General features: G+C 71.6%; 221 protein-coding genes, 1 tRNA gene and 1 riboswitch (2 of these 223 running past the window's edge). Of the genes, 90 read left to right on the forward strand and 132 right to left on the reverse strand.

The window, feature by feature from the left end:
- Positions 1–996, reverse strand: partial view of an aconitate hydratase gene (locus QDS12_RS20545; protein ID WP_279883496.1) — the 5' portion only. The gene continues 1,836 nt to the left of window position 1, outside the view; only the first 996 of its 2,832 coding nucleotides appear in the window; the start codon lies at positions 994–996; the stop codon falls past the left edge of the window.
- A 140-nt stretch (positions 997–1,136) separates the two neighbouring features.
- On the opposite strand from QDS12_RS20545, the gene QDS12_RS20550 reads away from it, so the two are divergent.
- Positions 1,137–1,325 (forward strand): hypothetical protein, encoded by a 189-nt coding sequence (locus QDS12_RS20550; protein WP_279882636.1) that lies wholly within the window; start codon positions 1,137–1,139, stop codon positions 1,323–1,325.
- A 4-nt stretch (positions 1,326–1,329) separates the two neighbouring features.
- On the opposite strand, the gene QDS12_RS20555 is transcribed toward QDS12_RS20550, so the two are convergent.
- From QDS12_RS20555 to QDS12_RS20570, 4 genes are read right to left on the reverse strand one after another with little or no spacing between them, the layout of a single operon-like run.
- Positions 1,330–2,202, reverse strand: coding sequence for an LLM class flavin-dependent oxidoreductase (locus tag QDS12_RS20555; protein ID WP_279882638.1), 873 nt, complete (start codon positions 2,200–2,202; stop codon positions 1,330–1,332).
- 4 nt (positions 2,203–2,206) lie between these two features.
- Positions 2,207–3,427 carry a methyltransferase gene (locus tag QDS12_RS20560; RefSeq protein WP_279882640.1) on the reverse strand — a complete coding sequence of 407 codons (1,221 nt, stop codon included), beginning with the start codon at positions 3,425–3,427 and terminating at the stop codon, positions 2,207–2,209.
- A gap of 4 nt (positions 3,428–3,431) precedes the next feature.
- Positions 3,432–4,022, reverse strand: a complete 591-nt coding sequence (locus tag QDS12_RS20565) for a GNAT family N-acetyltransferase (protein WP_279882642.1) — start codon at positions 4,020–4,022, stop codon at positions 3,432–3,434.
- A complete protein-coding gene (locus QDS12_RS20570) occupies positions 4,019–6,043 on the reverse strand; it encodes an APC family permease (protein WP_279882644.1) in 2,025 nt (674 codons plus the stop codon). Before QDS12_RS20570 ends, QDS12_RS20565 begins: the two co-directional genes overlap by 4 nt.
- A gap of 59 nt (positions 6,044–6,102) precedes the next feature.
- On the opposite strand from QDS12_RS20570, the gene QDS12_RS20575 reads away from it, so the two are divergent.
- Both QDS12_RS20575 and QDS12_RS20580 read left to right on the forward strand, forming a co-directional pair.
- Positions 6,103–6,765: a TrkA family potassium uptake protein gene (locus QDS12_RS20575; protein ID WP_279882646.1), complete on the forward strand. Its 663-nt coding sequence runs from the start codon at positions 6,103–6,105 to the stop codon at positions 6,763–6,765.
- Between the two features lies 1 nt (position 6,766).
- Positions 6,767–7,438 carry a TrkA family potassium uptake protein gene (locus QDS12_RS20580; protein ID WP_279882648.1) on the forward strand — a complete coding sequence of 224 codons (672 nt, stop codon included), beginning with the start codon at positions 6,767–6,769 and terminating at the stop codon, positions 7,436–7,438.
- Between the two features lie 36 nt (positions 7,439–7,474).
- Here the strand turns inward: QDS12_RS20580 and QDS12_RS20585 are convergent, their stop codons facing one another.
- Genes QDS12_RS20585 through dut form a run of 4 tightly spaced genes read right to left on the reverse strand, consistent with a single transcriptional unit; the run spans position 7,475 to position 9,723 of the window.
- Positions 7,475–8,200 carry a DUF3159 domain-containing protein gene (locus QDS12_RS20585; protein ID WP_279882650.1) on the reverse strand — a complete coding sequence of 242 codons (726 nt, stop codon included), beginning with the start codon at positions 8,198–8,200 and terminating at the stop codon, positions 7,475–7,477.
- Entirely contained in the window at positions 8,197–8,550 is a 354-nt protein-coding gene (locus QDS12_RS20590) for an OB-fold nucleic acid binding domain-containing protein (RefSeq protein ID WP_279882652.1), read from the reverse strand. Before QDS12_RS20590 ends, QDS12_RS20585 begins: the two co-directional genes overlap by 4 nt.
- Positions 8,550–9,209, reverse strand: a complete 660-nt coding sequence (locus QDS12_RS20595; RefSeq protein WP_279882654.1) for a DUF3710 domain-containing protein — start codon at positions 9,207–9,209, stop codon at positions 8,550–8,552. The genes QDS12_RS20590 and QDS12_RS20595 overlap by 1 nt, the downstream gene beginning before the upstream one ends.
- A 13-nt stretch (positions 9,210–9,222) precedes the next feature.
- Entirely contained in the window at positions 9,223–9,723 is a 501-nt protein-coding gene (gene dut / locus QDS12_RS20600) for a dUTP diphosphatase (protein WP_279882656.1), read from the reverse strand.
- Positions 9,724–9,775: 52 nt separating this feature from the next.
- Between dut and QDS12_RS20605 the strand changes: the two genes are divergently transcribed.
- Both QDS12_RS20605 and QDS12_RS20610 read left to right on the forward strand, forming a co-directional pair.
- Positions 9,776–10,267: a DUF3093 domain-containing protein gene (locus tag QDS12_RS20605; RefSeq protein WP_279882658.1), complete on the forward strand. Its 492-nt coding sequence runs from the start codon at positions 9,776–9,778 to the stop codon at positions 10,265–10,267.
- Between the two features lie 23 nt (positions 10,268–10,290).
- Positions 10,291–10,596 (forward strand): DUF4235 domain-containing protein, encoded by a 306-nt coding sequence (locus QDS12_RS20610; protein WP_279882660.1) that lies wholly within the window; start codon positions 10,291–10,293, stop codon positions 10,594–10,596.
- A 75-nt stretch (positions 10,597–10,671) separates the two neighbouring features.
- Here the strand turns inward: QDS12_RS20610 and QDS12_RS20615 are convergent, their stop codons facing one another.
- The 3 genes from QDS12_RS20615 to QDS12_RS20625 form a co-directional block, all read right to left on the reverse strand.
- The gene (locus tag QDS12_RS20615; RefSeq protein WP_192681003.1) at positions 10,672–10,962 is read right to left on the reverse strand and encodes a DUF4193 domain-containing protein; all 291 of its coding nucleotides are present in this window, start codon (positions 10,960–10,962) and stop codon (positions 10,672–10,674) included.
- A 138-nt stretch (positions 10,963–11,100) separates the two neighbouring features.
- Complete coding sequence (locus tag QDS12_RS20620) at positions 11,101–11,907, reverse strand: inositol monophosphatase family protein (RefSeq protein ID WP_279882664.1); 807 nt, start codon at positions 11,905–11,907, stop codon at positions 11,101–11,103.
- Complete coding sequence (locus QDS12_RS20625; RefSeq protein ID WP_279882666.1) at positions 11,904–12,989, reverse strand: ferrochelatase; 1,086 nt, start codon at positions 12,987–12,989, stop codon at positions 11,904–11,906. The genes QDS12_RS20620 and QDS12_RS20625 overlap by 4 nt, the downstream gene beginning before the upstream one ends.
- Positions 12,990–13,091: 102 nt before the next feature.
- Here QDS12_RS20625 and QDS12_RS20630 point away from each other — a divergent pair, with 102 nt between their 5' ends.
- Genes QDS12_RS20630 through QDS12_RS20640 form a run of 3 tightly spaced genes read left to right on the forward strand, consistent with a single transcriptional unit; the run spans position 13,092 to position 16,103 of the window.
- The gene (locus tag QDS12_RS20630; RefSeq protein WP_279882668.1) at positions 13,092–14,390 is read left to right on the forward strand and encodes a D-arabinono-1,4-lactone oxidase; all 1,299 of its coding nucleotides are present in this window, start codon (positions 13,092–13,094) and stop codon (positions 14,388–14,390) included.
- A 58-nt stretch (positions 14,391–14,448) separates the two neighbouring features.
- A complete protein-coding gene (locus QDS12_RS20635; RefSeq protein WP_279882670.1) occupies positions 14,449–14,955 on the forward strand; it encodes a sigma factor-like helix-turn-helix DNA-binding protein in 507 nt (168 codons plus the stop codon).
- A complete protein-coding gene (locus QDS12_RS20640) occupies positions 14,952–16,103 on the forward strand; it encodes a hypothetical protein (protein WP_279882672.1) in 1,152 nt (383 codons plus the stop codon). The genes QDS12_RS20635 and QDS12_RS20640 overlap by 4 nt, the downstream gene beginning before the upstream one ends.
- Positions 16,104–16,109: 6 nt before the next feature.
- Here the strand turns inward: QDS12_RS20640 and QDS12_RS20645 are convergent, their stop codons facing one another.
- Positions 16,110–16,745: a trimeric intracellular cation channel family protein gene (locus tag QDS12_RS20645; protein ID WP_279882675.1), complete on the reverse strand. Its 636-nt coding sequence runs from the start codon at positions 16,743–16,745 to the stop codon at positions 16,110–16,112.
- Between the two features lie 116 nt (positions 16,746–16,861).
- Between QDS12_RS20645 and sepH the strand changes: the two genes are divergently transcribed.
- The gene (gene sepH / locus QDS12_RS20650; RefSeq protein WP_279882677.1) at positions 16,862–17,863 is read left to right on the forward strand and encodes a septation protein SepH; all 1,002 of its coding nucleotides are present in this window, start codon (positions 16,862–16,864) and stop codon (positions 17,861–17,863) included.
- Between the two features lie 44 nt (positions 17,864–17,907).
- Positions 17,908–18,567 carry a thymidine kinase gene (locus QDS12_RS20655; RefSeq protein WP_279882678.1) on the forward strand — a complete coding sequence of 220 codons (660 nt, stop codon included), beginning with the start codon at positions 17,908–17,910 and terminating at the stop codon, positions 18,565–18,567.
- Positions 18,568–18,822: 255 nt separating this feature from the next.
- Here QDS12_RS20655 and QDS12_RS20660 read toward each other — a convergent pair whose 3' ends face one another.
- From QDS12_RS20660 to QDS12_RS20675, 4 genes are all read right to left on the reverse strand, one after another.
- Positions 18,823–19,971 (reverse strand): alkaline phosphatase family protein, encoded by a 1,149-nt coding sequence (locus QDS12_RS20660; protein WP_279882680.1) that lies wholly within the window; start codon positions 19,969–19,971, stop codon positions 18,823–18,825.
- Positions 19,968–20,549 carry a DUF5998 family protein gene (locus QDS12_RS20665; RefSeq protein ID WP_279882681.1) on the reverse strand — a complete coding sequence of 194 codons (582 nt, stop codon included), beginning with the start codon at positions 20,547–20,549 and terminating at the stop codon, positions 19,968–19,970. The genes QDS12_RS20660 and QDS12_RS20665 overlap by 4 nt, the downstream gene beginning before the upstream one ends.
- Before the next feature lie 22 nt (positions 20,550–20,571).
- Complete coding sequence (locus tag QDS12_RS20670; RefSeq protein ID WP_279882682.1) at positions 20,572–23,271, reverse strand: bifunctional GNAT family N-acetyltransferase/acetate--CoA ligase family protein; 2,700 nt, start codon at positions 23,269–23,271, stop codon at positions 20,572–20,574.
- Positions 23,272–23,338: 67 nt separating this feature from the next.
- Positions 23,339–23,914 (reverse strand): dihydrofolate reductase family protein, encoded by a 576-nt coding sequence (locus QDS12_RS20675; protein WP_279882683.1) that lies wholly within the window; start codon positions 23,912–23,914, stop codon positions 23,339–23,341.
- Between the two features lie 135 nt (positions 23,915–24,049).
- Between QDS12_RS20675 and QDS12_RS20680 the strand changes: the two genes are divergently transcribed.
- The 5 genes from QDS12_RS20680 to QDS12_RS20700 all read left to right on the forward strand — a co-directional run bounded on the left by QDS12_RS20680 (position 24,050) and on the right by QDS12_RS20700 (position 29,870).
- Complete coding sequence (locus QDS12_RS20680) at positions 24,050–26,527, forward strand: DNA topoisomerase IV subunit A (protein WP_279882685.1); 2,478 nt, start codon at positions 24,050–24,052, stop codon at positions 26,525–26,527.
- Positions 26,528–26,532: 5 nt separating this feature from the next.
- Complete coding sequence (locus tag QDS12_RS20685) at positions 26,533–27,222, forward strand: LppX_LprAFG lipoprotein (protein ID WP_279882687.1); 690 nt, start codon at positions 26,533–26,535, stop codon at positions 27,220–27,222.
- 46 nt (positions 27,223–27,268) lie between these two features.
- Positions 27,269–29,068 (forward strand): MFS transporter, encoded by a 1,800-nt coding sequence (locus QDS12_RS20690; RefSeq protein WP_279882689.1) that lies wholly within the window; start codon positions 27,269–27,271, stop codon positions 29,066–29,068.
- 11 nt (positions 29,069–29,079) lie between these two features.
- Positions 29,080–29,574 (forward strand): carbonic anhydrase, encoded by a 495-nt coding sequence (locus QDS12_RS20695; protein ID WP_279882691.1) that lies wholly within the window; start codon positions 29,080–29,082, stop codon positions 29,572–29,574.
- A 110-nt stretch (positions 29,575–29,684) separates the two neighbouring features.
- Entirely contained in the window at positions 29,685–29,870 is a 186-nt protein-coding gene (locus tag QDS12_RS20700; RefSeq protein WP_279882693.1) for a hypothetical protein, read from the forward strand.
- Between the two features lie 55 nt (positions 29,871–29,925).
- Here the strand turns inward: QDS12_RS20700 and QDS12_RS20705 are convergent, their stop codons facing one another.
- Positions 29,926–30,210, reverse strand: coding sequence for a DUF1540 domain-containing protein (locus QDS12_RS20705; protein WP_279882694.1), 285 nt, complete (start codon positions 30,208–30,210; stop codon positions 29,926–29,928).
- A gap of 153 nt (positions 30,211–30,363) precedes the next feature.
- On the opposite strand from QDS12_RS20705, the gene QDS12_RS20710 reads away from it, so the two are divergent.
- Together QDS12_RS20710 and QDS12_RS20715 are read left to right on the forward strand one after the other, a co-directional pair.
- Positions 30,364–31,131, forward strand: a complete 768-nt coding sequence (locus QDS12_RS20710; RefSeq protein WP_279882696.1) for an ABC transporter ATP-binding protein — start codon at positions 30,364–30,366, stop codon at positions 31,129–31,131.
- Between the two features lies 1 nt (position 31,132).
- Positions 31,133–33,679, forward strand: coding sequence for an FtsX-like permease family protein (locus QDS12_RS20715; protein WP_279882698.1), 2,547 nt, complete (start codon positions 31,133–31,135; stop codon positions 33,677–33,679).
- Between the two features lie 7 nt (positions 33,680–33,686).
- On the opposite strand, the gene QDS12_RS20720 is transcribed toward QDS12_RS20715, so the two are convergent.
- Together QDS12_RS20720 and QDS12_RS20725 are read right to left on the reverse strand one after the other, a co-directional pair.
- On the reverse strand, positions 33,687–34,142 hold the full coding sequence (locus tag QDS12_RS20720; RefSeq protein WP_279882700.1) for a PaaI family thioesterase: 456 nt from the start codon (positions 34,140–34,142) through the stop codon (positions 33,687–33,689).
- Complete coding sequence (locus QDS12_RS20725) at positions 34,142–34,528, reverse strand: hypothetical protein (protein WP_279882702.1); 387 nt, start codon at positions 34,526–34,528, stop codon at positions 34,142–34,144. The genes QDS12_RS20720 and QDS12_RS20725 overlap by 1 nt, the downstream gene beginning before the upstream one ends.
- A gap of 66 nt (positions 34,529–34,594) precedes the next feature.
- Here QDS12_RS20725 and QDS12_RS20730 point away from each other — a divergent pair, with 66 nt between their 5' ends.
- Entirely contained in the window at positions 34,595–37,192 is a 2,598-nt protein-coding gene (locus tag QDS12_RS20730; RefSeq protein WP_279882704.1) for a LuxR family transcriptional regulator, read from the forward strand.
- Between the two features lie 227 nt (positions 37,193–37,419).
- Here the strand turns inward: QDS12_RS20730 and QDS12_RS20735 are convergent, their stop codons facing one another.
- Positions 37,420–39,486 (reverse strand): DNA topoisomerase IV subunit B, encoded by a 2,067-nt coding sequence (locus QDS12_RS20735; protein WP_279883498.1) that lies wholly within the window; start codon positions 39,484–39,486, stop codon positions 37,420–37,422.
- Positions 39,487–39,818: 332 nt separating this feature from the next.
- On the opposite strand from QDS12_RS20735, the gene QDS12_RS20740 reads away from it, so the two are divergent.
- From QDS12_RS20740 to QDS12_RS20750, 3 genes are all read left to right on the forward strand, one after another.
- Positions 39,819–40,046, forward strand: coding sequence for a hypothetical protein (locus QDS12_RS20740; RefSeq protein WP_279882706.1), 228 nt, complete (start codon positions 39,819–39,821; stop codon positions 40,044–40,046).
- A 72-nt stretch (positions 40,047–40,118) separates the two neighbouring features.
- A complete protein-coding gene (locus QDS12_RS20745) occupies positions 40,119–40,595 on the forward strand; it encodes a DUF456 domain-containing protein (RefSeq protein WP_279882708.1) in 477 nt (158 codons plus the stop codon).
- A gap of 13 nt (positions 40,596–40,608) precedes the next feature.
- Positions 40,609–41,439, forward strand: a complete 831-nt coding sequence (locus tag QDS12_RS20750) for an EamA family transporter (RefSeq protein ID WP_279882710.1) — start codon at positions 40,609–40,611, stop codon at positions 41,437–41,439.
- A 9-nt stretch (positions 41,440–41,448) separates the two neighbouring features.
- Here the strand turns inward: QDS12_RS20750 and QDS12_RS20755 are convergent, their stop codons facing one another.
- The 3 genes from QDS12_RS20755 to QDS12_RS20765 form a co-directional block, all read right to left on the reverse strand.
- The gene (locus QDS12_RS20755) at positions 41,449–43,191 is read right to left on the reverse strand and encodes a bifunctional diguanylate cyclase/phosphodiesterase (RefSeq protein WP_279882712.1); all 1,743 of its coding nucleotides are present in this window, start codon (positions 43,189–43,191) and stop codon (positions 41,449–41,451) included.
- Positions 43,192–43,295: 104 nt separating this feature from the next.
- A complete protein-coding gene (locus tag QDS12_RS20760) occupies positions 43,296–44,858 on the reverse strand; it encodes an RNA polymerase sigma factor (RefSeq protein ID WP_279882714.1) in 1,563 nt (520 codons plus the stop codon).
- 99 nt (positions 44,859–44,957) lie between these two features.
- Positions 44,958–45,533, reverse strand: a complete 576-nt coding sequence (locus QDS12_RS20765) for an HhH-GPD-type base excision DNA repair protein (protein WP_279882716.1) — start codon at positions 45,531–45,533, stop codon at positions 44,958–44,960.
- A 58-nt stretch (positions 45,534–45,591) separates the two neighbouring features.
- Between QDS12_RS20765 and pseI the strand changes: the two genes are divergently transcribed.
- Complete coding sequence (pseI, locus tag QDS12_RS20770) at positions 45,592–46,653, forward strand: pseudaminic acid synthase (RefSeq protein WP_279882718.1); 1,062 nt, start codon at positions 45,592–45,594, stop codon at positions 46,651–46,653.
- Between the two features lie 12 nt (positions 46,654–46,665).
- Here pseI and QDS12_RS20775 read toward each other — a convergent pair whose 3' ends face one another.
- Both QDS12_RS20775 and QDS12_RS20780 read right to left on the reverse strand, forming a co-directional pair.
- Positions 46,666–46,884, reverse strand: coding sequence for a hypothetical protein (locus QDS12_RS20775; RefSeq protein ID WP_279882720.1), 219 nt, complete (start codon positions 46,882–46,884; stop codon positions 46,666–46,668).
- 538 nt (positions 46,885–47,422) lie between these two features.
- The gene (locus tag QDS12_RS20780; protein ID WP_279882722.1) at positions 47,423–48,907 is read right to left on the reverse strand and encodes a bifunctional UDP-2,4-diacetamido-2,4,6-trideoxy-beta-L-altropyranose hydrolase/GNAT family N-acetyltransferase; all 1,485 of its coding nucleotides are present in this window, start codon (positions 48,905–48,907) and stop codon (positions 47,423–47,425) included.
- A gap of 18 nt (positions 48,908–48,925) precedes the next feature.
- On the opposite strand from QDS12_RS20780, the gene pseB reads away from it, so the two are divergent.
- Genes pseB through QDS12_RS20800 form a run of 4 tightly spaced genes read left to right on the forward strand, consistent with a single transcriptional unit; the run spans position 48,926 to position 52,385 of the window.
- Positions 48,926–49,915 (forward strand): UDP-N-acetylglucosamine 4,6-dehydratase (inverting), encoded by a 990-nt coding sequence (gene pseB, locus QDS12_RS20785; protein WP_279882724.1) that lies wholly within the window; start codon positions 48,926–48,928, stop codon positions 49,913–49,915.
- Between the two features lies 1 nt (position 49,916).
- Positions 49,917–51,041: an aminotransferase class V-fold PLP-dependent enzyme gene (locus tag QDS12_RS20790; protein ID WP_279882726.1), complete on the forward strand. Its 1,125-nt coding sequence runs from the start codon at positions 49,917–49,919 to the stop codon at positions 51,039–51,041.
- Positions 51,038–51,757: a glycosyltransferase family protein gene (locus QDS12_RS20795; protein WP_279882728.1), complete on the forward strand. Its 720-nt coding sequence runs from the start codon at positions 51,038–51,040 to the stop codon at positions 51,755–51,757. The genes QDS12_RS20790 and QDS12_RS20795 overlap by 4 nt, the downstream gene beginning before the upstream one ends.
- A 10-nt stretch (positions 51,758–51,767) precedes the next feature.
- Positions 51,768–52,385, forward strand: a complete 618-nt coding sequence (locus QDS12_RS20800; protein WP_279882729.1) for a pseudaminic acid biosynthesis-associated methylase — start codon at positions 51,768–51,770, stop codon at positions 52,383–52,385.
- Positions 52,386–52,392: 7 nt separating this feature from the next.
- Here QDS12_RS20800 and QDS12_RS20805 read toward each other — a convergent pair whose 3' ends face one another.
- A complete protein-coding gene (locus QDS12_RS20805; protein WP_279882731.1) occupies positions 52,393–52,797 on the reverse strand; it encodes a universal stress protein in 405 nt (134 codons plus the stop codon).
- Between the two features lie 112 nt (positions 52,798–52,909).
- Between QDS12_RS20805 and QDS12_RS20810 the strand changes: the two genes are divergently transcribed.
- Positions 52,910–53,362, forward strand: a complete 453-nt coding sequence (locus QDS12_RS20810; protein WP_279882733.1) for a hypothetical protein — start codon at positions 52,910–52,912, stop codon at positions 53,360–53,362.
- Here the strand turns inward: QDS12_RS20810 and QDS12_RS20815 are convergent.
- The 3 genes from QDS12_RS20815 to QDS12_RS20825 are packed head-to-tail and all read right to left on the reverse strand — an operon-like array spanning position 53,359 to position 56,975.
- On the reverse strand, positions 53,359–54,819 hold the full coding sequence (locus tag QDS12_RS20815) for a glutamate--cysteine ligase (protein ID WP_279882735.1): 1,461 nt from the start codon (positions 54,817–54,819) through the stop codon (positions 53,359–53,361). The genes QDS12_RS20810 and QDS12_RS20815 overlap by 4 nt on opposite strands.
- Positions 54,812–55,957, reverse strand: coding sequence for a glutamate--cysteine ligase (locus tag QDS12_RS20820; protein WP_279882737.1), 1,146 nt, complete (start codon positions 55,955–55,957; stop codon positions 54,812–54,814). The genes QDS12_RS20815 and QDS12_RS20820 overlap by 8 nt, the downstream gene beginning before the upstream one ends.
- A gap of 10 nt (positions 55,958–55,967) precedes the next feature.
- Positions 55,968–56,975, reverse strand: coding sequence for a DUF4192 domain-containing protein (locus tag QDS12_RS20825; RefSeq protein ID WP_279882739.1), 1,008 nt, complete (start codon positions 56,973–56,975; stop codon positions 55,968–55,970).
- 162 nt (positions 56,976–57,137) lie between these two features.
- Between QDS12_RS20825 and QDS12_RS20830 the strand changes: the two genes are divergently transcribed.
- The gene (locus QDS12_RS20830; protein WP_279882741.1) at positions 57,138–58,460 is read left to right on the forward strand and encodes a DNA polymerase IV; all 1,323 of its coding nucleotides are present in this window, start codon (positions 57,138–57,140) and stop codon (positions 58,458–58,460) included.
- Here the strand turns inward: QDS12_RS20830 and QDS12_RS20835 are convergent.
- From QDS12_RS20835 to QDS12_RS20845, 3 genes are read right to left on the reverse strand one after another with little or no spacing between them, the layout of a single operon-like run.
- Complete coding sequence (locus tag QDS12_RS20835) at positions 58,432–59,250, reverse strand: biotin-dependent carboxyltransferase family protein (RefSeq protein ID WP_279882743.1); 819 nt, start codon at positions 59,248–59,250, stop codon at positions 58,432–58,434. The genes QDS12_RS20830 and QDS12_RS20835 overlap by 29 nt on opposite strands.
- Positions 59,237–59,827, reverse strand: a complete 591-nt coding sequence (locus QDS12_RS20840) for an allophanate hydrolase subunit 1 (protein WP_279882745.1) — start codon at positions 59,825–59,827, stop codon at positions 59,237–59,239. Before QDS12_RS20840 ends, QDS12_RS20835 begins: the two co-directional genes overlap by 14 nt.
- A 25-nt stretch (positions 59,828–59,852) precedes the next feature.
- Positions 59,853–60,536 (reverse strand): LamB/YcsF family protein, encoded by a 684-nt coding sequence (locus tag QDS12_RS20845; protein WP_279882747.1) that lies wholly within the window; start codon positions 60,534–60,536, stop codon positions 59,853–59,855.
- A 24-nt stretch (positions 60,537–60,560) separates the two neighbouring features.
- Here QDS12_RS20845 and QDS12_RS20850 point away from each other — a divergent pair, with 24 nt between their 5' ends.
- The 3 genes from QDS12_RS20850 (at position 60,561) to QDS12_RS20860 (ending at position 64,840) form a co-directional block, all read left to right on the forward strand.
- The gene (locus QDS12_RS20850) at positions 60,561–62,702 is read left to right on the forward strand and encodes a S9 family peptidase (RefSeq protein WP_279882749.1); all 2,142 of its coding nucleotides are present in this window, start codon (positions 60,561–60,563) and stop codon (positions 62,700–62,702) included.
- A 165-nt stretch (positions 62,703–62,867) separates the two neighbouring features.
- Positions 62,868–63,806: a sigma-70 family RNA polymerase sigma factor gene (locus QDS12_RS20855; RefSeq protein WP_279882751.1), complete on the forward strand. Its 939-nt coding sequence runs from the start codon at positions 62,868–62,870 to the stop codon at positions 63,804–63,806.
- Between the two features lie 155 nt (positions 63,807–63,961).
- Positions 63,962–64,840 (forward strand): universal stress protein, encoded by an 879-nt coding sequence (locus QDS12_RS20860; protein ID WP_279882753.1) that lies wholly within the window; start codon positions 63,962–63,964, stop codon positions 64,838–64,840.
- 5 nt (positions 64,841–64,845) lie between these two features.
- On the opposite strand, the gene coaE is transcribed toward QDS12_RS20860, so the two are convergent.
- Positions 64,846–65,430, reverse strand: coding sequence for a dephospho-CoA kinase (gene coaE, locus QDS12_RS20865; RefSeq protein ID WP_279882755.1), 585 nt, complete (start codon positions 65,428–65,430; stop codon positions 64,846–64,848).
- Between the two features lie 9 nt (positions 65,431–65,439).
- A complete protein-coding gene (locus QDS12_RS20870) occupies positions 65,440–65,856 on the reverse strand; it encodes a MarR family transcriptional regulator (RefSeq protein WP_279882757.1) in 417 nt (138 codons plus the stop codon).
- A gap of 77 nt (positions 65,857–65,933) precedes the next feature.
- Between QDS12_RS20870 and QDS12_RS20875 the strand changes: the two genes are divergently transcribed.
- Entirely contained in the window at positions 65,934–67,778 is a 1,845-nt protein-coding gene (locus tag QDS12_RS20875; protein ID WP_279882759.1) for an ABC transporter ATP-binding protein, read from the forward strand.
- On the opposite strand, the gene QDS12_RS20880 is transcribed toward QDS12_RS20875, so the two are convergent.
- The 3 genes from QDS12_RS20880 to QDS12_RS20890 form a co-directional block, all read right to left on the reverse strand.
- Positions 67,779–68,942 (reverse strand): AAA family ATPase, encoded by a 1,164-nt coding sequence (locus QDS12_RS20880; protein WP_279882761.1) that lies wholly within the window; start codon positions 68,940–68,942, stop codon positions 67,779–67,781.
- Positions 68,943–69,053: 111 nt separating this feature from the next.
- Positions 69,054–71,030: an aryl-sulfate sulfotransferase gene (locus tag QDS12_RS20885; RefSeq protein ID WP_279882763.1), complete on the reverse strand. Its 1,977-nt coding sequence runs from the start codon at positions 71,028–71,030 to the stop codon at positions 69,054–69,056.
- Between the two features lie 180 nt (positions 71,031–71,210).
- On the reverse strand, positions 71,211–72,158 hold the full coding sequence (locus tag QDS12_RS20890; protein WP_347882194.1) for a helix-turn-helix domain-containing protein: 948 nt from the start codon (positions 72,156–72,158) through the stop codon (positions 71,211–71,213).
- A 93-nt stretch (positions 72,159–72,251) separates the two neighbouring features.
- Here QDS12_RS20890 and QDS12_RS20895 point away from each other — a divergent pair, with 93 nt between their 5' ends.
- Positions 72,252–72,407, forward strand: coding sequence for a hypothetical protein (locus tag QDS12_RS20895; protein ID WP_279882765.1), 156 nt, complete (start codon positions 72,252–72,254; stop codon positions 72,405–72,407).
- A 164-nt stretch (positions 72,408–72,571) separates the two neighbouring features.
- Here QDS12_RS20895 and rpsA read toward each other — a convergent pair whose 3' ends face one another.
- Positions 72,572–74,032 carry a 30S ribosomal protein S1 gene (rpsA, locus tag QDS12_RS20900; RefSeq protein ID WP_279882767.1) on the reverse strand — a complete coding sequence of 487 codons (1,461 nt, stop codon included), beginning with the start codon at positions 74,030–74,032 and terminating at the stop codon, positions 72,572–72,574.
- Between the two features lie 175 nt (positions 74,033–74,207).
- Here rpsA and QDS12_RS20905 point away from each other — a divergent pair, with 175 nt between their 5' ends.
- Both QDS12_RS20905 and QDS12_RS20910 read left to right on the forward strand, forming a co-directional pair.
- Positions 74,208–75,149: a GGDEF domain-containing protein gene (locus QDS12_RS20905; protein WP_279882769.1), complete on the forward strand. Its 942-nt coding sequence runs from the start codon at positions 74,208–74,210 to the stop codon at positions 75,147–75,149.
- Between the two features lie 35 nt (positions 75,150–75,184).
- Entirely contained in the window at positions 75,185–76,012 is an 828-nt protein-coding gene (locus tag QDS12_RS20910) for a class I SAM-dependent methyltransferase (protein ID WP_279882771.1), read from the forward strand.
- Between the two features lie 8 nt (positions 76,013–76,020).
- Here QDS12_RS20910 and QDS12_RS20915 read toward each other — a convergent pair whose 3' ends face one another.
- Positions 76,021–76,959, reverse strand: coding sequence for a DUF3068 domain-containing protein (locus QDS12_RS20915; protein ID WP_279882773.1), 939 nt, complete (start codon positions 76,957–76,959; stop codon positions 76,021–76,023).
- A gap of 115 nt (positions 76,960–77,074) precedes the next feature.
- On the opposite strand from QDS12_RS20915, the gene QDS12_RS20920 reads away from it, so the two are divergent.
- Both QDS12_RS20920 and QDS12_RS20925 read left to right on the forward strand, forming a co-directional pair.
- Positions 77,075–78,889 (forward strand): hypothetical protein, encoded by a 1,815-nt coding sequence (locus tag QDS12_RS20920; RefSeq protein WP_279882775.1) that lies wholly within the window; start codon positions 77,075–77,077, stop codon positions 78,887–78,889.
- Positions 78,886–80,055 (forward strand): acyltransferase, encoded by a 1,170-nt coding sequence (locus QDS12_RS20925; protein ID WP_279882777.1) that lies wholly within the window; start codon positions 78,886–78,888, stop codon positions 80,053–80,055. The genes QDS12_RS20920 and QDS12_RS20925 overlap by 4 nt, the downstream gene beginning before the upstream one ends.
- Here QDS12_RS20925 and QDS12_RS20930 read toward each other — a convergent pair.
- Both QDS12_RS20930 and QDS12_RS20935 read right to left on the reverse strand, forming a co-directional pair.
- On the reverse strand, positions 79,956–84,026 hold the full coding sequence (locus QDS12_RS20930; protein WP_279882779.1) for an alpha-(1->3)-arabinofuranosyltransferase: 4,071 nt from the start codon (positions 84,024–84,026) through the stop codon (positions 79,956–79,958). The genes QDS12_RS20925 and QDS12_RS20930 overlap by 100 nt on opposite strands.
- Before the next feature lie 5 nt (positions 84,027–84,031).
- Complete coding sequence (locus QDS12_RS20935) at positions 84,032–84,796, reverse strand: class I SAM-dependent methyltransferase (RefSeq protein ID WP_279882781.1); 765 nt, start codon at positions 84,794–84,796, stop codon at positions 84,032–84,034.
- Positions 84,797–84,929: 133 nt separating this feature from the next.
- Here QDS12_RS20935 and QDS12_RS20940 point away from each other — a divergent pair, with 133 nt between their 5' ends.
- Positions 84,930–86,069 carry a glycosyltransferase family 4 protein gene (locus QDS12_RS20940; protein WP_279882783.1) on the forward strand — a complete coding sequence of 380 codons (1,140 nt, stop codon included), beginning with the start codon at positions 84,930–84,932 and terminating at the stop codon, positions 86,067–86,069.
- Between the two features lie 74 nt (positions 86,070–86,143).
- Here the strand turns inward: QDS12_RS20940 and QDS12_RS20945 are convergent, their stop codons facing one another.
- Entirely contained in the window at positions 86,144–86,305 is a 162-nt protein-coding gene (locus QDS12_RS20945) for a DUF2613 family protein (protein ID WP_279882785.1), read from the reverse strand.
- A gap of 16 nt (positions 86,306–86,321) precedes the next feature.
- Positions 86,322–88,013 carry a hypothetical protein gene (locus QDS12_RS20950; protein ID WP_279882786.1) on the reverse strand — a complete coding sequence of 564 codons (1,692 nt, stop codon included), beginning with the start codon at positions 88,011–88,013 and terminating at the stop codon, positions 86,322–86,324.
- An 82-nt stretch (positions 88,014–88,095) separates the two neighbouring features.
- Here QDS12_RS20950 and QDS12_RS20955 point away from each other — a divergent pair, with 82 nt between their 5' ends.
- The gene (locus tag QDS12_RS20955) at positions 88,096–89,334 is read left to right on the forward strand and encodes a polysaccharide biosynthesis protein (protein WP_279882788.1); all 1,239 of its coding nucleotides are present in this window, start codon (positions 88,096–88,098) and stop codon (positions 89,332–89,334) included.
- Here the strand turns inward: QDS12_RS20955 and polA are convergent.
- Complete coding sequence (gene polA / locus QDS12_RS20960) at positions 89,328–91,994, reverse strand: DNA polymerase I (RefSeq protein WP_279882790.1); 2,667 nt, start codon at positions 91,992–91,994, stop codon at positions 89,328–89,330. The two genes, QDS12_RS20955 and polA, sit on opposite strands and share 7 nt — an antisense overlap.
- 42 nt (positions 91,995–92,036) lie before the next feature.
- Here polA and QDS12_RS20965 point away from each other — a divergent pair, with 42 nt between their 5' ends.
- Positions 92,037–92,480: a hotdog fold thioesterase gene (locus QDS12_RS20965; protein ID WP_279882792.1), complete on the forward strand. Its 444-nt coding sequence runs from the start codon at positions 92,037–92,039 to the stop codon at positions 92,478–92,480.
- 13 nt (positions 92,481–92,493) lie between these two features.
- On the opposite strand, the gene QDS12_RS20970 is transcribed toward QDS12_RS20965, so the two are convergent.
- The 7 genes from QDS12_RS20970 to QDS12_RS21000 all read right to left on the reverse strand — a co-directional run bounded on the left by QDS12_RS20970 (position 92,494) and on the right by QDS12_RS21000 (position 99,005).
- On the reverse strand, positions 92,494–93,063 hold the full coding sequence (locus tag QDS12_RS20970) for a GNAT family N-acetyltransferase (RefSeq protein WP_279882794.1): 570 nt from the start codon (positions 93,061–93,063) through the stop codon (positions 92,494–92,496).
- A gap of 109 nt (positions 93,064–93,172) precedes the next feature.
- A complete protein-coding gene (locus QDS12_RS20975) occupies positions 93,173–93,886 on the reverse strand; it encodes an ABC transporter ATP-binding protein (RefSeq protein WP_279882796.1) in 714 nt (237 codons plus the stop codon).
- Positions 93,873–94,751, reverse strand: coding sequence for an ABC transporter ATP-binding protein (locus QDS12_RS20980; RefSeq protein WP_279882798.1), 879 nt, complete (start codon positions 94,749–94,751; stop codon positions 93,873–93,875). Before QDS12_RS20980 ends, QDS12_RS20975 begins: the two co-directional genes overlap by 14 nt.
- Entirely contained in the window at positions 94,744–95,889 is a 1,146-nt protein-coding gene (locus QDS12_RS20985; RefSeq protein ID WP_279882800.1) for a branched-chain amino acid ABC transporter permease, read from the reverse strand. The genes QDS12_RS20980 and QDS12_RS20985 overlap by 8 nt, the downstream gene beginning before the upstream one ends.
- Complete coding sequence (locus QDS12_RS20990; protein WP_279882801.1) at positions 95,889–96,854, reverse strand: branched-chain amino acid ABC transporter permease; 966 nt, start codon at positions 96,852–96,854, stop codon at positions 95,889–95,891. The genes QDS12_RS20985 and QDS12_RS20990 overlap by 1 nt, the downstream gene beginning before the upstream one ends.
- Positions 96,855–96,977: 123 nt before the next feature.
- A complete protein-coding gene (locus QDS12_RS20995) occupies positions 96,978–98,135 on the reverse strand; it encodes a branched-chain amino acid ABC transporter substrate-binding protein (protein WP_279882804.1) in 1,158 nt (385 codons plus the stop codon).
- Between the two features lie 267 nt (positions 98,136–98,402).
- Complete coding sequence (locus QDS12_RS21000) at positions 98,403–99,005, reverse strand: response regulator (RefSeq protein ID WP_279882806.1); 603 nt, start codon at positions 99,003–99,005, stop codon at positions 98,403–98,405.
- A gap of 82 nt (positions 99,006–99,087) precedes the next feature.
- On the opposite strand from QDS12_RS21000, the gene QDS12_RS21005 reads away from it, so the two are divergent.
- Positions 99,088–99,160, forward strand: a tRNA-Leu gene (locus tag QDS12_RS21005).
- Positions 99,161–99,376: 216 nt separating this feature from the next.
- On the opposite strand, the gene pyk is transcribed toward QDS12_RS21005, so the two are convergent.
- The 14 genes from pyk to QDS12_RS21075 form a co-directional block, all read right to left on the reverse strand.
- The gene (gene pyk, locus QDS12_RS21010) at positions 99,377–100,843 is read right to left on the reverse strand and encodes a pyruvate kinase (RefSeq protein ID WP_279882808.1); all 1,467 of its coding nucleotides are present in this window, start codon (positions 100,841–100,843) and stop codon (positions 99,377–99,379) included.
- A 143-nt stretch (positions 100,844–100,986) separates the two neighbouring features.
- Entirely contained in the window at positions 100,987–102,453 is a 1,467-nt protein-coding gene (locus QDS12_RS21015; RefSeq protein WP_279882810.1) for a glutamate synthase subunit beta, read from the reverse strand.
- Positions 102,446–107,014, reverse strand: a complete 4,569-nt coding sequence (gene gltB, locus QDS12_RS21020) for a glutamate synthase large subunit (protein WP_279882812.1) — start codon at positions 107,012–107,014, stop codon at positions 102,446–102,448. Before gltB ends, QDS12_RS21015 begins: the two co-directional genes overlap by 8 nt.
- A 166-nt stretch (positions 107,015–107,180) precedes the next feature.
- On the reverse strand, positions 107,181–108,065 hold the full coding sequence (gene lgt, locus QDS12_RS21025; protein ID WP_279882814.1) for a prolipoprotein diacylglyceryl transferase: 885 nt from the start codon (positions 108,063–108,065) through the stop codon (positions 107,181–107,183).
- On the reverse strand, positions 108,062–108,679 hold the full coding sequence (locus QDS12_RS21030) for an SCO family protein (protein WP_279882816.1): 618 nt from the start codon (positions 108,677–108,679) through the stop codon (positions 108,062–108,064). The genes lgt and QDS12_RS21030 overlap by 4 nt, the downstream gene beginning before the upstream one ends.
- Entirely contained in the window at positions 108,672–109,469 is a 798-nt protein-coding gene (gene trpA / locus QDS12_RS21035; RefSeq protein ID WP_279882818.1) for a tryptophan synthase subunit alpha, read from the reverse strand. Before trpA ends, QDS12_RS21030 begins: the two co-directional genes overlap by 8 nt.
- A gap of 49 nt (positions 109,470–109,518) precedes the next feature.
- A complete protein-coding gene (trpB, locus tag QDS12_RS21040) occupies positions 109,519–110,739 on the reverse strand; it encodes a tryptophan synthase subunit beta (RefSeq protein ID WP_279882820.1) in 1,221 nt (406 codons plus the stop codon).
- Positions 110,736–111,530, reverse strand: coding sequence for an indole-3-glycerol phosphate synthase TrpC (gene trpC, locus QDS12_RS21045; protein WP_279882822.1), 795 nt, complete (start codon positions 111,528–111,530; stop codon positions 110,736–110,738). The genes trpB and trpC overlap by 4 nt, the downstream gene beginning before the upstream one ends.
- A 95-nt stretch (positions 111,531–111,625) precedes the next feature.
- Complete coding sequence (locus tag QDS12_RS21050) at positions 111,626–112,060, reverse strand: DUF2752 domain-containing protein (RefSeq protein ID WP_279882824.1); 435 nt, start codon at positions 112,058–112,060, stop codon at positions 111,626–111,628.
- 4 nt (positions 112,061–112,064) lie between these two features.
- Positions 112,065–112,262 carry an HGxxPAAW family protein gene (locus QDS12_RS21055; RefSeq protein ID WP_279882826.1) on the reverse strand — a complete coding sequence of 66 codons (198 nt, stop codon included), beginning with the start codon at positions 112,260–112,262 and terminating at the stop codon, positions 112,065–112,067.
- 43 nt (positions 112,263–112,305) lie between these two features.
- Positions 112,306–112,848: a Trp biosynthesis-associated membrane protein gene (locus QDS12_RS21060; RefSeq protein WP_279882828.1), complete on the reverse strand. Its 543-nt coding sequence runs from the start codon at positions 112,846–112,848 to the stop codon at positions 112,306–112,308.
- On the reverse strand, positions 112,845–113,183 hold the full coding sequence (gene hisI / locus QDS12_RS21065) for a phosphoribosyl-AMP cyclohydrolase (protein WP_279882830.1): 339 nt from the start codon (positions 113,181–113,183) through the stop codon (positions 112,845–112,847). Before hisI ends, QDS12_RS21060 begins: the two co-directional genes overlap by 4 nt.
- A complete protein-coding gene (locus QDS12_RS21070) occupies positions 113,180–114,967 on the reverse strand; it encodes an ABC transporter ATP-binding protein (protein WP_279883502.1) in 1,788 nt (595 codons plus the stop codon). The genes hisI and QDS12_RS21070 overlap by 4 nt, the downstream gene beginning before the upstream one ends.
- A gap of 5 nt (positions 114,968–114,972) precedes the next feature.
- Positions 114,973–116,829, reverse strand: coding sequence for an ABC transporter ATP-binding protein (locus tag QDS12_RS21075; RefSeq protein WP_279882831.1), 1,857 nt, complete (start codon positions 116,827–116,829; stop codon positions 114,973–114,975).
- A gap of 24 nt (positions 116,830–116,853) precedes the next feature.
- Between QDS12_RS21075 and QDS12_RS21080 the strand changes: the two genes are divergently transcribed.
- Together QDS12_RS21080 and QDS12_RS21085 are read left to right on the forward strand one after the other, a co-directional pair.
- Positions 116,854–117,498, forward strand: coding sequence for a TIGR03085 family metal-binding protein (locus QDS12_RS21080; protein ID WP_279882833.1), 645 nt, complete (start codon positions 116,854–116,856; stop codon positions 117,496–117,498).
- A gap of 39 nt (positions 117,499–117,537) precedes the next feature.
- A complete protein-coding gene (locus QDS12_RS21085; protein ID WP_279882835.1) occupies positions 117,538–117,933 on the forward strand; it encodes a VOC family protein in 396 nt (131 codons plus the stop codon).
- An 8-nt stretch (positions 117,934–117,941) separates the two neighbouring features.
- Here the strand turns inward: QDS12_RS21085 and QDS12_RS21090 are convergent, their stop codons facing one another.
- Genes QDS12_RS21090 through QDS12_RS21100 form a run of 3 tightly spaced genes read right to left on the reverse strand, consistent with a single transcriptional unit; the run spans position 117,942 to position 119,914 of the window.
- Entirely contained in the window at positions 117,942–118,790 is an 849-nt protein-coding gene (locus QDS12_RS21090; RefSeq protein WP_279882837.1) for a uracil-DNA glycosylase, read from the reverse strand.
- A gap of 11 nt (positions 118,791–118,801) precedes the next feature.
- Complete coding sequence (locus QDS12_RS21095; protein ID WP_279882839.1) at positions 118,802–119,428, reverse strand: GyrI-like domain-containing protein; 627 nt, start codon at positions 119,426–119,428, stop codon at positions 118,802–118,804.
- 21 nt (positions 119,429–119,449) lie between these two features.
- Entirely contained in the window at positions 119,450–119,914 is a 465-nt protein-coding gene (locus QDS12_RS21100; protein WP_279882841.1) for a phage tail protein, read from the reverse strand.
- Between the two features lie 132 nt (positions 119,915–120,046).
- Between QDS12_RS21100 and pip the strand changes: the two genes are divergently transcribed.
- Complete coding sequence (gene pip / locus QDS12_RS21105; protein ID WP_279882843.1) at positions 120,047–120,997, forward strand: prolyl aminopeptidase; 951 nt, start codon at positions 120,047–120,049, stop codon at positions 120,995–120,997.
- A gap of 25 nt (positions 120,998–121,022) precedes the next feature.
- Here the strand turns inward: pip and QDS12_RS21110 are convergent, their stop codons facing one another.
- The 10 genes from QDS12_RS21110 to hisD all read right to left on the reverse strand — a co-directional run bounded on the left by QDS12_RS21110 (position 121,023) and on the right by hisD (position 128,734).
- Positions 121,023–121,586: a dihydrofolate reductase family protein gene (locus tag QDS12_RS21110; RefSeq protein WP_279882846.1), complete on the reverse strand. Its 564-nt coding sequence runs from the start codon at positions 121,584–121,586 to the stop codon at positions 121,023–121,025.
- Complete coding sequence (locus QDS12_RS21115; protein WP_279882848.1) at positions 121,583–122,146, reverse strand: MBL fold metallo-hydrolase; 564 nt, start codon at positions 122,144–122,146, stop codon at positions 121,583–121,585. Before QDS12_RS21115 ends, QDS12_RS21110 begins: the two co-directional genes overlap by 4 nt.
- Positions 122,147–122,195: 49 nt before the next feature.
- The gene (locus tag QDS12_RS21120) at positions 122,196–123,107 is read right to left on the reverse strand and encodes a ribonuclease Z (RefSeq protein WP_279882850.1); all 912 of its coding nucleotides are present in this window, start codon (positions 123,105–123,107) and stop codon (positions 122,196–122,198) included.
- A gap of 1 nt (position 123,108) precedes the next feature.
- The gene (gene hisF, locus QDS12_RS21125; RefSeq protein ID WP_279882852.1) at positions 123,109–123,870 is read right to left on the reverse strand and encodes an imidazole glycerol phosphate synthase subunit HisF; all 762 of its coding nucleotides are present in this window, start codon (positions 123,868–123,870) and stop codon (positions 123,109–123,111) included.
- A complete protein-coding gene (priA, locus tag QDS12_RS21130; RefSeq protein ID WP_279882854.1) occupies positions 123,867–124,604 on the reverse strand; it encodes a bifunctional 1-(5-phosphoribosyl)-5-((5-phosphoribosylamino)methylideneamino)imidazole-4-carboxamide isomerase/phosphoribosylanthranilate isomerase PriA in 738 nt (245 codons plus the stop codon). The genes hisF and priA overlap by 4 nt, the downstream gene beginning before the upstream one ends.
- A gap of 22 nt (positions 124,605–124,626) precedes the next feature.
- Entirely contained in the window at positions 124,627–124,956 is a 330-nt protein-coding gene (locus QDS12_RS21135; RefSeq protein ID WP_279882856.1) for a hypothetical protein, read from the reverse strand.
- On the reverse strand, positions 124,956–125,615 hold the full coding sequence (gene hisH, locus QDS12_RS21140) for an imidazole glycerol phosphate synthase subunit HisH (protein WP_279882858.1): 660 nt from the start codon (positions 125,613–125,615) through the stop codon (positions 124,956–124,958). The genes QDS12_RS21135 and hisH overlap by 1 nt, the downstream gene beginning before the upstream one ends.
- Before the next feature lie 82 nt (positions 125,616–125,697).
- Entirely contained in the window at positions 125,698–126,300 is a 603-nt protein-coding gene (gene hisB, locus QDS12_RS21145; protein ID WP_279882860.1) for an imidazoleglycerol-phosphate dehydratase HisB, read from the reverse strand.
- Positions 126,297–127,385: a histidinol-phosphate transaminase gene (locus QDS12_RS21150; protein WP_279882862.1), complete on the reverse strand. Its 1,089-nt coding sequence runs from the start codon at positions 127,383–127,385 to the stop codon at positions 126,297–126,299. The genes hisB and QDS12_RS21150 overlap by 4 nt, the downstream gene beginning before the upstream one ends.
- On the reverse strand, positions 127,385–128,734 hold the full coding sequence (hisD, locus tag QDS12_RS21155; RefSeq protein WP_279882864.1) for a histidinol dehydrogenase: 1,350 nt from the start codon (positions 128,732–128,734) through the stop codon (positions 127,385–127,387). The genes QDS12_RS21150 and hisD overlap by 1 nt, the downstream gene beginning before the upstream one ends.
- 120 nt (positions 128,735–128,854) lie before the next feature.
- On the opposite strand from hisD, the gene QDS12_RS21160 reads away from it, so the two are divergent.
- The 3 genes from QDS12_RS21160 to ybaK all read left to right on the forward strand — a co-directional run bounded on the left by QDS12_RS21160 (position 128,855) and on the right by ybaK (position 130,825).
- Positions 128,855–129,571 (forward strand): hypothetical protein, encoded by a 717-nt coding sequence (locus QDS12_RS21160; RefSeq protein ID WP_279882866.1) that lies wholly within the window; start codon positions 128,855–128,857, stop codon positions 129,569–129,571.
- A 76-nt stretch (positions 129,572–129,647) separates the two neighbouring features.
- Complete coding sequence (locus tag QDS12_RS21165) at positions 129,648–130,313, forward strand: LON peptidase substrate-binding domain-containing protein (protein ID WP_279882868.1); 666 nt, start codon at positions 129,648–129,650, stop codon at positions 130,311–130,313.
- Positions 130,313–130,825 (forward strand): Cys-tRNA(Pro) deacylase, encoded by a 513-nt coding sequence (gene ybaK / locus QDS12_RS21170; RefSeq protein ID WP_279882870.1) that lies wholly within the window; start codon positions 130,313–130,315, stop codon positions 130,823–130,825. The genes QDS12_RS21165 and ybaK overlap by 1 nt, the downstream gene beginning before the upstream one ends.
- A 24-nt stretch (positions 130,826–130,849) precedes the next feature.
- On the opposite strand, the gene QDS12_RS21175 is transcribed toward ybaK, so the two are convergent.
- The 3 genes from QDS12_RS21175 to dnaE are packed head-to-tail and all read right to left on the reverse strand — an operon-like array spanning position 130,850 to position 136,618.
- A complete protein-coding gene (locus QDS12_RS21175; protein ID WP_279882872.1) occupies positions 130,850–132,472 on the reverse strand; it encodes a DUF3352 domain-containing protein in 1,623 nt (540 codons plus the stop codon).
- A gap of 55 nt (positions 132,473–132,527) precedes the next feature.
- Entirely contained in the window at positions 132,528–133,067 is a 540-nt protein-coding gene (locus tag QDS12_RS21180; RefSeq protein WP_279882874.1) for a hypothetical protein, read from the reverse strand.
- The gene (gene dnaE, locus QDS12_RS21185; RefSeq protein WP_279882876.1) at positions 133,052–136,618 is read right to left on the reverse strand and encodes a DNA polymerase III subunit alpha; all 3,567 of its coding nucleotides are present in this window, start codon (positions 136,616–136,618) and stop codon (positions 133,052–133,054) included. The genes QDS12_RS21180 and dnaE overlap by 16 nt, the downstream gene beginning before the upstream one ends.
- Before the next feature lie 155 nt (positions 136,619–136,773).
- On the opposite strand from dnaE, the gene mmuM reads away from it, so the two are divergent.
- Complete coding sequence (gene mmuM / locus QDS12_RS21190; protein ID WP_279882878.1) at positions 136,774–137,676, forward strand: homocysteine S-methyltransferase; 903 nt, start codon at positions 136,774–136,776, stop codon at positions 137,674–137,676.
- Positions 137,677–137,701: 25 nt separating this feature from the next.
- On the opposite strand, the gene QDS12_RS21195 is transcribed toward mmuM, so the two are convergent.
- The 22 genes from QDS12_RS21195 to mraZ all read right to left on the reverse strand — a co-directional run bounded on the left by QDS12_RS21195 (position 137,702) and on the right by mraZ (position 158,807).
- Positions 137,702–138,376, reverse strand: coding sequence for a hypothetical protein (locus QDS12_RS21195; protein ID WP_279882880.1), 675 nt, complete (start codon positions 138,374–138,376; stop codon positions 137,702–137,704).
- A gap of 51 nt (positions 138,377–138,427) precedes the next feature.
- Complete coding sequence (locus QDS12_RS21200) at positions 138,428–138,904, reverse strand: GNAT family N-acetyltransferase (RefSeq protein WP_279882882.1); 477 nt, start codon at positions 138,902–138,904, stop codon at positions 138,428–138,430.
- Positions 138,882–139,814 carry an RluA family pseudouridine synthase gene (locus QDS12_RS21205; protein WP_279882884.1) on the reverse strand — a complete coding sequence of 311 codons (933 nt, stop codon included), beginning with the start codon at positions 139,812–139,814 and terminating at the stop codon, positions 138,882–138,884. Before QDS12_RS21205 ends, QDS12_RS21200 begins: the two co-directional genes overlap by 23 nt.
- A complete protein-coding gene (gene lspA, locus QDS12_RS21210; protein ID WP_279882886.1) occupies positions 139,811–140,281 on the reverse strand; it encodes a signal peptidase II in 471 nt (156 codons plus the stop codon). The genes QDS12_RS21205 and lspA overlap by 4 nt, the downstream gene beginning before the upstream one ends.
- 59 nt (positions 140,282–140,340) lie before the next feature.
- Entirely contained in the window at positions 140,341–141,027 is a 687-nt protein-coding gene (locus QDS12_RS21215) for a TraR/DksA C4-type zinc finger protein (RefSeq protein ID WP_279882887.1), read from the reverse strand.
- Positions 141,028–141,189: 162 nt separating this feature from the next.
- Positions 141,190–141,936: a DivIVA domain-containing protein gene (locus QDS12_RS21220; protein ID WP_279882890.1), complete on the reverse strand. Its 747-nt coding sequence runs from the start codon at positions 141,934–141,936 to the stop codon at positions 141,190–141,192.
- Positions 141,937–142,091: 155 nt separating this feature from the next.
- On the reverse strand, positions 142,092–142,382 hold the full coding sequence (locus QDS12_RS21225; RefSeq protein WP_279882892.1) for a YggT family protein: 291 nt from the start codon (positions 142,380–142,382) through the stop codon (positions 142,092–142,094).
- Between the two features lie 24 nt (positions 142,383–142,406).
- The gene (locus QDS12_RS21230; RefSeq protein WP_279882894.1) at positions 142,407–142,931 is read right to left on the reverse strand and encodes a cell division protein SepF; all 525 of its coding nucleotides are present in this window, start codon (positions 142,929–142,931) and stop codon (positions 142,407–142,409) included.
- Positions 142,932–142,989: 58 nt separating this feature from the next.
- Complete coding sequence (locus QDS12_RS21235; RefSeq protein ID WP_279882896.1) at positions 142,990–143,688, reverse strand: YggS family pyridoxal phosphate-dependent enzyme; 699 nt, start codon at positions 143,686–143,688, stop codon at positions 142,990–142,992.
- Positions 143,685–144,380: a polyphenol oxidase family protein gene (locus tag QDS12_RS21240; RefSeq protein WP_279882898.1), complete on the reverse strand. Its 696-nt coding sequence runs from the start codon at positions 144,378–144,380 to the stop codon at positions 143,685–143,687. The genes QDS12_RS21235 and QDS12_RS21240 overlap by 4 nt, the downstream gene beginning before the upstream one ends.
- Before the next feature lie 3 nt (positions 144,381–144,383).
- The gene (gene ftsZ, locus QDS12_RS21245) at positions 144,384–145,577 is read right to left on the reverse strand and encodes a cell division protein FtsZ (protein ID WP_279882900.1); all 1,194 of its coding nucleotides are present in this window, start codon (positions 145,575–145,577) and stop codon (positions 144,384–144,386) included.
- A gap of 341 nt (positions 145,578–145,918) precedes the next feature.
- On the reverse strand, positions 145,919–146,713 hold the full coding sequence (locus QDS12_RS21250) for an FtsQ-type POTRA domain-containing protein (protein ID WP_279882903.1): 795 nt from the start codon (positions 146,711–146,713) through the stop codon (positions 145,919–145,921).
- On the reverse strand, positions 146,706–148,115 hold the full coding sequence (gene murC / locus QDS12_RS21255) for a UDP-N-acetylmuramate--L-alanine ligase (RefSeq protein WP_279882904.1): 1,410 nt from the start codon (positions 148,113–148,115) through the stop codon (positions 146,706–146,708). The genes QDS12_RS21250 and murC overlap by 8 nt, the downstream gene beginning before the upstream one ends.
- On the reverse strand, positions 148,112–149,185 hold the full coding sequence (gene murG / locus QDS12_RS21260; protein WP_279882906.1) for an undecaprenyldiphospho-muramoylpentapeptide beta-N-acetylglucosaminyltransferase: 1,074 nt from the start codon (positions 149,183–149,185) through the stop codon (positions 148,112–148,114). The genes murC and murG overlap by 4 nt, the downstream gene beginning before the upstream one ends.
- A gap of 13 nt (positions 149,186–149,198) precedes the next feature.
- Positions 149,199–150,452 (reverse strand): putative lipid II flippase FtsW, encoded by a 1,254-nt coding sequence (gene ftsW, locus QDS12_RS21265; protein WP_279882908.1) that lies wholly within the window; start codon positions 150,450–150,452, stop codon positions 149,199–149,201.
- Between the two features lie 16 nt (positions 150,453–150,468).
- Positions 150,469–151,929, reverse strand: a complete 1,461-nt coding sequence (gene murD, locus QDS12_RS21270) for a UDP-N-acetylmuramoyl-L-alanine--D-glutamate ligase (protein ID WP_279882910.1) — start codon at positions 151,927–151,929, stop codon at positions 150,469–150,471.
- Positions 151,929–152,996 carry a phospho-N-acetylmuramoyl-pentapeptide-transferase gene (mraY, locus tag QDS12_RS21275; RefSeq protein ID WP_279882912.1) on the reverse strand — a complete coding sequence of 356 codons (1,068 nt, stop codon included), beginning with the start codon at positions 152,994–152,996 and terminating at the stop codon, positions 151,929–151,931. The genes murD and mraY overlap by 1 nt, the downstream gene beginning before the upstream one ends.
- 116 nt (positions 152,997–153,112) lie before the next feature.
- The gene (locus QDS12_RS21280; RefSeq protein WP_279883505.1) at positions 153,113–154,591 is read right to left on the reverse strand and encodes a UDP-N-acetylmuramoyl-L-alanyl-D-glutamate--2,6-diaminopimelate ligase; all 1,479 of its coding nucleotides are present in this window, start codon (positions 154,589–154,591) and stop codon (positions 153,113–153,115) included.
- 118 nt (positions 154,592–154,709) lie between these two features.
- Positions 154,710–156,485, reverse strand: a complete 1,776-nt coding sequence (locus QDS12_RS21285; RefSeq protein ID WP_279882914.1) for a penicillin-binding protein 2 — start codon at positions 156,483–156,485, stop codon at positions 154,710–154,712.
- 142 nt (positions 156,486–156,627) lie between these two features.
- The gene (locus QDS12_RS21290; protein ID WP_279882916.1) at positions 156,628–157,083 is read right to left on the reverse strand and encodes a hypothetical protein; all 456 of its coding nucleotides are present in this window, start codon (positions 157,081–157,083) and stop codon (positions 156,628–156,630) included.
- A 61-nt stretch (positions 157,084–157,144) separates the two neighbouring features.
- On the reverse strand, positions 157,145–158,113 hold the full coding sequence (gene rsmH, locus QDS12_RS21295) for a 16S rRNA (cytosine(1402)-N(4))-methyltransferase RsmH (protein ID WP_279882918.1): 969 nt from the start codon (positions 158,111–158,113) through the stop codon (positions 157,145–157,147).
- 262 nt (positions 158,114–158,375) lie between these two features.
- Positions 158,376–158,807: a division/cell wall cluster transcriptional repressor MraZ gene (mraZ, locus tag QDS12_RS21300; RefSeq protein ID WP_279882920.1), complete on the reverse strand. Its 432-nt coding sequence runs from the start codon at positions 158,805–158,807 to the stop codon at positions 158,376–158,378.
- A gap of 551 nt (positions 158,808–159,358) precedes the next feature.
- On the opposite strand from mraZ, the gene QDS12_RS21305 reads away from it, so the two are divergent.
- From QDS12_RS21305 to QDS12_RS21315, 3 genes are read left to right on the forward strand one after another with little or no spacing between them, the layout of a single operon-like run.
- Positions 159,359–160,276, forward strand: a complete 918-nt coding sequence (locus QDS12_RS21305) for a MoxR family ATPase (RefSeq protein WP_279883508.1) — start codon at positions 159,359–159,361, stop codon at positions 160,274–160,276.
- Between the two features lie 13 nt (positions 160,277–160,289).
- Positions 160,290–161,552: a DUF58 domain-containing protein gene (locus QDS12_RS21310; protein ID WP_279882922.1), complete on the forward strand. Its 1,263-nt coding sequence runs from the start codon at positions 160,290–160,292 to the stop codon at positions 161,550–161,552.
- Positions 161,539–163,803 (forward strand): DUF3488 and transglutaminase-like domain-containing protein, encoded by a 2,265-nt coding sequence (locus tag QDS12_RS21315; RefSeq protein ID WP_279882924.1) that lies wholly within the window; start codon positions 161,539–161,541, stop codon positions 163,801–163,803. Before QDS12_RS21310 ends, QDS12_RS21315 begins: the two co-directional genes overlap by 14 nt.
- Before the next feature lie 96 nt (positions 163,804–163,899).
- On the opposite strand, the gene QDS12_RS21320 is transcribed toward QDS12_RS21315, so the two are convergent.
- The 4 genes from QDS12_RS21320 to QDS12_RS21335 all read right to left on the reverse strand — a co-directional run bounded on the left by QDS12_RS21320 (position 163,900) and on the right by QDS12_RS21335 (position 166,336).
- Entirely contained in the window at positions 163,900–164,319 is a 420-nt protein-coding gene (locus tag QDS12_RS21320; protein WP_279882926.1) for a DUF3040 domain-containing protein, read from the reverse strand.
- Positions 164,320–164,442: 123 nt separating this feature from the next.
- Positions 164,443–165,150 (reverse strand): methyltransferase domain-containing protein, encoded by a 708-nt coding sequence (locus tag QDS12_RS21325; protein WP_279882928.1) that lies wholly within the window; start codon positions 165,148–165,150, stop codon positions 164,443–164,445.
- A gap of 40 nt (positions 165,151–165,190) precedes the next feature.
- Complete coding sequence (locus QDS12_RS21330) at positions 165,191–165,640, reverse strand: SAV_6107 family HEPN domain-containing protein (protein WP_279883511.1); 450 nt, start codon at positions 165,638–165,640, stop codon at positions 165,191–165,193.
- Positions 165,641–165,838: 198 nt separating this feature from the next.
- Positions 165,839–166,336, reverse strand: a complete 498-nt coding sequence (locus QDS12_RS21335) for a hypothetical protein (protein ID WP_279882930.1) — start codon at positions 166,334–166,336, stop codon at positions 165,839–165,841.
- 64 nt (positions 166,337–166,400) lie between these two features.
- On the opposite strand from QDS12_RS21335, the gene QDS12_RS21340 reads away from it, so the two are divergent.
- Genes QDS12_RS21340 through QDS12_RS21350 form a run of 3 tightly spaced genes read left to right on the forward strand, consistent with a single transcriptional unit; the run spans position 166,401 to position 168,805 of the window.
- A complete protein-coding gene (locus QDS12_RS21340) occupies positions 166,401–166,883 on the forward strand; it encodes a YbaK/EbsC family protein (RefSeq protein ID WP_279882932.1) in 483 nt (160 codons plus the stop codon).
- 12 nt (positions 166,884–166,895) lie between these two features.
- The gene (locus QDS12_RS21345) at positions 166,896–167,480 is read left to right on the forward strand and encodes a DUF4126 domain-containing protein (protein ID WP_279882934.1); all 585 of its coding nucleotides are present in this window, start codon (positions 166,896–166,898) and stop codon (positions 167,478–167,480) included.
- Positions 167,481–167,503: 23 nt separating this feature from the next.
- Complete coding sequence (locus QDS12_RS21350) at positions 167,504–168,805, forward strand: NAD(P)/FAD-dependent oxidoreductase (protein WP_279882936.1); 1,302 nt, start codon at positions 167,504–167,506, stop codon at positions 168,803–168,805.
- Between the two features lies 1 nt (position 168,806).
- Here QDS12_RS21350 and metF read toward each other — a convergent pair whose 3' ends face one another.
- Positions 168,807–169,697, reverse strand: a complete 891-nt coding sequence (gene metF, locus QDS12_RS21355; protein WP_279882938.1) for a methylenetetrahydrofolate reductase [NAD(P)H] — start codon at positions 169,695–169,697, stop codon at positions 168,807–168,809.
- A 65-nt stretch (positions 169,698–169,762) separates the two neighbouring features.
- On the opposite strand from metF, the gene QDS12_RS21360 reads away from it, so the two are divergent.
- Positions 169,763–170,830 (forward strand): polyprenyl synthetase family protein, encoded by a 1,068-nt coding sequence (locus tag QDS12_RS21360; RefSeq protein WP_279882940.1) that lies wholly within the window; start codon positions 169,763–169,765, stop codon positions 170,828–170,830.
- A gap of 12 nt (positions 170,831–170,842) precedes the next feature.
- Here QDS12_RS21360 and QDS12_RS21365 read toward each other — a convergent pair whose 3' ends face one another.
- Genes QDS12_RS21365 through QDS12_RS21375 form a run of 3 tightly spaced genes read right to left on the reverse strand, consistent with a single transcriptional unit; the run spans position 170,843 to position 172,169 of the window.
- Entirely contained in the window at positions 170,843–171,253 is a 411-nt protein-coding gene (locus QDS12_RS21365; RefSeq protein ID WP_279882942.1) for a barstar family protein, read from the reverse strand.
- 24 nt (positions 171,254–171,277) lie between these two features.
- Positions 171,278–171,760, reverse strand: a complete 483-nt coding sequence (locus tag QDS12_RS21370) for a ribonuclease domain-containing protein (RefSeq protein ID WP_279882944.1) — start codon at positions 171,758–171,760, stop codon at positions 171,278–171,280.
- 25 nt (positions 171,761–171,785) lie between these two features.
- Positions 171,786–172,169: an Rv2175c family DNA-binding protein gene (locus tag QDS12_RS21375; protein ID WP_279882945.1), complete on the reverse strand. Its 384-nt coding sequence runs from the start codon at positions 172,167–172,169 to the stop codon at positions 171,786–171,788.
- A 172-nt stretch (positions 172,170–172,341) separates the two neighbouring features.
- Here QDS12_RS21375 and pknB point away from each other — a divergent pair, with 172 nt between their 5' ends.
- The 7 genes from pknB to QDS12_RS21410 all read left to right on the forward strand — a co-directional run bounded on the left by pknB (position 172,342) and on the right by QDS12_RS21410 (position 179,237).
- Entirely contained in the window at positions 172,342–174,243 is a 1,902-nt protein-coding gene (pknB, locus tag QDS12_RS21380) for a Stk1 family PASTA domain-containing Ser/Thr kinase (RefSeq protein ID WP_279882947.1), read from the forward strand.
- 70 nt (positions 174,244–174,313) lie between these two features.
- Entirely contained in the window at positions 174,314–174,478 is a 165-nt protein-coding gene (locus QDS12_RS21385) for a hypothetical protein (protein ID WP_279882949.1), read from the forward strand.
- Positions 174,479–174,549: 71 nt separating this feature from the next.
- Positions 174,550–175,455 (forward strand): deoxyribonuclease IV, encoded by a 906-nt coding sequence (locus QDS12_RS21390; RefSeq protein WP_279882951.1) that lies wholly within the window; start codon positions 174,550–174,552, stop codon positions 175,453–175,455.
- A 202-nt stretch (positions 175,456–175,657) separates the two neighbouring features.
- A complete protein-coding gene (aroF, locus tag QDS12_RS21395; RefSeq protein WP_279882952.1) occupies positions 175,658–176,698 on the forward strand; it encodes a 3-deoxy-7-phosphoheptulonate synthase in 1,041 nt (346 codons plus the stop codon).
- A gap of 11 nt (positions 176,699–176,709) precedes the next feature.
- Positions 176,710–177,609 carry a hypothetical protein gene (locus QDS12_RS21400; protein WP_279882954.1) on the forward strand — a complete coding sequence of 300 codons (900 nt, stop codon included), beginning with the start codon at positions 176,710–176,712 and terminating at the stop codon, positions 177,607–177,609.
- Between the two features lie 20 nt (positions 177,610–177,629).
- Entirely contained in the window at positions 177,630–178,085 is a 456-nt protein-coding gene (locus QDS12_RS21405; RefSeq protein ID WP_279882956.1) for a GNAT family N-acetyltransferase, read from the forward strand.
- Between the two features lie 231 nt (positions 178,086–178,316).
- Positions 178,317–179,237, forward strand: a complete 921-nt coding sequence (locus QDS12_RS21410) for a type IV toxin-antitoxin system AbiEi family antitoxin domain-containing protein (protein ID WP_279882957.1) — start codon at positions 178,317–178,319, stop codon at positions 179,235–179,237.
- Between the two features lie 140 nt (positions 179,238–179,377).
- Here the strand turns inward: QDS12_RS21410 and QDS12_RS21415 are convergent, their stop codons facing one another.
- Both QDS12_RS21415 and QDS12_RS21420 read right to left on the reverse strand, forming a co-directional pair.
- A complete protein-coding gene (locus tag QDS12_RS21415; protein WP_279882959.1) occupies positions 179,378–180,721 on the reverse strand; it encodes a 3-deoxy-7-phosphoheptulonate synthase class II in 1,344 nt (447 codons plus the stop codon).
- A gap of 62 nt (positions 180,722–180,783) precedes the next feature.
- Positions 180,784–181,359, reverse strand: a complete 576-nt coding sequence (locus tag QDS12_RS21420) for a hypothetical protein (protein WP_279882961.1) — start codon at positions 181,357–181,359, stop codon at positions 180,784–180,786.
- Between the two features lie 30 nt (positions 181,360–181,389).
- Between QDS12_RS21420 and QDS12_RS21425 the strand changes: the two genes are divergently transcribed.
- Positions 181,390–182,148: an endonuclease/exonuclease/phosphatase family protein gene (locus QDS12_RS21425; RefSeq protein WP_279882963.1), complete on the forward strand. Its 759-nt coding sequence runs from the start codon at positions 181,390–181,392 to the stop codon at positions 182,146–182,148.
- A 34-nt stretch (positions 182,149–182,182) separates the two neighbouring features.
- A complete protein-coding gene (locus QDS12_RS21430) occupies positions 182,183–183,112 on the forward strand; it encodes an NADP-dependent oxidoreductase (RefSeq protein ID WP_279882965.1) in 930 nt (309 codons plus the stop codon).
- Positions 183,113–183,234: 122 nt separating this feature from the next.
- Here QDS12_RS21430 and QDS12_RS21435 read toward each other — a convergent pair whose 3' ends face one another.
- On the reverse strand, positions 183,235–184,263 hold the full coding sequence (locus QDS12_RS21435; RefSeq protein WP_279882966.1) for a 6-phosphofructokinase: 1,029 nt from the start codon (positions 184,261–184,263) through the stop codon (positions 183,235–183,237).
- Between the two features lie 110 nt (positions 184,264–184,373).
- Here QDS12_RS21435 and QDS12_RS21440 point away from each other — a divergent pair, with 110 nt between their 5' ends.
- Both QDS12_RS21440 and QDS12_RS21445 read left to right on the forward strand, forming a co-directional pair.
- A complete protein-coding gene (locus QDS12_RS21440) occupies positions 184,374–185,189 on the forward strand; it encodes a DUF1028 domain-containing protein (RefSeq protein ID WP_279882967.1) in 816 nt (271 codons plus the stop codon).
- Positions 185,186–186,664: a glycerol kinase gene (locus QDS12_RS21445; RefSeq protein WP_279882968.1), complete on the forward strand. Its 1,479-nt coding sequence runs from the start codon at positions 185,186–185,188 to the stop codon at positions 186,662–186,664. The genes QDS12_RS21440 and QDS12_RS21445 overlap by 4 nt, the downstream gene beginning before the upstream one ends.
- Before the next feature lie 18 nt (positions 186,665–186,682).
- On the opposite strand, the gene QDS12_RS21450 is transcribed toward QDS12_RS21445, so the two are convergent.
- From QDS12_RS21450 to QDS12_RS21465, 4 genes are read right to left on the reverse strand one after another with little or no spacing between them, the layout of a single operon-like run.
- On the reverse strand, positions 186,683–187,519 hold the full coding sequence (locus QDS12_RS21450; protein ID WP_279882969.1) for a hypothetical protein: 837 nt from the start codon (positions 187,517–187,519) through the stop codon (positions 186,683–186,685).
- Positions 187,512–188,348 carry an arylamine N-acetyltransferase gene (locus tag QDS12_RS21455; protein ID WP_279882971.1) on the reverse strand — a complete coding sequence of 279 codons (837 nt, stop codon included), beginning with the start codon at positions 188,346–188,348 and terminating at the stop codon, positions 187,512–187,514. The genes QDS12_RS21450 and QDS12_RS21455 overlap by 8 nt, the downstream gene beginning before the upstream one ends.
- Positions 188,345–188,833: a flavin reductase gene (locus QDS12_RS21460; protein WP_279882973.1), complete on the reverse strand. Its 489-nt coding sequence runs from the start codon at positions 188,831–188,833 to the stop codon at positions 188,345–188,347. The genes QDS12_RS21455 and QDS12_RS21460 overlap by 4 nt, the downstream gene beginning before the upstream one ends.
- A gap of 4 nt (positions 188,834–188,837) precedes the next feature.
- The gene (locus QDS12_RS21465; RefSeq protein ID WP_279882974.1) at positions 188,838–189,563 is read right to left on the reverse strand and encodes a lysophospholipid acyltransferase family protein; all 726 of its coding nucleotides are present in this window, start codon (positions 189,561–189,563) and stop codon (positions 188,838–188,840) included.
- Positions 189,564–189,588: 25 nt separating this feature from the next.
- Here QDS12_RS21465 and QDS12_RS21470 point away from each other — a divergent pair, with 25 nt between their 5' ends.
- Together QDS12_RS21470 and QDS12_RS21475 are read left to right on the forward strand one after the other, a co-directional pair.
- A complete protein-coding gene (locus tag QDS12_RS21470; protein ID WP_279882976.1) occupies positions 189,589–190,371 on the forward strand; it encodes an alpha/beta fold hydrolase in 783 nt (260 codons plus the stop codon).
- Positions 190,372–190,381: 10 nt separating this feature from the next.
- Positions 190,382–190,849 (forward strand): hypothetical protein, encoded by a 468-nt coding sequence (locus tag QDS12_RS21475; protein ID WP_279882977.1) that lies wholly within the window; start codon positions 190,382–190,384, stop codon positions 190,847–190,849.
- On the opposite strand, the gene QDS12_RS21480 is transcribed toward QDS12_RS21475, so the two are convergent.
- From QDS12_RS21480 to QDS12_RS21500, 5 genes are read right to left on the reverse strand one after another with little or no spacing between them, the layout of a single operon-like run.
- Complete coding sequence (locus QDS12_RS21480; protein WP_279882979.1) at positions 190,797–191,894, reverse strand: ROK family protein; 1,098 nt, start codon at positions 191,892–191,894, stop codon at positions 190,797–190,799. The two genes, QDS12_RS21475 and QDS12_RS21480, sit on opposite strands and share 53 nt — an antisense overlap.
- Positions 191,891–192,826: an ROK family glucokinase gene (locus QDS12_RS21485; protein WP_279882981.1), complete on the reverse strand. Its 936-nt coding sequence runs from the start codon at positions 192,824–192,826 to the stop codon at positions 191,891–191,893. The genes QDS12_RS21480 and QDS12_RS21485 overlap by 4 nt, the downstream gene beginning before the upstream one ends.
- The gene (locus QDS12_RS21490; RefSeq protein ID WP_279882983.1) at positions 192,823–193,182 is read right to left on the reverse strand and encodes a DUF5304 family protein; all 360 of its coding nucleotides are present in this window, start codon (positions 193,180–193,182) and stop codon (positions 192,823–192,825) included. The genes QDS12_RS21485 and QDS12_RS21490 overlap by 4 nt, the downstream gene beginning before the upstream one ends.
- Positions 193,179–194,411 carry an ArsA family ATPase gene (locus QDS12_RS21495; RefSeq protein ID WP_279882985.1) on the reverse strand — a complete coding sequence of 411 codons (1,233 nt, stop codon included), beginning with the start codon at positions 194,409–194,411 and terminating at the stop codon, positions 193,179–193,181. Before QDS12_RS21495 ends, QDS12_RS21490 begins: the two co-directional genes overlap by 4 nt.
- Positions 194,408–194,845, reverse strand: coding sequence for an SRPBCC family protein (locus QDS12_RS21500; protein ID WP_279882987.1), 438 nt, complete (start codon positions 194,843–194,845; stop codon positions 194,408–194,410). The genes QDS12_RS21495 and QDS12_RS21500 overlap by 4 nt, the downstream gene beginning before the upstream one ends.
- A 157-nt stretch (positions 194,846–195,002) precedes the next feature.
- Here QDS12_RS21500 and QDS12_RS21505 point away from each other — a divergent pair, with 157 nt between their 5' ends.
- The 11 genes from QDS12_RS21505 to QDS12_RS21555 all read left to right on the forward strand — a co-directional run bounded on the left by QDS12_RS21505 (position 195,003) and on the right by QDS12_RS21555 (position 206,775).
- Positions 195,003–196,808, forward strand: a complete 1,806-nt coding sequence (locus tag QDS12_RS21505; protein ID WP_279882989.1) for an AMP-dependent synthetase/ligase — start codon at positions 195,003–195,005, stop codon at positions 196,806–196,808.
- Between the two features lie 282 nt (positions 196,809–197,090).
- Positions 197,091–197,831 (forward strand): Flp pilus assembly protein CpaB, encoded by a 741-nt coding sequence (gene cpaB, locus QDS12_RS21510; protein WP_279882991.1) that lies wholly within the window; start codon positions 197,091–197,093, stop codon positions 197,829–197,831.
- A gap of 4 nt (positions 197,832–197,835) precedes the next feature.
- A complete protein-coding gene (locus tag QDS12_RS21515) occupies positions 197,836–199,023 on the forward strand; it encodes an AAA family ATPase (RefSeq protein WP_279882993.1) in 1,188 nt (395 codons plus the stop codon).
- Complete coding sequence (locus QDS12_RS21520; protein ID WP_279882995.1) at positions 199,020–200,573, forward strand: CpaF family protein; 1,554 nt, start codon at positions 199,020–199,022, stop codon at positions 200,571–200,573. Before QDS12_RS21515 ends, QDS12_RS21520 begins: the two co-directional genes overlap by 4 nt.
- A complete protein-coding gene (locus QDS12_RS21525; protein ID WP_279882997.1) occupies positions 200,573–202,453 on the forward strand; it encodes a type II secretion system F family protein in 1,881 nt (626 codons plus the stop codon). The genes QDS12_RS21520 and QDS12_RS21525 overlap by 1 nt, the downstream gene beginning before the upstream one ends.
- Before the next feature lies 1 nt (position 202,454).
- Positions 202,455–203,381, forward strand: a complete 927-nt coding sequence (locus QDS12_RS21530; protein ID WP_279882999.1) for a type II secretion system F family protein — start codon at positions 202,455–202,457, stop codon at positions 203,379–203,381.
- A 29-nt stretch (positions 203,382–203,410) separates the two neighbouring features.
- Positions 203,411–204,985, forward strand: a complete 1,575-nt coding sequence (locus QDS12_RS21535; protein ID WP_279883001.1) for a sensor histidine kinase — start codon at positions 203,411–203,413, stop codon at positions 204,983–204,985.
- Complete coding sequence (locus QDS12_RS21540; protein WP_279883003.1) at positions 204,982–205,641, forward strand: response regulator transcription factor; 660 nt, start codon at positions 204,982–204,984, stop codon at positions 205,639–205,641. The genes QDS12_RS21535 and QDS12_RS21540 overlap by 4 nt, the downstream gene beginning before the upstream one ends.
- A gap of 169 nt (positions 205,642–205,810) precedes the next feature.
- Positions 205,811–206,017, forward strand: a complete 207-nt coding sequence (locus tag QDS12_RS21545) for a Flp family type IVb pilin (protein WP_279883005.1) — start codon at positions 205,811–205,813, stop codon at positions 206,015–206,017.
- Positions 206,018–206,284: 267 nt separating this feature from the next.
- Positions 206,285–206,500 (forward strand): Flp family type IVb pilin, encoded by a 216-nt coding sequence (locus tag QDS12_RS21550; RefSeq protein ID WP_279883007.1) that lies wholly within the window; start codon positions 206,285–206,287, stop codon positions 206,498–206,500.
- Between the two features lie 77 nt (positions 206,501–206,577).
- Positions 206,578–206,775 (forward strand): Flp family type IVb pilin, encoded by a 198-nt coding sequence (locus tag QDS12_RS21555; RefSeq protein WP_279883009.1) that lies wholly within the window; start codon positions 206,578–206,580, stop codon positions 206,773–206,775.
- A 2-nt stretch (positions 206,776–206,777) separates the two neighbouring features.
- Here QDS12_RS21555 and QDS12_RS21560 read toward each other — a convergent pair whose 3' ends face one another.
- The 4 genes from QDS12_RS21560 to QDS12_RS21575 all read right to left on the reverse strand — a co-directional run bounded on the left by QDS12_RS21560 (position 206,778) and on the right by QDS12_RS21575 (position 210,802).
- Positions 206,778–208,016, reverse strand: a complete 1,239-nt coding sequence (locus QDS12_RS21560; RefSeq protein ID WP_279883011.1) for a M48 family metallopeptidase — start codon at positions 208,014–208,016, stop codon at positions 206,778–206,780.
- Positions 208,013–209,251 (reverse strand): hypothetical protein, encoded by a 1,239-nt coding sequence (locus tag QDS12_RS21565; protein ID WP_279883013.1) that lies wholly within the window; start codon positions 209,249–209,251, stop codon positions 208,013–208,015. The genes QDS12_RS21560 and QDS12_RS21565 overlap by 4 nt, the downstream gene beginning before the upstream one ends.
- Positions 209,252–209,258: 7 nt before the next feature.
- A complete protein-coding gene (locus tag QDS12_RS21570; RefSeq protein WP_279883015.1) occupies positions 209,259–210,251 on the reverse strand; it encodes a C40 family peptidase in 993 nt (330 codons plus the stop codon).
- Between the two features lie 14 nt (positions 210,252–210,265).
- A riboswitch (cyclic di-AMP (ydaO/yuaA leader) is annotated at positions 210,266–210,465 on the reverse strand.
- A 130-nt stretch (positions 210,466–210,595) separates the two neighbouring features.
- Positions 210,596–210,802 carry a hypothetical protein gene (locus QDS12_RS21575; protein ID WP_279883017.1) on the reverse strand — a complete coding sequence of 69 codons (207 nt, stop codon included), beginning with the start codon at positions 210,800–210,802 and terminating at the stop codon, positions 210,596–210,598.
- A 111-nt stretch (positions 210,803–210,913) separates the two neighbouring features.
- On the opposite strand from QDS12_RS21575, the gene QDS12_RS21580 reads away from it, so the two are divergent.
- The 6 genes from QDS12_RS21580 to QDS12_RS21605 all read left to right on the forward strand — a co-directional run bounded on the left by QDS12_RS21580 (position 210,914) and on the right by QDS12_RS21605 (position 216,535).
- A complete protein-coding gene (locus QDS12_RS21580; RefSeq protein ID WP_279883018.1) occupies positions 210,914–212,695 on the forward strand; it encodes a DEDD exonuclease domain-containing protein in 1,782 nt (593 codons plus the stop codon).
- A 5-nt stretch (positions 212,696–212,700) separates the two neighbouring features.
- Positions 212,701–212,979, forward strand: coding sequence for an Lrp/AsnC ligand binding domain-containing protein (locus tag QDS12_RS21585; RefSeq protein ID WP_279883020.1), 279 nt, complete (start codon positions 212,701–212,703; stop codon positions 212,977–212,979).
- Positions 212,980–213,146: 167 nt separating this feature from the next.
- The gene (locus tag QDS12_RS21590; RefSeq protein ID WP_279883022.1) at positions 213,147–213,836 is read left to right on the forward strand and encodes a glycosyltransferase family 2 protein; all 690 of its coding nucleotides are present in this window, start codon (positions 213,147–213,149) and stop codon (positions 213,834–213,836) included.
- On the forward strand, positions 213,833–214,186 hold the full coding sequence (locus QDS12_RS21595; RefSeq protein WP_279883024.1) for a DUF2304 domain-containing protein: 354 nt from the start codon (positions 213,833–213,835) through the stop codon (positions 214,184–214,186). Before QDS12_RS21590 ends, QDS12_RS21595 begins: the two co-directional genes overlap by 4 nt.
- On the forward strand, positions 214,179–215,033 hold the full coding sequence (locus QDS12_RS21600) for a glycosyltransferase (protein ID WP_279883026.1): 855 nt from the start codon (positions 214,179–214,181) through the stop codon (positions 215,031–215,033). The genes QDS12_RS21595 and QDS12_RS21600 overlap by 8 nt, the downstream gene beginning before the upstream one ends.
- On the forward strand, positions 215,030–216,535 hold the full coding sequence (locus QDS12_RS21605; RefSeq protein ID WP_279883028.1) for a DUF2142 domain-containing protein: 1,506 nt from the start codon (positions 215,030–215,032) through the stop codon (positions 216,533–216,535). The genes QDS12_RS21600 and QDS12_RS21605 overlap by 4 nt, the downstream gene beginning before the upstream one ends.
- 12 nt (positions 216,536–216,547) lie before the next feature.
- Here QDS12_RS21605 and trpD read toward each other — a convergent pair whose 3' ends face one another.
- The 3 genes from trpD to QDS12_RS21620 form a co-directional block, all read right to left on the reverse strand.
- A complete protein-coding gene (gene trpD / locus QDS12_RS21610) occupies positions 216,548–217,576 on the reverse strand; it encodes an anthranilate phosphoribosyltransferase (RefSeq protein ID WP_279883029.1) in 1,029 nt (342 codons plus the stop codon).
- Between the two features lie 13 nt (positions 217,577–217,589).
- Positions 217,590–218,009, reverse strand: coding sequence for a hypothetical protein (locus tag QDS12_RS21615; RefSeq protein WP_279883030.1), 420 nt, complete (start codon positions 218,007–218,009; stop codon positions 217,590–217,592).
- 68 nt (positions 218,010–218,077) lie between these two features.
- Positions 218,078–219,010: a cytochrome c oxidase assembly protein gene (locus QDS12_RS21620; RefSeq protein WP_279883032.1), complete on the reverse strand. Its 933-nt coding sequence runs from the start codon at positions 219,008–219,010 to the stop codon at positions 218,078–218,080.
- 65 nt (positions 219,011–219,075) lie between these two features.
- On the opposite strand from QDS12_RS21620, the gene QDS12_RS21625 reads away from it, so the two are divergent.
- The 5 genes from QDS12_RS21625 to QDS12_RS21645 all read left to right on the forward strand — a co-directional run bounded on the left by QDS12_RS21625 (position 219,076) and on the right by QDS12_RS21645 (position 224,683).
- Entirely contained in the window at positions 219,076–219,723 is a 648-nt protein-coding gene (locus QDS12_RS21625) for a heme-copper oxidase subunit III (protein WP_279883034.1), read from the forward strand.
- Positions 219,724–219,763: 40 nt separating this feature from the next.
- Complete coding sequence (locus tag QDS12_RS21630) at positions 219,764–220,630, forward strand: cytochrome c (RefSeq protein ID WP_279883514.1); 867 nt, start codon at positions 219,764–219,766, stop codon at positions 220,628–220,630.
- Positions 220,627–221,754, forward strand: a complete 1,128-nt coding sequence (locus QDS12_RS21635) for a Rieske 2Fe-2S domain-containing protein (RefSeq protein ID WP_279883036.1) — start codon at positions 220,627–220,629, stop codon at positions 221,752–221,754. Before QDS12_RS21630 ends, QDS12_RS21635 begins: the two co-directional genes overlap by 4 nt.
- Positions 221,755–221,819: 65 nt before the next feature.
- Positions 221,820–223,505: a ubiquinol-cytochrome c reductase cytochrome b subunit gene (locus QDS12_RS21640; protein WP_279883517.1), complete on the forward strand. Its 1,686-nt coding sequence runs from the start codon at positions 221,820–221,822 to the stop codon at positions 223,503–223,505.
- Positions 223,506–223,624: 119 nt separating this feature from the next.
- A complete protein-coding gene (locus tag QDS12_RS21645; RefSeq protein WP_279883038.1) occupies positions 223,625–224,683 on the forward strand; it encodes an LLM class flavin-dependent oxidoreductase in 1,059 nt (352 codons plus the stop codon).
- Here the strand turns inward: QDS12_RS21645 and QDS12_RS21650 are convergent.
- A protein-coding gene (locus QDS12_RS21650; protein WP_279883040.1) for an Ig-like domain-containing protein crosses the window boundary here: on the reverse strand, positions 224,672–225,571 show its 3' portion. The gene runs 318 nt beyond the window's last position; only the last 900 of its 1,218 coding nucleotides appear in the window; its start codon lies beyond the right edge, outside the window; the stop codon is at positions 224,672–224,674. The genes QDS12_RS21645 and QDS12_RS21650 overlap by 12 nt on opposite strands.

Below are 225,571 nucleotides of genomic sequence, written 5' to 3' on the forward strand. Positions count from 1 at the left end.
GTAGTTGATGGTCTCCTCGTCGATCGGGAAGATCGCGATGGTCGAGCCGAACTCCGGGCTCATGTTGCCGATGGTGGCGCGGTTGGCGAGCGGCAGGGCCGTGACGCCGGCGCCGTAGAACTCGACGAACTTGCCGACGACGCCGTGCTTGCGCAGCATCTCGGTGATCGTGAGGACGAGGTCGGTGGCGGTGGAGCCCTCGGGCAGGTCGCCGTGGAGCTTGAAGCCGACCACACGCGGGATGAGCATCGAGACGGGCTGACCGAGCAGGGCCGCCTCCGCCTCGATGCCGCCGACGCCGAAGCCGAGGACGCCGAGCCCGTTGACCATCGTGGTGTGGGAGTCGGTGCCGACGCAGGTGTCGGGGTAGGCCTGGAGCTCCCCGTCGACCTCACGCGTGAAGACGGTGCGGGCGAGGTGCTCGATGTTGACCTGGTGCACGATGCCGGTGCCCGGCGGGACGACCTTGAAGTCGTCGAACGCGGTCTGGCCCCAGCGGAGGAACTGGTAGCGCTCCTTGTTGCGGTCGTACTCGATCTCGACGTTGCGGACGAACGCCTCCGGCGTGCCGAACGCCTCCGCGATGACGGAGTGGTCGATGACCATCTCGGCGGGGGCGAGCGGGTTGATCTTCGACGCGTCGGCGCCGAGCTCGGCCGCGGCCTCACGGAGGGTGGCCAGGTCGACGATGCAGGGCACGCCGGTGAAGTCCTGCATGATCACGCGCGCCGGCGTGAACTGGATCTCCTTGTCGGGCTGGGCGGTCTCGTCCCAGCCGGCCAGCGCCTTGATGTCGTCGGCGGTGATGTCGGCGCCGTCCTCGGTGCGGAGCAGGTTCTCCAGCAGGACCTTCAGGCTGTAGGGAAGGCTGGCGACTGCGTTCTCGGGGAGACCGTCGCCCCTCACGGCATCGAGCCGGAAGATCTCGTAGGACTTGCCGTCCACGTCCAGGGTGCTCTTCGCACCGAAGCTGTCCTTGCTGGCCAACGCCGTCATCTCCTCTGTCGTGGTCTGCACGAGCAACGTCGAACCCATCTTGCCGCGCCTGCGCGCGGGCTCGACAGTAAGGCTTGCCTTCGTTCGACCGTTCCTAATCTCTCGATATCAAGATACACGATGTCGAGGGGTGTCGCGAAGTGCCGCAGGTCGGGATGCGGGTCGTGTTCGTCGCGCTCTGGCGGGCGCGCGCGGTCGCGTGGCCCTACCTCGCCGTCGCCGTCGAGCTGGTGACCAGCGCGGTCATCGGCAGTGGCCGGGTGGAAACGTCGTCGCCGTGCTCGTCGTCAGTGTCGGGATCGCGCAGGTTCCTCGCCACCGACCGCTGACGGCTCAGTGCGGGGCGGCCAGGACCTCAGCGTGCACCTCGACCGTGGAGTGGAAGTGGTCGCCCGGCGGCGTGAACGGCCCGTAGACGACGAGCTCGTCGAACCCGAGCCCTGCCGCCCGCCCGACGGCGTCGCGGTAGGCCTCGACCGACGCCGTCGGCCGGACGCTGCCGAAGCCGAGCAGCAGGGAGCGCCGGAGGGACGCCGGATCGCGGTCCAGCGTGACGCAGGCATCCTCGAACCGCGCCGCCTGGTCCCGTACGGCGGCCCAGAACTGCTCGGGAGCCAGCGTCGTCGACCCGGGACCGCCGTAGGTGTTCCACCCGTCGGCGTGGCGCGCGGCCAGCGCCAACGCCCGCGGGCCGTGCGCGGCGAGCAGGAGGAAGGGCCGGTCCGCCGCCGGCGGCAGCGGAGTCGTCTCCACGCCGGAGAACCCGATCGCTCGGCCCCGCCACTCGGTCGCGCCGCCCCACACCGCCTGGAGTCCCTCGACGACGTCGACCAGCCGGGCCGACAGCTGGCCGCCCGTCACCGTCTCGTCGCGGTCGGCCAGCGCGCAGCCGGGCGCGCCGGCGCCGAGTCCGAGCACGAGCCGGCCGCCGGAGACGTCCTGGACCGTCGCGGCCAGGCGGGCGAGGGCCACCGGCGAGTGCAGGTGGCCCGACGCCACCAGCGGGCCCAGCTCCATCCGGTCGGTGACGCCGGCGGCGGCCGCCAGGGTGGTGAACCCGTCGGCGAGCCAACCACCCGCGGCGGTCGGATGGGTCAGGTGGTCGTAGACGTACGCCGCGTCGTAGCCGAGCTCCTCCATCAGCCTGAAGTCGGCCGCCAGCTGCCGCCACGGCCTGGTCTGCATGACGATGACACCGAGCCTCATGGGTTCACTCCACTCTGTTGTCGGCGTCGTCGCCGGGGACGAGCAGCGCGACGCACTCGAGGTGGTGCGTCATCGGGAACAGGTCGAACGCCCGCAACCCCGCGAGCCGGTAGCCGTGCTCGGCGAAGATCGCGACGTCGCGGGCCAGGGCCGCCGGGTCGCACGCGACGTAGGCGACCGCGCGGGGCGTGCGTGTGACGACCTGCTCGACCACGCCCCGGCGAGCGCCTTCGCGGGGCGGGTCGAGGACGACGAGATCCACGGGTCCGGCGTACGAGGTGGAGAGCACGTGGCCGACCTCGCCGGCGGCGACCTCGGCCGCCGGGACGTTGTCGCGGGAGAGGTCGGACGCGCGCCGGTCACCCTCGATCGCGACCACGCGCCCCTCGGGCCCGACCCGGTCGGCGAGGAAGGCGGTGAAGAGCCCCACGCCGGAGTAGAGGTCGAGCACCGACTCGCCGGGCCCCGGGTCGAGCAGCTCGAGCACCGTGTCGACGAGGACGCCTGGTGCTCCGGGGTGGACCTGCCAGAAGCCGTCGGCGGCCACCGTGAAGGAGCGGCCGAGGGCGGTCTCGGTCACCGTGCCAGGTGCGGGCTCGCGGGCGTCGGTCCTCGCGATGAGGCAGTCCTCGACCGGGATGACGTCGTGCGAGCGGTGCAGTCGCATCGCCCGACGGCCGTCGGGGGTGCGGGCGTAGCTCTGGCGCGTGCGCCAGCGCAGCCCGTCGTCGTCGCCGGGCACCGCCTCGACGACGGTGTCGAGGAACGGCCCGAGGAGTGGGTCGGCCGGGTCGAGCCGGGCCAGCCGGGTCAGCTGCTCGCGCAGGACGGCGGCCTTGAGCGCACGCTGGGCGGCGGGGGCGACGTGCTGGAAGTCGCAGCCGCCGCACCTGCGGGGACCGGCGTAGGGGCAGGGCGGTGTCACCCGGTCCGGCGAGGCCTCCAGGACCTCGACGGCGTCGCCTCGCCAGAAGCGGTCGCCGTCGGTCCCCTCGGTGATCTCGACCAGCACGCGCTCCCCCGGCAGTGCGTGGCGGACGAACACGACCCGCGTCTCCGGCTCACCGGTCGGCTCATGGACTCCACCGGTGGGGACGCGGACGACGACGTGGCCGCCGTGGGCGATCGGCCCCGCGACGGTCTCGAACCGCTCCCCGACCCGTGAGCGACCGCGGGGCTTCCGCGGCCGGGCCGTGCGTGCGGGACGGCGGGGTCGGCTGTTCACGCGCTCAGCCTGCCAGAGGCCGGACCGCGGGCTGCGGGCCCGTGGCGGCGAACCAGCGGTAGGGCAGCTCCTGGTGGCTGGCCGCGAGCTCGGTCAGCCCGAGCGCCTCCAGAGCCGCGACGCTGGCGGTCTCCTCGGGCAGGCAGCGGAACACGGGCCGGGCGACGGCCCAGGCGTCGGCCCAGGCGAGCAGCTCGGTCACGACGGCGAGCTCGTCCGGGCGGGCCGAGGCGTCGTCGAGCAGCCAGAACGTCGCGATCGCGGCGCCCTCCGGCGGGCCGGCCAGCCGCGTGCCGGTGCGCTCGAGGAACCGATCGAGCGGGCGGAGGTAGGCGCAGCCGAGCTCGCGGGCACGGTCGTCGGTGAGGATCGCGTAGGCGAACGCCTCACCGGCGCGGTGCTCGGCCTCGTGGTGGGCGATGAGGGCGAGGTTGTCCTCGCGGGTCAGCCGCGCGGGCCAGCGGCCGGCGGAGTGCCGCTGGACGGCGACCGGGCTGGCGGCGTACGCCGACGTGTCGAGGTCGACCAGTGCTGCGGTGAGCGGCTCGAGGGCGACGGCGCCCCGCCAGGCCGCCGGCGGCGGCCAGCCGGTCACCGACCGACCTGGTTGCCGCGGGTCGGGCCGTAGCGGTCGCTGTAGCTCGGGCGCACCCAGTCCTCCGGCTTGCGGCCGATGGTGGAGCTGAGCTGGTAGGGCACCGAGATCACCATCACGCCCGGCTGGAAGAGCAGCCGGCCCTTGAGCCGGAGGGCGGTCTGGTTGTGGAGCAGCTGCTCCCACCAGCGACCGACGACGTACTCGGGGATGTAGACGGCGACGACGCCGCGCGGGTTCGACTTCCGGATCGCCGAGGCGTAGTCGACGATCGGCTTCGCGATCTGGCGGTACGGCGAGTGCAGCACCTTCAGCGGGAGGTCGAAGTTGCGCTGGTCCCACTCCGCGAGGAGCCGCTCGGTCGCCTCGTCCTCGATCGACACGGTGACGGCCTCGAGGGTGTTGGGGCGCGACGCCCGGGCGTAGGCGAGCGCCCGCAGGGTGGGCTTGTGCAGCTTGGAGACGAGCACGATCGCGTGGACGCGGGTCGGCATGACCTTGTCCTCGTCGCCCGCCTCGAGCTCCTGCTCGACGCGGTCGTAGTGCTTGCGGATGCCCTTCATGAAGATGAAGAACACGACCATCGCCAGGATCGCGATCCAGGCGCCGGCCAGGAACTTGGTCAGCAGCACCACCACGAACACCACCGCGGTCATGCCCAGGCCGAAGGTGTTGATGACCCGCGACCGCTGCATGCGACGCCGGACCGCTGGGTCGCGCTCGGTCTTCAGGTGGCGCGTCCAGTGCCGGATCATGCCCAGCTGGCTGAGGTTGAACGACACGAACACGCCGACGATGTAGAGCTGGATGAGCCGGGTCGTCTGGGCGTCGAAGGCCTGGATCAGGACGATCGCGAGGATCGCGAGGAAGAGGATGCCGTTGCTGTAGGCCAGGCGGTCGCCGCGGGCGCCGAGTGCCCGCGGTGCGAAGCCGTCGCGGGCCAGGATCGAGCCGAGCACCGGGAACCCGTTGAACGCCGTGTTGGCGGCCAGCACCAGGATGATGCCGGTCATGGCCACGACGAAGTAGAAGCCGGGCGAGAAGTCGTGGAAGACGGCGCGGGCCAACTGGGCGACCACCGTGTGCTGCTGGTAGTCGACGGGAAGCGGGTTGCCGCTGGCGTCCCGGAGGCGGCCCACGTCGCCGGGGTCGACGTACTTCAGGGCCATCGTGTGGGCGAGCAGGATGATGCTCATCAGCATGGTGATCGCGATGGTGCCGAGCAGCAGCAGCGTGGTCGCTGCGTTCCGGCTCTTCGGCCGGCGGAACGCGGGCACGCCGTTGCTGATCGCCTCGACGCCGGTCAGCGCCGCGCAGCCCGATGAGAACGCCCGCGCCAGCAGGAAGATGAGCGCGACCTGGGTGAGCGTCCCCTGGTGGTCCGCGTCGGGCACCACGGTGAGGTCCGCGCTCTCGACGGGGTGCAGGGAGCCGGCGGCGTACTGGAGGATGCCGAAGGCGCCCATGCCGAGGATCGCGACCATGAAGCCGTAGGTCGGGATCGCGAAGAACGTGCCCGACTCGCGCACGCCGCGCAGGTTCACCGCCGCCAGCAGGACCACCAGCAGCGTGGCCACCGTCGCCTCGTGGCCGTGGACGAAGCCCAGCGCCGACGCCGCGTTCTGCACGCCGGAGGAGATCGACACCGCCACCGTGAGGACGTAGTCGACGAGCAGCGCAGAGGCGACGGTCACGCCGGCGTTGGGGCCGAGGTTGACCGTGGCGACCTCGTAGTCGCCGCCGCCGGAGGGATAGGCGTGGACGTTCTGCCGGTAGGAAGCCACGACGGTGAGCATCACGAGGGCGACCGCGATGCCGATCTTCCACGACCAGACGTAGGCCGAGGCACCGGCCAGCGACAGCATGATGAAGACCTCGTCCGGAGCGTAGGCCACCGACGAGAGCGCGTCGCTGGCGAACACCGGCAGCGCGATCCGCTTCGGAAGCAGCGTCTCCCCCAGCTGGGAGCTCCTCAGCTTGCGGCCGAGGAGAATGCGCTTGGAGACGTCACCTACACCCACGAGCGGCAAGGCTACGGCAGGTTGGCGTCCGCGACGTCAACTGCGGATACGGTGGGCCCGTGCACGTAGTGATCATGGGGTGCGGCCGCGTCGGCTCGACGCTCGCCCGAAGCCTCGAGGACCGCAATCACACGGTCTCCGTCATCGACAGCGAGCCCGATGCGTTCCGCCGTCTGGGGCCCGGTTTCAACGGCGACAAGATCACCGGGATCGGCTTCGACCAGGAAGTCCTGGAGAAGGCCGGCATCCGCCGTGCGGACGCCTTCGCCGCGGTCTCGAGCGGTGACAACTCGAACATCATCGCGGCGCGCGTCGCGCGCGAGACGTTCGGGATCCAGCAGGTCGTGGCCCGCATCTACGACCCCGGGCGTGCCGAGGTCTACCAGCGGCTCGGCATCACCACGGTGGCCACGGTCAAGTGGACGGCCGACCAGGTGCTGCGCCGGCTGCTGCCCGCCGGCGCCGAGCCCGACTACCGCGACCCGTCGGGCACGATCCGGCTCGACCAGGTGCCGGTGACGTCGGTCTGGATCGGCCAGCGGACGGTCCACTTCCAGGAGCAGTCCCGTTGCCGGATCGCCTGGATCGACCGGCTCGGCGAGGGCGTGCTGCCCACCCGGGACAGCGTCATCCAGGAGGGCGACCTGCTACACGTCGTGATGCGCGAGGAGAACGCGCAGCACGCCTACGACGTCTTCGACACGGGTCCGCAGGAGCACTGACATGAGGGTTGCCATCGCCGGAGCCGGTGCCGTCGGCCGATCGATCGCGCGCGAGCTGATCACCAACGGCCACGAGATCCTGCTCATCGACAAGGACCCCGGGTCCATCAAGCCCGAGCGCGTCCCCGACGCCGAGTGGCTGCTCGCCGACGCCTGCGAGCTGTCCTCGCTCGAGGAGGCCCGGCTCGACCGCTGCGACGTCGTCATCGCCGCCACCGGCGACGACAAGGTCAACCTCGTGACGTCGCTGCTCGCCAAGACGGAGTTCGGCGTCCCCCGGACCGTGGGCCGGGTCAACCACCCCAACAACGAGTGGCTCTTCACCGAGGCCTGGGGCGTCGACGTCAACGTGTCGACCCCGCGCATCATGTCGGCCCTCGTCGAGGAGGCGGTGACCGTCGGCGACCTGGTGCGGCTCTTCACCTTCCGGCAGGGCAACGCCAACCTGGTCGAGCTCACCCTCCCCGCCGACAGCCCGTACGTCGGCAAGCCGGCCGGCCTGATCCCGTTTCCCGAGAACTGCGCGCTGGTCTCCATCCTGCGCGACGGGATGGTCTACACCCCCGACCCGGAGCAGCCGGTCGAGTCCGGTGACGAGCTCTTGTTCGTCGTGCCCCCCGACAACGAGGACGAGCTCGAGCGGCTGCTGTCGCCGGAGCACCACCACGGCTGAGCCGGGCGCGCCCGAGCGCTCAGGCGTCAGGCCAGCTCAGGCAGCGTCCGCCCGACCCTGGACCGGGGTGGCGTTGCGGGCGAGCAGCCACACCATCGTCCCCCACGACGCGATGCGGAGCGGCCAGCCGAGGCCGAGCCGCAGCACCCCGATGATCGCGACGGCGGTGTCGGTGTCGATCGTGCCCGAGTGACCGAGCAGGTAGACGGGCCCCTGCAGCAGCACCCCGATCGCGCCCGGCGCGAGGAACAGCCAGGTGAGTCGGGAGCACAGCCTCACGACCTGCTTGTCGTCGTGCCACGCCGTCGGGTCGCCCGACACCGAGCCGACCATGAACCCGATGAATGGCCAGCCGACCAGGCAGGAGAACACCATCAGCACCGTGTAGGCGCCGCTCCAGATGATCCCCGGCAGGAAGAAGGCCAGCGCCTGCTCGGACTCGGTGCCGCCGCTGCTCGCCGCCAGCCGCACGAAGACCCAGCCGATGGCGATGCCGACGATCGCGTTGACGACGTACTGGACGGTGGTGCGCTCCAGCAGCCTGATCACCAGCGCAGCGACCGCGACGCCGCCGGCCGAGATCAGGGCGATCGGCAGGTCCTTGGTCGTCAGCCAGAGGAGCGTGAAGACGAGGCCGGGTACGCCGGCCTCGACCATGCCCCGCCGGCCGCCGAGCGACTGCGCCATCTGGCGTCGTACGACGGCCTCGACCGTCTCGACGGTGGCCGGTGAGGTGTGCTCGGGCTCGGTCACTTCGCTCACGGGATGAGCTCGTAGCGCGGGTTGTAGAGCGTTCGGACGCCGTCGTGGACGCCGATCCGGCCCTGGACCTGGAGCGAGCGGCCGGGGCTGATCCCGGCGATGTGGCGGCGGCCGAGCCAGACGATCGTCAGCATGCCGGTGCCGTCGAAGAGCTCGGCCTCCAGCGCGGGGACGCCGCCTCGCGGACGGAGGGTGACCGTGCGCAGCGTGCCGCGCAGCCGGACGAGCTCACGGTCGGCCGCCTCGCCGATGGAGACGACATCCTTGGCCTCGTAGACGGTGCGCAGGTCACGCGCGTCCTGGTCGGCCGTGTTCGCCCACTCGCTGAGCTTGGCGCGCAGGCGTCCCATCACTGCACCCGCTGCGCCTGGGGCGGCAGGGTGAGCGGCAGCGCCTCGCCGACCGGCATCGCGCCGGCGCCGCGACGTACGACGATGTCGGTGAGGCCGTCCTCCCACGACTGCGCGTAGTCGCCGTCGACCGCCGGACGACCCAGCAGCGTGGCCCGGAGCAGCCAGCGCGGACCGTTGATCCCGATGATCCGCGAGACCTGGGTGCCGGCCTGCCCGTCGGGCAGCTGTACGGCGAGCTGGCAGACCAGCTCGGTGCCCCAGCGGCCCTCGCGCTCGGTGACGGTGCCGCCGCGGCTCTGTACGTCGGTCGCCAGCTGGGGACGCACGTCGCCCCACAGGTCGCCGTTGCGCGGCGCGGCGAACGCCCGCAGCTCGAGGGCGCCGTCCTCGGCGGTCAGCAGGGCGGCCTGGACCGCACCGGTCGACTCGTCGACCTGGAGCCGCAGCTCCCGTCCGGGGAACGGCGCGAGCGCGATCGAGCCGAGGTCGACCCGCTCGACCGCCGCGGCCTCGTCGGGCAGCTCGTCGGCGTCGTAGGGGCCGGCCACCGGCTCCGCCGGGACCTCCGTCGACGCGTCGGCACCCGCAGCGTCGACGGCGTCGATCCCGTCGTCGGCGGCGCTCTGAGGCTCTGCGGACTTGCGGCGGAACTTCACCTGGACTCTTCCCTCACGTCTGACGGGGCCCGGTGCTGCCGAACCCTCCGGTAGAACCGTAACCCCCGCCGCCACGCACCGACTCCGGCAGCACGTCGACCTCCACGAAGGCCGCGCGCTCGACCCGTTGGATCACCAGCTGGGCGATCCGATCGCCCCGGGACAGCTCGATCGGCTCGACCGGGTCGTGGTTGACGAGCAGCACCTTGATCTCGCCCCGGTAGCCCGCGTCGACGGTCCCGGGGGTGTTGACGATCGAGAGCCCGTGCCGGGCGGCCAGCCCCGAGCGGGGGTGCACCAGGGCGACGTACCCCTCGGGCAGCGCGATCGCGACGCCCGTCGGGACGAGGGCCCGCTCCCCCGGCGCCAGCCGCACGTCGACGGCTGTCATCAGGTCGGCGCCGGCGTCGCCGGGATGGGCGTACGACGGCGGGGGCAGGTCGGGGTCGAGCCGGTGCAGCGCCACCTCGAGCGAGGTGGCCCCGAGCTGGTTTCGGCGCAGTGGTTCGGACACCCGCGGGACCCTATCGTCAGCGGTCGTGAGGTGGATGGGAAACTCTCCCCTCGTGAGCAACTCCGCCCCCGGCAGCACCGGGCCCACGCCCGCCTACCGGGAGCGCCTCTTCGTCCCACTCCGCTGGTGGGTGCAGGGCGTGATGTTCGTGGCCACCCTGTGGTTGGCGCTGATCGTCGCCGTCCCCGGGGAGTGGGCCTGGGCGACCACCGCCGCCATCCTGGCGCTGCTCTCGCTCGCCTTCATCGCCTACGGCTCGGCGACCATCGAGGTCGCCGACGGTCACCTCCGTGCTGGGCACGCGCGGATCGAGGCGGCCTACCTCGGCCTCGCCGAGGCGCTCGACGGCGAGGCGACTCGCCGAGCCGCGGGCGTCGACGCCGACGCCCGGGCCTTCCTGGTGCTGCGGCCGTACGTGAAGCGCGCCGTCAAGGTGCAGATCTCCGACCCGGCCGACCCGGCGCCGTACTGGCTCCTCAGCACCCGGCACCCCGAAGGGCTCGCCTCGGCCCTCGCCGCCCTGACGGCCGGGAACCGCGACTGATCCGACCCACTAGGGTGGATCACATGGCGAAGGGTTCCAAGGGCCCCAAGGGCTCCAAGATCTGGACGATCCTCTCGACGGTGTCGGCGCTGGGCGCGGCCACCGTCGCCCGCAAGGCGCTCGACAAGGGCTGGCAGGTGTCGACGCGCCGGAAGCCGCCGGGCAACCCGGCCGACCCCGACGTCGCGCTCTGGGAGGCGGTCGCCTGGTCGGCCGCGACCGGCGCAGCGGTCGCCCTCGCCCGGATGTTCGCCCAGCGACGGGCGGCCAACTACTACGTCAAGTCGGCCGGCCACCTGCCGCCGCAGCTGGAGAAGGACGAGGACTAGTCCCTGCTCCGGTCAGAACCAGAGCAGCAGAAAAGGCCGCGACCCGTCCAGGTCGCGGCCTTTTGCATGCGTCCGTCAGGCGCAGTCCTTGCAGATCATCCGCTTCTCGTCAGCCAGCTGGCTGCGGTGGTGCACCAGGAAGCAGCTCATGCAGGTGAACTCGTCCTCCTGCTTGGGCTTCACCTCGACAGCGAGCTCCTCGTGCGAGAGGTCGGCACCAGGGAGCTCGAAGGACTCAGCGGCCTCCGCCTCGTCCTCGTCGACCTTGCCGGAGTTCTTGTCGTGACGGCGCGCCTTGAGCTCTTCGATGCTCTCCTCGGACTGCTCCTCGTCTGTCTTGCGCGGAGCGTCGTAGTCCGTCGCCATGCGTCACCACTCCCTTCGTTCCAAGCCCACGCGTATCGGATCCCGAGCCCGATCGTCGGGGCGAGATTGTGCACCATGCCGCTTACGGTCCGCACACCGGTTCGGCAGTGCGTGTCGTGAACAGTCGGTGACGAGTGGCTATTCCCCGCCGTACCCCGCATCGAGGACAGCGTTCAGGAACTCCTCGAACCCGTGCTCCGGAGCGGCCACCACGAGCGCGCGGTCGGGGAAGCCCGGGTGCACCTCGACCCGGGCGCCGGCGCCCTCGGCGACCAGTGCGCCGGCGGCGTAGTCCCACAGGTTGACCCCCACCTCGAAGTAGGCGTCCGCCTGCCCGTCGGCGAGGTGGCAGAGCTCCAGCGCGCAGGATCCGTGCCGGCGGATGTCACGGACCTGCGGCAGCAGCCGCACCAGGCCCTCCGCCTGGCGCCGGCGTACGTCGGCGTCATAGCTGAAGCCGGTGATGACGAGGCGCTGGGCCAACGGCGCCGGACCGCGGACGACGACCGGCCGGTCGCCCTTCCGCGCGACGACCCCGTCCGGGGTGCGGTGCGCGGTGTACTCCACGCCGGTGGCCACGTTGAGGACCACCCCGGCGACGACCCGCCCGTCCACCTCGGCCGCCACCGAGATGGCGTACTCGGGAAGGCCGTAGACGAAGTTCACGGTCCCGTCGATCGGGTCGACGATCCAGCGCACGCCGGTCGTCCCCTCGACGTCCTCCCCCTCCTCGCCGAAGAACGCGTCGCCGGGCCGCTCGGCCAGGATCGTGGCTCGCAGCAACGTCTCGGAGTCGCGGTCGGCCTGGGTGACGACGTCGACGTCGCTCGACTTGGTCGCGGCGACCGTGACGCCGGCATCCGCCCGCTCGCGGACGAGGTCCGCAGCGGCGCGGGCGGCGCGCACCGCGACGTCGAGGAGCTCGGTGCTCAGGTCAGTGCTCATCGAGCCTCACCGCAGAGGGCGGGCCGGTCCTCGTCACGCAGGTTGCGGCAGCAGCCGACGGGACACCTGTCCCACAGCGGGCCGAGGTCGCCGACGGACGCCCGGACGACCTCCTCGCCGCGCTCGACGGCGGCACGCTCGAGCAGCAGGTCGCGGACCGCGGCCACGAAGCGGGCGTCGTCACCCGGCGTCGCCGCGCGGCGGCCCGCGATGCCGAGCCGCTCGCAGGTGGCCAGCGCCTCGGTGTCGAGGTCGTAGACGACCTCCATGTGGTCGCTGACGAAGCCGACCGGGATGAGCACGACCGCGCGCGTCCCGGTGGCAGCGAGCTCCTCGAGCCGGTCGTTGACGTCCGGCTCGAGCCACGGCACGTGCGGGGCCCCCGAGCGCGAGCAGAAGACCAGCTCGTGCTCCCGCTCGACGCCGGTCTCCGTGGACACCCGTTCGGCGACGTGGCGCGCGACGTCGAGGTGCTGGGCGAGGTAGGCGCCGCCGGCCGGGCCAGAGGTGTCGTTCATCGCCGTGGGGATGGAGTGGGTCACGAAGACCAGCCGCGCCTCCTCGCGCACCTCCTCGGGAAGCCCGTGGAGGGCGGCCAGCGCACCGTCGACGACCGGCTCGGTGAAGCCGGGGTGGTTGTAGTAGTTGCGCAGCTTGTCGATCACCGGCGCCCCGGGGACGGCGGTGACGGCGTCGTAGAGGTTCTCGCGGTACTGCCGGCACGACGAGTAGGAGGAGTAGGCGCTGGTCGTGAACGCGGCCACCCGCGTGACGCCGTCGGCCTTCATCTGCGCGACCGTGTCGGCCAAGTAGGGGTCCCAGTTGCGGTTGCCCCAGTAGACCGGCAGGTCGACGCCGTGCTCGGCCAGATCGGACCGCAGCGCGGCCAGGAACGAGCGGTTCTGGTCGTTGATCGGCGAGCGTCCGCCGAAGAGGAAGTAGTGCTGGCCGACCTCCTCGAGCCGCTCCCGCGGGATGCCCCGACCGCTGGTCACGTTCTCCAGGAACGGCACCACGTCCTCCGGCTTCTCGGGACCACCGAAGGAGACCAGCAACAGCGCGTCGTAGGGGCTGACGTCCATGGCCGCCACCCTATGGCCCGCACGGCGCCCCGCCGACGGCGAGGGCTGACGGGCTCCGGCGCTTTGCGTGCGCGCGGGCGCCCCGGCTCCTAGTCTCACGCCATGCAATGGCGCAACTGGTCAGGCCTCGAGTCGGCGACCCCCACCCGCGCGCTGACGCCGCGGACGATCGACGAGGTCGTCGCGGCCGTCGTCGAGGCCCGCGACGGCGGCGGACGGGTGAAGATGGTCGGCACCGGGCACAGCTTCACCGGCATCTCCGCCCCGGACGGCGTCATGCTGTCGCCCACCGGGCTCGTCGGGGTCACGGCCGTCGACCGGGAGGCGATGACCGTGACGGCGTACGCCGGGACCCAGCTCAAGCACCTCAATGCGACGCTCGAGCACCTCGGCCTCTCGCTCCACAACATGGGCGACATCGCCGAGCAGACGCTCGCGGGCGCGATCTCCACGGGCACCCACGGCACCGGCGGCCGCGTCGCCGGCCTCGCCGCGCAGGTCGTCGGGCTGACGCTGGTCGACGGCGCCGGCGAGCTCCTGACCGCGGCCGCCGACGAGAACCTCGACGTCCTCGAGGTCGCGCGAGTCGGCCTCGGCGCGCTCGGGATCCTGGTGACGGTCACGTTCCGGGTCGAGCCGCTCTTCGGCCTGGAGGCGGTGGAGCAGCCGATGTCGTGGACGGAGTTCCAGGACTCCTTCGACGACCTGACCCGCGCGGCCGACCACGTGGACGCCTACTGGTTCCCGCACACGGACCGGCTGCTGACCAAGCGCAACACCCGTATCCCGCTCGACACGGTGCGGCCGCTGTCGCGCTGGCGGGGGTGGTTCGACGACGACTTCCTGCAGAACACCGCGTTCGGCGCACTGACCGCCGCCGCCAACCACGCGCCGGGCGTCATCCCGCGGATGAACCGGATGAACGCCCGGCTGCTCGCACCCCGCACCTACTCCGACGCCGCGCACCGCGTCTTCACGACCGAGCGGCGGGTCGTCTTCCGCGAGATGGAGTACGCCGTCCCGCGGGCCGACGGCCTCGCCGTGCTCGCCGAGTGCCGCCGGCTGCTCGACGCCTCCGACCTGCGGATCTCCTTCCCGGTCGAGCTGCGGGTCGCGCCCGCCGACGACGTGCCGCTGTCGACCGCGCACGGCCGCGACTCGTTCTACCTGGCCTTCCACACCCACCGGGCGATGCCGCACGAGGACTACTTCGCGCTGATGGAGCCGGTCCTGCGGGCCGCGGGCGGCCGCCCGCACTGGGGCAAGGTGCACACCCGGACGCGGGCCGACCTCGAGCCGGCGTACGAGCGGTTCGACGACTTCGTGAAGCTGCGCGACCGGCTCGACCCGCAGCGGGTCTTCGCCAACCCCTACCTGGAGCGGGTGCTCGGCCGGGCCTGACCCATTCCGTGACCTTGGGCGTCGGAGGACGATGGGAGGCGCGGGAGGGGAGGGTGCCGTGGCCGGGGGGGTGTCGGTCGGGTTCGCCGAGTTCGTGGCGCTGCGCTCCCCCGCGCTGCAGCGGACGGCCTACCTCATCGCCGGCGAGGTGAGCGCGGCAGAGGACCTGGTCCACGAGGCGCTCACCCGGACCTACCTGGCGTGGCCACGGTTGCACGACCCCTACCGGGCGGAGGTCTACGCCCGCACCGCGCTGACGACCACCGCGATCGCCGGGTCACGTCGGCGGGGCCACCACCCGATCGTGCCGGTCGCCGAGCCCGAGCGGGTGGTTCGCCCCGCCGACGTCGACGACAGCACGTGGCTCTGGACCTGCCTGCTCCGGCTCCCTGTCGGGCAGCGGGCGGCGATCGTGCTGCTCCACTACGAGGACCTCACCGAGCGCGAGGCGGCCGAGACCATGGGCTGCGGGATCCGAGCGCTGCGGAGCCAGGTGGCCGATGCGCTGACGACGCTCCGGCCGCTCGTCGGCGCGACCCTCCTGCCACAGCAGGTGAACGGGTGACCGGCCGGCTGCGGGCGCTGCTCGACGAGCGGGTAAACGCCCTCTCCTTCGCCCCACCTGACCTGCCGCGCATCGTCGCGGAGGCCGGCCTCCGGGCACGCCGGCGCCGCCTCCGGGCTCTCACCGCGACCGCCGCGGGGCTCGCGGTCGTGGCGGTGACGGTCGGCGGCGCGGCCCTGGTCGGGAGAGCGCGACACGACGGCGCCGAGGTCGCCACGGGCGGCGGCATCGCCGACCCCGTGACCTGGTCACGCGGGTCGGTCATCCACGTCGGGCCCGACCGCATCGACGTCGGGTTCACCGTGCACGGCTTCGTCCGCACCTCGTCGGGCTTCGCGGTCATGGACGGCCACCGCTCCGTCTGGTCGGTGACTGACGCCGGGCAGCACCGGGTCGGTGAGGTCGGCGACCAGCAGCGCCTCGTCGCGGACCGCAACGGGACGCTGGTCGCCTGGATCGGCCCGGACCGCGAGCTCGTCGTCTACGACCAGCTCACCGCCCGGACCCGCGGCTTCCCCGATGCGCGGGGGGCGACTGCGGGAGGAGGGGTTCTGGCGCTCGACCGGCGCACCGTCTACTGGCGCAACAGCGGAGGTGTGGTCGCCGTCGATGTCGACACCGGAGCCGTGACAGCCGTCGCCGGCTCCTGGTTGCAGCTGTACGACGCGAAGAACTCGATGCTCGCGTTCACCGACGGGACCGGCGACCTCAAGGTGGGGTCCTCCGTCGCCGGCGCGGCGACCCTCGCGACCTGGTCGGCCGACCCGCACCACGGCGACGAGCCGGTCGTGCTCTCCCCCTCCGGCCGGTGGACGGCGGTCGCCCACATCCATGTCGCCGACTCGGGCGACGACCACGAGATCGAGTCGCGCCTGATCGTCTACGACGACCGCACGGCCGAGACGACGACGCTCCGCCTGCCCGGTGGCCCGTGGGTCGCCGTGCCGAGCGTCTGGCTCGGCGACGCGACCCTGCAGGTCCTCGGGCTGTTCGGCAACCCGCCGTTCACCGGCGACACCGTCGATCCGTCGCTGTTCCGCTGCACGCTGCCGAAGGGCTCGTGCGTGCGGGTCGTCCGGGTCGGTCGGGTCGGCGCGAGCTCCGGCATCGCCACCCTGCCGGACGGGGACTGGACCTCCGGCGACTGACCGCGATCAGACCGAGGCGGAGCGCTGCGGCACGGGAGCGTGCCAGTGCCGCCACATGGCGAGCGTCCGCCAGACGAAGCACAGGCCGCCGCCGACGATCGCGACCGTCGTCGTACCGAACCCGGCCTCGGGCCCGAACGCCGCCACCGCCGCCCCGGCCGCTGTCGGGATGGCGTAGAGCTCGCCGCGCTGCATCACGACCGGGACGCGGCTCGTCAGCATGTCGCGCACCATGCCACCCCCGATGCCCGTGACCAGGCCCATCAGCGTCGAGGGCAGGGGGCCGAGGCCGTAGTCCAGAGCCTTGAGCGCGCCGGCGACGCCGAACAGGGCCAAGCCGGCCGCGTCGAAGACGTTCATCGTCTTCTCGAGCCTGCCGAGCGTGGGGTGGAACCAGAACGTGAGCAGGCCGGCACCGACGGGCACGAGCAGGTAGCGCCAGTCCTGGAGCGCCGCCGGCGGGGAGGCGCCGATGAGGACGTCCCGGATGAAGCCGCCGCCCAGCCCGGTCGCGAGCGCCAGGACGAGGACGCCGAACACGTCGAGCTCCTTGCGGACGCCGACGAGCGCGCCCGTGACGGCGAACACGAAGATGCCCACCAGATCGGTGACGATCAGGGTCGTCGAGTGCTCCGGCGCCACGTGAGGACGGTAACGGTGGTGGCGGCGGCAGTTGCGCGGCACGCCGCGTGGCGCGCCCAGATCGGCGTGCGTGCTGTCGTAAGGTGGCGGCACCCGACGAGCAAGAGACGAAGAGGATGTCCGCCGAAGAGCTGCCCCACCTGATGACACCGGGCCCGGATCCGGGCCCGGCCCGACCCGATGCGTCGGGTAGTCCTCGGCAGCTCACCCCCGTCACGGTGACCCGGGACGGGTCGAGGCTGCTCCTCGTCGACCAGGACGGCAACGAGTTCGTCATCGCGGTCGACGACAGTCTCCGCACGGCCGTCCCGACACCCCAGGCGGCGGCCGACCAGTCTCGGCGATCGGAGAAGACGTCCATGAGCACACCCACCCTGCGACCCCGCGACATCCAGGCCCGCATCCGCTCCGGCGAGAGCCCCGAGTCGGTCGCCGACGCCGCCGGCACCAGCGTCGAGAAGATCATGCCGTTCGCGGCCCCGGTCATCGCCGAGCGCGAGCACACCGCCGAGCGCGCCCTCAAGGCGTCCGTACGCCGCCGCCCCGGCGAGCCGGCGGGCACCGCCCGCACCCTGGGCGAGGCCGTCGCCGGCCACCTGCGCGCCATCGACGTCGACACCGAGTCGGTCGAGTGGGACTCGTGGCGCCGCAGCGACGGCCGCTGGTCGCTGGTCGCGCTCTACTCGACACCGGCCCGGTCCGGAACCGCCGAGCTCACCTTCGACCCGCCGGGCAACTTCGTCTCGCTCGACAACGACGACGCCCGCTGGCTGGTGGGTGACGTCATCGTCCCCGAGGTCCAGGTGGAGCCGGTCCGCGACGACCTCGCGCAGGCCCGCGAGCGCCGCCTGACGCCCGTGACGGTCCAGGAGCCGGTCGAGGACGCGCTGCCCATGGACGAGCCGCTGGAGGCGTTCCTCCCGGAGGCCCCGGTCGCGCCTGCTGGGCCTGCCGCGCCCGAGCAGGTGGACGAGGCCCCCGCCGCCGAGGCCGAGCGGGAGCCCGAGGCCGCCCCGGCGCCCGAGCCGCCCGCCCGACGTACGCCGGCCAAGAAGCGCGGCCGCGCCTCGGTCCCGTCCTGGGACGAGATCATGTTCGGCGGCGGCACGGCCGACTGACGCCAGCTCTCCGCCCCACTCGCCTGCTGACAGAATGACCCCTCGTGGCTGAACTGCGCTTCTACACCGGTCCGATGGACTCCGGAAAGAGCACCCTGGCCCTGCAGACCAACCACAACCACGCCGCTCGCGGCCGCGCCGGCCGCATCTTCACCGCGCACGACCGAGCCGGCTCGGCGCTGGTCTCTAGCCGACTCGGGCTCACCCACGACGCGGTCGAGGTCGACCCCACGTTCGACTTCTGGCGCTACACCGTCGATGCGCTGACGCACGGCGCGCGGATCGACTACTTCATCTGCGACGAGGCGCAGTTCTACACGGCGGCGCAGATCGAGGACCTCGCGAAGATCGTCGACGAGCTGCAGATCGACATCTTCTGCTTCGGCATCCTCACCGACTTCCGGACCCGCCTCTTCGAGGGATCGGCCCGACTCGTCGAGCTCGCGGACTCCACCCAGGTGCTGCAGGTCGAGGCGTTGTGCTGGTGCGGCAAGCGGGCGACCCACAACGCGCGGGTCGAGGACGGGATCATGGTGACCGAGGGCGAGGTCATCGTCGTCGGCGACACCGACGACCTCCCCGCCGCCCACCGGCCCGGCGTCGTCACCTACGAGGTGCTCTGCCGCCAGCACCACCGTCGCCAGCTCACCGCCGCCCGCGCCAAGGCCGTCTCCCTCTCCGCCGAGCCGCTCCCCTTCGACTGACCTCCGAGACCCGGGTTCCTGCCCGTCGAGTTTGGCCTTCCTGCCCCTCGAGATCGGGCTTGTCGCCCCTCGAGATCGGGCTTTTCGCCCCTCGAGATCCGGATTGTCGCCCCGCGAGACCAGGGCAGGTACGCCGAACTCGACCCGCACGTACGCCGAACTCGACCGGCACGAACGCCGAACTCGACGGGCAGGAACGCCAAACTCGACGGGCAAGAAGGCCAAACTCGACGGGCACGAACCCGGACGTCGGGGTCAGTCGACCAGGAGGGGGATGAGCATCTCGTCGGGGGTCAGGGAGCCGTGCAGGCCGACCAGGGTGGCCTCGTAGGGGAAGTTGGCTGTCGAGATGACGGCGAAGTCGCCGCGCGAGGCGACGATGACGTCGCCCATCCGGGGCAGCACCGAAGGCGAGACCTGGCCGAACCAGCCGCGGCCGATCGCTTCTTCACGGGTGAGCACGGTCGCCTGCTCCGCCAGCACCTGGCGCCAGGTGGCGGCGACGTCGGCGACGGCGCCGCGGTGGCAGTAGAGGTGGCGGAAACGGGCCTCCCCGCCGAGCAGAGCGAGCCCGTCGCGCAGCGCTGCCGACTCCGGGTGCTCGTCGACGTCGAGCCGGGACTCCGCCGGCGAGTCGATCATGCCGTGGTCGGCGAGCACGAGGAGCCGCACCGACCGGGGCAGCGCATCGCGCAGCTGCTCGGCCTCGGCGTCGATCATCGACAGCTGCTGCAGCCACTGCCGTGACGCGAGGCCGTAGCGGTGCCCGGTCCAGTCGAGGTCGCCGTCGTAGAGGTAGGTCAGCGACCTCGGCTCGGCGGAGGCCGCGACGGCGGCGGCGATCCGCTCACCCACGCGGTCGGCGCCGACGTAGTCGGCCCCCCGCTGGGCCGCCTCGGTGAGCCCGGTGCCCTGGAACTCGCGCTTGTTGACCACCGTGACCGACGAGCCGAGCCCGCGCAGCCTCTGGAACGCGGTCGGGTTCGGCTGCCACACGTGCGGGTCGACGTCCTTGCTCCACTGCAGCGCGTTGAGCAGGTGGTCGGTGCCCGGGATCCGGCTCGTGAAGCCGACGATCCCGTGCCCGCCGGGCGTCAGCCCGGTGCCGAGCGAGGTCAGGCTCGTCGCCGTCGTCGACGGCACCCCCGCCGTGCCGGGCTCGCTGACGTCGAGCAGCGAGGAGAGGTACGGCGCCGCGTGCGCGTAGCGCGCCAGCAGCCGGGCCCCGAGCCCGTCGACGAGGAAGACGACGTAGGACGCGGCCTCGGGCAGGACCAGCCCCGACCGGGTCATCCCGTCGGTCCCGACCGCCGCGGCGACCGCCGGCACGACGTCGCCCAGCGACCTGACGCCGTACGCCGGCTCGACGAACCCGGCGGCGCCGGGCTCGGGTCTGCCGCTCACGCGGTGTGCGTCCGTGCGGAGAGCGCCTCGGCGAAGGCCAGCAGGCCGGCGACCGCGTCCGCGCCGTCCGCGGCCGCGGACACGCGCAGGGAGAAGTCGTCGGACGACAGGACGCCGGTGTAGCCGTGGTCGGCGTCGCACTGCGGGTCGGAGCAGCCGGCCGGCTCGAGGTCGACGCGGGAGACGCCGCCCCAGCCGATCGTCATGACGACCTCGGCGGGCGCGGCCGACCCGCTGCTCGGGTTGGCGACCATCCGGGTGATGACCACCGACTTCACCGCGCTGAGCCGGACGGCCTCGGTCGAGGTCGAGGTGTAGGGCTCGGGCAGCAGGTCGTCGCCGGGGTTCTCGTCGGTGTGGGCGAGGATCAGGCGGGTCGGGGTCACCACGATGACCGACAGGTGGCGGCGCACCTCGTCGTGGTCGAACGTCGGCTCGTGGTGCACGAAGAACGAGAGGACCTGCTCCCCCGCCACGGCCGAACGGACGCCGTCGGCGACGACCTCCGGGTAGTAGCCGGTGCGGTCGATCGCCTGCCGCAGCTCGAAGGCGCGGTCGTTGATGCGGGTCGTGCTCATGGGGCTCAGTCTGTCACGCAGGTCAGTTCGGGATGGTGTCACCGGGAAGAGCCGCCATCCGGCGGACGAACCAGCCGGAGCGCGGGTCGACGACCGGCTCCACCCGGCCGCCTGCCGTGAGCACGTGAGCACCGTGCGCGCCGGCGAGGACGAGGTCGAGGGTGAGCGCGCTGATCTGGGGCAGGTCGTTCTGCAGCTGCGCCACCCGCCGGATGAGTCGCTCGACCTCCTCGACGTCGACGACGTCGGCTCCGCGGTAGCCGAACAGCATCGGCGCCGCCTTGACCTCGCGCACCATCGCGGCTGCGTCACGGTGGCTGAGCGGCGGGATGCGATAGCTGCGGTCGCCGAGCAGCTCGCTCATCGGGCCGCCGACGCCGAAGGAGACCACCGGCCCGAAGAGCGGGTCCTCGATGCTGCGGATGGCGACGGGAACGCCGGGGCCGGCGACCTTCTGGACCACGAAGCCGGCGGCGTCGACGTCGCCCACGAACGTGGTCAGCGAGGTCCAGGCCTCGGCCATCTCCTTGTCGTCACCGATGTTGCGCCACACGTGAGCCATGTCGGGCCGCTCGCGCACGTGGTCGGCGGTGGCCTTCAGCACGACGTCCCACTCGAGCCGCCGACCGGCCGCCTGCGCCTCCTCGAGGGTGCTCACCGGCAGGGTCGGCCACAGGACGATCCCATAGCTGGCGAGCAGCTCGACCAGCTCCTCGCGCTCGAGCTCGCCGCCGGCCGGACGCCGCGACAGCACGGTGCTGACCAGCCGCTTGGCCCGGTCCTGGTCGATGTCGTCGGTGTCGGCCGGGGGCCCGTCGGGGGTGCGCAGCCAGACGGCGTACTCGACCACGCGGGCGAGCGCGCGCACCGCGCTCTCCACCGAGGAGTACGACGGCACCGAGCCGCGACCGGCGGTCGACCCGGCGACGTCGGGGACCCGCAGCAGCTCCGGGACGCCCTCGGCGCCGAGGAAGGACGAGACGAGCGGCTTGTCGGACTGCTCCCCGACGGCGGCGAGCACGTTGGCGATGTCCTCGCCGGACACGCTCAGCGGCGGGATGTAGACGGCGACGACCGCGTCGACCTCGGGGTCGTCGATCGCCGCGTCGAGGGCGTCCTCGAAGTCCTCGGCCGTGGGCTCGGCCGGGAGCGGGACCTGGCGGTTGACGACCAGGCCCGAGCCGGCGGCGGCGTCGGCGGCGAGCAGGCCCAGCGCGTCGGAGTTGCCGACGATCGCGACCCGGCGGCCCCGCGGCAGCGGCTGGTGGGCGAGCAGCTGGGCGACGTCGAACATGTCCTCGAGGGTGTCGACCTGGATCACCCCGGCCTGGCGGAACATCGCGTCGACGGCCTGCGGCGGGGCGGCGATCTTGCGCACGGCGTGGCCCATGGGGACGCCCTGCGTCGTCCGGCCCGAGCGGACCGCGACGACCGGCTTGCGCAGCGAGACGCGACGGGCGATGCGGGAGAACTTCCGAGGGTTTCCGAGCGACTCGAGATACATCATCACGACCTCGGTCGAGTCGTCCTCCTCCCAGTACTGGAGCAGGTCGTTGCCGGAGACGTCAGCACGGTTGCCGGCGGAGACGAAGGTGGACAGGCCCAGGCCGCGGTTCTGCACCTTCTCCAGGATCGCGCTGCCCAGCGCGCCGGACTGGCAGAAGAAGCCGGCCCGGCCGCGCGGCGGCATCACCTGCGACAGGGAGGCGTTGATCCGGACCGACGGGTCGGTGTTGATGATGCCGAGCGCGTTGGGGCCGATCAGGCGCAGACCGTAGGAGCGGGACAGCCCGACCAGGCGGCGCTGCCGCTGGCGGCCCTCCTCGCCCGTCTCGGCGAAGCCGCTGGAGATGACGACCAGTCCGTGCACGCCCTTCGCCGCGCAGTCGAGGACGACCTCCTGCACGGCGTCGGCCGGCACGGCGACGATGGCGACGTCGACCTCGCCCTCGATGTCCTGCACGGACTTGTAGGCGGGCATGCCCGAGACGGCCGACGAGTTCGGGTTGACGACGTAGACCCGGCCGGTGAAGTCGGCGTTGACCATGTTGCGCACGAGCACCTGGCCGACGGTCTCCTGGCGCCGGGAGGCCCCGATGATCGCGACCGACTTCGGGTTGAGGAACCGGTGGATCGAGGCGGACTCCGCCTCGTGCTCGCGGTTGAGCATGATCCCGATCGCCGTCTCGGTGGGAGCGATCGGGAACTCGAGGTGGATGACGCCCTCCTCGTAGCCGCTCGCGACGTGGTAGCCGGCGTCGCGGAACACCTGGATCATCCGCACGTTGTCGGGCAGCACCTCGGCGACGAACTTCTCGATGCCGCGCTCGCGGCCGGCCTGGGCGAGGTGCTCCAGCAGGATCTGACCGATGCCGCGGCCCTGGTGGTCGTCGCTGACCAGGAACGCCACCTCGGCCTCGCCCGGCTGCACCACGTCGTAGCGGCCGATGGCGATCATCCGCTCGCGCAGCATGAGGACGAAGGCCACCCGCGACACGTAGTCCACGTGCGTGAAGCGGGTGACGTCGCGCTGCGAGAGGTGCGGCATCGGGGAGAAGAACCGGTAGTACTTCGACGTGTCGGACACGCTGTTGTCGTAGAAGTCGACGAGCAGCTCCTCGTCGGCAGCGGTGACCGGCCTGATGTGCGCCGTACGACCGTCGCGCAGCAGGACGTCGGCCTCCCAGTGGGAGGGGTAGGCGGGGGCGTCTGCCTGGGTCACGGCAGAAATCTATCGGGCGCCCGTTACGCCCCGGAGTCCAACGGGAGTCAGCGGGAGTCAGCGGGAGTCAATGGACGACCGGGTAGCGCAGGTGCAGCACGCGATCGCCCCGGACGACCACGTCCGGGTCCCCGAGCATGACCTGGCCGTCGACCTCGCCGAAGTAGCGCTTGCCGCTGCCGAACACGACCGGAACGACGTCCATCGCGACCTCGTCCACCAGGCCCGCGGCGAGCGCCTGGCCGCCGATGTTGCCGGCCGTGATCGCCACGGTCCGATCGCCTGCCCTCCGCTTCGCCTCGACCACGGCGTCGGGCACGTTGTCGAAGAACGGTACGTCGGCCTCCGGGTGCCACCCGTCGGGCTTGGGCCGGTGCGAGACGACGAGCAGGTGGTTGCCCGCGGGCGGCTTGCCCGACCACCCGTCGGTCTGGTCGAACAGGCGGCGCCCCATGACGGTGGCACCGATGGCGTCCCACATGGGTCGCGTGTAGCCGTAGGAGGCCGCCGAGAGCTTCATGCCGAGGTGGCCCAGCTCGTGGTCCCCGTTGAAGTACCAGTCGAACAGGGGACCGACCTGGTCGTTGTCGTCGGCGATGAACCCGTCGACCGAGACCACCGCGTGCATGACCACCTTGGACATCCCGAGCTCCTTTCTCAACTTCCTGGTTGAGCACGACTCAACACCGCTCAGCACCCGTTGTCAACCGATCGGTTGAGAAAGTCCAGCGGCGTGGCGGGCGACGAACCGTCGGCACCGCCAGGGACAATGACGCCCATGGCACGACGCAACACTCCCGAGCTCCCGGCTGACGACTTCGAGGAGCACATCCTCGACACAGACATCAAGCAGGAGATGGAGTCGTCGTTCCTCGAGTACGCCTACTCCGTCATCTACTCGCGGGCGCTCCCCGACGCGCGTGACGGCCTCAAGCCGGTCCAGCGCCGGATCCTCTACACGATGCACGACATGCGGCTCCTCCCCGACCGCGGCCACGTCAAGAGCGCCCGCGTCGTCGGCGAGGTGATGGGTCGGCTGCACCCGCACGGCGACGGCGCGATCTACGACGCGCTCGTCCGGATGGCGCAGGCCTGGTCGCTGCGCCTGCCGTTCATCGACGGCCACGGCAACTTCGGCTCGCTCGACGACGGCCCGGCCGCGATGCGATACACCGAGTGCCGGATGGCTCCCCCGGCCGTGGCGATGACCGCGAACATCGACGAGAACACCGTCGACTTCCGGCCCAACTACGACTCCCGCGAGCTCGAGCCCGCCGTGCTGCCGGCCGCGATCCCCAACCTGGTCGTCAACGGCACCACCGGCATCGCGGTCGGCATGGCGACCAACATGGCGCCGCACAACCTCGTCGAGGTGGTCGCCGCACTGCGCGAGCTCATCCGGAACCCCGCCATGACCGTCGAGGACCTGATGCGGTTCGTGCCCGGCCCGGACCTGCCGACCGGCGGCACGATCGTCGGCCTCGACGGCATCAAGGACGCCTACACGAACGGCCGCGGCAGCTTCAAGATCCGCGCGACCGCTCGGGTCGAGACGGTCGGGCGCCGCAAGGGCATCGTCGTCACCGAGCTGCCCTACGGCGTCGGCATCGAGAAGGTCGTGGAGCGCATCAAGACGCTCGTGCAGTCCAAGAAGCTCCAGGGCATCTCGGCCGTCACCGACCTCACCGACAAGAACAACGGCACCCGCCTCGTCATCGAGGTCAAGAACGGCTTCGTCCCCGAGGTCCTCCTCGAGCAGCTCTACAAGCAGACGCCGATGGAGGACTCCTTCGGCATCAACAACGTCTGCCTCGTCGACGGGCAGCCGCGGACGCTCGGTCTCAAGGAGCTGCTCGAGGTCTTCCTGCGGCACCGCTACGACGTCGTACGCCGGCGCAGCCAGTTCCGCCGCGACAAGGCCGCGGCCCGGCTGCACCTGGTCGAGGGCCTCCTCATCGCGATCCTCGACATCGACGAGGTCATCCAGCTGATCCGGTCGAGCGACAACGGCGCCGAGGCCAAGCAGCGCCTCATGTCGGTCTTCGACCTCACCGACGCGCAGGCCGAGTACATCCTCGAGATGCAGCTGCGCCGGCTCACCAAGTTCTCCCGGATCGAGCTCGAGAAGGAGCAGGAGGAGCTCCAGCGCACGATCGAGGGGCTCGACGCGATCCTGGCCGACGAGAAGCTGCTGCAGAAGGTCGTCTCCGACGAGCTGGGTGACGTCGCCAAGACCTACGGCACGCCCCGGCGCACGGTGCTGCTCGCCAGCGCCGGTACGGCGGCCATCGAGGCCCAGAAGATGTCGCTCGAGGTCGCCGACGACCCCTGCTTCGCGCTGCTCTCGTCGACGGGCCTGCTGGCTCGCACGTCCGACGCCGAGCCGATCGCCACCGGGGAGGGCCGCGCCAACCACGACGTGGTCACCTCCGTCGTCCGGACGACGGCCCGCGGCGAGATCGGGGTCGTCACCTCTCGCGGCCGGCTGCTGCGGCTCGGCGTGCTCGACCTGCCGTCCCTCCCGCCGACCCACGTCGACCCCAACCTCCAGGGCGGCGTACCGCTCTCCGCGCTGCTCACCCTCGAGCCCGGCGAGCGCGCGCTGGCACTCACGACGCTGACCGCCGACGGCCCGGGCCTCGCCCTCGGCACGCGGCTGGGCATCGTCAAGCGCGTCAACCCGGAGATCCTCAACCGCGACGAGTGGGACGTCATCAACCTCTCCGACGGCGACGAGGTCGTCGGCGCGGTCCAGCTCGCGACCGGCACCGAGACGCTCTGCTTCATCACCTCCGACGCGCAGCTGCTGCACTTCGGCGCCGAGGGCGTGCGCCCGCAGGGCCGCAACGCCGGTGGCATGGCCGGCGTCCGCGTCGCCCAGGGCTCGCGGGTCGCGTTCTTCGGCGCGATCCCCGCCGGCATGGACGCCGTCGTCGTCACGTCCTCCGGCTCCTCGACGGCGCTGCCGGGCACCGAACCGGGCTCGGTGAAGGTCACCCCGTTCGCCGAGTACCCGGGCAAGGGCCGGGCGACCGGCGGCGTCCGTTGCCACCGCTACCTCAAGGGCGAGGACACACTGGTCTTCGCGTGGGCGGGGCCGGCCCCGGCGCGGGCCGCCGCCAACAGCGGCGCGCCCATCGTGCTGCCCGAGGCCAACGGCCGGCGCGACGGCTCCGGGATCCCGGCGCCGCAGCCGATCGACGCCTGCTCCGGCCCGGCCGGGCTGCTGGTCGGCGCGACCCCTGTGGAAGGCTGAGCGCCATGCGTCGTCCCGTCCTCGCCGCGCTGGCCGCTGCCCTCCTGCTGGCCGGCTGCTCCGGCGGCGGTGGATCCGACAAGCCGACCCTCACCCCCGACAAGGTGATGGCGCTCGCGAAGGCCAAGCTCGACGAGACCAGCGGTGTCCACTTCACGCTGGACTCCAAGAACGTGGACGCGAGCACCACCGGGCTGCTCTCCGCGCAGGGCGTCCTCACCCACGCCCCCGCGTTCGACGGGAAGATCGTCGTCCAGGTGGCCGGCCTCAAGCCCGAGGTCCCCGTCATCGCGGTGGACGGCAAGGTCTACGCCCAGCTGCCCCTGACGACCGGCTGGCAGGACATCAACCCGGCCGACTACGGCGCCCCCGACCCGGCCGCGCTGATGTCCCCCGACCACGGGCTGTCCTCGATGCTCACCGCGACCACCGGCCTGAAGAAGGGCAAGACCGTCCGCGGCGGCGCGGGCAACAAGGAGATCCTCACCTCCTACTCCGGCACACTGCCCGCATCCTCGGCCGCGGTGATCGTCCCGACGGTGAAGGGCGACGTCGACGCGACCTACACGGTGACCGACGACCACGAGCTGCGCCAGGCGGTGCTCACCGGCGACTTCTACGGCACCGGCAACACCGAGACCTACACGGTGACGGTCGACCAGTACGGCACCGAGAAGGACATCAAGGCCCCGTGACCGGTGTCGGTGGTTGAGGTGCGAGCACCGCAGGTCGGTGTTTGAGGTGCGAGCGGAGCGAGCCTCGAAACCCGGTCTCCTGGCGCTCGCCGCGGTCGCTGTCGCGTTCGCCGCCGCCGACACCTACGTCGTCGTGCTCGCGCTGCCCGACATCATGCACGGCGTCGGACTGTCGGTGGAGCAGCTGCAGAAGGGCGCCCCGATCGTCTCCGGCTTCCTGCTCGGGTACGTCGCCATGCTGCCGCTCATCGGCCGGATCGCCGACCTGCGCGGCCGGCCACCGGTGCTGGTCGCCGGGCTCGTCCTGTTCGCCTTCGGCTCCCTCGTCACCGCGCTCGCCTACGACCTGCCCATGCTGGTGGCGGGCCGCTTCCTGCAGGGCGTCGGCGGCGGTGCGCTGGTACCGGCCACCCTCGCCCTGGTCGCCGACCTCTACCCCGTCGAGCGGCGCGGCGTACCGCTCGGCGTCGTGTCCGCCGTCCAGGAGCTCGGCTCGGTGCTGGGGCCGCTGCTCGGCGCCGTCGTCCTCGCCGTCGCCGACTGGCGGGTGATCTTCGTGATCAACCTCGTCGTCGGTGTCGTGCTCGCCGTGGCCATCGGCGGTGCTTCCGCGCCGTCCGGGTCTCGATACGCTCGCTGGCACTCGCCGCTCGACCAGGGGGACGCCGCTGGTGTCCGGGGGTCGAGACCGTTCGACTGGCCCGGCACCGCCCTTCTTGTCGTCATGCTCGCGGCGGGCATCGTCCTCTGGGTCCGGCCGGCCTCGCTGGTGAGCGACCTGACCTGGGGCGAGCTCTGGGTCCCGACGGTCGGCTCGTCGGACTGGATGACCCCGCTGGGCCTCACCACCATCGCGGCCGGGATCCTGCTGGTGGTCCGCTGCCTGACCGCGCGGCGGCCGCTGGTCGACCTGCGCGGGTGGTACGCCAGCGCCCGGGAGGCCGACCTGACCGGCGCCGTACTCCTCGCGATCGCGCTCGGGGGTGTCGTCCTCGCCTTCGCGACCGCGGACCCGAAGGTCCAGGTCATGTCCGCCCAGGGCGGGTGGTACCTCCTCGCGGCCGCCCTGGCGACGCTCGTGCTGATCGTGCACCTCCGCCGGGCCGACGCGCCGCTCATCCCCCGTGGCTCGCTCGCGGCCCGGCCTGCCTGGGGCTCGGTCGCCGTCTCGTTCTTCGTCGGTGCCGCGCTCGTCGCGGCGCTCATCGACGTGCCGCTCTTCGCCCGCTCCACCGTCTACACGGACAGCCAGCTGCTGGCGGCGCTCGTCCTGCTCCGGTTCCTCGTCGCGCTCCCGGTGGGCGCCCTCGTCGGCGGCGTGCTCGTACGCCGGCTCCCGGCCGAGACCGTCGCGGCGGCCGGCATGCTGCTCGCCGCGGCCGGCTTCTGGTGGATGTCGTCGTGGGGTCCCGACAGCCTCTCCTCCTGGACGGCGACGCTCCCCCTGGTGCTCGGCGGCTTCGGGTTCGGTCTCGCGCTGCCGCCGGTCAACGCGGCCGTGCTCGCCAGCACCGACCACGTCGTGCACGGCCTGGCCGGCGCGCTCGTCGTGGTCGCCCGGATGGTCGGCATGCTCGTCGGCGTCGCCGGCCTCACCACGCTCGGGCTGCGGCGCTACTACGCCGAGCAGGCGGACCTGCCGCCGGTGAAGGAGGTGTGCGACGGCGCCAGCCGCTGCCAGGCCTTCAGCGACCTGATCCGGTCGGCCGGGGTCGCGCAGGAGCACACCGTCTTCGCAGGAGCGGCGGTCACCGCGCTCGTCGCCGCGGGGCTGGCACTGCTCCTCCTGCGTGGCGCCCGGACCCGAGGCATGGGCGCCGCCGAGGCACTCCAGACGCTCGGCTAGATTGCAGGGCCATGGGTGACTTCGACGACCTCCTGTCCGCGAACGCCGACTACGCCTCGGACTTCGGTCTCAGCGGCTTCGACGGCGTGGCCCATGCGGGCGTCGCGATCGTGACGTGCATGGACAGCCGCATCGACCCGCTGCGCATGGTCGGCCTGAAGCCCGGTGATGCCAAGATCTTCCGCAACCCGGGCGGCCGCGTGACCCCCCAGGCCATGGAGGCGCTGGTCCTCGGTGCCCACCTCCTCAACGTGAACCGCATCCTCGTCATCCCGCACACCCGCTGCGCCATGGCGAGCAACTCGGAGGCGGAGCTGCGCGCCCGCATCACCGAGTCCGCCGGGCAGGACGCGTCGTGGCTGCCCCTCAGCGTGGTCGTCGACCAGGTCCGCGCGCTCGCGGAGGACGTCGCCAAGGTGCGCTCCCACCCGCTCATCCCCGACACGGTCAAGGTCGGCGGGTTCATCTACGACGTCGACAGCGGCCGGCTCGACCAGAAGGTCTGAGATTCCCCCCTTGCGGGTGACCCCGGGCCCGGCCCGCCGACCTACCGTGGGAGGGGTCAGGTTCATCGCCTCTCTACTCGGAGAGAGGCAGGGATCACCCGGGGGGAACCATGGCCGCCATCTACCACTGGCACCACCACGTACCGGAGCGGGAAGGCCATGGCAACGTCCTGGCGACGCTGAGAGCGCTCGTCGGCGGCCTGATGGCGATCCTCATACTCGTGGCGATGCTGTCCGCCTTCCTCGGCGGCACTCTCTACCTGGTCGTGAAGCTGACGACCAGGCTCTTCAGCTGACCACGCCGGGCCGGCCGGCCCCGGTGAGGCACCAGGGCCGGCGGGATCGGACCGCTCAGGCGCTGGTGAACGTCAGGCAGTCCGCCGGGTCGGACCCGGCCCCGATGACGACGCTCTCCGCCTGGCACTCGAGGTGGTCGTTGTGCACGCAGTCGCTGCGGTGGCAGGCCCCGACCTGCCCGCGGGTCACGACGCCGGCCTCGACGCCGGCGGACACATAGGTCCCGCAGCTGGTGCCGCCGGTCACCGTGATCGCGCCCGCGTGGCAGTCGTGGTCGTGGTTGTAGGAGCAGCCCTCGACGCTGCAGGTGCTCACGATCGGAAGTTGCATGGTGGCCATCGTTGGTTCCTCCCGGGCTGGCTTCGGAGTCGGACCTCCTCCTGACGGTCGTCCCTTTTGCGTAACCCGTCCAGCATGGTGAGCCTTGCCTCAGGGACGGTCCAGGGCCATTTCCGATAGCCACCACCGCGGCCGGGCGGGCACAGTTGTCAGGTGACCGACGCTGACAACGGGCCCGCCGTCGCCGCGCGGGCCGTCGACCTGCGCAAGACCTACGGATCGGGCGACTCCGAGGTGCGGGCCCTGGACGGCGTGACCCTCGACCTGTACGCCGGCCAGTTCACCGCCGTCATGGGGCCGTCGGGCTCCGGGAAGTCCACGCTGATGCACTGCCTGGCGGCCCTCGACGCGCCCACCTCCGGGGAGGCGGTCGTCGACGGTGTCACCCTCGGGGCGCTCAAGGACACCCAGCTCACGACCCTGCGTCGGGAGCGGATCGGGTTCGTCTTCCAGGCCTTCAACCTCATCCCGACCCTCACCGCGCGCGAGAACATCCTGCTGCCCCTCTCGCTCGCCGGCCGCAAGCCCGACCAGGCGTGGTTCGACCAGGTCATCGACGCCGTCGGGCTCCGCGACCGGCTGGGGCACCGGCCGAGCGAGCTCTCCGGCGGCCAGCAGCAGCGGGTGGCCTGCGCCCGCGCGCTGGTCAGCCAGCCGCGGATCGTCTTCGCCGACGAGCCCACCGGCAACCTCGACAGCACCTCGTCGAGCGAGATCCTGGCCTTCCTGCGCCGCAGCGTCGACGAGTTCGGGCAGACGGTCGTGATGGTCACCCACGACGCGGTGGCGGCGTCGTACTGCGACCGTGTCGTCTTCCTCGCCGACGGCCGTGTGGTGGACGAGCTCGAGCACCCCGACCGCGACCAGATGCTCGAGCACATGGCCGCGCTGCAGTCGGCGGCCATGAACCTGGTCGACTGACATGCTGCGGCTGACCCTGCGCAACCTCTTCGCCCGCAAGCTGCGGCTGGTCATGAGCGCGCTGGCCATCGTCCTCGGCGTCGCGTTCCTCGCCGGCGTGCTGATCTTCAGCCATGGGTTGAGCCACACGTTCGACAACATCATCAAGGGGTCCACTCCGGACGCCCTGGTCCGCCCGGTCGGCACCGCGTCGTTCGGACAGACCGCGCCGTCCACCCTCACGATTCCGCCGGCGGACGTCGCCCGGCTGGCCGACCTGCCCGAGGTCGCTCGTGCCGACGGCAGCGTCGACGGCGCCGGGCTGTTCCTGCTCGACCGCCACGGCAAGCTCGTCGGCGGGCAGGGTGCCCCGACCCTGGCGTTCAACCACTCCGGCTCCCCCAACATGCTCGGGGAGAACATCCTCGACCTGCGCTCCGGCCGCTGGCCCCAGCGCCCCGACGAGGTGCTCCTCGACCACCGGGCGGCCGAGCGCGGCGGCTACTCCGTCGGCGACACCGTCAAGGTCATCGCCCCCTCGGGTGACCCGGTCCGCACGCTGCACCTCGTGGGCACCGCCGACTTCAACGGGGGCGGTACGGCGGGCGCCATCCTGGTCATCTTCGACACCGCGGGCGCCCAGCAGATGTTCCTGGGCGGCCGCGACGTGTTCACGACCGTCAACCTGACCGCCGCCGACGGCGTCAACCAGGCCCAGCTCGTCGCCGCGGCCAAGAAGGTGCTCCCCACCGGCTTCACCGCCGTCACGGGCGACAAGGTCGTCGACGAGTCGAAGGACGCCGTCGGGCAGTTCCTCGGCGTGATCTCCACGTTCCTGCTCGTGTTCGCGATCATCGCCGTCATCGTCGGCGGCTTCATCATCGTCAACACGTTCTCGATCCTCGTCGCCCAGCGCACCCGCGAGCTCGCGCTCATCCGGGCCCTCGGCGCCTCGCAGCGTCAGGTCACCGGCTCGGTGCTGCTCGAGGCGCTGGTCACCGGCCTGGTCGCGACGACCCTCGGGGTCGCGGTCGGCTGGGGGCTGGCCCGGGCGCTCGCGGCGCTGTTCCGCACGTTCGGGCTCGACATCGCCGGCGGCGCCCTCACGCTGACGCCGCGCACGATCGTGCTCAGCTATGTGGTCGGCGTGCTCGTCACCCTGGTCGCCGCCTACCTCCCGGCACGCCGCGCGGCGAAGGTGCCCCCGGTGGCCGCCATGCGCGACGATCTCGTCCCGAAGGAGCGGTCGCTGCGCCGCCGTACGCTCATCGGGGCCGGTTTCCTCGTCCTCGGTGCGGCCATCGCCGTCGTCGGCCTCTTCGACCCGCCGGGCAACGACGCCGCCTGGATCGGCGTGGGGGCGGTGCTGTGGATCCTCACCGTCGCCGCGATCAGCGCCGCGCTCGGCCGACCGGTGCTCGCGTTCTGCCGGAACGTGTTCCAGCGGCTGTTCGGCACGCCGGGCCGGCTGGCCGGCGAGAACGCGCTGCGCGACCCGCGTCGCACCGGCGCGACCGCCTCCGCCCTCATGATCGGGCTGGCGCTGGTGTCGCTCATCGGCGTCCTCGCCGCCTCCCTCAACAGCTCGCTCGGCGACCTGGTCGACAAGCAGTTCAGCGCCGACTTCGTGGTCCAGAGCGCGGCGTTCACGCCGTTCCCCACGGAGGTCGGCGACCAGCTGCAGAAGGTGCCTGGCGTCGCGGTCGTGTCGCGCCAGCAGATGGCCAACGCCCGGCTCGGCGGGATCGACGGCGACAACACGTTCATCGCCGCCAACGACGAGCAGCTGACACGGATCTACGACCTCGACGTCGACGCCGGACGGACGTCGCTGCGCGGTGACGAGACGTTCGTGACCAAGGACGTCGCCGACAAGCACGGCTGGAAGGTGGGCAGCAGGTTCACCCTCGCCTTCCCCGGCGGCGCGACGATGCGGCCGACGGTGGTCGGCATCATCGAGCCGAACGTCGTCACCGGGCAGATCAACATCCCCCTCGACCGGCTCGAGGCGGCCGGGGTCCAGCGCCAGGACTCCTCGCTCAGCATCAGGCTCGAGCCGGGTGCCGACGCGGCGACCGTCCACCGGGCGCTCGACAAGGTCGTCGCGCCGCTGCCGATCGTGAGTGTGCAGGACAAGCAGGAGTTCGGCGACTCCATCCGAGGCCAGGTCAACCAGCTGCTGTTCATGATCTACGGGCTGCTCGCCCTCGCGATCGTCATCGCGGTGATCGGCATCGTCAACACGCTCGGTCTCAGCGTGCTCGAGCGGACCCGCGAGCTCGGCCTGCTCCGCGCGATCGGACTGACCCGCCGGCAGCTGCGCCGGATGGTCACGCTCGAGTCGATCGCGATCGCCGTGCTGGGCGCGGTGCTGGGGCTGGTCATCGGCGTGCTCTTCGGGGTGCTGCTGCGTCAGGCGCTCGCCGACAACCTGACCAGCCTGGGGCTGCCGCTCGGCCAGCTGGTGGCGTTCCTCGTGGTCGCGGTGGTGGTCGGCGTACTCGCCGCGATCGTGCCGGCCATCCGCGCCGCTCGCCTGGACGTGCTCCGCGCGATCGCCACCGAGTGAGGCCCGATCAGCTGCGGGGGCGCCACCGCTTCCACAGCGCGGTGCCCTCGGCGCGCACCTTGCCGTCCCAGTCGAGCCTGACCTCGCACGTCATCTCGTCCTCGCTCGCCGCGGTGATCTCCGCGACGAGCGAGACCGGCTCGGTGAGGGGCGCGGGGCGCCGGTAGCGCACGTCGAGGCCGGCGGTGACGTAGGGCAGCGCAGCTCCCGCCAGGGGCGGCCATCCGTGGCCGTGAGCGGCGTGGACGACGGCGGCGGCGCTGTGGCAGTCCAGCAGCGTCGCGATGATCCCCCCGTTGAGGTAGCCCAGCCCGTTGTCGTGCTGGGGCCACGGCATGAACGTCGCCGTCGCACCCCACTCGCCGTCGGCGAGGCTCTTGAGCCGCAACCCGTCGGCGTTCGCCGGGCCGCAGCCGAAGCAGGTCAGGTCCGGGAACCACGTGTCCTGGATCGAGTCGCCCATCACTCCCCCATCAGCTCGCGCAGGTCCTGGTCCACGTGGGCGTCGGCGAGCTCCCCCGCCCGGCGGGCGGCGGCCAGCGCGTCGACGGTCCCCAGCGCCGAGAGCCGGTCGACGATCGCGTCGGTGGCCGCCGCCGGCTCCTCCTCCAGCGGTACGTCGGCCAGCAGGGCGCAGTCGACCGCGCCGCCGTCCGGCTCGGGACCGAGCGCGCTCGGCCAGGCACCGATCTCGAACCGGAGCGCGGCGGACGGGGCCGGGCCGTCGGAGCGCAGGTCGACGTACCAGACCACGTCGTCCCCGGGCAGCCGCCAATGCCCCTTCCGCAGCGCCACCTTGCGGGCGCGGAAAGCCTTGGCGACCGCGGCTCGGCGGGCCTTCTGATCCATCCCCCGGACTCTAGTGCGGGCCGATCGCGGTGGACGGAGCGGGCGGTCGGGTGGAGAGTGGACGAGATGGAGGTCCTGGAGAGGGAGCCGCAGCTCGGGGCGCTCTCCGACTATGCCGCCGACGCCCGCGTCGGTCACGGCCGGCTGGTGCTGGTCGCCGGCGAGGCGGGCGCCGGGAAGTCGACCGTCGTCGCGGAGCTGCGCCGGCGTGCCCGCGACCTCCGCTGGGCGGAGGGCGCGTGCGACGGGCTGTCGACGCCCCGGCCCCTCGCCCCGCTCTTCGACGCCGCCGGCCAGCTGGGCGGCGACCTGCTCGAGGCCTGCCGGCGGGGAGCACCACGCGACCGGCTCTTCGCGCTGCTGCTGGACACGCTGTCGGCCGAGCCCACGGTGCTCGTCGTCGAGGACGCTCACTGGGCCGACGAGTCCACCCTCGACCTACTGCGCTTCCTCGGCCGCCGGATCGGCCGGACCCCGTCGCTCCTGGTCGTCACCTACCGCGACGACGAGCTGGGCGCCACCGACCCGCTTCGCCTCCTCCTCGGCGACCTGGCCCTGCAGCGCACGACGCGGCGCATCGAGGTGGGCCCGCTCTCGGCGGCCGCCGTGGGACGGCTCGCGCGCGGGAGCGGTCACGAGCCCAGCCAGGTCTACCGGTTGACGGCCGGCAATCCCTTCTTCGTGACCGAGGTGATCCGCAACGGCCACCACGCGCTGCCGCCCGCGGCCCGTGACATCGTCCTGGCCCGGCTCGCCCGCGTCTCGACGCCGGCCCGGCACGTCGCGGCGGCGGCCGCCGTCGCGGGCGCGCAGATCGACCCCGACCTGCTGGGCACGGCCTCCGGTGCCACCTCCGGCCACCTCGACGAGCTGCTCGACTCCGGCATCCTGCGGAGCGACGCCACCGGGCTGCGCTTCCGGCACGAGCTGGGTCGGATCGCCGTGCAGCGCCAGCTGCCGGCCCACCGGCGCCGCGACCTCCACGTCCGCCTCCTGGCGGCGATGATCGCGCACGAGATCGACGACGAGGCCCTGCTCGCCTACCAGGCCGAGGGCGCCCACGACACGGACGCCGTGCTGCGGTTCGCACCGCTCGCCGGCCGGCGTGCCGCCGGTCTCGGTGCGCACCGGGAGGCGGCCGCCCAGTACGAGCGGGCGCTGCGGTTCGCGGGTGGCCTCGACGCCGGTCGGCGGGCCTCGCTCCACGCCGCCCTGGGGGCCGAGCTCTCCCTGCTCGACCGGTGGGCCGACGCCGCGTCGGCCTGGGAGACGGCGCACGCGCTCTACCGCGAGATCGGGAACGTCCGGGACGCGGGCGACGCGCTGCGCCGGCTCGCGCGGGTGAAGTGGCGGCTCAACCAGGGGCCGGAGGCCTACCGGCTCTCCGGGGCCGCCCTGGAGCTCCTCGAGCCGCTCGGTGAGTCCGAGCAGGTGGCGCGGGCGCTCGTCCTGCACGGGATGCACGAGCTGCAGCAGGGTCACCCGGACGAGGCGCTCCGGCTCACCGACCGGGCCGAGATGCTGGCCGGGCGGCTCGGCCTCCCCGACGTGCTCGCCGACGCGCTCGACAACCGGGGCACCGTCCTGATGACGCTCGGCGACCCCCAGTGGGACGGCGCCCTCCGGCAGGCCCTCGCCATCTCGGTCACCGCCGGCCTCGACGACCAGGCGGGGCGCGCCTACGCCAACCTCGTCGCGGGGCTCGTCGACGAGCACCGCTACGCCGCCGCGGAGCGGGCCTACCTCGACGGCACCGCCTTCTGCGAGGACAACGACGTGTCGACGTACGGCGTCTGCCTGGCGGGGTCCCGCGCGCTGATGCTCACCCGGCTCGACCGCTGGGACGAGGCGGAGGCCGTCGCGAGCGAGCTGCTCGCCCGGCCGACGCTGTCGCCGTCCAACCGCTTCGCCCCGCTGGTCGCGCGCGGGCTGAGCCTCGTCCGGCGGGGCGACCGGAGCGGCGAGCAGGCGCTCGACGAGGCGGTCGGCCACGCGCGGGCGACGGGCGAGCCCACGTGGCTCGTCGAGACGGTCCTGCCTCGGGCGGAGGCGCACTGGCTCGCCGGCGACCGTGGCCGGGCCGCGCGGCTCCTGGGGGACGTGCTCCCGCTCGCGTCATCGGTCAACCGGCCGCTCGGCGGGTCGCTCGCCGTGTGGGCGCGGCGACTCGACCTGCCCCGGCCGGAGGGCCTGGCTGACGAGTCGCTGCCCCTGCCCGTCCGCCACTCGCTCGCCGGGGACCACGCCGCCGCGGCGCGGGCGTGGGAGGAGGTCGGCTGCGTCTACGAGGCCGGCCTGGCCGCGTGGGACGGCGGCGCCGACGACGACCTCCGCGCGGCCCTCGACAGGTTCGACCGGCTCGAGGCCGGTCCGGCCGCCCGGCTGACCAGGCGCCGGATGCGCGAGCGCGGCCTGGCCAAGGTGAGCGTCGGGCCGCGGGCGGCGACCCGGGCGCACCCGGCCGGGCTCACGGCCCGGGAGCAGGAGGTGCTGGCTCTCATCGCGATGGGGCTGAGCAACGGAGAGATCGCGGAGAGCCTCGTCATCTCGCCGCGGACGGTCCACCACCACGTGTCGGCCGTGCTGGCCAAGCTCGGCGTGACGACCCGGCGCGAGGCGGCCCAGGTGGCCGGCCGCCTGGGCGTCGTACCCGCCGAAAGGTAGGCACCGGCCCGCCCAGCATGTGCAGGCCTGCTCACCATGCTCCTCGCGGGCCCGGCCGTGGCGAACCGCATCGACGACAACGGCGGCACCGACCCAGCCACGACCCAGCCACGAGCCATCCTCGACCGACGCGGCCTGCGCGCCCGCGCCGAGCCCGGGCACCATGCCGACCCCGGTGCCGACCGCCCAGCAGCCCCGGCGGTCGCTGCTGCGCGACTGACCGGCGCTCAGAAGTCCAGGTCCTCCTCGGACAGGTTCCCGCCACCCGCCACGATGAACTCCTTGCGCGGCGCGACGTCCGAGCCCATCAGCAGCTCGAACACTCCGGCGGCGCCCTCGGCGTCGTCGACGGTGAGCCGGCGCAGCGTGCGGTGGCGCGGGTCCATCGTCGTCTCCGCCAGCTGGTCGGCGTCCATCTCGCCGAGACCCTTGTAGCGCTGCGGGTTGTCCTTGACCGCGATGTTCCGCTTCTTCAGCTCGGCCAGCTTCCGCTGCAGCTCGTCGTCGGTGTAGGTGTAGATGTACTTGTCCATCCCCTTCTTCGGGTTGGACAGCTCGATGCGGTGCAGCGGCGGGACGGCCGAGTAGACGCGGCCGGCGGCCACGAGCTCGGGCATGTACTTGAAGAACAGCGTGGCCAGGAGCGTGCGGATGTGGGCGCCGTCGGAGTCGGCGTCCGCCATGAAGATGATCTTCCCGTAGCGGGCGGCGTCGAGGTCGAACGTCCGGCCCGATCCCGCGCCGACGACCTGGATGATCGAGGCGCACTCGGTGTTCTTGAGCATGTCGGCGACGGACGCCTTCTGCACGTTGAGGATCTTGCCGCGGATCGGCAGCAGCGCCTGGAACTCGCTGTTGCGGGCGAGCTTGGCGGTGCCGAGCGCCGAGTCGCCCTCGACGATGAAGAGCTCGGTGCGCTCGTTGTCGGCGGCGCGGCAGTCGGCGAGCTTGGCCGGCAGCGCCGAGGACTCCAGCGCGTTCTTCCGTCGCTGCGTCTCCTTGTGCTGGCGCGCCGCGATGCGGGTCTTGGAGGCGCCGAGCACCTTCTCCATGACCAGCTTGGCCTGCGTCTTCTCCTTGGTCTTGGTCGAGGTCAGGAACGACTTGAGCTCTGCCGCCACGACCTTGCGTACGACGGTCCGCGCGGCCGGCGTCCCCAGGATCTCCTTGGTCTGGCCCTCGAACTGCGGCTCGGCCAGGCGCACGGTGACCACGGCGGTCAGGCCCTCGAGGACGTCGTCCTTGATGACGTCGGTGTCGTTGACCTTGAGCACCTTCGCGGCCCGCATGGCGTCGTTGAACGTGCGGGTCAGGGCGTTCTCGAAGCCGCTCACGTGGGTGCCGCCCTTGGGCGTGGCGATCACGTTGACGAACGAGCGCAGCTCGGTGTCGTAGCCGTTGGCCCAGCGCAGCGCCACGTCGACCCCGAGCACGCGCTCGACGTCCTGCGGCGTCATGTGCCCCTTGTCGTCGAGCATCGGCACCGTCTCGGTGAAGGTGTCGGAGCCCTGGAGCCGCAGCACCTCGGTGACCGGGTCACCGGTGGAGAGGAAGTCGACGAACTCCGCGATGCCGCCGTCGTGGCGGAACTTCTCCTCGACCGGGGTGTCCTCGCGCAGGTCGCGGATGACCAGCTCGAGGCCGGGCACGATGAACGACGTCTGCCGGGCTCGGCCGATCAGCTCGTCCCAGACGTACTTGGCGTCCTTGGTGAAGATCTGCCGGTCGGGCCAGAACCGGATGAGGGTCCCGGACTTCCCCTTCGCGACGCGGGCGCCCTTGCGGGTCAGCCCGCTCTGGGGCGTGAACCCGGCAGCCGGACCGTCCGCGTCGAACACGCCGGGCACGCCGCGCTGGAAGCTCAGGCCCTGGCGGGACGGCGACCGGTCGACGTCGATGTCCATGCGGGAGGACAGCGCGTTGACGACGGACAGGCCGACGCCGTGCAGGCCACCCGTGGCGGCGTACGACGACCCGCCGAACTTGCCGCCCGCGTGCAGCTTGGTCGCCACGACCTCGACGCCCGGGAGGCCGGTCTTCGGCTCCTTGTCGGTGGGGATGCCGCGTCCGTTGTCGTAGACCTCGACGGAGCCGTCGGCGTGCAGCGTGACCTCGACCCGGTCGGCGTGGCCGGCCAGGGCCTCGTCGACGCCGTTGTCGATGATCTCCCACACGCAGTGCATGAGGCCACGGGTGTCCGTGGAGCCGATGTACATACCGGGACGCTTGCGAACGGCCTCCAGGCCCTCGAGGACGAGGAGGTGGGCGGCGTTGTACGTGCTGTCGATCGTGATGCTCCTAGCGCGGGTGGATACCGGAAATCTACCTGCGACACGCCGCACGACGGTGCAGGGACGCGCGTTGAGAGGGGGCTTAGCGTGACGCGGAGAGGCACAGACGTCACGAAGCGGACACGATCGGCGCTCGTGGGCCGAAACCGCAAGCGGATCCGTGGCGCACTCGTCAGACTGGGTACCCGGACAGCGACGTTCGGGGCACGGAATGGCGATGAACCCGACGCAGGACCATGGTTGGATGGAGGTGGTGGGTGACACAGTCCCTGGGGAATCTTCAACCCCGCGACTACGTTGCACCTGTCACCGACAGATCGAGAAATGAGGCCGATGTGACAACTGCCGTTGCCAGCTCCCAGCTGACGGCTGCGGACCGCTGCGACCGTTGCGGGGCCCAGGCATACCTTCGTGTCGAGCTCCAGTCCGGTGGCGAGCTCCTCTTCTGCGCGCACCACGCCCGCGAGCACGGTGACAAGCTCAAGGAGATCGCGGTGAACTTCGTCGACGAGACCCACAAGCTCACCAAGAACCCTGCGCCGGCGCCCGACGACGAGCACTGAGCCCACAGACCCTGACAGACAAAGAAGGCCCCGGACGGTGTCCGGGGCCTTCTGCTTCCCTAGGGTGGGCCCGTGTCCGGCATCGAGATCGTCGTCGCGCTCGCCATCGCCGTGGGCCTGGCGACCACCGTCGTCCCGGTCCTGCCGGGCACGCTGATCGTCGGCGGCGCGATCCTGCTCTGGGCCTCCGAGACGGGCGGTACGACGGCCTGGCTGGTCTTCGCGGCCGCGGCCCTGCTGCTGATGGCCGGCGCGATCGTGAAGTACCTCGTCCCCGGCCGGCGCCTCAAGGACGTCGGCATCCCCCTGTCGACCCAGCTGGCCGGTGCCGCGCTCGGGATCGTGGGGTTCTTCGTCGTGCCGGTCGTCGGCCTCTTCCTCGGTTTCGTCCTGGGCATCTTCCTCGCGGAGCTGCGACGGCTGGGGCACGCCCAGGCGTGGCCGTCGACCAAGCACGCCCTCAAGGCCGCGGGCCTGTCGATCCTCATCGAGCTGCTCTTCGGGCTCCTCGCGGCCGGGGCCTGGGTGGTGGGGGTCGGCACCACCTAGGGTGCTGTCTCCCATGGCCGTCCTCCTCGCCCTCCTCTCCGCGCTCGCCTACGGCACCTCGGACTTCATCGGCGGTGTGATCTCCTCGCGCATCCCGCCCTGGACGGCCGCGTTCTGCTCGGAGATCACCGGGTGCGCCGCGCTGGTGCTGCTCGCCCTGGTCGACGGCGGCTCGCTGAGCCTCGAGGGCGCCGCGTGGGGCGTCCTGTCGGGCGTCGGCAGCGGCATCGGCCTCACCTTCCTCTACCGCGGCCTCTCCTCGGGACGGATGGGCGTCGTCGCGCCGGCGTCAGGTGTGCTGGCGGCCCTGGTGCCGGCCGCCGTCGGCGTCCTCACCGGGGACCGGCCGTCGGAGCTGGTCTGGACCGGCATCGTGCTGGCCGTGCCGGCGACGTTCCTGGTCGCCCGTGAGCCGTCCGGGAGCGCCACCACCGGCCCGTCAGGGCTCGCCGAGGGCATCCTGGCCGGGTGCGGCTTCGGCGTGGGCTTCGCCGCCATCGCCAAGGCGCCCGACGCGGACGGCTTCTGGCCGGTCGCGCTGAGCCTGCTCGTCGGTGCGGCCGTGGTCGTCGTCGGCGCGGTCGCCGCCCGGGCCGACTGGGTGCCGCGCAACGCGACGGCCGCACTCTCGACCAGCACCGGCGTCCTCGCCGCCGCTGCGCTCGCGCTGTTCCTGGCGTCCCTCGACCACGGCATGCTCACCGTGTCGGCCGTCATCGCCGCGCTCTACCCGGCGGCGACCGTCCTGCTCGCGATCACCGTGCTCCGCGAGCACGTCCACCGCGCCCAGGCGATCGGGCTCGGCCTGTGCGCGATCGCCGTGACCCTGGTCGCCGCCGGCTGACGACAACCCTCAGCCGGCGACCGGCTGGTCGACGGTGAACGGCTCGGGACGCCCGAAGAGGAAGCCTTGACCGAGGTCGCACCCGAGGCCGGCGAGCACGCGCGCCTGGTGCTCGGTCTCCACCCGCTCGGCGATCACGTCGACGCCCAGCGAACGCGCCATCGCGACGATCGCCTCGAGGATCGGCGCCTCGGGTGAGCCCTCCTGGATGCTGTCGATGAAGGTGCCGTCGATCTTCAGGACGTCCAGCGGCAGCCGGTCCAGCCACCGCAGGGAGGAGTAGCCGGAGCCGAAGTCGTCGATGGCGATCCGCACGCCGAGAGCGCGCACCTCGTGGAGCGTCCGCACGACCTGTGGGTCGCCCTCGTCGTAGATGCCCTCGGTCACCTCGAGCATCAGGCGTGAGCCGGGAAGCCCGTAGCGCGCGAGCGTCTCGCGCACCGTGCCGACGTAGTCGGGGTCACGCAGCTCGCGTACCGACACGTTGACCGAGACCGAGGCGAGCTGCTGGTCGCTCTCCCCCGCCGCGCGGCACGCCTCGTCGAGCGTCCACGCCCCCAGGGACCGGATGGCGCCCGTCCGCTCGGCCTGCGGGACGAACTCGAGGGGCGGGACCAGACCGCGGCTCGGGTGCGCCCAACGGACCAGCGCCTCGACCCCGACCACCGCGCGGTCCGTGAGGCGGACCAGCGGCTGGTAGTGCAGGACGAGCTCCCCGCGCCGGATCGCGGTCTCGAGCTCGCTCGAGGCACGTCCGGGGTCGCCGTAGACGGCGGTCTGGTTGCGACCGGCCGCCTTGGCGTCGTAGAGGGCGACGTCGGCGCGGCTGAGCAGCATCGAGGCGGAGTCGCCCGGCTCCCACGCGGCGACGCCGGCGGACGCGGCGACGTCGGGGGCCAGCACCTCACGCAGCGCGTCGGCGAGGTCGGCGGCCGACCCGAGGGTCCCGCCGGGTACGACGATGGCGAACTCGTCGCCGCCGTACCGCCCGATGACGACGTGCTTGGGTGCGACCGACCGCCACCGCTGCGCGCACATCTTGAGCAGCTCGTCGCCACGCTGGTGCCCGTGGCGGTCGTTGATCTCCTTGAACCCGTCGAGGTCGAGGAGCACGAGCGAGAGCCGCATGCCGTCCGTGCGCGCCCGGTCCAACGCCTCCCGGAGCCGGCGGTCCAGGCCGCGCCGGTTGGCCAGGTGGGTGAGCGGGTCCTCCTCGGCGGCGTCGGCGGCACGCGAGATGGACGCGACCACGAGCGCGACCCCGATGCACACGCCGTTGAACGTGACGACCGTCTGCCATGGGATCCCGACGTGCGGCAGCACGAACGTCGTCACGAGCAGGACGTGCGCCATGTGCAGCGCCACGCCGAGGAGCGGGAAGAAGAAGGCCGCGTCCAGGACGACGAAGAGGTAGATCGCCATCGTCGCGCCCGCCACCGGCGTGCCCCGCCCGAGGACGATCTCGGCGGTGGTCAGCGCGTTGCCGCCGACCACGCAGACGTGGAACATCCACCGCGGGAAGCGGCGCCCGAACCGGAGCGTCACGGCACCGGCGGCCAGGCCGAACACGGGTGCCAGCGTGAGCCAGAGGAGATGGGTGCCCGGCGGATCGACGACGACCAGCAGGAGGCCACAGGCGGAGCCCAAGAGATACATCGCGCCCGTCGTGAACGCCACCACGGGGATCGTCGCCACCGCCGGGTGCTGCTTGCTGGCGGCGAGCTGACGCCACAGCGCACGGACGAGGGACATGCGGGCCTATCGGCAGGGATGCGGACGACCCAAGGCATTTCGCGGCACAGATCACACGCGCCCCGGCTGCGGGTGCAGCCGGGGCGCGTGAGAACAGGCTGGGATCAGTCCAGGTAGTCGCGCAGCACCTGGGACCGCGACGGGTGGCGGAGCTTCGACATCGTCTTGGACTCGATCTGCCGAATCCGCTCGCGGGTGACGCCGTAGACCTTGCCGATCTCGTCGAGCGTCTTCGGCTGACCGTCGGTCAGGCCGAAGCGCATGCTCACCACGCCCGCCTCGCGCTCGGAGAGCGTGTCGAGCACGGCGTGCAGCTGCTCCTGCAGCAGCGTGAAGCTGACCGCGTCGGCCGGCACGATCGCCTCGGAGTCCTCGATGAGGTCACCGAACTCGCTGTCGCCGTCCTCGCCCAGCGGCGTGTGGAGCGAGATGGGCTCGCGGCCGTACTTCTGGACCTCGATGACCTTCTCCGGGGTCATGTCGAGCTCCTTGGCCAGCTCCTCCGGGGTGGGCTCGCGGCCCAGGTCCTGGAGCATCTGGCGCTGGACGCGGGCCAGCTTGTTGATGACCTCGACCATGTGCACCGGGATGCGGATGGTGCGGGCCTGGTCGGCCATCGCGCGGGTGATGGCCTGTCGGATCCACCAGGTGGCGTACGTCGAGAACTTGTAGCCCTTGGTGTAGTCGAACTTCTCGACCGCGCGGATCAGACCGAGGTTGCCCTCCTGGATCAGGTCGAGGAACAGCATGCCGCGGCCGGTGTAACGCTTGGCGAGGCTGACGACCAGTCGGAGGTTTGCCTCGAGCAGGTGGTTCTTGGCTCGGCGGCCGTCCTCGGCGATCCACTCGAGCTCCTCCTGGAGCTTCGGCGTGATCTTGCCGCCCTTGGCCAGCTTCTCCTCGCTGAAGAGGCCGGCCTCGATCCGCTTGGCGAGCTCGACCTCCATCTCCGCGTTGAGGAGCGGGACCTTGCCGATCTGCTTGAGGTAGTCCTTCACCGGGTCGGCGGTCGCGCCGGCGACCATGACCTGCTGCTCGGGCTCGTCGGTGTCGTCGGCGGCCGAGACGACGAAGGAGGCCTCCTTCTCGTCCTCGGCGATGGTCGGGTCGCTCGCGACGTCCTTCTCGAACTGGTCGTCCGAGATGTCGGGGAGCACCTTCTTGCCGTCGGGGCCGACCTTGGCCGGGGCCGCGCCGCCCTCGCTGTCGGCGTCGTCACTGTCCGTGTCGGCCTCGTCGGCGTCGTCAGCGACCTCGGCGTCGTCCTCGAGCGCAAGCGCGTCGATGTCGACGTCCTCCAGCTCGGCGTCGTCGCCGTCGTCGTCGGCCTCCGCGTCAGGAGCCGCCTTCGCCGGTGCCTCGTCGGCTGCCTTCTTCGCCGCCGGCTTCTTGGCGGCGGTCTTCGCGGTCGTCGTCTTCTTGGTGGCCGACGTCGCCGCGGCCGCCTTCACGCCGGGCGCACCGAGGTCCACCGAGATCCCGAGCGTCATCAGATGACCGAGGAGCGCCTTGAGGTGTCGAGGTTCGACGGCGGCCTGCTCGGTCGCCTGTCGAACCTCCTCCGGCGTGACGCGACCGGTGGGCCTGGCCCGGTCGATGAGCGACACGACTGCCGGGTGGCTGAGCACCTCGGCGGGGATCTTGCGTGCGTTCGAGGACACGAACACCTCTCGTGAAAGTGGCTTCGGGGCGCGGCAAGGCCCGGATACGTCAAGAGCCGCGTACCCATTCTGCCACGGGCTTCGCGAACCTACGTCACCAGCCGCTCACGCGCGCGCTGCGGCTTCCTTCGCCGCAGCCTTCTTCTCCTGCTTGTAGGCGCGGACCTTCTGCAGCGACTCCTCGTCGACCACGTCCGCGACCGACCGGTACCCATCTTCGGCGTAGGCACCCACCGCCGCCTCCCATCCCTCCGGACGTACGCCGAGCTGCTTGGCCAGGAGGGCGACGAAGATCTGGGCCTTCTGCTTGCCGAAGCCGGGCAGCGCCATCACCCGCTCGAGCAGGTCGGCGCCGCTGCTGGCCTCGTTCCACAGCCGGGTCACGTCGCCGTCGTACTGCGTGGCGACGACCCCGGCCAGCTCCTGGAGCCGGGCCGCCATCGCACCGCCGTAGCGGTGGATCGCCGGGGGTCGCCGGCACAGGTCCGAGAAGGCCTCCGGGTCCGCGGCGGCGATCCGCGCCGGGTCGAGGCTCCCGAACCGGTCCAGCACCTTGGCGGGGCCCGCGAAGGCCCGCTCCATCGGGAACTGCTGGTCCAGCATCATCCCGACGAGGAGCGCGAAGGGGTCCTCGGCGAGCAGCCGGTCGGCGACGGGGTCCTGGGCGATCTGGATGGCCATGCGAGCCATCATCGCGCACGCGCGGCTCGGCGGGACACGGCGCCGTTAGGCTCGCGCCATGAGCAAGTCGCAGGAGATCAAGGTCGCCGACCGCACGATCGGCGCCGGGGCGCCCGTCTTCGTGATCGGCGAGATGTCGGGCAACCACAACGGCGACCTCGACCGGGCCCTGCGGATCGTGGACGCGGTCGCGGCCGGCGGCGCCACGGCGCTCAAGATCCAGACCTACACCGCCGACACCCTGACCATCGACGTCGACACCGAGCCGTTCCGGGTGAAGGGCGACCACGGGCTGTGGGGCGGCCGCAACCTCTACAGCCTCTACCAGGAGGCGCACACCCCCTGGGACTGGCACCGGCCGATCTTCGACCGCGCTCGCGAGCGCGGCCTGATCCCGTTCTCGACGCCGTTCGACCCGACGGCCGTGGCGTTCCTCGAGAACCTGGGCGTCGACCTCTACAAGACGGCCTCGGCAGAGATCATCGACCTGCCGCTGATGCGTGAGATCGCGCGGACCGGAAAGCCGATGGTCGTCTCGACCGGGATGGCGACGCTGGCGGAGATCGACGCCGCGGTCAACGCGATCCGCGGCGCCGGCAACAGCCAGATCGTGCTGCTGGCCTGCACCGCTGCCTACCCCGCGCGGCCGGAGGAGGCCCGTCTCGGCAACATCGCCGTGCTCCGCGAGGCCTTCGACCTCCCGGTCGGCCTGTCGGACCACACGCCGGGCGTCGGCGTGGCGGTGGCCGCCACCGGCCTGGGCGCGGTCGCCATCGAGAAGCACGTGACGCTCGACCGCGCCGACGGCGGCGTCGACTCCGAGTTCTCCCTCAATCCCGACGAGCTCGCGACCCTCGTCACGGCCGCCGAGCAGGCCCGGCTCGGCGTCCGCAGCGGCGTCGCGTTCGGACCGACCGACGAGGAGCGTGCGGTGCTGGCGCTGCGCCGGTCGCTCTACGTCGTCGCCGACGTCGCGGCCGGCGACGAGGTCACGGCGGCCAACGTCCGCTCGATCCGGCCGGCGGGCGGCCTGGCGCCCGACGAGTTCTCCGCCGTCGAGGGGCGGCGGTTCAGCCGCGACGTCAGCCGCGGGACGCCGCTGACGTGGGACGTGCTCTGACCCGGTCCCGCCTTACGACCAGGCGGACCGGCGCTGGCGACGGCTGTCCGCGTCGGCACGCTCGAAGCGGTAGGCGTCGTACCAGTTGATCGCGGGGTCGCCCTTGGTGCCCTCGAGCCCTGACATCGGCACCTTCGCGACCAGCCGCATGCCCCTCGACTCGAAGAGGGCACGGATGTCGTGCGGGGCCTGCCGGTGCGTGACGTTGCCGGGCGGCTCGATCGCGAGCACCTGCGGCGCCAGGGTGGAGACCTTGTCGAAGACGACCTGCGAGGTCGGGTGGAGTGCTCGAGCACCGCCATCGTGAAGACGAGGTCGAAGCTGTCGTCCGCGAGCGTCGGCAGGATCTCCTCGGCCGTGCCGAGGTGGATCTCGGCATCGTCCAGCTGGGGATAGGTCTCGCGCAGGAGCGCGACCGCGTGCGGGCTGATCTCGATCCCAACCACCTCGTAGCCAGCGTCGGCGAGATGAGCGAGGTTGCGGCCGACGTTGCAGCCCACCTCCAGCACGCGCGATCCGGTGGGCAGGTCGGCGACCAGCTCGAGCAATGCCTCGCTGCGGCCGGTGGGCCCGATGTAGGCGGTCGGAGCGTTGCCGTCGGGAGCGGGCTGCCGCCAGAACGCGTAGAGCGTGTCGGGGTCGTCCATCTTCGGCCCCTTGCGCACCTTCCGCCAGCGCGTCCACTTGGCCCGCAGGCGCTCGGCCCACGCTTTCGTGCGAGTCCTGATCTGAGACAAGGCGGGGCTCCTCGCGTTCGACGCGGCGTCGGTCAGGAAGGGAGCCGATCACGAACCGGGGCGAAGGACCAGCGGCTGCTGGTCGCGAATCCCTGCCCGTCGGGCGGGGTCAGCGGCAGGTAGCCGGCGCGCTGGAAGAGCCGGCGGGAGGCGGCGTTGTCGGCGTGGACGGCGCTGACCAGACGGGCCGGTCCGTCGACGTCGAGGGCGGACTCGCCCGCCCGCAGGATCGACAGGGCGAGGCCACGACCCCGAGCCGCCGGGGCGACGGTGATCGAGACCTCCCAGTCGCGCCCGCCGAGGTGGTCCCAGCGGACGGTCCCGACGGGCGAGCCCTCCTTCTCGACGACGAGCAGCCGGCGGGACGGAGAGGCGAGCACGCCGCCGAGCCACGCGGCGTGGTCCTCCCAGGCCACCTCGTCGGTCGACCGGGACCCACGCCGGGTCTGCGGGTCGTTGCGCCAGTCGAGGAGCAGGCGCGCGTCGTCGAGGGTGGCACGGCGGACGGTCAGGCCGTGGTCGTCCGCGCTCCCCGGCGGTACGTCGAGCAGCTGCTCCCACGCCGACACGATCCGCCACGCTCCGAGGCCGTCGACGAGCTCCCGTCCCCGGTCGCGCAAGCCGGCCAGGAGGGCCCGGTCGGCCAGCGCCGCGTCGAGGGCGCGGAACCGCTCGTCGAGGTCGTCGTGCGGCGGGTGGCCGAGTCCGAAGGCGAGACCGCGGCCGACCAGCGCCTCGTATCCCGCCTGCTGGTTGTCGGCGACGCACAGCAGCGCCATCGGCAGGCCCATGCAGGCGAAGTCCCAGACCGAGGTGCCGGCGGCCCCGACGACCAGGTCGTGCCGCCTGGCGACGGCCGGCAGGTCGTCGAGGAACGGCACCAGGTCGACCCGGTGCGGCGACGACTCGGCGAGCCGCGAGAGCGCCGGCCGCTGGTCGGGAGGCGTCACGACGGTGACGTCGAGCGGGGTGCGCATCGTGCCGAGTCCGGCGACCGCCACGGTCGTCAGCCCGAACGGGTCGGTCCCGCCGACGACGACGAGCACCCGGAGCCGCTCGCCAGCGTCCACGACGACATCGCGCTGGCGGCGTACCTGCTCGCGGATGGCCATCGCGCTGACCCCGGCCAGGACCGACGGGGCATCGGCCGCGACGAGCCGCTCCTCGGCGCCGAGGTTGGCGTCGATCGCCAGGTCGGCGGCCCTGACGCCGAACGGGCCGTCCTGCATGTTGCTGACCAGCCACGGCCCCTCGGGCAGGGAGGGTGTCACGTAGGAGTCGACGTGCAGCACGTCCGGGGCCTCCTTCCCCGGGTCCCCGAGCCAGTCGCCGACGAGGCGTGCCTGCGGGACGAGCCGCTCCGCCAGCGCGCGGGCCGGGGGTGTCAGCGACCCGGAGAGCCGCACTGACCACCCGCGCGCGAGCGCCTCCTCGATGACGGCGACGGACCGCATGAGGTGCCCCATCCCGTGCTCAGCCCCGGCATGGCAGAGCACGACGAGGCGACGCTGAGGCACCGGCCTAGGATACGGGCCGTGTCGATCCTCGCTGAGTCCAGCATTCTCGTCACCGGCGGGACCGGTTCGTTCGGGAAGGCGTTCATCCGCTACGCCCTGGACAACCTCAACCCGCGCCGTCTTGTCGTGTTCTCGCGCGATGAGCTCAAGCAGTTCGAGTGCCGGCACCTGTTCGACGACGACCCGCGACTGCGTTGGTTCATCGGCGACATCCGCGACCGCCAGCGGCTGACGCGGGCCCTCAACGACGTGGACTACGTCGTGCACGCGGCGGCGCTGAAGCAGGTCGACACCGGCGAGTACAACCCGTTCGAGTTCGTGAAGACCAACGTGCTCGGCTCCGAGAACGTCGTCGAGGCGGCGATCGATGCCGGCGTGAAGAAGGTCGTGGCGCTGTCGACCGACAAGGCCTCCAGCCCGATCAACCTCTACGGCGCCACGAAGCTGACCGCCGACAAGATCTTCATCCTGGGCAACAACTACGCGGCGTCGTACCCGACCCGCTTCTCGGTCGTGCGCTACGGAAACGTGACCGGCTCGCGCGGCTCGATCATCCCCAAGTGGAGGGCGATGGCGGCGCGGGGCGAGAAGCTGCCGATCACCGACCTGCGCTGCACCCGCTTCCTGATCACCCTTCCCGAAGCGGTGCAGATGGTGGTCGACACGTTCGACATGATGCAGGGCGGCGAGCTCGTCGTGCCCCACATCCCCTCGCACAAGGTCGTCGACCTCGCCGAGGCGGTCGCTCCCGGCGCCGAGCTGGTCGACATCGGCCTGCGGCCGGGCGAGAAGCTGCACGAGGAGATGATCAGCCCCGAGGAGGGCCGCCGCGCGGTGATCATCCAGGACGGCAAGTATTACGTGATCGAGCCGGAGACCCCGCAGTGGGGCTACCGGCCGATGACCGACGCCAAGCCGGTGCCGGAGGGCTTCCACTGCGCCTCGGACAAGAACGACATCTGGTACGGCGTCGAGGACATCCGGCGCGTCCTCGAGAGCGGCCTCTGAGGTGCTGCCCTACGGGCGCCAGTCGATCTCGGCCGAGGACATCGAGGCGGTCGCCGAGATCCTCCGCGGCGACTGGCTGACCACCGGCCCGGCCGTGACCGCCTTCGAGGCCGCCGTCGGCGACCTGGCCGGCGGCCACCGGGCGGTCTCGACCACCTCGGGGACGTCGGCGCTCCACACGGCGTACGCCGGCATCGGCCTCGGCCCTGGCGACGAGGTGGTCACCACGCCGATGACGTTCGTCGCCACCGCCTCGACCGCGTCGATCCTCGGCGCCACCATCGTCTTCGCGGACGTGGAGGAGGACACGGCGCTGCTGGACCCGGCCGCGGTCGAGCCGCTCGTCACCGAGCGGACGAAGGTCGTCGCCGCCGTCGACTACGCGGGGCACCCCGCCGACTACTCCGCGCTCCAGCCGCTCGCCGACCGCGTCGGGGCACTGACGCTGGCCGACGCTGCCCACTCGATCGGAGGCACGTCGGCGGGACGTCCCATCGGCGACCTGGCGGACGCGACGACGTTCTCGTTCTTCCCGACGAAGAACCTCACCACCGGCGAGGGTGGCGCGGCCGTCTTCAAGGACGACGCGCTGGCCCGACGCGCCCACGAGTTCCACTTCATCGGCCTGGTCCGGGACCCGGCCCGGTTCCGCCTCCCCGACGAGGGCCCGTGGCACCAGGAGGTGCACGAGCTCGGGCTCAACTACCGGCTGACCGACATCGCCTGCGCCCTCGGCCTCGCCCAGCTGCGCCGGCTCGAGGAGTTCAAGCGTCGACGCGCCGAGATCGTCGCCCGCTACAACGCCGCCTTCGCCGAGGTGGCCGGGGTGCGGACCCCGGTCCAGCGAGCCGGCGTCGACCCGGTCTGGCACCTCTACCCGCTCCGGGTCCTCGAGGGGCGCCGGCGCGAGATCTTCGAGAAGATGCGGGCCGACGGTATCGGCGTGCAGGTCAACTACATCCCGGTCTACTGGCACCCGGTCTACGCCGACGCCGGCTACCGGCGCGGGCTGTGCCCCAACGCCGAGGCTTTCTACGCGGAGGAGCTCTCGCTCCCCCTCTTCCCCGACCTGACCGACAGCCAGGTCGACCAGGTCGTCGAGAGCGTCGTCAGGGCACTTCGATGACGGTCGGCGTCATCACCCAGGCCCGGATGACCAGCACCCGGCTGCCCGGCAAGGTGCTGATGAGCGCGGGCGGCGCCACCATGCTCGCCCACCACGTCACGCGCCTCCAGCGGGCCGGGCTGGCGGTCCACGTCGCCACCACGACCAACACGACCGACGACCCGATCGTCGAGGCCGCGGTGGCACTCGGCGCACCCGTCCACCGCGGCAGCGAGCACGACGTGCTCGGCCGCTTCGCCGGGGCTGTAGGGCAGTTCGGCCTCGACACGGTGGTGCGGGTGACCTCGGACTGCCCGCTCATCGACGGAGCGGTCGTCGCCCGGGGCGTGCAGGCCTTCGAGGAGGCCGGCGACCCCGACCTCTACGTGTCCAACGCCCTCGAGCGCAGCTATCCGCGCGGCTTCGACTTCGAGGTCTTCAGCACCGCCGCGCTCCTCGACGCCGACCGCCACGCGCGCGAGCCCGCCGAGCGGGAGCACGTCACGCCCTACCTCTACTCCGGCCGCCGTCCCCTTCTCACGGTCCGGCGCGACGGCGACGCCTCGCGCCTCCGCGTCACGCTCGACACCGCCGACGACTACGAGCTGATCCGCCGCCTCATCGAGGAGCATGACGCGGCCGACCTCGACGCCGAGCAGATCATCGCCGTCCTGGAGTCGCACCCCGAGCTTGTCGCCATCAACGCGCACGTGGAGCAGAAGAAGCTCGGGCACTAGGGTCCCCGTCATGGGCACCTACCTGACCCCGCAAGAGGAGTTCTGGGCCGGCGAGTTCGGCGCCGACTACATCGAGCGCAACGTCGACCCGACCTACCTGGCGGCCAACTTCGCGTTCTTCGGCAGGATCCTCGAGCGAGCCGCCGGCGTGGCCTCGGTGCTCGAGCTGGGCGCCAACGTGGGCATGAACCTCCGGGCGCTCCGGTCGCTGCTCCCCCACGCCGGCCTGGCCGCCGTGGAGATCAACCCGACCGCCGCCGACGCGCTCCGCGAGTGGGGCGGCGCGGAGGTGCACGAGGGCTCGATCCTCGACTTCAGGCCGTCCGAGCCGGCCGACCTGGCGTTCACCAAGGGCGTCCTCATCCACATCAACCCCGACGAGCTGCCGCGGGTCTACGACACGCTCGCCGACGCCAGCCGGCGCTACGTGCTCATCGCCGAGTACTACAACCCGTCGCCGGTCGCGATCCCCTACCGCGGGCACGACGACCGGCTCTTCAAGCGCGACTTCGCCGGCGAGATGCTCGACCGGCACCCGGAGTTCCGCCTCGTCGACTACGGGTTCGCCTACCGGCGCGACCCGCAGTTCCCCCAGGACGACATCACCTGGTTCCTGCTGGAGAAGTGACGAGGGGTCAGTCGCCGGCCTTCACGGCCAGCACCGGGCAGTGCGCGTCGAGCAGGATCCGCTGGGCGTTGCTCCCGAGGATCAGCTTCCCGACGGGCGACCGCCGCCGCAGCCCGATGACGAGCAGCTCGGCGGCGTTGGCCTCGGCGATGCTGATGAGGTCGTCGGCCGGGTCGAAGCCGCGGACGAGCTGTCGGACGACGTACGGCACTCCCTTGGCGTCGAGCCGGTGACGGACCTCGTCGAGCGCGGCGTCCTGCTCCATCGCCGCCTTCTCGTCGTAGTCCGGGCCGCCACGGGCGGAGCTCACCACGACGAGCTTCAGCCCTCTGAGTTCGGCCTCCTGCACCGCTCTCTCGAGCGCGGCCTCACCCTCGGGCTTCGCCACGTAGCCGACGACGACCGTTGCCATCCGGACCTCCCTTTGTTCGGCAGTGTGATCCACGTTACACAACCTCGATGCCCGTAGGGCAGCCTGTGGAGGGCGTCGGCGCGCCGCGACGCCGTCGGGCAGGCTGACGGCCATGATGCACGAGGCGGGGCTCGTCGAGCCATTGGCGACGCCGCTGCGCCGAGCGCTGCGGCAGGCGGTGATGGACCACGCCGTCGCCGAGCACCGTCAGGACCACCTGCCGATCCTCCACGTCGGCCTGCCCGGCGTACGGGACGCGGTCCACCCGGTGCGCCCCGACGAGCCGACCGACCAGGCGCTGCGCGCCGACATCGTCGCGGCGATGGTGCGCCGGGCCGCCCTGGCGGGTACGCCGCTGGTCTGGCTCACCCGCCCCGGCGACCTGGTGGACCAGGACGTCGACGCGGCGTGGCTCGCGGGTGCCCGCCAGGCGTTCGGCGAGGCCGCGCGGCCGCTCGTCTACGTGGTCGTCAACCGGCACGGGTGGCGCGACCCGCGCAGTGGCCTGGAGACCCACTGGGCCAGGATGCGCCGCCGCTCCCCGGCACCGTCGGGAGACGTCTAGTCCCACGTGTGGACCGGCTCGCCGGTGTGCATCCGCTCGCGATAGTCCAGGAGCGTCGCCCGGAGGGCCGCCCGGCGGCCGTCGCGCGACCGCTCCCGGACGCGTCGCACGAGCCACTCGGCGCCGTTGACCCGGCGCCGCGCCCGCTCCTCGATCACGCCCAGCAGCCGGTCCGCGTCAGCGGGGTCGACCCCCCAGTCGAGCAGGCCCTCGCGCGCCGGCTCGAGAAGGCGCAGCACGACCTCGGTCGCGGCGACGCGGTCGTGCCCCGGCCAGTGGACCTCGGCGTCGATGCCCCGCCGCGCCGCGTCGTGGAAGTTGTCGTCGGCGACGCTGAAGGGCAGCCGCGACCACAGCGGGCGCTCGCTCTCCGCGAGCGCTCGGACCAGCCCGAAGTAGAACGCCGCGTTGGCCATCGTGTCCGTCACCGTCGGTCCGGCCGCGAGCACACGGTTCTCCACACGCAGGTGCGGCAGGCCGTCGGCGACGTCGTAGACCGGTCGGTTCCACCGGTAGATCGTGCCGTTGTGCAGCCGCAGCTCGGCCAGCCCGGGCGTGCCGCCGGCGCCGAGGACGGCGACCGGGTCCTCGTCGTCGAGGAGCGGGATCAGCGCCGGGAAGTAGCGCCGGTTCTCCTCGAAGAGGTCGAAGACCGACGTCACCCAGCGCTCGCCGAACCACACGCGGGGTCGCACGCCCTGCGCCTGCAGCTCCTCGCTGCGGGTGTCGGTGGACTGCTCGAACAGCGGGATCCGGGTCTCGCGCCAGAGCTCCTTGCCCAGGAAGTAGGGCGAGTTGGCGCCGACCGCGACCTGGAGGGCGCAGACCGCCTGGGAGGCGTTCCAGTAGGCCGCGAACTTGTCCGGGCGCACCTGGATGTGGAACTGGGTGCTCGTGCACGCCGCCTCGGGGAGCACGGTGTCGGTGACCATGTCGAGGCGCTCGGCACCCTCGATGCTGATCCGGATGTCCTCCCCCCGCGCGGCCAGCACCTGGTCGTTGATCACCGCGTAGCGGGAATCGGTGCTCATGCTCTGCGACTGCAGGTGCTCGGGGGCCAGCGTCGGCAGGATGCCGATCATCACGAGGTCGGCACCCTCGCCCGCCGAGCGCTTGCGAGCGTCGTCGAGACGCTGCCGCAGCGAGTCCTCGAGTCGCGCCAGACCGCCGTGGTGGAGCGCGGTCGGCGGGACGTTGACCTCGACGTTGAACCGGGCCAGCTCGGTCTGGAAGTCCGGGTGGTCGATGGCGTCGAGCACCTCGTCGTTGCGCAGCACCGGCAGGCCGGCCTCGTCGATCAGGTTGAGCTCGACCTCCAGCCCGGTCATCGGGTCGGTCGCGTCGAACCGTTGCTCCTCGAGCATCCGCGCGAGGACGTCCAGGCTGCGGCGCAGCTTCTCCCGGAACCGGGCCCGGTCGGATCCGCCGAACTCCTGCTCCTCGACCTCTTCACCCATCGGTGGCCACCTCCCCACCCTTCCACGTCTCCTCGGTGCGGGAGAGCAGGTCGTCGACGACGCTCTCGATGCTCCCGCCCCGCTCGTACGCCGCCCGCTGCCGGCTCGCCCCGCCGGCCCGCAGCACCCGGTCGACGCCCTCCACCACCCGGTCGAGGTCGCCCGCCTCCTCGAGCACGTCGCGGACGTGATCGACGAGCGCCTCCAGCACCTCGCGGGCCGGGCGGAGCTCGCGCTCGCGCGGGTGCACCAGGGTGTTGCTCAGCCCCATGCGCGCGGCCCGCCAATGGCTGGCCCGGAGCAGCTCCGCGCGCCACCGGTCGAGCGGCCACTCGTCCGCCCACTCGCGGGCGGCGGTCACGACCAGCCCGCGGACCAGGGCGGCGGCGAGGACGGCGTCCTCGTGGTCGGTGCAGGCGTCGAGGACGCGGATCTCCACCGTCGGCTGGGTCACCGACAGACGGGCGTCGAAGTAGAGCATCCCCTCGTCGCGGGCGGCCCCGGTCATCAGCAGCATCCGCGCCGCCTCGCGGTAGCCCTCGACCGACTCGAAGGCCTCCGTCGCGCCGGCGCTCGGCCACCGCATCCACGCCTGCGAGCGCCAGGAGGCATAGTTGGTGTCACGCCCGGCCGCGAACGGCGAGTTCGCCCCGACCGCGACCAGGACGGGCAACCACGGCGCGATCCGGTCGATCACGCCGATGCCCTCCTCAGGCGAGTCGATGGCGACGTGCACGTGGGTGCCGCAGGTGCTGCCGTTGCGTGCCGTCTCCCCGAAGGTCTCCACCATCGCGCGGTAGCGCTCGTTGGGCGACACCTGCGGCTCGCTGCCCTCGATCGGGACGATGCCGCAGGCGATCACGCCGAGGCCGGCGGAGACGGCCGCCTCCCCCGCCGTCCGTCGGGCGGCGACGAGCTGCCGCGCGACGTCGTCGAGGTCGGTGGTCGGGTCGGTACGGGTCTCGATCTGGTGCAGGAACAGCTCCTGGTCCAGCTCGTCGCTGGAGGTCTGCGGATCGCGTCCGCTGCCGTGCTCGCGGTTCGCCTTGAGCACCTCGGCCGATCGAGAGCTGACCGCGCGGGTGTCCGGGTCGACCAGGAGAAGCTCCTCCTCGACCCCCACGGTTCGGACGTCCATGCCGCCACCGTTATCCAGCGAGACCCCCGGGAAACCTGGCGGTCCAGTCCTCGTGCGGCGGCACGGCGCCCTCGAGTGCGTCGGCCACGATCCGCCCCAGCGAGTGGTCCGGGTCGTCCTCGAGGCACCGGTCGACCGCACACCACGCGAGCGCCCCGTCGCCGTGCATCCACGAGGCGAACGCCAGCACCGCGGCCGCCCCGGCGACGAGCCCGTCCGGGGCCCGACGGACGAGGTCGGTCCACAGTCGGACGTGCCCGAGCGCCTCGGCCCGGGTGATGCCGAGCCAGGCGTGGTCCCGGATCTCCGCGTTGTGAACCGCGAGGAGGATCCGCGCGGCCTCGAGGTCGTCCGGGACCGTGTCGGCCGCCAGGTGCCGGTCGAGCATCGCCCGCAGCGCGCGTCCGTCGGGGCGGACGCGACCGAGCAGGGCGAACGCCTCGTCGGCGTGGGCGGTGGTCTCCAGGGCCAGCTGCACCTCGACGGGCAGCCCCTCCCAGAGGTCGCCGAGCGCGTCCTCGACCGCGGCGACCGCATCGGGATCAGCGCGCAGCCGCTCGGACAGCTCCTCCCGGGACCCAGCCATGACCCGGCCCTCGAAGATCGCCTGCGCGCGGAAGGGGTGGTCGGTGACGTCGTAGGGCACGCCGTGCGCGGGGACGCCGCTGCGCCCCAACGGCGTGAACCAGCGGCCGTCGTGCGCCCGGATCGCGTCGATCACCCGGACCCCGGCCGCGTCGAACCGTCGCTGCAGGGCGCGGGCCACCTTGTGCGTCAACCGGTCCTGCCCGCTGAACAGCACGAACACGACCTGGCGCACCGCGTGCCGGCGTACGGGCTCGAGCAGGCTCTCGACGCAGCCGGCGATGTCGTCGGGCGCCGGCAGGTCGATCCGGGCGTGGAACGACTCGCGCCCGCCGAAGGTCAGCATGACGACCGACTCGTGGGGCTCGAAGCCGATGACGACGGGGACGAGCGCGAGGACGTCCTCGGTGCTGCGCGCGGTGAAGGTGGTCATGGGCGCACGCTGGTCCCCGGCACCCACCGTCACGAGTGGGCCGGCAGGAGGCTGGGGGAAGCGCCGCCCGGGCGGCCGGCTGTGGACGCGGACCGGCCCGGCGCGTGACCGGCGGGCCGGGTGTGGTCGAGGAGGTCGACGCCGGACGGTAGGTTCCCGTCCGTGCGCCAGCACGCTTCCGTCCTCCACCTCGACCTCGACGCCTTCTACGCGTCGGTCGAGCAGCGCGACAAACCCTCCCTGCGTGGCAAGCCGGTCATCGTCGGCGGCATCGGCGGCCGCGGCGTCGTCGCGACGGCGTCGTACGAGGCCCGGAAGTACGGCGTCCACTCGGCCATGTCGACCCGGGAGGCGCGGTCGCGCTGCCCGCACGCCGCCTTCCTCTACCCCCGCTTCCCCGCCTACCGGGAGACCAGTGAGCGCGTGATGGGGCTGCTGCGCAGCATCTCCCCGCTGGTCGAGCCGCTCTCCCTCGACGAGGCGTTCGTGGACCTCGAGCAGTCGGACCTAGACGATCTCGGCGTCGCCTCGGTGACGGCCTTCGCCGAGGACCTGCGCCGTCGGGTACACGACGTGACCGAGGGCCTCACGGCGAGCGTGGGTGTCGGCACCAGCAAGTTCATCGCGAAGGTGGCCAGCGACCTCGAGAAGCCCGACGGGCTGGTCGTCGTCGGCCCGGGCACCGAGCGCGACCTGCTGCGGCCCATGCGGGTCAAGGTCATCCCCGGCGTCGGGCCGGCGACCGACGAGCGGCTGCGGCGGGCCGGCATCCACACCGTCGCGGACCTCGAGTCGGTGAGCCTCGACGAGCTCGTCCGCCTCGTGGGGAAGGCGCACGGCAGCAGCCTCTTCCAGCTGGCCCGCGCCGACGACGACCGGCCCGTGGTCGCCGACCAGGAGACCAAGTCGGTCAGCGTGGAGAGCACCTACGACACCGACCTGACCGACGCGACGGTCATGGAGGGTCTGGTCACCCGCCAGGCCCGGGAGGTCGCCGAGCGGCTCCAGAAGCACGGCCTGTCAGGACGCACGGTGACGCTCAAGGTGAGGCTCTACGACTTCACCACGCTGAGCAGGTCCTCGACGCTCCCCTCGCCCACCGACGCCACGGCGACCGTCGGCCGGCTCGCCCGCGCGCTGCTGACCGAGCTCGTGGGGAGCGGCGCGACGGCCGGCGGCGTACGGCTGCTCGGCGTCGGCGTCTCCGGGCTGGCGGACTGGATCCAGGAGGACCTGTTCGGGGAGTCGGACGCGGTCGCCGAGGTCGCGGAGCTCCCGGAGCCGGCCGCCCCGCTCCGGCGCCGGCCCGAGTGGGCACCCGGCATGGACGTCGTGCACGAGGAGCACGGCCGCGGCTGGGTCTGGGGCTCCGGCAGGGGTGTGGTCACTGTCCGCTTCGAGACGGCGGCGACACCGGCGGGCCCGGTGAGGTCGTTCGCGGCCGACGACGCGGCCCTCAGCGCGTGGACACCCCCCGGAACCTGACCCGCTCCCCCGGCCGGACCTGCGCGCACCGCCACAGGTCGTCCGGGTGCACGACGCCGACGACCGGGTAGCCGCCGGTCGGCGGGTGGTCGGCGAGGAACACGATCGGCCGCCCGCTCGGTGGGACCTGGACGGCGCCGAGCACCATCCCCTCGCTCGGCAGCTCGCCCGCACCCACCCGTTCCAGCGCGGGCCCGTCGAGCCGCAGCCCGATCCGGTCGGAGTCGGGTCGGACGACCCACTCGCTGCCGAACAGCGGCGCGAGAGAGGCGAACCAGTCGGCACGCGGACCGGGCAGCACCCGCAGCGCACCCTCCCGCCGGGCGGGCGGCACGTCGAGCGGGCGCGGCGCACCGGTCGGCTCGCCGAGCGGCAGCGAGGTGCCGTCGACGACGCGCGGTGGCCCCACCCACGCGAGGGTGTCGGTGCTCCGCGACCCGAGCACCGGGTCCACGTCGATGCCGCCCGCGACGGCCACATAGCTGCGCAGCCCGTACGTCGGCACCGGCACGCGCAGCTCGCCGCCGGCCGCCCACCAGAACGTCGGCGCGGTGCTCGCCCCGGTCAGCGCCGCCCAGCGGCCCGGCCCCGCGTTGCGCAGCGCGAGGCCGCCGAGCACCGTCTCGAGCACCGCCGCGTCGGGCGGGTTGCCGACCAGTCGGTTCGCGAGCGCGGCCGCCGGGGCGTCGAGGGCGCCGGCCCGCGGCACGCCGAGGTGCGCCCAGCCGACCCGTCCCCGGTCCTGCACCGTCGTGAGCGTGCCGGCCGAGACCACCTCAAGCCGGGACAAAGCGCACCTGCGTCCCGGGAGCGAGCAGCGCCGGCTCCTCGGCCGTCGGGTCCCACAGCGTCGCGTCGGTGCGGCCCAGCAGCAGCCAGCCGCCGGGCGACGCCGTCGGATAGACCCCGCACCACTCCCCGGCGATCGCCACCGCGCCGGCCGGCACCCGCGGCCGGGGGTCGTCGAGCCGCGGCAGCCACCACTCCTCCGGAAGGCCGGTCAGGTAGGCGAACCCGGGCGCGAAGCCACAGAACGCGCTCGTGAACGTCAGCGAGGTGTGCCGGTCGACCACCTCCTCCGCCGGCACCGACCACCGGTCGGCCACCAGGCCGAGGTCGGGGCCGTCGTAGGTCACCGGGACCTCCACGGTGCGCCGGGTGCGGACGGCCGTGCCGCCGGGCCACGCGGCGAGGAGCGCGGTCGCGGGTCCGGGATCGACGCCGTCGAGCAGCACGCTGCGCGCGGCCGGGACGACGTCGTCGGCGGCGAGCCCGGAGGCCCGTAGCCAGGCCGCGAGGGCGGCCGCCTCGTCGGGCGAGCCGACCTCGGCGAGGACCGCCCGGTCGCCGACCGGCCGGGTCCTCACCGCGCTGGACCGTTCACGCTCGGGGTCACAGCCCCACCAGGCTCCAGCCGGCCGCCTCCAGCGCCGCTCTCACCGCGTGCGCGTGCGCGACGGCGCCCGGGGTGTCGCCGTGCAGGCAGAGCGAGCGGACCGAGCCGGCGAGCCTCAGCGCCTGGGCGACGATCGCGTCGTCGTCGGTCAGGACGGCACCGGGCTGGTCGCGGGGCCGCAGCCGGTCGCCGTCGTAGGCGCGGTCCGGGAACCCCTCGAGGATGACCCCACGCCCGGCCTGGGCGGCCCGGTCGAGCAGCACGCCCGGCATCCCGAGCACCGGCAGCGTCCCCGAGCCCTCGAGCACCGCCGTCGCCTGCTCCACGTCCTCGCGCGTCCGGTGGTAGAGCGCGCCGTGGGGCTTGACGTAGCGCACCTCCACGCCCTGCGACCGCGCGGCCGTGGACAGGATGCCCACCTGGTCGGCGACCTGCTCGCGCAGCACGTCGCCGGGCACGTCGAGCGGCACCCGCCCGAAGTTCTCCCGGTCGGCGTACGACACCTGCGCCCCGACCGACACGCCGCGCTCGGCGGCCACCGCGCAGACAGCACGCATGATCGCCGGTGAGCCGGCGTGGTAGCCGCAGGCGACGTTGGCCGACGTGACGAGCGCGAGCAGCGCCTCGTCGTCGGTGACCTCCTCCCCGAGGTCGGCGTTCAGGTCCACCACGGCTGGCATGACACCGAGGATAGGGTCGGGCGCATGCCCGAGCAGTCTCTCCCTCCCGTCGCCCCGCAGCGCCCGATCACCACCACCCACCACGGCCGCAGCCGGACCGACGACTACGAGTGGCTGCGTGACAAGGAGAACCCCGAGGTGACCGCCTACCTCGAGGCCGAGAACGCCTGGACCCAGGAGCGCACCGCCCACCTCGACGACCTCCGCAAGCAGATCTTCGAGGAGATCCGCACGCGGACCCTCGAGACCGACCTCTCGGTCCCCACCCGCAACCGCGGCTACTGGTACTACGGGCGGTCCTTCGCCGGCAAGGAGTACGGCGCCTCCTGCCGCGTCCCGGTCACCGACCCCGACGACTGGACGCCCCCGACGCCCGCGGACGTCGCGCCCGACCAGCCGGCGCTCCCCGGCGAGGAGGTCGTGCTCGACCTCGACCAGCTCGCGACAGGACACGACTTCTTCTCGCTCGGCGGCTCCGCCGTCTCCCGCGACGCGACCCGCCTCGCCTACGCGACCGACGTCGTCGGCGACGAGCGCTACACGATCCGGGTCAAGGACCTCACCACCGGTGAGCTGCTCGCCGACGAGATCACCGGCGTCATGGGCGGTGCCACGTGGGACCGTGACGGCGAGAGCTTCTACTACTCGACCGTCGACGAGTCCTGGCGTCCCGACAAGGTGTGGCGGCACGTGATCGGCACGGCGCAGGCCGACGACGAGCTCGTCTTCCACGAGACCGACGAGCGGTTCTGGAGCGGCCTGGGCCGCACCCGCAGCGACCGGTTCCTCATGATCGAGTCCGGCGCCAAGGTGACCACCGAGTACCGCTTCCTCGACCTGGACGACCGCGACGCCGGCTGGCAGGTCTTCGCCGCGCGCGAGGAGGGCATCGAGTACTCCCTCGAGCACGCCGTCATCGGCGGTCAGGACGTCTTCCTCGTGCTGCACAACGGCAACGGGCCCGACTTCGAGATCGCCACCGCACCGATCGCACCGACCCCGCGGTCCGAGTGGACCCCGCTGATCGCCCACGACCCCGCCGTACGGCTGGAGTCGGTGGACGCCTTCGCGACCCACCTGGTCGTGCACCAGCGGAGCGGCGGGCTCACCCAGCTGCGGGTCCTCGAGCTGGCGTCCCCAGGCTCGGGCACCGACGGCGTCGCCGACGACTACCTCGTGAAGTTCGACGACGAGCTCTACACCATCGGGTCCGGCGGCAACCCGGCCTTCGACCAGCCGACCATCCGGCTCGGCTACACGACGATGCGCACGCCGAGCTCGGTCTACGACTACGACGTCGCCACCCGTAGCCTGCAGCTGCGCAAGCAGCAGCCGGTCCTCGGCGGCTACGACCCGGACCTCTACGAGGAGCACCGGCTCTGGGCGACCGCCGAGGACGGCGAGCGGGTGCCGATCTCGATCGTCGTGCGCAAGGACGCCCGCGCGGCCGGCCCCGTTCCGGTGCACCTCTACGGCTACGGCTCCTACGAGCACTCGATCGACCCCGGGTTCTCGATCGCCCGCCTCTCCGTCCTCGACCGCGGTGCCGCGTTCGCCATCGCCCACGTCCGGGGCGGCGGCGAGATGGGCCGCCGCTGGTACGACGACGGCAAGGTGCTCCGCAAGCGCAACACCTTCACCGACTTCGTCGCCTGCGCCCGGCACCTGGTCGACTCCGGCTGGGCGACGCCGGGGCTGATCGTCGCCGAGGGCGGCAGCGCGGGCGGCCTGCTCATGGGCGCCGTCGCCAACCTGGCGCCCGAGCTCTTCGCCGGGATCGACGCCTCGGTGCCGTTCGTCGACAACCTGACGACGATGCTCGACGCCTCGCTCCCGCTCACCGTCGTGGAGTACGACGAGTGGGGCAACCCGGAGGCCGACCCGGAGGTCTACGACTACCTGGCGTCCTACGCGCCCTACGACAACGTGGCCGCCCAGACCTACCCGCCGATCCTCGCCGAGACGTCGCTCAACGACACCCGGGTGCTCTACGTCGAGCCGGCCAAGTGGGTCGCCCGGCTGCGTGCCGTCGCGGGCGCCGACGTGCTGCTCAAGACCGAGATGTCGGCCGGCCACGGCGGCGTCTCGGGGCGCTACCAGGCCTGGCACGACCGCGCGTTCTCGCTCGCCTGGATCCTCGACCGGCTCGGCCTGGCGGAGCGCTGATCCCGGGCTCGCCCTGAAAAGACCCTGAGAGTTGCCCGGCCCGGCAACTCCACGCACCACTCGAACGTCCTTTCCTTCGAGAGCGCATGCATGTCCCGGGAATCACGGGGACACCTGATGCGTTGAGATCCTGCAGGCGAACCCTGCATGTGAAGGAGGGTCCCCATGGCAACACGCACCGCCGTCCGCGAGATCGAGGGTCGCGACAGTGTCGGCCTCTACCTGGACGAGATCGCGCGCAACGAGCTGCTCGACGCGGCCAAGGAGGTCGAGCTCTCGAAGGCGATCGAGGCCGGCCTGATGGCCGAGAGCCTGCTGGCTCAGGGGCGTTACGGGCGCAAGGCGCCGGGCGGGGCGACGAAGGCGGAGCTCGAGTGGCTGGCCGAGGAGGGCCAGAAGGCGGTCGACACCTTCATCACCGCCAACCTGCGACTCGTCGTCTCCATCGCACGCAAGTACGGCCGCGCCCAGATGCCGATGCTCGACCTCATCCAGGAGGGCAACACCGGCCTGATCCGCGCGGTCGAGAAGTTCGACTACACCAAGGGCTACAAGTTCTCCACCTACGCCACGTGGTGGGTGCGCCAGGCGATCACCCGCGGTATCGCGCAGCAGGCCCGCGTCGTCCGGCTGCCCGTCCACGTCGTCGAGGAGCTCAACCAGATCGGCGGCGCCCGTCGCACGCTCGAGCGCCAGCTCGGCCGCGACCCGGAGCCCGCCGAGATCGCCGCGGAGCTGGGCATGGAGCTCGACCGCGTGCTCGACCTCATGTCGTGGGGTCGCGAGCACGTCAGCCTCGACTCCCCCGTCGACGAGGACGGCGACACCTCACTCGGCGACCTCATGGCGCAGGAGACAGCGCCCGGCCCGGATCTCACCGTGCTCGACGAGGAGTCCCGCGACCGGCTCAACGCCCTCGTGGGCCAGCTCGACGACCGCGCCGCCGACATCATCCGGTCGCGCTACGGGCTGCTCGACGGCCGCCAGCACAAGCTCGCCGACATCGGCGTCAAGCACGGGATCTCCGCCGAGCGGGTCCGCCAGCTCGAGCGGGAGGCGCTCCAGAAGCTCCGCCGCCTGGGCGACCCGGACCTGGCAGCCTGAGGCACGCAGCCGACGTACGACGACGGGAGGACCGCACCCCAGCGGTCCTCCCGTCGTCGCGTCTACGGGCGGAAGGCCCCTTCCTGCGCCCCAGGCCGCCGGGCTAGGTTCGTGACGTCTGAGGCTCGGCTCGCCCACAGGGGAAGGACTGTCACATGACCGGTCGGATCGTCGTCGGGATCGACGGATCACCGCAAAGCGCGAACGCACTCGAGTGGGCGGTGGCCCGCGCGCGGCTCGGCGACCACACGCTCGAGCTGGTCAACGCCTACAACATGCCGTCCGACTTCGACTTCTACGGCTTCCACGCCCTCCCGGGCGCCCAGCCGGTGGAGTGGTTCACCGAGTACTCCCAGGAGCTGCTCGCCGCCGCGGAGAAGCGCGTGCAGGAGCTCGCGCCCGACCTGTCGTGCACGCTGACGTCGACGATGGGCCCGGCGGCGTACGCGCTGTCGGACGCCTCGGCCGGGGCTGACGCCGTCGTCGTGGGCCGGCGCGGACTCGGGGCGGCCACGAGCGTCCTGCTGGGCTCGGTGAGCAACCGGCTGACGATCGAGGCCAAGTGCCCGCTGATCGTCGTCAGCGAGGGTGAGCTGCCGACCAGCGGCCCCATCGTCGTGGGCGTGGACGGATCGGAGTTCGGCACGGCCGCGCTGCGGTACGCCGTCGCCGAGGCCGCGGTCCGCGGTACCTCGGTGCGGGCCGTGACCGCCTACCAGGTCCCGGACCAGCGGATGCAGGCGGACGCCGAGCTCCTCGCCCGGATGCGGGCGGCCTTCGAGGACGAGGCGGCCGACATCACCCGCCAGGCGCTGTCCGAGGCGCAGGGCGGCGACGCCGTCACCGTCGACACGGTCACCGTCGAGGGCCGTGCCGCGGACGCGATCCTCGGCAACGCCGGCGACGCGCAGCTGATCGTCGTCGGCTCGCACGGCAAGGGCCTGGTCCGTCGCGTGCTGCTCGGCTCGGTGAGCCGTCGGGTCCTCCACGACGCCGACCGGCCGGTCGCGGTGATCGACCTCCCGGAGGACTGACCCGCCTACGCGCGCAGCTCCACGACGAGCTCCTCGACCCGGCGGCGGAGGTCGTCGATCGACCCGGTGTTGTCGATGACGTGGGTGGCGGCCGCGAGCCGCTCCTCACGGGTCGCCTGCGCGGCGATCCGCGCCCGCGCGTCGGCCTCGGCCCACCCGCGGTCGCCGACCAGGCGCGCCACCTGCGTCTCGAGAGGTACGTCGACCACCACGACCGCGTCGAAGGAGGACTGCTGGTCGGTCTCGACCAGGAGCGGGATGTCGTGGACGACGAGGTCGTCGGGCCCGGCGGTCGCGGCGAGCGCCTGGCTGGCCTCCCTGACCAGGGGCCAGACGATGCTCTCGAGCCGCTGCCGTTGCGCCGGGTCGGCGAAGACGATGGCCCCGACCTTCGCCCGGTCCATCGCGCCCTCCGGCGTGAGGACCTCAGGCCCGAACGCCTCGACGACGCGGGCGAGCCCGGGCGTGCCCGGCGCGACGACCTCGCGGGCCAGCAGGTCGGAGTCGATGACGATCGCTCCGAGCTCCCGGAGCATCCCCGACACGGTGCTCTTGCCTGATCCGATCCCGCCCGTCAGCCCGACTCTCACGCGGGCACCCTAGCGATCGGCCAGGAGCTGCCTGAGGATGCGGTCCAGCTCGGCGCGGTCGCCGGCCGGGAGATCCTCGAGGAGCCGCTCGGACTCCTGCCTCCGCGCGGCGGCGAGCACCGCGGAGAGCCGCCTGCCCTCCTCGGTCGCGGCGACCCGGGTCGCCCGGCGGTCGGTCGGGTCCGGCTCGCGACTCACCAGGCCACGCGTCTCCAGCGCGTCGATCACCTCGGTGGCCGAGCGCGGCGCGATCCGGAGGGCCTCGGCGATCTCCGAGGGCCGGGACGCGCCGTGGTCGGCGACGACGTGCAGCGCACGGGACTGGGCCGGCGTGACGTCGTACGACTCGAGCGCGACGGCGAAGCGTCGCCGCAGCGTCCGCGCCGCCGCCATCAGCAGGTCGGCCGTGGTGTCGTCGCCCTTCACGGGAATGCATCGTAGCCCCTCCTGCGTTACCCTCATAGTGAGGTTCCCTCAGCATCAATCAGGAAGGGGGTGGCCGCATGGATGGCCGTCACTTCTCCGGCAGTAGCCACGACCGGGACGCGCAGCACGCCCGGCGCAACCCCGACTCGCGGCAGTCCGACCGGCGCCAGCTCGAGGACCGTCCGGTCTCGCTGCGCCGCATCGGACGCCTGTTCTCGAACCACAAGGGCGCGATGTCGGTCGTCATCGCGCTCATCGTCGCCAGCTCCGTCATCGGGCTGGCCCAGCCCTTCCTCGTGCGGCACGTCATCGACGCCGCACTCCCCCGCCAGGACGTCAGCCTGCTGGTCTGGTGCGTCGCCGGGATGCTCGGCGTCTCGATCGCGAGCGCCGCCCTCGGCATCTTCCAGACGCTGATCTCGACCCGCATCGGGCAGCAGGTCATGCACCGGCTGCGCAGCGACCTGTTCACGCACCTGCAGCGCCAGTCGATCGACTTCTTCACCCGCACCCGCGGCGGCGAGGTGCAGTCGCGGATGGTCAACGACATCGGCTCGATGCAGAGCGTCGTCACCAGCACCGCCACCGCGATCGCCGCCAACGTCACGGTCGTGGTCGGCACCGTCGTCGCGATGTTCGCGCTCGACTGGCGCCTCGCGATCATCTCCCTCGTGGTCCTGCCGCCTGCCGTGGTCACCACCCGCCGCGTGGCCCGCATGCGGTACGCGATCACGTCGGCCCGCCAGCAGAAGCTCGCCGACCTGCACGTGCAGGTCGAGGAGGGCCTCTCCGTCAGCGGCATGCTGCTGACCAAGACCCTCGGCGCCGCCCCGGCGCTGGCCCGCCGCTTCGAGCAGACCTCCCACGACCTGGTCGACCTCGAGATCCAGAGCCAGCTGGCCGGCCGCTGGCGGATGGCGACGATGCAGGTCGTCTTCGCCGCGGTCCCGGCCGCCCTCTACCTGGCCGCCGGGCTGCCGGTCACGCGGGACGGCATGACCATCGGCACGCTGGTCGCCTTCATCTCCCTGCAGGGGTCGCTGTTCCGGCCGCTGATGGGGCTGCTCAACGTCGGCGTCGACGTCACGTCGAGCCTGGCGCTGTTCAGCCGCATCTTCGAGTACCTCGACCTGCCCGTCGAGATCGACGACCCCGAGACGCCGGTCCGGCTCGACGGGGTGCGCGGCGAGGTCCGGCTCGACCACGTGACCTTCGGCTACGGCGCCGGCTCCCCCGTGCTCCACGACATCGACCTGACCGTCCCGGCGGGGACCAGTTTGGCGCTCGTCGGGGCCACCGGCTCCGGCAAGTCGACCCTGGCCGGCCTGGTCGCGCGACTGCACGATCCCGACGCCGGGCGGGTCACCCTCGACGGCGTCGACCTGCGCGACCTGGCACTCACCGACCTGGCCGAGGCCGTCGGCGTCGTCACCCAGGAGACCTACCTGCTGCACGCGACCGTGCGCGACAACCTGCGCCATGCCCGGCCGGACGCCACCGACGAGGAGATCGAGACCGCGGCCAGGGCGGCGCGCATCCACGACCTGATCCAGTCGCTGCCCGAGGGCTACGACACCATGGTCGGCTCCCGTGGCCACCGGTTCTCCGGCGGCGAGCAGCAGCGCCTGGCGATCGCCCGGACGCTGCTGCGCGACCCGCGGGTGCTCGTCCTCGACGAGGCGACCAGCGCGCTCGACAACACGACCGAGCGCGCCGTGCAGGCGGCGCTGGACACGCTCGCCCGGGGCCGGACGACGATCACGATCGCGCACCGGCTCTCGACCGTGCGCAACGCCGACCAGATCGCGGTGCTGGACGGTGGCCGGGTGGTCGAGCTGGGCACGCACGAGGAGCTGCTGCTCGCCGGCGGGCGGTACGCCGACCTGGTCCGCGGCGGCCTGGAGCAATCGGTCGCCGCGTGATCACTCCTGCTCGAGCGCGCGGACGAACTGGCCGAACCCGGGGAGCGTGAACCGGACGAGACCGTGCCCGACGGGCTCGATCACGCCCTTCTCGATCAGCCGCTCGCGCGGGACGCTGATCGCGCGCGACTCACGTCCCATCCCGCGGGCGATGTCGGCGCGGGTCACGTTGTCGCGTCCCGTCGCCGCCATCGCCGCCAAGAACGCCCGCTCGGTCGGCGTGGCCGCGCCCCAGCGGGCCCGGTGCATCGCGGTGAGCTGGTCGCGCGCGGCGGGCAGCCCCCGGCGTACGTCGTCGAGGGTGAGCGTGTCGCCCTCCTCGGGCCGGGCGGCGTCCCAGGTGGTGCTGCCGCTCAGCTGGAGCAGGTAGGGGTGACCCCTGGCCTCGCCGACGACGGCCGCCAGGGCGTCGTCCGTCCACGCGACGCCCTCGGCCTCGGCCGGGACCGCGAGCAGCGACCGGGCGTCGGCGTCGGAGAGCAGGTCGAGCGACACGAAGGCGCTGCGCTCGCCGAAGGTCGCGGCACGGGTGAGCGCCTCGGGCGTCACCGGCAGGCCCGCGGCGACGACCGCCAACGGGTTGGCATTCCGGTCGCCGTCGAGGACCTGCAGGGTGTTGAGCAGGACCGACATGTCGTCCGCCGAGGCGGCGTGGAGCTCGTCGACGAACACCACCAGACCGGCCCCTCCCCTGTTCCGGAGGTGCGTGGCGGTGTCGTGGAGCAGCGCCTCGAGCGCCCCGACGGGCGCACGCCCGATCGGGTCGGCGGGCGTCTCGCTCTCGCTCGGCCGGGCGTCCAGCTGGGCCTGCACCTTCGCCGTGCCCGGCAGACCGACCTCGATGGTGACCCGCTCGAGTCGTCGGCGCCACCGGCCCCCTGCCCCGCCGCGCGGCAGCGCCTCGGCACGCTCCAGCGCGGTCTGCAGGGCGCGGACGAGCTCGGGCAGCACCGGCCGCTCCCGCGAGCAGGCGACCCACGCCGACACGAAGCCCAGCTCGTCGGCCGTGCGCTGGGCGGTCCGCAGGAGCGAGGTCTTGCCGATCCCGCGCGGGGCGTGGAAGACGAGCAGTGGCCCGCCGATCTCCCCGTAGGTCACCACCCGCGCGAGGAGGTCCTCGATGCGGCGCAGCTCCGCCGCGCGGCCGACCAGGACCCGCGGCACCTGGCCCGGAGTGTACGGATTCGCCCGAGTCATCCGCCCGCCCATCCTTCGATATACGTGGCGAAAGTATAAGCAGGTATACCGACGATCGGTCGAGCGGTGAGGCCTCGCCTAGCGGTGCGAGCGGATCACCAGCCGGGCGACGTCGGCCGTCGCGGGCAGTCCGGGCACCACGGCGCGGAGCGTCACCGTACGGATGCGCGGGGCGTGGCTGCCGATCCGCTCGACCACCACCGTCAGGTCGACCGACGCACCACCGGCGAGCGTGGCACGCCAGGTGCCCGCACGCACCGAGCGCGTGACGTCGTGACCGCCCTGCAGGTAGTGGACCCGGTAGGCCTTCCCGAGGCCCGAGGCCTGGAGAGCGAGCCGGCCGGCGGTCACCCGGTCGTTGGCGAGCCGGACGGTGAACGAGCGCTTCACGCCCCGCTTCGGCAGCCGGGCGGCGCCGCCCTCGCCCCACACTCCGGCGGAGCGCACCTTGAGGTCGGTCCGGCCACTCCTCACGACGAATGCGCGCGTGACGACCGTACGGTTGCCGGCGCCGTCGACGGCCTCGACCCGGACCGTGTGGCTCCCGGGCGTCGGCGACGTCAGCGAGGTGTCGGAGGTCGTCGTGCAGCGCGCCAGGGTGGAGCCGCCCTGGTCGGTGCAGCGCGCTCCGGGCTCGATCCGAGTCCCGGGCTCCACGGTGAGGTGGTCGCGCAGGCCGACAGCGACGACGGGCGGGGTGACGTCCGGAACGTCGGCCTTGACCGCCCGGTAGCTGACCATCTGGGTGGTCGTCGACAACTCCCAGACGACACGGTTGTCGGCGGTGACCTCCGAGGCGATGGTGTGCCTCAAGGCGCCCCAGCCGATGAACGTGTCCCCTCCGGGCAGTCGGTTGGTCGATCCGGTGAAGAGCGTGAAGCCGTCCGACGGGCCGTCGTGCTTCCACACCAGCGTGGCAGCGGCCGGCTTGCCGTCGCCGTCGAACGCCAGGGCGTACTCGGCGATCCGGGTGTGCGGCCGCGCGATGCTCGCTCCGGTCCGGTCGGCGGGGTTGACGCAGAGAGGGTTCGGGTCCGGCCACCCCGAGCCGTTCTCGAAGACGAGGATGTGGCCGTCGTCCAGCATGCCGGCCGTGTGCTGGGCGCACGGGCCGCCGTCCGCGTCATCGGGGAAGGCGAAGTCGCTGTAGCGTCCGCCGAGTCGCCAGAGGATGTCCCCGCGGCTGTGGCCGTCCGAACGGTCGGCCCGCCACGCGATCTTCATGATCGAGCTGGTGTGCCGGAAGGAGACGAGCAGGTCGCCGTCGGGCAGCTCCTGGAACGAGTTGATGTGTGCGTAGTCGGGGTTGGTCGGGGCGGCGGTCGTCTCGTCCGCGCGGAAGTGGTCGCCACTGTTCCACGTGTAGACGACCTGGCCGCGGGCGTCGACCTCCTGGATCGTCGCGTCGGTCCGGCCGGTGCTGCGGTTCGGCTCGTAGCCCATGAGGAGACGACTGCCGTCCGCTCGCAGGATCGCGTCGTGGTTGTCCGTGTTGGTCAGCGGGTCCGCCACCGTCATCGTGCGGATGGGCCGGAACCGGCCGTCCAGCTCGACGAGCTCAGAGCCGGTCCGCCCGGGCTGGGTGTTGGGCCGCAACACCGTGTAGTGACCGTGAGGGGCTGGCTTGAGGTCCATCGCGCCGGGGCCGTCGTCCGCGTGGAAGTACGACGGCACGCCGTTGTGGTCGACCGCCACCTCGAAGGTCCGGCTCTTGGCGAAGTCGGTCAGCGTCAGGAGTACCTGCCCGCGCTCCCCCGTTCCGGTGTCGACGGACGCGGTCAGGTCCGGGAAGTCCGGCGGCAGGTAGAGCAGGGCGTAGCCCGTGGTGCCCGAGCTGTCGCTGATGATGACGGAGACCTCGTCCCCCTCGTGCAGCCCGCTCAGCGTGGTCGCGCCGGAGACCCGGATCCCGTTCACAGACACGAGTCCCTGAGGATCGGCGGTCGTCGCCGTGACGGTGAGCTGGCCGTCCTGCCCGTCGGCGGTGTAGACGGAGTACCGCGTCACCGCCGCGTCGAACGCCGGACTGAGCCCGGTGATCCCCGTGCCACTCACGGCGATGCTCCGCGTCGGCGACGCGGCCGCCACGGCGGGTGACGGGAGGCTCAGAGAGCTGGGCAGAACCAGCAGGAGCAGGGCGACGACACCGCCAGCGCGGCGGGCTCCCCGGGAATTCACGAACGGCACCCGCACATGATTCCGAAGAAAGGGTGCGGCCGCTGCCGAATCCCAGAGTCAGCAGGCGAACCGGCGCCGGTAGGCCTGCGGGCTGAGGCCGCGGACCCGGGTGAAGTGGTGCCGCAGCGTCGCGGCGTTGCCGAAGCCGACCTCGTCGGCGATCCACTCGACCGAGCGATCAGTGGTCTCGAGCAGCTGCTCCGCGCGCAGCACGCGCTGGTTGGTCACCCACGAGTGCGGGGTCGCGCCGGTCTCGGCCTTGAAGCGCCGCGCGAACGTGCGCGGCGACATCAGCGAGCGGCGCGCGAGCGCGTCCACGTCGAGCGGCTGGTCGAGGTTCTCCACGATCCAGGCCAGCAGCGGCGCCAACGTGTCGGCCTCGCACTCCGGGACGGCCCGGGCGATGAACTGCGCCTGTCCCCCGTCGCGCTGCGGCGGCACGACCATGCGCCGGGCGACGCCGCTGGCGATCTGGGCGCCGTACTCCTGTCGCCAGATGTGCAGCGTCGCGTCCAGCCCGGCCGCGGTGCCGGCACTGGTGACGATCTGACCGGAGTCGACGTAGAGCACCTCGGGAACCACCTTGGCCTCCGGGAAGCGGGCGGCGAGCTCGTCGGTGTACTTCCAGTGGGTCGTGCACTCGAGCCCGTCGAGGAGCCCGGCCTCACCGAGCGCGAAGGCGCCGGAGCACACGGTCAGCAGGCGGGTGCCCCGCTCGTAGGCGCTGACCAACGCCTCGCGTACGCCGTCCGGGAGCGGCTGGTCGCGCCTCATCGCCGGGATGCCGATGAGGTCGGCCTCCTCCAGGCGCTCGAGCCCGTGGTCGACGTTGACGGAGAAGCCGAGGCTGAACTGCACGGCACCCGGTTGTGGCGCACACACGTCGAAGTCGAGCAGCGGGATGCCGTCTTCGCGCCGGTCCAGCCCGAACGCCTCACAGAGCACGCCGAACTCGAACGGGGCGACACCGTCCCAGATGAGGGCGGCGACATTGCGCAGGGTCACCCCGACAGCGTGCCACAGGTCTGGCAGAAAATCGATGTACGTCGGCATACCTGCCACTCCCGGCAGTAAGTCGCTGAGCGCATGATTACTGCCATGGCCGTTCTCATCGTTCTTCTGCTCCTGGTGGCCGGCTTGTCCGCCCTCACCGAGTACGCGCGTCACGACCGGTTCGCCGGCCCCCACACCCGCCGCGTCGACTTCGACGACCTCGGCGCCGTGCCCGATCGCAACCTCGTCCGCCTGCGCTGACCCTCAGTGCACCGCCGCGCAGGCGGAACCGGCCGCCCGGCCGTCGCAACCGGGCGGTCGACCAATGCCGAAGGGCGCCCACCGTGAACGGTGGGCGCCCTTCGTGTGTCCAGGCTGGACCTGGCTGGCTCCCGGACCGCGCGAGCGCGGTCCGGGCCAGCTCATCAGTTGCCGCCGGTCAGCTTCTCGCGAAGCGCCTGCAGCGCCTCGTCAGAGGCGAGCGAGCCCGCGGACTCCTCCGCAGCGGCGGAGGAGGAGTACGAGGTGGCCTCGCCGGCCTCGGCCTCGGCCGCCTTGGCCTCGGCCTGCTGCTTGACGTGGGCCTCCCAGCGGGCGTGAGCCTTGGCGTACTGCTCCTCCCAGGCGGCGCGCTGCTCCTCGAAGCCCTCGAGCCACTCGCCGGTCTCGGCGTCGAAGCCCTCGGGGTAGAGGTAGTTGCCCTGCTCGTCGTAGCTGGCAGGCATGCCGTAGAGGGTCGGGTCGAACTCCTCGACGTCGGCCGCGGCGCTGGTCTCGTTGGCCTGCTTGAGGGACAGCGAGATCCGGCGACGCTCGAGGTCGATGTCGATGATCTTGACCATCACGTCGTCGTTGACCTGGACGACCTGCTCCGGGATCTCGACGTGGCGCTCAGCCAGCTCGGAGATGTGGACCAGGCCCTCGATGCCCTCCTCGACGCGGACGAACGAACCGAACGGCACCAGCTTGGTGACCTTGCCCGGGACGATCTGACCGATCTGGTGGGTGCGGGCGAAGTGCTGCCACGGGTCCTCCTGCGTCGCCTTCAGCGACAGGGAGACACGCTCGCGGTCCATGTCGACGTCGAGCACCTCGACGGTGACCTCGTCACCGACGGCGACGACCTCGGACGGGTGGTCGATGTGCTTCCAGGACAGCTCCGAGACGTGGACGAGACCGTCGACGCCGCCGAGGTCCACGAACGCACCGAAGTTGACGATCGAGGAGACGACACCCTTGCGGATCTGACCCTTCTGGAGCTGGGTTAGGAAGCCGTGGCGAACCTCGGACTGGGTCTGCTCGAGCCAGGCACGGCGCGACAGGACCACGTTGTTGCGGTTCTTGTCGAGCTCGATGATCTTCGCCTCGAGCGTCTGGCCGACGTAGGGCTGCAGGTCGCGGACGCGGCGCATCTCCACCAGCGAGGCGGGGAGGAAGCCACGGAGGCCGATGTCGAGGATGAGGCCGCCCTTGACGACCTCGATGACGGTGCCCTCGACGACGCCGTCCTCGTCCTTGACCTTCTCGATCGTGCCCCAGGCGCGCTCGTACTGGGCGCGCTTCTTGGACAGGATCAGACGACCCTCCTTGTCCTCCTTCTGGAGGACCAGGGCCTCGACGTGGTCGCCGACGGCGACGACCTCGTTGGGGTCGACGTCGTGCTTGATCGACAGCTCGCGCGAGGGGATGACGCCCTCGGTCTTGTAGCCGATGTCGAGCAGGACCTCGTCCCGGTCGACCTTGACGATGGTGCCCTCGACCAGGTCACCGTCGTTGAAGTACTTGATCGTGGAGTCGATCGCGGCGAGGAAGTCCTCCTCGGACCCGATGTCGTTGACCGCAACCTGCGGCGCGTCGTAGTCCGGGAGAGCAGAAAGAGTCGTCATGAAGTAGTAGGAACCTTGAGTTGTCGGGAATGGGATACGTGCGCAGCGCACGCAATGCTCAAGCCTACGCGGCGCGTGAATCCCCGTCCAACCGGCGCAATCACCGGCCGTCCGGGGACGACGCGCGCGCCGGACCTCGCCCGGATCGGCTCGTTCTCTCCTAGCCTTGCACCCCGTGGACGCAGCCGACCCGACCGACCTCGAGACGTTCGTCGCATCGGCCGGACGGATCGTCGCCTACCTCAACGCCCGTACCCCGTTCACCGACTGGTCGGTGAGCCGCGTCGCCGGCGAGGAGCAGGTCCACCTGCACGTCGCCGGCGGCACGATCCTCCACACCGGCGACCGGGTCCCCTGGGACGAGACGTTCTGTCGTCGCATGCTGGCCGGTGCGTCCTCGGTCGTGCCCGACGCCTGCCTGGACCCCGACTACGCCGACCTGCCGATGGCGGGCGCGGTGCGCGGGTACGCCGGCGTCCCGATCGTCGACGGGGACGGGTCGCTCTTCGGGACGCTGTGCGGCGTGAGCGGCGCGCCGCTCCAGTCCCGCGAGCGGATCGACGGGGAGCTGCTCGACGTGTTCTCGGGCCTGCTGTCGGCGCAGCTGGCGCTCGTGCACAGCTCGGCGACGCACCGGAACTCGGCCCTCGTCGCCGAGGCGCTCGCCAGCACCGACCGGCTGACCGGGCTGATGAACCGACGCGGGTGGGACCTGGTGGTCGCCGAGGCGCAGGAGCGGGTCGACAGCCTGGGCGACCGGGCCGGCGTACTCATGATCGACCTGGACGGCCTCAAGGCCGTCAACGACAGCCGCGGGCACCAGGCCGGCGACGCGCTGATCACGACGGCGGCGACCGCGCTGCGGACGGCCGCGCTCCCCGGGCACCGGGTCGCCCGCTACGGCGGGGACGAGTTCGCCGTCTACGTGGAGGACGCCGTGGCGGCGGACCTCCCCGCCTTGGTGTCGCGCTATGCGGACGCCCTCGCCGCGGCGGGCGTGGAGGCATCGATCGGCGCCGCACCCGTGGTCCTCGGTGCACCCGGCACCGCCATCGAACTGGCGCTCGAGGAGGCCGACGCGTCGATGTACGCGAGGAAGGTCAGCCGACGCCCCTGACGCGCGCGCCGGAGCCTCGCGCTAGCCTCGAGGGCGTGACTGGGGCCTCCGAAGAGCCGCTCTACCCGCCCGTCAGGGCCGAGCGCCGGCCGGTGAGCGAGCAGGAGTCGCGGCAGGCGAACGGGCCTGACTGGGACCGGTACGCCGATGAGTACCAGTCCACCCACGGCGCGTTCCTCGGCGACGTCGGCTTCGTGTGGGGCCCCGAGGGGTTCACCGAGAAGGAGGCCGGCGTCCTCGGCGACGTGGAGGGTCGCGACGTGCTCGAGCTCGGCTCGGGGGCCGGCCAGTGCGCGCGCTGGGTCCGGTCCCAGGGCGGCCGGGCCTACGGGCTGGACCTCTCGCACCGCCAGCTGCAGCACGGCCGCCGCATCGACGACGCCACCGGGGTCGTCGTACCGTCCGTGCAGGCGACGGCCACGGGGATCCCGTTCGCCGACCGCTCGTTCGACGTGGTCTTCTGCTCGTTCGGGGCGTTGCAGTTCGTGGCCGACATCGACGTGTGCATCGCCGAGGTGGTGCGCGTGCTGCGGCCCGGCGGGCGCTTCGCCTTCTCGATCACGCACCCGACGCGGTGGATGTTCGCGGACGACCCCGGCCCGGAGGGGCTCGTGGCGAGCCAGTCCTACTGGGACCGCACCCCCTACGTCGAGGTCGACGACGCCACGGGCGTGGTGTCGTACGTCGAGCACCACCGCACGCTGGGCGACTGGGTCGCGCTCCTGGCCGGTGCCGGGTTCCGGCTCACCGACCTGCTCGAGCCGGAGTGGCCGGCCGAGCACGACCGGGTCTGGGGCGGCTGGTCACGGACCCGGGGGTTGTTGACCCCCGGGACCGCGATCTTCGGAGCCGAGCTGGCCTGAGCCGACCGTCAGCGGCCGGCGCCGACCGGGGTGCGCTGCTCCTGCTCGGCCGGCGAGGACGGACGCCGGCGGAGCAGGAACACGCCGAGGATGACGAACACGATGCCCACCACGGGGGCGATGAACCGCGCCCCCGTGCCGATCAGCCACAGCGAGCGCTTGTTGCTCTTGGCGGTGTCGACGTTGTTCTTGACGGTGCCGTCGGTGTAGCTGACCGAGACGTCGAGCATCTTGGTGCCGTCCGGGAGGGCGACCGTCTGGGTGCCCTCCTGGTCGATGAAGGAGCCCGTCTTCGGGTCGACCCACACGGTCTGCGTGGCGGCGTACGTGCCCTGCGTGCCGGCGGCGATCTCCGCGTCCTGCGTCGGGATCGAGACGTCGAAGCGGTAGGTCTTCAGGCCGTCGACGAACTTGGTGCCCTTGTAGTGGGCGGTCACGGCGTGCCCGAGGGTGCCGTCCCAGTAGTCGTAGTCCTTCTTCTCCGTGTTGAACGGGAACTTGACCACGACGCCCTGGTAGGAGTCCACCGAGTCACTGTCCGTGACGTACTTGCTCTGGTTCGCGACCGGGAAGCCCGTGGTGCGGTCCAGCGCGAACTTGTCCTGACCGATGTTGACGATCGCGGGGTCGTCCCCGGCCAGGACGAACTTGCCCTTCGCGTCGATGCAGTACGCCTCGGTGGTCGCCATGCACTTGGTCTGCACCATCGAGATGACGTCGTTGTCCGACTTCTTCGGGTCCACCTGGGTGTGCACGATGTAGGTCACCGGCACGGGGGTCTCGGACTTCGCCAGCTGCCCGGACGCCTCTCCCGTCAGCCGTGTGTAGGAATCAGTGTCGAGGGGAATCCGGTAGGCGGCGTCCTTCCCCCAGAAGATGGCGACAGCGCCGGCTACCAATGCGAACACTCCGAGGAGCAAGGCAAGCCGACCAACAACAGCACGCACGCTAGAACCCTCCCAAGGTCATGGAAACGGGACGCACAGTAGCAGTAATTACCGACGAGTATGTGCATCCGGTCACACCGACGCAACGCCTTGCTCTTCGTGCGATAGTTCGGGCGTGCTGAAGCCGGTACCGCGTCCGACTCCGCCCGTCGTCTCGGACGCCGCGGGCCTGACGGTCATCGGCAGCGGTCTGCTATTGATCGCCCTGCAGCTCGTGTTCCGCGGCTGGGTGTCGCTGCACGGTTGGTTCTACTCCGACGACTTCGAGTTCCTCAGCGAAGCGTCCAATCGAGGCCTCGGCCTCTCGTATCTCCTGACTCCCCATGACAGCCAGCTCATGCCGGGCGGGGTGCTGTTCGCGTGGCTCATCGCGCATGTCGGCCCCTTCAGCTGGACCTCGGCGTCACTGGTGCTGCTCGCCTTCCAGCTGTGTGCAGACCTCTGCTGCCTCTGGATGCTGCTGACCCTCTTCGGCCGCAGGTGGGCGTGCATCCCGTTCTTGTTGCTCTACCTGCTGTCACCGCTGACGATCACGGCATTCATGTGGTGGTCCGCTGCCATCAACCAGATCCCGGTCCAGGCGGCTTGCTTCGCGGCGGTGACGACCCACGTGCTCTACCTCCGCACCCGCCGCCGCCGGTATGCCGTCGCGACGGCGGTCATCATCGCCGCCGGCTTGTGCTTCTACGTCAAGGCGGCGCTCATCCTGATCCCTCTCGTGGTGCTCACCTTCGTGTGGTTCCCGGAGCCGGGGCCGCACCGTTGGTGGAGGACCTTGAAGGCCCACCGCTGGGTCGTGATCGGGTACGGCGCCCTGGCCGTCGCGTACGCCGCCTACTACGTCCTCCACGTCCCCAACCCGCTCTCCTCGGGCGGCTCGATCAGCTACGGCGACATCTTCGACGCGATGTTCCGCCGGTCGCTCGGTCCGGTGCTTCTCGGCGGTCCGTGGACGTGGTCGGTGGACAACCCTCCGCTGGGGCAGGTAGCGACGCCGGCCTGGGCCGTCGACGCGGCTTGGCTGCTCATCGCTGCCGCCTGCTTCGTCCTCCTGGCGCGACGCCGGCATGCCTGGCGCGCCCTCGCGGTGGCGGTCCCCTACCTGTTCGCCACCTACCTCCTGACCGCCTGGGGTCGTGGCGCGACGCTCGGCGGCTTCGCCGGGCTCGAGCTTCGCTACCTCGCCGACAGCATGCCGATCCTCGTCCTCACGCTCGCTCTCGCCATGCTGCCGCTGCGGCCCCCGCCCGTGGCGGAGCCGTCGTCAGCCGGACAGGACGCCATCCGGAGTCCTTACCTCTTCGGCGCCGTGACGGTCGCGCTGGCCGTCAGCGCCATGTGGTCCAACGTCCGATACGTCCAGCCATGGAACTCGCCATACCCGGCGAAGGCGTTCGCCCAGACCGTCGAGACTGCGAGCGCAGCGCAGCCGCTGACCGTGCTGGACGGGGAGGTGCCTGAGATCGTGCTCAGCCGGACGAGCTATCCGAGCAACCTGCCGAGCCGGCTCTTCCGCCCTCTCGGTGACCGGGTCGAGGCCGTGACCACCGGGACGGATCCGACGGTGCTCGACGACAACGGCCGACCCAGCGTTCCCGGCATCAGCGGTGGCGCCACCTCGGAGACCGGCCCGACACCGGGGTGCGGTTATCCGGTGTCGGCACGCGCGGTGACGGTGCCGATGACGGGGACGCCCGACTACTTCTGGTGGCTCCGGATCGGATACCTCACCGGCGCCGACGGCGAGCTCCGGCTGACCCTGGGAGGCACCACGCACCGCCTGCCCGTCGAGGCCGGGCTCCACTCCGTTTTCCTCCGCGGGAGCGGGTCGATACAAGATCTGTCCATGACGAGCAGCGACGCCGACCAGACGATCTGCGTGGACAACGTCGCCATCGGGAACCTCGTGGCGTCGGAGCCGACCGGATGAGCCAGCAGCCGGCTCCGCGCGTCATCCCGGCGCTCGACGCGATGCGCGCCGTGGGTGCGCTGGCGGTGGTGGCGACGCACTGCGGGTTCAACGCGGGGATCTACGGCTCGGGCACGCTCGGCCACCTGGTCGCCCGGCTGGACGTCGGAGTCGCCGTGTTCTTCGTCTTGTCGGGGTTCCTGCTCTCTCGGGAGTGGCTCGTCCGGGCGGCGACAGACCGACCGGCACCCGGTGCTCGGCACTACCTCTGGAAGCGCCTTCTCCGGATCTACCCGGCGTACGTCGTGACGGTCGTCGTCGCCATGGTGCTCATCCCTGAGAACCGCGGCGCGAGTCCGCGCGAGTGGCTGATCACCCTGGGCATGGCGGGCATCTACACCGACGACCCGCTCCCGCGGGGCCTCAGCCAGACGTGGAGCCTGGCGACCGAGGTCGCGTTCTACCTGGTCCTCCCGCTTCTCATGTGGATCGTCGTCGGTCGGCGCATCAGGCGCCTCCGCGTCCTCTCGTGGCTCGTCGTGTTCGCCGCGGTCGCGTGCTGGTGGCTCCTCGACCTGTCCGGGCGGCTGCCACTGGGTGGAACCCCCGTCAACGAGTGGCTGCCGGCGTACCTCACCTGGTTCGGCGCCGGCATCGGGCTCGCGGCTGTTCACACCAGCCCCGGCCTGTTCCCGAGGGCGACCACGGCGATGCGCGCACTCGGCCGGAGTCCGGGCGCGTGCTGGACCGCTGCCATCGGCGTCCTCATGGTGGCGACCACGCCCCTGGCGGGGCCGACGGCGCTGGTACCGGCGACGCCCGCGGAGGCCCTCGTCAAGAACCTGCTCTACCTGGTGGTGGGTGTGCTCCTGATCGTGTCCTCGGCGTTCGGCGAGGGCAGCTACGCACGCGTCCTGTCGCATCCGACCGCTCGGCACCTCGGCAGGATCAGCTACAGCGTCTTCCTCATCCACATGTCCGTGCTGCAGCTCGTCATGTGGATCACGGGGTACCCGCTGTTCGGCGGCCATTTCCTGGCGATCTTCGGCCTCACCCTCGTGCTCACCCTGCCTGCCTCCGAACTGATCTACCGGGTTGTCGAGCGGCCCTTCATGCGGCTGCGGCGCGAGCCGTTCGCGGGCGAGGCCACTGCGAGCGCCGCGCCGAGCGCAACGACCGCCGCGTAGTGCGGCCAGGCCCACTCCCCCGCCCAACCCGCGAAGGCGCCCCACGGGCGGATCGCATATCCCGCGCCCGCGGCCAGCGGCCCGATGACCACCAGCGCCCAGCTGATCTCGTCTGCTCCCACCCGGCGCGAGGCGTACCCGAGGGCCGCGCCGAGCGCTCCGGCGAGCAGTCCTCCCCACCCCGCCAGCAGGCCGCAACCGACCAGACCCAGACCCGTCAGGACGGGCACCGGCACCGACGCCGGAAAACAAGGCAGGAGCCGCTCGTCGCGGCGCTGACGGCGCACCAGGGCGACCAGCCAGAGCAGCAGGAGCAGTACCAGCCCGATCCCCAGACCAGCCCGGTAACGACCGTCGGGCGCGAACCGCACGTCGATCGGAGACGGGTCGCTCCGGGTCAGCCAACCCTGGCGCCAGCCGTCGAGGACCACAGGCTTCAACGCCCGGCCGGACTGCTCCGCCTCCCAGCCGGGGTTGGCGTTCTCGCGCTGGTCCACGACGACGGAATCGGTCGGCGCCCACATCGAACGCGTGACCGAGCCGGTCGACGCATCGGTCGCGTCCTGCACCCGTGCCAGCGGCGCGTCCGAGTGCCGGAGCACGAGGGAAGTCGGCGTGACCGTATCGCTGGATTGCACGCTCACCTCGTTGTCGCCCGCCGCGAGAGCGATGTCGCCGCAGGGCGACGCGGTCACCGGCCGCATCGAGTACAGATCGGCCGGTGAGCCGACGATCCTCGTCGGCACCTGCTGGTCACCCACGCGAATCGTCGGGCCGGAGCCGCAGGGCCACACACGCTCCTCGTCGGAGAGCGTCAGCGTCCGCTGGGTGAGCGCGCCGAGACGAAGCCGGCTGACGCCTACCGGCAGGGAATGCCAGGCGCCGCTGTCGTCGGTCCAGGCCGCATCGGCGCTCGCCGTGATCTCCACGCTGAGATGCTGGACGGTGATGGGTGCGCTGAGCTCGCCCCGACCGCGGTCGTTCAGCGAGACCTTCTCGCTGCCGCCGTCCCAGCTCACGAGCACCTCCGTGGGCCGGCGAACGGGTGCGGCCGGCGCGGCGGAAACCGTCAGCGTGCGCACGCTCCGCGCGCCGAGCCATCTCACGTCGAGCGTGGGATGGGCATCGTCAGCTGCCGCGATCCACGTCGTGCCGGGGCTGCCGTCGAGCGCGGCCAACCCCGACGCACGCGGATCGGCGACGCCGGTCGACGAGGCCTGGACGGAGACGAGGTAGTCCTCCTGCAGCATCCGGTCCAGTGCGGCGCCGGGCCGGGCGACGACTGACAGCGAGCCGACATACTGCTCCGCACTCGGCATCGTCACCACGCGCGTGAATCCGGCAGGCTCCTCAGACGGGCGGGCGCGCTCGGCGAGGCACGGCGTGCGGCCGTTGACTTCCACGCACCCGGTTCGCGCGTCCCACAACGCGTGGAGGGAGATCACCTCCGGAGAGCTCCACCCGTCCGGAAGCTGCGGTAGCACCAGCTGACGGGACACGACCAGGCCCGGGACCGCGACCTCCGCCAACGACAGCTGCACGCTGCCCGCAGCCTCCACGCGCAGCCAGTCCGAGCGGCCCGTCGGCAGGGTGATGTTCCTCGATCGGCCCCGCGAGACGGTGACGGGCTTGCTTTCACCGGCGGCCGTTGCCACCCGTACGGTCGTCCGATCGGCGCCGACGTCGCCCAGCGTCAGCGTCACCTCCCTGAGGACACGCGCCTGCGGCAGCGTGATCCGCCACCAGGCTGAACCTCCGACCGCGTCGGAGACCCACTGGGTGGACGGGTCGCCATCGACCGCCGCGAACGGGAGCTCGCCCGTTCGGCTGCCGCCGATGGCAGTGGCGTCCGAGCGCGAGGAGGAAGCCTCGATGCTCTTGGCGCCGATGAGCCGCGTGGTGGTGCGCCAGCTCGGGTTGCGCGTCACTGCGTAGTCCTGCAGCCGGTTCCCGGTCCGGCGTACGTCCCCGTGGGTGCGCACCGCGGACGCGCCGTCGTGGATCCGGCCGAAGTTCTGCTCGCGGTCGAGCATCCCGTCCGTGAGCACGACAGGTCCGTCCGGCGTGGTCTTCGTCGGTACGTCGGCGGCGAGCTGCGTCGGCTCGTCGCCGAGCACGCCTTCATCGGCGAGATCGAGAAGGTCCTCCGGTCCTCCCACGACGACTGGCAGTGCGTCCGAGGCGACGGTCGACGCACCGGTGTCGACGGCGTACACCTCGAGCGCCTGCCGGTGGCGCCGCCAGCCGGCGTTGATCACGAGGCGACCGGAGGGACCGCTGACGTACGGGTCACCGCCGACGTCGGGACCGAACGCCTTCACCAGCCGTAGGCCGGGCGAGTCGGCGAGCGCCTGGAGCACGAGCGCATCGTCCGGGACGTCTCCGTCGGTCGCGAGGTCGTTGCGGACAACGATGTACCTGACCCCGGCCCGGCGCAGATACGGAGCGAGCCCGTCCGAGCCGCGGCCCTGCGCGAGCCGCGCCTCGAGCGCGTCGAGCATCCGGATGTTGCCTGCGGGCGCGAGCGGAACGGCGTTCCGCACCGCCCACGAGTCCGCTGCCAGGTACTGCGCGGGCTCGTCCCGCGGCGTTCCCCACAGGTAGTGCCCGAAGGACGAGCCCGGGGTCATCAGGGCGACGCCGCCCCCTTGCTCGTCGAGCCAGGAGACGGCGGTCGACCAGTAGGACGGCGTGCGGTCGACGCCGCCGCTCGGGGCGAGACGGCCCGTGTAGGCCGGCAGGGCCGCTCCGACGACCGCCAGGCACGCCAGCCCGGCCACCGCCCCGCCGACCGGCAAGCTCCAGGTGCGGCTGGGCAGCCGCCACGCGCTGACGCGACGAGACGCAACCGCGATGTCGACGAGGTGGGCGATGCCGAGGACCAGCGGCAGGCGGACCACGGGGTCGAACTTGTGGGTGTTGCGCAACGGTGCGAGCGCGCCGTCGAGCGCGTCGTTCAGGGGGCCGGCCAGCCACCCCTGGACAGAGCCCTGGTGACCCATCGTGGTGAGGAACAGCCCGACCAGCAGGGCGAGCAGCAGGAACCGTCGCTCGGGCTGGCTGCGATGGACGATGCCGAGCAGGCCGAAACCGATGAGCAGCCCTGCGTCGAGCGCCAGGAAGCCGATCGTGATGACGTCGTGACCGCCGGTCCAGCTCGGGTCGACGTACGGCACCCAGTCAGTGGTGCCGCGCAGGGCGTCGAAGACCGTCGCGGGGAACGTCGTGACGTCCGCGTTCTCGATGAAGTCGAGGAACGGGGGTGAATAGGCGCCGAGCATGAAGAGCGGGATCAGCCACCATGCGGTTCCGAGCAGGGTGAACGCGCCCCACCAGCCCAGGAGCGACCAACGCCTCCTGTTGTTCGTCCGCGTGAGCAGCCACACCACGCCGAGCGGCAGGACCGCCGAGGTCGCCGCGGCATTGACGCCGCCGACCATCGACACCGCGACCGCAGAGAGCAACCCGGCCCGCCGCGTCGAGCCACCGCGGGAGCCGAGCACCAGCGGGAGCAGTACCCACGGAGCCAATGCGCTCGGCCAGGCCTCGATCGAGATCGGACCGACCGTCGTCAGCATCCGGGGCGAGGTGGCGTAGGCGAAGCCGGCGAGGATGACGGCGAGGTCGGAGCGCACGCCGAGGGCGCGCGCGACCCGGCCCGCACCGAGGAACGCGATGCACATGACGAGGGCGAGCCACAACCGCTGGACGACCCATCCCGGCAGGCCGGCCACGTGCCCGAGCGCGAAGAACGGGCCCATCGGCCACAGATAGCCGTAGGCCTGGTTCTGCAGCTGCCCGAACGCGGCCGTCGGGTCCCACAGGTGCAGGGCGCGACCGAGGAACTGGACCGGCGACACCGCGAGGTCGAACTTCGTGTCCGCGACCGTGAGGCCGGGTGACTGCAGGAACGCGATGCCGACCAGCAGCACGCACGCGGCCAGCAGCCGCACCCGATGGCGGGAGGGCACCGCAGTCATCGCTTGCGCAGCACCAGCAGCAGGTTCCAGGAGAGCACCTCGCGCAGGACCGGCACGCGCATCAGCCAGTGCGCCCACCACGGGTGGTAGCGCGGAGCGGCGAGCAGTACGTCGCCGGCCTCCTGCCGCCGCGCCCAGCGCAGCATCTCGGCGGCGGTGACGGCATACATCGACTCGCCGTACTTGTTCTTGGGCTCGTGACCGTGCTTCCGGCGGTACCGACGCCGGGCGTACCGGCCTCCGAGGTAGTGCCAGGGCGAGGTCTCGTGGCCGCCCCACGGGCCCCACCACAGGGTGTAGGACAGGAAGACGACACCGCCGGGCTTCGTGACCCGAAGCATCTCGTCTGCCATCCGCGCGCGGTCCGGGACGTGCTCGAGGACGTTCGAGGAGTAGCAGACGTCGACGGAGCCGTCGGCGAACGGCAGCCGCATCCCGTCGCCGATCACGGTTCCCGTCGCCACCGTGCCCTGGCCGGACAGCTCGCCCACGTCGGCGTCGAGGGCGAAGTACGTCGCCCCGGCGTGCGCAAACGCGTCGCGGAAGTAGCCAGGCCCACCGCCGACGTCGAGGACCGTCGCTCCGGCAAGATCGGTGTGCTGCGCGAGCTGGCCGACGGAGTCGCCGGCGAGCGCCGAGTAGAAGCGTCGTGGGTCGCTCTGCTCGTAGCGGAAGTCGTTGAAGAGCTTCAGCGACCGTCGCAGGGTGGGCGCCCACGCGCGGGCCACGACGGCCTGCGGTTCGGAGGTCTCGCGGCGCACCGGCGCACCATATACGACTGTCCTGAGACGAACGGCACAGCACGCTCGCGCGAAACCCCGATCGGTCGACGAGTGTGCAAAACGTCACAGGGTTGGTTACCCTCCGGTAGGTCCAAAGGTCCTGGGAGGGTCAGTGAACGGTCGCCACATCGCCATGCTCAGCTGGCGCGACGTCGGCAATCCCGAGGGCGGCGGCGCCGAGCACTACCTCGAGCGGATCGCCACCGGCCTCGTCGAGCGCGGTGCGAAGGTCACGGTGGTCACCGCCGCCTACCCCGGCGCGCCGGCCGAGGAGACGATCGACGGCGTGCGTTATGTGCGCCGCGGCGGCAAGCTGACTGTCTACCTCGCCGCACTGCTGGTGCTGCTGCGTCGGCGCCTGCCGGGCGGCATCGGGCGGGTGGACGCGGTGGTGGACGTCCAGAACGGCCTCCCCTTCTTCAGCCGGCTCGTCACCCGCCTTCCGGTCGTGGTGCTCGTCCATCACGTGCACCGTGAGCAGTGGCCGGTCGTCTACCCGGGGCGCGTCGGCCGCATGGGGTGGTGGATCGAGTCTCGGGTGGCACCACGCCTCTACCGGCACTGCCAATACGTGACGGTGTCGCGGGCCAGCAGGGACGAGCTGTGCCGGCTGGGGGTGGACATCGCCCGCATCGCGGTGGTCCACAACGGCGCCGACAGCGCCGTCGTCGACCGGCCGGAGCGCACCGCGCACCCGAGCATCTGCGTCGTCGGGCGGCTCGTCCCGCACAAGCGGGTCGAGCTCGCGATCGACGCGGTCGCCGCGCTGCGGTCCGAGCTCCCCGAACTGCGGCTCACCGTCGTGGGCTCCGGATGGTGGGAGGACGAGGTCAAGGAGTACGCCGCCCGCAGGGGCGTCGCGGACGCCGTCGAGTTCACCGGGTTCGTCGACGAGGCGACGAAGGCCGACGTCTACGAGCGCTCGTGGGTGATGGCGCTCCCCTCGCTCAAGGAGGGCTGGGGGCTGGTCGTCTCCGAGGCCGCGAGGTTCGGCACACCGACCGTCGCGTTCCGCAGCGCCGGTGGCACCCAGGAGTCGGTGTCCGACGGCGTGTCAGGGCTGCTCGTCGACGAGCCGGCCGAGTTCGTCGAGGCGCTTCGGCTGGTGCTGACCGACGACGTGGAGCGCAAGGAGTTGTCCCAGGGTGCACTCGCACACGCCGGCGAGTTCAGCTGGACCCGGTCGAGGGCTGCGTTCGCCGACGTCGCGGAAACGACGATGGCAGGCGGGCTCACCGCGACGACCGACTGACGCGGCTGCCTCGCGGCAGCGACTCGCGCATGACAGAGCCCGGGCCACCTTGCGGTGGCCCGGGCTCTGTTCGATCAGCGGCTGCCGTAGGCGATCGTCGACGACTGCGACACGCTCCCCGGATGATCCGGGGACGACTCGACCGTGTTGTTGACAAGCCCGACGACGGTCACCGTCGCGACGGCACCACCAGCGATGATGCTGGCGATCGTGCCGATGAATCCGAAACTGAACACAGGCGTCTCCTCCCAATCAATCGCGCACACTACCAGCCGGTAGGCCCGAGGTGGTCATTCTCACACGAGCAGTTCTGACGACGCCGGCGAGGTCGACGAGGACCAGGCCCACGAAGGCCGCCCAGGCCGCAGCGGTGGCGATCGACCTGGCCGTCGAGGGCGACGCAAGGGGCACGTTTCCGTCCAACCTGATGATGCGCAGGAGCGGGCCGTCGTGGACGACGCGCCCGTGGACGGAGGGGGCCTCCCCGGCGTCCTTCTCGACGAGCACCCAGCGCACGCCCAGCGCCCGCAGCGCGTCGGCGCGGCCGGACGGCGTCGGCGCCGCCAGCGCCGTACTCACCCGCCGGGCCCGCGGGTCCTCTCCGGCGACCGTCATCGAGCCGACGACGAGATCCTGGTTGGTCACGACGTCGGCCGGAACCAGGCGAGCGAGCGGGTCGATGACCGGTCGGTGGCCGTTCCATGCCGGAGCACGGTAGGCGCTCCAGGGCAGGATGATCGCGTCACCCTCGCCCGCGCGCACGGTCGTGCGCGCGGCCAGCCACTCGTCCGGATAGTGCGCGGGCTGGAGGGCCCCGCCGATCCCCCACGCGACGTCGGGCAGCACGGCGATCGGCAGGAGCACGACCGCCACTGCCAGCGACCAGCGACCGACGGACTGTCTCGCCACGTCGACGAGGCGGGCCGCACCTGTAGCGACGACGCCGACCGTGAGCGGCAGGGCGAGGGCGAGGGAGCGACTGCCGTCACGCAGCAAGGCCAGGCCGGGGACGTGTGCGCTCGCGTCCGCCATGGCGTCGGGCGACGCCCAGCTCAGCAGCGCGAGCCCGACGCCCACCCCCCAGAGCACGAGGAGAGCGATCTGCTGGCCCGGCGGTTCGCTCCGCCACCAGCGCCGTGCGCCACACGCTGCGAGGCAGAGCATCGCGAGCAGGCCGATCCACGCCAGGGCGCCCTCGCGTGAGGTCGGCACGACGTCGGCGTTCCAGATGCCGCCGAAGGTCAACACGGCCAGCGGAGCCGGAAGTCCGTCGCTCGCAGTGGCGAAGGGGCGGAACCCAGCAGCCGAGGTCGCCAGTCCGGCGTGGGTCAGTCCTGCGGCGACCCAGGGCGCGTTCGCGGCGACGACCATGAGCGCGAGCGGCAGAGTCGACCTTCGGCGCACTCCGCCGGCCAGGGCCGTGACCAGCAGCACCGCTGCCGACACCAGACCGGCGCTGGCGCTGAGGCTGCCCGCGACCAGCACCAGCGGTGCCCAGGCCGGGATCCGGCCCCCGGTGGCGATCCGCCGGCCGGCGACCGCGAGCCACGGCACAGCGGCGTACCCGAGCAGCACGGGCCAGTGCCCGATCGCGAGACGCTCGACGACGAACGGGTTCCACACGCCGACGCTCACGGCGACCAGCCGCGCGACGAGGCCGCCGCCGACGAGCGCGGCGCAGCCCGTGCCGGCGCCGACGAGAGCGCCGAGCAGCACCAGCTTCTGCAGGAGCATGCCCGGGACGACCTCGTCGAGGGCCGCGACGACCGCGTCGGACGGCACGGCACGCGGCAGCGCCGATCCCAGGCCGAGCATGTCGGACCGGAGCGGGAGGTCGGGCACCCACACCATGTCGCGGATCAGCACGTACCCCGGCCCGAGCGCCGGGCCGAGGACCAGCACGGCGAGGGCGGCCGCCCAGGCGAGAGGGAGCCAGCGCGTCACGACGGACGAGTCTGCACGACCGACCCTCGCTCGCGCATACCAAGACGCGATCCTCGGCACCGCTCCCCTAGGCTCAGCCTTCGTGACAACTGCCGCACCGCCACCGTCGCGTCTCAGGAGACTCCTGGACGGCGGCGGCGTCATCGCGCTCGCGATCGTCGTGATGAACGTGACGACCTACGCCTTCCAGATGGTGGCTGCGCGGCTCATGGGCCCCAACCAGTACGGCGCCCTGGCCAGCCTCCTCGCGCTGCTGCTGGTCGTCGGGGTGCTCCAGCTCGGTCTGCAGGCGACCGCCGCCCGTCGGATCGCCGCCAGCCCCGAGGACGTCGGTCGGGTGGAGCACGGCATGCTGCGGATCGCCTACGTGTCCTCGCTCGTGCTGTGCGCGGTCCTCCTCGTCCTCTCCCCGGCGATCGAGCGGCTGCTCCGCCTCGACAGCATCTACCCGGCTCTGCTCCTCGCGGTCGGCGCGATCCCGCTCACGATCATGGGCGCCCAGGCGGGCATCCTCCAGGGCGAGCGCCGCTGGCGGCCGCTCGCCGCGGTCTACCTCGCGGCCGGCGTGCCGCGCCTCGCGATCGGCACCGTCGCGCTGCTGATCCGCCCGACCGAGGGGTCGGCGATGGCGGCGGTCACGCTCTCCTGGTTCGTGCCGGTCGTCATCGGCTGGTTCACCCTCCGCCAGGGCAACCGCGCCGAGGCGCCGGTCAGCCTCCGCCCGATGATCGTCGAGATCTGGCACGGCTCGTTCGCTCTGCTGGCCTTCTTCGCCCTGTCCAACGTCGACATCGTCATCGCTCGCAACGTGCTCAGCGACCGCGACTCGGGTCTGTACGCCGCCGGCCTGATCCTCACCAAGGCGGTGCTGTTCCTGCCGCAGTTCGTCACGGTGGTCGCCTTCCCTGCGATGTCGACCGCCGGCGAGCGCCGCCGCGCGCTGCTCCGCAGCCTCGGCGTGGTCGGCGTCCTGGGAGCGATCTCCGTCGCGGGCGCGGTGGTGCTGTCCGGCCTCGCCATGATCTTCATCGGAGGCGCTCAGTACTCCGACGTCGAGGACGAGCTGTGGCTGTTCGCACTGCTCGGCACGATGCTCGCCGCCCTGCAGCTGCTGGTCTACGCCGTGCTGGCGCGGCAGAGCCGCCGGTCGGCGTTCCTGGTCTGGGCGGCCGTCGTCGTCGTGGTCGTCGTCGGCCTGCAGGTGGCCAGCCTCACGGCCCTGGTGACCCTGGTCTGTTCGGTCGACGCCGTGCTGCTCGCCGTGCTGCTGGCCGTCAGCCTGTGGCGGATGAAGGGCGACCTCGCGCTCGCCGATCAGTGAGCGGCGTCGAACCAGCTCCGCCCGGTGCCGACCGAGACGTCGAGCGGCACCAGCAGGTCGGCCGCGCCGCCCATGCGCTCGCGCACGAGCGTGTCGAGCGCGTCGCGCTCCCCGGAAGCCACCTCGAAGACGAGCTCGTCGTGCACCTGCAGCAGCACGCGTGAGCGCAGCTCCTGCTCGTCGATCGCTGCCTGCGTGTCGAGCATGGCGACCTTGATCAGGTCGGCGGCCGAGCCCTGGATCGGCGCGTTGAGCGCCATCCGCTCGGCGGCCTCGCGCCGCTGCCGGTTGTCGCTGGTGAGGTCGGGCAGGTAGCGACGACGCCCCATGATCGTCTCGGTGTAGCCGGACTTGCGCGCCTCGTCCACCACGCCGGCGAGGTAGTCGCGGACCCCGCCGAACGTCAGGAAGTACTCCTCCATCAGGCCGCGCGCCTCGCTCGGCTCGATGCCCAGCTGCTGGGAGAGACCGAACGCGGACAGCCCGTAGGCGAGCCCGTAGTTCATCGCCTTGATCTTCGCGCGCTGCTCCGGGGAGACGACCTCGACGCCGAAGACCCGCTGCGCGGTGATCGTGTGGAAGTCCTGCCCCGACTTGAACGCGTCGATGAGGAGCGAGTCCTCCGACAGGTGGGCCATGATCCGCATCTCGATCTGGCTGTAGTCGGCCGTCATCAGCGACTCGTAGCCCTCGCCCACGACGAAGCCCTGCCGGATCCGGCGGCCCTCCTCGGTGCGGATCGGGATGTTCTGCAGGTTCGGCTCGGTGCTGGAGAGCCGGCCGGTCGCCGCGATCGTCTGGTTGAACGTCGTGTGGATGCGCACGTCGGTGGCCACCGTCTTGAGCAGCCCCTCGATCGTCACCCGCAGCCGGGTGACGTCGCGGTGCCGGAGCAGGTGGAGCAGGAACGGGTGCTCGGTCTTGACGTAGAGCTGCTGCAGCGCGTCGGCGTCGGTCGTCCAACCGGTCTTCGTGCGCTTGGTCTTCGGCATGTCGAGCTCGTCGAAGAGGACCACCTGCAGCTGCTTGGGCGAGCCGAGGTTGATCTCCTTGCCGATGACGCCGTAGGCGTCCTCGGCGGCCTGTCGCATCTGGGTCGCGAAGTGCCGCTCGAGGTCCTCGAGGTGCTCGGTGTCGACGGCGATGCCGGTCTGCTCCATCCGGGCCAGCATCCCCAGCAGCGGCTGCTCGATGTCGGTGAGCAGCCGGGTGCCACCGGCCCGCTGGACCTGGTCGGCGAGGGCCACCGACAGGTCGAGCGCGGCGCGAGCGTGGAGCATGGCCGCCGCGGCGACGTCCTCCCCGTCGTCGAACAGCGCGGCCTGGTCGGCCTCGGCCTCGTGGCGCAGCTCGCGCTTGAGGTAGCGCAGCGTCAGGTCGGCGAGGTCGTAGGAGCGCTGGTCGGGCGCCACGAGGTAGGCCGCCAGCGCGGTGTCGGTCGCCAGGCCCTCGAGCCGCCAGCCGTGCGCCTCGACGGCCAGCAGCGGCCCCTTCGCGTCATGCATGATCTTCGGCCGGCCGGGGTCGGCCAGCCAGTCTGCGAGCGCGGCGTCGTCGTCGGGGCCGAGCGTCGTCGTGTCGACGTAGGCCGCCTGCGACTCGGCGGCGAAGCCGAACCCGTCGACGCGGCCGGTGCCCGAGCCCCACGCCCCGCGGACGTGGACGCCCACCGGGTCGGTGCCGAGGCCGGCCAGGAAGCCGGCGATCTCGCCCGGACCGAGCGCCTGCCCCACCAGCTCGAAGCCGGAGTCGGCGACGGGCTCCTCCTGCGCCGGCGCGAGCGTGTCGAAGATGCGCGTGCGCAGCTCGCCGCGGAACTCCAGCTCGTCGAGCAGCTCGAGCGTCACCTGCCGGTCCCACTCCTGGCGGGCGAGTCGGTCGGGGCCGATCTCGAGCGGCAGGTCGCAGACCAGCGCGTTGAGGCGTCGGTTGCGGATCACGTCGCCCAGGTGGGCGCGGAGGTTCTCCCCCGCCTTGCCGGTGATCTTGTCGGCGTGGGTGACGACGTTGTCGAGACCGTCGTAGGTCGCGATCCACTTGGCGGCGGTCTTCGGGCCGACGCCCGGGACGCCGGGCAGGTTGTCGCTGTCCTCGCCGACGAGGGCGGCCAGCTCGGGGTAGCGCGCCGGCGGCACGCCGTACTTGTCCTCGACGGCCGCCGGCGTCATCCGGGCCAGGTCGGAGACGCCGCGCATCGGGTAGAGCACCGTCGAGCGGTCGGAGACCAGCTGCAGGGAGTCGCGGTCGCCGGTGAGGATCAGCACCTCCATGCCGGCCTCGAGGCCTTGCGTGGTGAGCGTGGCGATGATGTCGTCGGCCTCGTAGCCGGCGACGGAGAGGTGCGGGATCCGCCAGGCGTCGAGCATCGCCTGGATCAGCGGCAGCTGGCTCTTGAACTCGTCGGGCGTCTTGTTGCGCTTGGCCTTGTAGTCGGAGTACTCCTCCAACCGGAAGGTCTGGCGGGACAGGTCGAAGGCGACGGCCACGTGGGTCGGCTGCTCGTCGCGCAGCACGTTGGTGAGCATCGACGTGAAGCCGTAGACGGCGTTGGTGTGCTGGCCGGTGGCGGTGGTGAAGTTCTCCACCGGCAGCGCGAAGAACGCGCGGTAGGCCAGCGAATGACCGTCGAGGAGCAGCAGCCGGGGGGTCTGGTCAGGCACCCGCCGAGCCTATCGGTCGTCGCCGACAGCAGAATGCTCCCCATGACCAGCGACCAGACCGACGCGCAGATCTCGATCGACGACTTCCTGGCGGCCCTGCCCGAGGGGATGGGCAGGCTCAACGAGAAGATGGGCGTCGAGCTCGTCGAGATCTCCGCGGAGCGCGTCGTGGCGACCATGCCCGTCGAGGGCAACACACAGCCCTACGGGCTGCTCCACGGCGGCGCGTCGGTGGTGCTGGCCGAGACGCTCGGCTCGGTCGGGTCGGGCATCCACGCCCTCGGGCTCGGCAAGATGTCGGTCGGCGTCGACATCAACGCCACCCACCACCGCTCGGCGCGGACGGGCACCGTCACCGGTGTGGCGACCGCCGTGCACCTCGGCCGCACCAGCGCGTCCTACGAGGTGGTCATCACCGACGAGCGCGGCAAGCGCGTCTGCACCTCGCGGATCACCTGCGCGCTGGTGCCGTTCCCGACCGCGTGACCCGCGGCTGAGATCAGCCGGTCGACTGCGTGCGCCGCATCGAGCGGCGTACGGCGAGCACGCGCTGCGGCCGGTAGCCCTGCACGCGCTGCAGGGCCGGGCCCTGCGCGTTGAGCTTGGCGCGCACCAGGTGGGTGGGCGCCACGCGGAGCACGGCGTGCTGCCCCATCGCCAGCCGGGCGAGGAACCGGTTGCCGTCCCGCGAGGTCGCCTGCGCGCCCGTCGTGACCTGGGCGATGCCGCGCTCCTCGGCGAAGAGCAGGGCCGCGTCCATGAGCGCCCGGCCGATGCCACGCCGACGGAACACCGGGAGCACGTGCGGGTGCAGCACCTGCAGCGCCGGCTCCAGGTTGAGCGGCGTGATCGTCGTCATCCTGATGAAGACCGCGCCGGCCCGCTCGCCGTCGTACTCGGCGATCAGCACGCGCTCCTCGGACGACTCGGCGGCGCTCTTGATGATCGCTTCGAGGTCAGCGACCTGCTCGGCGACGTCGGCCCGGCGGACCGAGTCGCGCCAGAGCTCAGCCAGGAACCCGGCGTCAGCGACGACTGCTTCGCGCAGCGTCACGGGGATGCGGCTCATGTGTCCTTGCCTTTCCAGCTCCCGACATGGTCGGGCCCTCCGCCTCGGCACCCACCGTGCGTCCCTTCCCGGTGGGTGCCGAGTGCTGACATTACGCACACTGCGAGGGTTACGCGACCCCCAGATATGCCTCGCGGATCGACGGGTCGTTGAGAAGTGCGGCACCGGTGCCGGACTTGACGATCGAGCCGGTCTCGAGGACGTACGCGCGGTCCGCGAGCGAGAGGGCCTGCTTGGCATTCTGCTCGACGACGAGCACCGTGGTGCCCTGCTGGTTGATCTCGCTGATGATGCTGAAGATCTGCTTGATCAGCATCGGCGCGAGGCCCATCGACGGCTCGTCGAGCAGCAGCAGCCGCGGCCGTGACATCAGCGAACGGCCGATGGCGAGCATCTGCTGCTCACCACCGGACATCGTCCCGGCGAACTGCTTGCGCCGCTCCAGGAGCCGCGGGAACAGCGTGAAGACCCGCTCGAAGTCGCTCGCGACGGCCTCCCGGTCCTTCCGGGTGTAGGCGCCCATGTCGAGGTTCTCCTGGACCGTCATGCCGGGGAAGATGCCCCGGCCCTCGGGGGCGAGGCACATGCCCTTGCGCAGGCGCTGGTCGGCGCGGAGCTTCGTCACGTCCTGACCGTCGAAGACGATCCGGCCCGAGTGCAGACCCCGCACGCCCGAGATGGCGCGCATGGTCGAGGTCTTGCCTGCGCCGTTCGCGCCGATCAGCGCCACGACCTCCCCCGCGTCGACGCTGAGCGTCAGCCCGTGCAGGGCACGGATCTTGCCGTAGTTGAGGACGACGTCCTCGAGCTCAAGCAGCGTCATCAGGTTCTCCCAGGTATGCAGCGATGACCTTCGGGTTGCGGGCGACCTCCGACGGCACGCCGTCGGCGATCTTGGTCCCGAACTCGAGGACGACGATCCGATCGGTGACGCCCATGACGAGCCGCATGTCGTGCTCGATGAGCAGCACCGTCAGGCCGCGATCTCGGATCTTGCGGATGAGCCCCATCAGCTCCTCCTTCTCGGCCGGGTTGAAGCCCGCGGCGGGCTCGTCCAGGCAGAGGAGCTTCGGCTCGGTGGCCATCGCCCGGGCGATCTCCAGGCGACGCTGGTAGCCGTAGGGCAGGTTCTTCGCGAGCTCGTTGGCGCGGTCGGCCACCCCCACGAAGCGCAGCAGGCCCATCGCGACCCGACGTCCGGCCCGCTCCTCGGCGTAGTGCCGACTCACGCCGAACGTCTGCGAGAAGGCCCGCTTGACCCGGTTGCGCGGCAGGTCGACGTCGTCGACGCGAACCCGCGGCCACACCTTGAAGAGCGCGCCGAGCACGCTCGTCTTGTGGCGGGCATCGGTGCCGACCATCACGTTCTCCAGAGCGGTCATCTCCGGGAAGAGCCGGATGTTCTGGAACGTGCGAGCGATCCCGAGCGCCGTGATGTGGTGCGGCTTGCGACCGCTGATCTGCTGGCCGTCGAACCTGATCTCGCCCTCGGTCGGCCGGTAGACGCCCGTCATCGCGTTGAAGCAGGTCGTCTTGCCGGCGCCGTTGGGACCGATCAGGCCGAGGATCTCGCCCTTCTTGATGTGGAAGTCCACGTCGTTGAGCGCGACGACACCGCCGAAGCGGAGGGTGACGTGGTCGACCTCGAGCAGGACCTCACCGGCCTGGCTCTCCAGCGTGTCAGTCATCGGTGGCCACCTCCTCTGCCTCCAGTCTGCGGTCTTCGAGCTCGCGGGCCCGCCTTCTGTTGGGGATCAGGCCCTGCGGACGCAGGATCATCACCAGCACCAGCGCCACGCCGAAGCAGAACGGCCGCCAGTCCGAGAGCCCGCGGAAGCGCTCCGGCAGGTAGGTGATGAGGAAGGCGCCGAAGAGTGCGCCGACCATGTTGCCCGAGCCGCCGATGACGACCATCGCGACGAAGAGGAACGACAGGTTCAGCGCGAACCCGGTCGGTTCCACGAACGTCTGCTTGCTGCCGAACAGCAGGCCGGCGATGGCACCGACGGCGGCACCGATGGCGAAGGCCCACAGCTTGTACTTGAAGCCGGAGACGCCCATCACCGCCGCGGCGTCCTCGTCCTCGCGGATGGCCAGCCAGGAGCGGCCGACGCGCGAGTACTCGAGCCGGCGTACGAGCCAGATGAGCAGGATGAGGACGGCGAGGCAGAGCCAGTACCACCGGTAGCCGTCGATCGGGTTGAAGAACGGCTGACCCGTGTCCGGGTCCTTCGGTCCCGGCGGCGTCGGCACGTTGGTGATGCCGTTGGGGCCGTTGGTCAGTCCGTTGGCGTTCCGGGAGATGATGCGGATGATCTCGCCGAAGCCCATCGTCACGATGGCGAGGTAGTCGCCGCGCAGGCGCAGCGTGGGTGCACCGAGGACGACGCCCGCCGCGAGTGCGATGGCGATCGCGATCGGGACGCAGGCCACGAACGGGACCGACCACCCCTCGGAGAGCCCGAACTTGTCCGCGAACCAGTGCGTCACCGGTGAGTCCGGCGAGCCGAAGAGCGCGAGCGAGTAGGCGCCGATGGCGTAGAAGCCGACGTACCCGAGGTCGAGCAGGCCGGCCATGCCGATCACGACGTTGAGGCCGGTGGCCACGATCATGTAGATGACGATCGTGGTCAGCACGCCGGACCAGTCGGACCCGCCGGTCGACAGGTCGGTCCGGATGTAGGCGAACGGCAAGACGTTGAGGAACGGCAGGTAGATCGCGATCGCGAGCAGGATGCCGCTCACGATCATCCGCACCCAGGTGGGGGCCGTCTCCCAGCGCTCGCGCAGGTTGACGCTCTTCCAGAGCTCAGAGATCTCAGGCATCATGCCCTCGCCTTCGCCAGGGACTCACCGAGGATGCCAGTGGGTCGGAACATCAGGACGAGGACGAGGACCACGAACGCGGTGACGTCCTCCCAGTTCGAGCTGAACAGCGTCGACGAGTAGACCTCGACGACCCCGAGCACCAGACCGCCGACCAGCGCACCGCGCAGGTTGCCGATGCCGCCCAGCACCGCGGCCGTGAAGGCCTTGACGCCGATGAGGAAGCCGATGTCGAACTTCGTGATGTCGTAGCGGATCGTGTAGAGCATCGCCGCGATCCCGGCCATCGCGCCACCGAGCACGAAGATCAGCATGATCACCCGGTCCTGGTTGACGCCCATGAGCGCCGCCGTGTCGGGGTCCTGCGCGACCGCGCGGACGCCGCGGCCGAGCCGCGAGCGGTTCACGAACGCGTCGAGCGCCACCATCATCACGATCGCAGCGACGATGACGAGGATCTGGGTGTTGGAGATCGCGATCCAGGAGAGGTTGACCCACTCCTTCTCGGGGATCAGCGACGGGATGCTCACGGCGGCCCGGCCGAACGGCGGCCCGAAGATCGCGTGCAGCGCCTGGCCGAACGTCTCGGTCAGGACCAGCGAGCAGCCGATCGCGGTGATGAGGAAGATCAGCGGCGGCGCGTTCTTCCGGCGCAGCGGCCGATAGGCGATGCGCTCGACCGCGAGCGCGGTCCCGGCGGAGGCCAGCGGTGCGAGCAGGAAGCCGAGCACCGTGGCGATGATGAGGATGCCGACACCGGAGCCCTCGTCGGCGCCGACGAGGCTGTAGGCGCCGAGGACGGTCCAGGTTCCGACCATGAAGACCTCGGAGTGCGCGAAGTTGATCAGCTTCAGCACGCCGTAGACCAGGGTGTATCCGAGTGCGACCAGGGCGTAGATCGAGCCCTTGGTCAGCCCGTCGACGGTGATGTCACCGAAGTGGGCGAACAGTTCGTGGAAGTTCATGTGCCCCTCTTGGCAGGAGTGTCAGGCCTTGGCCGACGTACGCCCGGAGACGTGCGTGGCCCGACAGACGGGGCGGCCGGGGATTGCTCCCGACCGCCCCGCCGATGGTCATGCCCGCAGGCCTCAGCCCAGCGAGATCTCCTGGTCGGGGACGAGGTTTCCGCCCTGCACCTTGTAGGACCAGACGACGACGTTCTCGGCAGCAACGTCGCCCTTCTCGTCGAACTTGTAGGTCTTGGTCAGGCCCTGGCCCTCGTAGCTGTCGACGAACTTCTCGACGGCCTCGCGGGTCTTGGCGCCGGACTCGAACGCCTTGAGGTAGATCGTCATGGCGTCGTAGCCCTCACCGGCGTACGCGCCCGGAGCCTCGCCGAACTTCTTCTGGTAGTCCTGCGCGAACGTGCCGCCGACCTTCTCGGCCGGGACGCAGGGGCAGGTCACGATGGCGCCGTCGGAGGCCGAGCCGGCCGCCTTCGGGAAGTCGGCGCCGTAGAGGCCGTCGCCACCGATGAACTTCGCGGTGACGCCTCCGTCGCGGAGCTGCTTGAGGAACGGGCCGGCCTCGGCCGCGTAGCCCGCGTAGAAGACGGCGTCGGGCTTGGCGGCCTTGACCTTCGACACGATGGCGGAGAAGTCGGTCTGACCGGTCTGCGCCTTGTCGCTCTGGGTCACCGCGCCACCGAGCACGGACTTCACCTTGTCGGCCAGCGGCTGGCCGTAGGTGCTCGAGTCGTCGACGACGAAGACCTTCTTGGCGTTGAGCACCGACTGGATGTACTTCGCGATCGCGGCGCCCTGGATCTCGTCGTAGCCGATGACGCGGTGGAACGTCGGCGACGGGTCCTCGAGCGTGAGGTCGGTGGCCGTCGCGGACTGGCTGATCGTGGTCAGGCCGGCACCGCCCAGGATGGACTTGGTCGCGCGGGTCTCACCCGAGAACGCCGGGCCGATGAGGCCGAGGAAGCTCTTGTCGGTCGCCATCTTGGTGGCGAGCGGGGTGGCCTTGGCCGGGTCACCCTCGGAGTCGAACTTGACCAGCTTGATGTGGTCGTCGGGGTGCTTGGCCGACCACTCGCTGAGCGCGAGCTCGGCGCCGTTGACCGACGGGATGACGACCGACGCGTTCGCGCCCGAGAGTGCGCCCATGACGCCGATGTTGGCCGTGATGCCCTTCGAGCCGCTGCCGCCACCCGACTTGTTGTCGGTCGTGCCACAGGCCGACACGGCCAGGCCCAGGGAGATCGCTACGGCACCGATGCCGAGCCACTTGTTTCGTCGCAAGACGTTCCTACTTCCTTCTGTGCCACCGACCCTCGCCAGCAGCATGTGGGGGGTGGGCGTCCTGGGACCTCGACCCTCTCGAGATCCGGAGTCACCCACTTGCAGCGGGAAGGTACACGTTGTGGCAGTGGTACGGAACACATCTCACGGAGAGGCCGGGCAATCCTGACAAATCCGTTACCTGCGTGACGCCCGCGTTACGGGATCTCCGGCGACACGCGTCGTACGCCGCCGAAATCGTCGTGGGACGGCGGACAATGCGATCGCTCAGGGGCTCGCGACACCGGGGCCGTGCTCGATGACGCCGTCCGCGACCTGCCGCATGGACAGCCGCAGGTCCATCGCGGTCTTCTGGATCCACCGGAAGGCCTCGGGCTCGGAGAGGCTGAGCTGCTCCTGCAGCACGCTCTTGGCCCGGTCGACCGCCTTGCGGGTCTCGAGCCGCTCGGTCAGCCCGGCGACCTCGGCCTCGAGGTGGGAGAGCTCAGCGAAGCGGCTGACCGCCAGCTCGATGGCCGGCACCAGGTCGCCGGCGGTGAACGGCTTGACCAGATAGGCCATCGCGCCCGCGTCGCGGGCGCGCTCGACCAGCTCGCGCTGGGAGAAGGCGGTCAGCATGACGACCGGCGCGATCCGCTGCCGGGCGATCGCCTCAGCCGCCGCGATCCCGTCGAGGACCGGCATCTTCACGTCGAGGATGACCAGGTCGGGCCTGTGCTGCTCGGCGAGCTCGATCGCCGCCTGCCCGTCGCCGGCCTGCCCGACGACGTCGTAGCCCTCCTCGTCCAGCATCTCGGCCAGGTCCATCCTGATCAGGACCTCGTCCTCGGCGATCACGACGGTGCGGCGGGGAGCGGAGGGCTGGGTCACGGGGTCAGGTTAGGGCATCGCCCACGGTCGCAGCCCGGAGTGCGATACGGCGCCGCAGGTCCGGTACCGTTCGGTGGCTGTAGCCCCGGTAGCCCAACGGCAGAGGCAGTGGTCTCAAACACCATCCAGTGTGGGTTCGAATCCCACCCGGGGCACTCGCTACGCCCGTTGGTTCCGCGCATGTTCGTCGAGGTATGCAGCCGAACCGACACCTCCCACGCGGAGTTCCGCTGGGGAAGCGCGCACTCGGCTGCATACCTCGATGAACCAACGCCGAGGGCCGCCAGACACCCTCGAGACGCCGACGAGGCCTGAGCGTCCCGACCACTCAGGGGTGGCCGAGGCACTCGAGCCTCGTCGAGCGGTGAGGATCAGAGGCGGCGGTACGCCGGGGCGACCTCGTTGATCGCGTCGCCCATGCGGTGGATGCGCAGCGCGTTGGTGGAGCCGGGGATTCCCGGCGGGCTGCCCGCGATGATGACGACGAGGTCGCCCTCGTCGATCCGGCCGAGCTGGAGCAGGCCCTCGTCGACCTGGCGCACCATCTCGTCGGTGTGCTCGACCTCCGCGACCTTGAACGTCTCGACGCCCCAGCTCAGCGCGAGCTGGGAGCGGACGACGGAGTGGGGCGTGAAGGCCAGCAGCGGGATCGGGCCGCGCAGGCGGGAGAGGCGGCGGGCGGAGTCACCGGAGGTGGTGAACGCGACGAGGTACTTCGCCCCGACGCGCTCGGCGACCTCCTGGGCGGCCTTCGCGATCACGCCGGACCGGGTGTGCGGGTCCCAGGGCAGCGGCGCGAGCCTGCCCTGCTCGAAGGCGTGGGTCTCCGTGGCGGCGATGATCCGGGCCATCGTCTCGACGGTGTGGATCGGGTAGTCGCCCACGCTGGTCTCGGCCGAGAGCATGACGGCGTCGGTTCCGTCGAGGACGGCGTTCGCGACGTCGGAGGCCTCGGCGCGGGTCGGCTGCGGGTTGGTGATCATCGACTCGAGCATCTGGGTGGCGACGATGACCGGCTTGGCGTTGAGGCGCGCCTTCTCGACGATCCGCTTCTGGAGGAACGGCACCTCCTCGAGCGGGCACTCGACGCCGAGGTCGCCGCGGGCGACCATGAACGCGTCGAACGCCTCGACGATCTCGTCGAGGTTGTCGATGGCCTGCGGCTTCTCGATCTTGGCGATGATCGGGACGCTGATCCCTTCCTCGCGCATGATCTTGCGGACGTCCTCGGCGTCGGCGGCGTTGCGCACGAACGACAGCGCGACGAAGTCGACGCCCAGCTTGAGCGCGAAGCGCAGGTCCTCGATGTCCTTCTCGGACAGCGCCGGGACGGACACGGCGACGCCGGGGAGGTTGATGCCCTTGTTGTTGCTGATCGGGCCGCCGACGAGCACCTCGGTCTGCACGTCGGTGCCGTTCTCGATGCCCGTCACGCGCAGGCGGATCTTGCCGTCGTCGATGAGGAGCGTGTCGCCCACGCCGACGTCGCCGGGCAGCCCCTTGTACGTCGTCCCGCAGATCGTGTCGTCACCCTCGACGTCGCGGACCGTGATGGTCCACGCCTGCCCGCGGCGCAGCTGCCACTTCGCGCCGTCGGCCGTGGGCCGGAACGTCTCGAGGCGGATCTTCGGACCCTGCAGGTCGGCCAGGATGCCGACGCTCTTGCCACTGGCGTCGGAGGCGTCGCGGACGAGCCGGTAGTTCTCCGCGTGGTCCTCGTGACTGCCGTGACTCATGTTCAGCCGGGCGATGTCCATCCCGGCGTACACCAGTTCCTTGATGCGGCGTTCCGTCCCGACAGCGGGACCCAACGTACACACGATCTTCGCTCGCCTCACGGGGTCCCACCCTAGCGTCCTGGATCGTTCCAATGAGAGCCGGGTCACGAACCCGCGGGTAACCCCGCCGGTAACGCCGCGGGCCACCGAGCGAAACGCCCGTCGGACCTGCGACAGCAGGTCCGACGGGCGCTCGGGAGGTGTCAGACAGCGAGCGGACGATCGGTCGGCTTGATCGGCGCGGGCAGCGTCGTCGAGCCGGTCAGGTAGCTGTCGACAGCCGCCGCGGCCGCCCGGCCCTCGGCGATCGCCCACACGATGAGCGACTGGCCACGGCCGGCGTCGCCGGCCGCGAACACGCCCGGGACCGAGGTGGCGTAAGCGCCGTCACGGGCGACGTTGCCCCGCGGGTCCAGGTCGACGCCGAGCTGCTCGACGAGCCCCGGCTTCTCCGGACCGAGGAAGCCCATCGCCAGGAGGACCAGGTCGGCCAGGATCTCCCGCTCGGTGCCCTCCTTCTCGACCAGCCTGCCCTCGACGAACTCCACCTCGACGAGCTTGAGCGCCTTGACGTTGCCGTCGGCGTCGCCCAGGAACTCCTTGGTCGAGGCCGAGTACACCCGCTGGCCACCCTCCTCGTGGGCCGAGGAGACCCGGAAGACCATCGGGTACGTCGGCCACGGCTGTCCGGTCGGACGGTCGAGCGGCGGCTCGGGCATGATCTCGAGCTGGGTGATCGACTGGGCGCCCTGCCGGATCGAGGTACCGAGGCAGTCAGCGCCGGTGTCGCCGCCGCCGATGATCACGACGTGCTTGTCCTTGGCGGTGATCTGACCCGCCACGTCCTGGCCGAGCGAGGCCCGGTTGGACTGGGGCAGGAACTCCATCGCCTGGTGGATGCCGGTGAGCTCACGGCCCGGCACCGGCAGGTCACGGGCGTCGGTGGCACCCATGGCGAGCACGACGGCGTCGTACCGACCCCGTAGCTGGTCGCCGGTGATGTCGACCCCGACCTCGACGCCCGTCCGGAACACGGTGCCCTCGCGACGCATCTGCTCGAGGCGCCGGTCGACGTGCTTCTTCTCCATCTTGAACTCGGGGATGCCGTAGCGCAGCAGCCCGCCGATGGCGTCGGCCCGCTCGTAGACGGCGACCGTGTGGCCGGCGCGGGTGAGCTGCTGGGCGGCGGCGAGGCCGGCGGGACCGGAGCCCACGACGGCGACCGTCTTGCCCGAGAGCCACTCCGGCGGCTGCGGCCGGACGAAGCCCGACTCCCACGCCTTGTCGATGATCGAGACCTCGACGTTCTTGATGGTCACCGGGTCCTGGTTGATGCCGAGCACGCACGCGGTCTCACACGGCGCCGGGCAGAGCCGGCCGGTGAACTCCGGGAAGTTGTTGGTCGCGTGCAGGCGCTCGATCGCGCCCTCCCAGTCGTTGCGCCAGACCAGGTCGTTCCACTCCGGGATGATGTTGCCCAGCGGGCAGCCCTGGTGGCAGAACGGGATGCCGCAGTCCATGCAGCGGCCGGCCTGGGTGGTGATGATCGGGAGCAGGGCCCGGCCGATGCCGTCGGGGTAGACCTCGTTCCAGTCCTTAACCCGCTCGTCGACCGGTCGCCGGGTCGCGACCTCCCGGCCCGCCTTCAGGAACCCCTTCGGGTCAGCCATGCAGCACCTCCATGATCCGGGCCGCAGCCTCGTCCTCGTCGAGGCCTTCCTCGAGGGCCTCCTCCTGGGCCTCGAGGACCCGCTTGTAGTCGCTCGGCATGACGAGGGTGAACCGCGTCAGGGCGGCCTCCCAGTCGTCGAGCAGCGTCTCGGCGACCTCCGAGCCGGTCTCCTCGAGGTGCTTGACCACGAGGGTCTTGAGCTCGTCGGCGTACTTCCGCGGCACCGGGCCGAGCTCGACGAGCTCGGGGTTGACCCGCTGCGGCTTCAGGTCCAGCACGAACGCGTAGCCGCCCGACATGCCGGCCGCGAAGTTGCGGCCGGTCCTGCCGAGGACGACCACCCGGCCGCCGGTCATGTACTCGCAGCCGTGGTCGCCGACACCCTCGGTGACGACGGTGGCACCGGAGTTGCGCACGCAGCACCGCTCCCCCACGCCGCCGCGGAAGAACATCTCGCCCGACGTCGCGCCGTAGCCGATCGTGTTGCCCGCGATGATGTGCTCGTCCGCCCGGAACGTCGCCGCCCGGTCGGGCCGTACGACGATCCGGCCACCGGACAGGCCCTTGCCGACGTAGTCGTTGGCGTCGCCCTCGAGCCGGAGCGTGATGCCGGTCGGCAGGAACGCGCCGAAGGACTGGCCGGCCGACCCGGTGAAGGTCAGGTCGATGGTCCCGTCGGGCAGCCCGGCGCCGCCGTACTTCTTGGTGACCTCGTGGCCGATGATCGTGCCGACGGTGCGGTTGACGTTGCGGATCTCGACCTGGGCGCGCACGGGCTCCCCGGACTCGATCGCGGGCCGCACCAGCGGCAGCAGCGTGTTGAGGTCGAGCGACTTCGCCAGGCCGTGGTCCTGCGCCTTGGTGCGCCGCAGGTCCTGCGCGGCGAACTGGCCCGGCACCTCCACCTTGTGGAAGATCGGCGCCAGGTCGAGCCCGGCCGCCTTCCAGTGGTCGATCGCCTGACGGGCGTCGAGCACGTCGACCTGGCCGATGGCCTCGTCCAGCGAGCGGAAGCCGAGCTCGGCGAGGTGCTCGCGGACCTCCTCGGCGAGGTAGAGGAAGAAGTTGACGACGTGCTCGGCCTGGCCGGTGAACCGCTCGCGCAGCAGCGGGTTCTGCGTCGCGACGCCCACCGGGCAGGTGTCGAGGTGGCAGACCCGCATCAGGATGCAGCCTGCGACCACGAGCGGGGCGGTGGCGAAGCCGTACTCCTCCGCACCCAGCAGCGCGGCGACGACGACGTCGCGACCGGTCTTGAGCTGGCCGTCGGTCTGCACCACGATCCGGTCGCGCAGGCCGTTGAGGAGCAGCGTCTGCTGCGCCTCGGCGAGCCCGAGCTCCCACGGGCCGCCCGCGTGCTTGAGCGACGTGAGCGGCGAGGCGCCGGTCCCGCCGTCGTGGCCGGAGATGAGCACGACGTCGGCGTGCGCCTTCGAGACGCCCGCCGCGACCGTGCCGACACCGACCTCCGCGACCAGCTTCACGTGGACGCGGGCGCTCGGGTTGGCGTTCTTGAGGTCGTGGATCAGCTGCGCCAGGTCCTCGATCGAGTAGATGTCGTGGTGCGGCGGCGGGCTGATCAGGCCGACACCCGGGGTCGAGTGCCGGGTCTTGGCCACCCACGGGTAGACCTTGTGGCCGGGCAGCTGGCCGCCCTCGCCGGGCTTGGCGCCCTGGGCCATCTTGATCTGGATGTCGTCGGCGTTGGTGAGGTACTCGCTCGTGACGCCGAACCGGCCCGACGCGACCTGCTTGATCGCGCTGCGGCGGGTCGGGTCGTAGAGCCGCTCCGGGTCCTCGCCCCCCTCGCCGGTGTTGGACTTCGCGCCCAGCATGTTCATGGCGATGGCGAGGGTCTCGTGCGCCTCCTTGGAGATGGAGCCGTAGGACATCGCACCGGTCGAGAACCGCTTCACGATCGACTCCACCGGCTCGACCTCGTCGATCGGGATCGGCTGCCGGCCGGTCTCCTCGGCGCCCTTGAAGCGGAACAGGCCGCGCAGCGTCATCAGCCGCTCGGACTGCTCGTCCACGCGCTCGGTGTACTGCTTGAAGATGTCGTAGCGGCCCGCCCGCGTCGCGTGCTGGAGCCGGAAGACGGTCTCCGGGTCGAACAGGTGCGGCTCGCCCTCGCGGCGCCACTGGTACTCGCCGCCGATCGCGAGCTCGCGGTGCGCCGGCGCCACCCCGTCGCGGGGGTACGCCGTCGCGTGCCGCTTGGCCACCTCCTCGGCGATCACGTCGAGGTCGACGCCGCCGAGCTTGGAGACGGTGCCGGTGAAGTACTTGTCGACGACCGCCTGCGACAGCCCGACGGCCTCGAAGATCTGGGCGCCCATGTAGGACGCGACCGTCGAGACGCCCATCTTCGACATGACCTTGAGGACGCCCTTGCCGAGCGCTTTGATGAGGTGCTTGACGGCGACCTCGGGGTCGGTCTTGACGTAGTGACCCTCGCGGGCGAGGTCCTCCACGGACTCCATCGCGAGGTAGGGGTTGACCGCGGTGGCGCCGTAGCCGACCAGGAGGGCGACGTGGTGCACCTCGCGGACGTCACCGGCCTCGACCAGCAGGCCGACCTGGGTGCGGGTCTTCTCGCGGACCAGGTGGTGGTGGATCGCACCGGTGAGCAGCAGCGACGGGATCGGGGCCAGGTCGGCGGTGGAGTGCCGGTCGCTGAGCAGGATGATCCGGGCGCCGCCAGCGATCGCCGCCGACACCTCGGCACAGATCTCGTCGATCCGGGCGGCCATCGCGGCCCCGCCCCCGTGGACGTCGTACAGGCCCCGGGAGACGTGCGTGATGAACCCCGGCATGTCGCCGTCGCGGTTGATCTGACGGATCTTGGCCAGGTCGTCGTTGGAGATCACCGGGAAGGGCAGCACGACCTGGCGGCACGACGCGGGCGACGGGTCGAGCAGGTTGGTCTCGGGCCCGATCGTGCCCGCGAGGCTGGTGACCAGCTCCTCGCGGATCGCGTCCAGCGGCGGGTTGGTGACCTGCGCGAACAGCTGCGCGAAGTAGTCGAACAGCAGCCGCGGCTTCTCGCTCAGCGCCGCGATGGGGCTGTCGGTGCCCATCGAGCCGATCGGCTCCGCGCCGGTGTTGGCCATCGGCGTGAGGAGGACGCGGAGCTCCTCCTCGGTGTAGCCGAACACCTGCTGGCGGCGGGTGACCGAGGCGTGCGTGTGGATGATGTGCTCGCGGTCCGGGACGTCCTCGAGCCGGATGAGCCCGGCGTGGAGCCACTCGTCGTAGGGGTGCTCCGCGGCCAGCTCGGCCTTGATCTCGTCGTCCTCGATGATCCGGTGCTCGTCGGTGTCGACGAGGAACATCCGGCCCGGCTGCATGCGGCCCTTGCGGACCACCTTCGCCGGGTCGATGCCGTGGAGCACGCCGGCCTCGGACGCGTAGACGACCATGCCGTCGTCGGTCACCCAGTAGCGCCCGGGGCGCAGGCCGTTGCGGTCGAGGACCGCGCCGACCTGGCCGCCGTCGGTGAAGACGACGTTCGCGGGGCCGTCCCAGGGCTCCATCAGCGTGGAGTGGAACTCGTAGAACGCCCGTCGCTGGGCGTCCATCTCGCCGTGGTTCTCCCAGGCCTCCGGGATCATCATCAGCACGGCGTGCGGCAGGCTCCGCCCGCCCATGTGCAGCAGCTCGAGCACCTCGTCGAAGCTCGCCGAGTCGGACGCACCGGGCGTGCAGATCGGGAAGATCCGGTCCAGGTCGCCCGGGATGAGGTCGGACTCGAGCAGCGCCTCGCGGGCCCGCATCCAGTTGCGGTTGCCCATGACCGTGTTGATCTCGCCGTTGTGGGCGATGAACCGGAACGGGTGGCTCAGCGGCCAGCTGGGGAACGTGTTGGTCGAGAAGCGCGAGTGGACGACGGCGATCGCCGAGGCCATCCGCTCGTCGTTCAGGTCCGGGAAGACGTCGGCGAGCTGAGCGGTCGTCAGCATGCCCTTGTAGACCAGGGTGCGGTTGGAGAGCGACGGGAAGTAGGCGTCGGTCTCGCGCTCGGCGCGCTTGCGCAGCACGAACGCGAGGCGCTCCAGCGCCATGCCCGTGACACGGCGGCCGGCACCGGCCACGAAGATCTGCTCGAACGCCGGCATGACGGCGCGCGCCGTCGGGCCGAGCGTCGTCGGGTCGACCGGGACGGTGCGCCAGCCGAGGACGTCGAGGCCCTCCTCGGCCGCGATCTCCTCGATGCGCTGCTTGGCCTTGGCCACCTCGTCGGCGTCGCCGGGGAGGAACGCGGTGCCGACGGCGTACGCGCCGGCGGTGGGCAGCTCCCCGATCCCGCTCTCCGCGGCGACGGCGCGGAGGAACTCGTCGGGGACCTGGAGGAGGATGCCAGCCCCGTCACCGGAGTTGACCTCGGCCCCCGCAGCGCCGCGGTGGTCGAGGTTCCTCAGGGCGGTGATGCCCTGCTGGACGATCTCATGGCTGGGGACGCCGGTCAGGGTCGCCACGAACGCCACGCCGCAAGCGTCACGCTCGAAACGGGGGTCGTAGAGGCCCTGGGGCGGGGGGAACGAGTGCGAGTAGGGCACCGGCTGCTCTCCCGTCGACTTCGTGCACGCGCACGCGTCAGACCGGACGAGGGCTGGGCGTGTGCCATGCGATTCGGCAAAGAACGGATCGTGCAAGGGACGGCATTGGCCCACGCGATACGCGAAGGTTACCACCGTGTGACGGGACGTCGCACGGCGGCTCCCGTCAGTCGGTCTCGGCCGGCTGCGCCGGGGTCTCGTCCTGCGGCTCGGCGTACAGCTGCGGCTCACGGCCGGGGTTCCGCCGCAGGCTCCACACGAAGTAGGCCAGGGCCGCGACGAAGAGGACGACCGACGTCCACACGTTGAAGCGGACCCCGAGCACGTCGTGCAGCTCGACGGTGTCGATGCGCAGCTGCTCGATCCAGAACCGGCCGGCGGTGTAGATCATCACGTAGAGGGCCATCACCCGGCCGTAGCCGATGCGGAATCGGCGCTCCAGCCAGACGATCACGGCGAAGCCCGCCAGGTTCCAGAGGCACTCGTAGAGGAACGTCGGGTGGAACGTGGCGTAGTGCTCGTAGCCGGGCACCCGGTGGGTCTCGTCGATCTTCAGGCCCCAGGGCAGGTCGGTCGGCCGGCCGTAGAGCTCCTGGTTGAACCAGTTGCCCCATCGGCCGATGGCCTGGGCGACGAGCAGCGTCGGCGCGACGACGTCGAGAAGGGGTCGCATGAGGATGTGCTTGCGCCGGGCGCAGATGTAGGCGCCGAGCGCGCCGCCGGCGATGCCGCCCCAGATGCCCAGGCCCCCGTGCCAGACGTAGAGGATGTTCCAGGCACTGCGGCCCGCGCCGAAGTAGAGGTCGTGGTCGGTGGCGACGTGGTAGAGCCGCGCCCCGACGACGCCGAACGGGACGGCCCAGAGCGCGACGTCCTGGATCTCCCCCGACCTGCCACCGCGGGCGACCCAGCGTCGCTCGCTGATCCAGACAGCGGCGATGATGCCGAGCACGATGGACAGCGCGTAACCGCGGATCGGCACGGGCCCGAGGTGCCAGACGCCGTTGGACGGGCTGGGGATGCTCAGCGGGACCAGCGCGGAGACCGTCATGATTCCTTCGGGGCCTTCCCATGGAGGATCGCCTGGATGTCGGCGGCGAACTGTGCGGAGGACGTGTCCATGTCCCACAGCACCGTGCTGGTGTCGTCGCTCCCGATCGCGCTGACCTGGGTGGAGTGGGTGTTGAGGTCGTAGCCACCGCTCGGCAGCTTGCTGCCGTCCGCAACGTACACCGCGAGCGGCTTGGCGATGTCGACGATCGTCTTCAGGTCGCCGGTGAGCCCGATGAAGGCCGGGTCGTAGTGGTCGAGGTAGCCGCGCAGCACCGCCTGGGTGTCACGGGCCGGGTCCGTCGTGACGAACACGACGTCGACCTTCTTGCGGTCGGCGTCGTCGAGCCGCGTCATCGCGCTCGCGACGTTGGACATGACCATCGGGCAGATGTCGGGGCAGTGGGTGTAGCCGAAGAAGACCAGGGTGAGCGGCTTCGTCGTGTCCTTCGTCAGCGAGTACGGCGACCCGTCGGTGTCCGTCAGCGGCGTCGCCGAGACGCGGTAGGGCGCGTGCGTGATGCCGGTGAACTTCGTGTCTCCCCCGCTGCCGCACCCGGCGAGCAGCCCAGCAGTGAGGCCAGCGGAGAGGAGGGCGACGAGCGCCTTACGCACGCCTCACGCCCGCGGCCAGGTCCTCGGTGAGCACCGTCAGCGCCCGGAGCGCCGCCTTCCGGTCGCCGGCGTTGTCCAGCACGGCCCGCACGAACGCGCTGCCGACGATCACGCCGTCGGCGTACGCCGCGATCTCGGCGGCCTGGTCGCCGTTGGACACGCCCAGCCCGACGCCGACCGGCAGGTCGGTCGTCGCCTTGGTGCGTGCGACAAGGGGCGCCGCGAGGTCAGAGGTGGTCGTACGGGTACCGGTGACGCCCATGACGGCGGTCGCGTAGACGAACCCGCGGCTGGCGGCGGTCGTCATCGCGATCCGGTCGTCGGTGCTCGAGGGAGAGACCAGGAAGATCTTGTCGAGGGTGTGGGCGTCGGCGGCCGCGACCCACGCGTCGGCGTAGTCAGGGGTGATGTCAGGGGTGATGAGCCCGGCCCCGCCGGCGTTGGCGAGGTCGGTCGCGAACCGCTCGACGCCGTAGCGCGCGACCGGGTTCCAGTAGGTCATCACGACGGTCGGGACTCCGGTCTCGGCGACCGCCTCCACGGTGCGGAGCACGTCGGTGGTGCGGAAACCGTTGTCCAGGGCCTGCTGCGCGGCCGCCTGGACGGTGGGACCGTCCATCACCGGGTCGCTGTAGGGCAGACCGATCTCGATGATGTCGCAGCCTGCCGCGACCATCGCGCGCAGTGCCTCGATGCCACCGTCGACGTCGGGGAACCCGGCCGGCAGGTAGCCGACCAGGGCGGCGCGGCCGTCGGCCTTCGCCTTCTCGAACGCAGTCGTCGTGCTCATAGGGGGTCCCCGTTCAAGGCGGAGCGAAGCGAGCATGTCAAGGGGGCGTTCACAGGTCGAACCACTCCATCGCCGTGCCCATGTCCTTGTCGCCGCGCCCACTCAGGTTGACCAGGATCGTCGCGCCCTCGGGCAGCTCGGGCGCGATCCGCAGCGCGCCGGCGACGGCGTGCGCCGACTCGATCGCGGGGATGATGCCCTCGGTGCGCGACAGCAGCGAGAACGCGTCCATCGCCTCCTGGTCGGTCACCGGCTGGTAGGACGCCCGACCGGTCTTGGCCAGCCACGAGTGCTGCGGCCCGACCCCCGGGTAGTCCAGGCCGGCCGAGATCGAGTGCGACTCGATCGTCTGGCCGTCCTCGTCCTGGAGCAGGAACGTCCGGGCGCCGTGCAGGACGCCCGTCTCACCGGCCGTGATCGTGGCGGCGTGCCGACCGGTCTCGAAGCCCTCCCCGCCGGCCTCGAAGCCGTAGATCCGCACCTCGGTGTCGTCGAGGAACGCCGTGAACAGCCCGATGGCGTTCGAGCCTCCGCCGACGCAGGCGGCGATCGCGTCCGGCAGGGCACCGTACTTCTCGAGGCACTGGGCGCGGGCCTCGTCGCCGATGCCGCGGGTCAGGTCGCGCACCAGCGTCGGGAACGGGTGCGGCCCGGCGGCCGTTCCGAAGAGGTAGGCGGTGGTGTCGACGCTGGCGACCCAGTCGCGCAGCGCCTCGTTGATGGCGTCCTTGAGGGTCGCGGAGCCGCTGTCGACCGGGATCACCTCGGCCCCGAGCAGCCGCATGCGGGCCACGTTGAGCGCCTGCCGCTCGGTGTCGACCTTCCCCATGTAGACGGTGCAGTCCAGGCCGAAGTAGGCCGCCGCGGTGGCGCTGGCCACCCCGTGCTGGCCCGCGCCGGTCTCGGCGATGACCCGGGTCTTGCCCATCCGGCGGGTGAGCAGCGCCTGGCCGAGGACGTTGCGGATCTTGTGGGCGCCGGTGTGGTTGAGGTCCTCGCGCTTGAGCAGGATCCGCCGACCAACCTTCTCCGAGAGCCGCTTGGCCTCGTAGAGCGGGCTCGGCAGGTTCGCGTAGTCGCGCAGGATGGCGTCGAACTCGGCGACGAACGCCTGGTCGGCCTTCGCGCCCTGCCAGGCGAGGTCGAGCTCGTCGAGCGCCTTCATCAGCGCCTCGGGCATGAACTTGCCGCCGAAGCCTTCTAGGGGCCCGCCGAACCAGCCGCGCGCGTCCGCGTCGTACGACGACTTCTCGCCGAGGTGGGTGGTCATGCCGTCACTCCTGTCATGCTGCGGACCGCCGTCTCCGGGTCGCCGTCCTTCACGAGCGCCTCGCCGACGAGGACGGCCCGGGCGCCCTCACCGACGAACCGCTTCACGTCGACGGCGCTGAAGATGCCGGACTCGGCGACCTTGACCCGGTCGTCGGGGACGAGCGGCGCCAGCCGGCCGAACGTGTCCTCGTGGACGGCGAGCGTCTTGAGGTTGCGCGCGTTGACACCGATCAGCTCCGCCCCGAGTGCGACCGCGCGCTCGGTCTCCGGCTCGTCGTGGACCTCCACGAGCACGGTGAGACCGAGCTCCCGGGCGGTGTCGTGCAGGCGCTTCAGCTCGTCGTCGTCCAGGGCGGCCACGATGAGCAGGGCGAGGTCGGCGCCGGCGGCGCGGGCCTCGAGCAGCTGGTAGGCGTCGACGATGAAGTCCTTGCGCAGGATCGGGGTGTCGACCGCGGCCCGGACGGCTCGCAGGTCGGCGAGGCTGCCGCCGAACCGGCGCTGCTCGGTCAGCACGCTGATGGCCGCCGCTCCCCCGCGCTCGTAGGCCTGCGCGAGGACGGCCGGGTCGGGGATCTCGGCGAGCGCGCCCTTGCTCGGGCTCTTGCGCTTGACCTCGGCGATCACGCTGCTGCCGGCGCCGCGGAAGTGCGGCATCGGGTCACGGGGGGCGTCGACGTCGGCCAGCGCGGCACGCAGGTCGGCCTCGCTGGTGCCGGCCCGGCGCTCCTCGAGGTCGATGCGGACGCCGGCGATGATCTCGCCGAGCACACCCTCTACCTGGGCCACTGTGATCCTCTCCCACGACGTCGCTGCCGACTCCGAGTGTTTCATGCTGACCCCAACCGTTTCCCCCCGGCCGGGCCTGCTGAGACGGCGGCGCGTCAGGGGGCCAGCCAGGCGCCCTGAGGTGTGTTGCGGACCACGAAGAAGGCGAGCGTGACGGCGGCGGCTCCCCACCACAGGACGCGGCGTACGCCGGCCGGCAGCTGCCGCGGCGGCGTGCCGCGCCAGGCCCGCAGGATCCAGAGGGCCAGCAGCACGACGGCGACCGGGATCCCGACGGTCACGAGCAGGTTGCTGGAGGCGGCCGACCCGACCTCGCCGTGGGTGAGGTCGTTGACGGCGCGCAGCCCGCCGCACCCGGGGCAGTAGATGCCCGCCAGCGAGAGCGGGCAGACACCCCAGCTGCCCCGCTGGTGGGGGTCACGGAGATAGAGCGCGAGCGTCGCGGCTCCGAGGCCGCCGACGGTCAGCAGGGGCAGGCGCAGTCGCTCCCGCCGCGTCAGCGGCGACTCGGGAGCGAGCAGCGCCGTCATGGGACTAGTGGCCGCCGTGGTAGCCGAGCTTGGCCAGCACGCCGAAGACGACGGCCGACACGACGACGAGAGCGACGCCGATCCAGAAGATCGTGTAGCTGACCGGGTCCAGCATGAGGCCCACACTGCCGACGACGAAGCCCAGCAGCGCCACGCAGACGGCGCTCCAGGCGGCCGGGGTGTTTCCGTGGCTCTCGGACATGCGGGCTCCTTCGACGAGGTACGGCGGGTCGTGCGGCAGCAGTCTATTCAGGCCGCTCGGGGGTCTGGCGGGCGGTCGGGTCCTGTCCCTGGTCCAGCGCCTTCCAGACGTCGATGCTGGACTGCTCCTCGAGCGGGACCGCGCGGGTCTCGGCACCGGCGGGAGCGTCGTACCGGCGCCCCATCTCGGGCCAGCCGGGCGCCTTGACCACCGCGACCACCGCGGCGGCGCAGGCGACGACGCAGCCCACGACGGCCACCCAGGGCCAGGCGGTGCCGACCGAGTCGGTGTGGGTGTGGAGGAGGTGGTGACGTGTGCTCCACACCCCCGGGACGGGGGCGATCGAGGCGAACGCGGCGATCCCGGCGACCACGCGGCGGAACATCCCCCGGGTGACCAGGAAGACGCCCCAGGCGGCGAGCGCGACGAGCGCGAGCGATGTCGTGGACGGGCTGTCCAGGCTGACCCCGACGGCCGTGATCGGGTCGCCGCCGGCCTCGATGTGGACCCAGTCCTGGGCGCCGGCGTAGGCGGCGACCCCGGCGCCGGCGACGCCGAGCAGGACGGTGGGCCAGAAGGACCTCATGAGAGCCGGTCGGCGTCGAAGCAGGTGCGGTCGCCCGTGTGGCACGCGGGGCCTTCCTGGTCGACCTTCACCAGCAGGGTGTCACCGTCGCAGTCGAGCCTGACCTCCTTCACCCACTGCCGGTGGCCGGAGGTCTCGCCCTTGACCCAGTACTCCTCACGGCTGCGGGACCAGTAGGTCGCCCGGCCGGTCGTCAGCGTGCGGGCGAGCGCCTCGTCGTCCATCCAGCCGAGCATGAGGACCTCGCCGGTGTCGTGCTGCTGCACCACCGCCGGGACGAGTCCGTCCGGATTGCGCTTGAGGCGTGCGGCGATGGTGGGGTCGAGACTGCTCACGCGTCGATTATCCCCTGCTGGGCCACCCACGACCGGTGCAGGCGGTCGTAGACCGAGCCCTGCTGGGTGACCAGCTCGCTGTGCGGCCCGCGCTGGACGATCCGGCCGGCGTCGACGACGACGACCTCGTCGGCCGCCTCGGCGGTGCTGAGGCGGTGCGCGATGGTGACGCTGGTGCGGCCGGCCATCAGCCGTTCCAGCGCCCGGCCGATCCGCATCTCGAGGGCGGGGTCGACGGCGCTGGTGGCCTCGTCGAGGACGAGCAGGTCCGGGTCTGCCAGCTGGGCGCGCAGCAAGGCGACGAGCTGCCGCTCGCCGGCGCTGAGCGACTCACCGCGCTGGCCGGCGCGGGTGTCGAGGCCGCGCGGGAGGCCCGCGAGCCAGTCGCCGAGACCCAGCTCGTCGGCGGCACGGCCGATCTCGTCGTACGACGCGTCGAGCCGGCCGTAGCGGGCGTTCGCCGCGATCGTGTCGTCGAAGAGGAACCCTTCCTGCGGCACCAGCACGACGCTGCTGCGCAGGCTCTCCTGTCGGATCTGCCGCAGGTCGGTGCCGTCGAGCAGCACGGCGCCCTCGGTCGGGTCCATCAGCCGGGTGAGCAGCTTGGCAATCGTCGACTTGCCGCTCCCGGTCTCCCCCACGACCGCGACGCGCCGGCCGGCCGCGATGGCGAGGTCGACGTCGTGCAGGACCGGCCGGCCGCCGGGGTAGGCGAACGTCACGTGGTCGAAGCGCACGTCGATCGGTCCGCGCGGCAGCGTGCTGCCCGCCTCGCCGGGGTCGTCGAGGTCGGCCGGCGTCTCGAGGACGCCGATCACGCGGCGCCAGCTCGCTATCGCGTTCTGGCCGTCGGTGAGGATCTGGGTGCCCATCTGCACGGGCCCGACGAACAGGGTCACCAGGAACGCGAAGGCGAGCACCTTGCCGGCGGTCATGTCGACGCCCGTCTCCGTCCCGAGCCAGACGCCGACCAGGAGCACGCCGGCGTTGGCGAAGCCGGCGGAGATGCCACCCAGCGAGAACGAGAAGACCGTGAACCGCTGCGCCTGGGTCTGCGCCGCCATGTTGGCGTCGACGGCGGCGTCGATGCGCTGCTGCGTGCGCGCCTCGACGGCGTACGCCTTGACCACCGCCGCGCCGACGACCGGCTCCGAGACGGCCGACAGCAGCGCGCCGACCGTCTGCCGGACGACGGTGTAGGCGTGGCTGAGCTTGCGCTGGAACCACCTGATGCTGAGGAAGAGCGGCGCGAAGCAGACCCAGACGACGAGGGCGAGCTGCCACGAGTAGACGGCCATCACGACCGTCGCCACCAGCATCTGACCGACGCTGACGACGAAGAGCAGCCCGCCGAAGACGAGGAACTGGCTCACCTGGTCGACGTCGCTGGTCACCCGGCTCACCAGGGCGCCGCGGCGCTCGGTGTTCTGGGTGAGCATCGGGAGGTCGTGGACGTGGCGGAACGCCTTGGTCCGCAGCGTCGCGAGCCCGCGCTCCGAGGCGGTGAAGAGCCGGCTCGTCATGAGGTAGGACGAGCAGGCGGTCAGCACGATGGCCACCGCGCTGATCGCCACGGCCGCGAGCGTGAAGGCGACGTCGGGGCCGCCCTTCGCGCCGATGCCCTTGTCGAGGGTCTGCTGGACGGCGATCGGTACGACGACCTGGCCGGCGCTGGCCAGGACCGCGAGCGCGAGCGTCACGCGGATGCCTGCGGTCAGCTCCGGCGAGTGCCGGACACCGCGTCGCAGCGTCTCGATCGCGCCGAGGTCGGCGCCGGTGCTCATCCCGCTCACTCGGCCACCGCCTCCGGCTCCGTCTCGTAGGCGTTGACGAGGTCGGCGTAGTCGGCGTTGCGCTCGAGGAGCTCGGCGTGCGTGCCGCGGTCCCGGATCTCCCCGTCGGCCAGGTGGACGACCTCGTCGGCCAGTCCGATGGTGGCCTTGCGGTAGGCGACCACGACGAGGGTCGGCCCCGCGTAGGTCGCGCCCCCCTTGCTGGTCGAGCCCCCCTCGCTGGTCGAGCCCCCCTCGCTGGTCGAGCCCGTCGAGACCTCCCGCAACCCGGCCAGGATCCGCTGCTCGACCTCCGGGTCGACCGCCGACGTGGCGTCGTCGAGGATGAGGAGCCGCGGCCGCCGGACCAGCGCCCGGGCGAGCGAGATGCGCTGCCGCTGGCCGCCGGACAGGCTGGTCCCGCGCTCACCGAGCCGGGTGTCCAGCCCGTCGGGCAGGGCCGCCACGAAGCCGTCGGCCTGGGCGGTGCGCAGGGCGGCCCAGACGTCCTCGTCGGGGAGGTCGGCGCCCAGCGTGATGTTGTCGCGGACGGTGTCGTCGAAGAGGAACGCGCTCTGGGGAACGACCGCGACGGCCGTCGCGAGCTCGCCGGCGGCGAGGTCGCGCAGGTCGGTGCCGTCGATGGTCACGGCGCCCCTGTCCGGGTCGACCAGACGGCTCAGCAGCGTGGTCAGCGTGCTCTTGCCGGCCGCGGTCGCGCCGACGACGGCGACGGTCCGTCCCGGCTCGGCCTCGAACGTCACGTCCCGCAGCAGCGGCTGCTCGGGGTCGTAGGCGAAGCCGAGGCCCTCGACCACCAGCCGCGCGCCGCGCGTGCTGGGAGTGAGTCGCCGGTCGCCGTACGGCAGGGAGCCGGTGGTGTCGAGCACCGCCTTCACCCGGCGCCAGCCGACGACGCTGCGCGGGAACTCGCCGAGCAGCCAGCCGATCGACCGGATCGGGAAGGAGACGATGGTGAGGAGGTAGGCGACGGTGACGACGTCGCCGGCGACCGTCGCGCCGCTGCCGACCCGCGCGACGCCGACCAGGAGCACGACGAGGACCCCGAGGTTCGGCAGCGCCGCCAGGGCCGGGTCGAACGCGGCGCGGATGCGGCCGGCGCGGATGTTGACGTCGCGCAGCTCGGCGGCCTTGCGCGCGAACCGGTCGGTCTCCTCCTGCTCGCGGCCCAGCGTCTTGACGACCAGCGCGCCGTCGAAGGACTCGTGCGCGACCTCGCTGAGCTCCGCTCGCAGCTGCTGTGCCCGCGTCATGAGGGGCGAGCTGAACCGCTGGTAGACGAGGTTGGCGGCGACGACCGCCGGGAAGACGAGCAGTCCGACCAGCGCGAGCACGACATCGGCGGCGAACATCTGGATGACCGCGATCACCATCATGACGACCGTGCCGACCGCCATCGGGAGCGGAGCGATCGGGCTCCAGGCGGCCTCGACGTCGGAGTTCGCGTTGCTCAGCAGCTCGCCGGTGGGATGGCGCTGGTGCCACTCCATCGGAAGAGCCAGGTAGCGCCTGGTGACCGCGCGGCGGGTGTGCGCCTGCATGCGGAACTGCATGACGCCCGCGCCCAGCCTCCGCGCGACGATGCCGACCGCCCGCAGGATCGCGACGCCGACGAAGAGACCGAGCACCGCCCACATCAGGTCGACCCCGACGTCCTCGCCGTCGAACGCGGGAAGGAGCACGTGGTCGGTGGACCAGCCGAGCACCCAGGCGTCGGCGACGGTGAGCACGCCGAAGAGCGCGCTGCCGATGGTCGAGAAGGTGAAGAGCACAGGCTCGCGCTTGATGGCGACCCACAGCACCTTGAACCCGTCGAGGGTCGTGGCGCGCCTGCTCGGTCGGTCGCCACTCACCTGCCGGAGTCTACTGTCGGGACCGTGCTGACCTCCCTGGTCCCCCGCCCGTTCGCCCGTTCCCTCGCCGCTCGCGAACGCGACGCCCTGTGCGACCTGGCCCTCACGCTCGACGCGACGGCGCCGACGCTGTGCGGCGGGTGGTCGGTGAAGGACCTCGTGATCCACCTGCTCGTGCGCGAGCGCAAGCCCGCTGCGTCGATCGGCACGTTCGTCCCGGCGCTCGCCGCCCGGACATCCCGCGCCTCCGCCGCACTGGCGTCCCGCGACCTGGCGTCGCTGGTCACCCAGCTGCGGACGGTGCCGCTGCCGCTCGCCGTCGTCGACCCGCTGCTCAACGGCATGGAGATGTTCGTTCACCACGAGGACGTGCGCCGCGCGCAACCGGGCTGGACCGCCCGCGTGCTGTCCGGCGGCGACGAGCGGCACCTCTGGCTCGCAGCCGCAACCGTCGGCCGGATGCAGGCCCGCCGGGCCGGCGTACCGCTCGCGATCCGTTCCGGCGCACGTCACTCCGTGCTGCGTCGGGGCGACGACCCCGTGGTCGTGTCGGGGCCCGTGCCGGAGGTGCTGCTCTTCCTCGCCGGGCGGTCGTCGGTGGCCGAGGTGTCGTTCGACGGGCCGGCCGAGGGCGTCGCGCGGGTCCGTGGCACCGCGCTGCCGATCTGACATGATCCACGCTCCCCGACCCCGACCCTCAGGACTCCCGTGACCTCCTACGTCTCGCACACCACGGTCGACTGCGTCGACGCCTACGAGCTCTCCGAGTGGTGGAAGCAGCTGCTCGGGTACGTCGACATCCCGGACGACCCGAACGAGCCCGGCCACGAGGAGTGCATGATCCAGTCGCCGGACGGTGGGCACCGGCTGCTGTTCATCGAGGTCCCGGACACCAAGCAGGCGAAGAACCGGCTCCACCTCGACCTGCGTCCCCGCGAGCGGACCCGCGACGACGAGATCGCCTGGGCGCTCGGCATCGGCGCCACCCAGGTGGCCGACCACCGTGGCACCCGCGGCCCGGGCAGCGGCTGGGCGGTGCTGGCCGACCCGGAGGGCAACGAGTTCTGCATCCTGCGGAGCGACGCCGAGCTCGCGTCGAGCTGACCCGTCGATCAGCCGGGGTCGACCCGGCCGAGCACGGCGGCACGGCGGAACACCTCGTCGATCATCGGTTCGGTGAGCCGGCCGGTGAACGTGTTCTGCTGGCTGGGGTGGTAGCAGCCGAGCAGCGTCACCGAGCGCCCATCACCCACGAGGGTCGCCTCGGCACCGTGCCCGAAGCGCGGCTTGGGCCGGACGACCTGCCAACCGAGGGCTGCGTAGGACCGCAGCGACGCGTCCCATCCGTAGCCGCCGAGCGCCACCACCACCCGGACGTGCTCGGCGAGCAGGCGGAGCTCCGCCTCGATCCACGGCGAGCAGGTGTCGCGCTCGACGGTGGTCGGCCTGTTCTGCGGCGGGGCGCACCGCACGGTCGCCACCATCCGGGTGTCGACGAGCTCGAGGCCGTCGGCGGCGTGGACGCTCGTGCCCCGGGTGGCCAGGCCGACCCGATGGAGCGACGCGAACAGCCAGTCGCCACTGCGGTCGCCGGTGAACACCCGCCCGGTGCGGTTGCCACCGTTGGCCGCCGGGGCGAGGCCGACCACCAGGATCCCCGGGGTCGCGGAGCCGAAGCCCGGGATGGGCCGGCCCCAGTAGGGCTGGTCGGCGTACGACGCCCGCTTGGTGCGCGCCACGTCCTCCCGCCACTGGACCAGCCGCGGGCAGGCGCGGCAGACACTGACCCGGGCGTCGAGCTCGTCGAGCCCCACGCGACCGGCGAGGCGGCGCACCTGCGTCGCGGACCTGGCGATCGGCGTCTCCGCGGTGGCCGGGTCGCCCGGCCAACCGGTGCCCGCCGGCACCGGCGAGGGAAACGGCACGCCGGTCGCCGGGTGCGGAAGGAGGTCGTCGCTCACGCGTCCCATCCTCAGCCCGTCGCCGGCAGTCGCTCGACCGGTTGTCGCAGGATGGTCCGCAGCCGCTCCGGCGCGACCCGCCGTGGGTCGCCGAGATAGATCTCGTGGTGCCTGCCGGTCATGCGGAAGCCGTGGCCCGGGATGAACCGGTCGTGGAGCTCGGCCAGCGTCCCGGCCTCGGCGTCGTAGGGCCCGACGTGCAAGGTCTGGACGACCGTGCCTTCGTCGAGGACCTCGAGGCGGACCTCGTCGAGACGGGCCGGACGGTCCTTGGCGCCCACCTCCTCGACCGCGTCGTCGAACATCGCTCGCGGAATCCAGTCGGGGACCATGAGCAGCGCCGTCCAGTCCCATCGGGACTTGTCGCGCGCAGAGGTGAAGGCGTCCATGTCCGACGCCCACCACAGCGCCTCCAACGGCGGGACGACGTAGTCGCGCTCCAGGCTCCGCTTGCTGGCGAACTTGAGCTTGTAGGCGACCGGGTAGAGGGCGGCGAGAGCGTCGGCGTACGCCGGAGCGGTGTTGGGGTCCCCGTGCCCGTCGACCATCAGGTAGTGCAGCGGAGGGACGTCGAGGACCCGGAACTCGCCCGCCCGGGCCTGGTAGCTGTCGAGCGACCTCTTGAAGTCGGTCTTCACGTCACGCGACCGTCGGACGGCTCAGTAGGTCCCCTTGATCACGAAGAACGAGCCGCGGATGGTGCCGGCCAGCTTGGAGCTCTGCCGCGCGAACTTGAAGCGCGTGGCGAGCTCCTCCGGCACCTCCATGCCGTCGGAGAGCTTGAACCCGACGGCGCGCTTGCCGCCGTCGGCGATCGTGTACATGACGTTGATCGCCAGGCCCGACTCATAGAAGACGTACGCCATCCGGATCCCGTCGACCTCGAAGGCCGTCGCCTCGAGAGGCTTCGACTCGATGACGAGGTCGCGCTCCTCCTCGAGGATGCGGTGCACCCAGTCGATCACCTCCGTCGACTCGGAGGCGGGCTCGACGGTGAAGACGTGCGAGTACTTGTTCTTGAAGTACCTCGCCTCGTTGGCGCGGAGGCCGGCCAGCGCGTCCGCGACGGGCGAGGACTCCAGCCCGGTCGTCGAGACGTCCTGGAAGTCGACTGCGTAAGACATGACTGCTCCTCGAGGTGGGTCGGGTGGTCCATTGTGTCGGTTCGGGCTGTTGACGGTCACCGGAGCAGGAATGTGACATCGGCTCTCCGACGGCGAGTCCGGAAGGGCCGCAGCGCTGACATCATGGCGGTCGTGAGCGCGTTCGAGGTGGCGTGGGCGGGCCGGTCCGAGGGGCTCCTCGACGTGGGTGACGGCCACCAGATGTGGTGGTGCGAGCTGGGGGCGGCGGACGGCATCCCGCTGGTCGTCGTGCACGGAGGGCCTGGCGGCGGCACGGTCCCCGAGATGGCGGCGCCCTACGACCCCCATCTCTACCGCGTCGTCATGTTCGACCAGCGCGGCTGCGGCAGGAGCCTTCCCCACGCGAGCGAGCCGACGGTGTCCTTGGCGGCGAACACGACCGCGCACCTGGTGCGCGACATGGAGCGGCTGCGCGAGCACCGCGGCGTCGACAGCTGGGTCGTGTCCGGCTCGTCGTGGGGCACGACGCTCGGTCTCGCCTACGCCTGCGCACACCCCGACCGGGTGCGCGCGGTGCTCCTGCGCAGCATCACGACCTACAGCGCGGGCGAGCTCGACTGGGTCTACCGCGACGGCGCGAGCCGGCTGCTGCCCGAGGCGTGGGAGGAGTTCGCGACCGCGGTCGAGGCCACCGACCTGGTCGACGGCTACCGGCGTGCGCTCGAGGGCGAGGACGACCAGCGTCGCCTCGAGGCGGCGTTGGGCTGGTGCCGCTGGGAGCTGGCCGGCATGCGCGCCGAGCCCGGCTCCCCGATCGAGGCCGTCTTCACCGAGCCCCGCTTCGCCACGGCCTTCGCCCGCATCAGCACGCACTACGCGGCGAACCGCGGGTTCGTCGACCATGGGGGGCTGTGGACGACCGTCCCGACGCTCGCTCGGATCCCGGCCACGTTCATCCAGGGACGGCTCGACCTGTGTACGCCGCCCGCCACCGCGTGGCGACTCCACCGGCGCTGGCCGGGCTCCCGGCTTCACCTCCTCGACGACGAGGGCCACCGGCTGACCGGCGCCGCCGCGACGATGCGCGCCGTCCTCGACGAGTACGCCGACCAGCTCGCGTGAGCCGCGGATCGCGCCCGCCGCCACCTCACCGCAGGACGTCGTAGCGCAGCGACACGAACTGCCCCGTCTGCGCCACCTCGACCAGCCGCAACCGATCGGACTCGATGCGCCGCGGCAGCAGTGGCGCACCGGAGCCGAGCGTGACGGCAGCGATCGACAGCGTGAGCTGGTCGAGGGCGCCTGCGTCGTCGAACTGGCCCACCAGGTCTCCCCCGCCGACGAGCCAGACGTCCTTCTCGCCGGCCGCCGCGCGGATCTCGTCGAGGTGATCGGCGACCGCACCCGCGACGACGGTGATGTCGGCGCCCGGGACGAGCGGCAGGTCCGCCTGCGTCGAGAAGACGAACGTCTTCTTGTCGCCGTAGAACTGCTGCCACTTCTCGGGGGAGTCGAGGAGGTGCTCGTGCTCGAGCACCCAGCGGTAGGTCGTCGATCCCTCGACCATGACCCCGACACCGGCGACGAAGGTGTCGAGCGATGCCAACGACTCATCGCCGCCCTCCACGGCGAAGAGCCAGTCGAGGGAGTTGTCAGCGTCGGCGAGGAACCCGTCGAGCGTCGTGGCGGTGGCGTAGACGAAGCGCGTCATGACCGGACCAGGGCCTCGGGCCGGAACGGCGCGCCGTGGCCGGGCACGATGAGCACGGGGTCGAGCTCCAGGAGCCGGGCGCGGGAACGGTCGAGTGCCTCCTGGTCCTCGGCTCGCGGGTCCGTCGCAGGACCGTGCTCGTGCCACCAGAGGTGCGTGCACACGACGAGTCCCTCAGCCGTGTCGACGAGCGTGGTGATGTCCTGCGCCGAGTGACCGGGCGTCGACATCAGCCGCACCGACGAGGACAGCTGGAACCCGTCCGCCGGGCGGTCGGTCCACGTGTCGCCCTCGTAGATCGCCCAGAAGTCGTGGAACCGGGCCCGCTCGAACAGCGCGGCGTTGAGCGTGTGGTCGGGATGGTGGTGGCTGAACACCACATCACCCACGTCCGCCGCGTCGACGCCCAGCCCGTCGAGCGGATCCAGGATCTTGCGGCGGTCCGACACCATCCCGGGGTCGACGACGATCGACCGGCCCTCGTCGCGGATGAGCACCACGGTGCTGGCCACCCGCTCGGCGGCATAGCCGGCGGACAGGACGTGCAGTTCGGCGGTCATGCGGTCATCGTGGCACCTCCCACCGACAGGCGCTGGCCCGATATTCGGCTCAGCGCCGGCCGGGCACCGCGAACCGGTCCAGGTCCCGGGCGGCGTGCACGTCGTCGAAGAACCGTCCCGCGTCGAGCTCGAAGACCGACTCGTCGCTGTGCCGCCCGGAGTAGTGCGTGAGCACGAGCCGGCGTACGCCGGCCTCGGTGGCGATGGCGGCGGCCTGGGCGGCCGTGAGGTGGGCGTACTGGTCGGCCAGCTCCTCCTCCCCCGAGACGTACGTCGACTCGCAGACGAGCAGGTCGACGCCACGCGCCAGCTCGACGGCTGCGTCGCACCGCCGGGTGTCCATCACGAAGGCGACCGACTGTCCCGGCCGCGGCTCGCTGACCTCCTCCAGCCGGACCCGCCGGCCGTCGATGTCGAGGGACCCGGAGCGCTGCAGCTCGCCGACCATCGGACCCGAGACACCGGCCTCGGCCAGCCGGTCGGGCAGCATGCGACGACCGTCCGGCTCCTGCAGTCGCCAGCCGTAGGTGTCGACCCGGTGGTCGAGGGCGCGCGCGTGCAGCGACAGCGTCCCCCAGTCGTCGACCGGTCCGTCGGCGGCGACGGGGTGCTCGCGGACGTCCGGGGCGGTGAACGCCACCGAGGCGTGCCGCAGCCGGTCGACGTACTCCTGGCCGGAGGCCGGGTAGTAGAGGTCGACGGGATGGGTCAGGCCGTCGAGCGCCATCCGCTGCAGCACGCCGGGCAGCCCCAGGCAGTGGTCGCCGTGCAGGTGGGTGATGCAGATCCGGGTGATCCGCGACGCCGGGATGCCGGCGAGGGTGAGCTGGCGCTGGGTGCCCTCGCCCGGGTCGAAGAGGACGACCTCGTCGCCCCACCGCAGCACCGTGCCCTGGTGGGCGCGGGTACGGGTCGGCACCTGGGAGGCGGTGCCGAGCACGACCAGCTCGCGGTCAGCCATGTCAGCGGACGGCTGCCCCGGCGGCCCGCAGGGCGTCCTTGGCCTCGCCGACGCGGACCTTCCCGAAGTGGAAGATCGTGGCGGCGAGGACCGCATCGGCGCCCGCCGCGACCGCGGGCGGGAAGTGGGCGGCCGCGCCGGCGCCGCCCGAGGCGATGATGGGGATCGCGACCTCGCGACGTACGGCGCCGATGAGGTCGAGGTCGAAGCCGTCCTCGGTGCCGTCGGCGTCCATCGCGTTGAGCAGGATCTCCCCCGCGCCCAGCTCGGCGGCCCGCGCGGCCCACTCGAGGGCGTCGAGACCGGCCGACTGCCGGCCGCCGTGCGTCGTGACCTCGAACCCCGAGGGGGTCCCGGCGGCCCTCCGCGCGTCCACCGAGAGCACCAGCACCTGGTTGCCGAACCGGTCGGCGACCTCGGCGATCAGCTCCGGCCGGCGGATGGCGGCCGTGTTGATCGCCACCTTGTCGGCGCCGGCCCGCAGCAGCCGGTCGACGTCGGCGACCGACGCCACGCCCCCGCCGACGGTGAGCGGGATGAACACCTGCTCGGCCGTCGCCGACACGATCTCCATCGTCGTCGCTCGGCCCTCGTGGGAGGCGGAGATGTCGAGGAAGGTCAGCTCGTCGGCGCCCTCGGCGTCGTAGACCTTGGCCAGCTCGACCGGGTCACCCGCGTCGCGCAGGTCCTGGAAGTTGATGCCCTTGACCACCCGGCCGCCGTCGACGTCCAGGCAGGGGATCACGCGGACCGCGAGGCTCACGAGGTCAGGCCTCGCGTGACCCGCAGCGCCTCGCTGAGCGAGAGCGACCCGGTGTAGAGCGCGGTCCCGGCGATGGCACCCTCGACGCCCAGCGGCACCAGGTCCATGAGCGCCCAGATGTCGTCGATCGTCGTCACCCCGCCGGAGGCGACGACCGGGCGGTCGGTCGCCGCGCAGACGTCCCGCAGCAGCTGCAGGTTGGGGCCCTGGAGCATCCCGTCCTTGTTGACGTCGGTGACGACGTAGCGGGCGCAGCCCTCCGAGTCGAGCCGGGCGAGGGTCTCATAGAGGTCCCCGCCCTCCTGCGTCCACCCGCGCGCGGCCAGGGTGGTGCCCCGGACGTCGAGGCCGATGGCCACCCGGTCGCCGTACGTCGCGATCGCGCGTGCGCACCACTCCGGCTGCTCCAGCGCGGCGGTGCCGATGTTGACCCGGCGGCAGCCGGTCGCCATCGCCGCCTCCAGCGACTCGTCGTCGCGGATGCCGCCGCTCATCTCGACCTTGATGTCGAGCCGGCCGACGATCTCGGCCTGCAGCTCACGGTTGCTGCCCTGGCCGAAGGCGGCGTCGAGGTCCACGAGGTGCAGCCACTCCGCGCCGAGCTCCTGCCAGCGCAGCGCCGCATCGACGGGATTGCCGAAGCGCTTCTCGGAGCCGTCGACGCCCTGCACCAGCTGGACGGCCTGGCCGCCCTTGATGTCGACGGCGGGGAGGAGCTCGAGGTAGTCAGACATGAGGCCCTTTCATGCTTGCGGCCTAGGAGCGACGGAACAGGACGGTGTAGAGGACGGGGGCGACCAGCACGCTGGCCACGGCGGCGAGCGCGCTCGCCGACCACGAGCGGTCGACGAACCAGACGAGCACGTTCGCGACCAGCAGGACGGCCAGGACGACCTCGACCCGGCGCCGCCGCCTTCTCGCGAGCACGCCGGCCGTGCGGCCACGTCGCGCCGGGATCCAGCCGGTCAGCGCCCGGCGGCGAGCGGCCCGTCGGGCCAGCCGGGCGGACTCCGCCTCGCGCCGGGCCGCCTGCTCGGCGGCGACCCGCTCCCGCTCGGCCCGCGCGAGGGCGCGTGCCTTGGCCATCAGGCAGCCTTCAGCGTCTGGATCCAGTTGCGCAGTAGGCCGGCCCCGGCGTCGCCCGACTTCTCGGGGTGGAACTGGGTGGCCCAGAGGGGGCCGTTCTCGACGGCGGCGACGAACCGGTCGCCGCCCTCGGTGACCGGCCCGGTCTCCGTCCAGGTCACCAGCGGAGCCGTGGTCCGGTCGTTGGTGACCAGGTCCCACGACCGCACGCCGTAGGAGTGCACGAAGTAGAACCGCTCGTCCTCGAGGCCGGCGAAGGCGCGCGAGCCCTCCGGCACCTCGACCGTGTTCCAGCCCATGTGCGGCACGATCGGCGACTGCAGTCGCTCGACGACGCCCGGCCACTCGTCGCAGCCCTCGGTCTCGACGCCGTGCTCGACGCCGCGAGCGAAGAGGATCTGCATCCCGACGCAGATGCCGAGCACCGGCCGCCCGCCGGCGAGCCGGCGGCCGATGATCCGCTCGCCCTTGAGCGCCCGGAGCCCGGCCATGCAGGCCGCGTAGGCCCCGACGCCGGGGACGAGCAGCCCGTCGGCGTCGAGCGCCTCCTGGAAGTCAGAGGTCAGCGTCACCGACGCGCCGGCCCGCTCGACCGCGCGCACGGCCGAACGGAGGTTGCCGGACCCGTAGTCGAGGACGACGACGGACGGAGCCGTCACAGCGCCGGACCGTTCGCTCGCAGTTCGGCCACAGAGCGCGGATCGCGCACCGAGCAGAGACCGCCGGGGCCCCGCACCTCGCTCACAGTGCGCCCTTCGTCGACGGGATTCCCGTCTCGCGCGGGTCGAGCGCGATCGCGTCGCGGAACGCCCGGGCGAACGCCTTGAACTGGGTCTCGACCAGGTGGTGCGGGTCGCGGCCCGCGAGCACGCGGACGTGCAGCGCGAGGTGCGCGTGGAAGGCAATGGTCTCGAAGACGTGCCGCGTCAGCGAGCCGACGTACCCGTCGTTGCCGATCGTCACGTAGACCTGGCCCTCCGGCTCCCCGGTGTGCACGCAGTAAGGGCGGCCCGAGATGTCGACGACGGCCTGGACGAGCGCCTCGTCGAGCGGCACGGTGGCGTCGCCGAACCGGCGGGTGCCCTTCTTGTCACCCAGCGCCTCGCGCAGCGCCTGGCCGAGCACGATCGCGGTGTCCTCGACGGTGTGGTGCGCGTCGATGTGGGTGTCGCCCTCAGTCTGTACGGTCAGGTCGATCAGCCCGTGGCGCGCGAAGGCCGTGAGCATGTGGTCGTAGAACCCGACGCCGGTGGAGATGTCGTGGCGGCCGGTGCCGTCGAGGTCCACCTCGACGAGCACCTTCGACTCGCTGGTCTGTCGCTCGATCCGTGCCGTGCGGGTCATGCCGTCACCTCTGTCAGTGCGTTCTTGAAAGCGTCCATCTCGGCCGCGGTGCCGATCGACACCCGCAGCCAGCCGTCGGGGCCGACCTCCCGGATCAGCACCCCCCGGTCGAGCAGCCCCTGCCACACAGCATGGCGGTCGGCGAAGCCCCCGAACAACACGTAGTTGGCGTCGGAATCGGCCACCTCGTGCCCCTGCTCCCGCAGCCAGTCGACGGTGCGGTCACGCTCGGCGCGCAGGTCGTCGACCTTGTCGAGCAGCTCCGGTGCGTGCCGCAGGGCCGCCAGGGCCACGGCCTGGGTGACCGCCGACAGGTGGTAGGGCAGCCGGACGACGCGGATGGCGTCGGTGATCGCCGGGTGCGCGGCGAGGTAGCCCAGCCGCAGCCCGGCGCCCGCGAACGCCTTCGACATGGTCCGGGTGACGACCAGGTTGCGGTGGGTCGCCAGCGACTCCAGGGCGCTCGGCACACCGGCCCGGCGGAACTCCCCGTAGGCCTCGTCGACGACGACGATGCCGTTGTCCCCCACCGCCTCGCAGAGCAGGCCGACCGCCACCGGCGGCAGCGCCGTCCCGGTCGGGTTGTTGGGGCTGGGCAGCAGCACGACGCTGGGCCGGATCTCGTCGACCAGCGCACGCGCCTTGTCGAGGTCGAGGCTGAAGTCGTCCTCACGGGTGCCCGCGACCCACTCGGTGTGGGTGTCGCGGGCGTACTCCGGATACATCGAGTACGTCGGCGCGAAGCTGAGCACCGTGCGGCCCGGGCCGCCGAACGCCTGCAGCAGCTGCAGCATGACCTCGTTGGAGCCGTTGGCCGCCCACACCATGTCGGGCGTGACCGGCGCGTCCTTGCTGAGGTAGTCGGCCAGGGCGGCGCGCAGGGCCGTGAACTCGCGGTCCGGGTAGCGGTTGAGCGTGACCGCCGCCTCGGCCGCTGCCGTGGCGATGTCGGCGATGCACGCCGGGGAGGGCCCGTAGGGGTTCTCGTTGACGTTGAGCTGCACGGGCGCCACGTCAAGGGGGAGCTGCGGCGCCCCGTAGGGCTCGATGCCGGCGAGCTCGGGGCGGATCGGCGGGAAGCTCATCAGGCGGTCCCCGAGCCCGTCGCGGGGTCGAACCTCACCTTGACCGCGTTGCCGTGACCGGGCAGGTCCTCCGCGTCGGCGAGGTTGACCACGTGGTCCTTGACGCCCTCGAGTCCCTCGCGGGTGTAGTCGATGACGTGCACCGACTTCGTGAAGGCGCGCACGGACAAACCCGAGGAGTGGCACGCGCAGCCGCCGGTGGGCAGCACGTGGTTGGAGCCTGCGGCGTAGTCGCCGAGGCTGACCGGGGCGAACGGGCCGATGAAGATGGCACCGGCGTTGGTCACGCGGGCGGCCCAGTCGTGCGCGTCCCGGGTCTGGATCTCGAGGTGCTCGGCGGCATAGGCGTTGACGACCGCGAGCCCCTGCTCCAGGTCGTCGACGAGCACGATGCCCGACTGGCTGCCCGAGAGCGCGGTGCGGATCCGCTCGACGTGCTTGGTGGCGGCGACCTGCTTGTCGAGCTCGGCCTCGACGTCGTCGGCCAGCGTCTCGCTGTCGGTGACCAGCACCGAGGCGGCGAGCGGGTCGTGCTCGGCCTGCGAGATCAGGTCGGCCGCGACGTACGCCGCCTCGGCGGTCTCGTCGGCGAGGATCGCGATCTCGGTCGGTCCCGCCTCCGAGTCGATGCCGACCTGCCCCTTGAGCAGGCGCTTCGCGGTGACGACGTAGATGTTGCCCGGGCCGGTGACGAGGTCGACGCGCTCGCAGGTGCCGCCCGCCGAGCCGGTCGAGACGCCGTAGGCGAACATCGCGATCGCCTGGGCGCCACCGACGGCGTAGACCTCCTCGACACCGAGCAGGGCGCACGCCGCGAGGATGGTCGGGTGCGGTAGTCCGCCGAAGTCGGCCTGCGGCGGCGACGCGAGCGCGAGCGAGCGCACGCCGGCGACCTGGGCGGGGATGACGTTCATCAGCACGCTGGACACCAGCGGCGCCAGGCCGCCGGGCACGTAGAGACCCACCCGGTTGACGGGAACCTTCCGGTGGACCACTCGGGCACCGGGTGCCAGATCGGTCACCGCGTCGGACTCGAGCTCGTGGGCGCAGGTCTCCCGCAGCCGCCTGATCGACTCGTCGAGCCCGGCCCGTACGTCGGGGTCGAGCTCCTCGAGCGCCCGGGCGAGCGCGGACGCCGGAACCCGGATGTCCGTCAGCTCGACCTTGTCGAAGCGGGCGCCGAGCTCGAGGATCGCCTCGACGCCGCGGGTCCTCACCTCGTCGAGGATCGGCTGCACCACATGGGCCGCTGCCTCCACGTCGAACTCGGCGCGCGGCACGGCGGCGCGGTAGTCGACGGGCACTCCCGTGGAGGAAGCGCCACGGAGGTCGATGCGGCGGATGGTCATGGCCCGATTCTACGAGCCGCGCCGGTCGCGACCGGATTCCGTGCGCCCCGTGGACGGCAGGTGCGAGGCATACCGCGCCGCCTCCCCGGCAACAGGGAAGCAACTCACGAGGAGGTCGTCATGGCACGACACGCACTGATCCACCGACATCAAGATGATGCCGTCGCGACGGACGCGTCCACCGACGAAACGACCAGCACCACCCGCGACGGCAGGGCCGTCGACGAGCGCCCGATCACGCGGGACGAGACCGCACGGAACGACACCGTGCGGGACGAGACCGTCCGTAACGAGCACGTGGTCGAGGTCTCCCCGCGCGAGCGGTTCGGCGGCACCAACTGGGGTGCCTGCTTCTTCGGCTGGCTCGTCGCGGTCGGCCTGACCGTGCTCCTGGCCGCGATCACGAGCGCCATCGCCACGGCGGTGGGGGCCAATCTCAACTGGTCGATCCACGACGCCGAGAACAACGCCAGCACGATCGGCGTGGCCGCGGCGATCGCGATCGCCGTCATCATGTTCATCGGCTACTACGCCGGCGGGTACGTCGCCGGCCGCATGTCCCGCTTCGACGCCGTCCGACAGGGCCTCGGCGTCTGGATCATCGGCGTCGTCACCATCGCCGTCGCCGTGGCCGTGACCGCCATCTGGGGCAACCGCTACGACGTGCTCGACCGGCTCGACCTGCCGACCGTCGACCTGAGCAACGACCAGATCACCACGGGCGCCGTCATCACCGGCCTGGTGCTGCTGGCGGTCATGCTCGTCGGCGCGCTCCTGGGCAGCGCCGTCGGCCGGCGCTACCACCGCCGCATCGACCGCGTGATCGTCGAGCACTGAGCGGCGTCTCGCCGTGATCGTCTCGGCCCGGCGCGTGACGCGACCGCGTCCCGCGCCGGGCCACTAGGTTGGTCGCGTGCCCGACGCCCTGCCGATGTTCCCGCTCAACGCGGTGCTCTTCCCGGGCGTCAGCGTGCCGCTGCACGTCTTCGAGGACCGTTACCGCGACCTCGTGCAGCACCTGCTGCTGATCGAGGATCCCGCGGAGCGGGTTTTCGGGTCGGTGGCGATCCGCGAGGGTTACGAGGTCGGCGACCACGGCGCGCAGTCGCTCTACCGGGTCGGCGTACGACTCCAGCTGTCGGACGCCGAGGAGAACCCCGACGGCAGCTTCGACATCGTGGCGGTCGGTCGTGACCGCATCCAGCTCGACCGGCTCGAGGCGACCGGGTCCTTCCCGACCGGAGAGGTCTCCGAGCGTCCGGAGCCGACGGTGGAGGTGCCGGAGGAGCTGCTCGAGCGGGCGCGGGCCACGTTCACCGCCTACCGTGCCGCGGTCTCCGAGCTGCGGCCCGACCCCTTCGCCGGAGCTCTCCCCCGCGACCCCGAGTACCTCTCCTGGACGCTGTCCGCCTGTGCTCCGCTCCCGCTCGCGGAGCGCCAGCAGCTGCTCGAGGCGGCCGACGCCGGCGAGCGCCTCGCCCTCGTCAACGAGCTCTTCCGCGCGGAGCTGCGGGCCATGAACGTGATCCCCTCCCTGCCCGCCACCGAGGTGGCGCGCACCCGCTGGTCCCCCAACTGATGGCGAAGAGGGCCGCGGTCGGTGGCACGCCGGCGACGGTCGCGCTGACCCGGGCCGGCATCGCCTTCACGCTGCACCCCTACGAGCACGACCCCCGCGCGCATTCCTACGGTCTCGAGGCCGCGGAGGCGCTCGGCGTGGACCCGGCCCGCGTGTTCAAGACACTCCTGGCGTCGGTGGACCCGACGCCGGGCTCAGGACAGCGCGCCTCGCTCACGGTCGGCATCGTGCCCGTCTCCGGTCAGCTGGACCTCAAGGCCCTGGCCCGTGCCGTCGGCGGTGGGAAGGCCGCGATGGCCGACGTCGCGGCGGCCGAGCGCGCGACCGGGTACGTCGCCGGCGGGATCTCGCCCGTCGGCCAGAAGCGAGCGCATCGCACCGTCCTCGACGAGTCGGCGCTGTGCTTCCCGACGGTCTTCGTGTCGGCGGGTCGGCGCGGGCTCGACCTCGAGATCACCCCGGACGACCTGGTCGCTGTCACGTCAGCCGTCGTCGCTCCGATCAGGCGCTGACTCCGGTCTCCACCGCCCCGCGAGCTAGTCGACGCTGATCTTCAGCAGGCTGTGCGAGTCGTCGCCGTCCGTCCAGCCGCTCACGCCGAACGCCTTGAGCGGAGCGAGGTTGGCGGACACGTCGTCGTCACCCGTTGCCAGCGCCTTGATCGTCTTGTCGAGCGCGTCGAAGTTCACGAAGAAGACGCCGGTCGCCTTGTCGCCGGCCGGCACGACGCTCTTGAACGCGTCGGAGGAACCGAGCTTGCCGTCCTTGGCCACCTGGCCGGCGTAGGTCTTGTCGAGGCCGACCGCCACTGCGTCGTCGCCGGAGACCGGCTCGAGCACCCCGGCCGGCGCGCCGAGGCTCTGTCGCAGCTTGGCGGCGACGCCGTCGATGGTGACCTTGTCGCCGCGCACCTTGAGCGCGACCGGTAGGTCGGACGGGTCACCGCCGTTGACCAGACCCTCGACGTCGAGGTTCGGTCCCAGGGCGAGGGCGGCCGAGTCGCCGAACAGCTTCTCGAGGTCGCCCGGGAGGTCGAGCCCGCTCGCCTTCGAGAGCGGCCCGAAGATCGACTGGGGGTCGGAGCCGCTGCCGCAGAGGTTCTGGATGCTCTGGGTCAGCTTGTCGGTCCAGCCCTTCTGGAGGGTGGTGCCGAACGCCACGGCGGTGTCCGCCGGAAGCGTGGAGATCACCGGGGTGCCGCTCGGCTTGCCGCTGAGCGCCGAGCCGCCGAAGGCGCGGGTGTCACCCGTCATCTCGAGCTCGAGGCCGTCGTCGCTGATCCGGAGGCTCGCCGCCGCTCCGCCGAAGTCGGCCAGCTGTGCCTGCATCCTTCGGCTGGAGGAGCTCTGGTCGCTCAGGCCCGGGCAGGCCCCGAGCACCCCGAACGGGTCGAGCGAGGCGGCGGACGGGTCGGCCTCACCGGCCGCCCCGTCGAGCCCCTTCGCGAGCGTCTGGCCGGCCGCCGGAGCCGCGTAGGCGGTCATGATCCCGCTGTCGCCGGCCTTGTCGGTCCAGGTCTGGAAGTCCGGGTCGTCGGCGAGGGAGCCCTTCTTCGTGCCGGCGACCACCTCGTCGACGTGCGCCTGGGTCTCGGCGACGACCGTCCAGTCGCCGGTCGTCTTCCAGGCGTAGGTCGACGCGGTGTCGCAGCCGGTGAGCTTCTCGAGGCCGGCGTCGACCTTCCCCTCGTCGGTGGTCTGGATGACGATCACCGGGAACGGCTTGTCCTCACCGACCGCCGCGAGCGCGAGCCGGGAGCCGAGCCACGGCTCGATGTCCTTGCCGAAGTCGATCTTGCAGCCGCTGTCCTCGGCCAGCTGGTCGAAGATCGACTTGCGGACGTCGTCGTCGGTCTGGAGGCCGACCTTGTCCTTGAACGCGGGGAACTTGCGGGCGAGCTTGAGCGCGGCGATCTTCTGCGCGCCGCTCGGGTCGAGGTCCACGCTGACGTAGCCGATGGTGGAGTCGGGGAGCGCCTGCGCCGGCTGGTCGCCCTGGCTGAAGAACGAGACCGCTGCCCAGGCTGCGGCGCCCCCGCCGATCGCGATCACTCCGAGGACACCGCCCCCGATCCACCAGCGCTTCCGGTGGTGGGGCGCCTCCGGTCCGCCGATGACCAGCTGGTCGGCGTTGGACTGGTCGTTGAAGTCGTCGGACACGAGATCTCCCGGGATGGTGGACGCGGCGAGCGGAGCCTACCCCGGACCGACCCGCTCAATCCTGGTTCTTCGGCGGATCCGTCCGATGGTCCGGGATGAGCAGGAACACCACGGCGAGCGGCAGCACCGCCGCCAGCGGCAGGGTGATGAAGGCAGCGGCACCGGGTCGGCTGATCGTTCCCGTCAGCCGGGTGCCGTCGGCCGCGTGGGCCGCGGCCGTCTGCGGGTCGGCGGGCGCACCGTGCAGGCCGACGACGAGCATCAGCCAGGCGGCGAGCAGCGACCCGATCACGACCGCGGCGAGGGTCACGACCTCGGGGGCGCGGGAGAACCACGCGGCGAGCAACCCGATGACGACTCCGGCGACGGCCGCCGCGACGACGTACCACCCGGTCGCGGCGAAGGAGGCCTGCTCCCCGGTGTCCCACGGGTCGGGGTACCACCGGTGGCCGACCACGACCCCGCGAGGGATGTCGACCAGCGAGTGCCAGACCAGGCCGCCGACCACACCCGCGAGGAGGAACGCCACGACGATGGCACCGGCCCAGAGCAGCGATCCGCGTGAGACCCGGATCGCGGTCAGCCGGTCAGACATCCGGGTCCGAGGAGGTGCTTGAGGTCGGCGAAGAGCGCCGGCGTGGGGGTCACGCGCAGATTGTCCCCGAGGCGCATGACGCGGGTCGACTCACGCGTGAGCAGCCGCAGCCGCACCTCGGTGACCCCGGGGTGCGTGCCGAGGACGTCGCGCAGCTGGGCGACGACCGGCGGCGTGCAGCGGGTCGACGGCATGCTGATGATGACCGGCCCGCTCGGGCCCTCGGTGAGGTCGGGGACGGTCACCTCCTGGCCGCGGAGCTGGACCTGCTCGCGCTCCTTGTCGAGCACGCCCTTGACCCGGATGATCGCGTCCTCGACGAGGTAGGGGGCGGCCAGCTGGTAGGAGCTCGGGAAGAGCAGCACCTCCACGGCGCCGTCGAGGTCCTCCAGCGTCACCGTGGCCCACGGGTCGCCCTTCTTGGTGATCTTGCGCTGCACCGACGTGATCAGGCCGGCCACGGTCACGACGGCGCCGTGCGGGCGCTCACCGTCGAGGATGAGCTGGCCGACGCTCGCGTCGGTGCCGTTGGAGAGCACGTGCTCGAGGCCGAGCAGGGGGTGGTCGGAGACGTAGAGGCCGAGCATCTCCCGCTCGTGGCCGAGCAGGGTCATCTTGTCCCACTCGTCGAGGTCGGGGATGGTGACCGAGACGCCGAAGGAGTCGCCGCCGTCATCGAGCCCGCCGAAGAGCGAGTCCTGCCCGATCGCCTCGTTGCGCTTGATGTCGACGTACTGGTCGACCGCCGTCTCGTGGACGGCGACCAGCGAACGCCGGCGGTGCTTCATGTCGTCGAAGGCGCCCGCCTTGATCAGCGACTCGATGACCCGCTTGTTGCACACCTGCACCGGCACCTTGCCGAGGAAGTCGTTGAAGTCGGCGAACCGACCCTTCTCCTCGCGGGCGGCCACGATGCCGTCGACGACGTTCCAGCCGACGTTGCGCACCGCGGTGAGACCGAAGCGGATGTCGTGGCCGACGGCGGTGAAGTTGTGCGCCGACTCGTTGACGTCGGGGGGCAGGACCGCGATCTTCATCCGGCGACACTCGTTGAGGTAGATCGCCATCTTGTCCTTGTCGTTCTTGACGGAGGTCAAGAGCGCGGCCATGTATTCGGTCGGGTAGTTGGCCTTGAGGTAGGCGGTCCAGTAGGTGACGACACCGTAGGCCGCCGAGTGCGACTTGTTGAACGCGTAGTCGGCGAACGGGACCAGGATGTCCCAGAGCGTCTTGACGGCGTTCTTGGAGTAGCCGCGCTCGAGCATGCCGGCCTCGAAGCCGGCGTACTGCTTGTCGAGCTCCTCCTTCTTCTTCTTGCCCATGGCGCGGCGCATGTTGTCTGCGGCGCCCAGCGAGAAGCCGGCGAGCACCTGCGCGATCGCCATGACCTGCTCCTGGTAGACGATCAGGCCGTAGGTCTCCCCCAGCACCGGCTCGAGCGCCTCGGCCAGCTCGGGGTGGATCGGCTCGATCGGCTGGCGACCGTTCTTGCGGTGGGCGTACTTGTTGTGCGAGTCGGCACCCATCGGGCCCGGCCGGTAGAGCGCCGAGACGGCCGTGATGTCGGCGAACTTGTCGGGAAGCATCGAGCGCAGCAGCGCGCGCATGCCGCCACCATCGAGCTGGAAGACGCCGAGCGTGTCGCCGCGCCCCATGAGCTCGTAGGTCGGCTTGTCGTCGAACGGCACGTCCTCGAGGACGAGGTCGAAGTCGCGGTTGGCCTTGATGTTGGCGACCGCGTCCTCGAGCGTGTGGAGGTTGGACAGGCCGAGGAAGTCCATCTTGACCAGGCCGAGCGCCTCGCACATGGGGTACTCGAACTGCGTGATGACGGAGCCGTCCTGCTTGGGGTCCATCAGCGGGACGATGTCGAGGAGCGGCTCGCTCGCCATGATGACGCCCGCGGCGTGGACGCCGGTCTGCCGGATCTGGCCCTCCAGGCCCGTCGCGACCTCGTAGATGCGCCGGACGTCGGGGTCCTGGTCGTAGAGGGCACGGAACTCGCCGCCCTCGTTGTAGCGCTTGCTGTCCGGGTCGAAGAGCTCGGGGAGCTTGACGCTCTTGCCCATCACGTCGGCCGGCAGCGCCTTGGTGATCCGGTCGCCGATCGCGAAGCCGTGGTCGAGGATGCGGGCGGCGTCCTTGATCGCGGCCTTGGCCTTGATCCGGCCGAACGTGGCGATCTGGGCGACACGGTCGGCGCCGTACTTCTCGGTGACGTACCTGATGACCTCGCCGCGGCGGTGGTCGTCGAAGTCGATGTCGAAGTCGGGCATCGAGGGGCGCTCGGGGTTGAGGAACCGCTCGAAGAACAGGCCGTGCTCGATCGGGCACAGGTCGGTGATCTTGAGCGCGTACGCCGCGATGGAGCCCGCACCGGAACCACGGCCCGGGCCGACCCGGATGCCGTTGCGCTTGGACCACTGGATGAAGTCGGCGACCACGAGGAAGTAGCCGCAGTAGCCCTTCTGCGAGATGATCGCGAGCTCGAACTCGGTGCGCTCCTTGATCTCCTCGGTCAGCGCCTCGCCCGGGTAGCGCATCTCGATGCCGCGCCAGACCTCCTTGCGCAGCCACGACTCCTCGGTCTCCCCGGCGGGGATGTCGGCGCGGGCCATGTAGCCGCCGGTCGACTCGGTGAACTCGACGGAGCAGCGCTCGGCGATGAGCAGCGTGTTGTCGCAGGCCTCCATGAGGTCCTGGGAGCCCCAGAGCTCGCGCATCTCGGCGGCCGACTTGATGTAGTAGCCGGTGCCCTCGAACGCGAACCGCTTGCCGCCCTGCGAGTAGGGCGGCTCGGAGAGGCGGCTGCCCGAGTTGACGCAGAGCAGCGCCTCCTGGGCGCTGGCGTCCTCGGGGTTGTTGTAGTGGCTGTCGTTGGTCGCCAGCGGCGGGATGCCGAGCTCCTTGCCCAGCCTGAGCAGGTCGTCGCGCACCCGCTTCTCGATGCTGATGCCGTGGTCCATCAGCTCGAGGAAGACGTTGTCGCGACCGAAGATGTCCTGCAGCTCGCCGGCCTCGCGGACCGCCTCGTCCCACTGCCCCAGCCGGAGCCGGGTCTGGATCGCCCCGCTCGGGCAGCCCGTGCTGACGATGAGGCCCTTGCTGTAGGTCTCGAGCAGCTCGCGGTCCATGCGGGGCTTGTAGAAGTAGCCCTCCATGCTGGCCCGGCTCGAGAGCCGGAACAGGTTGTGCATGCCCTCGGTGGTCTCCGCCCACATCGTCATGTGGGTGTAGGCACCACCGCCCGAGACGTCGTCGCCACCCTCCTCGGCGGTCTCGCCCTTGCCCCAGCGGACGCGCTTGCGCTCGCCGCGGGGGGTGCCGGGCGTGATGTAGGCCTCGACGCCGATGATCGGCTGGACGCCGTACTTCTTCGCCTTGGAGTAGAAGTCGTAGGCGCCGTGCATGTTGCCGTGATCGGTCATCGCGACCGCCGGCATCGCCTGCTCCGACACCCGCTGGAACAGTCCGTCCAGCAGCGACGCACCGTCGAGCATGGAGTACTCGGTGTGGACGTGCAGGTGGACGAAGGAGTCCTGCGAGGTCATCGGTGGAGGGCCCTCCTCAGGGGGTCGCGCAAGGGGATACGACGGCTCGCGCCGACGGCCTTGGGGAAGGGCTTCAGACTACGTGACGCGATGCCCTGAATCATCGCTGACGGCGCCGACAGTTCTGGATTAGGGTCGCCCGTAATCTCGACGCCATGCCCGTGCCGACGCTCGACAGCCCGCTGGTCCTCGACGGAGGCCTCTCCAACGCGTTGGAGGACCGCGGCCACCGGCTCGTCGAGCCGTTGTGGACGGCCCGGCTGCTGCGCGACGACCCGGCCGAGATCAAGGCCGTGCACCGCTCCTACTTCGCCGCCGGCGCCCGGGTCGCGATCACGGCGAGCTATCAGGCGACGCTGCCCGGCCTGGTCGGGGCCGGGCTGTCGCCGCGCGAGGCGGCGGGGCTGATCCGGCTCAGTGTCCGGCTGGCGCGCGAGGCGGCCGCCGAGCTCGCCGGCGACGGGGTGACGCGCTACGTCGCCGCCTCGGTCGGACCGTACGGCGCCTTCCTCGCGGACGGCTCGGAGTACCGCGGCCGCTACGGGCTCGACCGGGCCGACCTCCGCGACTTCCACGCCCCGCGGCTCGAGCTGCTGGCCGGCGAGCGCCCCGACCTGATCGCCGTCGAGACGATCCCCGACGTCGACGAGGTCGAGGTGCTCGTCGACCTGCTCGACGAGCTCGGCCTGCCGGCGTGGGTCAGCCTCGCGGTCGCCGACGGGCGGACCCGCGCCGGGCAGTCGCTCGACGACGCCTTCGCCGCCGCCGCGTCGGGCCGCAGCATCGTCGCGGTCGGGGTCAACTGCTGCGATCCCACGGAGGCCGGAGCCGCGGTGGGCCGGGCGGCCCTGACCGGCCTCCCCGTCGTCTGCTACCCCAACAGCGGGGAGGGCTGGCAGGCGGCCGACGCGCCGGGCGGCGTCGGGCACTGGACCGGCCGGCCGACGTACGACGTCTCGGCGGCGACCGACTGGGTCGCGACCGGTGCGCGGCTGGTCGGGGGCTGCTGCCGCGTCGGCCAGGACCAGATCGCCGCCCTGGCGGAGGCGCTCGCCTAGCCGGATCGGTGCCCGACGGATGCCGCTAGTCCGCGAACTTGGCTGCGAGTGCCGCCTCGACCGAGGTCGGCGACACCCCCGCCTCGGCGGCGACCCGGTGCAGCAGGCCGAGGTAGAAGGCGTACTCGGCGGTCCCCCAGTCGGCGGCCGCGAGGTCGCTCCCGGGGACGAGCCCGTTGACCGCGCCGGCCAGCGCCGGGTCGAGGCCGAGCGCGCGCCCGGACTCGCGCCGGTCGGCGGCGTCGAGGAAACGGGTGAACAGGGCCGGACCCCAGCCGTGGACGTGTCCCTCGTTGCTGAGGAGGTAGTAGGCCTCGACCGGCCCGTCGGCGTCGAGCACCGCGACCGCCGCTTCGAGCCGCGTCTCGAGGTCGGCGAGGGCCAGGACCCGGCGAGTCCGCTCGACGCCGTGCTCGGAGCCGCCGTAGCACCAGGCGTTGACGCCCGCCAGCAGCGGCCGCCACGTACCGGTCGCACGGCAGGCGAAGGCGACGGCGACCAGGTCGAGCCGGCCGATCCGCAGCGCGTCGCGCACGTGCTCCGGCAGGATCTCCACCGTCTGCCAGGCGGGATGCAGCCAGACCACGCGGTCGGCGTCGCCCGTCCAGGCCACGCCGTTGAGAGCGCCGCCGTCGATCGGGGTCGACCCGGCCAGGTCCTCAGCGGCCCTGACGTCGGCCCGCACGTCGTCGTCGATCACTGGTGCCTCCTCCTCGGCGCGACGCTACCTGCCGCCAGGTGGGACCCGCCATCAGCGGTCCGCGGGCCAGTTCATGCGGATGTCCGGGGCCTTCTCCTCGTTGCCGGAGCCGTCCGTGCGCTCGGTCTCGACGAAGCCGTGCCGCTCGTAGAGGGCCCGGGCAGGGGTGTTGCTCTCGAACACCCACAGCCCGAAGCCGTCCGGGCGGAGCGCCTGGGCGAGCTGGAGCAGCGCGGTGCCGACGCCCCGGCCCTGGGCGTCCGGACGGACGTAGAGGCCGTCGAGCCAGGTCGCGGTCAGGATCGCGAACCCGAGGACCCTGCCGTCCTGCTCGGCGACCCACGTCTCGTGCTCGCCGTCCACGATGAGGGCGCTGAAGTGGGTGACGTCCTCCTCCGCCGTGTGCATCGCCGGCGGCATGTGCGGAACGGCGGCGGCCCGGGTCGCGGTGTAGAGGGCGGCGATCAGCGGCCCGTCGTCGGGCAGCGCCGGACGGAGCAGCAGCTCAGTGGGCGTCGCGGATGACATCGAGGGCGTGCTGCAGGTCGTCGGGATAGGTCGACTCGTACTCGACGTAGTCCCCCGTCGCCGGGTGCTCGAAGCCGAGCCGTACGGCGTGCAGCCACTGCCGCTCGAGCCCGACCCGCTTCGCGAGGGCGGGGTCGGCGCCGTAGGTGAGGTCGCCGACGCACGGGTGCTTCAGCGCGCTCATGTGGACCCGGATCTGGTGCGTGCGCCCGGTCTCGAGGTGGATCTCGAGCAGGCTGGCGAACCGGTGCGCCTCGAGCGTCTCGTAGTGCGTGATGCTGTGCCGCCCGTCGGCCATCACGGCCATCTTGTAGTCGTGCTTCGGGTGGCGCCCGATCGGCGCGTCGACGGTGCCCTCGAGCGGGTCGGGGTGCCCCTGGACCAGCGCGTGGTAGATCTTCGTGGGCGTCCGGTTGCGGAAGGCGTTCTTGAGCACCGAGTAGGCGTGCTCCGACTTCGCGATCACCATGAGCCCCGACGTACCGACGTCGAGGCGCTGGACGATCCCCTCGCGCTCCTTGGCACCGCTCGTGCTGATGCGGAAGCCGGCGGCCTTGAGGTGACCGACGACGGTCGGACCGGTCCAGCCCGGGCTGGGGTGGACGGCCACGCCGACCGGCTTGTCGATGACGACGATGGCGTCGTCGTCGTGGACGATCTTGATGCCCTCGACGATCTCGGGCACGACCTCGAGCGGATCGGCGACCGAGGGGATGGTGACCTCGAGCAGCGCGTCGGGCAGCACGCGGTCGCTTTTGCTCACCCCCGCGCCGTCGACCTGCACGTGCCCCTCGGCGACCAGCTCGGCCGCGCGCGTTCGTGAGATGCCGAAGAGCCGTGCGATGGCGGCATCGACCCGCTCGCCCGCCAGGCCCTCGGGCACGCGGAGGACGCGGTGCCCGTCGCTCACGAACGGTCCTCGCGGCGACCGTCGAGCCGCACGCCGCGGTAGGCCTGGACCACGATCAGCGCCGCCGCGAGCGTAATGCAGATGTCGGCCACGTTGAAGACGGGCCAGTGCGGCAGCATGAGGAAGTCGATCACGTGACCGCGGAGCGGACCAGGGGCGCGGAACAGCCGGTCCGTCAGGTTGCCGGTGATGCCGGCGAGCAGCAGGCCGAGGGCGATCGCCCACACCACGGTCCGGGCGCGCAGCGCGATGATGACGACGACGACCGTCGCTGCTGCCGCGAGGCAGGAGAGCACCACCGTGAACTGGGTCCCCGTGCTGAACGCCGCGCCCGCGTTGCGGGTCAGGTCGAGCTGCAGGAGCGACCCGACGACCCGGACGCTGCCCCGGTCCGCGAGGCGGTCGGCCGCGATCGCCTTGGTGATCTGGTCGACCGCGAGGCCGACGATCCAGGCCAGCGCCGCCAACGCGCGAAACGAGGCGGCACGGGGACGGGCAGGGACCGGACGGGGTTCTGGTACGTCGCTCAGCGACGTTCCTCGCGCTGCTTGCATGTCATGCACAGTGTCGCACGCGGGAAGGCCATCAGCCGCATCTTCCCGATCGGCTCCCCGCACGACTCGCAGATGCCGTAGTTGCCCTCGCTGATCGCGACCAGCGCCCGCTCGATCTGGGCCAGCTTGTCCCGCTCGGAGTTGAGCACGGTCAGCTCGTGGTCGCGCTCGAAGCTCGTCGCGCCCATGTCGGCCTGGTCCTGGCCGGCGCCGTCGCCGGAGTCCTTCATGAGGCCGGAGAGCTCGGCCTCCTGGACGGTCACGACCTGCAGCGAGTGCTCCCGCTGCTCACGGAGCTCGTCGAGGACCTCGTCGAGCTCGGCCTGGGTCCAGGCCTCCTCACCCTCGCGGACGGCGAGCGCCGAGGCCGTGGCCTTCGTGGCCGTTGCCGCCGCCGCTGCTGCTGCCTTCTTCGTCGCCACGCTGGTCCCCTTCTGGGCCGTCTTCTTGGTCGCGGTCTTCTTCGTTGCCGTCTTGCTCGGGGTCTTGCTGGTGGTCTTGCTCGGGGTCTTGCTCACTGTCGTCGCGGGAGCAGTCTGCCGCTTCCCCACCCGTGAGGAGGCGGCAGGGCTGCCCTGTGAGACAGCCTTCTTCGCCGTGGCCGTGGTCGTGGACGACTTCTGAGCGGCGGACGTCTTCTTGGCGGTCGGACGGGCCATCGCGGGTGCCTCCTTCACGGCGGCGCTGCGGGCAGGTCACCCCCGACGGTGAGCCGCACCACAGCGCGTGCGGGGAGAGTAGCCGCTGGTGGAGGGCCACTCAAACGACCACGCCGACCGCCCCGAGGGGACGGCCGGCGTGGTCGTGGTCAGGACGAGGGCTCAGCCCTCTTCCTCACCCAGGATCGAGCGGAGCCGCTTCGGCGCGGCGGGCGTCTCGTCGGCGCCGCCACCCTCGCCGCCCATCGAGTTCAGCGACTCGAGCTGCTGCGTGAAGTAGTTCTTGAGACGCGACCGGTACTCGCGCTCGAAGGAGTGCAGCTTCTCCACCTCGGCGGTGAGCTTGTCCTTCTCGCGCTCCAGGTCACCGAAGAGCTGCTGGCGCCGCTCGGCGGTCTCGGAGTCGAGCATCTGGGCGCGGGTCCGGGCGTCGGACTCCATCCGGTCGGCCTTCGCCTTGGACTCGGCCTCGAGGCGCTCGGCCTTCGTGCGGGCCTCGCCGATGATCTTGTCCGCGTCGTTCTTGGCGCCGTCGACCAGCTCGTCGGCGTTGCGGGTGGCGATCTCCAGCAGGCGCGCGGCGGCGTTGGACGCCTCCGGGACGGTCTCCACCCGGATAGTCTCCACACCGCCGGCCACGGCCGGCGCGGCCGCTGCGACCGGGGTCGGAGCGGGAGCCGGTTCGGGCTCGGGCTGCTTGACGGGTTCGGGCGCCGGAGGCGTGTAGGACTCCCCCGCCCCCTGCGCCGTGGACAGCTTCGACCGGAGGTCGTCGTTCTCCTTGGTGAGGCGCGCCAACTCCGCCTCGACCTCGTCGAGGAACTGGTCCACCTCGCCCATGTCGTACCCCTCGCGGAGCCGGACGGGAGTGAATCGCTTGTTGCTCACGTCCTCTGGCGTCAGCGGCATGACCTCACCCTTATCGTTGCTCGGTTGTTCGGAAGTCAGTGTGTTGCAAGTTGCAGCAGTGTCGCCCGGGGTTGCTCTGGGTTGTCCTGCGGTTGCTCTGTGGAACTCTAGCGCCTACCCCACGGGGTGGTGGCCGTCGCTCGCCCCGTGTCCTCCTAGGCCGCCAACGGCGACAGCAGCCTGAGCAGGACGTAGGCCGCGAGCAGCACGATCAAGAAGCTCAGGTCCAGCGCGATCGACCCGATCCGCAGCGGCGGGATCACCTTGCGGAGTGCCTTGATGGGCGGGTCCGTGACGCTGTAGACGATCTCCAGCACGACCAGCAAGACACCTCGAGGCTGCCACGAGCGCGCGAAGACCTGCACCCAGTCGACGACGAAGCGCACCCAGAGGAGGCCGATGAACGCCCACAGCAGGACGACGACGACCTGCCAGAAGATCTGCATGTTGGAGAACTGTAGAGAACCGGCCTAGGACTGGTTGAAGAACCCACCTTCGGCAATGCGACGCTTGGCCTCGGCGGCGACCGAGACGTTGTGCGGCGAGAGCAGGAACACCTTGTTGGTGACCCGCTCGATGTCGCCGTGCGTCGCGAAGATCAGACCGGCGGCGAAGTCGACGAGACGCTTGGCGTCCGCGTCCTCCATCTCGGACAGGTTCATGATCACGGGCGTGCCGTCGCGGTAGTGCTCGCCCACGGCACGGGCGTCGTTGTAGGTCGTCGGCTGGAGCGTCACGATCCGCGACAGCTCCGCCACGTCCGGCACCGCCTGGGGCCGACGCCGCTCGGAGAGGTCGGCGACCGTGGCCGGCGCCGCCTGCCGGGGCTCCGGGCGGGCCTCGCGGACCTTGGGGGCCCGGCTGGTCACGACCGGCGACTCACGGGTGTAGTCGGAGTCGTCGTAGGCGTCGTACTCGCCGGTGTAGTCGTCGTACCGGCCGGTGTCCTCGAGCAGGCCGAGGTACTCACCGATCCTGCGCATCGCGCCGCTCATGACACTTGCCTTCCTTTCGGACTCCGGCCGTCGCCGTCGTCGGGATCCGTCTCGAACATTAAGGGACCACGGGCCTCGAACCGAGGACCGCGGAGCCGACACGCACATGTGTCGCGCCGAAGGCGACGGCCTGCTCCAGGTCGCCGCTCATCCCCGCCGACAACGTGGTCGCGTCGGGGTGGTCTGTGAGGAAGCCGGCGCGGATCTGCGCCAGCCTGTCGAACGCGGCGGCCGGGTCCTCCCCCAATGGCGCGACGGCCATCAGGCCGCGCAGGACGAGGCCCTCGGTCTGCGCCGCGGCCTCCGCCAGGGCGGCCAGGTCGCCGGGCGCCACGCCGGCGCGGTTGCCGTGCTCCGGCGGGTCGAGGCTGACCTGCAGCAGCACGTCCACGGCGCGGTCCCGCTCGTGCGCGCCGCGGGACAGTGGCGCGAGCAGCTTGGGCCGGTCGACCGACTCGACCACGTCGGCGTACGCCGCCACGGCGGCCGCCTTGTTGCTCTGCAGGCCGCCGATGAAGTGCCAGCGCAGGCGCAGGTCCGCGCACTCGGCGGCCTTCGCGTCGGCCTCCTGGTGGCGGTTCTCGCCCACGTCGGCCACGCCCAGGTCGGCGAGCAGGCGCACGTCCGAGGCCGGGAAGAACTTCGTGACGACGACCAGGCCCACGTCGTCGGCGGGGCGCCCGGCGGCGACCGCCGCGGCGGAGATCCGCTCGCGCACTCGCGCCAGGTTGCCGGCCAGCTCCTCGGCGCGGGTCATGCCAACCACACCAGCCCCGCGATGCGGCCCGACACGGCGCCGTCCCGGCGGTAGGAGTGGAGGCTCTCGTCCTCGAGGGTGCAGCCGCCGACACGTACGGCACTGACGTCGGCGTCGGCCAGCTGGGCGAGGACGCCGGCGCCGAGGTCGAGTGCAGGGGTACCCCACGTCGTCTCGGCGCGGGTGGCCGGGACGACGGCGGCCACCTCGTCCCTCATCGCCTCTGGCACCTCGTAGCACCCGCCGCACACGTGCGGCCCGACCCAGGCCCTCAGGTCCGACGCACCGAGCGCACGCATCCGCTCGACCGCCCGGCCGACGATGTCGAGCGCGACGCCCCGGCGACCGGCGTGCACGGCTCCGACGACACCCGTCGCAGGGTCCGCGAGCAGGACGGGCACGCAGTCGGCCACCCGGACCATCAGCCCGACCCCGGGACGGTCGGTGACGAGAGCGTCGCCGACCGGCACGTCGTCGGTCGGTCCGGAAGGCGGCTCGGGTGCGTCGAGGACGACGTCGCCGTGGACCTGGTTGAGACGCGCGAACCGGACGCCGGTCGTCTCGACGACCGCAGCGAGCGCGTCGCCGAAGCCTGGCTTCCTGCCCTGCAGGTCGAGGGTGGCATCGGTGAACGCGACCTCGACCCGGGAGTGTCCCGGGCCGAGGTCGCAGGTCTCACGAAACGCGAACACAGCTCACTTCAGGAAGTCGGGTACGTCGAGCTCGTCGTCGCTGAACGTCGCGGGGTCCGGGGCGGGGGCGGGCGCCGGGGCGGCCGGGCGCGGGGCGGGCGGCGGGGTCGTCGGGCCGGATGCCGGTGCCTCCTGCCGCGAGGCGACGGCGGCCGCGACGGCAGCACGGGTCTCCTCCTGCGACTGCGGCGGCTGCGACTGCTGCTGCGCGGGGCGGCGCATGATGTTGCTCTCGTCGCGGCGCTTCGGCATGCCGCCGTCGAAGCCGGCCGCGATGACCGTCACGCGGACCTCGTCCCCGAGGGCGTCGTCGATGGTGGCACCGAAGATGATGTTGGCCTCGGGGTGGACCGCCTCGGCGACCAGCGCGGCGGCCTCGTTGATCTCGAAGAGGCCGAGGTCGGAGCCGCCGGCGATGGACAGGAGCACGCCGTGGGCGCCGTCGATGCTCGCCTCCAGCAGCGGGCTGGAGACGGCGGTCTGCGCCGCCTGCACGGTGCGGTCGTCGCCGCGGGCCGACCCGATGCCCATGATCGCGGAGCCGGCGTTGGACATGACCGACTTCACGTCGGCGAAGTCGAGGTTGATCAGGCCGGGCGTGGTGATCAGGTCGGTGATGCCGGCGACACCCTGCAGCAGCACCTGGTCGGCCTGGCGGAAGGCATCCATGACGCTGACGCTGCGGTCGGAGATCGACAGCAGGCGGTCGTTGGGGATGACGATGAGGGTGTCGACCTCTTCGCGGAGCTGGGCGATGCCGTCCTCGGCGGACTTGGCGCGCCGCTTGCCCTCGAACGCGAACGGCCGGGTCACGACACCGATGGTCAGCGCGCCGAGGCTGCGGGCCATCTTCGCGACGACGGGGGCGCCGCCGGTACCGGTGCCGCCGCCCTCACCGGCGGTGACGAAGACCATGTCGGCCCCCTTGAGGACCTCCTCGATCTCCTCGGCGTGGTCCTCGGCGGCCTGCTTGCCCACGTCGGGGTTGGCGCCGGCCCCGAGGCCCCGGGTCAGCTCCCGCCCGATGTCGAGCTTGACGTCGGCGTCGCTCATCAGCAGCGCCTGGGCGTCGGTGTTGATCGCGATGAACTCGACCCCCTTGAGGCCGACCTCGATCATCCGGTTGACGGCGTTGACACCGCCTCCACCGATGCCGACGACCTTGATGATCGCCAGGTAGTTCTGTGCAGCTCCCACGGTGCTCGCCCCTCGTGTGTCTTGCGCTTGTGTCTCTGTGGTCTGTCCGTGTGGTCAACCCTGACCCTCAGCCTGAGGGTTATAGTTATGTCAACCTCGTCGTGATGAAGACAGTAGGCAGCCTGATGCCCCGATCGGCGGAGACACGCGGGCGCGTCGGAACCGAATGAGCAAGGCGCTGGTCTCGATACCCTCGCTGGCGCTCGCTACTCGACCAACGAACCACTCGACCAAACGAACGACTCGACCGACGAGAAGCGCTTCGACACCGTCGCGCCGGTCGAGTGGCCCGAGCCGCGAGACGAGGGCGTATCGAGACCCCGGGTACTCCGACCCCGCCCTCACCCAGCGGTCGTCGGCTGACCCGGCACGGAGACGTCGTAGGTCTTGGCGTCGTGCTTGAGCAGCGCCTGGAGCACGACCGCCTTCTCGGCGGAGTCGGCCGAGCTCCCCCAGACGACGGTGCGGCCGTCGGTGAGGGAGAGGGTGATCTGGTCGACGGTCTTGACCGCGACGTGGTCGATGATCTTCGTCAGCCCGGGCGGAAGCGCTGCGACGACCTTGGCGGCCTCGCGGAGCGCCTTGGCGCTGGTGCCGTAGGGAGTGGTCACCTTCGGGAGGCCGGGCGGCGCCGACTTGTAGTCGAGGAAGACGACGCCGTCCTTGTCGAGACCACGGAGCCGGCCGCCGAAGTCGATGACGGCGATCGGCGTGCGCTCGGTGACGTCGATGAGCACCTCATCGGGCCACTTGCGCGACACGTCGACGTGCTCCACGGCGGCGAGCGCGGCGATCCGGGCACGGACGGCGCCCAGGTTGACCGAGACCAGCGGCTTCCCCAGCTCGACGCCGGCGGCCCGGCGTACCTGGCCGGACCCGAGCGCCGACGTGCCGGTCACCTCGACGGACTGCACCGACAGCATGCTCGAGAACCACACCGCCCAGACCGCGACGCCGAGGACGGCGAGCACGACCACCACGGCCAGGACCCGACGCCAGGCGAGCCACCGGCGGCGCCACTGGCGACGCGCGAAGCGGCGGCGGGTACGCCGCGCGGCCTGGTCCTCGGCCGAGACCTCGGGAAGGCCGCCGGTGGTGCCGGCGGTGTCGTGACGCTCCTGCGGACGGCTACGCACGCAACAGCTCCAGCACCTTCGGGCCGACCTCGGTGATGCTGCCCGCACCGAGCGTGAGCACGAGGTCGCCGGGCCGGGCGCGCCTGACCAGCTCGGCCGCGGCGGCGTCGAGGCCCGCGACGGTGGTCACCCGCTCGGGCGCCAGCGGCACGTGGTCGGCGACGAGTGCTGCGGTGACGTCCGGGTCGGGGTCCTCACGGGCGAGGTAGACGTCGAGCACGACGACCTCGTCGGCGGCCCCGAGAGCCCGACCCATGTCCGGGCCGAAGATGCGGGTGCGGGAGACCAGGTGCGGCTGGAACGCGACGACGAGCCGCCGCTCCCCCGCCACGGCTCGCGCGGCCTCGAGGTCGCCGGCGATCTCGGCGGGGTGGTGGGCGTAGGAGTCGTAGACCTCGACGCCGCCCTGCTCCCCCTTGCGCTCCATCCGGCGCCGGGTGCCGCCGAAGCCCTCGACGCCGCGCTTGAGCGCCTCGAAGTCGTGGCCGATCCGCAGCCCGAGCGTGATCGCGGCGAGCGCGTCGAGCACGTAGTGACGGCCCGGGATCTGCAGCGTGACCCGGCCGAGCTCACGCCCGCGGTCGACGACGGTGAAGGACGACGTGGTGCCGTCGAGGACGACGTCGACGGCACGTACGTCGGCGAGGTCGGTCGTCCCGACGCCCACGAACGTCCGGCCGAGACTGGCGGCGACGGCACGCAGCGCCGCGGCTCCGGGGTCGTCGACGCAGGCGACCAGGAGTCCGGCCGGGTCGATCCGCTCGACGAACTCGTTGAAGGCCGCGTGGTAGGCCGCCTCGCTCCCCCACGAGTCCAGGTGATCGGCCTCCACGTTGGTGACGATGGCGGCGAAAGGCCGGTAGACGAGGAACGCGCCGTCGCTCTCGTCCGCCTCGGCGACGAACAGGTCGCCGGCGCCGAGCTCGGCGTTGGTGCCGGACTGCGCCAGGTCGCCGCCGATGGCGTACGTCGGCTCCGCACCCGCCTCGCGCAGGGCGACGGTCAGGAGGGAGGTCGTGGTGGTCTTGCCGTGCGTGCCGGCCACGGCGAGGACCTTCCGCCCGGCCATCAGTGCAGCCAGGCCGGCCGATCGCGGCAGCAGCCGCAGCCCGAGCCGCTGCGCCTCCACCACCTCCGGGTTGTCCTCCCTGACGGCGGTGGAGACGACGAGCGTGTCGGCGCCGTGGACGTGCTCGGCGGCGTGGCCCACGTGGACCGTGGCCCCCATCTCGCGCAGCCGCTCCAGCGTCGGCGAAGCCACCCCGTCGCTCCCGGAGACGGGGATGCCGCGGGCGATCATGAGGCGTGCGATCGCGGAGAGACCCGCGCCGCCGATCCCGACGAAGTGGACCCGGCCGAGCTGGTCGGCGGGCAGGATCGCCTCGGGGACCGGGACCCTCACCGCGCCCGCTCCTGGCCCACCTCGAGCACGATCCGGGCGAGCTTCTCGTCGGCGTCGCGCGGCACGAGCGCGGAGGCGCGGGCGCCCATGTCGGCGAGCCGCGCGGCGTCCGTGGCGAGCGGGGGCACCGTCGACGTCAGCCACTCGGTCGTGAAGGCCGTGTCGGCGACGAGCAGCGCTCCCCCGGCGTCCACGACGGGACGGGCGTTGCGCTCCTGCTCGCCGTTGCCGTGCGGCAGCGGGACGAAGATCGCGGGCACGCCGACGGCGGCCGCCTCGACGACCGAGCTCGCGCCAGCGCGGCAGACCATCAGGTCGGCCACGGCGAGGGCGTAGTCCATCCGGTCGACGTAGCCGAGCGGGACGTAGCCGGGTGAGGCGGGCGGCAGCTCGTTCTTCGGGCCGACCACGTGCAGCACCTGGACGCCGGCCGCGACGAGTGCCGGGGCGGCGGCCGTCACCGCGCTGTTGAGGCTGCGCGCACCCTGGGAACCGCCGGTCACGACGAGCGTGGGGCGCTCGTCGAGGCCGAAGAACGCCCGGGCGTCGGTGCGCAGGGCCGCCCGGTCGAGCGTCGAGATCATCCTCCGGATCGGGAGGCCGACGTACTCGGCGCCCGGCAGCGGGGTGTCCGGGAAGCTCACGGCGACGCGACGCGCGATGCGGGCGCCGATCTTGTTGCCGAGACCCGGCACGGTGTTCTGCTCGTGCACGACGACCGGCAGCTTGCGGCGCCGGGCCGCGAGGTAGGCGGGCACGGAGACGTAGCCGCCGTAGCCGACGATGACGTCGGGCCTGACCTTGTCGAGCACCGTGCTGGTCGCCTTGACGGCCGCGCGCAGGTTCGCGGGGACCCGGAACAGCTCGGGGTTGAGGCTGCGCGGCAGCGGCACCGGCGGGATCAGCTCCAGCGGGTAGCCGGCCTCCGGGACGACCCGGGTCTCCAGACCACGGGGCGTGCCGAGGCAGGTGACCTCGACCGTGGGATCGAGCCGACGGAGCGCGTCAGCCGTGGCGAGCAGGGGCGAGGTGTGGCCGGCGGTTCCGCCGCCCGCGAGGAGAACACGCATGGCGGGGTCGAGCCTACCGAGAGGCGGACAGCCCGGCGGAGCGCGCCTTCCGGCGCGCCGCGAGTGCGCGCGCCGCCTCGGGCTCGCGCCGGGCGAACCCGATCACCAGGCCGAGCGCCGCCAGCGTCGGCAGCAGCGCGGATCCGCCGTAGGACACGACCGGCAGCGGGATGCCGATGACCGGCAGAAGCGCGAGCACCATCCCGACGTTGATGATCATCTGCCCGATCAGCCAGACCACGACGCCGAAGGTGACGTAGCGGACGAACGGGTCGGCGGTCTTGCGGGCCACGCGCAGGGCGGCGTACGCGATGGTGAGGAACAGGAGGATGACCAGCAGCGTGCCGACGAGGCCGAGCTCCTCCCCCAGCACCGCGAAGATGAAGTCGGTGTGCGCCTCGGGCAGGTTGCCCCACTTCTGCTGGGAGGCACCGATGCCCTCGCCGAAGATGCCGCCGCTGGAGAGCGCGTAGAGGCCGTGACCGGCCTGCCAGCCGGCGCCCTCGAAGTCCTTGAACGGGTCGAAGAAGTTCGTGAGCCGCGAGACGCGCTCCTGGTCGATGCTGGCCAGGCCGAAGGCGCCGACGCCGACGACCGTGGCCGCGAGCCCGAACAGCTTCGCGGGCGCGCCGGCCACCCACAGCATGCCGAGCATGATCGCGAAGAACACGAGGGCGGTGCCGAGGTCCCGCCCGAGGATGACCATGCCGGTGGCGAGCAGCATGCCGGGCACCACAGGGACGATCAGCTCGTGCAGGCTGGCCAGCCGGCGGTCCTTGTTGGCGTAGACGTTGGCCGACCAGAGGATCAGCGACAGCTTCGCGATCTCGGACGGCTGGATGCGCAGCGGGCCGATCGCGAGCCAGTTCTGGTTGCCCGCGACGGAGACGCCCAGGAAGGCCACCAGGAGCAGCAGCCCGAGGGAGACGAAGTAGGCCAGCCAGGTGAACCGGCGGATCCAGCGGGTCGACATCCATGTCGCCACCCAGGCGACCGGGAGGCCGATGACCACCCACAGCGCCTGGCGGCGGACGATCGCGTACGAGTCGCCGTACTGCTGGAAGGAGTAGACGCTCGAGGCGCTCAGCACCATGATCATGCCGATGGTCAGCAGGAGGGCCGAGGCGCCGAGCAGCAGGTAGTAGGACGTCAGCGGCCGGTCCATCGCCTCGCGCAGCGCCCTGAGCCAGGGCGTGCTGCGCAGCGCCCCGCGGACCCGGCTGACGGCTGGTACGACGGCGGTGTCCTCGGGGTTGGCTGTCGTCATCCCCTGGTGCCCCCTGTCAGTGTCCGGTGTGCTCCCTCACCGCCGCGGCGAACGCGTCCCCACGGGCGGCGTAGTCACGGAACTGGTCCATGGAGGCGCAGCCGGGTGCCATCAGCACGGTGTCCCCGGGCTGGGCGAGGCCGGCGGCGGCCGCCACGACCTGTCGCATGACGTCAACGCCAGTCTCACTGGTCCCAGCCGTCACAACCGGCACATCGGGGGCGTGTCGCGCGAGAGCCTGCGCGATGACGTCGCGGTCTCGGCCGGTGAGGACGACGGCGCGCAGCCGTCCCTTCACCGTCTCGACCAGCTCGTCGAACGTCGCTCCCTTCGCGAGGCCACCGGCGACCCAGACGACGGGGTCGTAGGCGAGCAGGCTGGACTTCGCGGCATGCGGGTTGGTGGCCTTGGAGTCGTCGACCCACGTGACGCCGTCCTTCTCGGCGACCACGGTGATCCGGTGGCCGCCGGGGCGGAAGGCGCGCAGCCCGTCGCGGACCGCCGCCTGGCTGACCCCGTGGGCCCGCGCGAGGGCCGCCGCCGCGAGGGCGTTCTGCACGAAGTGCGGCGCCGGGCTCGCGAGGTCGCCGATCTGGCACAGCTCGGCGGCGCTGGTGGCGCGCTCCTCGATGAAGGCGCGGTCGACCAGGATGTCCTCGACCACGCCGAGCATCCCGACGCCCGGCATGCCCAGCGTGAACCCGATCGCGCGGGCACCTTCGACGACGTCGGCCTCCTCGACCAGTCGGCGGGTGGTCTCGTCGGCGACGTTGTAGACGCACGCGCGGGAGACGCGCTCGAAGACCCGGCCCTTGTCGGCGGCGTAGCCGGCCATGCCGCCCAGGTCGTCGTACCAGTCGAGGTGGTCCTCGGCCACGTTGAGCACGGCGGCCGACTCGGCGGCCATCGACTCGGTGTAGTGGAGCTGGAAGCTGGAGAGCTCGACCGCGAAGACGTCGTAGGGGGTGGGGTCCATGACCGCCTCGACGATCGGGCGACCCACGTTGCCGACGGCGACGCTGCGCAGGCCAGCCGTCCGCAGGATCGTGTCGAGCATCTCGGTGGTCGTCGTCTTGCCGTTGGTGCCGGTGATCGCGAGCCACGGAGCCGGGTGGTCGGGGTCGCGCAGCCGCCAGGCGAGCTCGACCTCCCCCCAGATCGGGATGCCGCGGTCGCGGGCCTGCGCGAGCAGGGCCGCCGACGGCCGCCAGCCGGGGCTGGTGACGAGCAGGTCGGTGTCGTCCGGCAGCGTGGCCGTCGCGCCCTCGCCGAGCCGGATCTTCGCGCCGAGCACCTCGAGGAGCTGGGCCTTCTCGGCCCGCTCCCCCTCGGCCGGCTTCTCGTCGAGCGCGGTGACCGCGGCGCCGAGGTGGAGGAGGTTGTCGGCCGCGGCGAATCCTGAGACGCCGAACCCGGCGACGACGGCGCGGACGCCCTCCCAGGAGTCGTGGCGGCCGAGTCGGCCGGGGTCGCCCATCAGTTGCCCGTCACCCACTCGGCGTAGAAGATGCCGACGCCCGCGGCGACGCAGAGGCCCGTGATGACCCAGAACCGGATCACGACGGTGACCTGCTCCCAGCCGAGCATCTCGAAGTGGTGGTGGATCGGCGCCATCCGGAAGATGCGCCTGCCCCTGCTCACCTTGAAGAACCCGACCTGCAGCATCACCGACAGGGTCTCCACCACGAAGAGGCCGCCCAGGATCACGACCAGCAGCTCGGTGCGGGACAGGATCGCCAGCCCTGCGAGGGCGCTGCCGAGCGCCAGCGAGCCGGTGTCGCCCATGAAGATCTGTGCGGGCGACGCGTTCCACCACAGGAACCCGATGCAGGCGCCGGCGATGCAGGCGGCGACGACCGCCAGGTCGAGGGGGTCGCGCACGTCGTAGCACTTGGGGTTCACGGTCACGCCGCACGTCTGGTTGGCCTGCCAGATGCCCACGACGACGTACGCCGCGAAGACGAGCGCGCTCGCCCCGGTGGCCAGGCCGTCGAGACCGTCCGTGAGGTTGACCGCGTTGCTGAACCCGGTGACGAAGAACCAGATGAGCAGCAGCACCACGATCGTCGGCAGCGTCCAGCCCCAGTCCCGCAGGAAGGAGATCTCGTTGGAAGCCGGGTTGCGGCCGGCCTCGTCGGCCAGGCGGTCCCACAGCGCCAGCCCGCCGAAGACCAGGGCGATGACGGTCTGGCCGATCATCTTGGCCCTGCTGCGCAGGCCCAGGTTGCGCTGCCGGTAGATCTTGATGAAGTCGTCGAGGAAGCCGACCAGGCCGGTTCCGACGAAGAGGAAGAGCAGCAGCAGCGCCGAGTACGACGGCTGCACGCCGGTCACCAGCTTGGCCACGAAGTAGCCGACCACCGTGGCCACGATGATCGCGACGCCACCCATCGTCGGCGTCCCGCGCTTCGTGTGGTGGGTGGTCGGGCCGTCCTCGCGGATCTCCTGCCCGTAGCCCAGCCGCGTGAACTCGCGGATCGCGATGCGGGTGCCGAGCAGCGAGACGAGGAGGGCCACTCCGCCGCCCAACAGGATCGCTCTCATGACTCCCTCACCACTGGCTCACCACTCGCACGGTGCTCCCTCGTCGCTCGTCTGTGGCCCCCTCCCGTCCTGGCGACGGGCCCGGACCATCCTGCCGTACGCCCGTTCGGCCCGCTTCACGCCATGCCGGTCGCTCCGCGAAGCCGTGTGATCAACGCCTCTCGTGAGACCTGCCGGTCGTCGAAGGGATGCACCACCCCGGCGACCTCCTGCCCGGTCTCGTGGCCCTTGCCCGCCACGAGCACGATGTCGCCGGCCTCGGCCCGGCCGATCGCCTCGGTGATCGCGGCCCGCCGGTCGCCGATCTCCAGCACCTCAGCGCCACCGCGCCCGGCCCCGTCGAGCACTGCGGCACGGATGGCCGCGGGTTCCTCGGTACGCGGGTTGTCGTCGGTGACCACGACGAGGTCGGCCAGCCGCGCGGCGATCTCGCCCATGAGCGGCCGCTTGCCGGCGTCGCGGTCGCCGCCGGCGCCGATCACGACCAGCACCCGCCCGTCGGTCAGTGGCCGCAGCGTCCTGATCGCCGCCTCGACGGCGTCCGGCTTGTGCGCGTAGTCGACGACGACGGTGAAGTCCTGCCCCGCCTCGATCCGCTCCAGGCGGCCGGGCACCCCGCCGCCCTGGCCGATCGCGTTCGCGATCCTGGTCGCGTCCAGGCCCGCCTCGGCCGCGGCCGCGATCGCCGCCAGGGTGTTCGTCACGTTGAAGTCGCCCGGGAGCGGGCAGCGCGCCTCGAGCCGGACGTCGGGGCCGACCACGGTGAACGTCGACCCTTGCGGGCCCAGCTCGACGTCGACGGCGCGCCAGTCGGCGTCGCCGAGCGTCGAGAACGTGCTGACCGGGATCGGGGCCTCGGCGGCGAGCCGCCGCCCGTGCTCGTCGTCGATGTTGACCAGGCCGCGCCGGGCGCGCTCGGGCGTGAAGAGGGAGGCCTTGGCGGCGTAGTACTCGGCGACGCTGTGGTGGAAGTCGAGGTGGTCGCGGCCGAGGTTGAGGAAGACCGCGACGTCGAACACGACGCCGTCGACCCGACCGAGCACGAGGGCGTGGCTGGAGACCTCCATGGCACACGCCTTGACCTTCTGCTCCCGCATCCGGGCGAAGAGGGCGTGCAGGTCGGGGGCCTCCGGCGTGGTCAGCGTGGTCTTCACGTCCTTGCCGGCGATCCGGGTGCCGACGGTGCCGATGACGCCGGCCGTCACCCCGGCCCGCTGCAGTCCGCCCTCGAGCAGCCGGGTCGTGGTCGTCTTGCCCTGCGTGCCAGTGACGCCGATCATCCGGAGGGCGGCCGCCGGGTCGCCGTACACCCGGGCCGCCAGGCGGCCGAGCGCGCGCCGCGGGTCCTCCGTGACGATGACGGGTACGCCGGCCAGCAGCGGCGACCCGGGCTTGACCCGGCTCGCGCCGACCTCGTCGGTCAGCACCGCGACCGCGCCGGCCTCCAGCGCGTCGGCGACGAAGTCGATGCCGTGGACCCGCGAGCCGGGCAGCGCGGCGTAGAGGTCACCGGGGAGGATCCGCTGGGTGCTCAGCGAGACGCCGGTGACGGTGGTCGCCTCGTCACCGGCGATCGTCGTGGCGTCGGGCAGCACCTCGAGGAGGTCGCGCAGGACCGTGCGCGGCGGGCGCTGCGGCCTCGTGGCGGCGACGCTCAGCCCGTCGCTGGTGCGGGTGTCGTGGGGCACCGGTCGATCATCCCAGCAGGTGGACTCAGTAGCGGAGCCGGCCCGGCCCCCACTCCACCGGCAGGTGGGAGGGCTGCGTGCCGGTCGGCGGGATGCCGTAGCGGGCGAGGAGGCGGCTCATGATCTTGGAGAACACCGGCCCGGCGAGCGAGCCGCCACCCTTGTTGGTCTTCGGGTCCTGGATGGCGACGTAGACGGTGAAGCGCGGGTTGTCCGCGGGTGCGAACCCGGCGAAGGAGACGGTGAGCGAGCCGTCGTAGCACTTGCAGGACGAGTCCGCCCGCTGCGCCGTGCCGGTCTTGCCGGCGACGCGGTAGCCCGGCACCTGGGCGCCCGGCGCAGTGCCGGTGGCCGGGTCGGGCACCCGCTCCATCATATTCATCATCTGGTCGGCGGCCTCGGCGCTGACGACGCGGGTCCGCGTGGTGCGGTCGCTGCCCACCGTCTGCCCGGAGTCGGTCGTGGCAGAGCCCTCGATGAGGCTGGGCGACACCCGCACGCCGCCGTTGGCGACGGTGTTGACCGCCGTGATCATCTGGAGCGCGTTGACGGACACCGACTGGCCGAAGTCGATCCGGTCCTGGATCTGGTGGTTCCACTGGGCGGCGCTCGGCAGGATGCCCGGGGACTCGCCGGAGAGGCCGACTCCCGTGCGCTGCCCGAGACCGAACTTCACCAGGTAGTCGCGCAGCTGGCCGTCGTCGAAGTGGTCGGCGGCGAGCACAGTGCCGATGTTGGACGACTGGGCGACGACGCCGGCCAGGGTCCACCGCTTCGTCGGGTGGTCGAACCAGTCGTGGATGACGCGGTCCTCGCGGTGCAGCGAGTTGGGCACCGTCAGCCGGGTCCGGTCGGTCACCTTGCCGGCGTCGATGAGCGCCGAGAGGGTCAGCACCTTCTCCACCGAGCCGGGCTCGTAGACGTCGGAGAGGGCGCGGCTGCCGCGGTCCGCCTTGGGTGACTCGGCGGGGTGGTTGGCGTCGAAGGTCGGGTAGTCCGACAGCGCCAGGACCTCACCGGTGCGGGTGTCCATCGCGAGGGCGACGCCCGACTCCGAGTTGGTCGAGGTCACCGCCTGGGCGAGGACCTTGTTGGCGTACCACTGCACGTCGCGGTCGATCGTCGTCTTGATGCTCTGCCCGTCGACGGGCGCGACCGAGGTGCTCTGCCCGAGTGGGATGCGGCTGCCGCTCGCGACCTCGTAGGTGGCGGTGCCGTCCTTGCCGGCCAGCCGCTTGTCGAACGTGCGCTCCAGACCACCGAGGGACTCGTCGGTGCCGACGAACCCGACGAGGTTGGCGGCGAGGTCGCCGCCCGGGTAGTCGCGCAGCGGGTCGCGGCGTGTCGTCAGGCCTTTGTAGCCGAGCGCCTCGGCCTCCTGGACGGCGCGGCTGGCGATCGTCGCCGGGATCCGGCGGGCGACGTACTCGAACCGGCTGCCGTCGGTGCCGCGCAGACGCTTGAGCGTCGTGAAGTAGTCGACGTCGAGCTTGTTGGAGAGGAACTTGGCCAGCTGCGGCGCGCGCTTGGAGGTCATCAGCGGGTCGGCGACGACCATCAGCCCGTCCACCGAGTCGGCGAGCGGCTCACCGTTGCGGTCGAGGATGTCGCCGCGGCTCGCGGGGAGCACGACCTGGACCATGTTGGCCTTGCGGGCCGCGGCCGCGTAGGAGTAGGGGTCGAAGCCCTGCAGCTGCACCAGGCGCGCCCCGAACAGGGACAGCACCATCGCGATCAGGACGAAGCCGACGCGGAGCCGGAAGTGGGACGAGCCGCGACCGGTGCCACGCTTCCTGGTCACGCGCTCCCCCTTGCTCTCTCACTCATCGTCATCGCTGACTGTTACTGGTGTTACTGGTGTGTCCTATGTGAGCAGTCTTGCTGCCCTGCGTGCCCGCGCCCGTCACCGAGCCCGCGTGTCGGGGTCCCGATCTCCTGGGACCTCAGCGGAACGAGGGCTTCCGGACGGACGGCCAGAGCGGCGGCGTGACGTCGGCGTTCGCGGGGGCCGGCTCGCCGCTGACCTTCCCGGTGTCCGTGTGCAGCATCGCCACGTTGCCCGGGATGACCATGCCCTGCTTCTGGGCGGCCTCGGCGACGTGCTGGGGGTCGCGCAGCTTCTCGAGGTCCATCTCCAGCCCCTGCTGCTGAGCCGCGAGGGTGGTCGCCTGCTTCTCGAGCCGCGACTCGGTGAACGCCGCCTGCTGCATCGAGGTGTTGAAGCAGAGCAGTCCGATGACGCCGCCGAGGAGGATCAGACTCACCAGCGTCACGAACGGGAACCGCGACGCCTGCACCCGTCGGCGAGGGACGACGGTCAACCGGGCGCGCTGGAGGGCGCTCGGCTCGAGCCACGCCAAGCGGCGAGAGGTGATCTTGGATGCTGCGCTGTTGCTCATGGAGGTCTCCGGGGAAGAGAAGACGGGGAAGGTCTCGGAGGGATGGACTAGGAGGGGCTGACTAGGAGGGACGAACTCGTTCGATGGCGCGCAGCCGGACCGAGGCTGCGCGGGGGTTCTGGGCGATCTCGGCCTCATCGGCCTGCTCGGCGCCGCGGGTGACGAGCCGGTGGGTCGGCTCCATCCCCTCGGGGACGAAGGGCAGCTCCGGCGGGACGTCGAGCTTGGTCGCGGCGGTGAAGGCCTGCTTCACGAGCCTGTCCTCGAGGGAGTGGTAGGACTCCACGACGACGCGGCCGCCGACCGCGACCGCCTGCACGGCGGCGGGGATGGCGCGGCGCAGGACGGCGAGCTCGTCGTTGACCTCCATGCGCAGCGCCTGGAAGGTCCGCTTCGCCGGATGGCCGCCGGTACGCCGGGCGGGCGCGGGGATCACGTCGTAGAGGAGCTCCACCAGCGGGCCGCTGGTCGTCCACGGCGTGGTCTCGCGTCGACGGACGATGGCGCCGGCGATCCTCGAGGCGAACTTCTCCTCGCCGTACTCGCGCAGCACGCGGGTCAGCTCGCCGGCGCTGTAGGTGTTGAGGACGTCGGCGGCGGTCGGCCCGGTGCTGTCGTCCATCCGCATGTCGAGCGGCGCGTCCTCGGCGTAGGCGAAGCCGCGCTCGCGGACGTCGAGCTGCATCGACGAGACGCCGAGGTCGAACAGGACGGCGTCGACGGTCGACAGGCCGAGGTCCGCCATCACGTCGGGCAGCTCGTCGTAGACGGCGTGGACGCCGGTGAACCGGTCGCCGTACGGCGCCAGCCGCTCCCCCGCCATCGCGAGCGCGTGCTGGTCCCGGTCGATGCCGACGAGCCGGCAGGTGGGGATCCGCTGCAGGATGGCCTCGCTGTGACCGCCCAGCCCGAGCGTGCAGTCCACGGCGACGGCGCCCTCGCGGGCGAGAGCCGGGGCGAGCAGCTCGATGATGCGGTCGAGCAGCACGGGCACGTGACGCGGCGCGCCTGCACCTTCGCTGCTGCTCATCGACCCCACCCTTGGTTCCGTCCTTGGAAATGTGTGCGGCTCCGTAGAACCAGGTCTCATGCCCGCTCCCTCCGACCTGTGGGAGAGCGCGCCGTCTGGTGCCGGGGAAGGTGCCCCAGAAGGCGACGATCATCTGGAACCGGGGAAGGTGCCCCAGATGACCGCGAGCGGGACTGAGACCTCGTCCTGCGGAGCCGCTGTTCAGTTGTCGTCCGGTGGCCTCCGGCCACGTTCTTTCGGTCAGCTTTCGGTCAGCTTCCGGTCAGCTCTGGGCTGCCGGCTCCTCGTCGAGGTCGGCGAACTTCGCCTGCGCCACCGCCGAGTAGTCCTGCCAACGCTCCGGGTCCCAGATCTCGATCCGGTCCATCACGCCGATCACCACCACGTCCTTGGTGAGGCCCGCGTAGGCGCGGAGGAGCGGCGAGATGCCGATCCGACCCTGCTTGTCCGGGACGCCGGGCTCGGCGCCGCCGAAGAGGATGCGGGCGTAGTCGCGTGCCCCCCGCGAGGTCAGCGGCGTCTGCTGGGCCCGCTTGGCCTCTTCCATGAAGACGTCCTCGGGCCACACGACCAGGCAGTTCTCCTGACCCTGCGTCACGACAACCCCCTCTGACAGTCGCTCCCTGAACTTGGCGGGGAGGAAGAGGCGGCCCTTCTCGTCGAGCTTCGGAGTGAAGGTGCCCATGAAGAACATCGGGCACCACCCCCCTCGGTCCGACCAGGCCGCCCCACTTCCGTGGCCCCGTCCTCCACTTTGCACCACCGTACCCCACTTTCCTCCACCGTCAACCACCGACGCCGTGTCTCGGCCGCGATTCGCTCCCTGAGGCGCTGGTCAGGCACCTGCTGCGGCGCCCGGGCGCCGCGGGCGCCGTCCTGGAGGGCGCCCACAGGGGTGCGGTGGGGCGGGGTGGAGCACCCGTGCGCGCCGCGGTGGAGCGCGGTGGTGGGGCGGGGTGGAGCACCCGTGCGCGCCGCGGTGGAGCGCGGTGGTGGGGCGTGGTGGAGGACGGAGCGGTGAACCGTTCGTGGGTTAAAACCGTTGAGCAGGCGTGGAACAAGGTGAAGAAGTGGGAGCGAAACGCTTGCCGCTCGCCGTACGGTTGGCACAGAGCCCCGCGAAGAAGATGCGGACGGCCTGCGCCGGAAGGACCACACGTGAGTACGCCGACCGCTGAGACACCCGCACCCCATCCCACGGTTCCCGGCGCCGACCTCGAGACCCTCACGCGGGTCGCCGGCCGGATCCGCAGCAACATCGAGCGCGTCATCGAGGGCAAGCCCGATGTTGTGTTCTCGGCGGTCGTGGTCCTGCTCGCCGAAGGGCACCTCCTCATCGAGGACGTGCCCGGCGTCGGCAAGACGCAGCTCTCCAAGGCGCTGGCGCGCTCCATCGACTGCACGGTCCGGCGGATCCAGTTCACGCCGGACCTGCTGCCGTCTGACGTCACCGGCGTGTCGGTGTTCAACCAGGACACGCGCGAGTTCGAGTTCCGGCCCGGCGGCGTCTTCGCCAACATCGTCGTCGGCGACGAGATCAACCGTGCCTCGCCGAAGACCCAGTCGGCGCTCCTGGAGTGCATGGAGGAGCACCAGGTCACGGTCGACAACACGACCTACCAGCTCGACGCGCCGTTCATGGTGATCGCGACCCAGAACCCGGTCGAGATGGAGGGCACCTACGCCCTCCCCGAGGCGCAGCGCGACCGCTTCATGGCGCGGGTGTCGATCGGCTATCCCCCGCTGGCGGCCGAGATCGCCATGCTGGCCACCCACACCCAGGCGAACCCGCTCGACGACCTCGAGCCGGTCACCGACGCCAGCGAGATCCGCAAGCTGATCGGGATCGTCGGCCAGGTGCACGTCTCCGACCCAGTGCAGCGCTACGCCGTCGCGCTGACCTCGGCCACCCGCGCGCACGACGAGCTCAGCCTCGGCGCCTCACCCCGTGCGACGCTCCACCTGGTCCGCGCCGCGAAGGCCAGCGCCGCGCTGCACGGTCGTGACTACGTGCTGCCCGACGACGTCTCCTCGCTCGCGGCCCCCGTCCTCGCCCACCGCCTGCTCCCGACGGTGGAGGCGACGATGACCGGCCGGACGCCCGCCTCGGTGCTCAACGCGATCATCGCGACGGTGCCGGTGCCGGCCGGCAGCGCCGGCTGACCAGCGGTGCGCCGTGCGTGAGGCACTCTCCGGCCTGACGCTCCGAGGGCGGGCGTTCCTCGCCGCGGGCATCAGCGCCGTCGTCTGCGCGGTCCTCCTCGGGCAGTCGACCCTCGTCCGGGTCGGCGTGCTCCTGGTCGCACTTCCCCTGGTCACGGCGTACGCCGTGGGCCGGGCGCGCTACAAGCTGTCGCTGGTCCGGACGGTCAGCCCACAGGTCGTGCCGGCCGGGCAGCCGTCCCGGGTCCGGCTCGCCCTGCGCAACGACGGGCGGATGCCCACCGGTGCGCTCCGCATCGAGGAGCAGGTGCCCTACGCCCTCGGCAGCAGACCCCGCTTCGTGGTCGAGGGCATCGAGCACGGCTGGCGCGGCCGGGTCGAGTACCCGGTCCGTGCCGAGGCGCGCGGACGCTACGAGCTCGGCCCGATGACGGTCCGGGTCGGCGACCCCTTCGGCCTCGTCGAGCTGACCCGCGCGTTCCGGACCACCACTCCCCTCGTCGTCACGCCCCGCACCGTCCCGCTGCCCGGGATCTCGCTGAGCGGCTCGCTCACCGGCTCGGGCGACCAGCGCCCGCGCGCGTTCGCCGGCGGCAGCGCGGAGGACGTGACAGTGCGGGAGTACCGCCGCGGCGACGACCTGCGCCGGGTGCACTGGCGCAGCTCGGCCAGGGTCGGCGAGCTGATGGTGCGGCGCGAGGAGCAGCCCTGGCAGACCCGGGCGACCGTCTTCCTCGACAACCGCATCGGCGCGCACCGGGGCGAGGGTCTCGCGTCCTCGCTGGAGACGGCGGTGACGGTGGCCGCCTCCGTCGCGGTGCACCTGAGCAGCCGCGGCTACACGGTCCGCCTGGTCACCGCCGCCGGCGAGGACCCGGCGACGTCCTGGCAGCACGACGACACCGAGGTGACCGCCGGCCGCCTCCTCGAGGCGCTGGCGATGATCGAGCCGCTGCCCAACACCGCGCTCGACCCCGGCTGGCTGAGCGGCGAGCACGGCTCGGGCGCGCTGACCGTCGCCGTCCTCGGCGGGCTGAGCGGGCCCGACCTCTCCGTGATGCGTCGGGTCCAGCACCACGCCGGCGCGGCCCTCGCGGTCGCCCTCGACGTCGACGCGTGGGGCGCGACCCGGACCCCGACCGGCGGCGCCACCGGCTGGCTGCTCCAGCAGGGCTGGCGGGCGGTGGCGCTCACCCCCGACGGCCGGGTCGACCGGGCCTGGCAGGAGCTCGGCGCCGTACGCGGGGCACGGGGGGTGGCACGTGCGCATCCGTGACACGGCCTTCGCGCCGGTCCTGCAGGCGATCGCGGCGGCCGTCACCGTCTGGGTGACGACGCTGTCATGGAGCTCGTTCTCCGAGGATCCCGCCTCCTACCTGCAGCCGCTGCTGCTGGTCGGCACGGTCATCGTGGTGGTCGGCTCGGTGGCCCGCTGGGCACGGGCGCCCTGGTGGCTCGTGCTCCTCGCCCAGCTGGTCATCGGCGGCGCCACCGTGAGCCTCTACATCACCGGCTCCCCGCTGCCGATCGGCGGCGCCTGGGACGAGCTGCACGCAGAGCTCTCGCACGCGGCGGACGTCGTACGCGCCGAGCGTCCGCCCGTCGCCGTGGCCGGCGGCATCGCGCCGCTGCTCGTCGGCGGCGGGCTGTTCTGCTTCATCATCGTCGACCTGCTCGCGTGCACCTTCCGCAGGACCGCGCTGGCCGGGCTCCCGCTGCTGGCGATCTACGCCGTCCCCTTCTCCGTCGTCGAGGGTGGCCTGCCGTGGTGGGGCTTCGCGCTGAGCGCCGCCGGGTTCCTCGTGATGCTCGTGCTCAGCCAGAGCGAGATCGTCGGCCGGTGGGGACGCCGGCTGGAGGCGACCGGTGCGTCCGGCCCGGAGGAGAGCGCGGGTGCCGTCTACGTCGGCAGCGTCGCCGTCGTCCTCGCGCTCATCCTGCCGAGCCTCGTGCCGACGCTCGACCTGCACCTGTTCGGGCTCGGACCGGGCAGCGGCGACGGCGGCCACATCACCGTCACCAACCCGCTCGTCGACCTGCGTCGCGACCTGGTGCGCGGACCGGACGTGCCGGTCATCGACATCACGACCGACGACCCGAACCCGTCGTACCTACGCATCGCGGTGCTCAACCGCTTCGGCGACAACGAGTGGACGGCGGGCAACCGCACGGTCCCCGCCAACAACGACGCCGAGGGCACGCTCCCCGGTCTCCTCGGCGTGGCGACGTGGGTGAAGCGGACGTCCTACGACTACCGCGTCTCCATCGGCCAGGGCTTCGACTCGCGGTGGCTGCCGACCCAGGCGCCGATCTCCGACATCCACGCCGAGGGCGACTGGCGCTACGACAACCGGACGATGGACTTCCTCGCCGGGCCGCACCAGCGCTCCGCGGCCGGCATGAACTACGACATGACCGCGGTCGACCTCGACCTCAGCACGACCGACCTCATCAACGCGCAGGCGTCGCCCGGCACGGTCGGCACGTCCTACCTCGACCTGCCGAAGGACTTCCCCGCCAGCGCTCGGACGCTCGCCAAGCAGGTCACCGACTCCGCCGACGGCGACTTCGCCAAGGCCGTGGCGCTGCAGAACTGGTTCCGTGACCGCGGCGGTTTCGTCTACGACGACACCGTCCCGATCGGCAGCAGCCCGGGCGACCTCGAGAGCTTCCTGTCGACGGGGCCCGACGGCCGGCGCGGCTACTGCCAGCAGTTCGCTGCCGCGATGGCGGCGATGGCGCGCAGCCTCGACATCCCGGCCCGGGTCGCCGTCGGGTTCCTGGCGCCCGAGCGGGTCGGCCCGTCGCGCTGGCAGTACAGCACCCACGACATGCACGCGTGGCCGGAGCTCTTCTTCAGCGGTGCGGGCTGGGTGCGGTTCGAGCCCACCCCCGCGGCACGCGTCGCCGACGTGCCGGCGTACACCCGCAACCTCGACAACGCGCAGATCGACAACGAGCCGAGCGTGGCGCCCACGACCGCGCAGCCCACGGCCGGCGCGTCCAACGCGCAGCGGCCGCAGCAGGAGCAGCAGTCGACGTCCAGCTCGCCGATCGCGAGCTCGCACGCTGTTCTCTGGTGGGCCCTCGGCGCCGTCGTCGTGATCCTCCTGGCCGGCGTCCTCGCCCTCCTCCCCTCGCGGATCCGGCGTCGGCGCCGCGCGGTCCGGCTCCACGCCGCGAGCGCGGAGGGCGCCTGGGCGGAGATCCGGGACACCGTCATCGACCTCGGCCTGCTCTGGCCGTCGGGGCTCTCGCCCCGCGCGATCGGGAAGTCGCTCGAGCGCTACGTGCCGGGTGACGACCGCGACGCGCTGTGGCGGGTCGTCGAGGCCGTCGAGGTCGCGCGCTACTCGCTGCGCCCGCCGGTCGCCGTCGCGGCCGACGACGTGCTCACCGTGCTGGCCGCCCTCCACAGCGCCGCTCCGGAGCGGGCGGTCCGGCGGGCGACGTGGTGGCCGCGGTCGGTGCTCCAGCGGACGCCGGTCGAGACCGGCTCGCCGGAGCTCGTCGACCAGGTGGGCTGACGGCCGGCCGGGTCTCCGCTCTCGGCGGGCTGCTGCCTGGCAGGATTTCCGGTCGGCAGGCTGCTACCGACCTGATGACTCGGTAGAGCTAGCGGGTCACCAGCCGGCGTTGCCGTCGCGGCGGCGCTGCCAGCGCTGCTCCATGCGGTCCATGAAGGACGCGTGGCTGCGGCGGTTGCGGGCGCGCCGGCCACCGTCGAAGACGGTGAAGCCGTGGCTGGGGTGGCTCAAGGAAGTGTGTACGACGGGCTTGGACCGCAAGGCGGCCAGACCGACCGTCGCCGAGCCGAGCATGATGACGAACCCGATGATCCCGACGACCGGGAGCTGGGTGATCACGCCGGTCATCAGTAGTGCGATGCCGACGACGAAGACGACGCCCGCCAAGACGGCGCGACGGCGCGCGGCGCGTCGGAACGAGGTGCCGCGGAGAGTGGAGGCGAACTTGGGGTCCTCCTGGAGGAGGGCGCGTTCCATCTGCTCGAGTAGCCGCAGCTCCTCTTCCGAGAGTGGCACCGGTCCTCCCGCTGGTTCGAAGGCGGCAGTGCCGCCGCGTTGATTCCTACCGTCAGTCTAGGCAGCAGGTTCCCGCCACGGTACCCAGCAAGAAGAAATTGGCACACTCCGGGTGACCCGAGGTCACGCGCGGGTGGCCACGAGGTGAAGCTGCGCGGCGAGCGGGAGGAAGTCGGGCCGTTGCGCGACCGCCAGCTCCAGGTCGGCGAGGGCCGCGGGAGCACCCGGCTCGAGGTCGAGCAGCGACCCCGGGACGAGGTCGGCGAAGACGCGGACGCCGTGCGTCGACTCGACGGAGAACCCGGCCCCGGCCAGCAGGTCCGCGGCCTCCGCGGCCGTGAACCGCCGGCCGGCCCGCCCGGACGGGCCGGTGTCGTCGAGGAGGGCGAGGGCCTGGGCGAAGTGGCCGGCCATCGCCCGCGCCACGACCGACGCGTTGCGCTGGGCGACCAGCAGGCTGAGCCGACCCCCCGGGCGCAGCACCCCACGGAGGGAGGTCAGCGCCGCGGCAGGATCGTCGACCACCTCGAGCACGCCGTGGCACAGGACGACGTCGGCACTGGTCGGGTCGACGCCGAGCGCCGCGAGGTCACCCTGGCGTCCCTCGACGCTGACGCCCAGCTCGCGCGCACGGCGCGCCAGCGCGGCGAGCGCATCGGGACTGGGGTCCACGACCGTGACCCGGTGGCCCAGCTGGGCGACTCGGGCGGCGAAGCCGCCGGTGCCACCGCCGATGTCGAGAACGTCGAGCGGCGGGGCGTCGAGGATCGGCTGGAGCGTGTCCCACACGACGGCCGTCCGGGCGCTGCCCCGGCGTTCGCTGACGGTCATGGCACCACCCTAGTGGCCGGTCCGCGCAGGCTCGGGAGGGTCAGCCCACCCGACGATCGTGCGCCGCGAGCGAGGCGTGCGGAACCAGGCCGAGCGACTGTTCGACGACCGCGAGGAACCGGTCGGCGTCGCGCACCAGCTGATCGGCCTCGGCGCGGCTCACGGCCCTGATGGAGCCCGCCTCCGCGGCCGCCCGCTTCGCGGCACCCGCGGCGAAGAACGTCGCCCAGTCGGCCAGCTCAGGAGCGACCTCGCTGAGCAGGACCCACGCGTTGCGCTGCGGGCGGCGCCGGGCGGTGAGCGTCGGCGTCGAGCGAGCCGCCAGCAGGGCGGCCGCCGCCTGCAGGGCCGCGACGTGGGCGCAGGCGTAGCGGGTGGCGACGTCGTCGGCCTCCATCGCCTCGGCCAGCGAGCCGGCCGAGCGCAGGAGGTAGGCGTGCGTCGTGGCAGGCAGGAAGCCCGGGACGGCCTCGGTCGTCACCTGCGTCATCACGACTTGCTCCTCTCCGTGGTCCGGCGGCGGCGAGGGTCGAGGTCACCGCCGCCGGACGGTTCGAACACATGTTCGATATCCAGACGGTAGCGCCGTCGGGAGACCCGGTCAAGGGCCGTTCCTCCGGCGTCCAGAGCAGTCAAGCAGCGAGCGCCGACAGTCCTCAGAGGGTCGGTCGGGAGGCTGGGTCCGGACTCAGGTGGAGGGGCGGGCGGGCTCGGCCTCGGGATCGGCGTGGATGTAGGCGGTCGTGTCGGGGTGCCACAGGGGCACCATCAGCGCGGCGAAGAGGGCGAGCCCCACCACGGTGCAGACGGCGAACGCGGTGGGCTGCCCGACCCGCAGACCGGCGATGCCGGCGACCGCGGAGAAGAACAGCAGCACCGTGATGCTGAGGCGCGCCCACTCGTAGCCGTTGCTCAGGAACACGCCGAGCACCGCGACGAGACCGGCCAGGACGACATACAGCGTCACGGCGACGGGGATGAAGTGCGGCGGCTGGACCGAGCCCTGCTTGACCGCCTCGAGGCCGCGGGTCTCCAGGACCTCGCGGACCGCGGGATTGCCCTCCGCCCACGAGCGGATGAGGTCGTCCTGCCGGACGATGATCAGCACCACCGTCACGGCACCGAGCAGGACCAGGGCCCCCAGCAGCTGCAGGGCCAGTCTCAGCGACGCGGGTCGCTCGTCCACGCATGCACTCCGTTCACTCATCACTCGTCATCGCTCGTCGGCCGGAGATCGCTAGGGTCAGCGCATGGCGTCCGACCTCACCGCGCACCCGTCCGTCGTCCGCTTCCGCGAGGAGCACGCACACCGCGGCGGAACGGGTGACATCGTCATTCTGCCCGACTCGGTCCACACGGCCGCACTGGCCGCCGCCGCACTCGGCTGCGAGGTCGGCGCGATCGCCAACAGCCTCCTCTTCGACGCCGGCGGCACACCCGTGCTGGTGCTCACCTCCGGCGCCCACCGGGTCGACACCGGGGCGACCGCGACACGCATCGGCGTCGAGCGGCTCGAGCGGGCCGCGCCGGAGTTCGTGCGCGAGCACACCGGTCAGGTGATCGGCGGGGTCTCCCCCATCGGCCATCCCACGCCGATCCCGACGTACGTCGACACGGCGCTGCAGCACTACCCCGTGCTCTGGGCGGCCGCAGGCCATCCCGCCACGGTGTTCTCCACGACCTACGACGAGCTGCTCGCCCTGACCGGCGCCACGGCCGTCGACGTGGAGTAGCCGACCTCCGCCATGGACAGCCTCTCCCTCGCGTTCTCGAGCGGCTGGGCCAGCGGCGTCAACGCCTACCTGGTCGTGCTCGTGCTGGGGATCGCCGACCGGGTCGGCGGGTCCGGTGACATCCCCGACGTGCTGGGCACCTGGCCGGTGCTGACGGTGGCCGGCGCGCTCTACGCGATGGAGTTCGTCGCGGACAAGATCCCCTACGTCGACTCCACGTGGGACGTCATCTCGACGGCGATCCGCCCGACCGTCGGCGCCGTGATCGGCGTGCTCGTGGCCGGCGATGCGAGCACGCTCGACCAGGCCGTGAGCGGCGTGGTCGGCGGTGGCACCGCGCTCCTCTCCCACCTCACGAAGGCGGGCAGCCGGCTGGCGATCAACGCCTCGCCCGAGCCGGTGAGCAACATCGCGGCTAGCCTGAGCGAGGACGCTGCGGTACTCGTCGTCATCGGCTTCGCGATCGACCACCCGCACCTCGCGGCCGCCATCGCCGGGGTACTGCTCGCCGCGGGGCTCGTCGCGCTCTACGCCGCCGGGCGGTTGATCCGGCGCGGGTGGCGACGGTGGAAGGGCCGCGGGCCGGCCAGGGTCTAGGTCAGGGTCTAGGGTTGCCGCCCGTGGCACGGGTGGTGGTCGTCGGCGGCGGGTTCGGCGGACTGGCCTCCGCGGCCCGGCTCGCCAAGCTCGGCCACGAGGTGACGCTGCTCGAGGGTGAGCCGGCACTCGGAGGTGCGCTGCGCCCGGTGCAGCAGGACGGGTTCGCCTGGGACGCGTCGGCGTCCACGACGCTGCTGCCGGCTGTCGTACGCGACCTGTTCCGCAAGTCGGGGCGCCCCCTCGAGCGGGAGCTGGACCTGGAGCCGCTCGATGTGGTCAGGGAGCACCGTTTCGCGGACGAGACGTCGGTGCGCCTGCCGGGAGGCTCCCGCGCGGCCCAGCTCGCCGCGTTCGACGAGCTCACCGGCAAGCGCGGTCGCCCCCAGGGCCAGGCGTGGGTCGACCACGTCGCCTCCTACGGCGAGGTGTGGGAGCTGCTCCGCCGGCACGTCTTCGAGCAGCGCACGTCGAGCCCGCCCGCGGAGGTCACCGCCCTCCTGCGCAGTCGCGAGACGCTCCACCGCCGGCTGCGGCGCAGCTTCGCCGACGAGCGCCTGCGGCTCGTCGCCGCCCACCCGTTCGAGGCCGCCGGCCACACGCTGCGCGACGTGCCCGCCTGGGCAGGGCTCACGGCCTACCTCGAGCAGCGCTTCGGGGCCTGGCGCCCGGCCGGAGGCATGGGGTCGCTGGCCGCGGCGCTGGCCGACCGGATGACGACGCGGCGGGTCGCTGTCCACACGTCGACGCCGGCGCTCGACCTGGTGCTGCGCGGCGGCCGGGCGGTCGCCGTACGCACCTCCGAGGGCGAGGTCGACGCCGACGCGGTGGTCGTGGCGACCGACCCGCGACGCCTGCCGGCGCTCGCGCCGTACGCCGGCCGCTCGATGCCGGCGATCCCGCCGTTCATCGTTCACCTCGGCCTCAGCGGCGACGTCCCTGACCTGCCGGCCGAGCTGGTGCTGCACGGCGAGCCGACGCTCACGCTGCGGCCGGGCGGTCGCGCACCGGAGGGCGGGCACGCGTGGACGGTGCAGGTGCGGGGCCGGCTCCACGAGGACGTGCTGCTCGCGCTGGCGCGGCACAGGATCGACGTCCGCGAGCAGGTGGCGACGCGGGTCGACCTCTCCCCGCGCGAGCTCGTGGAGCGGTGGAACGGCTCGCCGCTGGGCGTCCAGTGGCGCGGGCGGTCGACGTCCCGCCTCGGCCCGGTGACGCCGATCCCGGGTGTCTACGCGGCCGGCGCGCACGCGGTCGCCGGCGACGGCCTGCCCTTCGTCGGCCTGTCCGCCGCCCTGGTCGCCCAGGAGCTCGCGACGGCGTGAGTCAGACCGTGAGGTTGAGCTTCGCGAAGATCTCCAGCGTCGCCTTGGAGCGGTTGAGCGTGTAGAAGTGCAGTCCGGGCGCGCCGCCCGCGAGCAGCTCCTCGCAGAGCTCGGCGGCGATCGCGACGCCCTCCGCACGGACGGCGGCCGCGTTCTCGGCCTTGGTCTGGATGCGGGCGACGATCTCCTCGGGCACCGACGTGCCGATCAGCTCGCCCTGCCGGCGGATCGCCGCGAGGTTCAGGATCGGCATGATGCCGGGGAGGATCGGGATGTCGACCCCGAGGTCGCGGACACGCTCTACGAGGGCGAAGTAGTCGGAGGCCCGGAAGAACATCTGGGTGACCGCGAACGCGGCCCCCGCCCTCGCCTTCGCGGCGAGCACTTCGGCATCCGCGTCGAGCGAGGCCGCGGACGGGTGACCCTCGGGGAACGCGGCGACGCCGACGTCGAAGACGCCGCGCTCGCGGACCAGCTCGACCAGCTCGGTGGCGTAGGTGAACCCGCCGTCGGTCGGGGTCCACGGCGCGCGCGGGCCCTCGCTCGGGTCACCGCGCAGCGCCATCACGTTGCGCACCCCGGCGGCGGCGTAGTCGTCGAGGATCGCCTCGATCTCGGCCACCGTGTGGCCGACGCAGGTCAGGTGGGCCATCGGCACCATCGACGTCTCGCGCGCGATCCGCTCGGTGACCTTCACGGTCTTGTCGCGGGTCGAGCCGCCGGCGCCGTACGTCACGGAGACGAACGTCGGTCGGTAGGGCTCCAGCGCCTCGATGGCTGACCAGAGCTGCTCCTCCCCGGCCTCGTCCTTCGGCGGGAAGAACTCGAACGAGAACGAGCGGCCGCCCTCACGGATCAGCCGCCCGATGTGCTTCGCATCGTTCTCGCTCATGTCCAGCATCCTAAGGAACGGGGCAGCCCGGATCCGGCATCGTCCACCCCTTAGGCTCGACGTTCGTGAGCGACACCTGGGACGCCGACGACTTTCGCGCGCGGGTTCAGGAGGCGCTCGACTCGTTCCTCGACCGCCAGGCGGCGGTCCTCGCACCGCTCGGCTCGGACGCCGCACGACTGCTCGAGCAGGCACGGGTCACGGTCAGCGGCGGGAAGCGATTCCGCGCCGCGTTCTGCTACTGGGGTCACCGCGCGTTCGCGCCGGACGGCGTGGACGACGACGCCCTGATCCGGGCGTGCGCCGCGCTGGAGCTGCTGCACGCCTCCGCGCTCGTCCACGACGACTACATGGACGCCTCCGACACGCGGCGCGGCCGGCCGTCGACCCATCGCGCGCTCGAGGCGGAGCACCGCGACGAGGACTGGCGGGGCAATCCGGAGCAGTACGGCGCCGCGGCGGCGATCCTGCTCGGCGACCTGCTGCTCTCGTGGGCGGACGAGATGCTGCGCCGCTCGGGCTTCCCGGTCGACAAGGTGGCGCCGGCGCTCCAGGTGTTCGACCTGTGCCGGACCGAGGTGATCGCCGGGCAGTTCCTCGACGTGTCGGTCCAGGCCCGCGGCCGCGCCGACGTGGACACCGCGATGACGGTGCTGCGCTACAAGTCGGCGAAGTACTCCATCGAGCGGCCGCTCCACATCGGCGCCGCGCTGGCCGGCGCGTCCTCCGCCGACCTGGCCGCGCTCACCGCCTTCGGGCTGCCGTTGGGTGAGGCGTTCCAGCTGCGCGACGACCTCCTCGGCGTCTTCGGCGACCCCACCGAGACCGGCAAGCCGGCGGGCGACGACCTCGTCGAGGGCAAGCGGACGGTCCTCGTCGCGCTGGCGCTCGACGCGGCGTCGGCGCGGGACGCGGCCCTCCTCGACGGCTCGCTCGGGCAGGCGCTCAGCGAGGAGCAGGTCGACGAGCTGCGCCGCGTCATCACGGCGTCGGGCGCGCGCGAGCAGGTCGAGGCCGCGATCACCGCACTCACGAGCTCGGCCCTCGCCGCGCTGGAGCGCGCGACGGTCGACGAGCGGGCCCGCGGTGTGCTGCTGGGGCTGGCTCAAGCCGCGACGCAGCGCTCCGTCTGAGGTCCCGGCCGCTCAGTCCAGGCTGGGCAGGTCGACCTCCGGGCCCTCGCCTCGCAGGAGCACGGCCATCGTGGCCTGCCCGCTGCGCTCGGCGAAGATGCCGGTGACCTGGTCGAAGGTGCTCCTGTCGGCATGGGCGAGCGGCCCCCACTCGTCCCAGAGGAGCAGCAGACGCCCGTCGACGTCGCGCAGGACGTCGCGCAGCGCGTCGAGATTGCGGCCGTAGTGGTCGGGCGCCTGGAGCGCGCTGCCGAGCGCGTCCATCAGCGCCGACTTCTCCTCGATACCGACGCCGTCCACCCGCGCGAACCGCCACCCGGCGTGCTCGACCGTGTGCCTGACGTCCGCTGGGCCGAAGGCCGCATGCCATCGGTAGACGCCGGGTGCATGGTGCCCGGCCAGGATGCCCGCGAGTCCGCTCATATCTGCCGTCCCTTCGAGTGGTGCTTACCGCCTGATCCGTTCGAACTGCTGATAGTGGTCGGCGGTCCAGTAGTACTCGCCGCCCTCACCTGTGATGATCCGCCGCGCGCCGCGATCGCGCGACCCCGGCGTCGGCACGGTGTACTCGGCGTAGTACCCCCGGGGCTCCTTCGGAAGCAACCCCTCCAGGTTGCCGAAGGTGCTGCCGTCCTTGCCGGGATAGGGGAACGGGCCGCCGGCGTCGATGAGCTCGAGTGTCTGCCGCGCCTGCGGCGGCAGGTCGGCGACGCCGACCCACGGCAGGCCGGACTCGGGGTCGACGCGGGCCGACCTCGTCGCGGACGGGGTCGGCGCGGAGGAGGTCGACGCGGAGGAGGTCGACGGGGAGGAGGTCGGCGCCGCGGCCCGAGGCGGGTCGTCGCCGTTCCCGCACGCGGACAGGGCGAGGAGGACGGCCGCGAGGACGGCCGCGATCGCTGTGATCGGGGCGAGCGTCCGGCGGGTCATCGTCGCCCGAGGCGCCAGCGCCGGCTCAGAACGCCATCGCCTGGGCGCGGCGCTTGGCCTCGGACCCTCGGTTCTCACGGAGCGCGTCGATCGGGCGCCCGGGCAGGTCGGCGTCGAGGTAGAGCCAGGCGATGCACTCCCGGTCGTCGTACCCGCCGTCGTGGAGCACGGTCAACAGGCCGGACAGGCCCTTGACCGGCTCACCATCGACGATGAAGTCGGCCGGGACCCGCTGGCCGGCACCCTTCTCCCCCGGGTTCGGCACGGCCGCCGCGAGCTGGTGCTCACGGATCATGGTGCGCACCTTGCCGACCGTCACGCCGAGGCGCTTCGCGGCCTCCGCCCAGTCGATCCAGTCGGTCACCAGCTGGGCCAGGTCGTGGTCGGCGAGTCGCAGCGGAGCGTCCATACGCCGATCCTAGGCGGCCCCCTCGTCGAGCGTTCGGGCGAGTCGTACGTCGGCGCCGAGTGGATCGCTCCGTACCATGGCTCTGATCCGGTCCCTTCCCCGACCGGTAGCAGGAGGGTCGACGATGCAGGCTGACCGGCGTGGGCAGAGCCGTGCCGGCGCTGAGTCGCGCGTGGACCACGATCCCCTGATCGGGCGCACGCTCGACGGCCGCTACCGGCTCACCTCGCGCATCGCGCGGGGCGGGATGGCCGGCGTCTACGAGGCCACCGACCTCCGGCTCGACCGGACGGTCGCGGTCAAGGTCATGCACAGCGGGATCGGCGGCGGCTCGAGCAGCGGCCACTCCGACGACGGCGCGTACGCCGCCCGGTTCGTGCGCGAGGCGCGGGCGGCCGCCCGGCTGTCGCACCCGCACGTGGTGTCCGTCTACGACCAGGGCGAGGACACCGGGTCGCCGTACCTCGTCATGGAGCTCGTCCCGGGTCACACCCTGCGCGACACGATCACCACGCAGAGCCCGATGGCACCACGCCGTGCGCTCGCGTTGATGGAGCCGGTCCTGTCCGCGCTCGCCGCTGCCCACCGGGCCGGCCTGGTGCACCGCGACGTCAAGCCCGAGAACGTGCTGATCTCCGACGACGGCACCGTCAAGGTCGCCGACTTCGGTCTGGCCCGTGCCGTCACCGCCGACACCCAGCACACCTCCACCGGTGTGCTGATCGGCACGGTCTCCTACATCGCGCCCGAGATCGTCACCGAGGGCCGCGCGGACGCCCGTGCCGACGTCTACTCGGCCGGCGTCGTCCTCTACGAGCTGCTCACCGGCCGCAAGCCGCACGAGGGCGAGACGCCGATCCAGGTCGCCTACAAGCACGTCCACGAGGACGTCCCGCCGCCGTCGCGGCTGGTCCCCTCCCTCCCCCCGTACGTCGACGCGCTGGTCGCACGGGCCACGGCCCGCGACGCCGGGCTGCGGCCGGCCGACGCCGGCGTGATGCTGCGGCAGGTGCAGCGGGTCGCCTCCGCGCTCGCCGCGGGCATGAGCAACGACCACGAGCTCACGACCGACCTCTCGCTGCCGCCGCGCGTCAGCGACGACACGACGCCCCAGCGGTGGGACGAGCCCGACCGCACGCGCACCGTGGCGCGGTCGGCACCGGCGCCCGGGCCGGCCCGTCCGGTTGAGCGGTCCCGCCGTCGGGGCCCGCTCAAGGTGGCGCTGGCCGTGCTGCTGGTCGCTGCGCTCGGCGTCGGCGCCTGGTGGTTCGGCTTCGCGCGCTACACCAGCACCCCCGGCGTCATCGGCCTGACGCAGCAGGCTGCCGCGGCCCGGCTGAAGGCTGCCGGGCTGGAGATGAAGGTCGGCGCGCCGGCGTACTCCGACACCGTCAAGGCCGGGCACGTGATGCGCACCGACCCGGCCGGTGGCGACCGCGTCCTCGACGGGCACGCCGTGACGATCACGCTCTCCCAGGGCGTCGAGCAGTACCAGCTGCCCGACCTCACCGGGAAGACGCTCGACCAGGCCCAGGACGCGCTGCTCGCGATCAAGATGAGCTATGGCAAGGCCGTCGAGAAATGGTCGAACGCCGTGCCCAGCGGGCAGGTGATCCGCACCGACCCGGCCGCCGGCGCGACGCTGCGCCCCGGCACGTCCGTCGACGTGTGGGTCAGCAAGGGCCGCCAGCCGGTCCAGGTCGCCGACTGGCGCGGCAAGGACGCCGGCAAGGCGAGGGCCGCGCTGGAGCAGGCCGGGCTCCAGGTCGAGACGGACAGCAAGTACGACGACGACGTCCCGAAGGGACGCGTCATCAGCCAGAGCCCCGACCCGGGCACGCTCCACAAGGGCGACACCGTCAGCCTGCTCGTGTCCAACGGGCCCGAGCTGGTCGAGGTCCCGCGCGTCACCGGCCACGGCATCGACTCCGCCAAGAGCGATCTCCAGGACGCAGGCTTCAGGGTCGACGTCGAGCACTACACGCCCTACTTCGGCATCGGCTTCGTGATGAAGCAGGACCACGCGGGTGACAAGGTCCCGAAGGGGTCCACGATCACGGTGTGGATCTCCTGACCGCGAGCTCGTAGCCGCTGAGGCCCCGGTCTGCGTACTCTTCGATCCAGTCAGGGATCAGGAGGTCTCCGTGATCAGGTTGATCGTGTTGGTGCTCGCGATCGTCGCGCTGCTCGCCCTCATCTGGTGGAGCGCCGGTCTTCCCGAGCAGGGTCCGGGCGACCGGCTCGCGCGCAAGTACAGGAAGTCCGGCGGTTCGTGGGGCGGCGGCGGATGGGGCGGCGGCGGACTGTAGAGGGGCGACCCGCCGTCCAGGAGCGTCAGCTCCGATGCCGTCGCCACCGCGCGCCGTCCTACCCTGACGCCGTGCCGACCCCTGACCAGATCGACCACCGACAGAGCCGACCGATCGGCACGCATGTCCAGGTCGGCAAGGGGCTGGTCGCGGGAGCGCTCGCGCAGGCCGACCTGCTCGGCTGCGAGACGCTGCAGATCTTCGTCGGCAACCCACGCGGGTGGGCGCTGTCCGCGGGCAAGCCGTCCGAGGACAAGGAGTTCAGGCGGCAGCTGGAGGGCCGCGGCATGCGGGCGTTCATCCACGCGCCGTACCTCGTGAACCTCGGCAGCCCCACCGCGGCCACCTACGAGCGCTCGGCGGCGATGGTGGCGCACAACCTGCGCCGCGCCGTCGAGCTCGGCGCCGAGGGCGTGGTCGTGCACACCGGGTCGTTCGTGAGCACCGACGGAGACCCCGACGCGCAGCTCGCCACCGCGATGGGCCAGGTGCGGGAGGCACTGCTGCCCGTGCTGGAGACGATCGGTGACGAGGCCGCGCCGTGGCTGCTGCTCGAGCCGACGGCCGGACAGGGACGGTCGCTGTGCGCGAGCGTCGAGGACCTGACGGCGTACCTCACCGCCCTCGACTTCCATCCGAAGGCCGGCATCTGCCTCGACACCTGCCACGTGTTCGCGGCCGGGGCCCCGCTCGACGAGGACGGGGGCGCCACCGCGACCGTCGACCGGATCGTGGAGATCGGCGGCGCGGGCAGGCTGCGACTCATCCATGCCAACGACTCGATGGACGTCCGCGGCGCCTTCAAGGACCGTCACCAGAAGATCGGCCAGGGTCACATCGGCACGGGCGCCTTCTCCGAGCTGTTCGCCCACCCGGCGACTGCCGGCGTGCCGTTCATCCTCGAGACGCCCGACTCGCGCGACGCCGACAACGTGGACATCCCGCTGCTCAAGCGGCTCCGCGACGCGTCCCACTAGGCGGACGTCCAGTCCCGCATCCCGGACGGCTCGGCTACTGTCGGCGCCGTGACGCCGACCTCGTATTTCTTTGGACGCCTGCCGGGTTCTCCCGTGCGGGCAGTCCTGTCGTAGGACCGCTCACACACCAACGAGACGCCCCGGCCGGTGCCCGGGGCGTTCGTGTATCCGGGGCAGGCCGGGCCAACGAGAGGAACACATCATGGTCGTGGTCATGGCTCCCGGTGCCACCGACGAGGACATCGCGCGCGTCGTCGAGCGGGTCGAGGCGGTCGGCGGCGAGGCCTTCGTCAGCAAGGGCCTCACCCGGACGATCATCGGGCTGGTCGGCGACATCGACTCCTTCCACCACCTCAACCTGCGCACGCTCGCGGGCGTCGCGGACGTCCACCGGATCTCGGACCCCTACAAGCTGGTGAGCCGCCAGCACCATCCGGACCGGTCGACCGTCTGGGTCGACGGCGTGCCGATCGGACCACAGACGTTCACGTTCATGGCCGGGCCGTGCGCGGTCGAGTCGTCGGAGCAGACGCTCGAGGCCGCCCAGATGGCGAAGGCGGCCGGCGCGACGATCCTGCGCGGCGGTGCGTTCAAGCCGCGCACCTCGCCGTACGCCTTCCAGGGGCTCGGGGTCCGCGGTCTCGAGATCCTCGCCGAGGTCGGCGCGGCCACGGGCCTCCCGATCGTCACCGAGGTGGTCGACGCCCGGGACGTCGCCGTCGTCGCCGAGCACGCCGACATGCTGCAGATCGGCACCCGCAACGCACAGAACTTCGGGCTCCTCCAGGCCGCCGGGGACGCCGGAAAGCCGGTCCTGCTCAAGCGTGGCTTCAGCTCGACGATCGAGGAGTGGCTGATGGCCGCCGAGTACGTCGCCCAGCGCGGCAACCTCGACATCGTGCTGTGCGAGCGGGGCATCCGGACCTTCGAGCCCGCGACCCGCAACACCCTGGACATCTCCGCCGTCCCGGTCGTGCAGGCGGCCTCGCACCTGCCGATCATCGTCGACCCGTCGCACGCCGCCGGGCGTCGAGAGCTGGTCGTACCGCTGTCGCGGGCGGCCATCGGCGTCGGCGCCGACGGCATCATCGTCGACGTCCACCCCCATCCGGAGGACGCGCTCTGCGACGGCCCGCAGGCGCTGCTCGGCAGCGACCTGCGGGAGCTGGCGGCGGCGGTGCGCACGATGCCCGGCCTTCTCGGCCGCGCCGACGCTTCCCGTCTCACGAAGGTCTTGGCGTAGCCTGCCGTGCGATGAAGTTCTGCATGCAGTGCGGCCACGAGCTCGGGGCGAGCCGTACCTGCTCGAGCTGCGGCACGATCGCTCCGGTCGAGCCGCTGCCCGCCCCGCAGCTTCCCGCCGCCGGGATTCGCTACCCGCTCTTCGCCGACGAGGTGGACTCGGTCAGCGTCAGCACGTCCGGGCACGTCCTGGCCGCGCCGGTGCAGGAGCCGCTCGCGGCACCTCCGGTCGACGCCACTGCCGTCCGGTTGCCCTCCATCCCGGTCCTGCCGCCCCGCCGCGGTGCGAACCCGGCCGTCTGGCTGGCGCTCGGCGCGCTCGTCATCGGTGCGCTCGTGCTCGGGGGCTGGCTCCTTCTGCACGGCGGCGGATCGACCCCGACGGCGCACGCGTCGGGGTCCGGATCGTCGGCCGGTGCCTCGGGCAGCGGTGACGACGTCGCCGCGACCGCGACCGCGCAGGCACCGGTGACCCGGGCCCCGGGCCGCGACACCGCGGGCAACCTGACGGCGTACGACGCCTCGAACATGCTCGACGGCGCCGCCTCCACCGCCTGGGAGATGCCGGGTGACGGCACCGACAAGACGCTGACCTTCACGCTCGCCAAGTCGACGCACCTCACCGAGGTCGGCCTGATCAACGGCTACGCGAAGACCGGCGAGCAGGACGGCAAGAAGGTCGACTGGTACGCCGGCAACCGACGCGTCCTCGAGGTCGAGTGGCTCTTCGACGACGGCAAGAGCGTCACGCAGGACCTGCGTGAGACGCCGCACCTGCAGAAGACCCACGTCGACGCCACCACGAAGACGGTCCGGCTGCGCCTCGTCAAGGTCAGCGAGCCCGGCAAGGGTGGTGCCTCGCGCGACACGACGCCGATCAGCGAGGTCAGCCTCACCGGCACGACCGGCTGAGCCTGCGTATCCTCACCGGGGTGCCCCGCATCACCGTCGCGACCGCGTCCCCGGAGGACCTCGACGCGGTGATGGCGATCTGGGCGGCGGCGGACGCCACCCGGCGCCGCCCCGCCGGGCCCGTCCGCACGGCGCGCGTTCGGGAGAAGGTCGAGACAGGCGAGGTGGTCCTGCTCGCCCACTACGGCGAGCGGGCCGCCGGCATGGCGCTGGCGGAGACGTTCGTCGACCAGGGCTCCCCCGACCCGTCGACCGGGCACATCTCGATGGTCTTCGTCGACCCGGCGGTATGGGGCTCCGGCATCGGCACCAAGCTGCTGCGGGACCTCCAGACGCGCTGGCCCCGGCTCTCCGTGTGGACGCGCAGCGACAACCGCCGCGCCCGACGGCTCTACCTCAGCGCCGGCTTCACCGACTCCGGCCACCGCTCCACCCTCCAGGACGGCGACGAGATCATGCAGCTCATCTGGAGCTGATCCGTCGAGATTGGGGTTCGTGCCCGTCGAGATCGGGGTTCGTGCCCGTCGAGATCGGGGTTCGTGCCCGTCGAGATCGGGGTTCGTGCCCGTCGAGATCGGGGTTCCTGCCCCGGACGTGCTGGCCGACCGGGCCGCCTGCCGTCCACAGCCACGTCTCCGGCGTACGCCGTCCACAACCGGGGCCGGCAGTCCTCGACGCGTTGGCGGGACCAGCCCAGATTCGCCGGCATGGACACCGTCACGCTGCCCGACGCACCCTTCCGCCTGACCGGCCTCGCCGACCTGGGGATCTCGCCCAAGCAGCTCCGGCACCTCGTGGACGACGGTGAGGTGCGACGGCTGCTGCGCGGCGTCTACCTCCGCGCCGACGTGGAGCCGACGACGCTGGTGCGCGCGCACGCGGTCTCGCTCGCGGTCGCGGGCCACCACGTGGCGTGCGACCGGACCGCGGCCTGGATCCACGGGATCGACGTCATGACCGCGGGAGACGAGGCGCCTCCCGCGATCGAGACCTGCACCCTGCCCGGGCGGACCGCCACGGAGCGCCGCGACGTCGACGGACACATCCGCGACCTGGAGTCCGCCGACATCATGGTGATCCACGGGCTTCGCGTGACGACGCCGCTACGGACCGCCCTCGACCTCGGCTGCGTCCTGCGCCGACGGGAGGCGTACGCGGCGCTCAACGACTTCGCACGACGTCACGGCCTGACCCGTGAGCAACTGCTCGTCGAGGTGAGGCGTCGCTACGGCCGCCGCCGCGGCGTCCGCCAGCTGCGCGCGCTGGTCCCGCTGATCGAGCCGCGCGTCGAGTCGCCGCGCGAGTCCTGGACGCTGCTGGAGATCCACGATGCCGGTCTGCCGCTGCCGGAGCCGCAGGTCTGGATCGACGTCGGGGGCATGCCGACGTACCGACTCGACTTCGCCTACCGTCGTCGGCGCGTGGCGATCGAGTACGACGGCCGCGACTGGCACGACCTCACCGACGAGCAGCGCCGGCATGACGAGGCGCGTCGGGACTGGCTCCGCGACCACGGCTGGACCGTCATCGTCATCCGCTCCGGTGCCTTCACCGGCACGGCGCTCGACCGATGGATCGACCGGCTGGCGCAGGCGCTGCAGCCGACGTACTCCAACCGCCGCTGGTGACCTGCGCGTCGACCGCCGAGGTCACCGGGGCAGGAACTCCGAAGTCGACGGGCAGAAACGCCGGTCTCGACGGGCGAGAACGCCGGTCTCGACGGGCAGAAAGGCCCATCTCGACGGGCGACAGGCCCAATCTCGGCGGGTCAGGCCTTGCGGAGCATGTCGGCGACGAGGAACGCCATCTCGAGGGACTGGACGCGGTTGAGGCGGGGATCGCAGACGGACTCGTAGCGATGGGCCAGGTCGGCGTCGGTGAGCATCTCGCCACCGCCGACGCACTCGGTCACGTTGTCGCCGGTGAGCTCCACGTGGAGGCCGCCCGGCCAGGTGCCGAGCGAGCGGTGCACGTCGAAGAACCCCTGGACCTCGTCGAGGACGTCGTCGAAGTTGCGGGTCTTGTAGCCCGAGGACGCCTCGAACGTGTTGCCGTGCATCGGGTCGGTGATCCAGGCGACCTGGAGGCCCTCGGCGGTCACCTTCTCGATGATCGGCGGGAGGCCGTCGCGGATCTTGCCGGCGCCGAACCGGGTGATGAAGGTGAGCCGACCGGGCTCGTTGGCCGGGTTCAGCTTCGTGGCCAGCGCGATCGCGTCGTCGGGCGACGTGCCCGGGCCGAGCTTGACGCCGATCGGGTTCTTGATCCGCGAGAGCAGCTCCACGTGGGCGCCGTCGATCTGGCGGGTGCGCTCCCCGATCCAGACGAAGTGCCCGGAGACGTCGTAGGGCTGCTGGGTGCGGGAGTCGATCCGGGTGAGCGCCTGCTCGTACTCCAGGACGAGAGCCTCGTGCGAGGAGTGGAAGTCGACGCGGTGGAACTCGTCGGGGTCGGCGACGCCGATCGCGTTCATGAACGACATGGCGCGGTCGATCTCGCCGGCCAGGGCCTCGTACTTGGCCGCGAACGGCGAGCCCTTGACGAAGTCCTGGTTCCAGGTGTGCACCTGGCGCAGGTCGGCGTAGCCGCCGGTGACGAACGCGCGGACCAGGTTGAGGGTCGCGGCCGAGGCGTTGTAGACGTCGACGAGCCGCTGCGGGTCCGGGATCCGGGCCTCAGGGGTGAACTCGTAGCCGTTGACGGCGTCGCCGCGGTAGGCCGGCAGCGTGACGCCCTCACGGGTCTCGGTGTCCTTGGAGCGCGGCTTGGCGTACTGCCCGGCGAGCCGGCCGATCTTGACGACCGGCACGGAGGCGGCGTACGTCAGCACGACGGCCATCTGGAGCAGCACCCGCAGCTTGGCCCGGACGTTGTCGGCGGTGACACCGGCCAGGGTCTCGGCGCAGTCGCCGCCCTGGAGGATGAACGCCTCACCCCGCGTGACGGCCGCGATCCGCTGCTTGAGGTCGTCGCACTCGCCCGCGAACACGAGCGGTGGCTTGGTGAGCAGCGTGTCGACGGCGGCCCGCACCGCGTCGGCGTCGGGGTAGGCCGGCTGCTGCGCGGCTCCCAGCGCGTGCAGGTCAGCCAGGGTGGGGATCTCGGCGGTCACTGCATCAGGGTACGGCGCCGACGGCTGCGGCACCGAACGCTGGCCATCAGGCGGGCTGGCCATCAGGCGGGCGGGATGATGCCGAGCCGCTCGAGGAGGGTGAGGAACGCGAAGGCGAAGTCGTTGGCCTTGGTCTGCTCGCGCACCGTCGTCCAGTCGACCTGCTCGCGGACGGCACGGGCCGCAGGGAGCGCCTTGCCGAAGTCGCAGGCGTGCTCCTCCATCGCGTTGAGCTTGTCGCTCATCAGCGTGGTGGCCGGCAGTACCGGCATCGACACCGACTCCACCTCGATCTCGTCGACGCCGTCGAAGTGGTCACGCCGGACGGTGACGCCGGCGCTCCGGAACAGGATGTCGACCATCGCCGGGGACGGGCCCTCGCCGACGAACACCTTGAACAGCCAGTCCTCCGGCGGCTGCACGACCTGCAGTCCTTGCTCGGCGAGGCGCGCCATCACCAGCGGCGCATCGGCCTCGGCGACCATGAAGTCGACGTCGTGCTCGGGCTCGGGGCCTCCGCGTGCCCAGAGGGCGTAGCCGCCGGTCAGGGCGAACGGTGCGTCGCCCTCCTTGAGCGTGACGGCGACGAGCTTGAGCGCCTCGCGCAGGTCGCGCTGCGCTCCCCCGACGTCCGGCATTCCTCGCCGTTACCCGGGTACCAGCCCCGCATGCGCGTGGTGACCTTCAACATCCTCAACGGCCGCTCGCCCGACCGCCACGACGTCGACATCGCCACCTTCGCCGACGCGATCAAGAGCCTCGATGCCGACGTCCTCGCGCTCCAGGAGGTGGACCGCTACCAGCCGCGGTCCGGTCGCGCCGACCTCACGGCCGTCGCCTGCGAGGCGACCGGTGCCGAGGAGCACCAGTTCGTCGCGGCGCTCGCGGGTACGCCGGGTGCGACCTGGACGGCGGCCACCGGCGCGGAGCAGCCGGACAGCGCGGCGTACGGCATCGCGCTGCTCTCCCGCTACCCCGTGTCGGGCTGGGAGACGATCCGGCTGCCGGCGGTACCGGTGCCTGCGCCCGTCCGCCACCCGGGCCGGTTCCTGCCGTCGGTGGTGCGCGACGAGCCGCGGGTCGCCGTCGCGGCGGTGGTCGAGACGCCGCGCGGCCAGATGACGATCGCCAACACGCACCTGTCGTTCGTCCGCTGGTGGAACGGGCGGCAGCTCCGCCTGCTCGCGCGCTCGCTCGCCCACCTTCCCCGACCGCTGCTGCTGACCGGCGACCTCAACATGGGGCCTGACCGGGCGGCGCTCATGACCGGCCTGACCAGCGTCGCCGACCACCTCACGTTCCCCTGGGACGAGCCGACGACCCAGCTGGACCACATCCTCGCGGACCCGCCGCTGCGTGCCCGCACGTCGGTACGCCGGCTGCCGGTCTCCGACCACCTGGCGCTGGTGGCCGACCTGGAGGGCTGACGGGCGCCAGCCGACATGCCCTAGGGTCGCCGGCATGGCGACGATCGTGGTGGCGACCGACTTCGGCGGGCCGGAGGTTCTCGACGTGATCGAGACCGAGGTGCCCCAGCCCGGCCCCGGGGAGGTGCGGATCACCGTCCGCGCCGCCGGCGTGAACCCGGCAGACCTCAAGCTGCGTGAGGGCCTCTTCGGGCACCCGCCGCTGCCGCTCCGACTCGGCAGCGAGGTCGCGGGCGTGGTCGCCGAGGTCGGCAGCGACGTCGAAGGTCTGGCCGTCGGCGACGAGGTGGCCGCCTACCGGGTGTCGGGCGGGTACGCCAGCGAGCTGGTCGCCAAGGCCACCAACGTCTTCCGGAAGCCCGCGTCGCTCTCGTTCGAGGAGGCGTCCGGGCTGATGCTCGTCGGCGCGACCGCCGTCCACGCGCTGGAGGCTGCCCGCGTCGGTGAGGGCGACACGCTGCTGGTGCACGCGGCCAGCGGCGGCGTCGGGCAGCAGCTGCTGCAGCTGGCCCGGCGGCGCGGCGTACGCGTGATCGGCACCGGGAGCGCGCGGTCCTTCGACCTGATCCGCGAGCTCGGCGCCGAGCCCGTGGCGTACGGCGACGGGCTGGCCGACCGCGTCCGCGCCGTCGCCCCGGACGGCGTCACCGCGGCCGTCGACCTGGCGGGTACCGACGAGGCGCTGGCGGTCTCCCTCGAGCTGGTCCCCGACCGCGAGCGGATCGTCACGGCCTCCCCGCGCCAAGCGGCGGTCGACGCGGGCATCACCGGGATCGGCGGCGGCCCGGGCGCCGACCCCGGTACCGAGATCCGCAACGCCGCGCGCAGCGAGCTGCTGCGGCTGGCCGGCGAGGGCGAGCTCACGGTGCGGGTGAGCCGGACCTTCCCCCTGGCCGAGGTCGCCGACGCCCACCGGTTCGTCGCCGAGGGCCACGCCGCCGGCAAGGTCGTGCTCATCCCCTAGCCCATCGGGCTTGCGTCTGCTGCCTCCGCACTGAGGGGGTGAGTGGTCAGCCGACCCGTGTCATCGAACCGTCGTTGGCTCACCGCCGGGCCACGCCCGGCGGCAACCGACACGACGGAGGCTCAGCCGAAGAACACCTGCGCCTCGGCGTACTCCTCCGGGCTGACCAGCTTGAGCTCACCGGTCGCCTCGGCGAGCGGCACCCGGATGATCGCGGCGCCGCGCAGCGCCGCCATGGTCCCGAAGTCACCGTCGGCGACGGCGTCGATCGCGTGCAGGCCCAGCCGGGTGGCGAGCCAGCGGTCGAACGCGGTCGGGGTGCCACCGCGCTGGACGTGGCCGAGGACGACGGCGCGCGCCTCGCAGCCGACCCGCTGCTCGATCTCGTGGGCGAGCCGGTCGCCGATGCCACCGAGCCGGACGTGGCCGAACGCGTCGAGGTCGCCGGTCTGCATCGTCATGCCGGAGCCGTCCCGCGGCACCGCGCCCTCCGAGACGACCAGGATCGGGGCGTAGCGCGACTCGAACCGGCTCTTCACCAGCGCGCACACCTCGTCGATGTCGAACGGCTGCTCCGGGATGAGCACGATGTTGGCGCCGCCGGCGATCCCGCTGTGCAGCGCGATCCAGCCGGCGTGGCGACCCATCACCTCGACGACGAGCACGCGGTGGTGGGACTCGGCGGTGGTGTGCAGCCGGTCGATCGCCTCGGTCGCGATGTTGACCGCGGTGTCGAAGCCGAACGTGAAGTCGGTGCCGGAGAGGTCGTTGTCGATCGTCTTCGGTACGCCGACCACCTGGACGCCCTCGTCGGCGAGCGCGGTCGCGACCCCGAGCGTGTCCTCGCCACCGATCGCGACCAGGGCCTCGACCCCGTCGGCCGCGAGCTGGTCGCGGATGCGCCGGACGCCGTCGGGCACCTTGAGCGGGTTGGTCCGGCTCGAACCGAGGATCGTGCCTCCCCTCGGGAGGATGCCCCGACACTGCTCGATGCCGAGCGTCATCGTCAGCCCCTCGAGCGGCCCCTTCCAGCCGTCGCGGTAGCCCACGAAGTCGAAGCCGTGGACGCGCACCCCCTTGCGGACGACCGCTCGGATGACGGCATTGAGACCGGGACAGTCGCCGCCACCAGTCAGGACTCCGACACGCATGGGACCTCCTCTTGGATCGTTCACGTGACGCAGTTCACAGCCTGGCACGCCGGGGTGGCCTCTGACGAGGGCTCGCCGGGCAGCGGGTGGCCGACCACTAGGGTCGGGCCATGACCTTCTCCATCGTGGCCCGCTCCGCCGACGGCGAGTCCTGGGGCGTGGCCGTCGCCTCGAAGTTCCTGGCCGTGGGATCGGCCGTACCCGCCGCGGTCGCCGGCGTCGGCGCCATCGCCACCCAGGCGCACGCCAACGTCGCCTACAAGGGCCTGGCGCTCGCCCACCTCGACGACGGCGCCACGGCGTCGGTCGCCCTCCAGCGGCTGCTCGAGGAGGACGAGGGGCGCGACCATCGCCAGGTCGGCATCGTCGACGTGGAGGGCGGCGCAGCCTCGCACACCGGAGCCTCGTGCCTCGAGTGGGCAGGTTCGCTGACCGGCGAGGGGTACGCGATCCAGGGCAACATCCTCACCGGATCCGAGGTGGTCGAGGCCATGGAGGCGGCCTGGCTCCGCTCCGACCCCGAAGAGCCGCTGGCCCGCCGGCTGCTCGCGGCGCTGGCCGCCGGCGACGAGGCGGGCGGCGACAGCCGGGGCCGGCAGAGCGCGGCCGTGCTCGTCGTACGTGAGGGGGCCGGCTACGACGGCGGCGACGACATCGCCGTCGACCTGCGGGTCGACGACCACGCCGCGCCGATCCCCGAGCTGCTGCGGCTCCTCGACCTCAACGACCTCTACCTCACCGCCTCCACCGAGGAGGAGAAGGTGAGGATCACCCCCGAGCTCGAGGCCGAGCTGGAGGCCTTCGCGATGGACCAGGGCGCCCGCGACTTCCTGTCGTGGGTCGGCAGCGAGAACTACGAGATGCGCGTCGCCGACGACCTCTCGTGGATCGACGAGAAGATCCTGGCCATCGTCCGGGCCTCATGAGCATCCTCGCGATCGACGCCGGCACGACCGGCGTCACCGCCCTCGTCGTCACCCCGGAGGGACGCATCGCGGCCCGCGGCTACCAGGAGTTCCAGCAGCACTTCCCGAAGCCGGGCTGGATCGAGCACTCCCCCGAGGAGATCTGGGCGGCCACCCTCGCGGCGACGCAGCAGGCCGTGTCGTCGTACGACGACCAGGCGCTGGGCAGCCTGACCGCGCTCGGCATCACCAACCAGCGCGAGACGGTGCTGCTCTGGGACCGGGAGACGCTCGGCGCACCGCGCCGGGCGATCGTCTGGCAGGACCGGCGTACCACCCAGATCTGCGACCGCCTCCGGGACGCGGGTCACGAGCCACGGGTCACCGAGGTGACCGGCCTGCGGCTCGACCCCTACTTCTCGGGGACCAAGCTCGCCTGGATCGCCGAGCACGAGCCGCACACGTGGGCGCTGGTGGGGTCGGGCCGTTATGCGATCGGCACCGTCGAGTCCTACCTGGTCGCCCGGATGACCCGTGGCGTCTGGCACGTCACCGATGTGTCCAACGCCTGCCGCACCCTGCTGTTCGACCTCGCCGCGGGCGACTGGTCGGACGAGATGTGCGAGCTGTTCGGTGTCCCCCGCGACGCGCTCCCCGAGCTGGTGCCCAACTGGGGCGCGCCGATGGTCACCGACCCGCGGACCTTCCTCGGCCTCGAGCTGCCGATCGCGGGCTTGGCCGGTGACCAGCAGTCGGCGCTGTTCGGGCAGACCTGCTTCGAGGTGGGCGACTCGAAGTGCACCTACGGCACCGGGTCGTTCGTGCTCACGAACACCGGGTCCAACATCGAGCGCTCGGACGCCGGGCTGCTCTCGACCGCCGCCTGGCGCTCGCCGGACGGGGAGCTCACCTACGCGCTCGAGGGCGCGATCTTCGTGACCGGAGCGGCCGTGCAGTGGCTGCGCGACGGCCTGCAGATCGTGGGCTCGGCGGCCGAGACGGCGGCCATCGCGAGCACCGTCCCCGACAGCGGGGACGTCGTCTTCGTGCCCGCGCTGACCGGCCTCGGGGCGCCCTACTGGGACCCGAACGCCCGCGGCACCATCGTCGGCATCACCCGCGGCACCACTCGCGGCCACCTGGTGCGGGCCACCCTCGAGGCGATCGCCTTCGAGGTGCGCGACGTGCTGGAGACCATGCCCGCCTGCTCGTCGCTGCGCGTCGACGGGGGCGCCTCCGCCAACGACCTGCTCTGCCAGCTCCAGGCCGACCAGCTCGGTGTCGTGGTGACCCGCCCGTCGCAGGTCGAGACCACCGGGCTCGGAGCCGCCTTCCTCGCCGGCCTCGGCACCGGCGTGTGGTCCTCCACCGACGAGCTGCGGGACACCTGGTCGGCGGACCGGGAGTTCACCCCCGCCGCGTCCCGGGAGGACGCGGACGCGTCGTACGCCCGGTGGAAGGACGCGGTCGAGCGGTCCAGGGCCTGGGCCCGCTGACGCCGGGAAGATCCCCGGCTACCCCTCCAGCCGATCGACCTCGGCCTGCGCCTCGGCGACCTGCTCGGCGGCCGCGTCACGGGAGTCCTCGGCGCCGGCGAGCTCGTCGTCGACCTCCTCGGCCCGCTCCTCGAGGTCGGCCACGCGGCGACGGGCCTCCTCCAGCTCGGCGGCGACCTGCAGCGCCCGGGCCTCGAGCGCCTTGACCTGCGCCTCGGCCTCCCGGTGCTCGTGCCGGGCCTCCTCGAGCGCCTCCTTGGCCTCCTTCAGCGCCTCCTTCCGGCGGGTCCGCTCGGCCTCCCCCGGGTCGAGGTCGGGTACGACGTGCAACTCCCGCGACACCGGCGCGGCCGCGAAGCCGAGCGCCTCGGGCACCGCGACCGCGGCGGCCGCGTCGACCGCGTCGACGCCGGTCGCGGCGAGCGGGCTGACGAGCAGCCCGCTGCGGACCGCGGCGGCGGCGCCCGGGTCGAGCATCGCCGCGGTGAGGGTGGCCTCGACCTGGTCGGCCACGGCCTCGGTGACCTTGACGCCGCGCTCGCGGGCCACCGCCCGGGCCCGGGTGGTCACGGCGGCGGTGAGCTGGCGACGCTGCTTGGTGAGCTCGCGGAGCTGGGCGGCGTCCATGCCGGCCGCGGCGTCCCGGAGCGCCTCGCCGACGGCGAGCACCTGGTCGACCTGCTCGGTCTCGTGGCGCACCAGCAGGTTGACGACCCACGCGGAGACGACGGGCTTCCGCAGTCCCTTGACCCGGGCGTCCTTCAGCTCCTTCGCGCGCTTGTCGCGGGCCGGCGTGAACGCCGCCAGCGGCAGGGCGTAGAGCTCGTCGGCGATCGCGAGCAGCTCGTCAGCCATGGACGAGCAGCCACTCGTCGTGCGCGACGGCCATCCGCCGGTGCAGGTCGCGGAGGGCGTCGTCGTCGACACCGTCGAGCGAGACGCCGAGGTCGGTGATCGCGGCCCGCCAGTCGGCGTACGCGCGGAGCTCGCGGACGGCGGCGCCGTCGCCAACGCGGGTGTAGCGGATCCCGCGCACGGTGTCGGAGCCGGTGGCGTCGCGACGCTGCACGACGAGCAGGCGGGTGAAGGCACCGTCGGGCGGCGTCGAGAGCCGGGCGTGGTTGGCGTCGACGTCGGCCTGGGAGACGCCGGCCGGCCTGACGAGACTGCCCAGGACGCTGTTGGACGGGTCGTGGTGGAACGTCCAGCCCCGCTCGGACAGCCGGGCGATCCGGTAGACGAACCGGCCCTGGCGGTGCACGCCCTCGACCAGCGGGAGCGGGTCGCGGAAGCCGTCGCCGTACCCGAGGTCCGGCCACCAGCGGCCGCCCGGGTTCTCCGGCGTCGGCAGCCCGCTGACGACGATGACCAGGTGGTCGAGCGTCCCCGAGGAGCCGACCTCGAGCAGCATGGACGCGGGGTGCCGCTCCACCGCGAAGCCGAGCTCGCGCAGGACCAGCTCGACGGCGCCGTTGTGGTGGAAGCAGTAGCCCGCGTTCCCGCCGCCTGCGATGCGGGCCAGCGTGTCGGCCGGGTCCGCCGAGGTCGGCGCACCCAACATGATCGCGAGGTTCTCGTAGGGCACCGCATCGAGATGCCGGTGGTGCAGGTCGACGAGCGTCTCGAGGGTCGGCTCGGGCCGGCCGGAGAGGCCGAGCCGGGCCAGGTAGGCGTCGACGGTCATCGGGCGTACCTCCCCCGGCGGTGGAACAGCGGCTCGTCGTCCTCCCCGACGACGAGCTCCTCGATGCTGGCGGTCACCTCGAGGGACCAGCCGACCGGACGGGTCGACTCGAGACGCACGCCGGCCCAGGTCGTCGCATCGGCCAGGCGCGGACCCCACGCGGTGGACGTGAACTCGGCCAATCGGAACGGCCCACCCGGGGCCGGGGTCGCGCCGGCGAAAGCCTCCGCGAGGTCGCGGTGCCGCCACGACAACAGCTGTACGACGGCCGCGCCGTCCTCCCCCAGGTCGTCGGCCAGGTCGCTGTCGGGATCGATCAGCGCGACGACCCGCGCCGGTTGCCCGTTGGCGACCATCAGCGAGGAGACCGTGAGACCCGCGGGCTCGGCGGTCGTCCACAGCGACACCGTCCCCCCGAGCCGCGCCCGCAGTCGCCGGACCGGGTCGTCCGGCGTCGGGAACGGATGGGTGTCGTGGATGGTCAAGCGCTCAGGCCGCTGGCTTGGCGGGCGGCTCGACGGCCTGCTGCTTGGCGAGCTCCTTGGCACGGTTCGCGTACATGTCGACGTACTCCTGGCCGGAGAGCTTCATGATCTCGTACATGATCTCGTCGGTGATCGACCGCAGGATGTAGCGGTCGTTCTCCAGGCCCTCGTAGCGGGAGAAGTCGAGCGGCTTGCCGAACCTGACCACCGGCTGCGCGAAGCGCCCGAAGGCCTTGCCCGGAGGCGCCACCTCGTCGGTCTTGAGCACGGCGACCGGGATGACCGGGGCCTTGGTGATCAGCGCGAGCCGGGCGACGCCGGTCTTGCCGCGGTAGAGACGACCGTCGTGGGACCGGGTGCCCTCGGGGTAGATGCCGAACAGCTCCCCCTCGTCGAGCACCTTGCGCGCGGCGAGCAGCGCACCCTCGGCGGCGTTGGCCCCGGAGCGGTCGATCGGCACGTTGCCGGTGCCGGAGAAGAACGTCTTCTTGAACCATCCCTTCACGCCCGGCTCGGTGAAGTACTCCGCCTTGGCGACGAAGCGCACCATGCGCGGGAGACCGAGGGGCATGAACAGCCAGTCGGCGTAGGAGAGGTGGTTGCCGGCGAGGATCGCCGGGCCCTCGTCGGGGACGTTCTCGGCGCCCTCCACGCGGGGACGGAAGGCGAGCTTGAGCCAGGGCCCGATGGCCACCCACTTGAGCACCGAGTAGAACAGCCGCACGAACACACCCGAATCCTTGCAGAATGCACGGGTGACCACTACCCCGGCCGTCCTGTCGACCGCCCAGCCGCTCTCCGCCCCCGCCCGTCCGGAGCTGACCGGCGGTCGCCGGGTCGGCGTCCTCCTCTCCCACGGCTTCACCGGCTCGCCCGGCTCGATGCGCGCGTGGGGCGAGCACCTGGCGGAGAAGGGGTACGCCGTCGAGGTGCCGCGGCTGCCCGGCCACGGCACGACCTGGCGCGACATGAACACCACCACGTGGTCCGACTGGTACGCCGAGGTGAGCCGCGCCTTCGAGAAGCTCGCCGCCGAGAACGACACCGTCGTGGTGGGCGGCCTGTCGATGGGCGGCGCGCTGGTCCTCCGGCTGGCGGCGGACCATCCCGACCGGATCGCGGGCATCGTCGTCGTGAACCCGGCCGTGGCGACCAAGCGCTGGGACGTGAGGCTGCTGCCGGTGCTCAAGCACCTGCTCGGGGCCATGCCCGGCATCGGCAGCGACATCAAGAAGGACGGCGTGATCGAGGACGCCTACAAGCACACGCCGCTCAAGGCCGCCCACTCGATGATGAGCGCCTGGCCCGTCCTGGTCGCCGACCTCGGCAACGTGAAGGCGCCGGTGCTCTACTTCCGGTCGACCGTCGACCACGTCGTCGACGAGCTCTCCGAGCCGCTGATCCTCGACCGGATCGGGTCGACGGACGTCACCGTCAGGCGCCTGGAGAACAGCTTCCACGTGGCGACCGTCGACAACGACGCCCAGCGGATCTTCGAGGAGTCGGTCGCGTTCGTCGCGCGTGTCACCGAGGGCTAGGCTCGGCGGCGTGCCGCAGACGGACCCACCCGACGACCCGGACCTGGCGGCCTGGCGAGAGATCGTGGAGAACTACGGCGACCGGGCGGAGCTGCCGCCCGACGCCGAGGCGAACGCGCCCGCCGCGGCGGAGTCGGGGCCGTCGTACTCGGTCCGCTTCGGCACGTTCGACGACGACATCGACGAAGACATCGACGTGTCGTTCGCGGAGGCCAGCGATCCCCTGGAGGACGACTTCGTACCCCCGGAGCCGGAGCCGTTCCGCCTCAGCCCGGCGCGCGCCGCGGCCTGGGCGGGCGTGCTCGGCGCACCGGTCGTGGCGCTGCTGGCCACCATCGTCGTGACCTCCACCGACCTCAGCGTCCCGCGCTGGTTCGGCTGGCTGCTGGTCGCTGCCTTCCTGGGCGGCTTCGGCTACCTCGTCATCACGATGCCGAGGGACCGCGACGACCCTTGGGACGACGGCGCGAGGCTGTAGCCGTCGGCTCCGGCGTCACGAGGTCGCGGAACCGCTGCAGGCGCTCACGACGACGGGCCCGCCTGACGAGCTCGCCACGGCGGCGCCGGAACATCGGCCGCACGGCCTCGGCACGGGCCAGGTCCGCAGCGCCGACGATGCCGGCCTCCGGGCCGAACCGCGCCTGCTGCACCACCGGGATCTCCCGGTGCCCCGCGCCGACCAGCGAAGCCGCGAGCGCCTTGCGGGCCGGCTCGAGCAGCAGGTCGGCGGCCGCCGAGACGCCGCCGCCCACGACGACCAGCTCGGGGTCGAACGCGGCGACGAGGTTCGCGACACCCACGCCGAGCCAGCTGCCGACCGAGGCGAAGGCCTCGAGGGCGACCGGGTCGCCGAGACGGGCGGCCTCGGTGACCATCGGACCGGTCAGGGCGGCCGGGTCCCCACCGCACGAGTCCTCGAGCAGCGACTCGCGACCGTCGAGGCGGGCGCGGGCGAAGCGGGCGAGGGCGTTGCCGCTGCAGTACTGCTCCCAGCAGCCGGTGCCGCCGCACTCGCAGGCCTGGCCGTCGGGCACGACCTGCATGTGGCCGAACTCGCCGGCCATGCCGTTCTGCCCGCGCAGCAGCGTGCGGTTGAGGATGAGGCTGCCGCCGATGCCGGTGCCCAGGGTGATCATGACGACGTCGGTGAAGCCACGGGCCACGCCGAAGGAGTACTCCGCGCGGGCCGCGCAGTTGGCGTCGTTGTCGAGCGCCACGGGCACGCCCCAGCGGGCCTCGAGCCGCGCTCGGGTCGGGTCCATCCGCCACGGCAGGTGCGGCGCGAACATCACGCGCTCGCCCGCCGCGTCCACGAAGCCGGCGGCGGCCAGGCCGACGCCGTCGATGCGGCGACCGTCGGCGACCTCGAGGACCGCCTCGGTCAGTGCGTTCTCGACGAGCGTCACGTCCACGAGCCTGCCGGGCGTCGACCGGCGCGCGGTGCGCCCGACCGTGCCGTCCGGGAAGACCTCGCCGGCGAGCACCTTGGTGCCGCCGATGTCGACACCGATGTAGAGCGTCACCGGCGCGCCAGGTCGGCTGCGCCGATCAGTCCGGCCCGACCGCCGAGCGTCGCCTTGCGGATAACGAGCTCGGGGCGGTGCCCGCGTCCGGTCAGCTGACTGAGGAAACCCTCGCGAGCCGGTTCGAGCAGCAGCTCGTCTGCCTCGGAGACCCCGCCCCCGATCGCGACGATGGCGGGGTCGAGGACGGCTGTGAGCGAGGCGATCCCCTCACCGAGCCAGCGCCCGAGCTCGCCCAGCAGGTCGATCGAGACCCGGTCGCCCGCCTGGGCCGCGGCCGTGACCTGCGGACCGGTGATCGAGTCAGCGGCGCCTCCGGCCTGCTTCAGCAGCTCGTCGGCGCGCCCCGCCTCGGCCGCCTCGCGTGCCATCCGGACCAGCGCGTTGCCGCTGGCGTACATCTCGAAGCAGCCGAGGTTGCCGCAGCCGCAGAGGATCCCGCCGGGTACGACGCGCATGTGGCCGATCTCGGCGCCGATGCCGAACGCGCCGCGGTACAGCGCGCCGTCGAGCACGAGCCCGCCGCCGACGCCGGTCCCCACGGTGATGAGCAGGAAGTCGTCGATGTCAGCCCCGGCGCCGTAGGTGAACTCACCCCAGGCGGCGGCGTTGGCGTCGTTCTCGATGACGACGCCCATGCCGGTGCGCTGCTCCAGGTCGACGCGCAGGTCGACGTCGCGCCAGGCGATGTTGGGGGCGAAGAGGACGGTGCTGCGGGACTTGTCGATGTAGCCCGCGGCGCCCACGCCGACCTTGTCGAACGCGTGGCGCGAGGCGAGGTCGTCGACCAGCCCGGCGATCGCGGTCGTGATGGCGTCGACGTCGGTGGCCGGGGACTCGACCCGGACCTCCTCGACGATCGCGCCGTCCTCGTCCACGACGCCCGCCAGGATCTTCGTCCCGCCGACGTCCACTCCACAGGCCAGGGTCACTTGTCCTCCTCCCACTCGCCACCGTCGAGGTCGATGTTCTCCACCTCGGTCGACCGATCACTCGCCGGTGAGGCCGATGACGCGGCCGCCGCGAGCAGGCCCGCCGCGGCCTGCATCAGCGAGGCTCCCGCGCTCGCGAGGTGCGTCTTGATCTCGGGACTCGCCTCACGGAAGACGTGGACGGTGCGACAGATCGGGCAGTACGTGCACTCCGCCGCGCCCGTCGCGAGGTGGGTGTCGACGTTGCGGCCCAGGTCGCTCGCCCATCCGGAGAGCGCACTGAACAGCTTCGCCGCCTCCTCGGCCGCCGACCCGATGTGGTCGTGGCCTCCAGGCTCCTGGTCCGAACCGGTCACTGCTCCTCCTCTCCCGTCGCGTGTCCCGAGCGTGCTGATCCTTCCATGAACCGCACCTGCAGCTCACCGGCCTCCACCCGGGCGCCCGCGATCCTCAGCCGGGCGATGCCCTGCGGCAGCGTCATCAGCCGCCGGTAGGAGCCGACGGTGACCACGAGGTCGTCACCGTTGCGGGCCAGGTGGACCTGGTCCCGGGTCGCTCCCGGCAGGGCCAGGTGGGCCACCGCACCGGTCGCGTTCCTGGTCACCCGGAACGGCCCCTCCCCGACCGGCGGCGCCAGCGGGTCGACGGGCTGGCCGGCGCCCCCCGCCGAGCCTGCCGAGGTGTAGACCTCCTGCGCGAGCGCCTCGAGTGCCGGTACGCCGACCGGCTCCCGCGGCCGGTAGACCGACCGCCACACGGGAAGTCCGGGGAACGAGGCGTCGACGTCGGCGAGCACCTCGTCCTGGGCCACCACCCAGCCGGCGCGCCAGTCGTCGGCGCCCTCGGCGGGGAAGACGCGGTTGGCCACGACCCCGTCGACGCGGTAGCCGTAGAGGGACAGCATCGTGTAGGAGCGCCGTGCCTCGGCCAGGACGACCGTCTCCGGCGTGAGGACGAGCCGGACGCTGGCCTCGGGCCCGCTCAGCAGGTCGCGCACCTCCAGCAGCTCGTCGTGCAGCCGCTGCAGGGCGTCGAAGACCGTCTCGCCGGGCATCGGGACGCCGGCGGCGCGGGTGAGCACCGGCTTGAGCGCCTTGACCAGCCGGCGCTGCATCGGGAAGACCCGCGCCATGTACCACCCGAGCGCCTCCGGGAGCGCGAGCAGCCGCAGCGTCTCGGCCGTGGGCGCGCAGTCGACGACGATGAGGTCCCACTCGCCCGACTGGGCGCGCAGCCTCAGCTCCAGGAGCGCCAGCACCTCCTCGGCGCCGGGGATGACGGTCAGCTCCTCGGCGGCGACCGGGTCCATGCCGGCCACGTCGAGCACCGACAGCAGGTAGCGCTGGATGTCGGCCCAGGACTGCTCGAACCGGAGCTGGGCGTCGACCTGCTCGACGTACAGGTCGGGCGCGACGAGGGTCGGCTCCGCGCCGACCGGCGCGCCGAAGGCGTCGGCGAGCGAGTGGGCCGCATCGGTGGAGAGCACCAGCGTCCGTTGCCCGGAGGAGGCGGCCAGCGCTGCGGTCGACGCGGCCAGGGTCGACTTGCCGACGCCGCCCTTGCCCGTGAAGAGGATGACCCTCAAGACACCGACTCGACGCGCGTCTTCAGGCCCCGGAGCGCCGTCTCGATGAGGATCTTCTCGCCCCGGCGCTTGAGCATGCCGATGAGGGGGATCGTCAGGTCGAGGGCCAGCCGGTAGGTGACCTCGGTACGGCCGCCGAGGTCGCGGAGGAGGTAGGCGCCGTCGAGGGCACGGAGCATGTTGCCGCGGGTGAGCGTCCAGGTGACCTCCTGGTCGCCGTCCCACGTGTACGCCAGGGTGTAGTCGTCCTTGATGGGCGCCACGTCGAGCACGAAGTGCACCTCGCTGGCCCGGCCGTCCGCCCCGGTCGCCTCGACGTCGGCCACCTTCACGCCCTTCGCCCACGACGGGTAGGCGTCGAAGTCGGCGATGACGGCCATCACGGCCGCGGGGGGCGCCTCGACGACGATCGAGGAGGTGGTCTGTTCAGCCATGTGAGCGTGTCCCAGCGGAGTCGGCGGGCGGTTTCGCCAGGTGCGGCTGGCGTGCCCGGCGAGCGTACCGGATGCTGGGGTCTGGAAGGTCGGCGGTAATGTGCTGGCCGATTACCTCTGGGTAACCCCGGAGACAACCTCGACAGGAGGCCCCTGGGTGCGCGAGTTCTCCACGCCGTTGACGATCGACCTCCCGACGGTCGGCAACCTCACGGACGACGTCGTCGTCAACGCTCGGGAGGCAGGAGAGGTCGCCGTCTTCAGCCGACGGGGTCCGAGCGGGGCCTGGGAGGACGTCACCGCGACGGAGTTCCTCGCCGAGGTCACTGCCGTCGCCAAGGGCCTCGTCGCCGCTGGCATCGAGCGCGGCGACCGGGTCGCGATCTTCTCCAAGACGCGCTACGAGTGGACGCTGCTCGACTACGCCATCTGGTTCGCCGGCGCGGTCTCCGTGCCGATCTACGAGACCTCCTCCTCCGAGCAGGTCCACTGGATCCTCAAGGACTCCGGCGCCAAGGCCGTCATCGCCGAGGGCCCGCAGCACGTCGCGCGGATCGCGGAGACCCGCAGCGTGCTCGCCGACCTCAACCACGTGTGGTCGTTCGCCGACAACGGCGTCGACGTGCTCACGCGGCTGGGTGCGGACCTCTCCGACGAGGAGATCGAGAAGCGTCGTACGTCGCTCACGCCGGACGACGTCGCGAGCCTGATCTACACCTCGGGCACGACCGGACGCCCCAAGGGCTGCGTCCTCACCCACGGCAACTTCATGTTCGAGCTCGGCGTGGCCGTGCACGAGCTGGACCGGCTGTTCCGGACCGAGGGCCGCAGCACCCTGCTCTTCCTCCCGCTGGCCCACGTCTTCGCCCGGGTCATCCAGATCGGCTGCGTGAAGTCGCGCACCAAGCTGGGCCACTCCCCCGACATCAAGAACCTCATCGACGACCTCGGCGAGTTCAAGCCGACGTTCATCCTGGCCGTGCCCCGGGTCTTCGAGAAGGTCTTCAACACCGCGTCCCAGAAGGCCACGGCCGACGGCCGCGGCAAGATCTTCGACAAGGCCACCGAGGTCGCGATCGCCTACTCGCGCGCCAGCGAGAAGGGCCGGGTGCCGATGCTGCTGCGGGCCCAGCACGCGATCTTCGCCAAGCTGGTCTACGGCAAGCTGCTCGCCGCCCTCGGCGGCCACTGCGAGTACGCCGTCTCCGGCGGCGCGCCGCTCGGCGAGCGGCTCGGCCACTTCTACCGCGGGCTCGGCCTCACCGTCCTCGAGGGCTACGGCCTGACCGAGACGACGGCCGCGCTGACCGTGAACCTTCCCGACGCCATCAAGATCGGCACCGTCGGCCGCCCCATCGAGGGGACGACCGTCCGGGTCGCCGACGACGGCGAGCTGCTGTTCAAGGGCGGGCAGGTGTTCCACAGCTACTGGAACAACCCGGAGGCCACCGCCGAGGCGAAGAACGGCCCGGCAGGCGAGGAGGCCTGGTTCCACACCGGCGACGTCGGCGAGGTCGACGACGAGGGCTTCGTCCGGATCACCGGCCGCAAGAAGGAGATCCTGGTGACCGCGGGCGGCAAGAACGTGGCCCCCGCCGTGCTCGAGGACCGGCTGCGCGCCCACCCGCTCGTCGACCAGTGCATCGTCGTCGGTGACGGCGAGCCCTTCATCGCCGCGCTCGTCACGCTCGACCTGGAGTCGCTGCCCACGTGGGCGGAGTCGCACGGGAAGGTCGTCGATCTCGCGACGCTCGTCGAGGACGCCGACCTGGTCGCCGAGATCCAGGGCGCCGTCGACGATGCCAACAAGGCGGTCTCGAAGGCCGAGTCGATCCGGAAGTTCGCGATCCTGCCGGACTCGTGGACCGAGGAGAGCGGCCAGCTGACGCCGAGCCTCAAGCTCAAGCGCAACGTCGTGATGAAGGAGTTCCGCGACCAGGTCGAGGCGCTCTACCACTCCTGACCCCGCGCGCTGTCTCACATCGCGGACACTGATGGCGTCGGCGAACGGCTGATTCCGGCCTGCCGACCGGACTACCCGCACCACCCGACCGGGCCATGTCGATCCGGGACCTTCCCGCTCACGCGGACAGGACCAGGGGTGCAGTCCCCGGGCGTCGTACAAGCGGCGCCCGGGGCTCCCACGACTTTGACTTCCGTTCTGCCACACCAGCACCAGCGGATCCCTACAGTTCTCGCCAGTGCGGGGCGAGCTCGGATCGACCCCTGAGTCGAAAGGTCGTCGATGGAGCGACGCAGAATCCTGGTGGTCGCCGCGGCGCTGGTCGCCGCCTTGGGTGCGGTCCTCGTCTTCATGTACGTGCGGGGCGCGGACACGCGTGCGCAGGACCAGTTCCAGACGACCGACGTCCTCGTGGCGACCCAGCCGATCCAGACGGGCGAGACGATCGAGGCGGCCTCGAGCGCCGGCAAGATCACGAAGAAGGCCGTCGCCAACAACTCGCTGCTGCCGGAGTACCAGGTCGACCTCTCGGCCCTGGCCGGCAAGGTCGCCCTGACGACGATCTACCCGGGCGAGCAGATCATCTCGTCCAAGTTCGGGACGACGGCCGCGCCCGCCACGCTGCTCCAGATCCCCGACAACCAGATCGCCATCTCGGTCAACCTCACCGACACCGCCCGTGTGGCCGGCTTCGTCAACCCGGGGTCCCAGGTCGCGATCTTCCTCAACGGCACCGACCCGAAGAGCGGCAAGACCTTCACGCAGCTCCTGCTGCCGAAGGTGACCGTGATCGGCGTCGGGTCGACCACGCCGGTCTCGACCACGACGACGTCCCAGTCGGGCGCCCAGACCACCGAGCAGCTGCCGCGCACGCTGCTCACGCTGGCGGTCACGCAGGACGAGGGCCAGAAGATCATGTTCAGCCAGGGCAACGGCGAGCTCGCGTTCGGACTGCTGCCCACCGACGGCAAGGCGACCGTCAAGCCGGGCATCCGCACCGACTACGACAACCTCTTCGGGTGATCCGATGCCGGTCATCGTCGATCCCGACCAGGACACCGTCGCCACCCTGCTCCGCTCGCTCCCCGCGGGCTCGCAGGGCGTCGCGACCATGGACCGAGCGCGCGCCTGGCTCGCCCAGCACCACGACGAGTACGTCGTCGTGCTCGGCCCGGCCGTCGCCGTACCCGAGGCGCTCGCGCTGTGCGACACCCTGCGGACCGTCCGCCCGACGGTCAGCGTGGTCCTCATCCGCGAGGAGCTGACGACCGACGTCCTCACCGCCGCGATGCAGGCCGGTGCCCGCGACGTCATCCCGAGCGGGTCCCCCGAGGCGGTCTCCGCCGCGGTCACCCGCGCCTACCAGCTCTTCCTGGCCCTGCGCGGGCCCGGCGGGGCCAGCCAGTCCGGCAAGGTGATCACGATCTGGTCGCCCAAGGGCGGCGTCGGCAAGACCACCATGTCGGTCAACCTCGGGCTGGCGCTCAGCGAGGGGGGCGCCCGACGGGTCTGCCTCGTCGACCTCGACCTGGCGTTCGGCGACGTGGCGATCACGATGCAGCTCTTCCCGACGCACTCGATCGAGCACGCGATCGGCTCGGAGCACACCCTCGACGCCGAGCTCCTCAACGGCCTGCTGACCCGCCACCAGGACTCGCTCATGATCCTGGCCGCGCCGTCGCACCCGGACGTGCGTGACCGGATCAGCCCCACGCTCGTCTCCCAGGTGCTGCGCCTGCTCAAGGAGTCCTTCGACTTCGTCGTCGTCGACACGGCGCCCGCGTTCGACGAGCAGACCCTCACGGCGCTCGACGAGACCGACGAGATCCTCATCATCGCGACGCTCGACGTGCCGACCCTGAAGAACGTCAAGGTCGCGCTCGAGACGCTGGACATGCTCAACATCGCCCAGGACCGCCGGCACCTCCTGCTCAACCGCGCCGACGACGAGGTCGGGATCAGCGCCGACCGCGTCGAGGCGATCCTCGGGATGCGGCCGACGGCCAAGGTGGCCACGTCGCTCGAGGTGGCGGCGGCGACCAACGCCGGCAACCCGATCGTCGCGAAGAACCCCTACCACCCGACCAGCACGGCGATCATCACGCTCGCCTCGCTGCTCGCCGGGGAGCAGATCGCCACGCCTCCGGCTGCGACCGCAGCCCAGGTCGACGAGGTCGATCAGCAGCCGAAGCGCCGACTGAGGAGGCGTCGGTGAGCCTCGCGGACCGGATCGCCGCCGCCCGGCGGCAGTCCGGTGACGGACCCGCCGAGCCGCTCGTCGGGCAGACCCCGGTCGAGCAGCCGTACGTCGCCGAGGAGTCCGCCGAGACGCCGGCGGGCAAGCGCCGGGCCGACGTACCGCCGGAGCCGGAGGCGGCACCGCCACTCCCGCCTCCCGCGCCCGTCGTCCAGGCCGCGCCGGCGGCCCCTGCGGCCGCTGCCGCCACGGCCGAGGGGGCGTCCCGTCGACTGCTCGCGGCAGGTCAGCAGTCCGACCGGTTCGACGCCATCAAGGCCAGCGTGCACAGCGAGCTCCTCAAGCAGCTCGGTCCGCAGCTCTACGAGTCGGACCTCGACGCCAAGGAGCTCGACCAGGCCGTCCGCAGCGTGCTGCAGGACGTGATCGCCGCGCAGGACCGACCGCTGTCCAACAGCGACCGCCAGCGGGTCATCCAGGAGATCAGCGACGACATCCTGGGCAACGGCCCCATCGAGCCCTACCTGCGTGACTCCGAGGTGTCCGAGGTCATGGTCAACGGCCATGCCGACATCTGGCTGGAGCGGTCGGGACGGCTGGTCAAGGCGGACGGCCAGTTCACCGACGAGGCGCACCTGCGGCGCACGATCGACAAGATCGTGTCGCGCATCGGGCGCCGTGTGGACGAGTCCAGCCCGATGGTGGACGCCCGCCTCCCCGACGGCAGCCGCGTCAACGCGATCGTCCCGCCGCTGGCGATCGACGGGTCGGCGCTGACGATCCGGAAGTTCTCCGCGGACCCGCTGACGGCCGACGACATGGTGCGCTTCGGGTCGCTGACGCCCGAGTCGCGGCGCTTCCTCGAGGCGTGCGTGCGCGGCCGGCTCAACGTGATCGTGTCCGGGTCGACCGGCGCCGGCAAGACGACGACGCTCAACGTCCTGTCCTCCTTCATCCCCGACGACGAGCGCATCGTCACCATCGAGGACGCCGCGGAGCTCCAGCTCAAGCAGGCCCACGTGGTCCGGCTCGAGTCGCGACCGGCCAACATCGAGGGCAAGGGCGCGGTCAGCATCCGCGACCTCGTCAAGAACAGCCTCCGCATGCGACCCGACCGCATCATCGTCGGTGAGGTCCGTGACGCCTCCGCGCTCGACATGCTGCAGGCCATGAACACCGGCCACGACGGCTCCATCTGCACCCTGCACTCCAACGGGCCACGCGACACGCTCGCCCGCATGGAGACGATGGTGCTGATGGCGGGCATGGACCTCCCGGTTCGGGCCATCCGCGAGCAGGTGACCTCGGCGGTCGACCTCATCGTCCACCAGACCCGCTTCAAGGACGGCACCCGCAAGATCACCCACGTCACCGAGGTGGAACGGATGGAGGGCGACGTCATCACGCTGCAGGACATCTTCGCCTACGACACCGCCGCCGGCTTCGACGCCGAGGGTCGTGCGCTGGGCAGCCTGAGGCCCACGGGACTCCGACCGAAGTTCCTCGAGAAGATGGCGAACTCCAACGTGACGGTGGACCCGATGCTCTTCGTGCCGGACCGGGGCTGATGAGGCGTCTCGTCGCCGCCGTGGTGGCGGCTCTCGGAACCCTCGCGCTCGCCGCGCCCGCCGCCCACGCGGCGGACGGCGACAGCGCGATCACGCACATGCAGCGCACCGAGGCCGGGCTCAAGCTGCTCGTGTCCGTCCCCGCTGACGCGGATGTCCAGCTCGGCGACGTTGCGGTGACGATCGACGGCACCGCGGCGGAGGCGACCGCGACGACGGCCCGCAACGGTGGCGGCGTACGCCGGACCGAGATGCTCGCGATCGACACGAGCAACTCGATGAAGGGCGCCAAGTTCGACGCCGCCAAGGCCGCCGCGCTGCTGTTCCTCCAGACCGTGCCGAGCGACGTCTACGTCGGCGTCGTGACGTTCGACCACGAGGTCACGACCGACCTGCAGCCGACGCGCGACCGCGCCGCCGCGACCGACGTGATCAACGGACTCACGCTCAGCGGCGGCACGCACCTCTACGACGCCATGGTCGCCGCCGTCCAGGCGGCCGGGTCCGCCGGCCAGCGGTCCCTGCTCGTCCTGTCCGACGGCGCCGACGCCAGCGAGACGACCCTCGACACCGCGACGTCGGCCATCTCGAAGGCGAAGGCCCTGGTCGATGTCGTCGCCGTCGACCAGGCCGCCGACGACTCCGCCCTCGTGGCACTCGCCGACGCGGGCAAGGGCCGCGTCCTGTCGGCCGACCCGAACGCCCTGGCGACCACGTTCGCCGCCGAGGCGCAGGCGCTGGCGCGCCAGGTGCTGGTGACCGCCCAGGTGCCCGCCAGCGTCACCGCGACCGAGGCCACGGTCGAGGTCAGCTTCGGTGACGTCACCGCGAGCGCGTTCGGGAAGGTCCGCGCCGCCGGACCGCCGACCGTCGCCACCATGGCCACGGGGTTCGTCATCCCGCGGTGGGGCATGTACGCCGGGGTCGCCGGCCTCGGCCTCGGCATCGCACTCCTGCTGATCCTGATCATCCCGAGGCCCACCGGTCCACTGACCCCTGAGCAGCGGGTCACGTCGTACACCACCGCGACCAGCCGCCGCAGCAGTCGGCGCGGCGGTCACAAGGCCGACTCCGACGAGGTGCTGGCCTCGGCGAAGACGGCCGCCGCCGACATCCTCAAGCGCAACGCGGGTCTCGAGGCCAAGATCGCCGCTCGGCTCGACGCCGCCGGAAGCGAGCTCAAGCCCGCCGAGTGGCTGCTCCTCCATGCCGGCATCGCGGTCGCCGTGACCCTGTTCGGCCTCCTGCTCGGCCGGGGCAACCTCCTGCTCGGGATCGTGTTCCTGGCCTTCGGCATCATCGGCCCGTGGGTCTACCTCGGGCTGCGGCGCCGCCGTCGGCAGAAGGCGTTCGGCAAGGCACTGCCCGACACGCTCCAGCTGATCTCCGGCTCGCTGGCCGCCGGTCTGTCGCTCGCGCAGGCGATGGACACGGTCGTCAACGACGGCGTGGAGCCGGTGGCCGGCGAGTTCCGACGGGTGCTCGTCGAGACCCGGCTCGGCGTGTCGCTCGAGGACGCTCTCGAAGGCGTGGCGGAGCGACTCGAGAGCAAGGACTTCACCTGGGTCGTCATGGCGATCCGCATCCAGCGCCAGGTCGGCGGCAACCTGGCCGAGCTCCTCGACACCGTGGCCGCGACGATGCGCGAGCGGGAGTACCTGCGCCGCCAGGTGGGCGCCCTCGCCGCTGAGGGCAAGCTGTCGGCCATCGTCCTGGGTCTGCTGCCGCCGCTGTTCGTCGTTTACCTGACGCTGACGAACTGGAACTACGTTTCTCCCCTCTTCACCGACATCCGGGGCATCCTCATGCTCGCGGGTGGCACACTGTGGCTGGGAGTGGGCGTGTTCTGGATGAGTCGTCTCGTGAGAGTCGAGGTCTGACATGGTGCTCCTGTTCGTTCTCGGGCTGTTGCTCGTCATGGTGGCGATCGCGCTGCTGGCGATGGGGCTCCGCCCCGCCGAAGAGGCCCGCGGCATCAACCGCTCCCTCGCCGTGCTGCAGGCCATGACCGACGCTCCGCGCGAGCTGACGGTCGACCTGGAGAAGCCGTTCGCCGACCGGGTGCTCCAACCACTGCAGGAGCGCGCACTCAAGCTGGGTCGGCGCATCAGCGGCGCCGACTCGGCCGAGCGGATCCGCAAGAAGCTCGACCTGGCCGGCAACCCGGCCGGTTGGACCGTCGACAGGGTGACCGCCGGCAAGGTCCTCGGCGCAGGCCTCGGCCTGCTGCTGGGCCTCGCGATCGGCCTGCTGCTCGCCCACGCCCCCACGACACGACTGATCTTCGTCGGCGCGGGCCTGGTCATCGGGTTCTTCGGGCCCAACTTCTACCTCTACCAGCTCGCCTACGATCGGTCGGCCAAGCTCGAGAGGGAGCTGCCGGACGCCATCGACCTCATGACCATCAGCGTGGAGTCGGGCCTCGGTTTCGACGCGGCCGTGCAGCAGGTGGCGCAGAACACCGACGGGCCGTTGGCCGACGAGTTCGGACGCATGATCCGCGAGATGCAGCTCGGCATGGGCCGGGCCGAGGCGCTCCGGTCGCTGGGCGAGCGCGTCGACGTCGACGACCTGCGCTCGTTCATCTCGGCGATGGTGCAGGCCGACTCCTTCGGCATCCCGATCGCGCAGGTGCTCCGCGTGCAGTCGTCGGAGATGCGCGTCAAGCGCCGTCAGCGGGCCGAGGAGAAGGCCCAACAGGTGCCGGTCAAGATCACCGTCCCCCTGATCTTCTGCATCCTGCCCGCCCTCTTCGTCGCGGTCATGGGGCCGGCCGCCATCAACATCATGGACAACTTCGGCGGCTGATGTTCGACGCCGACCGACTGCCTTTCCGGGTGGCAGCGCTCGCACGGATCATCGTGCTGGTCGCGCTCACCGGGCCCGTGCTGTGGACCCGTGATGCGGCGGCCCTGCTCGCGCTCCTCGTCATCGGGGCCATCTGGGCCCTCGCCACCATCGTGGACCTGCGTCGCGTCCTTCCACTCGCGCTGCTCACGACCGGCGAGGCGATTCTCGTCGGGATCGTCTGCGGGATCGTGGTCGACACCTCCACCGCCGTCCTCGGAGCCCTGTGCGTGCCACCCTTCACGGCCTCGGTCTTCCGCGGCCTCTGGGGCATGGCGACATCCTTGTGTGCCGAGCTCGCCATGCTGGTCGTGTTCGCCTTCCTCATCGGCGGGCCACTCACGGCTGAGCAGCTCTCCGCCGCCTTCAGCTGGTCGGTGACCGGTCTGGGCCTTGCCCTGATCGGGACCTTCCTCCACGGCGCCCTCGTGGAGCGCAGCGACCCGCTGGCGCCCTACCACTACGCGCAGAGCCTCCTGCGTCAGCTGATCGGGATCTCGGAGGGGCTCGACAGCGGCCTGGACCCCGTCGCTCTGGGCGGCTCGATCCTCTCCGCCGTCCGCGACGAGGTGCCGACGGTGGCGATGACGTTGTACGTCGCCCGCGACGGAGCCCTGCTCCCGCTCGTGACGAAGTCGCTCGGCACCCCCGAGGACGTGCAGCACTTCGAGGCGCTGGCGACCCAGTGCTGGCGTCAGTGCGCGCCGGTCCAGCGTGACCGCCTGTTCGGCTTCCCACTGCTTGCCGACTCCGGCACCACCGGCGTCGTCGTGGCCGCGCTCCCTGACGGGACCGACGTCCGCGCCGTCGGCCTCGACGGCGCGGTTCGCCGGCTCACCGCGACCCTGCGCCCGAGCGCCGTCCACCTCGACACCGCTCTCCTCTTCGCGGCCTTCCGCGACGCCGCCAGCGCCGAGGAGCGACGTCGGCTGGCCCGCGAGATGCACGACGGGGTCGCCCAGGACATCGCGTCCCTCGGCTACCTCGCCGACGCGCTCGCCGCCGTCGCGACGACCGACGCGCAGCACGAGCGGATCGCGATGCTCCGCCAGCGGGTCAGTGCGATCGTCACCGAGATCCGCCGGTCGCTCGTCAACCTGCGCACCAGCATCGGCGAGAGCGAGAGTCTCGGCGCCGCCATCGCCTCGGTCGCCCGTAACCTCTCGGAGGTCTCAGGCGTTCCGATCCACGTGACCGCCGACGAGCTCACCGAGCGGCTCCGCCCCGAGGTGGAGGCGGAGCTGTTCCGCATCGCCCAGGAAGCCATGAACAACGCGGTCAAGCACGCCCGGGCGGACGCGATCGAGGTGCACTGCCAGGTGCGTGCCCCCGCAGCGCGGATCACCGTGACCGACGACGGGCGCGGTCTGCAGCCAGGCCGCCGCGACTCGCACGGGTTGAAGATCATGCGCGAGCGCGCCCTGCTGGTCAACGGCGCACTCGAGCTGACGGACTCCCCTGGCGGCGGCCTGTGCGTGTCTGTCACGATCCGGGGCGACGGCGGCCCTGAAGAGATCACGGTCCTCCAACCGGACTTCGACGATGAGACGAGGGTGAAAGCATGAGCGAGCCGATCAAGATCCTTCTGGTGGACGACCACGAGCTCATCCGCGAGGGACTCGCGGGCGTGATGCAGCTCGAGGACGACATGGAGGTCGTCGGGCAGGCGGGCAGCGTGGCCGAGGCCCTCAGGGCCTACGCCGCCCTCTCCCCCGGTGTCGTGGTCGCCGACCTGCAGCTGCAGGACGGCACCGGGCTCGACATCGTGCGCAGCATCCGGAAGGCGAACGACAAGACGGGTGTCGTCGTGCTCACGATGCACTCGGGCGACGACCAGATCTTCGCGGCCATGGAGGCCGGCGCCTCGGGCTTCGTGGGCAAGGACGCGCCGTCCGGCGAGGTCGTCAGGGCTGCGCGGCATGCAGCGGTCTCCCCCCGTTCGTTCGTGTGCGCCGGACTGGCACAGGCGATGATGCGACGCGCCACGTCGGAGTCCACCAAGCTCTCCGATCGGGAGCACGAGGTCCTGCTGCTGCTCGCCGACGGGCTGGGCGCCGCCCAGATCGGTCAGCAGCTCTACCTGTCGGAGTCGACGGCGAAGTCGCACATCGCGAAGATCTACCAGAAGCTCGGCGCGGCGAACCGCGCCCAGGCCCTCGTGACAGCGATGCGGATCGGGCTGCTCTCCAGCGTCCAGCCGGCCGGGCGACCTGTCGGCTGACCTGGGACCTTCGTAGTCCGAACGGGCTACCAAGGTCGACACTGTCTCCCGATTCGGCGCGCGTGCCGCTCCCTCAGGATTGATGCGTGGGGCACGGGCTCCACGGACACACGGGAACGACGTCCGGAGCCCAGCTCTCGGCCAACATCTCAAGGGGAGACAGATCACCATGGTGGACTACCTGCGCATCATGCTCAACGCTCGCATGTCGAAGATGGAGGAGCGCGGCGCCTCGGCCGTCGAGTACGGCCTCCTCATCGCCGGCATCGCCGCCGTCATCGTCGTCGCGGTCATGGCCCTCGGCCCGATCATCAAGGACGCGTTCCACAAGACCTGCACCGCGATCGCGAGCGGGTCGGGCAGCTGCAACCAGTAACCGCAGCTCGAACGTCGACCGCGCCTCGCCGCGGTCAACCAGGGCGCCGCAGCGACATGCTGCGGCGCCCTGCTGCGTCTGGCTCTTGAGGCGCCGGACGCCGTCGTGGGAGCGAGGTAGTCCGAACGGGCTATCGGGATCGACACGCTCTCCCGATTCGCGCGCAATCGGCCGTTCGCCAGCATTCTCACCGTGGGGCAGCGGCTCCACGTCGCCGTGGCCAGGAGCCTGCGGCCCCAGAAACTCCAATGAAGGGGAGAGATCAACATGGTGGACTACCTCCGCATCGTGCTCAACGCCCGCCTCGCCAAGATGGAGGAGCGCGGCGCCTCGGCCGTCGAGTACGGCCTGCTCATCGCCGGCATCGCCGCCGTCATCGTCGTCGCGGTCATGGCCCTCGGCCCGATCGTCAAGGACGCGTTCGACAAGACCTGCCAGTCGATCAAGTCCGGCGCCGCCACCCTCAGCGGCAGCTGCGCCTGACCGAGGCATTCGGCACCTTCGATGAAGGGGCGTCGCAGTGCGTTCTGCGGCGCCCCTGCCCTTTCCAAGGAGCGACCATGCAGTGCAGGAACGACAGAGGTGCCTCAGCCGTCGAGTACGGGCTGTTGATCGCGGGCATCGCGGCAGTCGTGGCGATCGTCGTCGTGGGACTGGGCCAGGCGGTCGGGCATCGGCTGTCCGACAACTGCGACGAGATCGGCGGCCACATCCAGACGGCCCTGGCGCAGAGCGGAAGCACCGGCTGTACCCCGTGACATCACGATCCCAGGCGTTTCGCCAGAGCGATCCTCTGCAGCGCGGTCGGGTGTGACCCGAACCAGAACTGCGACCAGGACGCCGGTGTCGGATCCGACAGCGAGCTGAGTGCCAGCTTGCGCTGAAGGTTCACGAAGGCATCGGCGTCCTTCGTCGTCTCCAGGGCCGCGACGTCTGCCCGTGTCTCGATCTGGCGGCTGATCGTGTTCTGCAGCGGAAGCGCCAGCACCGTGCCGATCGCCAGCAGAGCGAGCAGCATCGGCACGTCCTCCGGTTCGCCGATCCGCGAGCCGTCGGCGCGGCGGCGCTCAACGATCACCCCCAGCAGGCCGATCGCCGCGAGTGCGCCCGTCGCTCCCAGGAGCGACCCGGTCAGCACGTCGTCGTGCTTCGCGTGCCCGAGCTCGTGCGACACCACCGACAGCGTCTCGGCGCGGGGCACCTCGTTGACGAGGTTGTCGAAGAGCACCACTCGTCGTGTGCTCCCGAAGCCGGAGACGTAGGCGTTGAGCGTCGTCGTCCGGCGCGATGCGTCGGCGACCAGCACGTCGTCGATGTGCACGCCTTGCTTCTCGGCGAGGGCGAAGACGTCGGAGCGCAGCTCCCCTGCCGGTAGTGAGGTGAAGTTGTTGAACAGGGGCTCGACGATCACCGGGTAGACATAGGACCCGAGCAGGACCAGCACGCCCAGCGTCACGCCGGCGATGGCGGGCCAGAACCGCCGCCAGCGCCGAACGCACGCCATGAGCGCGAGCAGCCCCAGCGACGTGGCGACGATCGACACCACGAGACTCGTGAGGCGGTCGGTCGCGAAGCCGCTCCAGGCCTGCCGCGAGAGGCCCACTTCGAGCTGGCGCCGGCGCACCTGGATCGCGGGCACCAGCGTGGCGAGCGAGCCGAGGACCTCGAGCACGACGACGCCCTGGACGACCCGCAGCCACCACGGACCGCGCAGGAGACCCATCAGGCGACGGCCCAGCGGCGAGAAGCCGAGGACACACGCGACGAGGAGCGAGATCACCATCCCCGAGCGCGACCAGAAGCGGGCGAACGAGGAGTAGGACTCCATCGCCGAGATCTGCGCGTGCGTGAACACGCTCTCGGCCGGCGGTGGATCGAGTGGCCCACCCGGATAGGGATGCCACGGCACGCGTACGACGGCCACGACGACGAAGAGGACGAGGCCGACGCCCATCACGGCGAACGCGACGCGACGCGCCGGGGGTGCGTCTGCTCTCACGCGGCCAAGTGTGACAAACGCCGCTGCCACAGGTGCGTCAGGCCCTCGGTGCCGACGCCGAGCACGTCGCGAAGGACCGTGTCGAGGTCCTCCCCGGCGCCGACGCGGTCGTAGACCTCGACGAGCCCCTGCTCCCCCGCGCGGTCCGCGATGACCCGGCAGACCAGCCACGCCGCCTCGTACTCCGCGCCGAAGCTGTCGGAGTGCGAGTTGAAATCGCTCTGGTCGGGCAGGCGAGCCGGCGGACCGCTTTTGCGGACCTGGGCGATGATCTGGCCGGCCGTCGTGGTGATCGGGAGGTGGACGTCGCGCAGCGCCACGTAGTCGGCGAACCCCTCCGTCAGCCAGATCGGACGGTGAGTGTTGCTGGGCGCGTTGGTGGCCGCGTGGGTCGCCTCGTGGCTGATCACGATCTGCGCCCCCTGCTTGTCGAGGGTGCTCATCACCTCCGGGTTCACGAAGACGTGCACCGGGGCGTCCTCCGCCGTCGAGCCGTCGACGCTCGCGGTCACGGCCGCCACGCCGGCGTACGTCCCCGCATCGGCGCCGAGCGCCGCGTCCAGCGCTGCCTCCGACCGTGGCACCTCGACCACCAGAGGACCCGCCCACCCCGTGACCACCCGGCCGACGATCGTGACGGCCCGCTGCGCCAGCGCCGAGTAGCGCTGGACGTTCGCCGCGTCCGGTCCGAGCGCGAGGACGCCCGCCCCGGTGCGGACGTGCAGCGGCTCGGTGAGCCAGAGGGGACTGCGCTGCGCTCCCCCGCCGATGCCCGTGATGCCGGCCTTTCCGTCCGATACCGCGAAGCCGACCGCCACCTCCGTGTGGACGGATGCGGCGTCGTAGCCGTCGAACCGCCACGTGAAGTCGACCGCGGCGGTCCAGCGGCCGTCCGGATCGACCGGGCCGCTCTCGTCGACGTACCTCGCGCTGAAGTCGGTGACGTCCAGCTCGCCGGCGTTCGATGCCACCGCACCCAACAGCGAGCCGGCCCGGTCGTCGGCGCCGAGCACTTCGGCGGCCGAGCGGTCGTGACTGGAGACGGCCTGCTCGAGATCATCCAGCGTGGTGGCGGCGAGGTCCGGACGCGCGGAGACCTGCGAGCGCTGCGGGTGCGAGGCGACGTAGGTGTCGGGCTTGACCGCCAGCCAGACGACCCCCACGACGCAGAGGCACAGGAAGGCAGCAAGGCCGGCCCCCCACCAACGTGGGCGACCGGCCTTGCGTGTGGTCAACGGTGTCTCAGCCAGGGCGGACGGCGCCGGAGTACGGCATCGAGTGCAGCGGCGAGATCTCCACGCCCGCGCTCGGGTTGGCCGCGTGGAGGACCATGCCACCGCCGATGTAGATGCCGACGTGGCTGATCGGGCTGTAGTAGAAGACCAGGTCACCCGGCTGCAGGTCGCTCTCGGCGATGTGCGGGCCGGAGCTGTACTGGGCACGCGAGGAGTGCGGCAGGGAGACGCCGGCGGCCCCCCACGCGCGCATCGTCAGGCCGGAGCAGTCGAAGGCGTCGGGACCGGTGGCGCCCCAGACGTACGCGTCGCCGAGCTGGGCACGCGCGTACGCGATGGCAGCGCCGGCGCGGCCGCTGGCCGGCACGTCGACCGGCGTGCGGTCGGAGGACGAGGAGTCGCGCGACAGGATCGCCTGGCGCTCCTGGTCCTTCAGCTTGGCCAGCAGGTCCTTCGCCTCGGCGAGCTTGCCGTCGACGGCCTTCTTGTCCGCGGCGAGCTTCTTCTCGGTCGCCGAGACCTCGGCGGCGCGCTGCTCGGTCGCCTTGCGGCGCAGACGGAGGGCGTCCAGCTGGGTCGCGTAGTCGCGGTAGAGCCCGGCCTGCAGGCTGTCGAAGTCCGAAATGGTGGACAGCTGCCCGAGGAACACCTTCGGGTCGTCGGAGATGAAGACCTGACCGACGGCGGAGAGGTTGGAGCCCTCGAACTGCTGGAGCATCGAGTCGCGCAGCTGCTCACGGATCGAGGACAGCGCGGTGTCCTGGCGCTCCTGATCGGCGCGAAGGCTGTCGAGCTCCTGCTTGAGAGCAGAGAGTCGGAGCCGGGCCTCGTTGTAGTTCTCGGTCGCCTGGTCGGCGTCCTTGTAGAGCGTGTCGACGCGCGCCTGCACGTCCTTGATATTGGGCTTCGCCTCTGCGGGCGTCGTGGCGGTCATCCCGAGGGTGCAGGCGAGCCCGAGGCCCGCCACCGCTGCAGCGACGCGTTTCCGACCGTTCAGCACGAGCGGGCGGTCTCCTTGCTTGTGTCGTACGCCTACCGGGTGAGCTGACGGGTTCGGGCACGACTGGCCCTACCCCCGCTCCTCGCCACCGCTGTCGCCAGCGGCCGCGCCTTGCGGGAGATTCACCCCAGATGGCGACGCCTTGCGGCGCCACCGGTTGGTTCCCCGGCTCTCGACTGGCCCGAATCCAGTCGAAACTCAGCGCGATGCCCGCGTGGGTCGGTCGACCCACTTCCACGGGCATCTGAGTGCTGAACTCTAACCTCCATGTGGGAGCGCGGCCAATCCGCCCTCCGGGCGTGTTGTGGACACTTTGGCCCCTTCAGTCACACCTGTCACACAGGTCACGCCGACTCCACCTCAGCGGCCGATGTCGGCGACACCATCCGCAGCGGCGGGACCAAGCCACCGGCGGCCAGCACGTCGAGCGCCCGGCGTTCGTCGTCCTCGAACCCCAGCTCCGGCGGTGGCCCGAGCAGCACCGTCACCACGCAGTCGTGACACGCCAGCCCACGCACCACGCAGGTGTCGCAGTCGATCCTCGTCGTCATGTCGCACACGGTGGCACCCGCCACCGACAGTCCCCCATCAGGCGATCCTTCACCCGGCCGGCCCCGCGCGCCGCCAGCGGATTGTCGGAGGTGGCTCCTAACGTCACCGCCATGAGCAGCGCCGTCCGCACCAGGCCATCCCGCTGGGAAGCCCAGCGCAGCTTCGATGAGCTCGGACGGCCACTGCGCGACATCACCTTCTGCGTCGTCGACCTCGAGACGACGGGCGGCTCGGCCGAGGGCGGGTCGATGATCACCGAGATCGGCGCCGTCAAGGTGCGCGGCGGCGAGGTCCTCGGCGAGTTCCAGACGCTGGTCAACCCGCGCAGCGAGATCCCGGCCTTCATCGCCGTCCTCACCGGCATCAGCAACTCGATGGTCGTCGACGCCCCGCCGGTCGAGTCGGCGCTCCCGGCGTTCCTGGAGTTCGCCCAGGGAAGCGTGCTCGTCGCCCACAACGCCCCGTTCGACGTCGGCTTCCTCAAGTACTTCGCCGAGCAGCAGGGCCGCCCCTGGCCGGGCTTCGAGGTCGTCGACACCGCGAAGCTCGCGCGCCGCGTCATCACTCGGGACGACGCACCGAACTGCAAGCTGTCCTCGCTGGCGAAGGTGTTCCACTCCACGACAACTCCCAACCACCGGGCCCTGTCGGACGCGCGAGCCACCGTCGACGTGCTGCACGGCCTCATGGCGCGGCTCGGCAGCCTCGGGGTGCACACGCTCGAGGAGCTCCAGACGTTCTCCGGGCGAGTCACGCCCGCCCAGCGCCGCAAGCGCCACCTCGCGGAGGCCCTCCCCCACGCGCCGGGCGTCTACCTCTTCGAGGACGAGCGACGCCGGGTCCTCTACGTCGGCACGTCCCGCGACCTCCGGACCAGGGTCCGCTCCTACTTCACCGCCTCGGAGACCCGCACCCGGATGGGCGAGATGGTCGGCATCGCCGAGCGGGTCACCGGCATCGAGTGCGCCACGACACTGGAGGCGCAGGTGCGCGAGCTCCGGCTGATCGCGCAGCACAAGCCGCGCTACAACCGGCGCTCCCGCTTCCCGGAGAAGGTGCACTTCATCAAGCTGACCCGCGAACCGTGGCCACGCCTGGCGCTGGTCAAGCGGGTCCTCGACGACGCCGCCGACTACCTGGGCCCCTTCGGCTCCAAGAAGGTCGCCGAGAAGGCCCTGCAGGCGCTCCACGACAGCTTCCCGATCCGGCAGTGCTCCGAACGCCTCGCGCGACGGCCCTCGAAGAGCCCGTGCGTTCTGGCCGAGATGGGCAAGTGCCTGTCCCCCTGTGACGGCAGCACCGACGAGGCGGCGTACGCCGAGGTCGTCGGGCAGCTGCGGCAGACGCTGTCGGAGGAGCCGGATCGCGTCATCGACTCCCTCACCGTGCGCATGACGGCACTCGCCGCCGACGAGCGGTTCGAGGAGGCCGGCATCCACCGCGACCGGCTGGCCGCCTTCATCCGGGCCGCCGCCCGCACCCAGCGACTCTCCGCGCTCACCAGGTGCCCTGAGATCGTCGCGTCTCGGCGCGAGGACGACGGCCGCTGGAGCGTGCACGTCATCCGCTACGGACGGCTCGCCGCCGCCGGGGTCATCCCGGCGGGCGCCAACGCCCACGCATACGTCGACCAGCTGAAGGCGAGTGCGGAGACCGTGACGACGGGGCCCGGACCGACCCCCTCGGCGTCGGCCGAGGAGTCCGAGGTCATCCTCCGCTGGCTCGAGGCACCGGGGATCCGGCTCGTCGACATCGACGGCGAGTGGACCTGCCCCGTCGGCGGAGCCACCCGCCACCTGGCCGTGCACGACGCGGTCAATGAGTCTCGCAAGAGCCTCGTGCCTTTCGACGACCAACGCGGGCTCACGACGGTCCACCAGCCGGTACGGTGAGGGCCGTGATCACCGCCATCGTCTTCGTGAAGGCCGACACCGCGCGCATCCCGGAGGTGGCCGAGGCGATCGCCGCCCTCGACGGGGTCAGCGAGGTCTACTCGACAACCGGCCAGATCGACCTGATCGCGCTCGTGCGGGTGCGCAACCACGACGACATCGCGGCAGTCGTCGCCGACCGGCTCAACAAGGTGCCGGGCGTGACCGACACCGAGACCCATATCGCGTTCCGTGCCTACTCGAAGCACGACCTCGAAGCGGCGTTCTCCATCGGCCTCGACTGAGCGACCCTGGTGGACGCCGGGGATGCTCACACCACGGACCTGACCTGATCGCCCCCCTCGGATAGCCCGTTCGGACTATCCGACGCAGCACCCGAACATTCTTAACGCATCACTCTCGTCGCGGCCTCCACGCGTCCCTAGCCTCGCTTTCGAGGTAGGAGGTGGCCATGGAGTCCTGGCAGGCAGTGGTAGTTGTCCCCATGTACAACGAGGCAGCCGTCGTCGGGGACGTCGTCGCCGGATTGCGTGAGCACTTCAGCCACGTGGTGTGCGTCGACGATGGCAGCCGCGACGGCTCCGCGGCTGCGGCCCGCGCTGCGGGCGGCATCGTCCTAACGCATCGGGTCAACCTCGGACAGGGAGCTGCCCTGCAGACCGGGTTCGACTACGTCCTTTCCCGGACGTCGGCGACGCACGCCGTCACGTTCGATGCGGACGGCCAGTACCGCATCGAGGACGCCCTCGCAATGCTCAGCGTCGCCACAGAGACGGGGGTCGACATCCTGCTCGGCTCGCGCAACCTCGGCCGCACGGAGGGCCAGCCGATCGCGCGCCGCGTGCTCATGGCCGCGGCACTCCGCTACTCGCGACGCACCACGGGTCTCGCGCTCACCGACACGCACAATGGGCTGCGGGTGCTGAACCGACGCGCGCTGGCCGCCATGGATCTACGCCACCGCGGCATGGCCCACGCGTCGGAGATCGAGTCCCGGATCGGCGCGGCGTCGCTCACCTGGCAGGAGCACCCCGTGACGATGCTCTACTCCGACTACTCACGGTCGAAGGGACAGTCGAACCTCAACGCCTTCAACATCGTCTACGACCTCACCGCTGCGCGGATGAGGGCCAGCGCGTGATCATCAAGGTATTCCTCCTCGCCGGCCTGGCTCTCGCCAGCTGGTGGGTGCTCAAGGGCAAGCCGACTGGCGGCCGGCTGGCGCTCGCTCGCATCAGCAGTCTCCTCATCGCCGCCGCATGGATCGTAGGCGTGCTGTTCCCCGACACCGTGTCGTGGGCCGCGCACGCCGTCGGTGTGCGCGAGGCGCCCAGCCTGGTGCTCTACGTGCTGGTCGTCGTCTTCACACTGTCGACGATCGCCCAGCGCCTCCGTGTTCAGGACCTCGAGGACAAGCTGGCCCGGCTGACACGGGCACACGCTCTCCTCGAGCTGGACGTGGTCGAGAACAAGGACGCCGCCGGTGTCTGAGGCGCCGGTCGTCGAGATCTGCATGCCGTTCCATGGCGATCCCGGGCTCTTCCGCCGTGCGGTAGCGAGCGTCGTGTCCCAGTCGGACGGCGCGTGGACGTTGCGTGTCATCGAAGACGGGCACCAGCCGGGGTTCGACGCCGCGGCATGGATCGCCAGTCTCGGAGACACACGCATCAGCCATGCCCAGAACGCCTCTCAGCTCGGGGTGTGCGGGAACTTCCAGAAGTGCCTCGACACCTCGACAGCTCCGTACATCGTCTTCTTCGGCTGCGACGACGTCATGCTTCCTGACTACGTGCGCGTGCTACGCGGGATGATCTCCCGTTTCGGCGGCGCCGACGTCCTGAGCCCGGGGGTCTCCGTGATCGACGGGCGGGGGCATCTCACCCGGCCCGTCGGCGACCGCATCAAGCGGGCACTCGCGCCGCGGATCGGCCAGCCCACCGAGCTGGAGGGAGAACGGCTGGTCACGTCGCTCATGCACGGGAACTGGACCTACTTCCCGGCCCTCTGCTGGCGCCGCGACGCGATCGCAGCGCTCGGCTTCCGGGACGACCTGCCGACGACGCTGGACCTCGAGCTGCTCGTGAGGGTGCTGATGCAGGGCGGAAGCCTCGCGCTCGACCCGACGGTCGTCTTTCACTACCGACGACACGGCGACAGTGCGTCCTCCCTGACCGCGGCGTCACGCGAGCGATTCGACGAGGAGGCGCGTCTGCTGGACGAGATCGCCGGACGATGCGAGTCCGCAGGCTGGAAGCGTGCGGCACGGGCAGCGCGCTGGCGGGTCACCTCACGGCTCCACCATCTCCTGATCCGTGCGAGGGGACCACTCGTCGCATGAGCGACCGTCGATTCTTGCTGACCTTCCTGATCGGTCTGGTTCTCCTGCAGGCTGCCTGGTGCTTCGCCGTTCCGCCGTTCCGCGGGATCGACGAGCACGACCATGCCTACCGCGCCTCGGACGTCGCCCACGGCGACTTCAGCAACAGCCACCGAGCCTCACCACAGGGCTGGGGCTGGTTCGTCCCGGCGGATCGCACGATCGTCGATGCCGCCGGACCCGTCTGCTACAGCCTCCGGTACACGACGTGGGACAACTGCGCAGCACAACGTGACCTCGGGAGCGGAATGGCGGAGGTCGCGAGCGCCCAGGCGCAGTCGATCCCGCTGTTCTACCTCGTCGTCGGCTCGGTGGGGCGCCCGTTCCACGGGGTCACGGCGCTCTATGCGATGCGAATCGCCACGATGCTCATCAGCAGCTTCCTGACCGCCCTCGCGGCGGTCACTCTGAGACGCTGGGCGCGAACCCGCTGGCCCCTCGTGGGACTGGCCCTGGCGCTGACGCCCGTCTTGGTCTACTCCACCGCCATCGTCGCCCCGAACGGCGTGGAGATGGCCGCGGGACTCCTGTTGTGGTCAGCGCTCCTCGGCATCGTTCGCTCCGATGGTGCGGACGATCGGCACTACATCTGGCTCGCGACCGCCGGTGCACTGCCGCTGGTCGCACTCCGGACCATGGGGCCGCTCTGGTGCCTGCTGATCGTCCTCTGCGCTGCGGCACTCGCGGGCCGGAAGCGGATCCGCGGACTGCTGAGCCGACGAGCCGCGTGGGTGGCCATGAGCGCGGTCGCGCTCATGACGGCCGCGGTAGCGGTGTGGATCTTCACCGCCCACTCGAACTTCGTCGCCCCCAGCGGGACGGTGGAGAACTCGCTTCTCGACGAGCTCCCCGCGCAGTACGCGCTGTGGTTCTTCCAGTCGGTCGCCGCATTCCCGACGCGAACCGAGTTCGCGCCCTACCTCCTCTACGTGATCGCCTTCGCCACCGCCGGCTCAGTCGCGGCCGTCGCAGCAGTCCGGGCATCCAGGACCGAGCGCCTCACGCTCGCCGCGATCTGGCTGTTGACCAGCGCAGTGTCGATCGCCGCGACGGTCGCGATGTACGCGGACCAGGGCTTCGGTTGGCAGGGCCGCTATGCGTTGCCGTTCACGGTCGGGTTCTTCCTGCTGATCGGCCTGGTCCTCGATCGCCGGCCCGTTCCGATTCCGGACTGGGTGGCTCTTGTCGGGGTCTCACTGGTCGCGATCGTCACCGAGCTCATGAGCACGCTCCACGTGCAGAACCGCGAGCAACGCATCAGCCCGCTGGCCCACAGCAGCGAGTGGGTCGTCGTGCCCGACGCAGTGCTCATCACGCTCGTCGTCCTCGGGGGAGGCCTTCAGCTCTGGGCTGCCCTCGATGCGACGAACGGCCGCCCATCTCTCGAGGCGGGTTCCGGAGGCCCGATCGACGAGGTCAGGCCGTCGGACGACTCGGTGACCGCGGTTCCAGCGGCTCGATAAGGCCCGACGAGGTCAAGCGGAGGCGCCGACCCACCGGTCGAGCACGGCCTGAGCGGCACCGGAGTCGATCGCCTCGGCCGCCTTGGCGATCCCGACGGCGAGCTCATCGGTCAGGTCGTCGTCGGTGTCACCGTCGTAGACGGCGAGCGCCGCGCCGGCGTTGAGCACGACGGCGTCGCGGACGGGGCCGGGCTCGCCGGCCAGCAGGCGACGTACGACCTGTGCGTTGAAGGCGACGTCCCCGCCGCGCAGGGCCTCGGCGGTGGACCGGGTGATGCCGAGGTCGGCGGGGTCGACCGTGTGCGTGGTCACGACACCGTCGCGCACCCGCCACACGTGGGAGGTCGTCGTGGTGGTCAGCTCGTCGAGCCCGTCGTCCCCGCGGAAGACCCAGGCGTCGAGCCCGCGCTCGGCGAAGACGCCTGCCATCACGGGCGCCATGCGTACGTCGGCACAGCCGATCGCGTTCGCCTGCGGCCGGGCGGGGTTGGTCAGCGGGCCGAGGAAGTTGAAGGCGGTGCCGATGCCGAGCTCGCGGCGCGGGACCGCGGCGTAGCGCATGGCCGGGTGGAAGGCAGCCGAGAATAGGAACGTGATCCCGGCGGTCTCGGCCACGGACGCGACGCGGTCGATCGGCAGGTCGAGGCGGATGCCGAGCGCCTCGAGCACGTCTGCCGAGCCTGACTGGGACGACGCCGACCGGTTGCCGTGCTTGACCACCTTCGCGCCCGCGCCGGCCGCGACGATGGCCGACATCGTCGAGATGTTGACCGACATGGAGCGGTCACCGCCGGTGCCGACGATGTCGAGCAGCCGGCCCGGCACCGAGATCTGGTTCGCGCGGGCGAGCATGCCGTCGGCCAGGCCGCGGATCTCGTCGATGGTCTCGCCCTTGGCGCGCAGCGCCACGGCGAAGCCGGCGATCTGGGAGTCGGTGGCCTGCCCGCCGAGGATCTCGCCCATCGCCCAACGGGCCTGCTCGGCGGTGAGATCGGCGCGCGCGACGAGGGCCCCGAGCACGTCGGGCCAGGTGCTGCTCATGGCTTCGACAGGCTCAGCCAGCGGAGGGAACGGTCGCGGGCACGCGGTCGCGCAGCAGCCCCACGACGGTCTCCGCGAGCCGGATCGGGTCGAGCGGGTGCGGCACCGCGGCGTCGGCGCGCGACCAGGTCGCGAGCCAGGCGTCCTGCGGACGCCCGGTCAGTACGACGACCGGCGGGCAGTCGTAGATCTCGTCCTTGAGCTGCTTGGCGATCCCGATGCCACCCGCGGGCACCGCCTCGCCGTCGAGGATGGCCAGGTCGATCCCGCCGGCATCCAGGTTCTGGATGACGACCGGCTCGGTGGCGACCTCGACGTACTCGACCTCCGGCAGGTCGCGGTGCGGGCGTCGCCCGAGGGCCAGGATGACCTGCTGGCGGATGTCGATGTCGTCGCTGTAGACGAGCACACGGAGCGGCTTCTGCGCGGTCACGGCCCGGACTCTACCCCCGCGAGGGGTCACCGGCCGACAGATGTCACGAACGCCGCCCCGGCGGTGTCTCAAGGGAGATGATGCTCCGCCGCAGCACGCTCCCGCGCCTCCAACCGGTCCAGGCGCCGGTCCTCGCGCGCGGCCTCCTTCATCGAGGCCCGGACCCACTGGGTGAACAGCACCCCGAAGAACACCAGGCCGACGAGGTCACCGGCACCCCAGAGGATCCCGCCGGCGAGGTGCTGGTCGTCGTGCGGGTCGGGGAGCCACGCCCCCATGGGGCCGTCGTGGAGGTCGGGGTACCAGGTGCCGCCGATCAGGTCGGTCTGACCCATGATCGTGATGCCGAGGAAGGCGTGGAACGGCAGCGTCAGCACGATGAGCAGCAGCCGGAACGGGTAGGCGACCCGGCCCGGGATGGGGTCGATGCCCATCAGCGGCCAGAAGAACAGCGAGCCGACCAGCACCAGGTGCAGGTGCATCATCTCGTGCACGTAGTCGGAGTGCAGCGAGGCCGTGTACCAGCCCGAGAAGTAGAGCGCCCACGGCGAGACGACGTAGAGCACGAACGTCAGCGGCGGGAAGGACAGCACCTTCACCACCCGCGAGTGGAGAACGGCGAGCAGCCAGCGCCGGGGCCGGGGCGTCAGGGTCCGCAGCGCCAGCGTGACGGGCGCACCCAGCGCCAGGGAGAGCGGCACGAGCATGGAGAGCACCATGTGCTGGACCATGTGGACGGACAGCAGCGTGGTGTCGTACGCCGCCAGCCCGGAGGACGTCGCGAGGAAGAACGACCCCATGCCGACAACGACGAAGGCGAGCGTCCGGCCGACCGGCCAGTGGTCCCCGCGCCGCTTCAGCGTCCAGACGCCCCACAGGTAAAGGCCCACCACCCAGACCGTGACGATGAACGGGATCGGCGCCAGCCCCCACTCCGTGAACAGCCGGGAGAGCCCGAACTGAGGCAGGTCAGGAGGGGTACTGAGCGGGGGAAGAACCACGGTCTGAACTTTATGACCCCCTCAGAGAGGGGGCCGGGGTGCCCTGGGAAAGGAGGACCGACATAATGGCGTCCGTGGCGACTGCTTCTGCGATTCCGGCCTCCCGTCTGACGGGGCAGCACGACCGACCGAGCATGGTCAGCGTCGGGACGATCATCTGGCTCTCGAGCGAGCTGATGTTCTTCGCGGCCCTGTTCGCGGCGTACTACACGATCCGCTCCGTCAGCCCCGAGCTGTGGCCCCAGAACACCGAGAAGCTGAACGTCCCGTTCGCCGCGGTCAACACCACGATCCTGGTGCTGTCGTCGGTGACCTGCCAGATGGGCGTCTTCAAGGCTGAGGCCGGCAAGGTCGGCCGCTCCGGCGGCCTGCTGAACGTCGGCGGCTGGGGCCTGCGCGAGTGGTTCATCCTGACCTACATCATGGGCTCGATCTTCATCGCGGGTCAGGCCACCGAGTACGCCTCCCTCATCCAGGAGGGCGTCACGATCCCGGACTCGGCCTACGGGACGATGTTCTACCTGACCACGGGCTTCCACGGTCTCCACGTCACCGGCGGCCTGATCGCGTTCCTCTTCGTGCTCGGCCGCACCTACATCGCGCGGACCTTCACGCACGAGCAGGCGGTGAGCGCGATCGTCGTCTCGTACTACTGGCACTTCGTGGACGTGGTCTGGATCGGGCTGTTCGCCACGATCTACATCATCAAGTGACCTGCGCAGCAGACTGAGTGAGGACTTCGAATTGCGTTTCCTGAACCGCTCCGCCGGTCGTCTTTCGCGCCACCGTCGCGGCCCCGTCGCCGGGCTTGCGGTACTGCTGCTCGGACTGCTCGTCAGCGGCGGCCTCTACGCCGCCCTCTCCCCCAGCTCCTCGGCCTCCTCGACGGCCAGCGACGAGCAGCTGGTCAAGGAGGGTCGTGAGCTCTTCCTGGTCGGCTGCGCCTTCTGCCACGGCCAGAACGGCGAGGGTCAGACCGACGTCAACGGCAAGCTGATCGGCCCGAGCCTCGTCGGCGTCGGCGCCGCGGCGGTCGACTTCCAGGTCGGCACCGGCCGCATGCCGCTCGCCGCGCCCGGCCAGCAGGGGCCGGCCAAGCCGCAGACCTACAACGACGACGAGATCGCCGCCCTCGCGGCGTACGTCGCCTCGCTGGGCCCCGGCCCCGCCATCCCGACCGAGGCCGACTACTCGACCACCGGGCTCACCGACGAGGAGAAGCAGGCGGCGGTCGTCCGCGGCGGTCAGATCTTCCTGACCAACTGCACCGCGTGCCACAACTTCACGGGCGAGGGCGGCGCCATGCCGCGAGGCGGCTACGCGCCGCGCATCCTCGACACCTCCCCCAAGCACATCTACGAGGCCATGCTGACCGGCCCCGGCCCGATGGACAACTTCTCCAACGGCAACCTGTCGCCGGAGGAGAAGCGTGACGTCATCGCCTACATCCAGTCCATGCGCGACCAGCCCGGCTTCGGCGGCTTCAGCCTCGGTGCGCTCGGCCCGGTGAGCGAGGGTCTGTTCGCCTGGATCGTGGGCCTCGGCGTCTGCGTGGCGTTCGCTGTCTGGATCGCGGCCCACACCACCCGTTCGACCAAGAAGAAGGAGTCGCAGGCGTGAGCGCCCCGACCAGCCACGAGCCTGGGCACGAGCCTGGGCACGAGCCCATCAACGCGACGACGGACGCGCTGCTGCCCGACCCCGGCCTCCCGGGGCACGTGTGGCGGCCGACCGACGTCGACGAGAGGGCCGAGAAGCGTGCCGAGCGCCAGGTCGCGACGCTCTTCGGCCTGTCGGCGATCTGCACCGTCCTCTTCGTCGTCTCCTACATCACCATCAAGGGTGGCGTCGACGGCCACACCTTCATCGGCCTCGGCGCGTCCAACGTCGCCCTCGGCGTGAGCCTCGGCCTCGCCCTCCTCTTCATCGGCATCGGTGTCATCCAGTGGGCCCGCAAGCTCATGGGCGACCACGAGATCTCCGAGGAGCGGCACCCCGCCTCCTCTTCGGAGGCCGACCGCTCCCAGACCCTCGCCGCGCTCAACGCCGGCCTCGAGGAGTCCGGCATCGGCCGCCGGCCGCTGGTGCGCAACACGCTCCTCGGCTCCGTCGCCCTGCTGATCGCCCCGGCCGTCGTCATGCTCCGCGACCTCGGCCCGCTCCCCCACCAGGTCGTCGGCGAGTACCCGGGCGCCGGTCTCGAGCACACCATCTGGAACAAGGGCATGCGCGTCGTCCGCGACGTCGTCGGTACGCCGATCAAGGCGTCCGACATCCAGATCGGCGACCTGTTCAACGCCGAGCCGGAGGCGCTCTTCCCCACCGAGGAGAACGGCTACCCCGAGCTCGAGGGTGCCCACCGCCAGATCGCCAAGTCCAAGGCCGCGATCGTGATGCTGCGGATGGACCCCGCGGACATCGTCAGCGACGTGACCCGCAACTGGTCGGTCAACGGCATCGTGGCGTACTCCAAGATCTGCACGCACGTCGGCTGCCCGATCTCGCTCAACGAGCGGACCACGCACCACCTGCTGTGCCCCTGCCACCAGTCGACCTTCGACCTCGCCGACTCCGGCAAGGTCGTCTTCGGTCCGGCCGGCCGGCACCTGCCCCAGCTGCCGCTGGGCGTCGACGACGAGGGCTACCTCATCGCGCTCAGCGACTTCCTCGAGCCGGTCGGCCCGAGCTACTGGGAGCGCAACACCAAGAGTCCCGAAGAGGTTGCTAAGGAGCTCAAGTCGTGAGCATCGACACTTCCAAGGTGGCCGCCTCCAACAGGACCGCCGCCGTCGCCTCGAAGCCCTCCAAGGTGGGCGCCGCGGCCGGCTGGGCGGATGAGCGCCTCGGCCTCGCGGCGATGGGCAAGAAGAACCTGCGCAAGGTCTTCCCCGACCACTGGTCGTTCATGCTCGGCGAGATCGCGCTGTGGTCGTTCGTCGTCCTGCTGCTCTCCGGTGTCTTCCTGACGCTGTGGTTCCGGCCGTCGATGGCCGAGGTGACCTACCAGGGCTCCTACAACCAGCTCCGCGGCATCAGCATGTCGGAGGCCTACGCGTCGGCGCTGAACATCAGCTTCGACGTGCGTGGCGGCCTCCTCATGCGCCAGATGCACCACTGGGCGGCCATGCTCTTCATCGCGGCGATGATGATCCACCTGCTGCGCGTGTTCTTCACCGGCGCGCACCGCAAGCCGCGTGAGCTCAACTGGGTGATCGGCTCGCTCCTGCTGCTGCTCGGCACCCTCGAGGGCTTCACCGGCTACTCGCTGCCGGACGACCTGCTCTCCGGTACCGGCATCCGGGCCGCCGACGGCTTCATCAAGTCGATCCCCATCGTCGGCACCTACATCTCGTTCTTCCTCTTCGGAGGCGAGTTCCCAGGCGACGCGATCATCCCGCGCCTCTACACGATCCACGTGCTGCTGATCCCAGGCCTGCTGCTGGCGCTGATCGCCGCTCACATGCTGCTGCTCGTCTACCACAAGCACACGCAGTGGCCTGGCCCCGGCCGCACCGAGAACAACGTCGTCGGCTTCCCGATGCTCCCGGTGTACGCCGCCAAGGCCGGCGGGTTCTTCTTCATCGTCTTCGGCGTCACCGCCCTCATGGGTGGTCTGATGTCCTTGAACCCGGTGTGGAAGTTCGGACCCTACGACCCGACGAAGGTCACGGCCGGCTCCCAGCCGGACTGGTACATGGGCTGGCCAGACGGCGCGCTGCGCATCATGCCGGGCATCGAGTCGCACTTCTGGGGCTCGACCTGGTCGTGGAACATCTTCCTGCCGATCATCGTCCTGCCCGGCCTGCTCTTCACCGTGCTGCTCCTGCTCCCCTTCATCGAGGGCTGGATCACGGGTGACAAGCGCGAGCACCACCTGCTCCAGCGCCCGCGCAACGCTCCGACCCGGACGGCGACGATGGTCGCGCTGATGACCATCTACGCCTGCTTCTGGGCCGCGGGCGGCAACGACCTGATCGCCATCAAGCTGCACGCCTCGATCAACCAGATCACGTACTTCCTGCGTGCTGCGGTGTTCATCCTGCCGATCATCACGTTCCTCGTGACCCGCCGGATCTGCATCAGCCTCCAGCGCCACGACAACGAGATGCTCCTCCACGGCTACGAGAGCGGCGTCATCATGCGGACGCCGGAGGGCAGCTACTACGAGAAGCACCTCCCGATCAGCGAGGCCAGGGCCTACACGCTCACGGTCCGCGACCGCAGCGCGGAGCAGCTCACCCCGGCGACGCAGGACGACACCAACGGCGTTCCTGCCCCGAAGGGTCGGCTCAGCGGCTTCCGCGACAAGATCCGCACGCTCTACTACGCGGACGACGTCGACAAGCCGACGACCGCCGAGCTCGAGGAGGCGCACCACCACGCCGACCACGAGGCTCACGAGCTGGAGGCGCTCGACGGCCACTCGGCCGAGGGTCACCACTTCGACGGCCGCCACCCGGTCTCGGAGGAGCCGATCCGACCCGAGCACCACTGATCGCAGCACCACGCCGGGAGGGCCGGCCCGTCACCCGACGGGCCGGCCCTCCCGGCATTTCGGAACATCGGCCCCGGCGGCCGCGTTGACCGGTCGACCAGCACTCCAGGAGGGAACCCATGACGGATCTCGGCGCGACGCAGTTCGGACTCGACACCTTCGGGGACGTCACCTGGGACGCCGACGGCGCTCCTCTCCCCCACGCGCAGGTGCTGCGCAACGTCGTGGACGAGGCGGTCCTGGCCGAGCGGGTCGGCATCGACGCGTTCAGCGTCGGCGAGCACCACCGCGCCGACTTCGCGATCAGCGCGCCCGAGATCGTCCTGGCCACGATCGCCGGCCGCACCGAACGGATCATCCTCGGCACCGCGGTGACGGTGCTCAGCTCCGACGACCCCGTCCGGGTGTACGAGAAGACCGCCACCCTGGACGCGGTCTCCGGCGGCCGCGCGGAGGTCACCCTCGGCCGCGGCTCCTTCACCGAGTCCTTCCCGCTGTTCGGCTTCGACCTGTCCGACTACGAGCGGCTGTTCAGCGAGAAGCTCGACCTGTTCGCGCAGCTGCGCTCGGAGGGTCACGTCAGCTGGAACGGCAGCGTCCGCGGTCCGTTCCACGCCGAGGTCTACCCGAAGACCGAGCGCGGCTCCGTCAACGCCTGGGTCGGCGTCGGCGGCTCCCCCGAGTCGGTCGTCAGGGCCGCTCGCTACGGCTTCCCGCTGATGCTCGCGATCATCGGCGGCGACGCGGCCCGCTTCGCGCCGTACGTCGAGCTCTACCACCGCGCCCTCGACGAGCTGAGCCCGGCGGCGGGCAAGCTGCCGGTCGGGGTGCACTCCCCCGGCTTCGTGTGGGACACCGACACCGAGGCTGCCGAGCTGCTCTTCCCGCACTTCAAGGCCAACCGCGACCGGATCGGCGCCGAGCGCGGCTGGCCGCCCGCCACCCGCCGGGAGTACGACCACGAGATCGCCCAGGGCTCGCTCTACGCCGGCTCCCCCGAGACGGTGGCGCGCAAGATCGCGCGGACCGTGCGGACGCTGGGCGCGGCGCGGTTCGACCTCAAGTACAGCAACGGCACGATGCCGCACGAGCAGCTGATGCGGTCGATCGAGCTCTACGGCACCCAGGTGATCCCGCGGGTGCGCGAGCTCCTTGCGGAGCCAGTCCTAGAGGGCTGAGCCCTTGGCGTACTCGGCGAAGGACTCGGTCCAGTCGCCGTAGCCGTTGCCGAACTCCATCGGCCGGTTGGTTCCGGAGTACTCGACGACGTCGCCACGGCGGCTCATGTCGTAGAGCCACTTCGCGTTCGCCGTGCTCATGCCGGTGCAGCCGTGGGAGACGTTGGCGTAGCCCTGGGAGCCGACCGACCACGGCGCCGCGTGGATGAACTCACCGGAGTAGGTCAGCCGCATCGCCCACTGGACGTCGTCGAGGTCGTAGTACTCGGGGTTGTTCTTGCCGATGCCGATCGTCTCCGAGCGCATCCGCTTGGTGGCGAACTTCTCGATGATGACCTTGGTGCCCGACCGGGTGGTGAAGCCGTCCTTGCCGGTGGTGATCGGGATCGTGCGGGCCAGCTTCTTGTTGACCCACACCTTCATCTGGTGGGTCTGGGTGTTGACGCGGTAGATGTGCGAGTCGCCGACGTGGAAGCTGAGCTTGCGGTCCTCCTGGCCGTAGACGCCGTTGCCCGCGGGCACCGAGTTGATGGCGACGTCGACGTCGACGTCGGTGCCGGCCTGCCAGTACGTTGCCGGCCGCCAGTGCGCCTCGTGGTCGCTCAACCAGTGCCACGAGCCCTTCTGAGCCGGCTGGCTCGTGACCGTCATGTGCCGCTCGAACGCCTTCTTGTTGGTCACGGGGACGTCGAACGTGACGATCACCGGCATGCCGATCCCGACGGTCTCGCCGTTGAGCGGGGCCACCGACGGGTAGGTCTGCTGCTTGAGGCTCAGCGCCTCGGTCCTGAACCGCAGCCGGCGCTCGGTCGTGCCGCCCTGCTGACCCTGGGCCTTGGCGTCGAAGGTGTAGAGCGTGTCGGGCTCGAGGAGGTCGTCGGCCGTCCA

The sequence above is a fragment of the Nocardioides sp. CER19 genome (genome assembly GCF_029846275.1).
Lineage (GTDB): Bacteria > Actinomycetota > Actinomycetes > Propionibacteriales > Nocardioidaceae > Nocardioides.

What these genes read in the sequence shown, in the direction of transcription:
- QDS12_RS21340 (WP_279882932.1), top strand. Translation starts at nt 166,401, where the DNA reads ATGGCGTCCGACCTCACCGCGCACCCGTCCGTCGTCCGCTTCCGCGAG.
- pseI (WP_279882718.1), top strand. Translation starts at nt 45,592, where the DNA reads ATGAGCAAGTCGCAGGAGATCAAGGTCGCCGACCGCACGATCGGCGCC.
- murG (WP_279882906.1), bottom strand. Translation starts at nt 149,185, where the DNA reads ATGCGTGTTCTCCTCGCGGGCGGCGGAACCGCCGGCCACACCTCGCCC.
- QDS12_RS21200 (WP_279882882.1), bottom strand. Translation starts at nt 138,904, where the DNA reads ATGTCATCCGCGACGCCCACTGAGCTGCTGCTCCGTCCGGCGCTGCCC.
- QDS12_RS21120 (WP_279882850.1), bottom strand. Translation starts at nt 123,107, where the DNA reads ATGGCTGACCGCGAGCTGGTCGTGCTCGGCACCGCCTCCCAGGTGCCG.
- QDS12_RS21060 (WP_279882828.1), bottom strand. Translation starts at nt 112,848, where the DNA reads ATGAGGTCCTTCTGGCCCACCGTCCTGCTCGGCGTCGCCGGCGCCGGG.
- QDS12_RS21645 (WP_279883038.1), top strand. Translation starts at nt 223,625, where the DNA reads ATGACGGATCTCGGCGCGACGCAGTTCGGACTCGACACCTTCGGGGAC.
- trpD (WP_279883029.1), bottom strand. Translation starts at nt 217,576, where the DNA reads ATGAGCAGCACCTGGCCCGACGTGCTCGGGGCCCTCGTCGCGCGCGCC.
- QDS12_RS21440 (WP_279882967.1), top strand. Translation starts at nt 184,374, where the DNA reads ATGACCTTCTCCATCGTGGCCCGCTCCGCCGACGGCGAGTCCTGGGGC.
- QDS12_RS20730 (WP_279882704.1), top strand. Translation starts at nt 34,595, where the DNA reads ATGGAGGTCCTGGAGAGGGAGCCGCAGCTCGGGGCGCTCTCCGACTAT.
- QDS12_RS21160 (WP_279882866.1), top strand. Translation starts at nt 128,855, where the DNA reads ATGGCACGACACGCACTGATCCACCGACATCAAGATGATGCCGTCGCG.
- mmuM (WP_279882878.1), top strand. Translation starts at nt 136,774, where the DNA reads ATGCCCGTGCCGACGCTCGACAGCCCGCTGGTCCTCGACGGAGGCCTC.
- QDS12_RS21530 (WP_279882999.1), top strand. Translation starts at nt 202,455, where the DNA reads ATGGTGCTCCTGTTCGTTCTCGGGCTGTTGCTCGTCATGGTGGCGATC.
- sepH (WP_279882677.1), top strand. Translation starts at nt 16,862, where the DNA reads ATGTCCGCCGAAGAGCTGCCCCACCTGATGACACCGGGCCCGGATCCG.
- QDS12_RS21445 (WP_279882968.1), top strand. Translation starts at nt 185,186, where the DNA reads ATGAGCATCCTCGCGATCGACGCCGGCACGACCGGCGTCACCGCCCTC.
- QDS12_RS21290 (WP_279882916.1), bottom strand. Translation starts at nt 157,083, where the DNA reads ATGAGCAACAGCGCAGCATCCAAGATCACCTCTCGCCGCTTGGCGTGG.
- QDS12_RS21515 (WP_279882993.1), top strand. Translation starts at nt 197,836, where the DNA reads ATGCCGGTCATCGTCGATCCCGACCAGGACACCGTCGCCACCCTGCTC.
- QDS12_RS20800 (WP_279882729.1), top strand. Translation starts at nt 51,768, where the DNA reads ATGGGCACCTACCTGACCCCGCAAGAGGAGTTCTGGGCCGGCGAGTTC.
- mraZ (WP_279882920.1), bottom strand. Translation starts at nt 158,807, where the DNA reads ATGTTCTTCATGGGCACCTTCACTCCGAAGCTCGACGAGAAGGGCCGC.
- QDS12_RS20620 (WP_279882664.1), bottom strand. Translation starts at nt 11,907, where the DNA reads ATGAGCACTGACCTGAGCACCGAGCTCCTCGACGTCGCGGTGCGCGCC.
- QDS12_RS20625 (WP_279882666.1), bottom strand. Translation starts at nt 12,989, where the DNA reads ATGGACGTCAGCCCCTACGACGCGCTGTTGCTGGTCTCCTTCGGTGGT.
- QDS12_RS20750 (WP_279882710.1), top strand. Translation starts at nt 40,609, where the DNA reads ATGGCCGTCCTCCTCGCCCTCCTCTCCGCGCTCGCCTACGGCACCTCG.
- QDS12_RS21580 (WP_279883018.1), top strand. Translation starts at nt 210,914, where the DNA reads ATGAGCAGCGCCGTCCGCACCAGGCCATCCCGCTGGGAAGCCCAGCGC.
- QDS12_RS20555 (WP_279882638.1), bottom strand. Translation starts at nt 2,202, where the DNA reads ATGAGGCTCGGTGTCATCGTCATGCAGACCAGGCCGTGGCGGCAGCTG.
- QDS12_RS21225 (WP_279882892.1), bottom strand. Translation starts at nt 142,382, where the DNA reads ATGCAGATCTTCTGGCAGGTCGTCGTCGTCCTGCTGTGGGCGTTCATC.
- QDS12_RS20815 (WP_279882735.1), bottom strand. Translation starts at nt 54,819, where the DNA reads ATGGGTGAAGAGGTCGAGGAGCAGGAGTTCGGCGGATCCGACCGGGCC.
- QDS12_RS20925 (WP_279882777.1), top strand. Translation starts at nt 78,886, where the DNA reads ATGAGCCAGCAGCCGGCTCCGCGCGTCATCCCGGCGCTCGACGCGATG.
- aroF (WP_279882952.1), top strand. Translation starts at nt 175,658, where the DNA reads ATGGTCGTGGTCATGGCTCCCGGTGCCACCGACGAGGACATCGCGCGC.
- cpaB (WP_279882991.1), top strand. Translation starts at nt 197,091, where the DNA reads ATGGAGCGACGCAGAATCCTGGTGGTCGCCGCGGCGCTGGTCGCCGCC.
- QDS12_RS21220 (WP_279882890.1), bottom strand. Translation starts at nt 141,936, where the DNA reads ATGCCGCTGACGCCAGAGGACGTGAGCAACAAGCGATTCACTCCCGTC.
- trpA (WP_279882818.1), bottom strand. Translation starts at nt 109,469, where the DNA reads ATGAGCACGACGACTGCGTTCGAGAAGGCGAAGGCCGACGGCCGCGCC.
- priA (WP_279882854.1), bottom strand. Translation starts at nt 124,604, where the DNA reads ATGTCTGACTACCTCGAGCTCCTCCCCGCCGTCGACATCAAGGGCGGC.
- lgt (WP_279882814.1), bottom strand. Translation starts at nt 108,065, where the DNA reads ATGACGGTCTCCGCGCTGGTCCCGCTGAGCATCCCCAGCCCGTCCAAC.
- ybaK (WP_279882870.1), top strand. Translation starts at nt 130,313, where the DNA reads ATGGCGAAGAGGGCCGCGGTCGGTGGCACGCCGGCGACGGTCGCGCTG.
- QDS12_RS21055 (WP_279882826.1), bottom strand. Translation starts at nt 112,262, where the DNA reads ATGTCCGAGAGCCACGGAAACACCCCGGCCGCCTGGAGCGCCGTCTGC.
- QDS12_RS20990 (WP_279882801.1), bottom strand. Translation starts at nt 96,854, where the DNA reads ATGAACTTCCACGAACTGTTCGCCCACTTCGGTGACATCACCGTCGAC.
- QDS12_RS20590 (WP_279882652.1), bottom strand. Translation starts at nt 8,550, where the DNA reads ATGGGACGCCTGCGCGCCAAGCTCAGCGAGTGGGCGAACACGGCCGAC.
- QDS12_RS20695 (WP_279882691.1), top strand. Translation starts at nt 29,080, where the DNA reads ATGGGTGACTTCGACGACCTCCTGTCCGCGAACGCCGACTACGCCTCG.
- QDS12_RS21500 (WP_279882987.1), bottom strand. Translation starts at nt 194,845, where the DNA reads ATGGCTGAACAGACCACCTCCTCGATCGTCGTCGAGGCGCCCCCCGCG.
- QDS12_RS21430 (WP_279882965.1), top strand. Translation starts at nt 182,183, where the DNA reads ATGGCGACGATCGTGGTGGCGACCGACTTCGGCGGGCCGGAGGTTCTC.
- QDS12_RS21550 (WP_279883007.1), top strand. Translation starts at nt 206,285, where the DNA reads ATGGTGGACTACCTCCGCATCGTGCTCAACGCCCGCCTCGCCAAGATG.
- QDS12_RS21455 (WP_279882971.1), bottom strand. Translation starts at nt 188,348, where the DNA reads ATGACCGTCGACGCCTACCTGGCCCGGCTCGGCCTCTCCGGCCGGCCC.
- QDS12_RS20985 (WP_279882800.1), bottom strand. Translation starts at nt 95,889, where the DNA reads ATGCCTGAGATCTCTGAGCTCTGGAAGAGCGTCAACCTGCGCGAGCGC.
- QDS12_RS21015 (WP_279882810.1), bottom strand. Translation starts at nt 102,453, where the DNA reads ATGGCTGACCCGAAGGGGTTCCTGAAGGCGGGCCGGGAGGTCGCGACC.
- QDS12_RS21230 (WP_279882894.1), bottom strand. Translation starts at nt 142,931, where the DNA reads ATGAGCGGCGCGATGCGCAGGATCGGTGAGTACCTCGGCCTGCTCGAG.
- ftsW (WP_279882908.1), bottom strand. Translation starts at nt 150,452, where the DNA reads ATGACGACAGCCAACCCCGAGGACACCGCCGTCGTACCAGCCGTCAGC.
- hisD (WP_279882864.1), bottom strand. Translation starts at nt 128,734, where the DNA reads ATGACCATCCGCCGCATCGACCTCCGTGGCGCTTCCTCCACGGGAGTG.
- QDS12_RS21410 (WP_279882957.1), top strand. Translation starts at nt 178,317, where the DNA reads ATGGACACCGTCACGCTGCCCGACGCACCCTTCCGCCTGACCGGCCTC.
- QDS12_RS21150 (WP_279882862.1), bottom strand. Translation starts at nt 127,385, where the DNA reads ATGAGCTTCCCGCCGATCCGCCCCGAGCTCGCCGGCATCGAGCCCTAC.
- QDS12_RS21555 (WP_279883009.1), top strand. Translation starts at nt 206,578, where the DNA reads ATGCAGTGCAGGAACGACAGAGGTGCCTCAGCCGTCGAGTACGGGCTG.
- QDS12_RS21050 (WP_279882824.1), bottom strand. Translation starts at nt 112,060, where the DNA reads ATGACGGCGCTGCTCGCTCCCGAGTCGCCGCTGACGCGGCGGGAGCGA.
- QDS12_RS20795 (WP_279882728.1), top strand. Translation starts at nt 51,038, where the DNA reads ATGACGGTCGGCGTCATCACCCAGGCCCGGATGACCAGCACCCGGCTG.
- QDS12_RS21365 (WP_279882942.1), bottom strand. Translation starts at nt 171,253, where the DNA reads ATGAGCGGACTCGCGGGCATCCTGGCCGGGCACCATGCACCCGGCGTC.
- QDS12_RS21420 (WP_279882961.1), bottom strand. Translation starts at nt 181,359, where the DNA reads ATGCCGGACGTCGGGGGAGCGCAGCGCGACCTGCGCGAGGCGCTCAAG.
- mraY (WP_279882912.1), bottom strand. Translation starts at nt 152,996, where the DNA reads ATGAGAGCGATCCTGTTGGGCGGCGGAGTGGCCCTCCTCGTCTCGCTG.
- QDS12_RS20630 (WP_279882668.1), top strand. Translation starts at nt 13,092, where the DNA reads ATGCAATGGCGCAACTGGTCAGGCCTCGAGTCGGCGACCCCCACCCGC.
- QDS12_RS20875 (WP_279882759.1), top strand. Translation starts at nt 65,934, where the DNA reads ATGGATGGCCGTCACTTCTCCGGCAGTAGCCACGACCGGGACGCGCAG.
- QDS12_RS21325 (WP_279882928.1), bottom strand. Translation starts at nt 165,150, where the DNA reads ATGACCGTCAGCGAACGCCGGGGCAGCGCCCGGACGGCCGTCGTGTGG.
- QDS12_RS20965 (WP_279882792.1), top strand. Translation starts at nt 92,037, where the DNA reads ATGACCAGCGACCAGACCGACGCGCAGATCTCGATCGACGACTTCCTG.
- QDS12_RS20705 (WP_279882694.1), bottom strand. Translation starts at nt 30,210, where the DNA reads ATGGCCACCATGCAACTTCCGATCGTGAGCACCTGCAGCGTCGAGGGC.
- QDS12_RS20610 (WP_279882660.1), top strand. Translation starts at nt 10,291, where the DNA reads ATGGCGAAGGGTTCCAAGGGCCCCAAGGGCTCCAAGATCTGGACGATC.
- QDS12_RS20720 (WP_279882700.1), bottom strand. Translation starts at nt 34,142, where the DNA reads ATGGGCGACTCGATCCAGGACACGTGGTTCCCGGACCTGACCTGCTTC.
- QDS12_RS20850 (WP_279882749.1), top strand. Translation starts at nt 60,561, where the DNA reads ATGCCCGAGCAGTCTCTCCCTCCCGTCGCCCCGCAGCGCCCGATCACC.
- metF (WP_279882938.1), bottom strand. Translation starts at nt 169,697, where the DNA reads ATGAGCGAGAACGATGCGAAGCACATCGGGCGGCTGATCCGTGAGGGC.
- QDS12_RS21375 (WP_279882945.1), bottom strand. Translation starts at nt 172,169, where the DNA reads ATGGACGCTCCGCTGCGACTCGCCGACCACGACCTGGCCCAGCTGGTG.
- QDS12_RS20615 (WP_192681003.1), bottom strand. Translation starts at nt 10,962, where the DNA reads ATGGCGACGGACTACGACGCTCCGCGCAAGACAGACGAGGAGCAGTCC.
- QDS12_RS20685 (WP_279882687.1), top strand. Translation starts at nt 26,533, where the DNA reads ATGCGTCGTCCCGTCCTCGCCGCGCTGGCCGCTGCCCTCCTGCTGGCC.
- QDS12_RS20855 (WP_279882751.1), top strand. Translation starts at nt 62,868, where the DNA reads ATGGCAACACGCACCGCCGTCCGCGAGATCGAGGGTCGCGACAGTGTC.
- QDS12_RS20715 (WP_279882698.1), top strand. Translation starts at nt 31,133, where the DNA reads ATGCTGCGGCTGACCCTGCGCAACCTCTTCGCCCGCAAGCTGCGGCTG.
- QDS12_RS20970 (WP_279882794.1), bottom strand. Translation starts at nt 93,063, where the DNA reads ATGAGCCGCATCCCCGTGACGCTGCGCGAAGCAGTCGTCGCTGACGCC.
- rpsA (WP_279882767.1), bottom strand. Translation starts at nt 74,032, where the DNA reads ATGACGACTCTTTCTGCTCTCCCGGACTACGACGCGCCGCAGGTTGCG.
- QDS12_RS21235 (WP_279882896.1), bottom strand. Translation starts at nt 143,688, where the DNA reads ATGACCCGCGCCGAGGAGCTGGCCGGCAACCTGGCGCGAGTGCGCGAG.
- QDS12_RS20820 (WP_279882737.1), bottom strand. Translation starts at nt 55,957, where the DNA reads ATGGACGTCCGAACCGTGGGGGTCGAGGAGGAGCTTCTCCTGGTCGAC.
- QDS12_RS20895 (WP_279882765.1), top strand. Translation starts at nt 72,252, where the DNA reads ATGGCCGTTCTCATCGTTCTTCTGCTCCTGGTGGCCGGCTTGTCCGCC.
- hisB (WP_279882860.1), bottom strand. Translation starts at nt 126,300, where the DNA reads ATGACCCGCACGGCACGGATCGAGCGACAGACCAGCGAGTCGAAGGTG.
- QDS12_RS21345 (WP_279882934.1), top strand. Translation starts at nt 166,896, where the DNA reads ATGGACAGCCTCTCCCTCGCGTTCTCGAGCGGCTGGGCCAGCGGCGTC.
- QDS12_RS20675 (WP_279882683.1), bottom strand. Translation starts at nt 23,914, where the DNA reads ATGTCCAAGGTGGTCATGCACGCGGTGGTCTCGGTCGACGGGTTCATC.
- QDS12_RS20700 (WP_279882693.1), top strand. Translation starts at nt 29,685, where the DNA reads ATGGCCGCCATCTACCACTGGCACCACCACGTACCGGAGCGGGAAGGC.
- rsmH (WP_279882918.1), bottom strand. Translation starts at nt 158,113, where the DNA reads ATGAGCAGCAGCGAAGGTGCAGGCGCGCCGCGTCACGTGCCCGTGCTG.
- QDS12_RS21370 (WP_279882944.1), bottom strand. Translation starts at nt 171,760, where the DNA reads ATGACCCGCCGGACGCTCGCCCCGATCACAGCGATCGCGGCCGTCCTC.
- QDS12_RS20805 (WP_279882731.1), bottom strand. Translation starts at nt 52,797, where the DNA reads ATGGCAACGGTCGTCGTCGGCTACGTGGCGAAGCCCGAGGGTGAGGCC.
- QDS12_RS21180 (WP_279882874.1), bottom strand. Translation starts at nt 133,067, where the DNA reads ATGTCTGACCGGCTGACCGCGATCCGGGTCTCACGCGGATCGCTGCTC.
- QDS12_RS21215 (WP_279882887.1), bottom strand. Translation starts at nt 141,027, where the DNA reads ATGGCCCGTCCGACCGCCAAGAAGACGTCCGCCGCTCAGAAGTCGTCC.
- QDS12_RS20755 (WP_279882712.1), bottom strand. Translation starts at nt 43,191, where the DNA reads ATGTCCCTCGTCCGTGCGCTGTGGCGTCAGCTCGCCGCCAGCAAGCAG.
- QDS12_RS21605 (WP_279883028.1), top strand. Translation starts at nt 215,030, where the DNA reads ATGAGCGACCGTCGATTCTTGCTGACCTTCCTGATCGGTCTGGTTCTC.
- QDS12_RS21115 (WP_279882848.1), bottom strand. Translation starts at nt 122,146, where the DNA reads ATGACCGCCGAACTGCACGTCCTGTCCGCCGGCTATGCCGCCGAGCGG.
- QDS12_RS21450 (WP_279882969.1), bottom strand. Translation starts at nt 187,519, where the DNA reads ATGGCTGACGAGCTGCTCGCGATCGCCGACGAGCTCTACGCCCTGCCG.
- QDS12_RS20975 (WP_279882796.1), bottom strand. Translation starts at nt 93,886, where the DNA reads ATGACGCTGCTTGAGCTCGAGGACGTCGTCCTCAACTACGGCAAGATC.
- QDS12_RS21625 (WP_279883034.1), top strand. Translation starts at nt 219,076, where the DNA reads ATGGCGTCCGTGGCGACTGCTTCTGCGATTCCGGCCTCCCGTCTGACG.
- trpB (WP_279882820.1), bottom strand. Translation starts at nt 110,739, where the DNA reads ATGACCACCCACCTCGGCGAGAAGTCGTCGTACGACGCGGACGCGCGC.
- QDS12_RS21330 (WP_279883511.1), bottom strand. Translation starts at nt 165,640, where the DNA reads ATGACGCAGGTGACGACCGAGGCCGTCCCGGGCTTCCTGCCTGCCACG.
- QDS12_RS20665 (WP_279882681.1), bottom strand. Translation starts at nt 20,549, where the DNA reads ATGAGCACGACCCGCATCAACGACCGCGCCTTCGAGCTGCGGCAGGCG.
- murD (WP_279882910.1), bottom strand. Translation starts at nt 151,929, where the DNA reads ATGGGCGACCCCGGCCGACTCGGCCGCCACGACTCCTGGGAGGGCGTC.
- QDS12_RS21590 (WP_279883022.1), top strand. Translation starts at nt 213,147, where the DNA reads ATGGAGTCCTGGCAGGCAGTGGTAGTTGTCCCCATGTACAACGAGGCA.
- QDS12_RS21100 (WP_279882841.1), bottom strand. Translation starts at nt 119,914, where the DNA reads ATGTCTTACGCAGTCGACTTCCAGGACGTCTCGACGACCGGGCTGGAG.
- QDS12_RS21540 (WP_279883003.1), top strand. Translation starts at nt 204,982, where the DNA reads ATGAGCGAGCCGATCAAGATCCTTCTGGTGGACGACCACGAGCTCATC.
- QDS12_RS21525 (WP_279882997.1), top strand. Translation starts at nt 200,573, where the DNA reads ATGAGGCGTCTCGTCGCCGCCGTGGTGGCGGCTCTCGGAACCCTCGCG.
- QDS12_RS21110 (WP_279882846.1), bottom strand. Translation starts at nt 121,586, where the DNA reads ATGACGCGCTTCGTCTACGCCACCGCCACGACGCTCGACGGGTTCCTC.
- QDS12_RS20580 (WP_279882648.1), top strand. Translation starts at nt 6,767, where the DNA reads ATGAGGGTTGCCATCGCCGGAGCCGGTGCCGTCGGCCGATCGATCGCG.
- QDS12_RS20980 (WP_279882798.1), bottom strand. Translation starts at nt 94,751, where the DNA reads ATGACTGACACGCTGGAGAGCCAGGCCGGTGAGGTCCTGCTCGAGGTC.
- QDS12_RS20725 (WP_279882702.1), bottom strand. Translation starts at nt 34,528, where the DNA reads ATGGATCAGAAGGCCCGCCGAGCCGCGGTCGCCAAGGCTTTCCGCGCC.
- QDS12_RS20845 (WP_279882747.1), bottom strand. Translation starts at nt 60,536, where the DNA reads ATGCCAGCCGTGGTGGACCTGAACGCCGACCTCGGGGAGGAGGTCACC.
- QDS12_RS20825 (WP_279882739.1), bottom strand. Translation starts at nt 56,975, where the DNA reads ATGACCACCTTCACCGCGCGCAGCACCGAGGACGTCCTCGCGCTCGTC.
- QDS12_RS21575 (WP_279883017.1), bottom strand. Translation starts at nt 210,802, where the DNA reads ATGACGACGAGGATCGACTGCGACACCTGCGTGGTGCGTGGGCTGGCG.
- QDS12_RS20765 (WP_279882716.1), bottom strand. Translation starts at nt 45,533, where the DNA reads ATGGCCATCCAGATCGCCCAGGACCCCGTCGCCGACCGGCTGCTCGCC.
- dnaE (WP_279882876.1), bottom strand. Translation starts at nt 136,618, where the DNA reads ATGACCTCGCAGGACTCCTTCGTCCACCTGCACGTCCACACCGAGTAC.
- QDS12_RS21425 (WP_279882963.1), top strand. Translation starts at nt 181,390, where the DNA reads ATGCGCGTGGTGACCTTCAACATCCTCAACGGCCGCTCGCCCGACCGC.
- QDS12_RS21070 (WP_279883502.1), bottom strand. Translation starts at nt 114,967, where the DNA reads ATGAGCACCGGCGCCGACCTCGGCGCGATCGAGACGCTGCGACGCGGT.
- QDS12_RS20810 (WP_279882733.1), top strand. Translation starts at nt 52,910, where the DNA reads ATGATGCACGAGGCGGGGCTCGTCGAGCCATTGGCGACGCCGCTGCGC.
- QDS12_RS21545 (WP_279883005.1), top strand. Translation starts at nt 205,811, where the DNA reads ATGGTGGACTACCTGCGCATCATGCTCAACGCTCGCATGTCGAAGATG.
- QDS12_RS20680 (WP_279882685.1), top strand. Translation starts at nt 24,050, where the DNA reads ATGGCACGACGCAACACTCCCGAGCTCCCGGCTGACGACTTCGAGGAG.
- QDS12_RS21400 (WP_279882954.1), top strand. Translation starts at nt 176,710, where the DNA reads ATGAAGTTCTGCATGCAGTGCGGCCACGAGCTCGGGGCGAGCCGTACC.
- QDS12_RS21135 (WP_279882856.1), bottom strand. Translation starts at nt 124,956, where the DNA reads ATGGCCAAGGCACGCGCCCTCGCGCGGGCCGAGCGGGAGCGGGTCGCC.
- QDS12_RS20860 (WP_279882753.1), top strand. Translation starts at nt 63,962, where the DNA reads ATGACCGGTCGGATCGTCGTCGGGATCGACGGATCACCGCAAAGCGCG.
- QDS12_RS21435 (WP_279882966.1), bottom strand. Translation starts at nt 184,263, where the DNA reads ATGCGTGTCGGAGTCCTGACTGGTGGCGGCGACTGTCCCGGTCTCAAT.